141 protein-coding genes and 1 tRNA gene are annotated in these 173220 nt (G+C 72.2%); 82 read left to right on the top strand and 60 right to left on the bottom strand.

Going from position 1 to position 173220, the window contains the following annotated elements:
* Nucleotides 1–87: 87 nt before the first annotated feature.
* The gene (locus BCD49_RS12380) at nucleotides 88–1305 is read right to left on the bottom strand and encodes a glycosyltransferase family 4 protein (RefSeq protein WP_035927145.1); all 1218 of its coding nucleotides are present in this window, start codon (nucleotides 1303–1305) and stop codon (nucleotides 88–90) included.
* A 274-nt stretch (nucleotides 1306–1579) separates the two neighbouring features.
* Here BCD49_RS12380 and BCD49_RS12385 point away from each other — a divergent pair, with 274 nt between their 5' ends.
* From BCD49_RS12385 to BCD49_RS12430, 11 genes are all read left to right on the top strand, one after another.
* Nucleotides 1580–2989, top strand: coding sequence for a glycosyltransferase family 2 protein (locus BCD49_RS12385; protein ID WP_007519991.1), 1410 nt, complete (start codon nucleotides 1580–1582; stop codon nucleotides 2987–2989).
* 242 nt (nucleotides 2990–3231) lie between these two features.
* Nucleotides 3232–4128 (top strand): glycosyltransferase family 2 protein, encoded by an 897-nt coding sequence (locus BCD49_RS12390; protein ID WP_027140410.1) that lies wholly within the window; start codon nucleotides 3232–3234, stop codon nucleotides 4126–4128.
* A 230-nt stretch (nucleotides 4129–4358) separates the two neighbouring features.
* Nucleotides 4359–5708 (top strand): S8 family serine peptidase, encoded by a 1350-nt coding sequence (locus BCD49_RS12395; protein WP_007519988.1) that lies wholly within the window; start codon nucleotides 4359–4361, stop codon nucleotides 5706–5708.
* Nucleotides 5709–5772: 64 nt separating this feature from the next.
* Nucleotides 5773–7062, top strand: a complete 1290-nt coding sequence (gene tyrS, locus BCD49_RS12400; RefSeq protein ID WP_007519986.1) for a tyrosine--tRNA ligase — start codon at nucleotides 5773–5775, stop codon at nucleotides 7060–7062.
* 405 nt (nucleotides 7063–7467) lie between these two features.
* Nucleotides 7468–8493 carry an NAD-dependent epimerase/dehydratase family protein gene (locus tag BCD49_RS12405; RefSeq protein ID WP_071041502.1) on the top strand — a complete coding sequence of 342 codons (1026 nt, stop codon included), beginning with the start codon at nucleotides 7468–7470 and terminating at the stop codon, nucleotides 8491–8493.
* Nucleotides 8493–9059, top strand: coding sequence for a dTDP-4-dehydrorhamnose 3,5-epimerase family protein (locus BCD49_RS12410; RefSeq protein ID WP_007519983.1), 567 nt, complete (start codon nucleotides 8493–8495; stop codon nucleotides 9057–9059). The genes BCD49_RS12405 and BCD49_RS12410 overlap by 1 nt, the downstream gene beginning before the upstream one ends.
* Before the next feature lie 337 nt (nucleotides 9060–9396).
* A complete protein-coding gene (locus BCD49_RS12415; RefSeq protein WP_007519981.1) occupies nucleotides 9397–10653 on the top strand; it encodes a class I SAM-dependent methyltransferase in 1257 nt (418 codons plus the stop codon).
* A 7-nt stretch (nucleotides 10654–10660) separates the two neighbouring features.
* Nucleotides 10661–10822 (top strand): hypothetical protein, encoded by a 162-nt coding sequence (locus BCD49_RS43515; RefSeq protein ID WP_157845199.1) that lies wholly within the window; start codon nucleotides 10661–10663, stop codon nucleotides 10820–10822.
* Nucleotides 10819–13425 carry a hypothetical protein gene (locus BCD49_RS12420; protein ID WP_051466207.1) on the top strand — a complete coding sequence of 869 codons (2607 nt, stop codon included), beginning with the start codon at nucleotides 10819–10821 and terminating at the stop codon, nucleotides 13423–13425. Before BCD49_RS43515 ends, BCD49_RS12420 begins: the two co-directional genes overlap by 4 nt.
* Nucleotides 13426–13430: 5 nt before the next feature.
* Nucleotides 13431–14336 carry a hypothetical protein gene (locus tag BCD49_RS12425; RefSeq protein WP_007511419.1) on the top strand — a complete coding sequence of 302 codons (906 nt, stop codon included), beginning with the start codon at nucleotides 13431–13433 and terminating at the stop codon, nucleotides 14334–14336.
* 245 nt (nucleotides 14337–14581) lie between these two features.
* Complete coding sequence (locus tag BCD49_RS12430) at nucleotides 14582–16117, top strand: Wzz/FepE/Etk N-terminal domain-containing protein (protein WP_007511421.1); 1536 nt, start codon at nucleotides 14582–14584, stop codon at nucleotides 16115–16117.
* A 605-nt stretch (nucleotides 16118–16722) separates the two neighbouring features.
* On the opposite strand, the gene BCD49_RS12435 is transcribed toward BCD49_RS12430, so the two are convergent.
* The gene (locus BCD49_RS12435; RefSeq protein WP_071041503.1) at nucleotides 16723–18066 is read right to left on the bottom strand and encodes a hypothetical protein; all 1344 of its coding nucleotides are present in this window, start codon (nucleotides 18064–18066) and stop codon (nucleotides 16723–16725) included.
* Nucleotides 18067–18815: 749 nt separating this feature from the next.
* On the opposite strand from BCD49_RS12435, the gene BCD49_RS12440 reads away from it, so the two are divergent.
* The 3 genes from BCD49_RS12440 to BCD49_RS12450 all read left to right on the top strand — a co-directional run bounded on the left by BCD49_RS12440 (nucleotide 18816) and on the right by BCD49_RS12450 (nucleotide 21870).
* Entirely contained in the window at nucleotides 18816–19694 is an 879-nt protein-coding gene (locus BCD49_RS12440) for a glycoside hydrolase family 26 protein (RefSeq protein WP_241832310.1), read from the top strand.
* Nucleotides 19695–19995: 301 nt separating this feature from the next.
* The gene (locus BCD49_RS12445; RefSeq protein WP_007511427.1) at nucleotides 19996–20751 is read left to right on the top strand and encodes an FkbM family methyltransferase; all 756 of its coding nucleotides are present in this window, start codon (nucleotides 19996–19998) and stop codon (nucleotides 20749–20751) included.
* A gap of 207 nt (nucleotides 20752–20958) precedes the next feature.
* The gene (locus BCD49_RS12450; protein ID WP_007511428.1) at nucleotides 20959–21870 is read left to right on the top strand and encodes a PIG-L deacetylase family protein; all 912 of its coding nucleotides are present in this window, start codon (nucleotides 20959–20961) and stop codon (nucleotides 21868–21870) included.
* A 217-nt stretch (nucleotides 21871–22087) separates the two neighbouring features.
* Here the strand turns inward: BCD49_RS12450 and BCD49_RS12455 are convergent, their stop codons facing one another.
* From BCD49_RS12455 to BCD49_RS12480, 6 genes are all read right to left on the bottom strand, one after another.
* Nucleotides 22088–23356: a glycosyltransferase family 4 protein gene (locus tag BCD49_RS12455; RefSeq protein WP_198535956.1), complete on the bottom strand. Its 1269-nt coding sequence runs from the start codon at nucleotides 23354–23356 to the stop codon at nucleotides 22088–22090.
* Between the two features lie 183 nt (nucleotides 23357–23539).
* Complete coding sequence (locus BCD49_RS12460; protein ID WP_007511432.1) at nucleotides 23540–24304, bottom strand: SDR family oxidoreductase; 765 nt, start codon at nucleotides 24302–24304, stop codon at nucleotides 23540–23542.
* Nucleotides 24301–25221: a hypothetical protein gene (locus BCD49_RS12465; protein WP_007511435.1), complete on the bottom strand. Its 921-nt coding sequence runs from the start codon at nucleotides 25219–25221 to the stop codon at nucleotides 24301–24303. The genes BCD49_RS12460 and BCD49_RS12465 overlap by 4 nt, the downstream gene beginning before the upstream one ends.
* Nucleotides 25222–25232: 11 nt before the next feature.
* Nucleotides 25233–25967, bottom strand: a complete 735-nt coding sequence (locus tag BCD49_RS12470) for a 2-C-methyl-D-erythritol 4-phosphate cytidylyltransferase (RefSeq protein WP_007511437.1) — start codon at nucleotides 25965–25967, stop codon at nucleotides 25233–25235.
* Entirely contained in the window at nucleotides 25964–27376 is a 1413-nt protein-coding gene (locus BCD49_RS12475) for a DUF4910 domain-containing protein (RefSeq protein ID WP_007511438.1), read from the bottom strand. Before BCD49_RS12475 ends, BCD49_RS12470 begins: the two co-directional genes overlap by 4 nt.
* Nucleotides 27377–27390: 14 nt before the next feature.
* A complete protein-coding gene (locus BCD49_RS12480; RefSeq protein ID WP_071041504.1) occupies nucleotides 27391–28230 on the bottom strand; it encodes a glucose-1-phosphate cytidylyltransferase in 840 nt (279 codons plus the stop codon).
* A gap of 867 nt (nucleotides 28231–29097) precedes the next feature.
* Here BCD49_RS12480 and BCD49_RS12485 point away from each other — a divergent pair.
* Entirely contained in the window at nucleotides 29098–30384 is a 1287-nt protein-coding gene (locus BCD49_RS12485; RefSeq protein WP_007511442.1) for a glycoside hydrolase family 26 protein, read from the top strand.
* Between the two features lie 44 nt (nucleotides 30385–30428).
* Here the strand turns inward: BCD49_RS12485 and BCD49_RS12490 are convergent, their stop codons facing one another.
* Nucleotides 30429–30869: a MerR family transcriptional regulator gene (locus BCD49_RS12490; protein ID WP_027140411.1), complete on the bottom strand. Its 441-nt coding sequence runs from the start codon at nucleotides 30867–30869 to the stop codon at nucleotides 30429–30431.
* A gap of 496 nt (nucleotides 30870–31365) precedes the next feature.
* Here BCD49_RS12490 and mfd point away from each other — a divergent pair, with 496 nt between their 5' ends.
* The 12 genes from mfd (at nucleotide 31366) to BCD49_RS12550 (ending at nucleotide 47232) form a co-directional block, all read left to right on the top strand.
* Entirely contained in the window at nucleotides 31366–35040 is a 3675-nt protein-coding gene (mfd, locus tag BCD49_RS12495) for a transcription-repair coupling factor (protein ID WP_035927164.1), read from the top strand.
* An 85-nt stretch (nucleotides 35041–35125) separates the two neighbouring features.
* Nucleotides 35126–35935, top strand: a complete 810-nt coding sequence (locus BCD49_RS12500) for a SurA N-terminal domain-containing protein (RefSeq protein ID WP_232793988.1) — start codon at nucleotides 35126–35128, stop codon at nucleotides 35933–35935.
* A complete protein-coding gene (locus BCD49_RS12505) occupies nucleotides 35932–37158 on the top strand; it encodes a MazG family protein (protein ID WP_007511450.1) in 1227 nt (408 codons plus the stop codon). The genes BCD49_RS12500 and BCD49_RS12505 overlap by 4 nt, the downstream gene beginning before the upstream one ends.
* Nucleotides 37159–37239: 81 nt before the next feature.
* Nucleotides 37240–39618: a signal peptide peptidase SppA gene (gene sppA / locus BCD49_RS12510; RefSeq protein ID WP_007511452.1), complete on the top strand. Its 2379-nt coding sequence runs from the start codon at nucleotides 37240–37242 to the stop codon at nucleotides 39616–39618.
* A gap of 166 nt (nucleotides 39619–39784) precedes the next feature.
* Nucleotides 39785–41071: a phosphopyruvate hydratase gene (gene eno, locus BCD49_RS12515; protein WP_071041505.1), complete on the top strand. Its 1287-nt coding sequence runs from the start codon at nucleotides 39785–39787 to the stop codon at nucleotides 41069–41071.
* A 26-nt stretch (nucleotides 41072–41097) separates the two neighbouring features.
* Nucleotides 41098–41478: an FtsB family cell division protein gene (locus BCD49_RS12520; protein WP_007511456.1), complete on the top strand. Its 381-nt coding sequence runs from the start codon at nucleotides 41098–41100 to the stop codon at nucleotides 41476–41478.
* A gap of 48 nt (nucleotides 41479–41526) precedes the next feature.
* Nucleotides 41527–42114: a DUF501 domain-containing protein gene (locus BCD49_RS12525; protein WP_007511458.1), complete on the top strand. Its 588-nt coding sequence runs from the start codon at nucleotides 41527–41529 to the stop codon at nucleotides 42112–42114.
* Nucleotides 42111–43058 carry a Ppx/GppA phosphatase family protein gene (locus BCD49_RS12530; RefSeq protein ID WP_007511460.1) on the top strand — a complete coding sequence of 316 codons (948 nt, stop codon included), beginning with the start codon at nucleotides 42111–42113 and terminating at the stop codon, nucleotides 43056–43058. The genes BCD49_RS12525 and BCD49_RS12530 overlap by 4 nt, the downstream gene beginning before the upstream one ends.
* Nucleotides 43048–43926: a uracil-DNA glycosylase gene (locus tag BCD49_RS12535; RefSeq protein WP_071041506.1), complete on the top strand. Its 879-nt coding sequence runs from the start codon at nucleotides 43048–43050 to the stop codon at nucleotides 43924–43926. The genes BCD49_RS12530 and BCD49_RS12535 overlap by 11 nt, the downstream gene beginning before the upstream one ends.
* Before the next feature lie 243 nt (nucleotides 43927–44169).
* Nucleotides 44170–45552, top strand: a complete 1383-nt coding sequence (locus BCD49_RS12540; RefSeq protein ID WP_007511463.1) for an NAD(P)/FAD-dependent oxidoreductase — start codon at nucleotides 44170–44172, stop codon at nucleotides 45550–45552.
* 277 nt (nucleotides 45553–45829) lie between these two features.
* Nucleotides 45830–45904 (top strand) — tRNA-Leu (locus tag BCD49_RS12545).
* Between the two features lie 521 nt (nucleotides 45905–46425).
* Nucleotides 46426–47232: a Bax inhibitor-1/YccA family protein gene (locus BCD49_RS12550; RefSeq protein ID WP_007511468.1), complete on the top strand. Its 807-nt coding sequence runs from the start codon at nucleotides 46426–46428 to the stop codon at nucleotides 47230–47232.
* Between the two features lie 142 nt (nucleotides 47233–47374).
* Here BCD49_RS12550 and BCD49_RS12555 read toward each other — a convergent pair whose 3' ends face one another.
* Both BCD49_RS12555 and BCD49_RS12560 read right to left on the bottom strand, forming a co-directional pair.
* Nucleotides 47375–47785, bottom strand: coding sequence for a PPOX class F420-dependent oxidoreductase (locus tag BCD49_RS12555; RefSeq protein WP_027140414.1), 411 nt, complete (start codon nucleotides 47783–47785; stop codon nucleotides 47375–47377).
* 74 nt (nucleotides 47786–47859) lie between these two features.
* Complete coding sequence (locus BCD49_RS12560) at nucleotides 47860–48096, bottom strand: DUF4287 domain-containing protein (RefSeq protein WP_007511471.1); 237 nt, start codon at nucleotides 48094–48096, stop codon at nucleotides 47860–47862.
* Nucleotides 48097–48204: 108 nt separating this feature from the next.
* Between BCD49_RS12560 and BCD49_RS12565 the strand changes: the two genes are divergently transcribed.
* Nucleotides 48205–48606: a hypothetical protein gene (locus tag BCD49_RS12565; protein ID WP_007511474.1), complete on the top strand. Its 402-nt coding sequence runs from the start codon at nucleotides 48205–48207 to the stop codon at nucleotides 48604–48606.
* 12 nt (nucleotides 48607–48618) lie between these two features.
* Here BCD49_RS12565 and BCD49_RS12570 read toward each other — a convergent pair whose 3' ends face one another.
* The 5 genes from BCD49_RS12570 to BCD49_RS12595 all read right to left on the bottom strand — a co-directional run bounded on the left by BCD49_RS12570 (nucleotide 48619) and on the right by BCD49_RS12595 (nucleotide 54280).
* Entirely contained in the window at nucleotides 48619–49848 is a 1230-nt protein-coding gene (locus BCD49_RS12570) for an SGNH/GDSL hydrolase family protein (protein ID WP_241832311.1), read from the bottom strand.
* A gap of 105 nt (nucleotides 49849–49953) precedes the next feature.
* Nucleotides 49954–51591 (bottom strand): MBOAT family O-acyltransferase, encoded by a 1638-nt coding sequence (locus tag BCD49_RS12580; RefSeq protein WP_007511478.1) that lies wholly within the window; start codon nucleotides 51589–51591, stop codon nucleotides 49954–49956.
* A gap of 97 nt (nucleotides 51592–51688) precedes the next feature.
* On the bottom strand, nucleotides 51689–52153 hold the full coding sequence (locus tag BCD49_RS12585; protein ID WP_027140415.1) for a hypothetical protein: 465 nt from the start codon (nucleotides 52151–52153) through the stop codon (nucleotides 51689–51691).
* A 147-nt stretch (nucleotides 52154–52300) separates the two neighbouring features.
* Nucleotides 52301–53371, bottom strand: a complete 1071-nt coding sequence (locus tag BCD49_RS12590; protein WP_083401406.1) for a trypsin-like serine peptidase — start codon at nucleotides 53369–53371, stop codon at nucleotides 52301–52303.
* A gap of 435 nt (nucleotides 53372–53806) precedes the next feature.
* Complete coding sequence (locus tag BCD49_RS12595; protein ID WP_007511484.1) at nucleotides 53807–54280, bottom strand: antibiotic biosynthesis monooxygenase family protein; 474 nt, start codon at nucleotides 54278–54280, stop codon at nucleotides 53807–53809.
* A gap of 102 nt (nucleotides 54281–54382) precedes the next feature.
* Here BCD49_RS12595 and BCD49_RS12600 point away from each other — a divergent pair, with 102 nt between their 5' ends.
* Complete coding sequence (locus tag BCD49_RS12600) at nucleotides 54383–54988, top strand: helix-turn-helix transcriptional regulator (protein WP_007511486.1); 606 nt, start codon at nucleotides 54383–54385, stop codon at nucleotides 54986–54988.
* A gap of 248 nt (nucleotides 54989–55236) precedes the next feature.
* Here BCD49_RS12600 and BCD49_RS12605 read toward each other — a convergent pair whose 3' ends face one another.
* From BCD49_RS12605 to greA, 3 genes are all read right to left on the bottom strand, one after another.
* Entirely contained in the window at nucleotides 55237–57228 is a 1992-nt protein-coding gene (locus BCD49_RS12605; RefSeq protein ID WP_007511488.1) for a vWA domain-containing protein, read from the bottom strand.
* Nucleotides 57229–57385: 157 nt separating this feature from the next.
* Complete coding sequence (locus BCD49_RS12610) at nucleotides 57386–58774, bottom strand: magnesium chelatase (protein WP_083401408.1); 1389 nt, start codon at nucleotides 58772–58774, stop codon at nucleotides 57386–57388.
* A 362-nt stretch (nucleotides 58775–59136) separates the two neighbouring features.
* Nucleotides 59137–59622, bottom strand: a complete 486-nt coding sequence (gene greA / locus BCD49_RS12615; protein ID WP_007511491.1) for a transcription elongation factor GreA — start codon at nucleotides 59620–59622, stop codon at nucleotides 59137–59139.
* A 719-nt stretch (nucleotides 59623–60341) separates the two neighbouring features.
* On the opposite strand from greA, the gene mca reads away from it, so the two are divergent.
* The 3 genes from mca to BCD49_RS12630 all read left to right on the top strand — a co-directional run bounded on the left by mca (nucleotide 60342) and on the right by BCD49_RS12630 (nucleotide 64829).
* The gene (gene mca, locus BCD49_RS12620; RefSeq protein ID WP_051466765.1) at nucleotides 60342–61202 is read left to right on the top strand and encodes a mycothiol conjugate amidase Mca; all 861 of its coding nucleotides are present in this window, start codon (nucleotides 60342–60344) and stop codon (nucleotides 61200–61202) included.
* Nucleotides 61203–61303: 101 nt separating this feature from the next.
* Nucleotides 61304–61582, top strand: coding sequence for a hypothetical protein (locus BCD49_RS12625; RefSeq protein ID WP_007511495.1), 279 nt, complete (start codon nucleotides 61304–61306; stop codon nucleotides 61580–61582).
* A 247-nt stretch (nucleotides 61583–61829) separates the two neighbouring features.
* On the top strand, nucleotides 61830–64829 hold the full coding sequence (locus BCD49_RS12630) for a leucine--tRNA ligase (RefSeq protein ID WP_071041508.1): 3000 nt from the start codon (nucleotides 61830–61832) through the stop codon (nucleotides 64827–64829).
* Between the two features lie 17 nt (nucleotides 64830–64846).
* Here BCD49_RS12630 and BCD49_RS12635 read toward each other — a convergent pair whose 3' ends face one another.
* The 3 genes from BCD49_RS12635 to macS all read right to left on the bottom strand — a co-directional run bounded on the left by BCD49_RS12635 (nucleotide 64847) and on the right by macS (nucleotide 68094).
* Complete coding sequence (locus BCD49_RS12635) at nucleotides 64847–66016, bottom strand: DUF3616 domain-containing protein (protein WP_083401409.1); 1170 nt, start codon at nucleotides 66014–66016, stop codon at nucleotides 64847–64849.
* The gene (locus BCD49_RS12640) at nucleotides 66003–66665 is read right to left on the bottom strand and encodes a response regulator (protein WP_035927187.1); all 663 of its coding nucleotides are present in this window, start codon (nucleotides 66663–66665) and stop codon (nucleotides 66003–66005) included. The genes BCD49_RS12635 and BCD49_RS12640 overlap by 14 nt, the downstream gene beginning before the upstream one ends.
* A gap of 73 nt (nucleotides 66666–66738) precedes the next feature.
* Entirely contained in the window at nucleotides 66739–68094 is a 1356-nt protein-coding gene (gene macS, locus BCD49_RS12645) for a MacS family sensor histidine kinase (RefSeq protein ID WP_007511503.1), read from the bottom strand.
* 132 nt (nucleotides 68095–68226) lie between these two features.
* Here macS and BCD49_RS12650 point away from each other — a divergent pair, with 132 nt between their 5' ends.
* A complete protein-coding gene (locus BCD49_RS12650) occupies nucleotides 68227–68520 on the top strand; it encodes a YiaA/YiaB family inner membrane protein (protein ID WP_007511505.1) in 294 nt (97 codons plus the stop codon).
* A 136-nt stretch (nucleotides 68521–68656) separates the two neighbouring features.
* Here the strand turns inward: BCD49_RS12650 and arfB are convergent, their stop codons facing one another.
* Nucleotides 68657–69103, bottom strand: coding sequence for an alternative ribosome rescue aminoacyl-tRNA hydrolase ArfB (gene arfB / locus BCD49_RS12655; RefSeq protein ID WP_007511508.1), 447 nt, complete (start codon nucleotides 69101–69103; stop codon nucleotides 68657–68659).
* Nucleotides 69104–69385: 282 nt separating this feature from the next.
* Entirely contained in the window at nucleotides 69386–71209 is a 1824-nt protein-coding gene (locus BCD49_RS12660; RefSeq protein ID WP_071041510.1) for a phosphoenolpyruvate carboxykinase (GTP), read from the bottom strand.
* 410 nt (nucleotides 71210–71619) lie between these two features.
* Between BCD49_RS12660 and trhA the strand changes: the two genes are divergently transcribed.
* From trhA to BCD49_RS12675, 3 genes are all read left to right on the top strand, one after another.
* The gene (gene trhA / locus BCD49_RS42170; protein WP_425343338.1) at nucleotides 71620–72252 is read left to right on the top strand and encodes a PAQR family membrane homeostasis protein TrhA; all 633 of its coding nucleotides are present in this window, start codon (nucleotides 71620–71622) and stop codon (nucleotides 72250–72252) included.
* A gap of 354 nt (nucleotides 72253–72606) precedes the next feature.
* Nucleotides 72607–74628 (top strand): thioredoxin domain-containing protein, encoded by a 2022-nt coding sequence (locus tag BCD49_RS12670; protein WP_007511514.1) that lies wholly within the window; start codon nucleotides 72607–72609, stop codon nucleotides 74626–74628.
* A 511-nt stretch (nucleotides 74629–75139) separates the two neighbouring features.
* Nucleotides 75140–76432, top strand: coding sequence for a PhoH family protein (locus BCD49_RS12675; protein WP_007511516.1), 1293 nt, complete (start codon nucleotides 75140–75142; stop codon nucleotides 76430–76432).
* 192 nt (nucleotides 76433–76624) lie between these two features.
* Here BCD49_RS12675 and BCD49_RS12680 read toward each other — a convergent pair whose 3' ends face one another.
* From BCD49_RS12680 to BCD49_RS12700, 5 genes are all read right to left on the bottom strand, one after another.
* A complete protein-coding gene (locus BCD49_RS12680; protein WP_007511519.1) occupies nucleotides 76625–77962 on the bottom strand; it encodes a hypothetical protein in 1338 nt (445 codons plus the stop codon).
* Entirely contained in the window at nucleotides 77959–78603 is a 645-nt protein-coding gene (locus BCD49_RS12685; protein WP_007511521.1) for a SigE family RNA polymerase sigma factor, read from the bottom strand. Before BCD49_RS12685 ends, BCD49_RS12680 begins: the two co-directional genes overlap by 4 nt.
* A gap of 143 nt (nucleotides 78604–78746) precedes the next feature.
* Nucleotides 78747–79295 (bottom strand): DUF1990 family protein, encoded by a 549-nt coding sequence (locus tag BCD49_RS12690; RefSeq protein ID WP_007511523.1) that lies wholly within the window; start codon nucleotides 79293–79295, stop codon nucleotides 78747–78749.
* The gene (locus tag BCD49_RS12695; RefSeq protein WP_007511525.1) at nucleotides 79292–80335 is read right to left on the bottom strand and encodes a YndJ family protein; all 1044 of its coding nucleotides are present in this window, start codon (nucleotides 80333–80335) and stop codon (nucleotides 79292–79294) included. The genes BCD49_RS12690 and BCD49_RS12695 overlap by 4 nt, the downstream gene beginning before the upstream one ends.
* Nucleotides 80332–81156 carry a TetR/AcrR family transcriptional regulator gene (locus tag BCD49_RS12700; RefSeq protein WP_083401411.1) on the bottom strand — a complete coding sequence of 275 codons (825 nt, stop codon included), beginning with the start codon at nucleotides 81154–81156 and terminating at the stop codon, nucleotides 80332–80334. The genes BCD49_RS12695 and BCD49_RS12700 overlap by 4 nt, the downstream gene beginning before the upstream one ends.
* A gap of 152 nt (nucleotides 81157–81308) precedes the next feature.
* On the opposite strand from BCD49_RS12700, the gene BCD49_RS12705 reads away from it, so the two are divergent.
* Complete coding sequence (locus BCD49_RS12705) at nucleotides 81309–83558, top strand: arylsulfatase (RefSeq protein ID WP_007511529.1); 2250 nt, start codon at nucleotides 81309–81311, stop codon at nucleotides 83556–83558.
* 84 nt (nucleotides 83559–83642) lie between these two features.
* On the opposite strand, the gene BCD49_RS12710 is transcribed toward BCD49_RS12705, so the two are convergent.
* A complete protein-coding gene (locus BCD49_RS12710; protein ID WP_051466771.1) occupies nucleotides 83643–84419 on the bottom strand; it encodes an HAD-IIA family hydrolase in 777 nt (258 codons plus the stop codon).
* 156 nt (nucleotides 84420–84575) lie between these two features.
* Between BCD49_RS12710 and BCD49_RS12715 the strand changes: the two genes are divergently transcribed.
* Nucleotides 84576–85340 (top strand): class II aldolase/adducin family protein, encoded by a 765-nt coding sequence (locus BCD49_RS12715; RefSeq protein WP_106410171.1) that lies wholly within the window; start codon nucleotides 84576–84578, stop codon nucleotides 85338–85340.
* A 294-nt stretch (nucleotides 85341–85634) separates the two neighbouring features.
* Nucleotides 85635–86267 carry a hypothetical protein gene (locus tag BCD49_RS12720; RefSeq protein WP_007511537.1) on the top strand — a complete coding sequence of 211 codons (633 nt, stop codon included), beginning with the start codon at nucleotides 85635–85637 and terminating at the stop codon, nucleotides 86265–86267.
* A gap of 88 nt (nucleotides 86268–86355) precedes the next feature.
* On the opposite strand, the gene BCD49_RS12725 is transcribed toward BCD49_RS12720, so the two are convergent.
* On the bottom strand, nucleotides 86356–88119 hold the full coding sequence (locus BCD49_RS12725) for a hypothetical protein (protein WP_335341688.1): 1764 nt from the start codon (nucleotides 88117–88119) through the stop codon (nucleotides 86356–86358).
* A gap of 293 nt (nucleotides 88120–88412) precedes the next feature.
* Here BCD49_RS12725 and ppk2 point away from each other — a divergent pair, with 293 nt between their 5' ends.
* The 6 genes from ppk2 to BCD49_RS12755 all read left to right on the top strand — a co-directional run bounded on the left by ppk2 (nucleotide 88413) and on the right by BCD49_RS12755 (nucleotide 93899).
* Nucleotides 88413–89270 carry a polyphosphate kinase 2 gene (gene ppk2 / locus BCD49_RS12730; protein WP_007511541.1) on the top strand — a complete coding sequence of 286 codons (858 nt, stop codon included), beginning with the start codon at nucleotides 88413–88415 and terminating at the stop codon, nucleotides 89268–89270.
* Nucleotides 89271–89356: 86 nt separating this feature from the next.
* Nucleotides 89357–90028, top strand: coding sequence for an adenylate kinase family protein (locus tag BCD49_RS12735; protein ID WP_007511543.1), 672 nt, complete (start codon nucleotides 89357–89359; stop codon nucleotides 90026–90028).
* 188 nt (nucleotides 90029–90216) lie between these two features.
* Nucleotides 90217–90762, top strand: coding sequence for an NUDIX domain-containing protein (locus BCD49_RS12740; RefSeq protein ID WP_241832314.1), 546 nt, complete (start codon nucleotides 90217–90219; stop codon nucleotides 90760–90762).
* Between the two features lie 59 nt (nucleotides 90763–90821).
* Complete coding sequence (locus BCD49_RS12745) at nucleotides 90822–91367, top strand: SRPBCC family protein (protein ID WP_007511547.1); 546 nt, start codon at nucleotides 90822–90824, stop codon at nucleotides 91365–91367.
* Between the two features lie 297 nt (nucleotides 91368–91664).
* Nucleotides 91665–92462 carry a serine hydrolase gene (locus BCD49_RS12750; protein WP_007511549.1) on the top strand — a complete coding sequence of 266 codons (798 nt, stop codon included), beginning with the start codon at nucleotides 91665–91667 and terminating at the stop codon, nucleotides 92460–92462.
* A 210-nt stretch (nucleotides 92463–92672) separates the two neighbouring features.
* Complete coding sequence (locus BCD49_RS12755; protein ID WP_007511551.1) at nucleotides 92673–93899, top strand: serine hydrolase; 1227 nt, start codon at nucleotides 92673–92675, stop codon at nucleotides 93897–93899.
* Nucleotides 93900–93944: 45 nt separating this feature from the next.
* Here BCD49_RS12755 and sthA read toward each other — a convergent pair whose 3' ends face one another.
* Nucleotides 93945–95354: a Si-specific NAD(P)(+) transhydrogenase gene (gene sthA / locus BCD49_RS12760; protein ID WP_007511553.1), complete on the bottom strand. Its 1410-nt coding sequence runs from the start codon at nucleotides 95352–95354 to the stop codon at nucleotides 93945–93947.
* Nucleotides 95355–95666: 312 nt separating this feature from the next.
* On the bottom strand, nucleotides 95667–98339 hold the full coding sequence (locus BCD49_RS12765) for a non-ribosomal peptide synthetase (protein WP_007511555.1): 2673 nt from the start codon (nucleotides 98337–98339) through the stop codon (nucleotides 95667–95669).
* A gap of 474 nt (nucleotides 98340–98813) precedes the next feature.
* On the opposite strand from BCD49_RS12765, the gene BCD49_RS12770 reads away from it, so the two are divergent.
* Nucleotides 98814–99560 (top strand): O-methyltransferase, encoded by a 747-nt coding sequence (locus BCD49_RS12770; RefSeq protein ID WP_007511558.1) that lies wholly within the window; start codon nucleotides 98814–98816, stop codon nucleotides 99558–99560.
* A 209-nt stretch (nucleotides 99561–99769) separates the two neighbouring features.
* Here the strand turns inward: BCD49_RS12770 and glpX are convergent, their stop codons facing one another.
* Nucleotides 99770–100756, bottom strand: coding sequence for a class II fructose-bisphosphatase (gene glpX, locus BCD49_RS12775; RefSeq protein ID WP_007511560.1), 987 nt, complete (start codon nucleotides 100754–100756; stop codon nucleotides 99770–99772).
* A gap of 328 nt (nucleotides 100757–101084) precedes the next feature.
* Here glpX and BCD49_RS12780 point away from each other — a divergent pair, with 328 nt between their 5' ends.
* A complete protein-coding gene (locus tag BCD49_RS12780) occupies nucleotides 101085–101669 on the top strand; it encodes a DUF4245 domain-containing protein (RefSeq protein WP_083401415.1) in 585 nt (194 codons plus the stop codon).
* Nucleotides 101670–101748: 79 nt separating this feature from the next.
* Here the strand turns inward: BCD49_RS12780 and BCD49_RS12785 are convergent, their stop codons facing one another.
* Together BCD49_RS12785 and xseA are read right to left on the bottom strand one after the other, a co-directional pair.
* On the bottom strand, nucleotides 101749–102009 hold the full coding sequence (locus BCD49_RS12785; protein ID WP_007511564.1) for an exodeoxyribonuclease VII small subunit: 261 nt from the start codon (nucleotides 102007–102009) through the stop codon (nucleotides 101749–101751).
* A complete protein-coding gene (xseA, locus tag BCD49_RS12790) occupies nucleotides 102006–103313 on the bottom strand; it encodes an exodeoxyribonuclease VII large subunit (protein ID WP_051466777.1) in 1308 nt (435 codons plus the stop codon). The genes BCD49_RS12785 and xseA overlap by 4 nt, the downstream gene beginning before the upstream one ends.
* Nucleotides 103314–103615: 302 nt before the next feature.
* Here xseA and BCD49_RS12795 point away from each other — a divergent pair, with 302 nt between their 5' ends.
* A complete protein-coding gene (locus tag BCD49_RS12795) occupies nucleotides 103616–104575 on the top strand; it encodes a 4-hydroxy-3-methylbut-2-enyl diphosphate reductase (protein ID WP_007511568.1) in 960 nt (319 codons plus the stop codon).
* A gap of 188 nt (nucleotides 104576–104763) precedes the next feature.
* Here the strand turns inward: BCD49_RS12795 and BCD49_RS12800 are convergent, their stop codons facing one another.
* Nucleotides 104764–106332, bottom strand: a complete 1569-nt coding sequence (locus BCD49_RS12800) for a family 16 glycosylhydrolase (RefSeq protein WP_071041511.1) — start codon at nucleotides 106330–106332, stop codon at nucleotides 104764–104766.
* Nucleotides 106333–106451: 119 nt separating this feature from the next.
* Nucleotides 106452–108683, bottom strand: a complete 2232-nt coding sequence (locus BCD49_RS12805) for a hypothetical protein (RefSeq protein ID WP_007511572.1) — start codon at nucleotides 108681–108683, stop codon at nucleotides 106452–106454.
* An 801-nt stretch (nucleotides 108684–109484) separates the two neighbouring features.
* Here BCD49_RS12805 and BCD49_RS12810 point away from each other — a divergent pair.
* The 3 genes from BCD49_RS12810 to BCD49_RS12820 all read left to right on the top strand — a co-directional run bounded on the left by BCD49_RS12810 (nucleotide 109485) and on the right by BCD49_RS12820 (nucleotide 114612).
* Nucleotides 109485–110876 carry a class II fumarate hydratase gene (locus BCD49_RS12810; protein ID WP_007511574.1) on the top strand — a complete coding sequence of 464 codons (1392 nt, stop codon included), beginning with the start codon at nucleotides 109485–109487 and terminating at the stop codon, nucleotides 110874–110876.
* 869 nt (nucleotides 110877–111745) lie between these two features.
* Nucleotides 111746–113677 carry a lipopolysaccharide biosynthesis protein gene (locus BCD49_RS12815; RefSeq protein WP_007511578.1) on the top strand — a complete coding sequence of 644 codons (1932 nt, stop codon included), beginning with the start codon at nucleotides 111746–111748 and terminating at the stop codon, nucleotides 113675–113677.
* On the top strand, nucleotides 113674–114612 hold the full coding sequence (locus BCD49_RS12820) for a beta-1,6-N-acetylglucosaminyltransferase (RefSeq protein ID WP_007511580.1): 939 nt from the start codon (nucleotides 113674–113676) through the stop codon (nucleotides 114610–114612). The genes BCD49_RS12815 and BCD49_RS12820 overlap by 4 nt, the downstream gene beginning before the upstream one ends.
* 126 nt (nucleotides 114613–114738) lie before the next feature.
* Here BCD49_RS12820 and BCD49_RS12825 read toward each other — a convergent pair whose 3' ends face one another.
* The 4 genes from BCD49_RS12825 to BCD49_RS12840 all read right to left on the bottom strand — a co-directional run bounded on the left by BCD49_RS12825 (nucleotide 114739) and on the right by BCD49_RS12840 (nucleotide 119695).
* Entirely contained in the window at nucleotides 114739–115767 is a 1029-nt protein-coding gene (locus BCD49_RS12825) for a glycosyltransferase family 2 protein (RefSeq protein ID WP_007511582.1), read from the bottom strand.
* Nucleotides 115764–116675: a glycosyltransferase family 2 protein gene (locus BCD49_RS12830; RefSeq protein WP_007511584.1), complete on the bottom strand. Its 912-nt coding sequence runs from the start codon at nucleotides 116673–116675 to the stop codon at nucleotides 115764–115766. The genes BCD49_RS12825 and BCD49_RS12830 overlap by 4 nt, the downstream gene beginning before the upstream one ends.
* A 990-nt stretch (nucleotides 116676–117665) precedes the next feature.
* Nucleotides 117666–118226 carry a DUF6542 domain-containing protein gene (locus BCD49_RS12835; RefSeq protein WP_007511586.1) on the bottom strand — a complete coding sequence of 187 codons (561 nt, stop codon included), beginning with the start codon at nucleotides 118224–118226 and terminating at the stop codon, nucleotides 117666–117668.
* A gap of 74 nt (nucleotides 118227–118300) precedes the next feature.
* Nucleotides 118301–119695: a DNA recombination protein RmuC gene (locus tag BCD49_RS12840; RefSeq protein ID WP_007511588.1), complete on the bottom strand. Its 1395-nt coding sequence runs from the start codon at nucleotides 119693–119695 to the stop codon at nucleotides 118301–118303.
* Nucleotides 119696–119898: 203 nt separating this feature from the next.
* On the opposite strand from BCD49_RS12840, the gene ychF reads away from it, so the two are divergent.
* Both ychF and BCD49_RS12850 read left to right on the top strand, forming a co-directional pair.
* Nucleotides 119899–120975 (top strand): redox-regulated ATPase YchF, encoded by a 1077-nt coding sequence (gene ychF / locus BCD49_RS12845; RefSeq protein WP_027140429.1) that lies wholly within the window; start codon nucleotides 119899–119901, stop codon nucleotides 120973–120975.
* Between the two features lie 250 nt (nucleotides 120976–121225).
* The gene (locus BCD49_RS12850) at nucleotides 121226–122584 is read left to right on the top strand and encodes a glycosyltransferase family 2 protein (protein ID WP_131803447.1); all 1359 of its coding nucleotides are present in this window, start codon (nucleotides 121226–121228) and stop codon (nucleotides 122582–122584) included.
* Between the two features lie 81 nt (nucleotides 122585–122665).
* On the opposite strand, the gene BCD49_RS12855 is transcribed toward BCD49_RS12850, so the two are convergent.
* A complete protein-coding gene (locus BCD49_RS12855) occupies nucleotides 122666–124906 on the bottom strand; it encodes an FkbM family methyltransferase (protein ID WP_158072941.1) in 2241 nt (746 codons plus the stop codon).
* Between the two features lie 1005 nt (nucleotides 124907–125911).
* Between BCD49_RS12855 and BCD49_RS12860 the strand changes: the two genes are divergently transcribed.
* Nucleotides 125912–126733, top strand: coding sequence for a polysaccharide deacetylase family protein (locus BCD49_RS12860; RefSeq protein WP_241832315.1), 822 nt, complete (start codon nucleotides 125912–125914; stop codon nucleotides 126731–126733).
* Here the strand turns inward: BCD49_RS12860 and BCD49_RS12865 are convergent.
* Nucleotides 126722–127972 carry a heparan-alpha-glucosaminide N-acetyltransferase domain-containing protein gene (locus tag BCD49_RS12865; protein ID WP_007511599.1) on the bottom strand — a complete coding sequence of 417 codons (1251 nt, stop codon included), beginning with the start codon at nucleotides 127970–127972 and terminating at the stop codon, nucleotides 126722–126724. The two genes, BCD49_RS12860 and BCD49_RS12865, sit on opposite strands and share 12 nt — an antisense overlap.
* Before the next feature lie 132 nt (nucleotides 127973–128104).
* Between BCD49_RS12865 and BCD49_RS12870 the strand changes: the two genes are divergently transcribed.
* The 8 genes from BCD49_RS12870 to BCD49_RS44990 all read left to right on the top strand — a co-directional run bounded on the left by BCD49_RS12870 (nucleotide 128105) and on the right by BCD49_RS44990 (nucleotide 137358).
* A complete protein-coding gene (locus BCD49_RS12870; protein WP_007511602.1) occupies nucleotides 128105–129103 on the top strand; it encodes an ABC transporter ATP-binding protein in 999 nt (332 codons plus the stop codon).
* Nucleotides 129104–129138: 35 nt separating this feature from the next.
* The gene (locus tag BCD49_RS12875; RefSeq protein WP_007511604.1) at nucleotides 129139–130380 is read left to right on the top strand and encodes an ABC transporter permease; all 1242 of its coding nucleotides are present in this window, start codon (nucleotides 129139–129141) and stop codon (nucleotides 130378–130380) included.
* A complete protein-coding gene (locus BCD49_RS12880; RefSeq protein WP_131803449.1) occupies nucleotides 130377–131630 on the top strand; it encodes an ABC transporter permease in 1254 nt (417 codons plus the stop codon). The genes BCD49_RS12875 and BCD49_RS12880 overlap by 4 nt, the downstream gene beginning before the upstream one ends.
* Nucleotides 131631–131862: 232 nt before the next feature.
* Nucleotides 131863–132321, top strand: coding sequence for a (deoxy)nucleoside triphosphate pyrophosphohydrolase (locus tag BCD49_RS12885; RefSeq protein WP_007511607.1), 459 nt, complete (start codon nucleotides 131863–131865; stop codon nucleotides 132319–132321).
* Between the two features lie 405 nt (nucleotides 132322–132726).
* Nucleotides 132727–134622 (top strand): translational GTPase TypA, encoded by a 1896-nt coding sequence (typA, locus tag BCD49_RS12890; protein WP_007511610.1) that lies wholly within the window; start codon nucleotides 132727–132729, stop codon nucleotides 134620–134622.
* Nucleotides 134623–134716: 94 nt separating this feature from the next.
* Nucleotides 134717–135766, top strand: a complete 1050-nt coding sequence (galE, locus tag BCD49_RS12895; protein ID WP_007511612.1) for a UDP-glucose 4-epimerase GalE — start codon at nucleotides 134717–134719, stop codon at nucleotides 135764–135766.
* Nucleotides 135763–136713 (top strand): N-acetyl-1-D-myo-inositol-2-amino-2-deoxy-alpha-D-glucopyranoside deacetylase, encoded by a 951-nt coding sequence (gene mshB / locus BCD49_RS12900; RefSeq protein ID WP_035924594.1) that lies wholly within the window; start codon nucleotides 135763–135765, stop codon nucleotides 136711–136713. Before galE ends, mshB begins: the two co-directional genes overlap by 4 nt.
* Before the next feature lie 120 nt (nucleotides 136714–136833).
* The gene (locus tag BCD49_RS44990; RefSeq protein WP_027140435.1) at nucleotides 136834–137358 is read left to right on the top strand and encodes a DUF6113 family protein; all 525 of its coding nucleotides are present in this window, start codon (nucleotides 136834–136836) and stop codon (nucleotides 137356–137358) included.
* Between the two features lie 43 nt (nucleotides 137359–137401).
* Here BCD49_RS44990 and BCD49_RS12910 read toward each other — a convergent pair whose 3' ends face one another.
* Nucleotides 137402–138280, bottom strand: a complete 879-nt coding sequence (locus BCD49_RS12910) for a transglutaminase-like domain-containing protein (protein WP_007511617.1) — start codon at nucleotides 138278–138280, stop codon at nucleotides 137402–137404.
* Nucleotides 138277–138774, bottom strand: a complete 498-nt coding sequence (locus BCD49_RS46380) for a putative acetyltransferase (RefSeq protein WP_007511620.1) — start codon at nucleotides 138772–138774, stop codon at nucleotides 138277–138279. Before BCD49_RS46380 ends, BCD49_RS12910 begins: the two co-directional genes overlap by 4 nt.
* A gap of 3 nt (nucleotides 138775–138777) precedes the next feature.
* On the opposite strand from BCD49_RS46380, the gene fdxA reads away from it, so the two are divergent.
* From fdxA to BCD49_RS12940, 6 genes are all read left to right on the top strand, one after another.
* A complete protein-coding gene (gene fdxA / locus BCD49_RS12915) occupies nucleotides 138778–139101 on the top strand; it encodes a ferredoxin (RefSeq protein WP_007511622.1) in 324 nt (107 codons plus the stop codon).
* A gap of 32 nt (nucleotides 139102–139133) precedes the next feature.
* Nucleotides 139134–140687 carry a succinyldiaminopimelate transaminase gene (gene dapC / locus BCD49_RS12920; RefSeq protein WP_007511624.1) on the top strand — a complete coding sequence of 518 codons (1554 nt, stop codon included), beginning with the start codon at nucleotides 139134–139136 and terminating at the stop codon, nucleotides 140685–140687.
* 135 nt (nucleotides 140688–140822) lie between these two features.
* A complete protein-coding gene (locus BCD49_RS12925) occupies nucleotides 140823–141662 on the top strand; it encodes a 2,3,4,5-tetrahydropyridine-2,6-dicarboxylate N-succinyltransferase (RefSeq protein WP_007511626.1) in 840 nt (279 codons plus the stop codon).
* Nucleotides 141663–141688: 26 nt separating this feature from the next.
* On the top strand, nucleotides 141689–142759 hold the full coding sequence (gene dapE, locus BCD49_RS12930) for a succinyl-diaminopimelate desuccinylase (RefSeq protein WP_007511628.1): 1071 nt from the start codon (nucleotides 141689–141691) through the stop codon (nucleotides 142757–142759).
* Between the two features lie 126 nt (nucleotides 142760–142885).
* Nucleotides 142886–143806, top strand: coding sequence for a TIGR00730 family Rossman fold protein (locus BCD49_RS12935; RefSeq protein WP_007511630.1), 921 nt, complete (start codon nucleotides 142886–142888; stop codon nucleotides 143804–143806).
* 13 nt (nucleotides 143807–143819) lie between these two features.
* Nucleotides 143820–144425, top strand: coding sequence for a TIGR00730 family Rossman fold protein (locus BCD49_RS12940; RefSeq protein ID WP_007511631.1), 606 nt, complete (start codon nucleotides 143820–143822; stop codon nucleotides 144423–144425).
* A 3-nt stretch (nucleotides 144426–144428) separates the two neighbouring features.
* Here BCD49_RS12940 and folP read toward each other — a convergent pair whose 3' ends face one another.
* Nucleotides 144429–145241 (bottom strand): dihydropteroate synthase, encoded by an 813-nt coding sequence (gene folP / locus BCD49_RS12945; protein ID WP_051466787.1) that lies wholly within the window; start codon nucleotides 145239–145241, stop codon nucleotides 144429–144431.
* Between the two features lie 166 nt (nucleotides 145242–145407).
* Between folP and BCD49_RS12950 the strand changes: the two genes are divergently transcribed.
* The 3 genes from BCD49_RS12950 to BCD49_RS12960 all read left to right on the top strand — a co-directional run bounded on the left by BCD49_RS12950 (nucleotide 145408) and on the right by BCD49_RS12960 (nucleotide 148332).
* A complete protein-coding gene (locus tag BCD49_RS12950; protein WP_051466789.1) occupies nucleotides 145408–145797 on the top strand; it encodes a DivIVA domain-containing protein in 390 nt (129 codons plus the stop codon).
* A gap of 309 nt (nucleotides 145798–146106) precedes the next feature.
* The gene (locus BCD49_RS12955) at nucleotides 146107–146274 is read left to right on the top strand and encodes a DUF3117 domain-containing protein (RefSeq protein WP_007511639.1); all 168 of its coding nucleotides are present in this window, start codon (nucleotides 146107–146109) and stop codon (nucleotides 146272–146274) included.
* A gap of 300 nt (nucleotides 146275–146574) precedes the next feature.
* Entirely contained in the window at nucleotides 146575–148332 is a 1758-nt protein-coding gene (locus tag BCD49_RS12960) for a leucyl aminopeptidase family protein (protein WP_007511640.1), read from the top strand.
* A gap of 81 nt (nucleotides 148333–148413) precedes the next feature.
* On the opposite strand, the gene BCD49_RS12965 is transcribed toward BCD49_RS12960, so the two are convergent.
* The 3 genes from BCD49_RS12965 to BCD49_RS12975 form a co-directional block, all read right to left on the bottom strand.
* Nucleotides 148414–148824, bottom strand: coding sequence for a hypothetical protein (locus BCD49_RS12965; protein WP_106410424.1), 411 nt, complete (start codon nucleotides 148822–148824; stop codon nucleotides 148414–148416).
* 136 nt (nucleotides 148825–148960) lie between these two features.
* Nucleotides 148961–149716: a hypothetical protein gene (locus BCD49_RS12970; protein ID WP_007511642.1), complete on the bottom strand. Its 756-nt coding sequence runs from the start codon at nucleotides 149714–149716 to the stop codon at nucleotides 148961–148963.
* A gap of 321 nt (nucleotides 149717–150037) precedes the next feature.
* A complete protein-coding gene (locus BCD49_RS12975; protein ID WP_007511643.1) occupies nucleotides 150038–150700 on the bottom strand; it encodes an O-methyltransferase in 663 nt (220 codons plus the stop codon).
* Between the two features lie 202 nt (nucleotides 150701–150902).
* Between BCD49_RS12975 and sigE the strand changes: the two genes are divergently transcribed.
* Together sigE and BCD49_RS12985 are read left to right on the top strand one after the other, a co-directional pair.
* Nucleotides 150903–151715: an RNA polymerase sigma factor SigE gene (gene sigE, locus BCD49_RS12980; RefSeq protein ID WP_007511644.1), complete on the top strand. Its 813-nt coding sequence runs from the start codon at nucleotides 150903–150905 to the stop codon at nucleotides 151713–151715.
* The gene (locus BCD49_RS12985; RefSeq protein WP_007511645.1) at nucleotides 151712–152422 is read left to right on the top strand and encodes a hypothetical protein; all 711 of its coding nucleotides are present in this window, start codon (nucleotides 151712–151714) and stop codon (nucleotides 152420–152422) included. The genes sigE and BCD49_RS12985 overlap by 4 nt, the downstream gene beginning before the upstream one ends.
* Before the next feature lie 438 nt (nucleotides 152423–152860).
* Here the strand turns inward: BCD49_RS12985 and BCD49_RS42175 are convergent, their stop codons facing one another.
* Entirely contained in the window at nucleotides 152861–153517 is a 657-nt protein-coding gene (locus BCD49_RS42175; RefSeq protein WP_071041514.1) for a hypothetical protein, read from the bottom strand.
* 157 nt (nucleotides 153518–153674) lie between these two features.
* Here BCD49_RS42175 and BCD49_RS42180 point away from each other — a divergent pair, with 157 nt between their 5' ends.
* Both BCD49_RS42180 and tatB read left to right on the top strand, forming a co-directional pair.
* On the top strand, nucleotides 153675–154856 hold the full coding sequence (locus BCD49_RS42180) for a S1C family serine protease (protein WP_241832317.1): 1182 nt from the start codon (nucleotides 153675–153677) through the stop codon (nucleotides 154854–154856).
* Between the two features lie 75 nt (nucleotides 154857–154931).
* A complete protein-coding gene (gene tatB / locus BCD49_RS13000) occupies nucleotides 154932–155387 on the top strand; it encodes a Sec-independent protein translocase protein TatB (RefSeq protein WP_007520108.1) in 456 nt (151 codons plus the stop codon).
* Nucleotides 155388–155473: 86 nt separating this feature from the next.
* On the opposite strand, the gene BCD49_RS13005 is transcribed toward tatB, so the two are convergent.
* Nucleotides 155474–155914 carry a MarR family winged helix-turn-helix transcriptional regulator gene (locus BCD49_RS13005; RefSeq protein WP_083401419.1) on the bottom strand — a complete coding sequence of 147 codons (441 nt, stop codon included), beginning with the start codon at nucleotides 155912–155914 and terminating at the stop codon, nucleotides 155474–155476.
* Nucleotides 155915–156305: 391 nt separating this feature from the next.
* Between BCD49_RS13005 and BCD49_RS13010 the strand changes: the two genes are divergently transcribed.
* The 3 genes from BCD49_RS13010 (at nucleotide 156306) to BCD49_RS42185 (ending at nucleotide 159636) form a co-directional block, all read left to right on the top strand.
* Nucleotides 156306–157472 carry an Mrp/NBP35 family ATP-binding protein gene (locus tag BCD49_RS13010; protein WP_071041515.1) on the top strand — a complete coding sequence of 389 codons (1167 nt, stop codon included), beginning with the start codon at nucleotides 156306–156308 and terminating at the stop codon, nucleotides 157470–157472.
* Nucleotides 157473–157622: 150 nt separating this feature from the next.
* Complete coding sequence (locus BCD49_RS13015; RefSeq protein WP_071041516.1) at nucleotides 157623–158492, top strand: PHP domain-containing protein; 870 nt, start codon at nucleotides 157623–157625, stop codon at nucleotides 158490–158492.
* A gap of 322 nt (nucleotides 158493–158814) precedes the next feature.
* Entirely contained in the window at nucleotides 158815–159636 is an 822-nt protein-coding gene (locus tag BCD49_RS42185; RefSeq protein WP_007520098.1) for an LppU/SCO3897 family protein, read from the top strand.
* A gap of 159 nt (nucleotides 159637–159795) precedes the next feature.
* Here BCD49_RS42185 and BCD49_RS13025 read toward each other — a convergent pair whose 3' ends face one another.
* From BCD49_RS13025 to BCD49_RS13040, 4 genes are all read right to left on the bottom strand, one after another.
* Nucleotides 159796–160776, bottom strand: coding sequence for a diacylglycerol/lipid kinase family protein (locus tag BCD49_RS13025; RefSeq protein ID WP_007520095.1), 981 nt, complete (start codon nucleotides 160774–160776; stop codon nucleotides 159796–159798).
* Nucleotides 160777–160906: 130 nt separating this feature from the next.
* Nucleotides 160907–161581, bottom strand: a complete 675-nt coding sequence (locus tag BCD49_RS13030) for a DUF6758 family protein (RefSeq protein WP_051466795.1) — start codon at nucleotides 161579–161581, stop codon at nucleotides 160907–160909.
* Nucleotides 161582–161776: 195 nt separating this feature from the next.
* Nucleotides 161777–162316, bottom strand: a complete 540-nt coding sequence (locus BCD49_RS13035) for a MaoC family dehydratase (RefSeq protein WP_335341689.1) — start codon at nucleotides 162314–162316, stop codon at nucleotides 161777–161779.
* Between the two features lie 215 nt (nucleotides 162317–162531).
* Complete coding sequence (locus BCD49_RS13040) at nucleotides 162532–163137, bottom strand: suppressor of fused domain protein (RefSeq protein WP_035924600.1); 606 nt, start codon at nucleotides 163135–163137, stop codon at nucleotides 162532–162534.
* A gap of 344 nt (nucleotides 163138–163481) precedes the next feature.
* On the opposite strand from BCD49_RS13040, the gene BCD49_RS13045 reads away from it, so the two are divergent.
* On the top strand, nucleotides 163482–165035 hold the full coding sequence (locus tag BCD49_RS13045; protein ID WP_071041517.1) for a TerD family protein: 1554 nt from the start codon (nucleotides 163482–163484) through the stop codon (nucleotides 165033–165035).
* Nucleotides 165036–165105: 70 nt separating this feature from the next.
* Here the strand turns inward: BCD49_RS13045 and BCD49_RS13050 are convergent, their stop codons facing one another.
* From BCD49_RS13050 to BCD49_RS13060, 3 genes are all read right to left on the bottom strand, one after another.
* Complete coding sequence (locus tag BCD49_RS13050; RefSeq protein WP_007519902.1) at nucleotides 165106–166302, bottom strand: acyl-CoA dehydrogenase family protein; 1197 nt, start codon at nucleotides 166300–166302, stop codon at nucleotides 165106–165108.
* Between the two features lie 120 nt (nucleotides 166303–166422).
* Nucleotides 166423–167373: an HpcH/HpaI aldolase/citrate lyase family protein gene (locus BCD49_RS13055; RefSeq protein WP_071041518.1), complete on the bottom strand. Its 951-nt coding sequence runs from the start codon at nucleotides 167371–167373 to the stop codon at nucleotides 166423–166425.
* Between the two features lie 201 nt (nucleotides 167374–167574).
* Nucleotides 167575–168330, bottom strand: coding sequence for an FkbM family methyltransferase (locus tag BCD49_RS13060; protein WP_007519900.1), 756 nt, complete (start codon nucleotides 168328–168330; stop codon nucleotides 167575–167577).
* 320 nt (nucleotides 168331–168650) lie between these two features.
* On the opposite strand from BCD49_RS13060, the gene BCD49_RS13065 reads away from it, so the two are divergent.
* Nucleotides 168651–170051 (top strand): magnesium transporter MgtE N-terminal domain-containing protein, encoded by a 1401-nt coding sequence (locus BCD49_RS13065; RefSeq protein WP_083401423.1) that lies wholly within the window; start codon nucleotides 168651–168653, stop codon nucleotides 170049–170051.
* A gap of 71 nt (nucleotides 170052–170122) precedes the next feature.
* On the opposite strand, the gene BCD49_RS13070 is transcribed toward BCD49_RS13065, so the two are convergent.
* Nucleotides 170123–170437 (bottom strand): chorismate mutase, encoded by a 315-nt coding sequence (locus BCD49_RS13070; protein WP_007519898.1) that lies wholly within the window; start codon nucleotides 170435–170437, stop codon nucleotides 170123–170125.
* Nucleotides 170438–170868: 431 nt separating this feature from the next.
* Between BCD49_RS13070 and BCD49_RS13075 the strand changes: the two genes are divergently transcribed.
* Both BCD49_RS13075 and BCD49_RS13080 read left to right on the top strand, forming a co-directional pair.
* Complete coding sequence (locus BCD49_RS13075; RefSeq protein ID WP_007519896.1) at nucleotides 170869–171774, top strand: RecB family exonuclease; 906 nt, start codon at nucleotides 170869–170871, stop codon at nucleotides 171772–171774.
* 66 nt (nucleotides 171775–171840) lie between these two features.
* Nucleotides 171841–173049: an aminotransferase class I/II-fold pyridoxal phosphate-dependent enzyme gene (locus BCD49_RS13080; protein WP_007519894.1), complete on the top strand. Its 1209-nt coding sequence runs from the start codon at nucleotides 171841–171843 to the stop codon at nucleotides 173047–173049.
* The last annotated feature ends 171 nt before the right edge of the window (nucleotides 173050–173220 follow it).

Raw genomic sequence — 173220 nt, forward strand, 5'->3', positions numbered from 1 at the left:
CCACCACACCCCTTACGACGAAGCCACCGCCTGGCCCAGCCAGACCGACCAGAAGATCGCCGCTTGACAGTTAGAACCGTGGGATATCTAGGACGCGCCCCTCTCGGGTGGCGGCAGCTGGTCGCGCATGCGCCGCAGCAGTGCCTCGTGGCCCAGGTTGCGCAGGACGTAGGCGCGGCCGGACCGGCCGAGCAGCCGCGCGCGGTCCGGGTCGGCGATCAGTCCACAGACCTCGTCGACGAACGACGCCGGCTCGTCCGCGACGAGAAGGTGGGTGCCCGCCTCCCAGCTCAGCCCCCGGCTGCCCGTACGGGTGCTCACCACCGGCGTGCCGAGCGCCATCGCCGCGACAGCCTTGATGTTCACCCCGGAACCGGACCGCATCGGGTTCACCGACACCGTCGCCGCCGACACGTACTCGTCGGTGCTCGGGACGTCGGTGTACAGCTCGACGCCGGTGACGCCGCCCAGCCAGTCGGCGAGACCGGGCTCCGGCCGACGGCCCACCACCTGGAACACCGCGTCCGGGTAGCGCGCGCGAATGCCGGCCCAGCAGTTGTCGACGAACCAGTGCAGCGCCTCGATGTTCGGTGGCGTGTCGAGCGAGCCGACGAACACCAGCGTCGCGGGCGCCCGCCGGGGCTCGTCCGAGCCGGTGGCGGACGTGCCGCCCGGGGCCAGCACGTCGAGAGGCAGGAACGGCGGCAGGTGGAAGGTGGCCACGCTCGCCCGCTCGCTGCGCCAGAGGTGGTCCTCGATCGAGATGTCGCCGATCGCGGTCACCAGCGGAGAGTGGTAGAGCGTCCGCTCGGCCAGCTGGAGCTTGCGGTACTCCATCTCGTAGGCGGCGGCGCGCGGCCCGGAGGAGCTGCGCGCCAGGGCCTTGAAGAACTCCGACTCGATGTTGTGCGCCCGCACCAGGTGCGGGAGGCGCCAGATCCGGGCGATCTCCTCGCCGAGATGCGACCCCCGGTAGCTGTAGCTGATCACGGCGTCCGCCCGCGGCGGGGTGGCCTGAAGCGCCCGGCGTAGCGACCCGACCGGCCGGGAGGCGTACATGTACGGCTGCGCGCGCAGGTGGGCCAGTGGGCTGGAGTCTCGCGGCAGCCGAATCACCGCGGCACCGGGGACGGCCGCCTCATATCCCTCGACATCGAGCTCGTCGCGGGTTGGAACCAGCAGCTGCATGCGGATGCCGGCGTTCGAGGCCGCCGTCAGGAAGCCGAAGGTCTCGACCCGCCCGCCAGCGTCGGCCGGCAGGAACGGCTCCTCGACGACCACGATCCAGCGTTCGGCGTCGCTCACGGCGCTCACTGTAGCCCGCGGGCAAGTGGTGCCTACCGGCCCATCCCCTCGGGATGTTGTCCGTCCCGAGTGCTGTCATCCACGGCTCGCGGTCCGTGCGCGGGCAGGCTGGGCGACGCGGCGCGGTATCGCCGCCCGTCGGGCGGCTTTGGCTGGTGGCGCTGGATCCGCGGCGATCTCCGTGAGTGTCCGGAAACACATCTGTCCGTGTGCGGCGCGGCGCGCGACGCCCCCATCGACCCCTGGTAACCCAAGGCAGCTACGGTTACTTGTCATGGCAGGAGTGCGGGCCCTCGGCCGTGGCGCCACCGTCGCCCTTCTAGGGGCGACGACCCTTTGGGGTCACGTTCTGTATCCGGTTTACATCGGGCTGAAGAGCAGGGGTCTCACCCCGGAGACGCCGACGGACCCGGACGAATGGCCGTCGGTGAGCGTCGTCGTCGCGGCATACCGCGAGGCCGCGGTCATCGGCACCAAGCTCGACGAGCTGCTGGCCACCGACTACCCGGGCTCCATGGAGATCATCGTCGTCGCGGACGACGAGGACACCGCCACCGCGGCGCGGCGCGCCGGGGTGCGGGTGCTCTCCTCCGGCGAGCGGCTGGGCAAGGCGCGGGCCGTCAACCGCGGGGTCTCGGCGGCCACCAGCGACATCGTGCTGCTCACCGACGCCAACGCGGCGCTCGCGCCCGGGGCGATGCGCGCCGCCATGCGGCACTTCGGCGACCCGACCGTCGGCGCCGTCGCCGGCGAGAAGCAGGTCGACGACCCGCAGGGCGCGCAGGGCTTCTACTGGAAGTTCGAGTCCTGGCTCAAGCGCTGCGAGTCGGCGACGGGCGCGACCATCGGCGTCGTCGGGGAGTTCCTGGCGTTCCGGCGGGAGGCCTTCCGCCAGCTGCCCGGTGACACGGCGGTCGACGACGCCTGGCTCGCCCTGGACGTCCTCGAGAGCGGCCTGCGGGTGATCTACGAGCCCGAGGCGTACTCGATCGAGACGTCGAGCCCGACCTACTCCGAGGAGTGGGAGCGCCGGACGCGGATCGTCGCCGGCAACCTCGACATGATGTGGCGGCGGCGCGCGACCATGGCGCCGGGGGCGCTGCAGGTCACCCCGCAGCTGTGGGGGCACCGGGTGGTGCGCTCCTCCTTCGGCCCGATGGCGCATGTCGCGCTGGTGGCGATGAGTGTCCCGGCGGCGCGGCACAGCTGGGCCGCGCGGCTGTTCCTCGCCGGCAACGTCGTCGGCGCGACCAGCGCCGGCGCGCTCGCGGTGGGCAGGACGCCGCCAGGCCCGACCAGGCTCGCCGCGCAGGTGTTCTTCCTGCAGGCGGTGGCACTGGGCGGGGTGCGCCGTTTCCTGGCGCACGACCGGCCGGCGGTCTGGCCGAAGCCGGAGCGGCTGGCCCCTGCCTCGGCGGGGGCGCCCGCCCTGACCGCGCCGGGCGAGGAGCCCGCGCCGGGCGGTGGCGCCGCGCCGGCCGCCCCCACCACGCGGGGCGCCGTCGACGCGGGTGAGCCGGTCATCGGCCCCGAGGCGGCGGCGACGGGCCCGATCATTCTGCCCCCGGGCTTCGGGTCCGGGCGGATCTACGACCCCGAGGCGTTCGAGCAGGGCGAGTACAAGGGTGGCATCGGTTCCGCGCGGCCGCAGGGGCAGGCGCGGACGTACGGGCCGGCGCAGTAGGCCGGCGGCAGGAAGGCCGGACGGCGCACTAGGGAGTTGTGACGGTGACCGACCAGTGGACCACCGCGGGGGAGCACGACGCCGAGACCGCCGGGGCGAAACCGGCGGTGCCGAGGCGCGCGGAGACCTCGGGCGAGGAGCCGGGCCTGCGGCCGTCGTGGGTCAGCGACCGCCAGGCGGGCCCGGGCGAGCACGGACCGGCCGTCGACGGGTTCGCCAAGGCGGCCTGGCAGACTGAGCCGGTGGCCGATCCACAGTGGGCGTACGAGGTCGTCATCGTCAGCTTCCACAGCCGTGGTCAGCTCGAACAGATGCTTGCCGGCCTTCCTTTGGACATTCCGGTCGTCATCATCGACAACGCCAAGGGAGCCGACCGGATCCACGAGCTGGTGGCGGACCGCCCGAACGGCCGCTACCTCGACTCGGGCGGCGGCAAGGGCTTCGCCAAGGCCGCCAACATGGGCATCCGGTCGTCRGCCTACGAGTACGTCATTCTCGGTAACCCCGACAGCCGGCCGACCGTCGAGATCATCGAGGCGCTGGTCGACGACCTGCGCGCGGATCCGACCCTGGTCACCAGCGCGGCGACGATGAAGGGGCTCGACGGCAAGCCGGAGCTCGGCAACGGCGGCTGGGAGCCCACCCCGCGCAGGGTGCTGCTGCACGTCCTAGGCGCGCACAAGCTCGCGCCGTCGTCCGCGCTGTTCGCGAGGCCCGTGCCCGGCCGGGCGATGGAGCCCGACTGGCTGACGGGCGCCTGCATGGCCGTGCGCCGGCAGACCTTCCTCGACCTCGGAGCCTTCGACGAGACGTTCTACGTCTACAACGAGGACATGGCGCTCGGCCGGGCGATCCGGGAGGCGGGGCTGCGCCAGAAGCTGCGCACCGACCTGCTGGTGCCRCACGGCGCCGGTGGCTCCGGCGCGGCCAAGACCTGGATGCTGCAGATGCGCGGCGCCTCGATGATCCGGTACATGCGCAAGCACAACGCCCCGGGCAGGGTGAACGCGATGCGATCCCTGCTGGTCGCCGGTTACGCCGGCCGGACCATGTTGTCTCGCGCCCGCGGCCGTACGTCGACGGCGCAGGAACATGCCGCGTACATCAAGGGCCTGCTGGTCGGACCGCCCAAGCCCTGAGGCCGAATCGGCGGCCGGTTCCGGGTGAGCCTGAACTTCTCAGGTGAGCCTGGATTCCGAGGCGCCCGCTGGTCTCGTTGTCGTCCGCTTGTCGTCCGCTCCGCCTGGGCGGGATGTCACGTTCGAGACCGGTCGTCTCCTGGGTGCCCCCGTTGTGGAAAACTGCCGGAAACCAGGAGGTGTCCGCGGTTCGCGGTGCTCCGTCGCCGCTCGCCGAAGGGGGCGCGCCCGTGCCACCCGCGCCCGCCCACGCCCGATGGCCCCGGCGCCGCGTCCTGCCCGGGCTGCTGGCGACGGCACTGACCGGCGGGATGCTGCTGGCCCCGGGCCTCGCCGGTGCCGCGCTCGCCACGCAGCGTGGGGACGGCCCGTGGTATGTGAGCGCGCTGCGGCTCGACGAGGCGCACCAGATCTCGACCGGCGCCGGCGTCGTGGTGGCCATCGTCGACGGCGGCGTCGACGCGACCGTGCCGGCGCTTGCCGGCCAGCTGTTGCCGGGCCTCGGCATCGGCCCGGACGCGGCGGCGGACGGGCTGCGCGACGACGACCCCGACGGCCACGGCACCTCGATGGCCGGCATCGTCGCCGCCCGCGCCGTCGGGCCGGGCGGCCAGCCGACCGGGTTCGCCAGCGTGGCGCCCGACGCGAAGATCCTCTCGATCTCCACCGGCCGGGAGACCGACTCCGACGAGGTGGCCGAGGCGATCCGGCTGGCGACGGACCGGGGCGCCAAGGTGATCAGCCTGTCGCTCGGGTCCTCCGGCCCTCCCGAGCCCGGCGAGCGGGCGGCCGTGCGCTACGCGCTCGCGCGCGACGTCGTCGTGGTCGCCGCGGCGGGCAACGTCGACTCCGACGACCACGACCCGGCGGACCACGCGATCAACTCGCCGGCGAACATCCCCGGCGTCATCGCGGTGACCGGCTCGAACCCCCGCGGTGACTTCTGGGACGGCTCGGCGAGCGGCCCGCTGGCGGTGCTCGCCGCTCCGGCGCCGAGCATCCGCGCGCCCGTCCCGGCGGCGCTGTCCCCGAGCGGCGCCCAGACCGCCGACGGGACCAGCAACTCGACCGCGATCGTCGCCGGGGTGGTCGCGCTGGTCAGGGCCGAGCATCCGGAGCTGGGCGCGCCGAGCGTGATCGACCTGCTCGTCAGGACGGCGGACGACAAGGGGCCGTCGGGGCGCGACGAGTGGTTCGGCTTCGGCGTCGTCGACCCGGTCGCCGCGCTGCGCGCCGTGCCGCTGCAGGTCGCCACGAACCCGCTGCTGGTCACGCCGGCCCCGCTCGAGCCCGGCCCGCTGAAGACCGACGAGGATGCCCTGGTGGGTGCGGGCGCGGCCGGCGAACGAGGCACCGGCGCCGCCGTGCCGACACCAGCGGCCCCGGGCGCCGCGACGAGCGCCCCCGCGGGCCTGGCCGGGGCGGGCGGGGACTCGAGCCCTGGCGTGCTGGCCTGGGTGGGTGGCCTCGCCGCCGCGGTGCTCGCCGGCATGGCGGTCGGCATCGGCGCCTTCGTGGCGAGGATGGCCCTGCGCCGCCGCGGCACCCCACTACCGCCCGGCGGGGCCGCCTGGTCCTGACGGGACGGCCCGTCGCCCGGTGGGGAAGCCGATCTTGCCGATACCGGCTCGGTAGCATGGGGGAATGACGAGCGCGCTACTGGAGGAGCTGTCCTGGCGTGGGCTGATCCACGACAGCACCGATCCCGCCGAGCTGCGGGACCATCTCGACGGTGGCGCGCGCCGTGTCTACATCGGCTTCGACCCGACGGCGCCGTCGCTGACGATCGGCAACCTGCTGCCGATGACCCTGCTGATTCGCGCGGCGCGAGCCGGCGTGGCGCCGGTGGTGCTCTTCGGCGGTGGCACCGGCCTCATCGGTGACCCCTCCGGGAAGTCCGTCGAGCGCACTCTGCTGTCCGCCGAGGACGTCGCCGCGAACGTCGCGCGCCATCAGGAGCTGATGCGCGGCATCTTCGCGCGAGCCCTCGAGCCGGAGCAGATGCCGCAGTTCGTCGACAACGCGGCCTGGCTCGGCCGGCTCGGCATGATCGAGTTTCTGCGCGACGTCGGCAAGCACTTCCCGGTCGGCGAGATGACCAGGCGGGACACGGTGCGCCGCCGGCTGGACGACCCGAATATCGGCCTCTCCTACACCGAGTTCAGCTACGCGCTGCTGCAGGCGTACGACTTCCGCCGGCTGTGCGAGGACCACGGGGTCACGCTCCAGATGGGCGCGTCCGACCAGTGGGGCAACATCGTGGCCGGCATCGACTACGTGCGCCGGGTGCTGCGCACCCCGGTGTACGGGATCACCTGCCCGCTGCTGCTGCGTTCGGACGGCACCAAGTTCGGCAAGTCCGAGAAGGGCGCGGTCTGGATCTCCGCCGACCGCACCTCGCCGTACACCTTCTACCAGTTTGTGATCAATCTCTCGGACGAGGATGCCCGCCGGTTCGCGCTGTTCTTCTCGCTCACCGGCCGGGAGACGTTGGAGAAGCTGTTCGCCCAGCACGCGGAGACCCCCGCGCGCCGGGCGCTGCAGCGCCACCTGGCCCGCGAGATGACCACGCTGGTGCACGGCGAGGCGGCGACGGAGGCGGCCGAGGCGGCCTCGGAGGCGCTGTTCCGGGGGGACGTGCGCGCCATCGGCCCGCAGATGCTGGGTGACGTGTTCGCCGACGTGCCCAGCATCGACGAGCCGGCCGCCCGGCTCGAGGGGGACGGCTGGCCGGTCGTCGACCTGCTGATCGCCGTCGGTCTCGCCAGCAGCAGGCGGGACGCTCGCGAGCACCTGGGCAACGGCGCCGTCCTCGTCAACGGCACCAAGGTGGCCGACCCCGCGGCGACCCTCGTCACCGCCGACCTGCTGCACGGCTCGGTGATCCTCGTGCGCCGCGGCCGCCGCGAGTGGCGCGTGGTCCGGTTCTCCTAGGCGGCTGGTTCGCCGGCGGCGTGAGCCCTTACCGGATCCGCCACCGGCCGGCTCGTGGTCCGTGCGTTGTCTCCCGCCCGGGCCGCCGTGGGACGCGTCGCTGCCGGTGTCACCCTGGCCACCAGCAGGTCCGGTGCCGGCGACCGTCGTCGCTGCCGCGCAGCGTGATGGTCTCGCGACCTGGGCACCGCTTGGGGGGCGGCGGTCGCGGCGGCCGTCGCGCCGGTCGGTACGGTTCTGGTCGGGACATCGGCCGTGCCCTGAGCCAGCGGCGCGCATCCGTGGTGGCGCGTGTCCGGACATCCGGCCGATGTGGAGTAACAGCCCAGCGGGCCGCGGCCGTCCGGTCACGTGGCTGGGGGGCATGGGGGCCGCGGCGCCCTGGAGTAGCGGGAGGACTCGCGCATGAAGGTGCTCGTCACGGGCACGGAGGGATACCTCGGCAGCCTGCTGGCGCCCGAGCTGCTTCGCGCCGGCCACGACGTAATCGGCGTCGACACCGGCTACTACAAGTTCGGCTGGCTCTACCGGGGCACCGACCGGACCGCGCTCACCCTGGACAAGGACCTGCGCAACCTCACCGTCGAGGACCTCGCCGGGGTGGACGCCGTCGTGCACATGGCCGAGCTGTCCAACGACCCGCTCGGCGCGCTGGCACCCGACGTCACCTACAAGGTGAACCACCAGGGCTCGGTGCGCCTGGCGACCCTCGCCAAGCAGGCCGGTGTCGAGCGGTTCATCTACATGTCCTCCTGCAGCGTCTACGGCGTGGCCACCGGCGAGGACGTCACCGAGCGGTCCGGGGTGAACCCGCAGACGCCGTACGCCGAGTGCAAGGTGCTCGTCGAGCGTGACGTCATGCCCATGGCGGACGACACCTTCTCTCCGACCTTCCTGCGGAACGCGACCGCGTACGGCGCCTCGCCGCGGATGCGGTTCGACATCGTGCTGAACAACCTGTCCGGCGTGGCCTGGACCACCGGCGAGATCGCGATGACCTCGGACGGCACCCCGTGGCGGCCGCTGGTCCACGGCCTGGACATCGCCAAGGCGATCAAGTGCGTGCTGGCCGCGCCGCGTGACGCCGTGCACAACCAGGTCTTCAACGTCGGCGACAGCTCGCAGAACTACCAGGTCAAGGAGATCGCCGACGCCGTCGCGAYGGTCTTCACCGGCTGCAAGCTCTCCTTCGGTGACAGCGGTGGGGACAACCGCAGCTACCGGGTGAACTTCGACAAGATCCACGCCGAGCTGCCTGGCTTCTCGTGCGACTGGAACGCGCTGCGCGGCGCCCAGCAGCTGTATGACGTGTTCTCGAGGATCGATCTCGACGAGGCGACGTTCACCGGTCGCGGTCACACCCGGCTCAAGCAGCTGCAGTACCTCATCGCCACCAAGCAGCTCGACGCCGACCTCTTCTGGACATACTGATGATCATCACCCCGACCGAGATCGACGGGGTGTTCATCGTCGACGTGGAGTCGTTCACCGACGAACGCGGTCTGTTCGCCCGGACGTTCTGCCGGGACGAGTTCGCCGCCGCCGGGCTCGCGGTCGACGTCGCCCAGTGCAGCGTCGCCTACAACCGGCGCGCCGGGACGGTCCGCGGCATGCACTGGGCTGGCGAGCCGGTGCGCGAGACGAAGCTGGTCCGGGTGACCAGGGGCGCGCTGCTCGATGTGATCGTCGACACTCGGCCCGGCTCGCCGACCTGGCTGCGCCACGTCGCCGTCGAGCTGACGGCGGACAACCGGCGGGCACTGTTCATCGACGCCGGCCTCGCTCACGGCTACCAGACCCTGGCGGACGACACCGAGGCCACGTACCAGATGAACGTGCCCTTCCAGCCGGGCCACGACCGGGGGCTGCGTCACGACGACCCCGTGCTCGGCATCGACTGGCCGCTGCCGGTCAGCGTGATCTCCGACAAGGACCGGTCCTGGCCGTTGCTGGCCGCGGATGCCGCCGCCGCGGAGGTGGGCGTCAGGCAGGCGTAGCCACCTTCCGCGTCCCGGCCGGTACCGGGCGAGTCGCCCTTGTACTCGGCATGTGCCTTCCCGGGCCAGCGAGAGACGGGCGATACCATGACGTCGCGAGAGGGTCCAGGCCACACGCCTGACGGGCGCGCGTGGCTCGCAGGTCGTGCCCGTCAGTTAGTGGGATCGTCACATCTGTCTGGTCGGATAGTCGGCGGATGCGGCGCTCGGGCCAAGGGTCCGGGCACCGCGAGGCCAACCTACCGGTCTCGGCCGAGCGCCGAGCCGTAAGACGACGAGCAACGAGACCGAATGTCCGGCCGGGCCACCGAGCCGGGCCCACAAGGCAGGGGAGCGCATGGCAGGGGAAGCGGCCGCGGCCACCGAGGTGACGACRTGCCGGTCGTGTGGGGGCGAGCGGCCAAGGCTGTTCCTGTCGCTGGGTGCGACGCCGATCGCCAACCGGCTGGTCCGGGCGGACGCGCTGGACGCCGTCGACCCGAGTTTTCCGCTCGAGGTCGGCTTCTGCGAGAGCTGCGCCCTTGTCCAGCTCACGCACGTGCTGCCGGCCGACCAGATCTTCGACGAGGACTACCCGTACTTCTCGTCGTTCTCCGACATGCTGGTCCGGCACGCCGAGAAGCAGGTCATCGACCTGATCGAGAGCCGCAACCTCGGGCCGGACAGCCTGGTCGTCGAGGTGGCGAGCAACGACGGCTATCTGCTCAAGGCGTTCGTCGAGCGCGGAATCCCGGTGCTCGGCATCGAGCCGACGCCGGGCCCGGCCGCGGCGGCCCGCGAGATCGGCGTGCCGACGCGGGAGGAGTTCTTCGGCGCCGAGCTCGCCCAGCGTCTCGTCGACGAGGGCCTGCGCGCCGACGTGATCATCGCGAACAACGTGATGGCGCACGTGCCGGACCTGAACAGCTTCGTCGAGGGATTCTCGATCCTGCTCAAGGATGACGGCATCGTCAGCGTCGAGAACCCAGGCGTGCGCGCGCTGCTCGAGCACACCGAGTTCGACACCGTGTACCACGAGCACTTCTGCTACTTCTCGACGATCGCCGTCGAGGCGCTGATGCGCCGCCACGGCCTCGAGCTCGTCAGCGTCACCGAGTTCCCCGAGCTGCACGGCGGGACGCTGCGCTGGCGGGCGGGCCGGTCCGGCGCCGCGGCGCCGGATGACTCGGTGGCGCGCGTGCTGGCGGGCGAACGGGCCGCCGGGCTGGACTCGTTCGAGCGATACGGCAGCTTCGGCGCCGAGGTCCGCGAGCTGCAGGACCAGCTGCGCGCGCTGCTGGCGGACCTGAAGGCGCAGGGCAAGACGGTCGCGGCCTACGGCGCCGCCGCGAAGGGCGCCACGCTGCTCAACTCGACCGGCATCGACACCGAGCTGATCGACTTCGTGGTCGACCGCAACGTGCACAAGCAGGGCAAGTACATGCCGGGCGCCCGGCTGCCGATCCTGCCGCCCGAGGCCCTGGCGGAGCGGCAGCCCGACTACCTGCTCCTGCTCGCCTGGAACGTGAAGAACGAGATCATGGCGCAGCAGGCTGAGTACGCGGCGCGTGGCGGCAAGTTCATCGTCCCCGTGCCGCGCCCAGTCGTCCTGTAGGCCGCGGATGAGGACCACGAGGCGGGCCACCGTGTTCGCCGGCCTCGAGGAGCGGCCCGCCGAGTGCCCGCGGCGCTGGCCTGGGGAGCGCGCGCACCCCCACCACCACGCGTCGGCGCAGGCACCCGCGTCCCGGCCGGTCGTCACCGTGCGCGGTGCCTCTCCGTGACCGACCTGGACATCGAGGACGACCGGGAGCGGCCCCGGCGTCCCCAGCCGGACGGCTCACGGCGGGACGCTCCCGCGGGCCGTCCCTGGACGCCCGAGGTGGAGCCGCGCGGCGCGGCGGCGCCCGGGCCCGCCGCCGGGCAGCGGCCGCCGGCGCCCGCCGGCCCGGGGGAGCCGCCGCGTGCCCGCGGCGACGACGCGCGCGCCCGTGATGACGTTCACGCCCGTGATGACGTTCACGCCCGCGACGACGCCCGCCCCCGCGACGACGATCCGCGGGCCGGACGGCCCGTCCGGCCGGGCGGGCCCCGCCGACCCGCCCAGGTCGACCCGCCCGAGCCACCTCGTAATCCTGACCGGCCGGAGCCGCCTGACCGGTCCGGGCGGGCCGAGCGGGCCGGCCGAGCGCGCCCCGACGGGCCGGCCGCCGCCGAGCGCACCGAGGTGATCTCGCGCGCGGACGCGCGTCCGAGCAGTCCTGCCGCCCCAGAGCGCACCGAGGTGATCTCCCGTCCGGACGTGCGCTCGAGCAGCCCGGCCGCCGCCGAGCGCACCGAGGTGATCTCCCGCGCCGACGCGCGTGGGGAGCGCACCCGCGTCCAGCGCCCGGTTGGTGATCATGGAGCCGCGCCGCGCCGCGCCGTCCCCACCACCGCGCCGCCGCCCGCCGAGTCGTTCGTGCCCGCGGCCGCGCGGAAGCCGGGGCGCCAGGGCGGCCAGCCCGCCTCGCCGGCCGGACCGGCCGCGGGACGCCCGCGGGACGGGCAGGACCCCCACCCCCACCCCCACCGCCGGACCGGGACCGGCAGGCCGCGGGAGGAGGGGCAACAGACACCCGCTCGCTCGCGCGAGGACCACGTCCTGCCTCAGCCCTTCCAAAACGGCTTCATGAACAGCTTCACCCAGACGATCGACCTCACCGCGCTGCGCCGCCGGCTCGAGGAACAGGACGCGGCCGGCCGCACCGACGCCACGGCCCGGCTGCACGGGCGAGACCGGACCGGCGCCGATTCGGACGGCACCCAGCTCCTGCACCGCGACCCGGCCGGGCACCGCCGGCGGCCACCGGCGGACGGCGGGGACGAGCTGGGCCTGCGCGACCTGGACGCCGTCGAGGAGCCGCGCAAGCCCGCGGCGGCCACCTGGGCCCGCGGCGAAGAAAAAGCGCCGGCCAAGGGCTCGGTCCGCAGCCGCGCCATGTGGACGCTGCTCGACCAGCTCATCTCCAGCGGCACCAACTCGATCCTGATGTTCATCGTCGCGCGGGAGGTCACCAAGTCGGAGTTCGGCGCCTTCTCGGCCGCCTTCGCGGTGTTCGCCGTCGTCATCGGGTTCTCCAAGGCCACCGGCGGTCAGCCGTTGGGCATCCGCTACTCCGGTGCTCCGCGGTCGGTGTTCTCGGCCGCGGCGGCGAAGGCCACCGGCTCGGCGCTTGTGCTCGGCCTGATCGCCGGGTTCGGCTGCGCGGTGGTCGGCGCGCTGCTGGGCGGCGCGGTCGGCACGGCGCTCGTGACGCTCGCGGTGGTGCTGCCGGGCCTGCTCGTGCAGGACCTGTGGCGGCAGGTGTTCTTCGCGCAGGGCCGCCCGGCGGCGGCGGCGGCCAACGACGGGGTCTGGGGCGTCGTCCAGATCGTCGGCGTGGCCGTGCTTCTGGTCCGCCACGTCGCGCTCGCCTCGCCGATGCTGCTCGCCTGGGGCGCGGCCGCGGCCGTGGCCGCCCTGATCGGCGTGGTGCAGGCCGGGTTCTGGCCCGCCCCCAGCCGCGCGTTGGACTGGGTCCGCGAGCACCGGGACATCAACGGCTACCTCGCGGCCGAGTTCGTCACCGTGCAGGGCGCGCTGAACACCACCCTGCTGGTGATCGGTGCCATCAGCACGATCGAGCTGCTCGGCTCGCTGCGCGGCGTGCAGACCGTGCTCGGCCCGACGACGATCTTCGCGATCGGCATCGTCAGCTGGGCGATTCCGGAGTTCTCCCAGCGCAAGGACATGAGGGCCGCCGCCCGGGTGCGTGCGGCCTACCTGCTGTCCGCGGCCGTCGCCGCCATGGGCATCGTCTGGGGCCTGGCCTTCCTCGTCTTCGGTCAGATCGAGACCGGCGGGATGCCACTCGGCGAGCATCTGCTCGGCCCCACCTGGGCCGGGACGCACCACCTGCTGGGGCTTTCGATCATCCAACAGGCTGGCGCGGCGTCCACAGTAGGGGTGAGCTGCATGCTCATCGCTCTCGGCCGAGCCAAGGACACCTTCCGCCTGAACGTGATCATGGCGCCGCAGCTTCTGCTCTACCCGGTCATCGGCGCGCTGGTCGGCGGCGGGACCGGCGCGGTGATCGGTTTTATCGCGGCCAACTGGGTCATGGTGCCGGCGTGGTTCCGGCTGCTCGGCCGCGCCGCGAAGGAGGCCGAGCAGGCGTGGGACGAGACCCAGGCCGCGCAGGGACAAGGGCCCCGCGATCCCGGGGCCGGGGGAGACCAGCCGGACCGGGTGGATGACCGGCTGGAGCACAGCGACCGGCGGGACCGGCGCGGCGAGCGGGACCGGGACCAGCGGCCCGGTCAGGGACGCGGCGCGCCGGCATCAAAGCACCTGAGCGTGGAGTGAGTCACATGCGGCTGTACGTAGTCTGCCGATCGGTCGGTTCTGAGAACGCGAAGAACCGGCCGAGTTTTTACAGCAAGACTCTCGCGTTGGCCTCGTTGTTGCGCGCGGTGGAGAACGTCGATATTCCCACTCAGGTGGTGTTCGCGAACGACGGGCCGATCCCGCCGGAACGACTGGCGATGATGTCGGGCGCGGGAGAGGTGCTCCCGATCAGGGGCGGCAGCAACCGTTCGTCCTACCGACTCGTGCTGCGCCTCCCTCGGCAACGCGGCTGGGCCGAGAACGATCTCGTGTGGTTCGCCGAGGACGACTATCTCTACGCCGCCGATGCCCTGGCGGGCGTCGTGGCCGCCGCGGGCAAGCTGCCCGAGGCCGACTACTTCACCATCTACAGCCGGCTGCGGTTCGCTCCCGGCGCGACCCGCCGGCGTCCGACGATCTCGGCGCTGGACCGCGCCGAGGGCGACGACGAGGCCGTGCCGATCGGCCGGGCTCGCTGGTACCGGGCCGTCAGCTCCACCAGCACCTTCGGTGCCTGGGTGCACACGATCGTCGCGGACGAGCGGCTGCTGCGGACGGCGCCTTTCGTCGGCGGAGCCTTCGACCACGCGACCTGTCTCGCCTACCAGGGCTACCGGCCGTTCGGCCTCTCGGAGCTGGGCGGTGAGCCGCTCGACGAGCCGGACGAGCACCCGGCCGTGAAGCGGTTCGCCCGCCGGGTCGCGCTGACCGGGGTGCGCAGCACGCTCAACGCCGTGGCGCTGACGCGGCCCGAGCACAGCCGGCGCGTCCTGGTCGCGCCCGACCCGGACCTGGCGACGCACATGGAAGAGGGGCAGCTCGCTCCGGGCACCGACTGGGAGGCGGAGGTACGGTCCGTCGAGGAGTGGATGCACGCCGCGTTGAAGTAGGCGGCGTCCACGCGCGAACTCCCGGGGATTGGCGGGGTGTTGCCGCCCTGGCGATTTGTGCCTCGGCCGGCTGGGCTATGCTCACATTCCGGGCCTCAAGGTCAAGAAAACTGCGGTCGTGAGGTGTTGGTCGTCGTGCAGGTGCCCACCGTTGTGAGGTGCCAGAGCGCGCCAAAACGGGGCCGCTCGGTGGCTCCCTCAGGATCGCGGAACTCCACCGCGTCAAGTGGAAGTGAGGCGGAGCGGTGAGCTCAGCTGGTTCTCAGACGGGCGACGGCGGGAACGCGCCGGCGTTGTCACTGCTGCGGGTCCTCGGGCGCCGCTGGTTCCACATCGTGATTGCTGTGGTCGTCGCGGGCGCGCTGGGTCTGATCGTCAGCATGGCGGTCACCCCGACCTACAAGTCGACCGCTCGCGTCTTCCTCTCCACCGACGCGACCGAGGCKGGCGGCTCCGTCGACCTCAGTCGAGTGGTGCAGACACAGGCGGAGCTGGCCACGTCGAAGCAGGCCGTCACGCAGGTGGCGACCAAGCTGCACCAGAACCCTGGTTATGTCGCGGCGCACGTCACCGCGGTGCCGGCGGACTCCGCCTACTACTTCACGATCACCGCGCTGGCGGACACCCAGCTCAGGGCGAACCAGCTGGTCAGCAACACCCGGGACGTCTACAAGACCCTGCTGACGAACTACAACGGCGGTGACCAGGCCACCGTCGACGCGCTCCAGAAGGCGTGGAACGAAGTACGGACGCAGCTCGGCGCCGCCACCCCGGGCAGCCCGAACTACAACGTTCTCAACGACACGTTGACCAAGCTGAACACGAAGCTCACCGACGCGAAGGTGGCGCAGGCCATCTCGGCGACCACGGTCGGCTTCACCGAGGACCCGAACGACGCGGGCCGAATCGCGCCCAAGCCGTTCACCAGCGTTCTGATCGCCGGGCTCATTGGGCTCTTCGTCGCCATCGCCGTCATCTGGGTCCGCTACCTGCGCCGGCCGACGGTGCTCGACGGCCGGGCGGCCGCAGACTCCCTCGGCGCGCCGCTGATCGTCGGCGCCTCCGGCGTCACGCCAAGCATCGACACGATCGTCTCGGCGATGGCGGCGGTGCTCTCACCGACGGTCAAGGTCGTGGCCCTCACGCCGGCGGCCGCCGGCGACCTGACCTCCGAGACGGTGGCCGGCGTCGCGGCCAGCTGGTCCGACGACCAGGGCGTCGTGCTCGTCCTCGACGCCTCGCCCAGCTCCGAGGTCCGTTCCATGCTGGAGCGGCTGCCGCGGGCGACCTCCGGGGAACTGCCGCGGTGGGCGCACGAGCCGACCTGCCTCGCCCGGTCCTCCGGGAGCGGCCGGGGCCATGTGCTCTACAACCGGGTGTCGCCGTCGCGGGCGTCCCGGCCGGGCGGGCTCGCGCCCATCCTGGCCGACCGCGCGCCGGTCGTCGACCTCGTGCTGCTGCTGACGCCGCCGCTGACCGACCTGCCGATGACCGCTGCGTCCGCGCTGCAGGCCGACGCCGTCGTCGTCATCACCTCGCCGGACACCCGCACCGACGAGCTCGCGTCGGTGCCGCGGGACTGGCCGGCGCTCGCGGAGCGGATCGTCGGCGTCATCCACGCCGAGCGGGGCGGATTTCGCCCCTCGACGATAGCGGCGGAGACCCGTGGCGGCGCCCGCCCGACCGTCGGCGGCACCATCGACCGGGATCTGGACCACCGCGACGGCGACCCCGAGGTCACCGACCGCTACGCCCGCCCCAGCGGCGGCAGGGAGTACTAGGAACAAAGCTCGGGTTCAAGCCCGGCCCAGGGGACATCGTCCCCTGGGCCGGGCTTTTTCTTTCGTCCTCCGTGTCGCACAGGGCGGCGGCGGGGGCGTGCGTGCGTTCCGGTGTGACCGCGTTGCCGCGTTGCCGGGGCCCCGCTGCTGCCGCACGTGCTTCAGCCCGCCTGAACCTTCAGCCCGCCTGAACCTTCAGGCCCGCCTGAACGTGCTTCAGGACGCCTGAACGCCGCCCCGGAGGGCGGGGGCTTCGGCCAGAGACGTCCCCCGCGGAGTCCAGGTGGTGTGCGACCTGGGACGTAGTGGGGTGTCTCTGCTCCGCGTCGCTCTTCGCGGGTGCGCGGGACGCGGCTGGTGAGCCCCGAGCGAAGCCGACGGGTCTCTGGATGCCCTCGCCCAGACGGCCGGCGACCCGACCGCGCGGTGAGGCCGGCAGGATGGCATGAGGTTCGAGCGCCGGTGCCCTTCTCGAAGGCGCCCTTGTCGACCCGGCGACCTGCGTCCTGAAACGAATGAGCCCCTTCAGGCCAAGGTTGGCCTGAAGGGGCTCTCACCGAACCGTGCCCGCGAGGTCGGGGGCCGTGGGATCCGGCCGAAGAACGTCAGTGCTGCTCGGCGTAGCTCCGTTGCGCGGGGACCACGGCGCGCCGATAGGCGGGCTTGCGGGAGACCAGCGGATGCAGGTCCTCGCAGAACCAGGTCAGTAGCAGGAGGACGAGGTAGCCGACGACCGGGCTGAGCAGGCTGCTCGACAGCACGAAGTAGAAGAACAGAAGAGAACCGGACAGCACGAACGACGGCGAGCCACGAATGAACGCGGTGGCAAGGAAGAGCAGGAAGGCGACGCCGCCGATCAATCCGTACTCGAGGATCAGCTTGGGCACGAGCGCGTAGTTCAGCGGCAGCCCGGTCCTGGCGAGGAAGGCGGCTGAGTCACGGTCGGACCAGCCGGGCCCGTGGCCCACCAGCGCCGTGCCCGGATGTTGGGAGAGGTCGTCGTACATCCGGGTGTAGGGCTGCACGAACCGCAGGCTGCCGCTGGACTGGCTGGAGGAGGTCTCCGTGGCCCGGGAGGCAAAGATGTCGGCGGCCGGGGTGAGGGACAGCACCGCCACGATCACCCCCACGATGGCCAGCGCGGAGACCGTGAACCTGACGCCCTTGTGGACCGCGAGCAGCACACCGGCGACCCCGAGGAGCAGTACTCCGGTACCCGACACCGTGCTGAGGATGGCCAGCAGGTACAGCGGGTACCGCCACCAGCGCATCTTGCGCAGCACCCCGACGACCAGGCCCATGGCCAGGAACTGCGAGGTGTACGACGCCTCCAGCCCGAGGAAGGCGTTCGACTTGTAGAGCGTGGAGCCGTACCGCACGGGATACGAGGTGTTGAAGTCGTGCGCCAGGAACTGCGACGGCACGATGCTGGCGRGGACGTCCGAGTACTTCCAGCCGACCAGCTGGAGCGCGAACTGCAGCACGGCGAGGCCGGCGAACACGGAGGTCATGATGACGAACCGGTCGAGCAGCCGGGGCAGGAGCACCTTGCTGTGCGCGCGCGACAGCCCCAGGCAGAACGGCGCGTAGACGGCCACCAGTAGCAGCAGCGAGTTCAGCGAGACGTTGTCCTCGCCACGCGTGAACGCGAGGAACGCGACGGCGCAGCAGACCGCCATGGCGATCAGGTAGGCCCTGGTGCGCACCAGGTGGATGCGCAGGCCGCCCCGGGCCACCATCAGCAGCATGCCGAACAGGACCACCGGTAGCACCACGGAGACGCCGGTTCCCCCGACGGGGACCGAGATGCGCTGCAGGAACAGCTCGCAGAACATCAGGACGGTCAGGATGCGGAGAGTCGACCGGTCCGCCTCGGCCGCACGCTGCGCCGCATCCGGAGTCGGGATCACCCAGGTACGCGGGATGCGGGTGGTCAGCGTCGTCACCATGTCCGGCCGTCTCCTGTCGACCTTGTGTGGTCTGCCACTACCACTCCATCGCTAGGCGGCCGCCGCGCGGCCTGTACGGTGCTGGCCGCTGCCGCGGCGTCTACGTTGCGGGCCGAGACCGCGCCCGTCGGGAGCCTTGGGCGCGCTCCGGGCGGGCGGTTCGACTCATACAGTGACACCTGGGTGTTTGCCCGGGCGGAAGTCGCAAATATGAGCATCGACGCCGTCAAGCAGTTCACTCTATGCCGTCTTTGCTGGCGTCCCGGCGCCGGGGGCGCCGGGACGCCAGCCCACAACGGCCAGGCTCCAGCTGGGAACTTGGTGGTGGGCGGCCGTCGTCGTGTCTAGGTGACAGGTAGGTGCCTAAGTCGGCGAGTCTTACGTAAGGTAAGGGTTGTCGACGGCAGGGCGCTCTCGTGACATCCGGTCCGCCGGTGTGCAGATCGCGACGCGCCCGGGGRGGGACGCCGAGCGGCATCGCCGTCATGAAGGGAAAACGGGTGGGGGAGCGCCATGGCACAGGTCGGGGGTCGGGCGGGTCATCCCCGTCGACCGTGGCCGCTGGGAGGGCGCCCGCTCGCGCCCCCAGGCGACGCCGGGCGGGTGGTCGCGCCATCCGGGCGGGGGCCGCGCTGACGGCCGTCCTGGTCGCCCTGGCAGGGCTTGCCGCGTGTTCGAAATCGGACAAGGACAAGTCCGACAAGCCCAGCCCCGCCATCGCGTCGCTTGGTGGCCTGGGTGTGCGCTGGATGTCCGGCGCGAACGCGAACTACCCGATGGACATCGACCAGTGGGCGAAGTGGACCGGGCGGCCCGTCGACCTGGCGCTGATGTTCGTCACGCGCGACAGCTGGGCCAATTTGGTCTCCCCGCACTGGCCGCTGGATGCCTACACCRGGGACAAGTGGCCGGGTCAGATCTCGGTCGCCGTACCGCTCTGGCCGGTCGACCACAGTGGCGCGCCGGTCGACGGCGCGAACGAGAACGACTGCGCCGCCGGCGCCTACGACCAGTACTTCGCGCAGCTCGGGGGAAACCTGCAGAAGTACGGCCGCCCCGACGCGATCGTGCGGCTTGGCTGGGAGTTCAACGGCGACTGGTTCAACTGGTACCCGCGCGATGTCGAGGTCTGGAAGAACTGCTACCAGCACGAGGTGGCCGCGCTGCGCTCGACCGCCCCCGAGGTCCAGATCGACTGGACCATGAGCATGCACCGCGACACGTTGCCCGACGGGACCGATGTCTGGGCCGCCTACCCCGGCGACGACTACGTCGACATCATCGGGGTCGACTACTACGACATGGCCCCGCCCGCGCCCACGGAGAAGATCTGGGACGACCTGTGTGACAACCCGTCGGGCCTGTGCAACATCGTCAAGGAGGCCCGGGCGCACGGAAAGAAGTTCTCCGTGCCCGAGTGGGGGGTCGTGAGCGCCAGCGACGGCGGCGGCGACAACCCCTTCTTCGTCGAGAAGATGTACGAGACGTTTCGGGCGAATACGGACGTTCTCGCCTACGAGTCCTACTGGAACAACCACGAGCCCGACAACGTCCACTCGTCGTTGCTCAACCCGGTGCTGAACCCGAGGTCGGCGAAGCGCTACCAGCAGCTTTTCGGCGCGGGCTGACCGGTTCCGCCGAGGCCGGGACCTGGGCGCACGGCGGGGCTCCTGGGAGATGCCGGTCCACCTGGCGCTCGCGCGCCGCGCGGACGAATCCGGACTGGCCATATCGGGAACGACCCGCTATGTCCTCATGACCGCCCGCGCGATAACCTGCTCCCAACGTGCGCCGGAAGGTCGCAGGCGCCGCCGCGCCAACAGCGCTCACATCATCATCAGGTCGGCGGGCGAGCCGAGACTGGTGCTCTGATGTGGCCTGCGCTGGTTTCGACCCCGGGCACATCGGTCGGACCTGGAGGCCCGAAACATGGGGGAGCAGATCAACCGACAGCTGGGCAGCGCACGGCGGGTGGTGAACGAGCTCGGCCTTGGCCCGGCGCTCAAGGCGGTGCGCCGCAACGTCCTGCCCACCGCCCGGCGAAACGCGGTCGACGACAGGAACCTCGCGCTGCTGCTTGCCTTCGTGCTGGACGCGGAGGCGAACTGCATCGATGTGGGGGCGCACCGCGGCGACGTCCTCCGGGTGATGGTGCACAACGCGCCGCGCGGCCAGCACATGGCCTTCGAGCCGATTCCGGACTTCTACGAGGACCTGCGTGCCGCGTACCCGTCCGTGGTCGTGCGCCGCGCCGCGCTGTCCGATCAGGTGGGCACCAGCTCGTTCGCGTACGTGCGCAGCCGCCCGGCCTACAGCGGGCTGCGTGAGCGGCTGCCGGAGGGGACGGAGGAGGTCGAGCACATCCAGGTGGACGTCGAGACCCTCGACGACACCGTGCCCGCCGACTACTCGCTCACCCTCCTCAAGATTGACGTCGAGGGCGGTGAGTACGGGGTCCTGAAGGGCGGACTGAAGCTGCTGACCCGGTCTCGGCCGCATGTCGTGTTCGAGTTCGGGTCGGCCGCCCGCGAGTACGGCACGACGCCCGACCAGATGTACGACCTTCTCGACGGCGACGTCGGCCTGCGTATCTACGACATGACCGGCGCCGGCCCGTACACCCGTTCCCAGTTCCGGCAGATCTTCGAGTCCGGCCGGCGGTTCAACTTCGTCGCCCACGCCTGACCGTCGTCGCCCGGGCCAACCATTCAAAGAGTGGTCCGCGCGGGCGGGATGCGCGTTCGGGACGCTGACGACCGCGGCTCTTCGGCGCGGGTTGACCTGCGCCTGCCGGCCGCAGAGGGCCCAAGGGCCCTTCGATAGGCTCATCTCGGTCATCGATCGAGTCGGGTCCGGGTGCGCGGGGGATCCGGGTGCCGCGGAGGAGTGGTGATGGACGGGTCCAGCGACGGCGAAGCCGGTGGTGGCGGCGCGGGCTCAACTGCGCGGGCGGTGACGGCCGTGCGGGGACTGGTGCGGCCGGCCGCGCTGCGCGAGGGAGCCCTGCAGCCGGCCCGCTCGGCCTACCGGCGGGCGTGGATGCGCCGCGGCCGGGACATCACCCGGGCGATGTCCCGGGCCTCGTGCCTGGTGGTCGCTCCGCACCCCGACGACGAGACCCTCGGCTGCGGGGTTTCGATCATGCGCAAGCGGGAGGCCGGTACCCAGGTCACCGTGGTGATCGTCAGTGACGGCGCGGCGGCCGAGCCGGCGTACCTCCCGCCCGCCGAGCTCATCGCCCTGCGCAAGGAGGAGGCCCGCCGGGCGGGCAGCCGCCTCGGGCTGCGGGCGGCGGACATCCGCTTCCTGGACGTGCCCGACACCATGGTCGGGGAGCACGTCGACGAGGTGGCCGACCGGCTCGCGGAGCTGATCAAGGAGCTGGGGCCCGAGCAGCTGCTCATCCCGACCTCCTGCGAGGGCCACCCCGATCACGACGCGACGAACGTGGCCGCGCTCGAGGCCGCCAAGAAGGCCGGATTCACCGGCCAGGTTCTCGAGTACGGCGTCTGGATGTGGACGCACTGGCCGTGGACCCGCGGTTATGGCACCGAGGGGTACACCCCTCGGCGCATGCTGCGCGACCCGATGGACCGTATCCGCGAGGTGCGCCCGCTGCTGGTGGGCGCCAAGGGCTACCGCGCGCGCCAGGCATACGCGCTCGCCGCGCACAGCAGCCAGGTCAGCGGCCCGAACGGGGGCGGGGCCACCCTGCCCAGGTCGCTGCTCGCGGCCACCCGAGGCCCCTTCGAGCTCTACCTGGAAGCCGGAGCGCTGTCACACCTGAACTTCACGCGGGCCTGAACTCGAGCATCTCCCGGAGGCCTGCGTCTCTCGCGGGCTTGAGTCTCTCGCGGGCCAGTCTCTCGCGGGCGAGAATCTCCCGCGTGCCTGAGTCTGGCCCGCGCCCGGCCGCCAGTCGGCGGTCGCGGCGGTCGCCGGTCGTGCCCGGTCGGCCCGCGCGGGCGTCTGGACGCCCGCGTACGGTCGGCCGGCGGCTGGGGAACCGGCGGCCGGGGAATCAGTGCTGGGCGTCCTCGGCGGGCTTGTCGTGCTGGAAGCGGGCGACCGCCTCCCGGTAGACCGCCTCGCGGTCGCGGGCGATCTGGAGTGGATCAAGACGAGCCGCGCCGGCCCGGCCGTTCGCCCCGACGGTCTCGGCGAGCTTCGGGTCGGTCAGGTAGGCGGCGAGCGCGTCGGCGAGCGCCTTCGGGTCCTCCGGCGGGACCACGTCGCCGGCGTGCCAGTCCTGCACGAACGGCGCGATGCCGGTCCGGCTGGTGGTCACGACCGGGCGGCCGGCGGCCATGCCCTCGACCGCCGCGATGGAGAAGCTCTCGAACCGGCTCGGCACCGCCACCACCCGGGCCTGCCCGTAGACGTCGGCGAGCTCGCGCTGCCCGACGTGGCCGGTGAAGACGACCGGCACGTTCAGCTCGTTCGCCCGTCGTTCCAGCCAACGCCCGGTCGGCACGCCGTCTATGTGCCCGGACGAGCTGCCGGCGAGGATCAGCTTCGCGTCGATGTCCCGGGCGGCCAGGATGGCGAGCGCGTCGAGGAGGACGTCGATGCCCTTGTTCGGCTCCAGCCGGCCGACGGTGGCGACCACGGGACCGGTGCGACCCACACCCGACACGGCCGCCCAGGGGCTCGCGTCGAACGGGTTCGGCACGATCGTCACGTCCTGGCGGCGCAGCCAGCCGTACGGGCGGACGGTGTCGACCAGCAGCTGGGACGGCGAGGTGACCACGGTCGCGTGGTCGGAGGTGATGCGGTCCAGCCGGTCGGCGATCCGGCCGCGGACGGACAGGTGCGGGCTCGCGAGGCGCAGCGTCAGCATGGTCGGCGCGTGCATGTGGACGACGACCGGGCAGGACCGGGTGACCACCTGCATCAGCGCGCGGGTCTCGCCGTCCTGCGTCTCGATCACGTCGGGGTGCAGCCCGGTCTGCCGCAGGTAGGCGGCGTACGACAGGGTCAGGCTCATCCGTAGCGAGATCGAGTCACGCGGGTAGTTCGGGCCGGTGAGGAACCGGGCGTATTTGCCAAGGGCGCGGCTGATCGGAACGCGCAGGAGGGGGCGGCGATGCACGTGGACGCCGTCCACGACCTCGTCCACAACCCGGTGACCCTGGGCGCAGATTACGTGAACGTCGTGACCGATCGTGGCGAGGGCCGATGCCAACACAGCTGTGTAGATACCAGCGCCATCCCAGACAATCGGGGGATACTGCTCACAGAGGAACGTGATGAGCAACTTTCTCTCACCGTTCACGTTCCGACGCTCCATGCGGTCGACCTCCACCGCCGCCGCCGCCTGCGGCCCTTCGTTGGACCACCGGTGAATCACCGCACACCTCGGTTTCCGGACGCGTGGGCGCACCAGCCCATCGATGGTGCATGGACCGCGCGCTGGCCGTGCCGGTGGGCGAAGTCGGCAACGTCACTCTACTGTTGTCCGACTTCGGGGACATCAGTAGCTCTTCTTGGCCGGCCGCAGGTGGAGCTCGGTCACCTCGGCGCCGGGCGGCAGGCTCAGCACTCCCGCCACGACCTCCGCCACGTCCTGCGGCTGAACCAACAGCTCTGGTGCGTAGGGCCGGCCCTCCTTGGCGAAGATGGCCTCCTGCCGAGGAGTCGCGGTGCGGCCCAGATGGATGCCGCATACCCGGATCCCGTCCGCGTTCACCTCCTGGCGCAAGCTGTCCGTTATCGCCCGCATCGCGTGCTGGGTGGCCGCGAACTGGCCGGTGTTCGCGCCGGCCCGCACGCCCTGTGACGAGTTCACCACCACTACGTCGCCGCCGCCCGCGCGCAGCGCGGGCAGCAGCTCCTGGGTGAGAGCGTAGGGCGCCCGCACGTTCGCCGCGTACAGCGCGTCGAGATCCGCGATCTCGGCGTCGGCGTGCGGGCCGCTGGCGTAGCCGCCGGCACTGTGGACCAGGAGGTCCACCCTCGGACCGGCGAGCAGGCCCGCGACCAGCGCGGAGCGCGCCTCGTCGTCGGTCAGGTCGACCTGCGCCGGGCTCAGCTGACCGGCCATGCCGGCCCGCGTCGCCCGAGCGGCGGCGCCCGGCAGGGCGTCCAGGCGGGTCTTGTCCCGCCCGACCGCGGTCACCGCCGCTCCCTCGGCGACCAGTCGAAGCGCGATCGCCCGGCCGACGCCGCTGGACGCGCCGGTGACCACCGCGACCCGGCCAGCCAGCCGCTGGCTCGCCGAGCCTGGCTCGGAGGTCACCGTGTCCCCTCGTAGACCAGGATCGCGTCCGCCATCGGGGGGACCTCGTCGTACTCGAGGCACACGTCCTCGGGCAGCCGGGTGAGGTCGGTCGCGCGCAGGTAGTCCCGCATGGTGGTACCGGTGCAGGCCGAGTCGGCGTTCGGCGCGCCGATGTGGCCGAGCACGTCGTCGTGGTGGACCGTGCGGAAGTCGATGCTGAACCGGGTGCGCCCGGAGGTGTTCGGCACCGACGAGTGCAGCTGCTGCGCGGAGAAGATGAGCATTCCACCGGCCGGGGCGATCACCCTGGTCTGCGGGAAGAGCTCGACCTCCTCCTGCGGCTTCGGCTGCACCCGGGTGTCGCTCTTGATGTGCTTCGCGGCCGACGCCCGGTTGGTCGCGTTCCATTCGTAGTAGTTGTATGTGGAAGAACTGTTCTCGACCGGCCGGCCAAAGTACTTCGGGTGGAAGGCCAGGCCGTTCTCGGGGACGATGTCGAACACCGGGAACCACCAGTTCAGCTGGCAGAACGGCGCCGAGTACCAGGTGTCCCGGTGCGGGTGGAACGCGTAGGCGATGCCCGAGGTGAGGTAGTCGTCGCTGGTCGACGTGCGCAGCCGGGGCACGTCGAAATAGGTCTTCTCCGGGTCGGCGCCGTGCTCGACGAGCACCTCCCGGATCAGCTCCTTGCAGCGCGGGTGGTGGATGAACCGCGGCTTGAGATCGGCGAGCAGCGCGGCATAGTCCTCCACCTCCATGTGGTACTGCGCGGTCTCCGGGTCGAGGTCGCCGAACGCGTCGCGCACCAGCTCCCTGGTGAACTCGACGAACGCGAGCGACGCCGGCTTCGGCCCGTAGACGAACAGGTCGCCCGCGTACAGGCGGGCGCGCCGCTCGTCATCGGACAGCGTGGACTCGACCAGTACCGTGCTCATCAGACTCCCCCTCAGTGCCCGGCCGATGCGGCGACCAGGCCAGCCCCGGCCGCGAGCAGTCGCCGGGCCATCGTCAACTCTTCCGGCGTGGTCACGTGAATGTTCATCGGCTCGCCCGGCACCACGACGACGGCCGCGCCGAGCGCGGCGACCATCGCCGAGTCCTCGACGGCCTCGGTAGCGCCCGCGTGCGCCGCGCGCAGCAGATCCGCGCGGAACGCGTGCGGAGTCTGCACCAGCCGGTGGGTCTCACGCACCAGCGAGCGCCCGGCCACCAGGGCGTCGGTCAGGCCACGATCGGCGTCGCCCGGGCCGACCTCCTTGACGACCTCGGTGAGCGGGAGTCCCGGGACGGCCGCGTCCGCGCCGCCGCGCACCGCGGCCACCACCCGGTGGTAGAGGTCGGCGGTGGCGAGCGGATGGGCGGCATCGGTGATGACGATGACGCCCGCGGCGGCCGGCACCGCCGCCAGGCCCGCGCGCACCGACTCGGCCCGGGTGGCGCCGCCGCTGGTCACCAGCACCTCCGGCGTCCCCGAGGTGAGCTCCGGGCGCCAGCGGTCCAGCAGCGCGGGCGGGAGCACCACGACGACGCCGTCGCTCACGGGGCCGGCGGCCAGCACCGGATGCTCGACCAGTGGGCGCCCGCCCAGGTCGAAGAACTGCTTCGGCCCGCCGAACCGAGTACCGCCGCCGCCGGCCAGTACCACCGTCCAGACCGGGCCGGCCGCGGCATGGGTGCTCATGAGACGACCTCGGGTACCGGCGCGCCCGGGGTTCCCGCTGCGTCCGCGTCCGCGTCGTCGTCGCGGACCAGCAGGCCCACTCCGGCCAGCGCGTCGACCGCGGCGGTGACCGAGTCGAACTCGATGGCGGCCCGAGCCGCGATGTCGAGCAGGTCGTGCGCCCCGTCGGCGAGGTTGAGGACCCAGAGCAGGCCCATCTCGACGGCCTGGCGGTTCATCGTCGCGCCGATCGCGCGGTACAGCCCGCGGCGGCCGAGCTGCGGCTCGCCGTAGGGGCTCGTGTTGCGCCAGACCGCGTTGCGCTCGCAGATCTCGATGATCCGCGTGAGCAGGCCGAACGACTCGGCCAGGCTCTCCGGGCTGACGAAGTCCAGGTTGTCGGCGGAGGTGTGGTACTCGGGGTACTCGCCGTGCTGGCCGCGCCCGAACCGGCCCACCGGCAGGTCGAAGCCCGGGGAGCAGAACTGCCGCTCGTCGTAGCCGTACGGCGAGAAGTCGACGACCCGGTGCGGCCGCCCGGTCTCCGCGAGCGCGACGGCCGCGGCTCGGTCGACGACCGCGTCGCCGCGCCTGCTGCGCTTGTAGGTGGGCTGGGAGCGGTCGCCGAGGCCGGTCAGCACCAGCCCGTGCCGGATCCGGCCGACGACGTCCCGGTTCTGGGCGAGCCAGGTGATCGAGCCGATCGTGCCCGGGATGAACAGCAGCCGGAACGTGTGCCGCCGGCGGGGCAGGGCCGCCAGGTGATGAGCCAGCTCCGCGAGGATCGCCATGCCGGACCCGTTGTCGTTCGCGGTCGACGGATGGCACGTGTGCGTCGTGATCAGGAACTCTTCCGGCTCGCCGCCCGCCGGCGTGGGCTCGGTCGCGGGCAGGACGATCTCGGCGTAGGTGAGCGAGCCGTCCGTGAGGGTGGTGTCGATGACCACCTCGTACTCGCCGTCCGGCAGCGCGCGCAACGCGGTGTCCGTCAGGCAGAAGCCCCAGTTCTCGTTCCAGTAGGACGTCCGGTACGGGATCCAGTCCGGCCGGTCCGGCATCGAGAACAGGTGCGGGCGCAGCTCGTCGAGGCTCAGCCGGGCGCGGGTGGGGACGCTGTAGCCCAGCAGGTGCAGTGGGTGGTCGGCGATGTCGACCACCCGCGACCCGTCCGGACCGACCAGGTAGGCGGCCCGGACGTTCCACTCCCTGGGCACCGTCCAGTCGAGCACCGGCGTGCCCGAGGGCACCTCGTGGACCTCGAACGGGATCTCGGCGCCCCCTCGCCCCCCGGCGACGGCCTTCTGGACGATCTCAAGGGTCGCCCGGACGCCGTCGCCGGTGATGCTGCGCACCGGTGCCGCGCCCAGCGCGGCGACCAGGTCGTGCAGCCGCTCGCCGAGCGCGGCGTCCTGGGCCTCTGAAGTACTCACCGTGACCTATGGGCTCAGTCGGTCCAGACCCGCCAAGGGGCGGCGCCCGCGTCCCAGAGCTGGTTGAGCTCGGTCCAGTCCCGGAACGTGTCCATCCCCATCCAGAACCCCTCGTGGGGGTACAGGGTGAGCTGCCGGTCCCGGGCGAGCTGCTGCAGCGGGTAACGCTCCAGCATGAGGGACGGGTCGTCGTCGACGTACTTGTCGGCGAACTCCCGCTCGAAGACGAAGTAGCCACCGCTGACCCAGCCGGTCTGCGGCGGCTTCTCGGCGAACAGGCTGACGCCGTCGCCGTCCGTCTCCAGCTCGCCGTACCGGCTCGAGGGCCRCACCCCGGTCACGGTGCCCATCCGGCCGCCGCGCACGTGCGCGTCGAACAGCGCGGCCACGTCGATCGAGCCGACGCCGTCACCGTAGGTGAGTAGAAAACGCGGGCCGGTCAGGTACTGGCGGACGCGGCGCAGCCGGGCCCCGGTGCCGTTGAGCAGGCCGGTCTCCGCGAAGGTGACCTCCCAGTCCTCGTCGCCCTCGGCGTTGTGGAACTCGGGGGTGTGGTCGTCCGAGAGCGTCAGCGTGAAGTCCGCCACCTGCTCGCGGTAGTTGACGAAGTAGTTCTTGATGGCGTCGCTCTTGTAGCCCAGGCACAGGACGAAGCGGCGGAAGCCGTAGTGGCTGTAGGTCTTCATGATGTGCCAGAGGATCGGCTTGCCGCCGATGTCGACCAGCGGCTTCGGAAGCTTCTCGCTGGCCTCGCGCAGCCGGGTGCCCATCCCACCGCAGAGGATGACGACCGGGATGTCCGCGGCGCCGGGGACGGTGCGGGCCGGCGTGGACGCCGAGCTCGGGGGTGTCACGGCTGTTTGCTCTCCCAGGGTCGGACCCGGGCATGCTCCCGGGCGTTGGTCTGCCGGCGTTCGAGCGGGCTGGGGCAACGCCGGGCGGTCACGGCCGAGGTGGCCACAGCCCTTGACCGGTCGTGGCCCAGACGGCCGGGCCGCCGATGGGAACCAGGGGCCGTTCCCCTGGCAGGGACCGCGGGTCCTGGCCGGTCCGGAAGATCAGCTGCTCCCACTCCCGCGGTGACGTCCGGGACGCTGCCGGAGTAACCGTACCGTACTGAACTTCTCGGCCCGCGCAGACTAGGTCGGCCGCTTCGGGCCCGCCTACCGGGCCTTTCGGCGCGGCGAGGACCTGACGCGGGACCCGCAAGGACGGGCCAGAGGTCGGGCGGTGGCCGCGCGGTGGCGGGCGCGCCGCCCTGGGCCGTCGTGCGTTCGTCATCGCGACGCCGCGTCCACGGACMGGGACGTCACGGCTCTTCCGGAGGCCGCGCCGTGGCGGATCCGTAACGGCGCGTGCTTGTTGGTCTGCTTGGCGCACACCAGCTCGCGGCGCCTAGGTAACAGGTGATATGTCTCGTTGCTGCGGCGCGCGGCTCTCGTGCGGGTGTCGGGCCGGCAACCACCGGGCCGCCTGAAGCGTCCTCTTCTTGTCGTTCTCATCCAGTCTGAGCGGCAGCTAGGGGAAAGGCTCAAGGCCGGTCGCTGTGTGTGCTTGCGCACAGATCCGGCGAGTCCGGGTGTGTCACCAGGTGCCCGGCTTCGCTGTGCCGCCCCGAGGGGGCGGTCAGCGGACGTAGTAAGTTTCGGTACCTTTCGGGCGCCGCCGACCCACTCTGCCCTGGTTGGGACGGCGCCGCACCGCGACGGAGGTGAGTGTGGGTGGCCCGCCGTGGTGGATCGACCCGGGAGCACGCGCGCGAGGAGCTCCGCTACTACGGTGACGAGGCCCGACGCTGGTATGACTGGCTGGTCCAGATCTCGGGCGGCCCGGCGAAGTTCAAGAGCCGGATGCTGCCGGGAATCGCGGTGGCCCTAGTCCTGGTGCTCGGCCTGACGGCCTGGGCCGTGACGCCGAAGCCGGGCGGGCACGACGACGAGGGCGCCGACTTCGTGGCCGCCTCCTCGACGGCCGCCGCCACCGTCGCTCCGACGGGCCCCGACGCGCCGGCCACGTCCGCGCCGGCAGCCGCCCCCACCGGACCGCCCCCGCGGCCGCGCGCGCAGCCCGCGAAGACCAACGGGCCGTGGCCGGCCGGGATGTCCGCCGGCAACACCGGCCAGGCGAACGCCTTCGCCAGCTACCGCGGCCGGCCCAACGACGTGGTCGTCATGTTCACCGCCCGCAACAGCTGGGGGGCGATCACCGGGCCGTGGATCGGCGACAGCGCCAACCACTTCAGCGGCTTCGCCGGCACCTGGGTCGTCTCCGTGCCGATGTTCCCTGACCCGCCGGCCGGAGCGGACAGCGACGCCTGGAACCGGCAGCACATGGCGGCCTGCGCCTCTGGCGCCTACGACGGCTACTTCCGGCAGTTCGGCAACTGGCTCAACCGCAGCGGTCGGTCGGACTCGTTCGTCCGCATCGGCTGGGAGTTCAACGGCAAGTGGTTCGCCTGGCGGGCCCTCGACGCCCAGCAGTGGGTCCAGTGCTTCCGGCACGAGGCGCTCGCGCTGATCTCGGTGGCCCCGCGGGTGCGGATCGACTGGACGGTCAACTCGCGCACCTCGCTGCCGAACGGCGGCGACCCGTTCTCCGCCTACCCGGGTGACGACGTCGTCGACGTGATCGGGATCGACACCTACGACCAGTACCCCCCGAGCTACGACGTCGGGACGTTCAACGCCAAGTGCGAGGACGGCCCCCTGCTGCCGGGCGCCTGCTATGTGATCAATTTCGCGCAGCTGCACAACAAGCTGTTCTCGGTGCCGGAATGGGGGCTGGTCGACAAGGGCACCCCCGCGGGCCAGGCGGGCCAGGCGGGCGGCGACAACCCGTTCTACATCCAGCAGATGGCGAATCTCTTCCGGCAGTACAGCGGCATGCTCGCGTACGAGGCCTACTTCAACGACAACGATCCCCACAACGTGAACTCGTCGCTCACGAACCCCGTGCAGCAGCCCAACGGTTCGGCGGCCTACCGCTCGCTCTGGTCGGCCACCCAGTAGAGCGGGCGCGAGGCGCGCCGGACCTCCCAGATCACTGCCTGGTACTACCCGCGGCGTGACCGGTCGGCGTCGTCGTACAGGCCGGAGACGAAGGCCTCGGCGACGCCGACCTGCGCGCGCAGGGCGGCCAGCTTCTCCTCGGCGAGCACCACCCACGTACGCAGGCGCTCCTCCAGCGCGGCTCGCACGTCCGGGGCCATGCCCGGATGCGAGAGCTCGTCGCGCAGGGTGAGTAGTGATCGCATCTCCTCAAGGGTGAAGCCGAGGGGCTTCATCATCTTGATCAGGAAAAGCCGGTCGACGGCGTCCTCGTCATAGAGCCGGAAGCCGCCGGCGGTGCGGCCAACCGGCATCAGCAGCCCGGCCTCCTCGTAGTAGCGGACGGTGCGCAACGACAGGTCGACCCGCTCGGCGACGTCCCCGATCTGGTAGAGGTCGGCGCGACCGGTTTTTGGCGTGGACTGGCCACGGCGCGTGGAAGACAACTCTACCCTTACGTCAAGTGAGACTGGCGGGCCCCTGCCGGGCAGGCCAGCTGCTGGCAGATGACTGTACGTCGCGTCGACCCTTCGGCCCACCCCACTGATCCCGCCCGCGCCCGTTCGTCCGCCGGCCACCGCGGGCCACTGCCGGCGGTCGTGGCGGGGGACGAGCTGACCCACGCGGCCGGGCGCTCCCGTACCCTGACCATGGAGTTGCTCGCTCATTCAGGTCGGGCTCTTTCCAGGTCGGGCGATGGCCAGCTCACGCTCGCCAGCCGAGCGTCACGCTTGCCAGCCGAGCGGGCCGCGGGACGGGCGCCCGGCCGCGCCCCCAGCGTTGCCCGGAGCTCCGGCGCCGCACGCCGGGCAGAAGCCGCGGCCCGGCTGACGTTGCAGTCAGAGACGGTGTTGTAGTCCAGACCGTGCGCCCGCGCGGGCGCACATCGACATCCAGGATCCGGTGGTCGCGCCGGACCTGGAAGAGGCCGGGACGGATCCGATGACCCTCGCGCCGCTGCTCGACGCTCTCACCGCCCGGCCGGGCGGTGAGCCGGCGCTGTTGCGTGCCCAGGACGCCCTCGCCGCCGGCGGCCCCGGCGGCCCGGTGGTGCCGGTAGATCTCTCGGGACCGCCGGGCCTGCGCCCGTTCGCGGTCGCGGCGCTGGCCCGCGCGGGGCGGCAGGTGCTGGCCGTGACCGCCACCGGGCGGGAGGCGGAGGACCTCGCCGACGCGCTGGGCAGCGTGCTCGGGCCGGACAACGTCGCGGTCTACCCGAGCTGGGAGACGCTGCCGCACGAACGGCTCTCGCCGCGCGCCGACACGGTCGGGCGGCGCCTCGCGGTGCTGCGCCGGCTCGCGCACCCCGACACCGGGCCGGGCGACGGGCAGCAGGCGCCCGACGGGCGCGCGGCGTCGGCCGGGCCGCTCTCGGTCGTCGTCGCGCCGGTGCGGGCCGTGCTGCAGCCGCAGGTCGCCCGCCTCGGAGACCTCGAGCCGGTGCTGCTGCGCCGCGGCGACACCGCCGACCTCGAGGCGGTCGTCGAGCGGCTGGTCCAGATCGCCTACCACCGGGTCGACCTGGTCGAGCGGCGCGGCGAGATCGCGGTGCGCGGCGGCATCCTCGACGTCTTCCCGCCGACCGAGGAGCACCCGCTGCGGGTCGAGTTCTTCGGCGACGAGATCGAGGACGTCCGGCCGTTCTCGGTGGCCGACCAGCGCGCTCTCGACGGCGAGAAGGCCGGGGGGCAGGGCGCCCCCGGCGGCGGGTACGCGCTGTTCGCGCCGCCGTGCCGCGAACTGCTGCTCACCGACGACGTGCGCGCCCGCGCGGCCCTGCTGGCCGGTGAGCACCCCGACCTCGTCGAGATGCTCGACAAGATCGCCTCGGGTATCCCGGTGGAGGGGATGGAGGCGCTCGCGCCGGTCCTCGTCGAGCGCCTGGTGCTGCTTCTCGACGAGCTGCCCGCGGGCACCCAGGTGCTGCTGTGCGACCCGGAGCGCATCCGCGCCAGGGCCGCCGAGCTGGTCCGCACCAGCCAGGAGTTCCTCGCCGCCTCCTGGAGCTCGGCCGCGCTCGGCTCGGACAGCCCCATCGACCTCGGCTCGGCGGCCTACCGCTCGCTCGCCGACGTGCGCGCCCGCGCGGCCGAGCTGGGCCTGCCCTGGTGGACCGTCAGCCAGTTCGGCGCCCTGAACGCCGGGGAGGACGCCGACGAGGCCACCGCGGCCTTCGACCCGCCCGACGAGGCCGTGGCGTCCAGCCTGCGCCCGGCGCCCGCCTACCACGGCGACACCGCCCGCCTGGTCGCCGACGTCAAGGGCTGGCTGAACGACTCGTGGCGGGTCCTGTTGGTCACCGCCGGCCACGGCCCGGCGCAGCGGCTCGCCGAGCTGCTGCGCGAGGCCGACCTCGGCGCCCGGGTCGCCGACGACGCCGAGCTCGCGCCGTCCGTCGTCACCGTCACCCAGGGGCAGCTGTCCACCGGCTTCGCCAGCGACCTGCTGCGCCTGGCCGTGCTCACCGAGACCGACCTCGCCGGCGCCCGCGGCGTCACCACCAAGGACATGCGCCGGCTGCCGAGCCGGCGGCGCAAGGGCATCGACCCGTTGGCGCTGGCCGCCGGCGACCTGGTCGTGCACGAGGCGCACGGCGTCGGCCGGTATGTCGAGATGGTCACCCGTACCGTCGCCGGCGCGAAGCGCGAGTACCTGGTGCTCGAGTACGCCAAGGGCGACCGGCTCTACGTCCCCACCGACCAGCTCGAGCAGGTCACCCGCTACGTGGGCGGTGAGGGCCCGACGCTCGACCGGATCGGCGGGGCCGACTGGGCCAAGCGCAAGAGCCGGGCACGCAAGGCGGTCAAGGAGATCGCCGGCGAGCTGATCCGGCTCTACAGCGCCCGGATGGCGGCGCCCGGCTACGCGTTCGGCCCTGACAACCCGTGGCAGCGCGAGCTGGAGGACGCCTTCCCGTTCCGGGAGACCCCCGACCAGCTCTCCGCGATCGACGAGGTCAAGCGGGACATGGAGCGCCCGGTCCCGATGGACCGGGTGATCTGCGGGGACGTCGGCTACGGCAAGACCGAGATCGCCGTGCGGGCCGCGTTCAAGGCGGTGCAGGACGGCAAGCAGGTGGCAGTCCTGGTCCCGACCACGCTGCTCGTCCAGCAGCACTACCAGACCTTCTCCGAGCGGTACGCGGCCTTCCCCGTGATCGTGAAGGCGATGAGCAGGTTCAACACGGCCACCGAGCAGAAGGCCGCTATCGCCGGGATGGCGGACGGCTCCGTCGACGTCGTCATCGGCACCCATCGACTGCTGTCGAGCGAGACCAAGTTCAAGGACCTGGGGCTCGTGATCGTCGACGAGGAGCAGCGGTTCGGCGTCGAGCACAAGGAGCACCTGAAGAAGATGCGGACGGCGGTGGACGTGCTCACGATGAGCGCCACCCCGATCCCGCGGACGCTGGAGATGTCGATCACCGGCATCCGGGAGCTGTCGACGATCGACACCCCGCCCGAGGAGCGCCACCCGGTGCTCACCTCGGTCGGCGCCTACGACCAGCGCCAGGTGGCCGCCGCCATCCGGCGCGAGCTGCTGCGCGAGGGGCAGGTCTTCTACATCCACAACCGGGTCGAGTCGATCGACAGGGCCGCGGCCCGGCTGCGCGAACTGGTGCCCGAGGCGCGGATCGCGACCGCGCACGGCCAGCTGAACGAGGACCTGCTCGAGAAGGTGATGGTCTCCTTCTGGGAGAAGAGGTTCGACGTCCTGGTCTGCACGACGATCGTCGAGTCGGGCCTGGACATCTCCAACGCCAACACGCTCATCGTCGAGCGGGCCGACGTCTTCGGCCTGTCCCAGCTGCACCAGCTGCGCGGCCGGGTCGGGCGCGGGCGCGAGCGGGCGTACGCCTACTTCCTCTACCCGCCGGACCGGCCGCTCACCGAGACCGCGCACGACCGGCTCGCGACCATCGCGCTGAACACCGACCTCGGCGCGGGCATGGCCGTCGCGATGAAGGACCTGGAGATCCGCGGCGCCGGCAACCTGCTCGGCGGCGAGCAGTCCGGGCACATCGCCGCCATCGGCTTCGACCTCTACGTGCGGATGGTCGGCGAGGCGGTGGCCGACTACAAGGGGCAGGCGCCCGAGGAGCTGTCGGACGTCAAGGTCGAGCTCCCGGTCGACGCGAGCCTGCCGCACGACTACGTCGGCAGCGAGCGGTTGCGCCTCGACGCCTACCGCCGGATCGCCGCCGCGGCCAGCGGGGCCGACCTCGACGAGGTCCGGGCCGAGCTCGTCGACCGCTTCGGCGCGCCGCCGGAGCCGGTGGAGAACCTGCTGGCCGTCGCCTCGCTGCGGGTGCTCGCCCGCGGCTACGGCCTGGCGGAGATCACGCTGGCGGGCAAGCAGATCCGCTTCGGCCCGCTGGAGCTGCGGGAGAGCCAGACGCTGCGGCTGCAGCGGCTGTACAAGGGCGCCGTGGTCAAGCCGGCGGCCCGCACGGTGCTGGTCCCGGCCCCGAGCCTGACCGGCCGGATCGGCTCGCCGCCGCTGCGTGACAAGGCGCTGCTCGCCTGGGCGGCCGACCTGCTCGCCGCCATCCTCGGTGACTCCGTCGCCGCCGCCGCCAGCGTCGCCACCGGTAGCGCGCCCGGCAGCCGACCGTGAGGGCTCGCGTGGGTGGGCCGTGAATGGCACGCATTGGGGTGGGGTCGGGTGCGTCACCCCTGATGGGGAAGCTAACGTGGCGTCCGTGAAGTCACCACGTCTGCAAGGCCGGCGGCCCTCGTCCCGGGGGGCACTGTTCGGTGCCGCGCTCGCGCTGGTGGCGGTGGCCATGACCGCCTGCACGAGTCATGCCGGCGCCGCCGCGCAGGTCGACGACCAGACGATCGACACGGCCACCGTGAGCGCCATCGCGGACCGCGGCATGGAGGCGTACACGGCCTACGCCGCCGCGCATCCGGATGTGGTCGCGCAGCGCGAGTCCCAGCAGGGCCCGATCACCCGTGACCTCGTGCAGCGCCGCGCGCTGAACAGCCTCATCCGGGTCAGGCTGGACGAGGCGAAGGCGCGTGAGCTCGGGATCACGCTCACGCCGCAGGACTTCGACGCCTACTACCAGGCGCTCGCGGTGACCCAGGCCGGCAGCGTCCCCGCCTTCGAGGACGCCGTCGGCGTGCTCGGATTCGCGCCGCAGGACGTCCGGACCCAGGTGCACGTCGACGCGCTCGAGTCCAAGATCGCGGACAAGGTCGCGCCGGACCTGGTCGGCACGGACGCGCAGGCGAAGTCGGCCTATGACGGCCTGCTGGCCCAGTTCGGGGTGAAGTCCCTGCCGCTCAGCTACGAGCAGCTGCGGCCGTTCCTGGCCCGTGACATCGTCGAGGGAACCGCGCGCTCGGACAAGGTCACCCCCGAGCTGGTCAAGCTCTCGCGTCAGGTCGGGGTGTCGGTGAGCCCGCGGTTCGGGGCGTGGAGCGTCGACGACCTGCAGGTGCTGCCGCAGTCCGGTTCCATCGCGACCACGGCGACGCCGGATCAGCAGCTGAGCCTGTCGTGACCGAGGCCGGCCTGGCCCGGGTCACGCTGCTCGCGACCAGCGCCCGGGTCGCGCCGGGCCTGCTCACCGCGCCTGCCTGGGACCTGGTGCGCAAGGCTCCGGTGCGCTGCGCCGACCCGGCACACCCGCAGCTGCCCGCGCTGCGCGCGGCCGGCGCCGACGTCGAGGTCCTCGCGTTCCCGGAGCCGGCGCTGTTGGAGTCGGTGCTCGCGGAGCTGCGCGCCGCCGCCCTCGCGGCCGGCGCGGACGAGGTGGTGTGGCTGCTCGAGCCGGAGGCCGGCTGGCCGGGCGCCTCGGCGGCGCTCGACGCCGCCCTGCGCGCGCACGCCGGGACCGAGCCGGAGGCGGTCCGCATCGTCGCGGGGACGCACGACGTGGCGGGCGCGGTGCTGCTGGACGCGGTCGCCGTGATGGACCGGCTGCGCTCGCCAGGCGGCTGCCCGTGGGACGGCGAGCAGACCCACGCCTCGCTGGCCCCATACCTGCTRGAGGAGGCCTACGAGGCCTACCAGGCGATCGAGGACGCGCAGCCGGCCGAGCTGCGCGAGGAGCTCGGCGACGTGCTCATGCAGGTCCTGTTCCACGCGCGGGTCGCCGAGGAGGCGACGGACGGCGACGTGGACCGGGGCGGTGGCCGGTTCGACGTGGACGAGGTCGCCGCCGGGCTGGTGAACAAGCTGGTGCGCCGGCACCCGCACGTGTTCGGCGACGTGGCCGTCGCCGGCGCCGACGAGGTGCTCGCCAACTGGGACGCCATCAAGGCCGTCGAGAAGGGCCGCCGGTCGGTCACCGAGGGTGTTCCGCTGACCCAGCCGGCCCTCTCGCTCGCCGCGAAGCTGCAGAAACGCGCCCGCAAGATCGGCGTTCCCGCCGACCTCGTCCTGCCCGCCGCGCCGTGGTCCGAGACCGATGCCGCGACGGTCGAGGGCGAGGCCTGCGAGGGCCTGCCCGTGGCGGACGGCCCCGGCACGGCCGCCGAGGCGGTCGCGGCGATCGCGGCCGGCCCGGAGCTGGACGAGCGCGGGATCGGCGACCTGCTGTTCGCCGCCGTGGCGCTGGCCGACGCGGCCGGCGTGGACGCGGAGTCCGCCCTGCGCGCGCGTGCCCGCGCCTTCCGCGACGCCCTGGCCGCGGCCGAGGAGTCCGCCCACGCCGACGCCGTCGATCCGGCCGGGCAGGACCCGGCCAGCTGGCGCCTACGGTGGTCGTCTCCCGCCTCCTGACCGCATCCTGACCAATTTGAGGTCATGTTGGGTGAGTGGTGGGTGGTTACGGTGACATGGGGGTGGTCGTAGCCTCTGGGCATGGAGACGACGACGCCCCGGCACGCGATCGCCGAGATCCGCGCGTTGGCCGCCCGGCGCAACGCCCCGCTGCTCCTGGAGCTGGATCTCGCCACCGACCCGGTCGAGGGGGTCGTCGACGACCCCCTGGCGGCCTGGCGAGGCCGGGGGCGCCAGACGCTGCGCGAGCTCGTGGACGGCCTGCGCCGGGCCGCGCTCGACCCCAGGACCCGTGTGCTCGTCGCGCACGTCGCCAGCTGCGGGATGCCGCTCTCGCGGGCGCAGGAGATCCGGGACGCCGTCGCCGAGTTCCGCGCGGCCGGGAAGTTCGCGATCGCCTACGCCGACACGTTCGGCGAGTTCGGCGGCGGGACCGTTCCGTACTACCTGGCCTGCGCCTTCGACCAGATCTGGCTCGCCCCGCCCGGTGACCTCGGGCTCACCGGCGTCGCCAGCCACACCCCGTTCCTGCGGGACGCGCTCGACCGCCTCGGCGTGACCACCGAGCTCGGGGCGCGGCACGAGTACAAGAACGCGGTCAACACGTTCGTCGAGCGCGGCTTCACCCCCGCCCATCTGGAGGCGACCACCAGGGTGGTCGAGTCGTGCGCCGACGAGATCATCGCGGGCATCGCCGCCGGCCGGCGGCTGCCGTCCGACCGGGTGCGCACGCTGGTCGACGCCGGGCCGCTGTCCGCGCGGGTGGCGCTCGGCGCCGGGCTGGTCGACCGGCTCGGCTACCGCGACGAGGTGTACGCGGCCGCCCGCGGGCGTGCTGGCGCGCAGGACCCGACCGTCGAGCCGGTGACCGCCGCTCCCGAGCCGCTCGCCGCGTCGGCGCCGGCGTCGCGGGGCCGCCCGCCGCTGGCCGCCGTCCCCGAATCCGCCGCGAAGCCCGCCATGCCCGCCACGCCCGCCATACCGGTCGCGGAAGGCGGGGACGCCGTCACGGACGAGCCTTCCCGTCGGTCCGCTGACGCGGATCCGGAACTCTCGACGGGCACGCTCCCGCTGGAACCCCTGCCCGCCGAGCCGGCGACGCCGCGCGCGGACGAGGGCCCCGCCGCTGTCGCCGCCACGGGCATCCCCGCCGCTGCCGCCGCGGACCGGCCCGGTGATGGAGCCGAGGGCACGGCGTCCGCCGGCGACGCCGAGATCCAGGCCGGTACGGGCGACGGGTCGCCGGCGGGCGGGCCACCGCAACGCTCACCGGACGGGGCCAGCCCGGTCCCGATGTACCTGGGCGCCTACCGCCGGTCGGCGGCGCGGCGGGAGTCCTCGCCGCCGCGCCGGGTGGCCCGCTCCCTCGCCGCGGTCGGCTCCCGGTTCGGCGCCCAGCGGGGGGACACGGGACCCGCGGTGCCCGCGCAGGCCGAGACGGGCGCCGGCCTGGACCCCGACGTCGCGGTCCCGCCGGCCCTGGACCCGGGCCGCGCCGCCGTCGCGCTCATCCACGGCACCGGGCCGGTGGTGCTGCGCCGCGGCGGCCCGGGGGTCGGCGGCCCCATGCTGGCCGCCGACGCCGTGTGTGCCGCCTTCCGGGCCGCGGCGAAGGACCCGGACATCGCGGCGGCGGTCTTCCGGGTGGACAGTCCCGGCGGCTCCTACGTCGCCTCCGACCTGGTGCGCCGCGAGGTGGAGCGGTTCCGGGCCACCGGTCGCCCGGTCGTCGTGTCGATGGGCGCGGTCGCCGCCTCCGGCGGCTACTTCGTCTCGCTGGCCGCCGACACGATCGTCGCCAACCCGTCGACGCTCACCGGCTCGATCGGCGTCTACGGCGGCAAGCAGGTGATCAGCGGGCTGCTGGACAAGCTGGGCGTCGCGATCGGTGAGGTCGCCCAGGGCGAGCACGCGCTGATGATGTCGGCGCGCCGCCCGTTCAGCGCCGGCGAGCGGGCCAAGCTGGAGGAGTTCCTCGACCGCGTCTACGACGACTTCGTCGGCAAGGTCGCGTCCGCGCGGGCGATGAGCCTGGAACGGGCCGGCGAGCTTGCGCGCGGCCGGGTCTGGACCGGCGCCGACGCGTACGGGCACGGGCTGGTCGACGAGCTCGGCGGCCTGGAGCGGGCGCTGCGGCTGGCCTGGGCGGCCGCCGGCCTGCCCGGGGCGCGCCCGGGACAGGTGCGACTGGTGCCGCGGCGGTCGCTGGTCGACCGGGTCCGCCCCGCTCGTTCCAGTGAGGACCAGGCCGCCGCCGCCCAGGCCGCGTTCGGCCTCGGCGGCACGCACGGCCTCGGTGCCGGGTGGGCCGGCGCCTGGGAGGCGCTGGCCGGCTACTTCGCCGGCGTCCTGACCGGTGACCACGCCGGTGGCTGGGGCCCGCTCGCCGGGCTCGCCGCCAGCGCCGGCCTGCCGGCGGTCGGTCCGCTCCTCATGCCCCCGATCGGGCCCATCGGCTGACGCGCTCGCGCTCGCGCACCGCGACCGGGTCGATCGCCGTGGTGTCATGTGGTGTTCGGCGTGTGGCCGACCCGGTCGGGTCCTCGCGGCGGTAGTCTCGCCCGGGCGGATTCGTCCGGACCTTGTAGCTTGTCCTTCCCCTCGACCTCTGGCCAATGGAGGATCCGTGCCGTCCATCGAGGATGTAGCCGCCCGCGAGATCCTGGATTCGCGTGGCAACCCCACCGTCGAGGTCGAGGTCCTGCTCGACGACGGCACGGAGGCCCGCGCCGCGGTCCCCAGCGGAGCGAGCACCGGCGCCTTCGAGGCGGTCGAGCTGCGTGACGGTGACGACCGCTACGGCGGCAAKGGCGTGACCAAGGCCGTCGAGGCGGTCATCGACCGGATCGRCCCGGCGCTGATCGACCTGGGCCTGGACGCCACCGACCAGCGGCTGATCGACGCGACGCTGATCGACCTCGACGGCACCCCGGACAAGTCGAGCCTCGGCGCGAACGCGATCCTCGGCGTGAGCCTCGCGGTCGCCAAGGCCGCCGCCAAGTCGAGCAACCTCCCGCTGTTCCGCTACGTCGGCGGCCCGAGCGCCCACCTGCTGCCGGTGCCGATGCTGAACATCCTCAACGGCGGCGCGCACGCGGACACCAACGTCGACATCCAGGAGTTCATGGTCGCGCCGATCGGCGCGAGCACGTTCGCCGAGGCGCTGCGCTGGGGGACCGAGGTCTACCACTCGCTCAAGAGCGTCCTCAAGGGCCGGGGCCTGGGCACCGGCGTCGGCGACGAGGGCGGCTTCGCCCCGGACCTGCCAACCAACCGTGAGGCCCTGGACCTGATCGCCGAGGCGATCCAGAAGGCCGGCTTCACCGTCGGCGAGGACGTCGCGCTCGCGCTCGATGTCGCCAGCACCGAGTTCTTCCAGGACGGCGCGTACCGGTTCGAGGGCACCGGCAAGTCCGCCGAGCAGCTGACCGACTACTACGCCGAGCTGGTGGCGTCCTACCCGATCGTCTCGATCGAGGACCCGCTGGCCGAGGACGACTGGGAGGGCTGGCAGGCGATCACCAGCCGGCTCGGCGCCAAGGTCCAGCTCGTCGGCGACGACCTGTTCGTGACCAACCCGGAGCGCCTCGCCCGCGGCATCGCGGCTGGCGCGGCGAACGCGCTGCTCGTCAAGGTCAACCAGATCGGCACCCTGACGGAGACGCTCGACGCCGTCGACCTCGCGCACCGCTCCGGCTACCGGACGATGATGTCGCACCGGTCCGGCGAGACCGAGGACACGACGATCGCCGACCTCGCCGTCGCGGTGGGCAGCGGGCAGATCAAGACCGGCGCCCCGGCGCGCAGCGAACGAGTGGCCAAGTACAACCAGCTCCTGCGGATCGAGGAGCAGCTCGACGCGGCGGCGCGCTACGCCGGCGCGGGCGCGTTCCCGCGGCGCGTGGCCGGCTGAGCCGCCCAACCGGCTGACCAGCTGCCATGCCGCGCCTGCCCCGGCGGACGACGCTCACCACCCGTGCCACCCTGCTGGCCGTGGTGATCTGCGTGCTCGTGCTGACGCTCGCCTATCCGCTGCGGCTCTACCTGCAGCAGCAGGCGGACATCGCCGCGCTGGCCAAACAGAACGCGGCGGCGCAGGCGCGCGTCGACGCGCTGCGCGCGACGGTCTCGAAATACGACGACGACGCCTGGGTCGAGGACGAGGCGCGCCGAAGGCTGCACTACGTCAAGCCGGGGGAAACGACCTACCTGGTGCCCGTCACGCCGTCGCCGAGCCCGGCGGCGGCGGGCGGTCGCGGGCGCTCCAGCCCCGACGACGCCTGGTACAGCCAGCTCTGGTCCCAGGCGAGCGGGCGTTGAGCGGCCCGCGCGGCCGCGGAGCACAGCCAGGACACGGCGCGTGGCCAGATGAGTGACGGGGGCGGGCGGGAAGCGGCCGGTGGTCTGGACCGCGATCTCGAGGTCGTCGAGGAGCAGCTCGGACGGCGGCCGAGGGCGGTCCGGCGGGTCGCGCACCGCTGCTCCTGCGGCCTGCCCGACGTCGTCGAGACGGCGCCGCGGCTGGAGGACGCCACCCCGTTCCCGACGCTGTACTACCTGACCTGCCCCCGGGCCGCGGCAGCGATCTCCCGGCTGGAGGCGGCCGGGGTGATGCGGGAGATGACGGCCCGCCTCGGCGAGGACCCGGGGCTCGCCGCGGCCTACCGCGCCGCCCACGCGGACTACCTCGCCCGCCGGGACGCGCTGGACGTGCTGCCGGGCAACCCGGGCGCCGGCGGCATGCCGGACCGGGTCAAGTGCCTGCACGTGCTCGCCGCCCACAGCCTGGCGGCGGGACCCGGGGTGAACCCGTTCGGCGACGAGGCGCTCGCCGCCACCGGCGACTGGGGCGCCCGCGGGCCTTGCGTCCAGTCCCCGTCACCCGTGACAGCGGGGACGACCGGACCTCTCAGCGGACCTTCTGACGACGAGGACGAGAAGGGAGCGGGCGGATGAGCCGTGTCGCAGCCATCGACTGCGGTACCAACTCGATTCGGCTGCTGGTCGCCGACATCGAGCCCGGCGATGGCCAGGGACCCGGCGAAGCCGGGCCGCGACTGCGCGAGTTGACCCGCCGGATGGAGATCGTCCGGCTTGGCGCCGGGGTGGACCGCACCGGTGAGCTCGCCCCCGAGGCGCTGAAGCGCACCCTTGCCGCGCTGCGTGACTACGCCGCCGAGATCGACCGGCTGGGCGCCACCAGGGTGCGGATGGTCGCCACCAGCGCGACCCGGGACGCGCGCAACCGCGCCGAGCTCGTCGACGGGGTGCGGGCGATCCTCGGGGTCGACCCCGAGGTGATCACCGGCGACGAGGAGGCCGCGCTGTCCTACGCCGGCGCCGCGGCGGAGCTGCCCGGCGCCGCGACCCCCATCCTGGTCGCCGACATCGGCGGCGGCTCCACCGAGCTGGTGCTCGGCGACGCCTCCGGGGTGCTCGCCGCCCGGTCGGTGAACGTCGGCTGCGTCCGGATGGCCGAGCGCCATTTCCGTTCCGACCCGCCCGACCCGGACGAGGCGGCGGCGATCGTCGCCGACGTCCACGCCGCCCTCGACCTGGCCGAGCAGGTGGTGCCGATCCGTACGGCGGCGACGCTCGTCGGGGTCGCCGGCACGGTCACCACGGTCGCGGCGCTGGCCGCCGGCCTGCCCGAGTACGACTCCGACCGGATCCACCTGCTGTCCACTCCAGCCGAGGCGATCGCGGAGGTGACCGGCAAGCTGCTGGCGATGACGCACTCCGAGCGGGCCGCCCTCCCGGTCATGCACCCAGGCCGGGTCGACGTCATCGCGGCGGGCGCGCTGGTGCTGCGCACCCTCGTGGAGCGGGTGGGGCTGCCGGCGGTGGTGGCCAGCGAGCGCGACATCCTCGACGGCATCGCCTTCTCGCTTGGACGCTGAGGAACCGGGCTCGCGGGCGCCGGTGGGGCCGGGGACCGGCTGGCCCGGCGACCCGGCGACGGCGGCGACGCCGGTGGCCCGGTCGCCCGGGGACGCCGCCCGGCTGGCCGCGACGGCACCGGACGCGGCCGAGGTCGACGCCCGCTCGTCGGTCTGCCGGGCCTGCCCACGGCTGGTGGCGTGGCGCGAGGAGGTCGCGCGGGCCCGTCGAGCCGCGTACGCCACCGAGCGGTACTGGGGTCGCCCGATGCCCTCGTTCGGGCCGCCGGACGCGCGCGTGCTGCTGGTGGGGCTCGCGCCAGCCGCGCACGGCGGCAACCGCACCGGCCGGATCTTCACCGGTGACCGCAGCGGCGACTGGCTGTTCGCGGCGCTGCACCGGGCGGGTCTCGCGAGCGTGGCGACGTCGACGGCGGCGGGCGACGGCCAGCGGATGCTGGGGGCGAGGATCACGGCGGCGGTGCGCTGCGCGCCACCGGTCAACAAGCCCACGCCGGCCGAGCGGGATGCCTGCCGACCCTGGCTGGTCCGTGAGCTGGAGCTTCTCCGCCCGACGCTGCGGGCCGTCGTGGTGCTCGGCGGTTTCGCCTGGCAGGCGCTCTGGCCGGGGCTGAAGGCCGCCGGCTACCCGGTGCCTGCCCCTCGTCCCGCCTTCGGCCATGGCACCCGCGTCGAGCTGCCCGACGGGCCGCTGCTGCTCGGCTGTTACCACCCCAGCCAGCAGAACACCTTCACCGGTCGGGTCACGGCCGAGATGCTCGAGGACGTGCTGTCCGCCGCCGCCCGGCATGCCGGCCTGGGCCCGCCCGACGACGACCGCGGCGCGCGCGACGGCGCTGACATCCGGACCGGGCCGGGCAGCCGGTAACCGGGCAAAGAGCTCGCAAGAGACAGGCCGGCCACCCGAATTGCCCTGGGCCATGCCACCTATGGATCGCCCGACCCGCGCGGTCGTGGCCTATATCACCGGTGTCTCGTACGTCATAGTCGGCTAGCCAAATGATGTATTCGTGGTCCACGTCACGTCTGGGCGGCTTCGGCGCGGCGGTACCCGAGGTGCCCGTCTCGCGCTTGGGGCGTACCAGTTGGCGCCGTGGGTACCGCCTTTCCCATGGCATTTGGTGGGGAGCCACGCATCCTCGTCGTCGGCGGTGGTTACGTCGGGATGTACACGGCCCTGCGGCTGCGGCGCCGGCTGCGTCCAGGTGAGGCGAGCGTGACCGTCGTCGAGCCCAACTCCTACATGACCTACCAGCCGTTCCTGCCGGAGGCGGCTGCCGGCAACCTGGAGCCACGGCATGTGGTTGTCCCGTTGCGCAAGGTGCTTCGTGGCTGTGAGATGATCAGTGGGCGGGTTACCAGCATCGCGCACGCGTATCGTCTCGCCACGGTCCGTACTGTCGGCGGTGACGAGTACGACCTTGGTTACGACATCCTCGTGCTGGCGCCCGGCTCGGTCGCCCGCACGCTGCCGATCCCGGGGCTCGCGGATCTCGGCGTCGGATTCAAGTCGGTCGCCGAGGCTATTTACCTGCGGAACAAGGTGATAAATCGGATCGACGCCGCGGCGTCGACGCGCGACCCCGTCGAACGCGTCCGCGCGCTCACCTTCGTCTTCATCGGCGGCGGATACGCGGGAATTGAAGCGCTCGCGGAGCTCGAGGACATGTCGCGTTACGCGTGTTCCTATTATCCTGACATTAGTCCGAACGACCTGCGATGGGTGCTCGTCGAGGCGACCGACCGCATTCTTCCCGAGGTCTCGCCGGCCATGGGGCTTTACACCGTCAAACAGCTCGAGCACCGTGGGATCGAGGTCCGGCTGAGCCGGCGCGTCACCAGCCTGGTGAACGGCCACGTCGAACTCGACGACGGCACCGAGTTCGACGCGGACACGATCGTGTGGACCGCGGGCGTGCGCGCCAACCCGGTGCTCGGCCACACCGACCTGCCCCTCGACGAACGAGGCAGGCTGCGGGCCAACCCCTTCCTTCAGGTCGAGGGGGTTCCCGACGCCTGGACGGCGGGCGACTGCGCCGCCGTGCCCGACCTGACCGGGCCGCCGGGCGCCACCACGAGCCCGTCGGCCCAGCACGCCGTCCGCCAGGCTCGCAGGCTCGCGGACAATCTGGTCGCCCACCTGCGCCGCGAGCCGATCCAGCCATACGAGCACAGGTACGCCGGCAGCGTGGCCTCCCTCGGCCTGCACCGTGGCGTCGCCGACGTCTATGGCATCAAGCTGCACGGGTGGCCGGCCTGGTTCATGCACCGGACCTACCACCTCAGCCGCCTGCCGACCTTCAACCGGAAGGCCCGCGTGCTGGCCGACTGGACGCTGGCCCTCCTCTTCCAGCGGGAGATCGTCTCGCTCGGCTCGCTCGCCGACCCGCGGGCCGACTTCCGGCGCGCGACCGCGGCGCCATCCGAGCCCGCCCCCGCCGCCGTCAGAACCGGCGCGGGCATCGCCAGGGGATGGCCGATCGGCCCGGTATGACGGCGCCGGATGCGTTGCCGGGCATGGCATCCGCGCGGGTGGGCCGCGACGCGGAGCGGACATATCGTCCTATGCGGAAGCAGTCGAAGACCATGACCGTCCTGTGATGACCACGCGACTTCCTATGACGGTCCGCACCGATCTGTCCGCGCGTTGTTCACCTCAACGTCACGAAGGGTGACGACTGCCCCGTCTGTCCGCCGTCCGGGTGATTTCTCCATGTTGTGTTATTCCCAGAACCTACGTAGCGTGGTAGAAATATCAGCGATGTAGACGAGCCGGTGTATCCCAACAGGTAGAGGAGGCTGTCCTAAAAACAGCTCGAGTGTCGGTTCGACTCCGACCACCGGCACGAGCCAGCGTTCCATGCTTGCCGCCTTTGGCGGCTTCGCCGAGGGCCGCGATATTGCCCCGGGGCCGAGCCCCGGACCCCGCGCCAAGGGGGCTTCGCCCCCTTGGATCCCCCTCCGGTCTCGCGGCTTCGCCGAGAGTGGCGATATTGCCCCGAGCCCGGACCTCGAGGGAAGGGGCTTCGCCCCTTGGACCTCGCTTCGGTTGCGCTTGCTGGGGTTTCTTGTATTGGTTGACTGTGGGGCTCATTGTGCTTCCGGCGCGCGTTGTCGTGGCCGTTCTGTAGCTCTGGGTACCCAGGTTCGCTCCCGCCTCGCCCGGTAGGGGCGGTTCCGCCTGGCCGGCTCGGCGCGCCGGGCGGCGAGTGCCCCTCGATGGGCCGGCGGGGTATGGGGAACCGCTGGGTGCGGGGTGACGTTTATCGTTTGCGGTTAGTGCTGGGTGGCGTGCGGGGCACGCTCCGGCGCGCGGGGCGGCAGGGCGCTGCTCAGTAGGTCAGCGCGAAGAGGGCGGCGAGCCGACATGGCGAGGATGCGATCAAGTAACCCGGTCTTCACCCGGATGCGTTCGGCACCGGCCGGTCGGGATGAGACAACCTGGCCGCCGAACCCGCGGGGCGGGATGCCCGGAGCGCCGACGCCGGAGGACCTGGCGCGGATCTACCGGCAGCCGAACGGGCTCACCATCGATGACGTCGTGATGCACACGCTCGGGCTGTTCGGGCTGGCGGGCGTCGGCGGTCTCGTCGGCTGGCTGCTCGTTCCGGGCTCGCCCGGACTGGTCATGGTCGCCGGCATCGCGGGGTTCGTCCTGAGCCTGGTGATCGGGTTCAGCGGGCGGGCGACGCCGCCCCTGGTGATCGCGTTCGCGGTGCTGGCCGGTATCGGCGCCGGCGGCCTCTCCCGGACGTACGAGTCGGCCTACTCGGGGATCATTCCCCAGGCCCTGCTCGGTACAGCCCTGATCTTCACGACCATGCTGATCGCCTACCGCAGCCGCCGCATCCGGGCGACGCCGCGGCTGGCGCGCATCGTCGGCTCGGTGCTGCTCGCCGTCGTCGCCCTGAGCCTGATCGATCTCGTGCTGCGGCTCACGACCGGCAGCCACCTGCCGGTGATGAACGACGCCACCCCGCTGGGGATCCTGTTCAGCCTGGTGGTGCTGGTGTTCGCCAGCCTGCAGTTCATCCTCGACTTCGACTACATCGAGCAGGCGGTGGCGGCCAGGGCGCCCCGCGCGGAAGCGTGGCGGGCCGCGTACGGCCTGCTCATCGGCTTCCTCTGGGTCTACCTGGAAATGCTCCGCCTCCTGTCGAAGCTGCGCCGCTAGGGCGGGAAGGAGGCCAGGGCGCCGGCGCGTCCCGCCCTGGACCTTCCAGATCGCCGGCCTTCCAGGTCGCCGGCCTTCTACATCGCGGTCCTGCCGGATCGGCGGCGAGGCCGATCCGGCAGGAACCCCGCCGCCGAGACGGTCAGCCTGAGCGGGTGGGGCCCGCGGTATCGATGGTGACGCGGATCAGGCAGCGCTGGTCGCGGACCATCGCGGCCCGGTAGTCGTCCCAGTCGGGGTGCTCACCGGAGACACCGCGGTAGTAGGCGATCAGGCCGTCCATCGCCGCTGGGAGCGTGACGATCTCGGCGTGGCCGCTGATCTGCGCCCAGGCGCCGAAGAAGCCGTCGTTCAGCACGCACAGGTCGACCGCCGGCTCGCGTTCGATGTTGCGCACCTTGTAGGCGGTCAGGCGGCTGCTGATGATGACCAGGCCGGCTTCGTCGACCCCGACGGTGACGGGTGACAGCTGCGGCCCGCCGTCGCGACGGCGGGTCGCCAGCACCGCTCGGTGATTCTCCTGGACGAACGCGCGTGCGGCATCGACATCCATGCCGCCATTGTCGCGGAGGCGAGATCGGTCGGATCCCCCGCGGTGCCGCGGCCTGGCTCGGTAGGGCCTCGGAGTCAGACCCTGATCGCGCGGCGGCGCATGTCGGACTCGTGGACGAGCGCGGCGGCGTAGCAGTGTGGGAGGTCGTACTCGTCGCGCAGCCAGTTGACACGCTCCGGGAACCGCAGCAGGCCTGGGCCGTCGGCGATCCGCGCGAGCCAATGGGCTAGATCGTGGCCGGTGACCTTTGGAAGGCGCTCGATGAGACTCTGGTGGGTCTGCGGGGTCTGGACGGAGCGAAACTGAGACATGGGCGCCTCCTGAGCTGAACCCGGCGTCAACGGACCATGAAGGGAGGGTGCATCACGACGAACGGTAGGGCAAGACCCGGCGTCGTCCTCGTCAGGTAAGGTGCCCGGATGTCGGAATCGGTCCATGGGCCGGCCCGCGATCTGGCCCGCGAGCTCCACCGGTTGCTCGACCGCCTCCGGAGCTGGAGCGCGGCCTCCTGGGGCGTGCGCGCGGCCGCCGGTGGCACGCGGGCCGAGCGGGCCACGGCGCTGGCCCGTGAGCTGGCTCGGCTGAGCCGCGTGGCGGGCTCCGGAGCCCCCGACGGCGCGCAGCCGCCACCACTCGCCGCCCACGGCCTCGCCGACCAGCTGACCGTGCTCGCGGAGGACCTGCTCGACCTGCTCAGCCGGGCCGACCTCGACCCGGCCCGGCGCGCCCAGCTCATCGCCGAGTCCCACGAGGTCGTGACCGCGGCCCGCGCCGACCTCGACGGCGTCGGTTTCGGCTTCGCCGGCACTCGCGGCCGCTGAGACGACGGTTCGCTACCCGGCCCCAGCGGGTACCGGTGTGGACAGACGGTAGTCGGCGGTGAGTGCGGCGAGGATCGGGACGGCGACGATCCGGGAGCCGTCCAACGTGTAGTGGACACCGTCGCGGGTCCTGGCCAGCACGGTATGGCCGGCCGGGTTGCGTAGATAGTCGCTGTAGTGGCCCTGATCGGTCAGCTCGGGCGTCAGGTCGAGGAACTCGGCGCCGGGCACCTGGCGGGCGGCGTCCGCCACGGCGGCGTTGAGCTGGCGGAAGTAGCCATCGAGCCGGCCGGAACGCGCTGGCGGCAGGCTGGCCCAGTACACCCGGCGCTGTCCGCCGTCCGTCCAGATCCGGAGCAGGACCAGCGCGCGGCGCCGGTACTCGTCGGCCCACCGCGGCGACCCGGCTGGCAGGACCGTGCCGTCAGGCAGCGTGATGCCCTGGCCGTCGTTCGCGCCGAGAGCCACGACGACGACCTCCGGGTCACGGGCCGCGATCTGCTCGCGGGCGTGGCTCGCCCAGTCGAAGAAGTCCGGCCGCACAAGGCCGGTGCCGAACCGGGTGTCGGTCTGCGCCCTTACGGTGGCCGGCCCGGTGTTCGCGATCGTCGGTCCCAGCGACTCGGTCAGCGAGTCGCCGGTGACGAGGACGCGCAGTGGGTCGGCGGTCGTCGGGACCCGGACCGGGGCGGGCGCGGGCGGCGGGGGTGTGACCAGCCCTTTTCCCCCCATCCGCGGCTCGGCCGTGGTGGCCGCGGACTTCTCCTGGCCCGCGGCGGTGACCAGCTCGGAGTGGGTGGCCGGGGCGCCATGCCCGAAGAACGCCGAGAGCCGCCTGCTTGGCCAGTCGAGGCCGAGTGGGTGGGTGACGGTCGCGAGCGGCCGGGCGAGGGCCAGGACGACGTCGCGGGTCGTGCCCGCCGGCATTCCCTCGCCGGCGTGGACCGCCGCCGGCGCGCGCAGCACCGCCATCGCGGCCAGCGACAGCGTGACCAGCGCGAACGCGCGCCGGGCGGACACGACCCGTGACGACGAACTTGCCGCCGACGCCGACGCCGACGCCGACGCCGACGGTGGCGGTGGCGGTGGCGGCGGTGCGGGTGGCGGGTTCGACGGTCCCCGCGGTGCCGGCGCGGGAAGGCGTCGCGACGGGCCGGGCTCGCCGGTGTCCGTCGCGCCGTCGCGCCCGGTCGGCGTCTCGTCCACGTCCGCCTGGGTGTCCACGGCCCACGAGCCTGCCACGCCGCTACGTATCGTCTCCATCAACGACACGAACCGTTTCCTCCGTCGATTCGGTCTCCCTCACCGAACTGCCGGATTGACTCTGGGTGATATCGGGGCGCCTCGTCAGAACCGAAAGTAAATGAACGGGGCGACGTCCTGCTGGCCGACGAACGAGTACATGACCAGCAGGAAGGCGGCGACGGCGAGCGCCTGGACGGGCAGCCTCAGCTGGTCGAAGGCACCCTGGGCCGCCGCCCACCAGCGCGCCGGCACCGCGGCCAGGCCAAGGCCGACGACGATCGCGAGGATCACTGTCGGCGTCACCAGGCCGACGGCGAGACCACCGGTCACCAGCCGGCGCAGGATCTCCCCGGTGGTCGTCAGGTCGGGGGACCGGAACAGCACCCAGGCGGCGCAGACAAGGTGGAAGGTCACGATCCGGCGCACCCAGCGGCCAGCCGCCGTCCCCGCCGTTTCGGGTGCTTCCGTCCCCGGTGCCGCGGTCCCCGGTGCCACCGTGACGAGCCGCGCCGCGACTGGGGCTGGAGCTTGAGCCACGGCCGTCAACGCCGGCGTGAGGGCGGGGGAGCCGGCCGGATCGAGCCTGGCGGGGTCACCGCCCGCACGCGGATGCGGGATGGTCCCCGAACGGGCGGCATGGTCGGCGGCCAGCGGCATGAGCGCGTCGACCGGGCGGCGGTGGCCGTGGGGGCGGGCGCGGCGGCGGACGAACGCGCGCTCGGCCGCCAGACCGGCCCCGTGCGCCGCGCCCCAGCAGACGAACGTCCAGGCCGCTCCGTGCCACAGCCCGCCGAGAACCATCGTGATCAGCAGGTTCAGCTGGGTGCGGCGCGGGCCGCGCCGGCTGCCACCAAGTGGCACGTAGACGTAGTCGCGCAGCCAGCGTGAGAGCGTCAGGTGCCAGCGTCGCCAGAACTCACGCAGGCTGGTCGCCGCGTACGGCCGGTCGAAGTTGTCCGGGAAGCGGAAGCCCAGCAGCAGGGCGATCCCGATGGCGATGTCCGAGTAGGCCGAGAAGTCACAGTAGATCTGCACGGCGTAGCCGTAGATCGCGACGAGTACCTCGATGGACGAGTGCTGCCCCGGCGTGTCGAAGACCGGGTCGACCAGGCGGCGGGCCAGCAGGTCGGCCAGCACCACCTTCTTGACCAGGCCGCCGCAGATCAGGAAGACGGCGCGGGTCGCCGGGACGGCGGCGCGGTCGCGCGGGCTCGCCAGCTGCGGGATGAACTCCCGTGCCCGCACGATCGGCCCGGCGACCAGGTGCGGGAAGAACGCCTCGTAGACGGCGAAGTCGATCAACTTCGCCGGCCTGGTGTCGCCGCGCCAGACGTCGATGACGTACGAGAGCGCCTGGAACGTGAAGAAGGAGATGCCGATCGGCAGCGCCACCTGCAGGAGGGGCAGCGGTGCGCCGAGCCCGATCTGGTCGAGCGTTCGGTCCACCGACAGGGCGAAGAACCCGTAGTACTTGAACCAGGCCAGGAGGCCGAGATCCGCCGCGATCGCGCCGATCAGGATCCTTCGGTCACGGCGGCGGGCCAGCAGGGTGGCGGCGGCCTGGTTGACCAGCGTCGACGCGACGAGCAGGAGCACGAACCGGGTGTCCGTGTAGCCGTAGAAGAAGTAGCTCGCCGCCAGCATGAACGGCTTCCAGTACCGCGGCCGCGGCATCAGCCACCACGACAGGGCCATCACGACCAGGAAGAAGGCGGCGAACTCGATCGTCGGAAAGACCACATGCACCGCCCTCGTCGCCATCGGTAGCCGGTGTCACCTTACTCAAGGTGATCCCATCGATACTGATAGCGACTGTCGGTGGCGAGGCCGGTAACTCTCACATGCCGGGCTTGATCACCATCAGGAAGACGATCGCGACCCAGCAGGACGTGGTGACCAGGCCGGTGAGGGCGAGCCACGGGAGCCGATGGCGGGCCGCCATCCCGGTCTGCTCGATCTCGGCGACCGCCGTCGCGACGCCGCTGGCCAGGATGGTGACCGTGAGCAGGGTGGCGATCGCCCAGAGGGCCACGGAGCTGGTGATCCAGCCGTCTCCGTAGTGGCGCACGCTGCCGAACGGCCCCTGCCGGACCAGGACCAGGCCGAGGGCGACGACGCCGAGCGAGGCCGCGGCGGCCAGCCGCAGCACCAGCGGCGCCGGGCGCAGCAGCGGGAGCGCCCGCAGGCCGACGAACGTCATCGCGGGCAGGCAGAGCCCCGCGAAGGCCAGCGGGCTGATCACGAACAGGGCGCCCACGACGTGCAGGGCCAGAACCAGCCCGTACGGCCCACTGTGCGGCATGCGCACGACGCTACCGACCGCCCGAAGCGCCGCGAGGGCCGGCCCCGCCGCGAGGGCCGGCCCCACGCCCGCCTGCCGGGTCCGCGATCGTCGCCTCCTGCTGGGATGAGCGCGCGGCGCTCGTCTCAGCAGGGCGTCATCGGTCTGTCACAGGCCTATCGCGTGCTGGTACAGGTCTCGGATCGCCGGGCCGAACCAGGTGCCATAGATGGTGCCGGGATCTGCCGAGTAGGCGTAGCTGACCACCGAGTCCACGGTGCCCCCGCCACCGGCGAACCCGGTGAACCAGGCGCCTCCGCTCGCGCCGGCGGTCATGGCGCAGGGCACGCCGAGCGAGGTCCCGCCGTTGGGGTCGGCGGTGGGCGTGGCGGAGCAGTACATCAGCGTCGTGCCGTCGTAGGGCGGAAGCTTCGGGTAGCCGAGAACGGTCTGCGGCTGCCGGCCCGTCCCGAAGCCGATCGGGAAGGCCCCGCCGATCACGGCCTGGACCGTTMGGCCGCCGAGCGGCCGCAGGGCCAGGAAACCCACGTCCTCGCTGAAGTTCTGCTGGTATCCCCAGCCGTTCGTGACGGTCAGCTGCCGGGCATGCCAGACGCCGTAGGGCGAGGCGCCGTTCGCGTAGCCGGGGATGAAGATGACGTTGGTGGCGAACCCGCCTCTCGCGCCCCCCTCGTGCAGGCAGTGCCCGGCGGTCAGCACGAGGTCGCCGCCGGTGCTGTCGACCACGGTGCCGGAGCAGGCGTAGTCGGTGCCGGCGATCGTGCTGAACAACGCTCCCTCGGCGCGTGCCGCGAGCCCGCCGCCGCGGTAGGGCATGACCTGGTTGCCCGCGAGCGGTACCCGGCCGGGCACCGCGGCGCTGGGTACCACAGCGCCGGACAGTTGGCCGTCGGGTGGCTGGGCGTCGGGTCGCTGGACGCCGGGTGGCTGGGCGTCGGGCGAGCGCGGGCCAGGCGCCAGGCCCGCGGCCGGGCTGGCGGGCTGGGCGTCCGGCGCGAGTGTGCCGGGCCGCTGGGCGACGTCGCCGTCGACGGCCTGGGCCCGGCGCCCCGGCGTCCAGTAGCGCGCCAGTTCCTCGTCGGTCTGCGCCTGGCGTTGGGACGTCACCGGAGCCGTCGGGACCCCGGCGACGGGATCGTCGGTCACGCCCGAGGACGCGGGCTCCGACGAGGGGCTCGGGGCCGGTCCCAGCAGGAACAGGGCGGCGATGGCCGCCACCGCGACCGTGAGCCCGGCGAGCCAGGGGCGCCGCCGCCGCGCGGCGCCGTGCCGCCAGCCGCCGCCGGGCGTCGTGCCGCCGCGACCACCCGTGCGTTGGTCGAGACCGTCCCGCTGGCGACGCTGGCTCCGCTGGCCGACCAGGGCCCGCGGGCCGCGTGGCCCGGATCGCTCGTGTCGGCCGCGGGGGCGGGACCAGCCACGCCGGTCACCGCGACGGCGATGTTGGCCTCGTTTGGAACGCGTGACGCCGGACGGATCTGTGGCGCCGTCTTCCAGGGTCGACGAAGACCCCACCCCGATCTGTGAAGACATGAGTGCGGACGGTAACAGCGGCGACCGGGGTTCCCGCGCTCCGAACGGGCTGGGCCAGCCCGGGCAGCTGGGTCAGTGGGGGCACTCGGGGTCCCGACCCCAGTCGGGCCCCAACCGTGGTCAGGCGGTCGGGTCCGGCGCCGACGGCGGCAGCGCCCGATCGGCGTCGACGCGGGCCGTGGCCTCGGTCCAGGTCGGCGGCTCGGCCGCGGCGTCGTGCGCCCAGAAGACGAACGTGGAGTCCGCCATCGCGGGCCCGAGCGTGCGCATCGCCGCCCGGTGCTCGGGCGAGCGCACGAACCCGTCGAGCGCCCGCCGGTCGGTCCAGCCCGACAGCGTCCAGTACTCGCCGCGCATCGGGCGGGCGACGAGTGATACCCCGAGAGCGCCGGGGGTGGCCAGCAGCGCGCGCCGTACCCGCAGGGCGTGCCGGAGCATCGTCACGGTGTGCCGGCGGGAGGCGATCGAGAACCGGGAGGCCATGACCACCGGTGCGCCGGCCGACGGGTCGGGCGTCTCGGTGGGCGCGGTCGTCGCGGTGGCGGACGCGGCCGAGCCGGCGGCGGACGGCGTGGACCAGGGAATGGTGGCCATCTGAAGCTCCTGGGACTCTTACGGTCCATAGTAGACCGTCTGTTTCGGACGGTCATAACTATAGTATGAATCGGACCGTCCGCAAGGGGTAGTCTGCGAGCTGTGGAAGAGGAAGACGCGCCCGGCGCGACCCACCCGCCCTCGTCGGCGCCGGGCGCGGCGTCGCTGACGCCGGTCTCCTACCTGGTGCTCGGGCTCGTGGCCAGGCACGGCACGGCCACGCCCTACGACCTGAAGACGTTCGCCGCGCAGTCGGTCGGGAACTTCTGGTCCTTCCCGCACGCGCAGCTCTACAAGGAACCGCCGCGGCTGGCCGAGGCCGGCCTGCTCGCCGAGGAGCGCGAGGAGTTCGGGCGCCGCCGCCGAATCTTCCGGATCACCGACGCCGGCCGGTCGGCGCTCACCGACTGGCTCGCCGGCGGCGAGACGGCACTGGGGGAGTTGCGCGCGCCGGGCCTGCTGAAACTCGCGTTCGCGGAGCTGGGCCGCCCGGCGGACGCGGTGACGCTCGCGCGTGGGCAGGCGGCCGCTCACCGGGCGCAGCTCGCCACCTATGAGACGTTGGCGGCGCTCCCGACGGACGCGATGCCGTGGTCCCTGCGGCGCGCGCTGGAACTCGGCCTCGGCTATGAGCGGCTGCAAGTGGACTTCTGGGAGAAACTGCTCGCGGACCTCACCGCCGGCCGGATCCCCCCGCCCACCGACTAGATGCTGTGTCGTCCCATGGTCTTGGACCTCACTGCCAAGCGGCAGCCGACCGCCCGTGGTGACGGCGCATCGGCGCAGCGCCCGGGGTCCCTGCCGGATCGCGAAGCGATCTGGGAGGTCTGCCAGCCACCTCGGCAACCCTGAGCCAACCTAGCCACCGTCATAGGCCGCAGGCCGGATCCAGGTGGCGAGGGCGCCCGGCGCCCGGCGCCCGGCGCCCGGCGCGGAGCGTCTGCCGCCGGACCGCCTCAGCGGGCCGCGCGGCGGCCGCCGCGGGAGCGCAGGTAGTCGTGGACGACGTACTGGTCGAGCGCGTTCGGGTCGGGGGAGAGCACTCGGCCACCGTTGCGCCGGGCCATCTCCTCGACGAAGCGCACCAGCCGCGGCTCGGTGTCCAGCATGAAGACGTTGATGTTGACACCGCGCCTGGTCAGCCGGTCGACCTCGGCGAGGGTGAGCTCCAGCGTCTCCGGCATCGGCGGCCACGAGAAGGCCGGTGTGCCGTCGCGCAGCAGATGCGCCGTCGGCTCGCCGTCGGTCACGACCATGACGACCGGCTCCGACTCGGGGTAGCGCGACAGCAGCCGGCCGGCGATCAGCAGGGCGTGCTGCAGGTTCGTGCCCTGCACCATCTCCGAGTCGAGGCCGGCCAGCTCCACCGGCCGCAGCTCGCGGGCGTAGTCCGAGAAGCCGATGATATGGATCTTGTCCTGCGGGAACTTCGTGGTCACCAGGGTGTGCAGGGCCAGCGCCGTCGACTTCGCTATCCCCCAGGTGCCGCGCAGCGCCATCGAGTAGGACAGGTCGACGAGCAGGCAGACGGCGGCCGAGGTACGTCGCTCCGTCTCGGCCACGGCGAAGTCCTCGACCTTCAGCCGGATCGCCCCGCCCGGGCCGGGCGGGCCTGACCGGAGCACCGCGTTGCGCACGGTCCGTACGACGTCGATCGGCTGCGTGTCCCCGAACTCCCAGGCGCGCGCGGTACCGATCAGCTCACCCGCGCCGCCGGCGTCGGTCTGCGCGTGGTCGCCGCGCGCGCCCGACGAGATCTGCCGGAAGATCCTGGCCAGCGCCGACTGGCCGATCCGGCGTACCGCCCGGGGCGTGAGCTCGAGGCGCCCGGAACGGCGGGTGATGAAACCCGCGCGTTCCAACTCGCGCTCGATCTGCTGAAGCTGGCGCAGGTCGTCGACGGCGGAGCGGCCCAGCGCCGCGGCGACCGCCTCCGGGTCGACGTCGTCGAGCGAGGCTCCCGGGTAGTCCTGGCTGAGCGCGGCGGCCAGCTCGTCGAGCTCGGCGAGCTCCTCGATCGCCGACGTCGCGTCGCCGAGGCCGAGCCCGGCCCCGCCGCCGCGCGGGTCGCCGAAGCCGTTCGCTCGCCCCGACGGGCGCATGCCCCAGTTGAGGTTCGGGCGGGCGGCCCGAAGCGCGTCGCCGAGCTGGGAGAGCTCGTCGGCCAGGCCCATGTCCTGGACGGCGGAGGCCATCAGCTCGGCCAGCTCCTGGCGCTGCTTCGGCGACAGGCCCGCGAGCAGGCGGGCGGCGGCGGCCGAGCGGCGGGCCAGCGTGTCGACCAGTTCCTCGAGGTTGCCGGGCTGCTCGGGGAAGAACTCCCCGAACTCGCGCATGAACTCGCGGAACGCCTCGTCGGTGTCCTCGCCGCGGGCGTCCTGGGCCAGCAGCTCGTTGAGCGCGCGGACCATGTCGCGCACCCGGCCCATGTCCTCCGGGGTGGCGCCGGTCAGCGCCTCCTTCATCCCGCGGAACTGGGAGTCGAGGACCTCGCGGCGCAACAGGTCGGCGATCTGGTCGTAGGTCTCGCGGGCCTGCTCGGAGCGCCAGTCGTAGTCGGCGAGCTCGCGCACCGCGCGGGCCGGGTCGCCCGGCAGCGCGTCCAGTTCGGCCTCGCGCATCCGCGCGTCGTCCGACGGGTCGGGGAACAGAGCCGCCCGCTCCTGGCCGATCGCGGTGTCGAGCAGCCGGCGCACCTCCTGCAGCGTGCCGTCGAGCCGGCCCCGGGAACGCACCTCCCGGCGGCGCCGGTCGACCGCGCGGCGAAGGTCGTCGAGCCCGCGCCGGTCGTTCATGCCGCGGCGCAGCAGCGAGTCGAGGGCCTCGCGCGGCGTGCGGCCTTCCAGCACCTGGCGGGACATCTCGTCGAGGGCGTCGGTGGCGGCGAACGGGAAGTCGAGCGGGTCGGGGCCGCCCGCCCAGGGGCCGTAGCGGAACTCGTTGCTCACCGTGTGATCCCGTGCCTCTCAGGGCCTCGCTTCGCGAGGTTCCACGCCCCTGTGGTTCAGGGTGCGTCCGCCCCGCGCCGCTCTCTGTCATGTCCCGCTGGCCCCGAGATCCCGGCCCGCCGTGGGTACCCGTCCCCGCCGGCGGCGCCGCTCGCGGTCAGCCGCCGTAGACCGTCCGTCCGGGCAGTTCCTCCTTGGCGAGCCGGCGGTTGAGGTGCAGGCCCTCCATCGCCAGCTCCAGCGCCGCGGCGGCGAGCCCCGGCGACTCGGCGCCGTCCACCCCGAGCTTGGTGAGCATGCCGGCGAGCCCGGGGACCGGGCCGACCCGGCGCAGCAGCTCGGCGGCCGGGACCAGGTCGCCGGTCTCCACCGGGCCGTCCGCGTCGAAGCGCTTCTGCAGCCCGGCCAGGTCCGTGCCGGCGAGCCGGGCCCGGAACGTCTCGGCGATCGCCCGGCGCAGCAGGTGGGTGAGGATCTCGTCCTCCCTGCCCTCCTCGAGCGCCTCGAACTCGACCTTGCCGCGCACGGCCGGCACGATCGATCCGAGGTCGACGACCCGGGCCGTCGGGACGTCCTCGCCGGTCAGCGCCGCTCGCCGGACCGCGGAGGCGGCCACCGTCTCGGCGGCGGCGACGGCGAGCCGGGCCGACACGCCGGAGCGCTGGTCCACCTGGGGGGCGTCGCGGACCAGCCGGGTGAAGCGGGCGACGATCTCGATCAGGTGGTCGGGCAGCGCCGGCGCGCCCAGCGGGGAGCCCTCCCAGGCCAGCACCGCCTCCTGGCGGATGAGCCGCAGCTCGTCGTCGAGGCGCAGCGGGTAGTGGGTGCGCACCTCGGCGCCGAACCGGTCCTTGAGCGGGGTGATGATCCGGCCGCGGTTGGTGTAGTCCTCCGGGTTGGCGGAGGCGACCAGCAGCAGGTCCATGGGAAGCCGCAGCAGGTAGCCGCGGACCTGGATGTCGCGTTCCTCCAGCACGTTGAGCAGCGCCACCTGGATGCGCTCTGCCAGGTCAGGCAGCTCGTTGACGCTGAAGATGCCGCGGTTGCAACGGGGAACCAGGCCGTAGTGGACGGTCTCCGGGTCACCGAGGGTGCGACCCTCGGCGACCTTCACCGGGTCCACGTCGCCGATCAGGTCGCCGACGCTGGTGTCCGGGGTCGCGAGCTTCTCCCCGAACCGGTCGTCGCGGTGCCGCCACGCCACCGGCAGCTCGTCGCCCACCTCGGCGTGCAGCGCGCGGCAGCGCCCGCAGACGGGCGCGTACGGGTGATCGTTGATCTCGCAGCCGGCGACCACCGGCGACCACTCGTCGAGCAGGCCGACGAGCGTGCGGATGAGGCGGGTCTTGCCCTGGCCGCGCTCGCCCAGGAAGACGATGTCGTGGCCGGCCAGCAGCGCGCGCTCCACCTGGGGCAGCACCGTGTCGTCGAAGCCGACGATGCCGGGGAACCGGTTCTCACCGGCGGCCAGCCTGGTGAGCAGGTTGTCTCGTAGCTCGGTACGCACGGAGCGGTACACGTGCCCGGACGCGCGCAGGCCGCTCACGGTCGTGCCCGCTGGCGTCGAGCCCGCGGCTCCCGCCGGATCGACGGCAAAACTCGTACCGGATCGGCGAAGCCGATCCGGTACGCCGTCGACTCGGGAGGCCCGAGACGGGACGGCCGCCGACGACGAGGCGGTGGGACGGGGCGGGACCGGCAGATCTACCACCCCACCGACGCTACCGCCCGGCTACGGCTTCGCCAGCCCGGTTGCCAAACTCACCCCGAATCGGGTCCCCTCCGCGTGCCCGCTGATCAGGGCAGTTCCGGAAGGTTCGAGAGCTGAAAGCCCCTGCCGGCGGGGGGCAGTCACCGGCGCAGTCACCGGGGGAGGCCCCGGTGGCGCGACTACCCGACCGCCGCGGCTCAGCGGGCGTACGGGGCGACGGAGACGATCTCGACGGAGGCGCCCCGGCCGTTCGGGAGGGTGTAGTTGACCTTCTCGCCGGCCTTGTGGCCGTTCACCGCGCCGCCGAGCGGAGAGGCGGGGGAGAAGACCTCGATGGCCGCGCTGTGGTCCTCCCGGGAGCCGATGAGGAACCTCTCGGTGTCCTTCTCGCCGGGGAAGCGGACCTCGACGACCATGCCGGGCCCAGCCACGCCGGCGGTGCCCGCCGCCGGCTCGCCCACCTTGGCGTCCCGCAGCAGGTCGGTGAGCTGGCGGATGCGGGCCTCCTGCTTGCCCTGCTCCTCCTTGGCGGCGTGGTAGCCGCCGTTCTCCTTCAGGTCGCCCTCCTCGCGGGCGGCCTCGATCTTGTTGGCCAGCTCGGTGCGGCCGGTCGTGGTGAGGTAGTCGAGCTCGGAGCGAAGCCGGTCGTAAGCCTCCTGGGTGAGCCAGGTCTGCTGGGTCACGCGTCACGCTCCTCGTAGCAAAGCAAATACTCAGATTATCAGGAAGATCTAGAAACTCCGGACGACACACGACGCACGCCCATCCGGCGAAGGGCGGTGATCCGGCGGTCCTCGACGTCCTGGACCCCGTCGGTCACATCCCCAGGTCCGGAGACGCTGACACCGACGGTCACGCGGCGCCTGCCCTGTGTGCCAGGACGGACAACGCCGACGTCACGCCGCGCCGCGACCGCGCRCCCCCTCGTCGGACCTCACTGTCCCAGGGACGCGTGCGCGGACGGTGCATTGTGCCACGGCGTTCGGTGACTTTTCCATAACGAACGTGAACTTGGCCACGGTCGGGGTCCGGTCGGGGCCCGGTCGTGGCAGTGGGCGCCCCGGCCTGTCGGGCGTCTGGCGGCCCCCTCGCGTGGTTCCGGATCGGAGCCAGCCGCCTGATGGTCTCGCTGGTGGGAGTTCGTGGCCCTGGCCCTGGCGGGCCGGGTCCGGTCGCGGCCGCGGCGTGTCGCGGGCGGGTCGCGTGACGTCGGACACATTGACGTGCATGGCCTGGTGAGACGCCGTGGCGAGTCTGGCCTGTCGGGGGTATCAGCCACAATGGCCCTATGCCGGTGAACCCCGAGGCAGCCTCCGCTGGCAGCGGCTTCGCCGCCGAGCGCGCGGTCGCCGCCGAGCCCCTGTCCGAGCCCAAGGCCGCGTCGGGCCGCGGTCTTCGGCTGATGGCCATACACGCCCACCCCGACGACGAGTCCAGCAAGGGCGCCGCGACGATGGCGCGCTACGTGAGCGAGGGCATCGAGGTTCTCGTCGTCACCTGCACGGGCGGCGAGGCGGGCAGCGTGCTCAACCCGGCGCTGGACAAGCCCGAGATCGTCGAGCGGCTGTCCGACCTGCGCCGCGAGGAGATGGAGCGGGCGCGGGCCATCCTCGGCGTCCGGCAGACCTGGCTCGGCTTCGTCGACTCGGGCCTGCCGGAGGGCGACCCGCTGCCGCCGCTGCCGGCGGGCACGTTCGCCACGCTCGACCCGCGGGAGGCGGCCGCGCCGCTGGTCCGGCTGATCCGTGAGTTCCGGCCGCAGGTCATCACGACCTACGACGAGAACGGCGGCTACCCGCACCCCGACCACATCATGACCCACAAGATCAGCGCGGTGGCGTTCGAGGCGGCCGGCGACCCGGAGCGCTACCCGGAGCACGGCGTGGCCGCGGATCTTGAGCCGTGGCAGCCGCTGAAGCTCTACTACCACCTCACCTTCCACAAGGCGCGCATCCTGGCGCTGCACGAGGCGATGCAGACCCGTGGCCTCGAATCGCCCTACGGGGAGCGGCTGGAGAACTGGATCGACCGAGCCGAGGACAGCGCCCGGCTCACGACCAGCGTCGAGTGCGCCGACTACTTCGAGGTGCGTGACCGGGCGCTGCTGGCCCACGCCACCCAGGTCGACCCGAACGGCCCCTGGTTCCGGGTGCCGATGGACCTGCAGCGCGAGGCCTGGCCCACGGAGGACTACCAGCTCGCCCGTTCTCTCATCGAGGTCGGCACCCTCCCCGAGGACGACCTCTTCGCCGGCATCCGGTAGCTTCCCCGGCCTCCGCGAGGTCCGCGGGTCCGGCGGGAACCCCGGGGGCCCCGCCTGGCTGTGCGCCGAAGATGCGCTGGTGATGGGCGTAAGGTCAGGTTGTGAACCAGGTGCTTGCTGGGCCGGTGCTTGCGGCCGATGAGGTCAGCGGTGGGACAGCTGGGCTGCTCATCGTGGTCTTCCTTGTTGTGGCGGCTGGTTTGGTCTTCTACTTCATGTTCGGCAGCCTCAAGCGGCTGCGCAGCAACGTCGACCGGGGCGCCTTCGGGGCCGCGAGGGCCGGCGCTCCTTCGGCCGAGGGCGGCGCCGGCGACAAATCCGGGCAGGTCGCCGTTCCCCGCCAGGCCGACGGGTCCGCGGACACCGACCGCAACGCATAGAAACGGGCGCGCGGGTCACGCGCCCCCGCCGACCAGCGCCGTCGCCCGAACGCCGGAGCCGCCCGCTTGATCTGGCCGGTGGCGGATGCCGACGGCCGGCGCGCCGGCTGGAAATTCGGTCGCCCCGGTACGCTCGGACGGAGACGATCGACACTGTCCGCGCCCGCGGCCGCCTGATGTGGAGCCGCGTGATCACACGCGCGCGTGGATCGCGTGGATCATGACCCGCCGAGTGGATGCGACGAGAATGACCGACAACGCTCAGGACATCACGACCCCACCCGCCACCGCGGCGGCGGAGACCGAGCCGTCGTTCCGGTACGGCGCGCGGCTCGCGGGTGAGATCGAGAACCGGTGGCAGACCTGGTGGCGCGAGCGAGGCACGTTCGCGTCCCCGAACCCGGTCGGACCGCTGTCCGACGGGTTCGAGGAGGTCAAGGGGCTGACCCCGTTCTTCGTCCTGGACATGTTCCCGTACCCGAGCGGCGCGGGGCTGCACGTCGGCCACCCGCTGGGCTACATCGGCACCGACGTGTATGCGCGCTACCTGCGGATGACCGGGAAGCACRTGCTGCACACCTTCGGCTACGACGCCTTCGGGCTGCCCGCCGAGCAGTACGCCATCAACACCGGCCARCACCCGCGGGTGACGACCGAGGCGAACATCCGGAACATGCGACGCCAGCTGGGCCGGCTGGGCCTGGGTCACGACACCCGCCGCGAGATCGCGACCACCGACGTCACGTACTACCGGTGGACGCAGTGGATCTTCAAGAAGATCTTCGACAGCTGGTACGACGAGCGCCTGGACCGGGCCCGCCCGATCGCCGAGCTGGTCGCCGAGTTCGAGGCGGGCACCCGCGTCCCGAGCCAGGAGACGAACCCGTCCGGCCTGCCCTGGGGCGAGCTGGACGCCACCGAGCGTCGCAGGGTCGTCGACGGCCACCGGCTGGCCTACCTGGCCGAGGGCCTGGTCAACTGGTGCCCCGGGCTGGGCACCGTGCTGGCCAACGAGGAGGTCACCGCCGAGGGCCGCAGCGACATCGGCAACTACCCGGTGTTCCGCCGCCCGCTGCGCCAGTGGACGCTGCGGATCACCGCCTACGCCGAACGGCTGATGGCCGACCTGGATCTGGTCGACTGGCCGGACTCGATCAAGCAGATGCAGCGCAACTGGATCGGCCCCTCCGATGGCGCCCACGTCACGTTCCCGGCCTGGATCGGCGGCCCCGACGACCCGCCCGGTCCCGCGCTGGCGGTAGAGGTGTACACCACCCGCCCGGACACCCTGCCCGGCGCGACGTTCATGGTGCTGGCGCCCGAGCACCCGCTGGTCGAGCACCTGACGGCCGCCGCCTGGCGCGACGGCACCCCGGACGGCTGGAAGTTCGAGGAAGCTCGCCCGGTCGACGTCGCCGAGGCCGAATGGACCCCCGCCGCCGCCGTCGCCGCCTACCGGGACTTCGCCGGCAAGCGCAGCGATCGCCAGCGCGGCGAGGAGGTCGACCGCACCGGCGTCTTCACCGGTGCCTACGCCCGCAACCCGATCACCGGGGTGGCCATCCCGATCTTCCTGGCGGACTATGTGCTGCTGGGTTACGGCACCGGCGCCGTCATGGCCGTCCCCGCACACGACCAGCGCGACTTCTCCTTCGCCCGCGAGTTCGGCCTGCCGACCCCACCGGTGCTGGCGCCCAGCGACGACTTCCTGGCCGAGCACGGCCTGTCCTCGAAAGACTCGGTCGACGTCTGGCCGGTGGCGTTCTCCGGCGAGGGCGAGTACCTGCCCGCCCCGCCCGGCGCCCCGGTGCTGACCGGCCTGTCCAAGGCCGACGCGGTGAAGACCACCGTCTCCTGGCTGGAGGACGCCGGCCGTGGCCGGGCCGCCCGGTCCTACCGGCTGCGCGACTGGCTGTTCTCCCGGCAGCGCTACTGGGGCGAGCCGTTCCCGATCGTCTACGACGAGACCGGCCTGCCGATCGCCGTGCCCGACGAGGCGCTGCCCGTCGAGCTGCCGGAGATGACGGACTTCCGGCCGACCCCGATGGCCGACGACGACGCGTCCGAGCCCGTGCCGCCGCTGGCCCGGGCCACCGACTGGACGACGGTGACGCTGGATCTGGGCGACGGGCCGCGCCAGTACCGGCGCGAGACGAACACGATGCCGCAGTGGGCCGGCTCCTGCTGGTACTACCTGCGTTACCTGGACCCGACGGACACGGAGCGGTTCGTCGACCCGGAGATCGAGCGCTACTGGATGCAGGCCGTCAGCGGGCCCGCGGGGGACGGCGGCGTCGACCTGTACGTCGGCGGTGTCGAGCACGCCGTGCTGCACCTGCTGTACGCCCGGTTCTGGCACAAGGTCCTGTACGACCTGGGCCTGGTGTCGACGAAGGAGCCGTTCAAGCGGCTGTTCAACCAGGGCTACATCCAGGCCGACGCGTTCCTGGACGCCCGCGGCATGTACGTGCCCGCGGTCGAGGTGACCACCGACTCCGGCGGCGCCCTGCGCTACCAGGGCGAACCCGTCACCCGACGGTCCGGGAAGATGGGCAAGAGCCTGAAGAACAGCGTGACGCCCGACGAGATGTACGACGCCTATGGCGCCGACACCCTGCGCGTCTACGAGATGGCGATGGGCCCGCTGGACGCCGACCGCCCCTGGCGGACCGATGACATCGTCGGCCCGCACCGGTTCCTGCAGCGGCTGTGGCGCAACCTGGTCGACGAGGCGACCGGCGAGGCCAGGGTGGTCGACGCGGAGCCGGACGACGAGGCGACCCGGACGCTGCACCGCACGATCCTGGCGGTGCGCGCCGACTACGCCGGGATGCGCTTCAACACCGCCGTCGCCCGGCTGATCGAGCTGACGAACTTCGTCAGCAAGCACTACAGCGACGCGAACCGGCCGCCGCGCGCGCTGGCCGAGGCGATGGTCCTGATGGTCGCCCCGCTGGCGCCGCACATCGCCGAGGAACTGTGGGCACGGCTGGGCCACGACGGATCACTGGTCCACGAGCCGTTCCCGGTGGGTGACGAGGCGCTGGCGGCCGAGTCGTCGGTGACGCTGCCGGTCCAGGTCAACGGCAAGGTCCGCTTCACCCTGTCCGTCCCCGCCGGCGCCGGCGAGGACGACATCCGGACCGCGCTGACCGCCCACGCCGACTACGCCAGGCACACCGACGGCAAGACGGTGAAGCGCCTGATCATCGTCCCCGGCCGCATCGTCAACATCGCCGTCGCCTGACCCGATCCGGCCGGCTGTCAGGAGCCGGGGAGGGGGATCCGGTCGAGAAGTACCTCATGGGGGCGGGGACGGCGGCGGGGGGACGGGCTGTCGTAGGCGACCAGGAGCGTCCCGTCGTCGCCGGGGGCGTGGGTGATGCCCTCCGCGTGATCGACGCCGTCCCCATAGGGAATGTCGAGGACCTTCTCGAGTTGGTTGCCGGTGACCACGACGCTGGCGCGCGCATGGGCCGCGCCGCGCCAACGGTAGACGCGGACCGGGCCGTCCAGGTCCATCGTCGGGCCGGCGAGGAGAAGAAGGTCGTCGCCGTGCGCCAGGAGGTCGCGGACGCCGAGACCGTCGAGATCGAGGAAGTGCTTGCGGTAGGGCACGCCGGTCGCGCGAGGCCGGCGGCCGTCGACGGGGGCGAGCAGCAGGTGCTGGCCAGGGCCGTCGACCAGGCGCAGTTCGAGGACGACGGCCCACCCGCGCAGCACCGGGCCGCGCAGGCCGACGTAGATCCTCTCGCCGGCGACGGCGAGGCCTTCGACGTCCAGGCCGTTGTCCTTGCTGGGGATCTTCAAGAAGCGGCCGAGATGCTCGTCGTCGGCGAGCGCCGTCGTCAGCCGGGTCCGCCTGCGCAGACCAAGCGCGGCGGCGGTGAGCCGGGTGCCTGGCCGGGTGGGGTCGGGCGCGGACGCGACGAGCGTCGGCAGGCCGCCGGCCGTCACCACGGGGATGCGCCCGATCAGGAAACGGTTGCGGTTCCTGGCGACCTTGGCGAGCCGGAGCAGGGCCTTCTCGGTGGCATGGCCCGGCTTCACCCGCCTGCGGGTCAGACTGTGCGAGCCGACGAACCAGAGGTAGCCGCCGGCTCGGTCGATGCCCTCGATGTCTATCTCCGGCACGACGCCGTCATCGCCCGGCCCCTCGGGTAGCGGCAGGAAGTCTCCGATCGGGAACGAGACATGGCCGCCGTAGGCGTCGCCGGCGGCGTCGAGCGTCACCCGCTCGATCGCGACCGTCTCGTCCGCGCCAAGCCAGAGGCAACGCCCCTCCGCCTTGAGGGTCGACAGCGACTCGGTGGCGTCGACGAGGTCGGCGGCGCGCCCGTCGGGCCTGAYGGTGTCGTCCCCGGGACCGCCGAGCCGGACGACCACCGTGGCGATGCCCGTGGCTGGAGGCGATCGGCGGTCAGGAGGGGTCATCGTAGCCCTCCCGGACGGCAAAACGGGCCAGTTCCACCCGGTTGCGAAGTTGAAGCTTGCTGAGGACGTTGTGGACGTGATTCTGCACGGTGCGGGGGGAGACCCCGAGGCGGTCGGCGGCGTCCCTCGCGGTCAGGCCCTTGGCGACGAGACGCAGCACCTCGACCTCGCGGGCGGTCAGCCGGGGCGCGGCCGCCGACCTCCCGGGGGCGGGGCTCGGTTCCCTGGCGGCGCGGGACATCTCGCCGAGGACCAGCGCCGCGAGGCCCGCGCTGAAGACCGGTTCGCCCGCGGCCGTCCGGCGCACCGCGTCCACGAGCTCCTCGGGACGCGCCGACTTGACCAGGTAGCCCGACGCCCCGGACTTGACGGCCGTCAGGACGTCCGCCTGCTCGCCGGACGCGGAGACGACGAGCACCGACCCGCGAAACCCGGTCGCGCCGGCCTGCGCCCGCAGGCCACGGATCACCTCGACCCCGGAGCCGTCGGGCAGCGAGAGGTCCAGCACGACGATGTCCGGCCTGGTCGCCGCCACCACGCGCAGCGCCTGCGCGACCGACCCGGCGGTGCCGACCACCCGGAAGCCCGAGGCGTCGAGGTCCCGGCTCAGCGCGTCGCGCCACAGCGGGTGGTCGTCCACGACCACGATCCGCCGCGGCTGCTCTGGCGCGGCGTCGCCCGGCGGTCCCGACCCCGCGGGTGTCGCGCCAGATCCCGCCGGCTCATCGGGGGACACGCAGCTCGACCTCCGTTCCCTGGCCGGGGCGGCCGGACACCGCGACCTCGCCACCCAGGTCACGGATGCGCCCGCGGACGCTGACCGCGAGGCCAAGGCGCCCCTCGGCCGCCGCCTGCTCGGGCCGTCCCGGCGCGATACCGACACCATCGTCGCGAACCGTCACGGCGACCTCGTCACCATCGTCTTCCAGCAGCACCCAGGCCAACGCACCAGCCCCGGCATGCCGGGCGACGTTGTCCAGCGCCGCCCGCACCGCCGCGACGACCTCGGCGGCCCGGTCCGCCCGCAGGAGCACCGGGACCCCAGGAGTAGCGACCGTCACCACCAGCCGCCGGGCCGGTCGCCCGGTGGCTGGCTCACCGGTGGCGTGCGCCAGGGCCAGCAGCGCCTCCGCGAGGTCGGTGCCAGCGGCACCGCTCCGGCCCACCGGCCCGTTCGACCTGCCGGGACCTGCCAGGAGGACGGGCGCGGTGCCCTGGGCGGTCGTCGCCGGCCCGCCGGGGCCTGGAGTGCGCAACAGGTCGCGCAGCAGGGCCTCCTGCTCGGCGGCGAGCCTCGCCACCTCCGCTGTCGGCATTCCTCGTGGTGCCTCCCGGGCGATCAGCGCGAGGACCTGCAGCACGCCGTCGTGCACCCGGCGTGCCAGCCGCTCGCGCTCGGCGTCACCGGCGCGCGCCTCCAGCACGTCGGTGAGCGCCGCCTGGGCGCGCAGCGCCGTGCGGCTGAGGTGCCCGGCCACCGCGCCCGAGACGAGGAGCAGCATGCTCGTGCCCACCAGCGCGTCGGTCAGCATCCGCCACTCGGCGATGAAGATGGCCGACATCAGCAGCCCGCTCGCGATCCCGCCCGCCGCGCCCCAGAGCAGCGCGGCGCTGAACACACCGCTCGTCACCCACATCATCGGCAGGGCATGGCTCGCCCGCGGGCCGACGAGCTCGGCGCCGGCCACCAGGCCAGCGCAGACCGCTACGTCGGCGAGGACGAGGCCGTGCAGCAGGCGAGACCGGTTCCCTCGGTTGGCACGGGGCACCAGCACGGACAGCGCCGCCGACCAGCCGACCATCACACCCAGCAGGCCGACGCCCAGCGCCGGCCGGTAGGCGTCGTCGAGCCGCGCCGCCCCGGCGACGGCCGCATAGCCCAGCGACACCCACCGGAACACCGAGAGCGACCGCCACAGCGCGCCACGCACGCCATCCGGGCCACGACCGGTGATCACCACGCCCAGCTCGGTCAGCCGGGTGCTCGAAGCGTGGAAGGGCTGCCGCCCACCGGGTGCCGCTCCCAATACCGCGCCGTCGGCGCCGTCCGACACCGTGTCGTCGGCGCCGCCCGCCATTGTCGCGCTCCTGCCGCCAGACACGGCGCCAGTCTCGCAGAAGCGGTCAGAACGCACCTGAGCGTACTTACTCAGGACATCGTGTGTGCTCTGGCTCAGGTCGGCCGCCGCGTTCGTCCCGACACTGGCCGCATGACGAAACCACCGGCTTCGCGGACGACCACGTCATTCTTCGTGCAGTCCATCCTGTCCTTCGCCGTCTCGACCGTCTCGGTCCTGGTCGCCATCGCGTATCTGCCCGGCGACGCCTGGATGCGCGGGCTCCTGGGGCTCGGCCTGCTCTACGTCGTCACCTCGACGTTCACGCTCGCCAAGTGCGTGCGCGACCATCAGGAGACGGCCAGCGTGGTCAGCCGGGTGGACCAGGTCCGCCTCGAGCGCCTGCTCGCCGAGCACGACCCGTTCCGTACGACCTCCAACACGTGACGACCACCCGTCGGCCGCTCGGACACCCGGATGTCGGGATGTCCGGGCGGCCCGGTGTCTGAGCAGTCGATCTCCGAGCAACCGGGTGCCTGAACAGGCGGGTGTACGAGCGGTCGACGTCCTACCCGTCGACGTCCTACCCGTCGGCGTCGGAGGCGCCCGGCCGGCGGGTGCGCTTGGTCGCCGAGCGGCGGCGTTTGGTGTCCAGGCGGCGCTCGACGGAGCCCCTGCTGGGCTTGGTGGGGCGGCGGCGCCGGGGCGGCGGCGCGGTGGCGTCGTGGAGCAGCGAGACGAGCCGGTCGAGCGCCGCCTCGCGGTTGCGCAGCTGGGAGCGCTGCTCGGAGGACGTGACGACGAGATCACCGTCCACCAGGCGCCCGGCCAGGCGGGCAAGAGCTCGTTCGCGCAGCGGTTCGGGGATGGCACGCGAGCGAGCGACGTCGAAGCGGACCTCGGCCCGGCTGTCGGTGGTGTTCACTCCTTGGCCGCCGGGACCGGACGAGCGGGAGAACCGCCAGCGCAGCTCGGTCTCGGGCAACGCGAAGCCCGGGCGGACCGCGCGCGCGGCCCGCTCCTGGGGCACGCGTGCGACAGGCTCCTCGGGCATGAACCCATGGTGCCAGGATCCCCCGCCCGCCGGAACCGGATAAACCGGACGCCGGCCGAGGCGGCGAGCGAATCCGCCGGCGGTAGCTTGACGCTGTCTGTGCCCTGCCGTGGTTGTGAACCGGCCCGCTCGACGACCACCGGAGGGCGGAAACGGCGATCGCCCCCGCCGATGGGAGCAGCGGGGGCGATCGTCGGGCGCGAGCCGGATCGGGCGTAGGGCGGGTCGGCCTGGGTCAGGCGTCGGCCGGGGTGGTGGCTAGCTGCCCAGTCGCTCCACCAGGGCCTCGTGCTCGGCCCAGAGCTCGGCGGGGAGGCGGTCGCCGAAGGTGTCGTAGTGCTGCGGGATCAGGGCGGCCTCCTGCTTCCACACCTCGGTGTCGAGGGTGAGCAGGGCCGTGAGGTCGGTCTCGGAGACGTCCAGGCCTTCCGTGTCGAACGACTCCGTCGTCGGGTGGACGCCGAGCGCGGACTCGACGCCGTCCGCCTCGCCCTCCAGCCGGCCGACGATCCAGGCCAACACGCGGCTGTTCTCGCCGTAGCCCGGCCACAGGTACTTGCCCTCGGGGCTCTTGCGGAACCAGTTGACGTAGTAGATCCGCGGCAGCTTCGAGGCGTCAGCCTTCTGCCCGACCGAGAGCCAGTGGGCGAAGTAGTCGGCCATGTTGTAGCCGCAGAACGGCAGCATCGCGAACGGGTCGCGGCGCAGCTGGCCGATCGCGCCGGCCTGTGCCGCCGTCGTCTCCGAGGAGACGATCGAGCCGAAGAACACGCCGCGCCGCCAGTCGGGTGCCTCCGTCACCAGCGGCACCGCCGTGGCCCGGCGGCCGCCGAACAGGATCGCCGAGATCGGCACGCCGCGCGGGTCCTCCCACTCGTCGGCGATGGTCGGGCACTGGCCGGCGGGGACGGTGAACCGGGCGTTCGGGTGCGAGGCGGGCTCGGGCGAGTCCGGCGTCCAGTCGCGGCCCTTCCAGTCGATCAGGTGGGCGGGCTTGTCCTTGGTCAGTCCCTCCCACCAGACGTCGCCGTCGTCGGTGCGGGCGACGTTGGTGTAGACCGCGTTCCCCCACAGGGACGCGATCGCGTTCGGGTTGGTGTCGACACCGGTGCCGGGCGCGACGCCGAAGAAGCCTGCCTCCGGGTTGACGGCGTAGAGCCGGCCGTCCTCGCCGAAGCGCATCCAGGCGATGTCATCGCCGACCGTCTCGGCCTTCCAGCCGGGGATCGTCGGGATGAGCATCGCCAGGTTGGTCTTGCCGCACGCCGACGGGAAGGCCGCCGCGACGTAGCGAACCTGGCCCTTCGGGGAGGTGAGCTTGAGGATCAGCATGTGCTCGGCGAGCCAGCCCTCGTCCCGCGCCATCACCGAGGCGATCCGCAGCGCGTAGCACTTCTTGCCGAGCAGCGCGTTGCCGCCGTAGCCCGAGCCGTACGACCAGATCTCCCGGGTCTCCGGGTAGTGCACGATGTACTTCGTGGTGTTGCACGGCCACGGAACGTCTTCCTGTCCGGGCTCCAGCGGGGCACCAAGCGAGTGCACCGCCGGCACGAAGAAGCCGTCCTCACCTAGCTGCTCGAGTGCCGGGGCGCCCATGCGCGTCATCGTGCGCATCGAGATCGCCACATATGCAGAGTCGGTGATTTCGACGCCGAGAGCGGAGATACGCGATCCGAGTGGCCCCATGCAGAAGGGCACAACGTACATGGTGCGGCCTCGCATACACCCGCTGAACAAGCCGCGAAGTGTGCCGCGCATTTTCTCTGGCTCGACCCAGTTGTTTGTCGGACCGGCGTCCTCGCGATTCTCCGAACAGATGTATGTCCGGTCTTCGACGCGGGCGACATCGTTCGGGTCGGAGGCGGCGTAGAAGCTGTTGGGACGTTTCTCCTCGTTAAGCTTCACCAAGGTCCCGCGCTCGATGAGCAGGCTGGTGAGCCGGTCGAACTCCTCGGCGGAGCCGTCGCACCACTCCACCCGGTCCGGCTGAGTGAGTTCGGCGATCTCGCGCACCCAGGYGATCAACCTGGCGTGCTTGGTCGGGGCGGCATCCARCCCGGGAATCTGTGCCGCGGTCGTCACAGCTCACACCTCCGCTCGCGTCGAACCTGCCGCGTTCTCGCCTCGGTATACAGGTGCAGCTTGCGCACCCGAACGACCTCGTGTACCGGCGGTCACAAACCAACGGCTACAGTGGAAGCCGCTACCCTGTGAAGTCTGTACTGGGGACGCTCGAGGCCGCGTTCAGGATCATTAGACTGTACCGCTCTTTCCATGCACAGTCGCGCGGTACGCCGGGGGGCGGAAACGTTGGATCCATCACGCATCGGGACGGGCTGGCCAGGCCCGGTGCGCCGGGGCGCACCGCCCTCGGGGGCGGGTGCGGTTATCGTTCTGGCGTGGTCACTCACGCAGCGACGCAGCCGACCGGGCCGGGACCTGACGGCAACCGCGCCGAGGACGGCGCCGACAAGCGGGCTCACCCGCGTGACCTGACGCGACCGCGCATGCGGGGATGGCTACATGCGGGCGCATTTCCGGTAAGTCTGGCGCTCGGCGTGGTGGCCGTGGCGCTGCCGACGACGCTCGGCGCCCGGCTCGCGGTCGGCGTTTACGCGATCAGCATCACCGCATTGTTCGGGACGAGTGCGCTCTACCACCGGACCATGTGGTCGACCTCACGGGCGCGCGCGCTGATGAAGCGGCTCGACCACTCGATGATCTTTGTTTTCATCGCGGGGACGTACACGCCCTTCGCGCTGCTGGCCATGCCCAGACACATAGCGCAGCCGATCCTGGCCGTCGTCTGGGGCGGGGCGGCGCTGGGCGTCGTCCTGCGCATGCTGTGGTTGCACTCACCGCGCTACCTGATCGTGCCCCTCTACATCGCGCTGGGCTGGGTCGCGGTCTTCGTCTTCCCGGAGGTCCTGCACACCGCCGGCGTCGCCACGCTGACCCTGCTCGTCGTCGGCGGCGCCTGCTACAGCGTCGGCGCGATCATCTACGCGCTGCGCCGCCCGAACCCGTCGCCGACGGTCTTCGGCTACCACGAGGTGTTCCACGCGTTCACCCTCGTCGCGGCTTGCTGCCACTACGTCGCGCTGATGCTCGCCATCTACCGCTAGGGCGCTCCCGTTGCTGGACGCTCCGCGCCCACAACCGGGCAGCGCCTCGGGGTTCCTGCCGGATCGGCGGAGCTTGCGGAGCCGATCTGGGAGGTCCGGGGCGCTGAGCGCCCTCTCCACGTGGTTCCGGGCCGAGGCATATGGCGGTGGCTGGGCTGGATCGGGGGCTGACGAGGTGGCCGGGTTGGCACTGCGCTGATGCGCCGTCACGATCTGTGGCTGGGTTGGGGGAACGCGTCACTAGAACGAGGTCCCACCCGACGACGTCGGCCTGGTCGGCCCGCGCGGCGGGCGGGAAGGCGTCGTTGGGCAATAGCGTCACAGACTGTGTCGTGACCGCGTTAAGGAGCTTCTGTGGCGAACAGGCTGGCTGACCAGACGTCCCCCTATCTGCTGCAGCATGCCGACAACCCGGTCGACTGGTGGCCGTGGGAGCCGGCGGCGTTCGCCGAGGCGGCCAGCCGGCAGGTTCCGGTCCTGCTCTCGGTCGGATATGCGTCCTGCCACTGGTGCCACGTCATGGCGCACGAGTCGTTCGAGGACGACACCACCGCGGCCTACATGAACGAGCATTTCGTCAATATCAAGGTCGACCGGGAGGAGCGCCCGGACGTCGACTCCGTCTACATGGACGTCACGATGGCGCTGACCGGGCACGGCGGCTGGCCGATGACGGTGTTCCTGACCCCGACGGGGGAGCCGTTCTTCGCCGGCACCTACTTTCCGCCTACCCCCCGGCCCGGGATGGGCTCGTTCCGCCAGGTCCTCTCGGCGGTGTCGTCCGCCTGGGACACCCGCCGCGAGGAGATCGAGTCCTCCGGCGCGGACATCGCCCGCAAGCTCGCGGAGGCCGCCGAGGCGCCCGTCGCCGGTGGCCGCGGCCCGGCCATCCGGCTGGACGGCGAGCTGCTCGACACCGCGGTCGACCAGCTCGCAGCCAGGTTCGACCCCCGTCACGGCGGATTCGGCGGCGCGCCGAAGTTCCCGCCGTCGATGGTCGCCGAGCTACTGCTGCGTCACCACGCCCGCACCGGGAACGAGCGCTCGCTCGGCATGGTCGCCCTCACCTGCGAACGGATGGCCCGCGGCGGGATCTACGACCAGCTCACCGGCGGATTCGCCCGCTACAGCGTCGACGCGACGTGGACGGTCCCGCACTTCGAGAAGATGCTCTACGACAACGCCCAGCTGCTGAGGGTCTACCTGCACCTGTGGCGGACGACCGGCGACGCGCTCGCCGCGCGGGTGGTCCGCGAGACGGCCGCCTTCCTGCTCACCGATCTGCGCACCCCGCAGGGCGGCTTCGCCTCAGCCCTGGACGCCGACGCGGTACCGCCCTCGGACTCGGACACGGATGGCCACCCCCACCAGCCGGTGGAGGGGGCGAGCTACGTGTGGACGCCCGGGCAGCTGGCCGACGCGCTCGGCCCGGATGACGCCGCCTGGGCGGCCAACCTGTTCGAGGTCACCGCGACAGGCACGTTCGAGCATGGGTCATCCGTGCTCGCGCTGCCGGCGGACCCCGACGACGCGGACCGGTTCGCCCGGGTCCGGGCCACGCTCGCGGCCACGAGAGCCGCCCGCCCGCAGCCGGCGCGCGACGACAAGGTGGTGGCGAGCTGGAACGGCCTGGCGGTCGCCGCGCTCGCCGAGGCGGGCGCGCTGTTCGAGGAGCCGGAGTGGGTGACGGCCGCCGAGCGAGCGGCGGTGTTGCTGCGCGACGTGCACCTCGTCGACGGCCGGCTGCGCCGCACCAGCAGGGACGGCCGGGTGGGTCCCAATGTGGGCGTGCTCGACGACTACGGCAACGTCGCCGACGGCTTTCTCGCGTTGCACCAGGTGACCGGAGCCGTCGAGTGGCTGGAGCTCGCGGGCCAGCTGCTCGACGTCGCCCGAGCCCGCTTCCGCGCCGCCGACGGCGGCTTCTACGACACCGCGGACGACGCGCCGACGCTGCTGCGCCGGCCCCGCGAGGTCTCCGACTCGGCGACCCCCTCGGGCCAGTCGGCGTTCGCCGGCGCGCTGCTCACCTACGCCGCRCTCACCGGCTCGGCGGGGCACCGCGAGGACGCCGAGGCCACGATCGGCCTGCTCGCCCCGTTGCTCGCCAGGGACGCCCGGTTCGCCGGGCACGCGGGCACCGTCGCGGAGGCGCTGCTCGCCGGCCCGCCCGAGGTCGCCGTCGTCGGCCGGCCCGACCTGGAACGGCTCGCCCGGCTTGGCACCACGCCCGGCACGGTCGTGGTGACGGCCGGACCGCTCACCGTCGACCGTCCCGAGCCCGGGGTCTACGTCTGCCGGCATTTCGTCTGCGAGCGACCCGCGCGCACGGCCGAAGAGGTCCGCCGCCTGCTCGGCGCGCGCCTGCCGGCCTGAGCCTCCGCGCGCCTCGCCGGTAGCTGTCCGTGACCGGCTTGGGCGGGGGGACCGATTGAGTGATGATCGTCTTCTGTTGGGTATGAGCGGAGGGTGATAGAGCGCGGCGTGAGTTCGTGCTGGACAGCGATCGCGGCGTGGCCGGGGGGTGACGGGTATCACGTAACGGCAGCGCCTTCGGCCGCATCGCGCAGGCGTCGACGCGGCGACGTCATGGCTCATGGCGAATGCGCAGGGTAACGGTTCGCGTCCGATGTCGGCGGTCATGGTGATGCCGTGGCATCTGCGTTACGGAAGGCGTCGATGTACTTTCGCGACGTGTTCGGCAAAGTTGGTCGCCAACGCTCCGACCTGCGGCTACCGTGATGCCCTGACGTCTCAAGTCGTGGTCCGGCATTGGGCTGGACCGCTGGGAGGCCCCTACGTGCCGCAGTCGCGACAACGCCAGGAGGCCGGGACCCGGCCCCCTGTGGGGCTCTTCCCGGACAACTCCTAGTAAGCGGGTGGGCGTGTGCCACGAACGCATGTCGTCGACACAAGCGTGCTGTTGTCTGACCCTCGCGCGCTGCTGCGATTCGCGGAGCACAACGTCGTGCTCCCCCTCGTTGTGATTGGGGAGCTGGAGGCCAAGCGAAACCACCCCGAACTGGGCTGGTTCGCCCGGGAGGCGCTGCGCATCCTGGACGACCTACGCATAAAGCACGGGAGGCTTGACCACCCGCTGCCGCTGGAGACCGGCGGCACCCTGCGAGTAGAACTCAACCACACTGACCCGACAGTGCTACCACCGGGGTTCCGGGTCGGTGACAACGACTCGCGCATCCTTTCCGTCGCGCTCAACCTGGCCGCGGACGGCGACGACGTCGTCCTCGTCACCAAGGACATGCCGCTTCGCGTCAAGGCCTCCGTCGTCGGCCTCGACGCCGAGGAGTACCGGGCGCTGCAGCCGGTCGACACCGGCTGGGGCGGAACGGCGGAGCTCGGGGTGAGCCAGGAGGACCTCGACCGGCTGTACGCGGGCGAGCACCTGACCCTCCCGGCCGCGGCCGAGCTGCCCTGCCACACCGGTCTGGTGCTGACCGCCGCCGGCGGCAGCGCGTCCGCGCTCGGCCGGGTCTGCCCGGACAAGTCGGTGAAGCTGGTGCGCGGCGACCGGGAGGCGTTCGGGCTGCACGGTCGCAGCGCCGAGCAGCGCGTCGCCCTCGACCTGCTGCTCGACCCGGAGATCGGGATCGTCTCGCTGGGCGGCCGGGCCGGCACCGGCAAGTCGGCGCTGGCACTGTGCGCCGGCCTCGAAGCGGTGATGGAGCGCCGCGCGCATCGCAAGGTCGTCGTCTTCCGCCCGCTCTACGCCGTCGGCGGTCAGGATCTCGGCTACCTGCCCGGCAGCGAGAACGAGAAGATGGCGCCCTGGGCGCAGGCGGTCTACGACACCCTCGGCGCACTGGTCTCCGAGGACGTCATCGACCACGTCGTCGAACGCGGAATGCTCGAGGTGCTGCCGCTGACGCACATCCGCGGCCGCTCGCTGCACGACTCGTTCGTGATCGTCGACGAGGCGCAGTCGCTGGAGCGCGGTGTGCTGCTGACCGTGCTCTCCCGACTGGGTGCCGGTTCCCGGGTGGTGCTCACGCACGACGTGGCGCAGCGCGACAACCTGCGCGTCGGCCGGCACGACGGCGTCGCGTCGGTGATCGAGACGCTCAAGGGCCACCCGCTGTTCGCGCACGTCACGCTGACCCGCTCCGAGCGCTCGCCCATCGCCGCACTGGTCACGACGATGCTGGAGGACCTCGTCCTATAAGGGCTCCATAGGAACTCCAGAGGAAAGGGACACCTCGCCTGACGGCTCGGTTCGGGCTCACGGCGCACGACGGGGTGGCGGATCACGGGACAGCCCTGATCCGTCACCCTGTTCCGTTCCGTCGCCTTGTTCCGCCGTGCCGGGGAACGGCTCACCCGGCCCATCGGCCACCTGGGTCCGGCCGGCCGATGGTCAGGACGGGCAGCGCAGGTCCGGCGCCCCGAGAGAGCCGATCAGATGGCAGTAGCTCGTCCGGCTGATCTGCCAGCCGTTGGCGGTGTGCACCGCCTCGCCGAAGGTGTCGTTGGGCGAGGACGGCGCCCCGCCGGGGACGGTGGGCATGGATGTCCCCTGGCCGAGCCGACTTGGCACCGTTGGGTCGGTGAACGAGACCAGGAGCCAGGCGGAGACCGCATCCGGGGCGACGGTGAGCATCTGATCGACCCGTACCGAGAGCGTGGCGGCGAGCCCCGGATGCCGAGCCGCGATCTCGTCGTGGAGCGCGGCCAACGCCGGGGCGTCCTGGACCGCTGCGGCCCACCGGCTGTCGGGGACACCGGGGGCGAAGGCGTCGTGGAACGCCGCGCGGACCGCCGCCGCCGTCGTGTCGTCCGGCGGCGCCGGTGGGGCCGGCCGCTGGCCGAGCGTGAGCCTCGCGGCGATCCGGGCGACGACGGCCGGGTCCACGGGGCTCGGCCCGGCGGCCTCGACAGCCAGCTCGGTGTGGTCCGGCGCCGTCCACAGCAGTGCGGTGCGGTAGCGGTGGTCGGCGGGGCCCGGCCGGCCGCCGGTGTCGGTGTCGGCGCTGGCCAGGACCGCGGGCTGGCCGGCGACGGTCGTCGCGGTGACGTCGACCTTCCCGACCGGCCCGAGGGATGGGTTGGTTAACTGCGCGGCGATGCCGGCGGTGTCCCGCGGGCTGTAGCGATCCCAGGTGGCGGTCACCCAGACCAGCGCCGGGGGGGCGAGCGCGGCGGCCGGGGCGGTGGACGCGGACCCGGCCACCGCGTCCAGGTTGGTGGCGCCGGGCAGGGCGAACTCGCTGATGTAGCTGAAGGGGCCGAACAGGTCGGCCGCCGCGGTCAGCAGGGGAAGGTCGTCGAGCTCGATGGCGAAGGCCAGGTTGTTGGGCGCGACCCCACGCGGGCCGGCGTAGACCCTCGCGTCGGCGTCGGCGCGATGGGTCATCCCGGTGGGAAGCCAGGTCACGGTCACACCGCCGTGGGTGTGGAGTCCCGCGCGCGCCGGCGGAGGGGCCGACGACGGGCTGGTCGCGGGGACGACGGTACTGGCGGACCCGCCGCCGAGCAGGCGCAGAGGAATGACGACGCCGGCGGCGACGAGGACGGCCACGAGGCCGGCGACGACCGAGATCCGGCGACGGCGGGCGCGGGCGTGGACACCGGCGGTGAACGCGGCTGGTTCGACGGCGCCACGGCGGGAGAGCGGGCCGCGCAGGGCGTGGATGCCGTTGGCCAGGTCCTCGTCGGTCGGGGGGTGATTGGCCGGGGTGTGGTCGGTGGCGGTCACCGCGCCTCCCCACGGGAGCGCCGGATCGCCGGGGCGGCAGCGGTGGTTTCCCCGGTCTCGTTGGTAAGGATGTCGGCCCGCGGGCCGTCGGTGGGCGCGGGAGCGGGTGCGCGGCCCGGTGGGGTGAAGCCGTGCAGATGGTGGCTGCCGCGCAGCTTCGCCAGGCCGCGGGACGTCTGGGAGCGGACCGTGCCGACGCTGCAGCCGAGGGTGGCGGCGACGTCGGCCTCGGGCAGATCGTCGAAGTACCGCAGCACCAGGACGGCCCGCTGCCTGGGGGGAAGGGTGCGTAGCGCCCGGATGAGAGCCTCGTGCGCGGCGAGCTGGTCTGCCGGATCCGCACCTTGGTCGGCGGGGTTGGCGGCCCAGTCGTCGTCGGCGAGCAGCGGCACCTCGCTGACCCGTGCCCGCAGCCGGCGCCATCGCGAGGTGGCCGCGTTGACCAGGGCGCGGCGGACGTAGGCCTCCGGCTTCGGGTCGTTCATCCGGCCCCAGTGCCGGTAGGTGCGCTCGAACGCGCCCTGCAGCAGGTCCTCACCCGCGGCCCAGTCACCGCCGACGAGCAGCACGGCGCTCAGTAGCAGCCGCTCGGCGCAGTCAGCGACGAACTGTTCAAAGCTGGCGTCACCATCGGCCCGCACGCTTTGTCTCCCTGGAAGTCCGGCATCGCCTTGTCTCATACGCATCCGGCCCTGCCGGCAATGCCTGGCGATTCCGTACGAGTGCCTTGAAGATCCCTGCGGCTGCCTGGTCAGCGGTCGATCTGCGCCGCGGCGCCCAGCCGTCAGCGCGTGGCGTCAGATAGGCGGCGGAGGGCCTTCGCGAACCGGGTGGCGAGGTAGCGCTGGAGCATCGGGCCGATCGGGCCCGCGAGGCGGGGGAGGAGTGTCGCCGGCCGGCTGAACGCCCTGATGGTCAGCCACACGACGTCGTCGCCGTCCCGGGTGAGCACGAACGATTCCTCGCCCGACTCGGGATGGCCCGGCAGCGTCCCGTAGGCGAAGCCGGCGCTGTCCGCGTCCGGCTGGTCGTCGGCCCAGACGACCCGGCAGGGAGCGCTGATCCGGAGCGGTCCGAGYCCTAGCCGTGAGGTGACCGCCACCCCTGGCGCGGCTCTCGGCGCGGAAGTGGGTACGCGCAGGCCCGCCGCCCGGTGCATCTGCCAGGTGAGCACCGCGTCGGCCGCCGCGCGGAAGCCGGCGGCACCGCTGGCGACGGGCACCTGGTGAAGCAGGTGATGGTAGGCGGCGGGAAGAGACGTGTTCCTGGTCGCGCCGACCTCGTTGTACGTGAAGGGGCGGGGGTCGTCGTCGGGCCGGTCGCCTGCCGTCATGGTCGTGCCTCCCTAGAAGTCGCCGGGGTAGAAGTCGCCAGGGTGGGGCGGTCGAGCCTGCGCCAGGCGAGCAGGGCGCAGACCGCGAAGCCGAGTGCGTTGGCGATGCCGTGGGTGGCGATCATCCAGGTGACCGAGAGGTGGGGGAGACCCGCCGCTCGCCCCACCGCCCAACTGAGCGCGAGCGCCATGCTGAGGGGGAGCACCGCGCACGAGACGGCCACCAGGCAGCGCGCCAGCCGGTCGCCGCGCGGACGGATCCGCCGCCAGGTGAGCCAGGCGGCCAGCCACAGGCCGACCGTCAGGATCACGGCGCCGGCGAGCTCGACCCAGTCGGAGAGGAAGAACCCGGCGAGGACGACCAGGGTGCCGGCGGGAACGGACCAGGCCGCGGCCCCAGCGCGTGGGTCACCGGGCAGGGCGCGACAGACGAGGGCGGCGATGAGTGCGGCGGCGAAGCCGGCGTAGTGAAAGTGCGCGACGGTGAGCGCGAGGACGGTCGGCGAGTATCCGAAGAGCGGATAGCCCGCGCCCGTGGCCACCAGCGCGCTGGACGCGATCACCGGTGCGACCAGCGCGCTCGCCATGGCCGCCCGGACCGGGGCGGGCAGCCGGCCACGGCGCGGGTCGTCGCGCCCGGCGTCTCCGGACTCGACCCGCGCGAATCCGGGCTCGACCCGCGTGAACTCGTCCGTCGCGCGTCCCGCGACCTCGGGCAGGGCAGCCAGCAGGGCAACGGTCCCGGCGGCGTAGACGCCGGCCAACGCGGCCGCCACCGGGCCGCGCGGGACGAGGAACGACACCGCGCCGGGCAGCGCGGCCAGCGGCCACAGGCGGCGCAGCGGGTCAAGGGTGCGCAGGTCGAGCAGCCCGAGCCCCCACGGCATGACGACGAGCATGCCGATCGCGATCAGCAGGGCGAGCAGGGTCGCGCCATATGGAGTCAGCCCCGTCGCCGGGGCCGCGGCTGACACGACTGGCGGGACTGACGACGCGGACACTCGCGGCAGCGCGGCGAAGGAGGTCGCCGTCCGCATCATCGGCGCGAGCCCGGCAGGCGCAGCTCGGACAGCAGCGCGTGGAGGTCGTCGGCGACGGAGCGCAGCACGGGCACCCTGGTCAGCGCGATCGACCGGGCGATCAACGGCGCGATCGCGTCCACCAGCCGGCGGGTGCGAACCTGGCCGGGCGAGGTGTCGTAGACCCAGAACAGGGTGATGCCGAGGTAGGCGAGCCAGAGCAGCTCCGGCAGGTCCGGCGCCAATGGGCCGCCCGGCGCCTTGGACCGCGCGGCGCCGGGACGATCGGCGGGGCCTTCGAGCACGTCCCGGAACAGCCCGATCGCGGCGTCCCTGGCCGCCGTCGACTCCTGGCTGAACGGGCTGGCCGCCGCGCCTGGCGGGATGGCCACCTTGATGAACGAGCCGGCGAAGGAGTGGTACCGCGTCATCTCGTCGATCCCCGCGTGGATCACGCGGCGCAGCCGGTCCGCGAGGTCCGGCGACCGCAACGCCTCGGCCGCTCGCCGCCGGTGCCCCGCCTGGATGGCGTCATAGAACTCCTGGACCAGGTGTTCCTTCGAGCCGAAGTAGTAATAGGCGTTGCCCAGCGAGACGCCGGCCGACTGGGCGATCCCGCGCATCGTGGTCCGCTCGTAGCCCTGGCCTCGGAAGGAGGCCAGGGCCGTTTCGAGGATCAACGCGCGGGTCGCGGCGCCCCTGCCGGGGGGTTGCGCCCGCCCCGCGTCCCCCCCGCCCCCCCCGCCCCTCGTGTCCTCGGCGCGCTCGCCGTCATGGTGGTCGCCGTCACTGTGGTCGCCGTCGTTCTGATCATGAAGCTTCGCGCTGTCGTCGCCAGCCACCGGACGCCTTCCGTGGGGGTCTGCGGAACCCGTCGGCATCGACGTTAGCCAGGAACTTGAACGTGTTCAACTCGCGCGCTGGGTGGTGCGTTGGTAGGAGGTTGGCTGCCGTCAGATTGATCCGGTCGGTCACAGCATGGAGGCTGACAGACATGCCGCCCTCGTCCCGGCCGCCGGCAGGCGCGCCGAACGTCGTCGTGATCCTTCTCGACGACCTCGGTTTCGCCCAGTTCGGCGCCTACGGCTCCGACATCGCCACACCGGCCGTGGACAGGCTCGCTGCGGCTGGGTTGCGCTACAACCGCTTCCATGTGACCGCGCTGTGCTCGCCCACCCGCGCCGCGCTGCTGACCGGCCGCAACCACCACGCGGTCGGCATGGGATTCCTCGCCGACCTGCCGACGACCGACCCCGGCTACACCGCCCGCATCCCCCGCTCGGCCGCGACCCTGCCGCGCCTGCTGCGCGACGCCGGCTACAACACGATGGCGGTCGGCAAGTGGCACCTCGTCCCGTCCGGGGAGCGCAGCTCGGCCGGCCCGTTCGACCGGTGGCCGCTGGGCCTCGGATTCGAGCGCTACTACGGCTTCCTGCGCGGCGACGCCAACCACTGGGCGCCAGAGCTGGTCCGCGACAACTCCTACGTCGAGCCGCCCGCCGGCCCGCGCGACGGCTACCACCTGACCGAGGACCTCGCCGACCAGGCGGTCCGGATGGTGGTGAACCAGCAGGAGTCGGCGCCGGGCAAGCCGTTCTTCCTCTACTTCGCCACCGGCGCGATGCATGCGCCGCACCACGTCGAGCGGTCCTGGGCTGACGCCTACGCCGGCCGTTTCGACCTCGGCTGGGACCGCTGGCGCGAGGAGGTCTTCGCCCGCCAGCTCTCCTCCGGGGTCGTTCCGGCGGGCACGACGCTCACCGAGCGGCCGTCCTGGGTTCCCGGCTGGGCGGACCTGAGCGCAGACCAGCGCCGGGTCTTCGCCCGCATGCACGAGGTGTACGCCGGGTTCCTCTCGCACACCGACGCGCAGATCGGGAAGGTCGTCGAAGCGCTCGAACGGCTCGGCGTGCTCGACAACACGCTGCTGTTCGTGATGTCCGACAACGGCGCGAGCGCCGAGGGCGGCGTGAGCGGCACGTCCAACGAGCACACCTTCACCCACCGGGTCGTCGACGACCTCACCGACAACCTCGCCCGGCTGGACGACTGGGGCGGCCGGCGCGGCTACCCGCACTACGCCTGGGGCTGGGCCTGGGCCGGCAACACGCCGTTCCGGCTGTGGAAGCGCTACACCTGGCTCGGTGGCACCCGGGTGCCGATGATCGTGCACTGGCCGGCCGGCATCGACGCCGGTGCCGTCCAGGCGGCGAGCGGCGTGCGCGGCCAGGTCGGCCACGCGATCGACGTCCTGCCGACGGTTCTCGACGCCTGCGGGATCGAGCTGCCCGATTCGGTCGACGGTGTGCGCCAGCAGCGGATCGCGGGCGCGAGCCTCCGGCCGACCTTCACCGACCCGGCGGCGCCGAGCCCGCGCACGACGCAGTACTTCGAGATGCTCGGCTCCCGTTCGATCATCGCCGACGGCTGGAAGGCGACCACCGACCACGTCTCGGAGGGGGTCATCGACGAGGAACGGCTGATGGAGGGCAGCCGGCACTTCGACGACGACCGCTGGTCCCTGTTCCGGCTGGCGGACGACTTCTCCGAGGCGCACGACGTAGCCGACGACCATCCCGAGGTGGTGGCGCGGTTGGAGCGGCAGTGGTACGTCGAGGCGGGCGCGAACAACGTGCTTCCGCTGTACGACGGCATGCTCAAACGGATCGCTACGCTCCTGCCCCGCGCCTACCCGCCGGCGCAGACCGTGGTGCTTCGACCGGAGGGCGGGCCGGTCTCGGACGACTCGCTGCCGCTGATGTTCGGCGGCGCCCGGATCATCGCCGACGTCGAGGTCCCGGACCCGGCGGAACGAGCCGCCGGGGTGCTGTTCGCCCTCGGCGACTGGACCGGTGGGTTCGCCGCCTACGTCGTGGACGGGACGCTGCGCGTCGCGGCGGCCATTCCCGGCGCGGACCTCGAGGTGGTGGCCGGCCGGCCGCTGCCCACCGGCCGGCACTGGGCCGGGCTGGTGCTGCGGCCCGAGCCGGCGGGCGGCCTGCACGTCGACGCCGTCGTCGACGGTGAGGCGGTCGGGACCATCCACGTCGACCACACGCTGCCGTTCGTCTGGCAGCACGGCGGCACGTCGATCACGCTCGGCGCCGATCGCGGCCTGCCGGTCAGCGAGGGCTACGACCCGCCGTTCCCGTGGACCGGCACGCTGCACCAGGTGCGGATCGACGCCGGCTCGCAGCTGCCGCCCGAGCGCGACTTCCTCCGGATGGCACTCCAGGTCGAGTGAGGCACCGGTAAGGCGTGGCCTGCCCGTTGCGAGCGGTGGCCGGGACGAAGCGCTGCCAGGACGAGGCGCTGCCGGGACGAAGCGCTACACCTGTTCGACGTCCTGCGTCAGGGTGCGGACGTCCTGGCCGACCTGGATGTCGGCGACGCTGCCGACGACGGCGGTCGGGCGGAAGGGGTAGCGCCCGATGTCGGCGCGGGCGGTGATGCCGGACAGGACCAGGACGGTGTCCATGCCGGCCTCGAGGCCCGCGATCACGTCGGTGTCCATCCGGTCGCCGATCATGACGGTGGTCTCGCTGTGCGCGGAGAGGCGGTTGAGACCGGTGCGCATCATCAGCGGGTTGGGCTTGCCCACGTAGTAGGGCTCGACACCGGACGCCTTGGTGATCATCGCCGCGACCGAGCCGGTCGCCGGCAGCAGGCCCTCGGTGGACGGGCCGGTCGGGTCGGGGTTCGTCGCGATGAACCGGGCACCGTCGCGGACCAGCCGGATCGCCTTGGTGATCGTCTCGAAGCTGTACGTCCGGGTCTCGCCGAGCACGAAGTAGTCGGGCGAGCGGTCGGTGAGGACGTACCCGATCTCGTGCAGCGCCGTCGTCAGCCCGGCCTCGCCGGCGACGTAGGCGGTCCCGCCGGGGCGCTGGGCGTCGAGGAACCTGGCGGTGGCMAGCGCCGACGTCCAGATCCGGTCGGCCGGGATGTCGAGGCCCGAGCCACGCAGCCGGGCCTGCAGGTCCCGGGCCGTGAACATCGAGTTGTTGGTCAGGACCAGGTAGCCGAGGCCCGCGGCCGTGATCGAGGCGAGGAACCGGTCCGCGCCCGGGACGAGTTGCGCCTCGTGCACGAGGACGCCGTCCATGTCGATGAGGTAGTTCTCAATGACCCGAGTGCCCACGACTCGGGGATTCTGCCGTCAGTGACCTGCGGATGCTCGCACCGGGTCGACAGGCACGTCACCAGTGCCTTTGGCCGATCCGGTGTCGGGCTCATGGAGGCCATGTGGTGCGCTAGTGGCATGGCTGACAACCTGATCTTCCGGCTGCCGCCGACGTTCGAGACCGTCGAGCAGGAGCGCCAGCACCGCAAGGAGCGGCTCGCCGCCGCCCTGCGGATATTCGGCTGGTTCGGCTTCGAGGAGGGCGTCGCGGGCCACATCTCCGCGCGCGACCCGGAGCTCACCGATCACTTCTGGGTCAACCCGTTCGGCGTCTCGTTCTCCCACATCCGGGTGAGCGACCTGATCCTGGTCAACCAGGCCGGTGAGACGATCGAGGGCCGCTACCCGGTGAACCCGGCCGCGTTCGCGATCCACTCCCAGATCCACCAGGCCCGGCCGGACGTCGTCGCCGCGGCGCACAGCCACTCGCCCCACGGCCGGGCGCTGTCCACCCTCGGCCAGCTGCTCGAGCCCATCACGCAGGACGCGTGCGCGTTCTACGAGGACCACGGCCTGTTCGAGGAGTTCGGCGGCGTCGTGCTCGACCTCGACGAGGGCAAGCGGATCGCGGCGGCGCTTGGTGGGCACAAGGCCGTCATCCTCGCCAACCACGGCTTGCTGACCGTGGGCGACTCGGTCGACACGGCCGCCTGGTGGTTCATCACGATGGAGCGTTCGGCGCAGGTGCAACTGCTGGCGAAGGCCGCGGGCACGGTGAAGCACATCGCCCACGACAACGCCCGGCTCACCCACGACCTCAACGGGAACCCGCTCACCGGCTGGCTGAACTTCCAGCCCCTGTGGGACCAGATCACCCGGCGCGAGCCCGACCTCCTCGACTAGCTCGGCCAACCACCGCCCACCGCCCCGGGCGGCTCATATCCACTCCGAACCAGGTGGTCCAACGGGATGTTCGTCCCACTGGAGTGCCACTTAACCCATGGTTCCTGGAACGTCGGCAAAACGCCCAGCGTGGGACGAGACGGCGCCTCGCGTGGCGGGACAACGTAGACCCGAGGCCGCGCGTCTGTCCTGAGGGTGGCCGACTCCTGGGCCCGCGCTGGCGCGGTCGAGGCATGGTCGCGACCCTCGGTGACGCCGGGGGGCACGGGGTGGGTCTGATCGCAAGGAGCCGGGGTGGCGGGGCGGCGCAAGGAGTACCGGACCTGGGACGAGCTCAGCGTCTCGGAACGGCGCCGGGGACTGACGATCCTGGCCGGGGCCGGAGTCGTGGCGGTGGGGGCCGTGGTCCTGGTCTACGGCGGTACCGGCGGCGGCGGTACGCCCGTCGGCGCCCCGCCCCCGGCGACGGTCGCCGCAGCGGCTGTCGAGTCCCCGGCCGACACCGGTCCCGACCTCGACGAGTGGTACGCCGCGATCGACGGCTACCGCAAGGACATCGGCCAGGCCGAGGCGGACGTCCGCACGGCGATCGCCCAGGCCAACGGGATGGCGCTCCAACCCGCGTGCGCCCTGCTGGAGACGCACGCGACCGCCGCCGACGGCGCCGGCGTCGCGGCGCCGGCCGGCGACGCGGGCCAGGCATGGACGGACGGCCTGCGCGCGTTCACGCGGGCCACACGATCCTGCGCGCAGCTCTTCGACGGCACCCAGGTACCCCCGTCCACCCTGCTGACCGAGACCAGCACCTCGCTGGACGCCGCCGACACGGCCTGGGCGCGGCTGTCATCGCCCGGCACCCGCGTCGCGGATGCCGCCGCCGGGTCGGGAGGCTCGCCCGCGCCGACCGCGTCCGCGGTCGCGGGCTGAGACCCGGCTCAGGGTCAGGACCAGGCCCAGGGCGCGCCCGCGGGCCAGCCCCGCTGGGGCCGGCCCGCGGGCGCGGACGAACGGAACGTCAGGGCGTTGTCGTCGGCGTCGGCGCTGCCGCTCGCGTCGCGTCGGTGGACCTCGGGGCGGACGGCTGGGTGGCGGTCGCCGACGGCGACTTCCCGGGCAGGTTCAACGGCATGCTCGGGGCGATCGTGACACCGGGCAGCAGCCCGGTGTCGGTCGCCGACGGCGTCGCGTTCGGGTCGGCGGACCCCGTCGGGGACGCGCTGGTCCGGATGATCGGTCCGTTCGCGCGGTCGAGCAGGGTCACGGCCGGGCTTGCCGACGTGAGCGTGGCCTTTACCGGCGCGAACAGGAATGACTCCTGCGGCTTGTAGTCGGCGTCCAGGAAGAACGCCCGCTCGATCGACTCGACCTGGACCGTCGCCCTGCTGTCCCGACCGGTGCCGACGACCCGGATCGCGCGAATCTGCTCGATGTCCTCGGCCACAGATCCCGGCGGCAGCTCGATCGCGGTCGCGGCCGGCTCGTCGCGCCGAAGCGACCACTTCGCCACCCCGAGGTCCGACCGGTAGATCGTCGGGTTGCCGGCCAGCTTGACGCCGACCGAAACCCCTACCCAGGCCGCGTCGGTGTTGGGTGTGCCCTGGGTGGACTTGCGCAGCACCAGGTAGAGGTAGGACCGCGGGTCACCGGCCGACTCGGTCGGGCTCGCGGACGGGTCGTCGATCGGGTCCTCGGCGGTCTTGCCCTCGCGGACGAGTTCCTGCGACATCATCCAGTAGGTCCACGGATTGCGGTCCATGATCCCTTCGGGCGCCTCGCTGCGCGGGTCGAGGCTGTCGAGCGCGGACAGCGAGAAGCGCATCTGCCCGTCCGTCTTCCCGCACACGTTGTTGGCGAGCCCGCAGATCTGGATGACGGGGTGCGCGCCCTCGTAGCCGCCGGTGAACGGGACGGTGGAGCCGTCCTGGCCCTGGACGGCGGCGCTTCCGGGGACGGCCTGGCCGGCGGCGTTGACCTCCACCTGGTAGACCCAGGCGATGTCGGTGCTGCGCCCCCACTGGGCGAGCGTCTCCGGGACGGAGGCGGCGCCGTCCTCGTTCGAGTAGATGACCGAGTAGCGGTAGATCTTGTTGCCGGTGCTCGGCGAGGTGGCCTCGGTGTGGAACGCGACCATCGGCGTGTCGGTCACCGCGCTCTGGAACGGCCCGTTGACGTCCGGCGTCACTCCCTGGCCGCTGCGCCCGTAGATGATGGGGGCGTACTGGGTGGCGGCGAAACCGGCGTCGGCGGCGGTGACGGTGCGGAACTTCAGGCCGGTGAGGTTGGCCGTGTGCGTGGCGGCCGGGGAACGGTCATCGGCGAACCTCACCTTCAGCGTGTGGCTGCCGGCTGGCACGTTGCCCAGGTCGAGGCTGYGGGGGATCGGGAACGACGCCGGGATGACGACGTCCGTCGTGTAGGTGTCGTCGACGTAGAGCGAGATGACCGCGGACTCGCCGCCGTTCGTCCCCCAGGATGCCTCCGGCGACGCCGTGCCCAGGTCGAGGATGACCTCGCCACCCGTCGAGGTGAACGGCGTCGACACCTCCTGGCCACGGGTAACGGTGAGGTTGAGCGGCCCCGTCGGCTTGTCCTTGCCCCCACCGCAGGCGACCGCGGTGGTCGCCAGCACCGCCGCCGCGACGCCGGCACCCAGCAGCCGCAGCGTGGCCCGGCCGCGGGCCGCGGGCCGGCCGGGACCCGTCTCGGTGGTCGCCGTCGCCTCCGGGGTCCCGGTCTGATCGCCGACGCCGATCAGGGAGGTGTGCGCTGTCCCGGTCACTGGCCTCGCCTCCGCCTCCGTGCTATTGCCGTCCTTCATCCTGGACTGTCCTGGTGTGGCGGGTTCAGGCGGCTCCCGCAGGTCTGACCTCATTGGTCGCGAACGTCGCCGGGGACACGTCTTTGGGGGTGGCCCGCCGCAGTGGGCGAACGTCGGAGTGACTTTCCGTGTTTGATCCGGTACTCAAAGGCTTGTTCGTCGGCGTCGCCGGATCGCCGATCGGCTCCGGCGTCCGGGTGCTACGAAGGTCGGGGTGCCGGGAGTCGGGGTGCCCGGGAGAGGGAGGGACGGGCGTGCGCGAGGATCGCGGTGCGGACAGCGCCAGTGCGGACAGGGCCAGTGCGGACAAGGCCGAGGCGGAACGGCCGGCCCGGTTGTCGAAGTCGGCCGCGGACTCCGAGCTGGAGCGGCTACAGGTCGAACTGGTTCGTATGCAGGAGTGGATCGTTCATTCCGGCATGCGTGTCGTCGTGGTCATGGAAGGCCGTGACACGGCCGGCAAGGGCGGCACGATCAAGCGCATCACCGAGCGGCTCAACCCGCGGCACTACCGGGTCGTCGCCCTGACGACCCCGACCGAACAAGAACGCACGCAGTGGTACTTCCAGCGGTATGTCGCGCATCTCCCGCCGGCCGGCGAGATCGTGTTCTTCGACCGAAGCTGGTACAACCGCGCCGGGGTAGAGCGCGTGATGGGCTTCTGTACCGACGCCGAGTACGACGAGTTCATGCGCACCTGCCCGCAGCTCGAACGGGCACTGACCCGCTCGGGGATCATCCTGCTGAAGTACTGGCTGTCGGTCAGCGACGAGGAGCAGGAACGCCGCTTCCACGCCAGGATGAAGGACCCGGGAAAGCGCTGGAAGCTGTCGGAGATGGACCTGCAGGCCCGGGCGCACTGGGTGGACTACGCCGAGGCGAAGGACGAGATGTTCGCCTATACCGACATCCGCGAGGCGCCGTGGTTCGTCGTCGACGCGGACGACAAGCGCTCCGCCCGGCTGAACCTCATCGCGCACCTGCTGTCCCAGGTTCCCTACCAGGAGGTCCCGCACCCGAAGGTCGCGCTGCCGCCGCGCCAGCAGCGCGCCTACAAGCGCCCGCCGATCGACAGCCAGACCTGGGTGCCACGCCGCTACGCGGTCGACTGACCGGGAGACCGGGCACCACGTCCATCGACCGGCGGCACCGGGGACAGCACCGGCCGGGACGGCGCCAGGCCAGGGAGGTGGCACGCGTGCGCAAGTACGTCATCATGGGCGTCCAGGGCAGCGGCAAGGGAACCCAGGCCCGGCTGCTCGCCGCCGACCTGGACCTCGTCCACATCAACGTCGGCGACATCTTCCGMTGGAACGTTCAGAACCACACCAAGATCGGTGCTCAGGTGCGCCGGGCGGTCGAGCGCGGTCACCTGGTCGAGGACGACCTGGTCGAGCGGGTGGTACGGGAACGGCTGGCCAACCACGACTGGAACTACGGCTTCGTCGTCGACGGCTTCCCCCGCAACGCCCGGCAGGCCGAGTTCTTCCTGGAGAGCTACGACCTCGACGGAGTCATCTACCTCGACCTTCCGGATGAGGAGGTCGTGCGCCGGGTGCTCGCCCGCCGGCTCTGCTCCCGTTGCGGCCTGGACTACAACCTGATCGCCAGCCGGCCGAGGCACGCCGGGGTGTGCGACGTGTGCGGCGGCGCGCTGGTGGGCCGGGCCGACGACAACCCGGAGGCGCTCGCCGTCCGGCTGCGCGAGTACCACGGCAAGACTCGGCCTGTCCTCGAGATCTTCCAGCGCAAGGAGTACGTCGCGGCGGTCGACGCCCGCCAGCCGGTGCCCGCCGTCCAGGCCGACATCCGCGGGCGGCTGCGCCTGCCGCCGGTCGGCGCTGCGCCGGTCGTCACGCCCAGTCGGTAGCGGTATAACCGTGCATTTGCACGCGCATTTTCCACGGAAAGCCGCTCGGCGGTTTTTGGCGGTATTTGGCCATTAGTGTCACGATTGGTGACGCGTAGAGTTATCGGACCTAGACCTTAAAGTTTGCCCAGGCTGCCCGGTCGTGTACATGGATGAGGCAATGCGGGGGTACGTTGCGTGGCGTGTCCGTGTCGAACAACGCAGTGGTCAGCACCGCGCTCGGCTACGTAGAGGCGAACCCCTCTGAGCTGGATACGGTTCGCGACCTCGTCATCCTGTCCCTGCTCGGCCCGCCGATCACCTTGCGCGGCACGCTCCCGGCGCACCTCGCGTGCCGGGCGGTCGTGCTGACGTCCGACCAGCATGTTTTGACGATTCGTGACGGGGAGCGGCCGGGATGGCAGTTCCCGGGCGGGCACGTCGAGGACGAGGACTGCTCGCTCCTTGGCTCGACGCTGCGCCAGTTGCGCGAGCTCACCGGCATCGATCCGAACGTGCTGCGCCCGGAGTCGGCGCTGCCCTGCGATCTCGAGGCGGTCCCCGTCGACACGGTGCCCGGGCTCGACGAGCCCGAGCACGTCCACTACGACTTTCGCTACCTGCTGCACCTGCCGTCCCAGGAGCTCGGCTTCGACGTAGCGGTGGACGTTCGGTGGGTTCCGGTGGACGAGCTTCCTGGAAGACTGGGCGCGAAGCTCCGGCGCAGCTCCCGGACGCCGGCCGCTCTGCGCTAGCCGCGCGGTTCCTGGCCGCGGCCGCTGGCGCTTGCCCGGCCGAGGCGGGAGGTTCAGGCATGGCGCGGGACGACGGTGGCGCGGGTAGTGGTGGCGGCCGCGCCGCGAACGGATTGCAGTCCTTCGAGCTGGTCGTCGAGTCCTCGGCGCCCGCCACGGCCGTCTTCGCGTTGCTCGCCGACGGCGCGAGCTGGTCGTCCTGGGGCGGCCTGCTCGTCCCGCGCTCCCGCTGGTACCGGACGGGCACGCCCGCGCCGGGCGGCGTAGGCGCGGTGCGGGAGCTGGGCATGCGCCCCGTCCTGTCCCGCGAGGAGATCGTCGAGTTCGTGCCGCCCCACCGCCTCGTCTACACGATCGTGTCCGGCATCCCGGTCCACGGCTACAAAGGGATCGTCGAGCTCGATCCACTGCCGGGCGGCGGCACCCGCATCAGCTGGCGAGCGACCTTCGTGCCGGCCTACCGCGGCACGGGCCCCCTGCTGAGGCTCTTCGCCCTCACCGCGGTCGGCTCGTTGGCGCGCCACCTCGCCAAGGCGGCGGCCGCCGGCCGCACCCCCGGCGTGCCGACGGCGGTGCCCGCTCCCGGGACGACCCCGGACCGCTGAGGGCGCCAGCCGTCCGGCACCGGAACATCGGGCGGCGACAGATCGGGCAATACCCGCGCGAGCTGCGCCCGGTGTGACGGAAATGATCCGGCCCGCTGCTTCCCGTCGTAATTTCCTCATATTGACAAAATATCGCCACGGAGCGTGAAGAATAGTTTCGACAACTTTTACGGCGGGCAATCTCAGTGCTAGGGCGCCGTATGTATACATGCGGTCATGGCGCTTTTTCGTGGTCGTTCCGTTCCTTCGTGCCGTCCGGGTGGTGCCTCGCGCCTCCAGGTGCGTCTAGCCGGTTTGGTGGGTGCTGGGATCATTGCCGTCGCCCTGGTCACGGCCGGTCCGGCCGCCAACGCGGCCTCGGCGTCGACGACGCCGTCGTTCACCTCCGCCCTGGCCGCGAAGTGGCGTTCCTACCTCGCGACCAGGCCGGGTTCCGTCAGCGTCGCCCTTTATGACCGGAGTACCGGTCGGACCATCTACGTGACCAAATCCGTCGGTAACGGATGGGAAACGGCGAGCACGGTAAAACTGGACATCCTTGCCCACCTGCTCTCGAGAACCGGGCAAAACGGAAATCTCACGGCCGCGCAGCTGAAGCTGGCCAGGCCGATGATCTCGGTCAGCGACAACGCGGCGGCCAGTTCCCTGTGGAACCAGGCCGGCGGGCAGAGCGGGATGGACGCCTTCTTCCGCGAGCTCGGGACGACCGCGACGGCAGCCGGCGCCGGCGGCAAGTGGGGCCTGACGAAGACGACGGCCCTGGACCAGCTCAAGGTCCTGCGCGCGGTCTCCTACCCGGGCGCCGTCCTGTCCAAGAACGCGCGAGCCACCGCCACCGGCCTGCTGAACACGGTCGTGCCAGCGCAGCGCTGGGGCCTGACCGCCGGCGTGCCGACCGGCGTCTCCGTCCAGGTCAAGAACGGCTGGCTGCCCTACGACGGCGGCTGGGTGGTCAACAGCCTCGCCCACGTCCACGGGGCAAACAAGGACTACGTCATGGCCGTCTACACACGCAACAGCGCGACAGAGCAGACAGGAATCAACACCATTGCCGGCCTGTCGCGCCTCGCCTGGTCGACCGTGCCGGCCGCCTGACCCCGGCCGTCGGCTGTGCCCACGCCATCTGGGCACGGCCGATCGTCCAAGACCGGGAAGAGTTGAAGAATTTGTAACTATCCGGAACATTGCGCGTAGTCCAGGATATGTACAAATTCGGTCATGGTTTCCGGCCGCTCGGCCCGCCGACCCCGCACGCGGCGGCGTTCTCGCGCGCGGCTGGCGAGCCTGACGGTCGCGGTGGGGGCTGTGGCGCTCGCGACCCTCGGTGGCCCGCCCTTCACGGCCGCCGCTACCGCCGCTACCGCCGCTACCGCCACCGCGACGGCGACGGCGACCGACGGTCGCGCCGTGTCGACGGCCGCGGCCGTCGTCGTCGATCGGGCGGTATCGGCGAGCCCGACCGACGTCGCCGGCGACTCCGCGCTCGTGGGAGTTCTCGGCATCGACTTCGTGGTCGCGGCGTCGGCTGGTACCAGTTCGGCTGGCCCGGGTTCGGCCGGCGTGACGCCGTCGGCTCCCATCGCCGCCGCGACCGCTCCGACCGCCACCGCCGCGACCGCCACCGCCGCGACCGGAACCGCCCCGCCCGGAACCGCCCCGCCCGCGACGACACCCGCGTCGGCGCCGCCAGCGGCGACCTGGGAACCGGCGCCGGCCGGGCCGACGCCGACGCCGTCGGCGACCGCGAGCGGGCCACCCACCACGGCCGATCCGGACTCGTCGTTCGCGCCGGTCCTCGCGGCCGAGTTCCGCTCCTACCTGGCCACGCGTCCCGGCGCCGTCAGCGTCGCCCTGTACGACCGGACCAGCGGGCTGACCGTGGACGTCACGAACTCCACCCGGACCGGGTGGGAGACCGCCAGTACGGTCAAGCTCGACATTCTCACGGCGCTGCTCACCAAGACCGGTGAAAGCGGTCAGCTACCGGCCTCGCAGCTGCGGCTCGCCAAGCCGATGATCTCGGTCAGCGACAACGCGTCGGCGAGCGCCCTCTGGCGCCAGGCCGGTAGCCAGAGTGGGATGAACGCCTTCTTCCGCGCGTTCGGAATGACCGCGACCACGGCCGGCGGGAGCGGGGCGTGGGGGCTCACCAAGACGACCGCCTATGACCAGCTCCGCGTCCTGCGAGCCGTCTCGTACCCGGGTTTGGGCCTGTCCGCCAATGCCATGGCAACCGCCACGAGCCTGCTGGGCACGGTGGTCGGGTCGCAGCGCTGGGGCCTGACCGCCGGCGTGCCGGCCGGTGTGTCAGTGGAAATCAAGAACGGCTGGCTGCCCTATGGCGGCGGCTGGGTGATCAACAGTCTCGCGCACGTGCACGGGGCCGGCAAGGACTACATCATGGCCGCCTACACCCGCGACAGCCGAACCATGGGCATCGGCGTCGAGACCATCTCGGGCCTGTCCCGTCTCGCCTGGCAGTACGTCCCGGCAGCCCCGGTCCTGGACCCGAACGCGCCGCCGGAGCCCTGACCGCGCCGGCTCGGTTCCGGCGGCGCGGCGGCGATCGCCCAGGCCTCAGCCGCTGAAGCGAGCGACGGCGCGCATCTTGTTCATGGCATCCAGCGCGGCGACCTTGTAGGACTCGGACAGCGTCGGGTAGTTGAAGACGCTGTCGACGAGGTAGTCGATGGTGCCGCCACAACCCATCAGGGTCTGGCCGATGTGCACGATCTCCGTGGCGCCGGTGCCGAAGACATGGACGCCGAGCAGCTTGTGGTCGTCCGGGCTGACCAGCAGCTTGAGCATGCCGTAGGAATCGCCGACGATCTGGCCGCGGGCGAGCTCGCGGTAACGGGCGATGCCGACCTCGAACGGGATCGAGCTTTCCGTCAGCTCATCCTCGGTCTTCCCGACGTAGGAGATCTCCGGGATCGTGTAGATCCCAATCGGCATCAGATCGGCGCGCAGCCCGTGTACCTCCTCGCCGCAGGCCGAGTAGGCGGCGAGCCTGCCCTGCTCCATCGACGTCGCCGCGAGTGCGGGGAAACCGATGACGTCGCCGACGGCGTAGATGTGGTCCGCCTCGGTGCGGAAGTCGCTGCCGACCTTGATGCGGCCGCGGTTGTCCGCGGCGAGCCCCGCCGCCTCGAGCGCGAGCGCGTCGGTCAGGCCCTGCCGGCCGGCGGAGTACATCACCGTGTCGGCCGGGATCTTCTTGCCGCTTTCCAACAGGGTGAGCGTGCCGCCGTTGTGCCGCTCGACGGACACCACGGCCTCGCGGAACCGGAACGTCACGGCCAGGTCGCGCAGGTGGTACTTCAGCGCCTCGACGATCTCGAGGTCGCAGAAGTCGAGCATCCGGTCGCGGCGTTCGACGACGGTCACCTTCGTTCCGAGCGCGGCGAACATCGAGGCGTACTCGATGCCGATGACGCCCGCGCCGACGACGACCATCGAGCCGGGAATGCGGTCGAGGTTCAGGATCTGGTCGCTGTCGACGACGGTGCGGCCGTCGAAGGCGACCGTCTCCGGCCGCGCCGGCCGGGTGCCGGTGGCAATGATGATCTTCTCGGCGGAGATCCGGCGCACCTCGAGGCCGTCCAGCCCGGTGACGGAGACCGTGTGCGGGTCGAGGAACTTCGCCATCCCGGTCACGACCGTGACGTGGTTGCGGGAGAGCTGGCTGCGGATGACGTCGATCTCGCGGCTGATCACATGCTGCGTGCGGGCCGACAGGTCACCGACGGTGATGTCGTCCTTGACCCGGTAGCTCTGCCCGTACATCTCGCGCTGTGAAAGACCGGTGAGGTAAAGGACGGCCTCGCGCAGCGTCTTCGACGGGATCGTGCCCGTGTTGATGCAGACGCCGCCGATCATGTCGCGCTTGTCGACGATCGCTACGCGCCGGCCAAGCTTCGCGGCGGCGATCGCGGCCTTCTGCCCGCCCGGCCCCGACCCGATGACCAGGACGTCGTAGTCGAACATTCGGGCTCCCCCTCAGCGACCCGCCCCGGGTCCGTGTCGGCCGGCCCGCGTGCGTGCGTGCTGAGAGTATCCAGACTGAACGGGAAATAAGGCCACAGTGCTGGGGTTGTTACCCGCATTTTTCCGTCGCGGTTCCGTCGGCGACACCAACGGTGGGCCGCCGCCGGAGCCCGTAGCCCGCCAGCATGAGCCGGCGGCCCCCTGCCGATGCCGACGGAGGCGGCACGGGCCCCCGGAGTGGGGCCGGTCAGCCAGGCCGGACCGGGTGAGGTGGCACCCGAGGCGCGGGCTGGCGCCGTCGCGGGCTCGAGATCACTGCCAGTCCGGCAGGTACCACGACGCCGAGGCCAACTCGTCGCGCAGACTCTCGGCCAACGCCGCCACATGCGGTTCCCGCAACATGGTGTCGTGCGTGCCGGGCATTCGGTGAACGGTGGTGTGGCCCCGCAGCAGGCGTCGCCAGGCTGCTTCGTCCGCCTGGCTGTCCTGCTCGGCCATGTACAGCACAGTTCTGCCGTCGTAGGGACGGATACGGTAAAACGACGTCAGCAGCTCACTCTGCTTGAAGAAGCGTCGGTATGGGCTTGTGCCGGTCCGGATGTATCCCGTCAGCGCCAGTTCCGTCAACCAGCGCGGGGTCCCGCGGGTCGGACGGTACCCAGACGGCACGAGCCGCGGCCGCCGCGATTCTCGCCGGGATTCCTCCTCTGGCCGGGAAACCTCCCCGGATATCGGCTCCGCGTCGAACAGCGGCACCTTGCCGCCCGAGGCCAGGAAGGGAAGCCTGGTGTCAACGATGGCCAAAAGGGCAACCAGCTCGCCGGCGGCCGTCAGTCGTTTCGCGATGTCGTAGGCGACGAGGCCGCCGAAGGAGAATCCCACTAGGTGATATGGCCCGCGGGGCTGGACACGGCGTAGGTCGGCCAAATGCCGACGGGCATGCTGTTGCACGCTCCAGTCGGCCCGCGCGCGTTCTTCCAGGCCCCTTGCCTGAAAGCCGACCACGGTGCGTACGCCATCCAGACGGCGAGCCAGACGGAGAAAGCTCAATGCCATGCCGCCGCCGCCGGCGAAGCAGAACAGCAGCGGCGCGGAGCCATTCCCGACCAGGCGGACACAGGTCGCGCCTGGCGTGGCCGTCGGTGAGCGGTTGATCTTTTCCGCGAGTGCCGCGACCGTCGGTGCCGCGGCCAGGACCGACGGGGGGAGGTCGACGCGGAGGTTCCTGTTGATCTCGAGGATCAGCTGCTGCGCCACCACCGAGTCGCCGCCGAGTTCACCGAACTCCTCGAAGACCCCGATGTCGTCCAGGCCCAGCACCTGCCGCCAGACCTCCAGGAGGAGCGCCTCCGGATCCGTCCGCGCACGGGTGCGGTCCGCGCCAGCCCGTTCTGGGATGTCGGGCAGCGCCCGCCGGTCGATCTTTCCCCGTTCGGTGCGGGGTAGCGCGTCGAGCAGCAGGATCCCCGTCGGGACCATCCAGGGCGGGAGCTTCTCGCGCAGATGGCGGCGGATGTCGGCGATGGTCGTGCTCGCCTCCGGAACGAGCTCGACATAGGCGCAGAGCCGGGGCTCGCCGGTCGAAGGCGACGGCCGGCCGGTGGCCACGGCGGCGCGGACATCCGGCAGAACCAGCAGGGTGGCCTCGACCTCGGCCGGTTCGACCAGATAGCCGCGAATCTTGACCGCGGCATCGGCCCGCCCGGCGAGCCGCAGAAAACCGTCGTCGTCGACCTTGCCCAGATCCCCGGTTCGGTAGAACCGGCGGCCGTCCGGGGAGGCGCCGAAGCGCTCGGCGGTTCGCTCGGGGTCACCCAGATATCCAGAAGCGAGGTAGTCGGAGACGATGACGACCTCGCCGGTCTGACCTGGGCCGAGCACGGTGCCGTCTTCGTCCCAGATCTGCGCCTCGCGGTCCGGGACCGGCCTTCCCGCGGGCAGGGCGCCAGGAGGCATCGGCGACGTCCTGCCATACACGTTGAAGGCCAGGCAGCCGATCTCGGAAGCTCCCGTCCAGTTGGCGAAGACGGCCTCGTCGCTGAGGCGCGGCCAGAGCGCGGCGACGTCCCTCCCGTTGACCGGTTCGGTTGACGTCGTCACCAGTCGCAGATGGTCGAGGACACGGCCAGGCGGCAGGTCGGCCAGCAGCCTGCTCAGCAGCGAAGGAGCCATGTGCAACGTCGTCGGCCGCCGCTCGGCGAGCCAGGTGAGCGTACCGGCGGTGCCCGCCGAGCGCGGGTCGAAAAGACAGAGGGTGGCCGCGCTGCACAGCGCCCACAGGACGACCTCGAAGCCGGCCGCGAACGAGTACGGCAGCAACAACGCGACCCGGTCCGCCGGTGTGAAACCCAGCGCGGCGCATCCGGACCACGCGTCGCACATCACCATGCGCTGGCCGCGGATGACGCCCTTCGGGGCACCGGTGGACCCGGAGGTGAAGAAGATGGCGACGGCGCGGTCGCCTACGGGCGGCGTCGGTCCGGCGTGCGGGCCGTCATGGGCCGGGAGCGCGGTGTTCTCGGCCGTGGCCAGGGCCTCCGCGAGGAGGGCGACCCGACCGTTCGTGCCGGCGGCCGCGCGCGCCGCGTCCGCGTGCCTGGCACTGGTGAACAGAAGCGGCGCCCCGCTGGCCGCGAGCATGCTGGCCAGCCGCGCGGCGGGCGCCGTCGGGTCGAACTGCGTGAACGGCCGGCCGGCCTTTATCGCCGCAAGAAGTACGACAATCCCGTCCACGTCCTGTCCGAACAGGGTCGCGATCGGTTCCGTACCGGTGCCGAGCTGGGCCGTGATGACGTGGGCGAGGACGGTCGACCGGCGGTCCAGCTCGGCGTAGGTGATGCTGGAGTCCGCTGAGACGACGGCCACGCGTTCCGCCGCGGCCGCCGCGACCTCACCCACCCGGATCGCCAGCGAGCTTTTCTCGTATGCCTTTCCAAAGGGCGGGACCGAGATTCCCCAGGACTCCGTCGAGGTGACCGCGGTCATCTGCGGGTGATCCCTCCTTGGCATTACGTCTCGCTGGTGAGAACTGCTCCAGCCCCGACCACCGCGAACACCACGGGCCGACCGGCGGGCGCTATGCGTCAACAACGCGATGTTGATTCMTGTGTTGCGGCGTGATGCCGCGACAGATGGCCACGCCGGCGGCAAGCGTGGCCGGTCGTGGCGATACGTTAGCGCGTTGCGCTAGCGGAGCATAGCAGGCGGAGTTGACGCGCTGCCTGGATCTCTCCGCTCCGCGGCGAGGCGTTAGTCGTGTCAGTCGCCTCGTAACTAGTCGGCGGGTACTGGTCGGTGTCGGCGGTAAAAAGGATGTTGCGTGGGTCCCGCGGGCGGGAACATCCGCCGCGGGGCTCAAGGACGTCCTTCGCGCTCGGAGCATCCAACGCTCCCGGCCGGTCGGCGGCGGTGGCACGCGTGCTAGCGTCCGTCCTAGGTCAGGACGCGGTTGGGGGACACATGGCCGACGAGAATGCTCGCGGGGTTCTGGGGGAACTTCCGCGCCGTGCTATTCGGCGGCTGCGAGGGAACGATTCCCCTGAGGCCAAGACCCACTTCGTATGGAAAAGGGTCGTGCGCTATGCGCGCGGCCACACGACCCGACGTGACCCGGTCCTCGCGGATCTGGCCGCCGCGACGCGCGAGCTCGACGGGCCGAAATGGCTTCCCATGATGGAGGTCCCCCACGAGCAGGGAGTCCTGCTGACGATCCTGGTGGCGGCCGCGGCGCCCGCGCAGGCCATCGAGATCGGTACCTTCACCGGTTACTCGGCGCTCTGTATCGCCCGGGGGCTGCCGCCCGGTGGGCGGCTGCTGTGTCTTGATGTCGAAGACAGCTATACCGCGGTCGCGCAGCGGCACTGGAAGGCGGCCGGCGTCGATGACCGGATCGAGCTGCGCATCGGGCGGGCCGTGGACAGCTTGGCCGAGCTCCCCGAGCAGCCGACCTTCGGGCTCGCGTTCGTCGATGCCGACAAGGAGTCCTACATAACCTATTGGGAGCAGCTCCTGCCGCGGATGCTTCCCGGCGGGTTGATCCTGATGGACAACGTGCTGTGGCATGGGCGGGTGGCCTATCCGTTCCTTCTCGGGAAGAAGGAGCGGAAGCTGCGCCGGTTCAACGACCACGTCGCGGCGGACCCCCGCGTCGAGCACGTGATGCTGACGGTGGGCGACGGCATGACGGTGGCGCGGGTCCTGTCGTGATCTTCTCCGGGACGGGTACCGCGTTCACCTGACCGCGCGGAGGCCGCGCTCCGGAGTGGCACCTGGCCGCCCGCCGGCCGCGCGGGCGGGCGCGGGCGGGCGCGGGCGGCGGGCACCGACCGGCCGCGTCACCGGGTCGCCGCCATGATCGCGGCGTGGACCCCGTGGGGCGGGCGCTCTGATCCGGGACCGAGTACGGCCGGAGATCGTCAGAACGGGACCGTCGAGTAGGCCTGCAGTTTCGTGAGCTGGTGCTGGCTGTCGACGCGGCGAATGGTGCCGCTGCGCGAACGCATGACCAGCGACGACGTGTTCGCGCCGCCCGGCCGGTAGCGCACCCCGGCAAGCAGCTCGCCGTCGGTGATGCCCGTCGCGACGAAGAACACGTTGTCGCTGTTCACCAGGTCCAGCGTGGTCAGCACGCGGGTGGTGTCATGGCCGGCGGCCTCGACCTTGCGCCGCTCGTCGTCGTCGCGCGGCCAGAGGCGGCCCTGGATCACGCCGCCGAGGCAGGTCACCGCGCAGGCGGTGATGATCCCCTCCGGCGTGCCGCCGATCCCGAGCAGCAGGTCGACGCCGGTGTCCGCGGAGGCGGCCATCACGGCGCCGGCGACGTCGCCGTCCGAGATCAGCTTGACGCGCGCACCCGTCGCCCGGATCTCGTCCACCAGCTGGGCGTGCCGTGGCCGGTCGAGCACGACGACGGTGACGTCGCGCGGGTGAATGCCCTTGGCCTTCGCCACCGCGCGGACGTTGTCGTCGACGGAGGCGTCGATGTCGACGACGGCGGCGGCCTCCGGGCCCGTCACGAGCTTGTCCATGTAGAAGCAGACACTCGCGTCGTACATCGTGCCGCGCTCGCTGACGGCCATCACCGAGACAGCGTTGTTCATGCCCTTGGCCGTCAGCGTGGTGCCGTCCACCGGGTCGACGGCGACGTCGCACTCCGGGCCCTCGCCCGAGCCGACCTCCTCGCCGTTGAACAGCATCGGGGCCTCGTCCTTCTCGCCCTCCCCGATGACGACGACGCCGCGCATCGAGACGGTGCCCACCAGCCGGCGCATCGCGTCGACGGCGGCGCCGTCGGCGCCGTTCTTGTCGCCGCGGCCCACCCAGCGGGCGGCGGCGAGCGCGGCGGCCTCGGTCACCCGGACCAGTTCTAGAGCCAGGTTGCGATCAGGTGCCTGACCCTGCACGGCAAGCGGTTCGGGGACTGCCCGGCTGTCATGTGCCACAGCTGAAGACTAGTTCGCCGGCCCGGCCGCCGCCTGCGGTTGTGACCGCCATCCGATCTCGCCGCAAGGCGCGACGGACCGCGGGCGCCGCGGTTACGGGTGGGCACGGACGGGTAAGGGCGCGGGCGGCCGTCATGCCCCCTCCGCACGGCGGCCGCCCACGCGTCACGTCCGACGCGCGCCTCGCCGGAAAGGTTGCGCCGACGTTTTCGTGTCGCGCGCCACGCTCCGCCCGCCCGCCCGCGCTCCCCCGGCCGTCCGCCGTTTCGCCGACCAGCATCATGGGAGGGTGGCACGCAAGCGTGGTCAGGAGACCATTCGGGACATGGCACTCTCGCTCGCCGTCGTCATGGCGGGCGTCTTCGCCTTCGCCTTCTTCGTCCTTCCGCGCGGCGACGACGAACAGGCGGTCAAGGTCGTCGACAATGCCGACGTCTCGGTCACCTCGTTCGCGCGGCAGGCCCCTTACCAGGTGCTCGCGCCGGCCGGCCTCGCCGATGACCTGTGGAAACCCACCTCCCTGCGAGTCCAGGCCCCCGGCGCGGTCAAGGGCGTCGACACCGGCCTCACCGTGCTGACCATCGGCTATGTGGTCGACCGCAAGGGCGACCGGACGTTCGCCCGCTACGAGGTGAGCAACGCGCCGGACGCCGTGCAGCGTCTGCTGGGCAACCGCCCGGTGACCGGCCGGCGCACGATCGCCGGTGCGACCTGGGACGAACGCCGCGCCGACGACGGCCACCTGGCCCTCACCCGCACGGCGGGCGGCTCGACCGTGATCATCGATGACGGCGACGGCTCCGGCGGCGCGAGCTCCGCGGACCTCGAGGCGCTCGCTGGTTCGGTGCGCCCGGTCTCGACGTCCGCCGCCTGACCCTCGACCGCTTGACCATCCGGCCGTGACCGCCCTGGACCGCGCCCGCCGGCCGGCGGGCGCGGTAGGTCAACCGCTGTCAGGGCGACGGGCGCCCCGGCCCTGGCTGGGGTTCGGCGGCGGCGATGCGGGCCCGGGCGCCGTCGAGCAGGGCCTGGCAGGTTCTGGCCAGTTCCTCGCCGCGTTCCCAGAGCGAGAGCGACTCCTCCAGGGTGACGCCGCCCGCCTCCAGCCTGCGCACGACGTCCTCCAGCTCCGCGCGGGAGTCCTCGAACGTGGGTCCGCCCCCGGCGGGCCTGCCGGGCCGCGCGGCGGCCTGCTCGGTGCTCGGCTCGGTCAAAGCGGGGCTCCTTGGGGTTCTCGGGCGGGGGTGGGTTGGCTGGAGGCGGGGCCGGCTGGGTCGGGGACGGCGGCCGGGTCGGGGACGGCGGCCGCTTTGGTGACGACCGCTTCGAACGAGCCCGCCGCGACCCGGATCCGGAGCGCCTGGTCCGCGGTGAGCGTCGCCGGGTCGCGGACGAGGGCACCGCTGGCCGCGTCCTGTACGAGCGCGTAGCCGCGATCGAGGGTCGCCGCCGGCGAGAGGGCGCGCAGGCGGGCGGTGGCGTGGACGACGTCGCGGCCCGCGACGTCGACGGCGTGCGTCACGCAGCGCCGCGCCCGCCGGGCGAGCGCGTCCACGGCCTCCGCCCGCCGATCCAGCTCCCGGTACGGCGCGGCGAGCACCGGACGGCCGCGCAGGTCGGCGAGCGCCCGATGTTCCCGCTCGATCCGCTGCTCGACCACCCGGCGGGCGCGGGCGCGCAGCTGCGCGACGATCGCCCCCTGTTCCGCGACGTCGGGCACCACCCGCTTGGCCGCGTCCGTCGGGGTCGAGGCGCGGACGTCGGCGACGTAGTCGAGCAGCGGGCTGTCCTGCTCGTGCCCGATCGCCGACACGACCGGGGTGCGCGCCGCGGCGACCGCGCGCAGCAGCGCCTCGTCGGAGAACGGCAGCAGGTCCTCCAGCGAGCCGCCACCCCGGGCGATCACGATGACCTGTACCTCCCGGTCGGCGTCGAGTTCGCGCAACGCGTCGATCACCTGGCCGGCGGCGAGCGGCCCCTGCACGGCGACCTCGCGGGTGACGATCCGCACCGCCGGCCAGCGCCGCCGGGCGTTCTCCACGACGTCGCGCTCGGCGGCACTCGCCCGCCCGGTGATCAGCCCGATCGCCGTCGGCAGGAACGGGAGCCGGCGTTTGCGGGAGGCGGCGAACAGGCCCTCGGCGGCGAGCAGCTGGCGCAGCGCCTCCAGCCGGGCAAGCAGCGCGCCCACGCCGACCGGCCTGATCTCGAAGACGTCGAGCGACAGCGTGCCCCGCCCGGCGAAGAACGACGGCTTGCCCCACACCACCACCCGCGCGCCGTCGACCAGCGCCGGCCCGACGGCGTCACACACCGCTCGCGCGCAGGTGACCTGCAGCGAGACGTCCGCGACCGGGTCGCGCAGGGTCAGGAACACCGTGTTCATCCCAGGCCGGCGGGAAATCTGGGTCACCTGCCCCTCCACCCAGACACGCCCGAGCCGTCCTATCCACTCACCGAGCGCGCGGGACACCGTCCGCACCGGCAGCGGCTGTTCGGGGCTCGATGTCAACGCCACGCCCGCACCGTAGGACATACCGACGGGCAGATCCCGGCCCTGTCCTCCCTGGCGCGTGGCCTTGGCACGGTTTTCCACCTGGTGACGGCGTGTTCCCGGGTATGCCTTGCTCATCACACTGCGGGCCCGCCGTGGCACGACGCGCCGTCRACCGGCCGACACCCCCATCCGGAACTCTTCGCGGTCCAGGCCGCTGACCAGGCACGACAGGTGGAAGCGCTGAGTAGGACGGAAGCCGGCAACGCGTGACGCACCGGCAGCCGGTCTTCCCGCCGGGCCCGTGCCGCGTAGACTGCCGAGACATGGGGCGGGTCCTGCTGGCCAAGCCGCGCGGCTACTGCGCCGGTGTCGATCGAGCGGTTCAGACCGTGGAGAAGGCACTGGAGCTGTACGGCGTTCCGGTATACGTGCGCAAGCAGATCGTGCACAACGCTCACGTCGTCAAGACGTTGGAGGCGAAAGGCGCGATCTTCGTTGAGGAGACGGAAGAGGTGCCGCACGGCGCTACCGTCGTGTTCTCCGCACACGGAGTAGCACCCACGGTGCACGAGGAGGCGACGGAGCGGAAGCTCCGCACGATCGACGCCACGTGCCCGCTGGTGACCAAGGTTCATCATGAGGCGCGCCGGTTTGCCCGTGAGGACTACGACATCCTGCTCATCGGCCACGAGGGCCATGAGGAAGTCGTGGGCACGACGGGCCAGGCGCCGGACCGGATCCACCTGGTGGACGGGCCCGAGGACGCAGCTGGGGTGGCGGTGCGTGACCCCAAGCGGGTTGCCTACCTCTCCCAGACGACGCTCTCGGTCGACGAGACCATGGAGACGGTCGACGCGCTGCGCGAGCGGTTCCCGCACCTGACGGGCCCGCCGAACTCCGACATCTGCTACGCGACCCAGAACCGTCAGGTGGCGGTCAAGGAGATCGCTCAGGCGGTCGACCTGATCCTGGTCGTCGGCTCGCCGAACTCGTCGAACTCGGTCCGCCTGGTCGAGGTCGCGCTCGACGCCGGTGCGCCGGCCGCGTACCTCGTCGACAACAGCGAGCAGGTGCAGGAGCAGTGGCTCGACGGTGTGGAGACCGTCGGCGTCACCAGTGGCGCCTCGGTGCCGGAGGAGCTCGTCACCGAGCTGATGGCCTGGCTCGCTGACCGCGGCTTCAACGACGTGGACGAGGTCACCTCCACCGAGGAGCACCTCCTTTTCGCCCTCCCGCCGGAGCTCCGCCGCGACATGCGCTCCAAGGAACGCGCCGCCGGCTGAGCCACCGGGGTGACGCTCGCCCACGCTCACTGAGCGTGGGCGCGCCGCGCCGGCTGTTCGTGTGCCTGGACTGGTGCTTGTCGGCCGGGGCCGCGGTCGGGAAGTGCTCCGACGCACCTGTGGCAAGGACCAAGCCTCGAACGGGATGAGTACGCGGTCTTCCGTTCAGGGCGGTCGCCCATCGAGCGCTAGAACGGCACGCCGCCCCGCCAGATCGATACGGGCCCGACAGTCATGGTCTGGGGAAAGGCCGTCGACGCGGGGTTACCGGCGCCGATGGCGATGTTCAGCACGAGGTACTGCGGCTTGCTGAACGGCCAGTCCCATCCCGAGGCCCGCGCGTCGTCGGCCCAGATCCGCATGTGTTCGCGCCGGTCGACGTAGAACCGCACGGTCTGGCCATCGAAATAGACCCCGTAGGTGTGGGGACGGGCACGTAGGTTCTTCCCCAGGTCGACGGAGCCGCCGGCGTCGCCCCAGCCGAACTCGGCTTCGGTCCGCGGGTCGGCCGCCATGGACATATGGGCCGCGCTGTGCACCCAGGTCGTGTCCTCGCCGACGACCTCCATCACGTTCAACTCGCCGGACCGCGGCCAGCCGACCTGTCGAATGTCGCCCCCTACGAGCCAGAACGCCGACCAGACGCCCGCCCCCACGGGCACGTCGATCGATGCCTCGACGTACGAGCCCGGCTGCACGGCGACCTTGCCCTCGGTGCTGAGCCGGGCGCTTGTGTAGTGACGCGGGATGCCGTCCGGGCCGGTGGCGTCCTCGCGGTACGCGGTGATCCGGAGATGGCCGGCGCCATCGACCTGGGCGTTGGCGGCGCTCGCGGTGTACGTCTGCAACTCGTTGTTGCCCCAGCCGTTGCCGCCGATCTCGTGGTTCCACTCGGCCGGGTTCGGCGACCTGCCCGCCGGGCCGGCAAAGGACACCACTCTGGTCGGCKGGCCGTTCACCCGCGCAGGCCCGGGCGCGGCCACCCGCCGGACGCTCGCGGCGGCAAGCTGGAAGTGGAAGGACCCGGTCGCGGGCAGGTCCACGTACAGGGATGTGCCGGAACCGCCGGGCGCCGTGCAGACAAACGTCCGGGACAGCAGGTGCCAGGAGCGGTCCGCGAAGCCGCCGTACTGGCTGACCTCCGTCGGCCGCTGCTGGTAGTGCCCGTCACCGAGCAGCATCCCGACCTTGCCACTCGCGGCGTCGGCGTCGCGAACCCACAGCTGCATCCGGTAGGTGCGACCGATCTGGAAGTACTCTTCGGGCGTCCGGAGCGAGATCAGCGCCCACGCCCACGTCCCGTTCCCGCCGCGACGGCTGACGTCCACCGCGGTCGTCCCACCGGCGGGTCCGCTGATCCCGGTGACGCGCCTGAGCTGGACGGGGCCGGAGTCGGACTCGGCGCGCCAGCCCGACAGGTCGGTGCTCGCGGACTCGTTGAGGACGGCGTTCTCGGCGAGCACCGAGGTGGCGGGCGTCGGACCCGGGCCCGACGTGTCGGGGGCGCCCGCCTCCTGGCCATTCGCGGCCGCCACCGCCGAGGCACCCCCCGACGGCGCGGCTTCGCTGGCCGGAGAGACGCGGGTGCTCCTGGGGGCGCGGGTGACCTGCACCAGGACGACGGCCGTGGCCGTCAAGACGACGGCGATGGTGAGCGCGACGACTCTGCGCCGCTGACCGCGTCGGCGCCGGGCGACGTGCCTCGGTGAGGCAGGCGCCCCCACGCTCGCGGACTCGGGCGGAAGGCCGCCAACCATGGATCCTCCCGCCATTGGCCTGGTACGCCGGAAATAGTAGATCTATCTGGCGGGGGCTATGTAGGTGGTCCCGGTTCGCCCGTGGTGTCGCGGTCAGGATCGGGATCGGTCCAGCGCGGTCATCCCGCCCGCGCCGCAAAGCGGTCCGGTTCGAACCGGAACAGCACCGTCCCGTCATCCTCGCGGGTGACAGACCAGTACGGGGAGGCGCGGAAGGCTTCGCGAAGGGCGGCGAAGCGGTCCGGCAGGTCGGTCCCGTAGGCCCAGCCATAGTCCGACGACACCGGCGACCACACGGCGTACAGCTCGTAGGGCCCCGGCGACTGGTTCTGGACATACGTGACGAACCGGGCGGTGAGGCTTGCCATCTTCGCCGAGCCAGTGAGATTTTCGTCCTCGGGGTCGGCCGGCGTCGGCAGGTCCTGGACTCGCAGGCCGGTCGGACTGCCCGAACTGCGGGCCGGGGAAACCGGCAGGTCGCCTGGCCCCAGGCTGAACATGAAGAACTTCTCCTCGGGGTGGGCCTCCCCGTACGCCTGGAAGTACCGGACCGTTCTCAGGTCCCCGCCACGAATGACGTTCACCGCGTCCAGCCCGAACGCGGCCACCAGGAACGTCGCGGTCAGCAGCGCGGACACGCCGAACCACGGCAACCGCCGGAGGCCGGCGCGGGATCGAGGGAAGACGCTGGCCCCGAGCAGCGCGAGCCAGGGTATGGCGAACAGCATCGCCCGGAAGATGCCTTCGTTGCCGTACGGGTTCACGGCGACGAGGACCAGGCCGACCGCCGGGCAGCATGCCTGCGCCCACGCGGCCAGGTCGCGCCGTCTGCGGACCAGCGTGACGAGGGCCGCCACGCCGAGTAGCAGAACCCCACCGCAGAGCGCCCGCACCGTCTCGCCGACGATGGGCAGCCGGGCGAGTCCCGTCATGTTCGTCGTCGAGGGCGGCTTGAAGTTCTGCGACTGCCCGATCTCGCCCAGGTTGATGAAGCCGCTGACCGCGTTCCAGTGAACGAGTGCCCACAGCACCGCCGGTCCCAGGAACAACGCCGGGATCCAGAACGGGCGCGCCTGGCGGAACACGACCAGCACGACCAGGACGCCACCGACCACGTAGGGGCTCAGCTGGTGGGTGACCGCCAGCAGGCAGCCGGCGGCGAGCAGGAGGCCGGCGCGCGTCCTGGAATGGCGCTTGGTGAGCGCGAGCCCGAACACGGCGAGCCCCACGACGAAGCCGACGGACTGGGGCGAGAAGTAGTCCGCGCCGATCGGGTCCGCGAGCACGGCCAGCGTGACCGCGACCCAGCAGTGGTAGGAATTGTCGAGCACCTTCCCGGCGAGATAGCGCAGGGCGGCCACTCGGAACACGCCCAGCAGGGACGGCCAGAACGTGGCGAGCCCGAGCGGGTCGCGGATCCCGGTGACGTCGCAGAGCCAGGCCATCGCCGCGAAGAAGCCGGACCAGTAGTTGTAGACGTCGACGCTTGAGTCGAGCCGGTGGATCGAGCGGATCTGCTGTACCAGGTCGATGTGCTTCTCGGCCGACTGCGAGCGGGGCCCGTCGTAGACGAGCGAGGGCGTGAGCGTCAACACCACCGTCAGCAGCAGCACGGCGATGGCCAGGTCGCGTTCGTTCTCTCCGGAATGAAGGACGATCGCTATCAGAATGAGGGCCAGGCCCACGAACCACAGCGGCCCGATCAGCGGAACAAAGCCGTAGAAACCGGGGTCCAGATGGCGATGGGTGAACGCGGAGACCACGCACAGCAGAGCTCCCGCCGTCGCGCAGAGCACCGGCCAGGACTGGCCTGTCGATCGGCCGCCCGGCCACTGCCGGCGTAGCCAGCCGCCGATGCCCTGTGGCCCCAGGTCGCGCATGGCCAGCCGGATGCCGGCCGCGTGCGCCGGAACGCTCGCGGCCGCGACGATGACGAAGGCGGCTATCGGGTGCCAGGCATGGGTCTCGACCATGGCGACGGACACGAATACCAGCACGCAGAACCCGGTGACCATCGTGAGGGTCATCCGCGTCGCCAGCCGGACGAACCGGTTGAACGCCCACGGCGCGGACCCGGGACCCAGCAGGCAGAATGCCAGCAGCGCCCCGAGCCGTGGGCCGTCGGCGCCAAGCGCCGCGGCGACGCTCCCCACCGCCAGCAAGGCCAGACTTCCGGCCGACAACGCCAGCCGGGCCGCGGCGGTGCCGGCCAGGACGGCGTCATCCGCGAGCCCGGCGGGCGCTGGAGGCGCGCCCCGGCGCCCGCCTCGCCGGATGGTGATAGTCGCTGGTTCCGTGTAGCGGCTTCGCGTGGGCGGCGGCGCGTCGCCGTCGCCCACGCGAAGCCGCATCGTCGGCTCCGCGTCAGTCGATGCGGCCCGCGGCGCCGGATCCTGTGCTTCCTTGGACCCCGCCCACCGCGGCCGCTCGGTCTGCCCTGCGCCGGTCGCCGACGCGGCGTCGTGGCGAAGACCGCCTCGAGCGCGCCACGGCGGAGGCGGAATCCGAGCTGGGCCGGCGTCTCCCGCCGTCACCGGCGGCCGACCGCGCCGACGGCCGCTGGAAAGGCATGTTCGACCACGCGCACCAGCGGTCCCCACGGCACGACCAACATTGTCCCCCCGATTGGCTCATGCTTGCGCGCCCGTTTCTGCCACGACCGTTTCGTTTGGGCGGCCACATAACGACGGTGCGTGACCGTCGCCACTCGTCCGAATCGGGATCCGGTGCTCGCGCTTGTCCCGCTCGCTATGTGTTCCATATCACGGCTACCGGCCAGATGGCGGCGGGGTCAGCGTAGCAGGGGCACTCTCGCGCTGGTCCCGTGACTAACCCGCCGAGGAAGGTGATCGGTCGCTCTTCTCGCCAGGCATCACCCGTCCGCACCGACTTTGACGCGTCGATGAATCCGGATTGAGGCGTTGGCGCCGGGGGGTGGGCCGGGACACCGGGCCCGCTGGCCGGCGAGCGCTACCACAGCGCGGGGCTGGATGGYGTGAGACTCGTTAGCCTGCGGAAGGGCGGGACGCCGGCCGGGGGCGTGGCGCGGCCGCCACCACAAAGGCGGCGGCACCACCCGCACATGACCGAAGATAGCCGGGGCAGTGTCGAGGACKACGACGGCCGGTTCAGGACGAGGGGTATCGAGCAGCATGACCGAGCAGGAGTACCGGATCGAGCACGACAGCATGGGGGACGTGCGGGTCCCGGCCAGCGCGAAGTGGCGGGCACAGACCCAGCGCGCGGTCGAGAACTTCCCGGTCTCCGGGCAGCGCATCTCCCGGGCGCACATCGCCGCCCTGGCTCGGATCAAAGCGGCCGCCGCGACGGTCAACGCCAAGCTCGGAGTGCTCGACGGCGAGATCGCCGAGGCAATCGCCTCCGCGGCCGCCGAGGTCGCCCGCGGCGACTGGGACGACCAGTTTCCGCTGGACGTGTTCCAGACCGGCTCCGGCACGTCGTCAAACATGAACACCAACGAGGTCATCGCGACGCTCGCCAGCGAGCGGCTCGGCCGCCCGGTGCACCCGAATGACCATGTGAACTGCTCCCAGTCGTCGAACGACGTGTTCCCGTCGTCGATCCACATCGCCGCGACCCAGGGCATCGTCGCCGAGCTGATCCCGGCGCTCGAGCATCTGGCGGCGTCGCTGTCGCGCAAGAGTGAGCAGTTCGCCGACGTGGTCAAGTCGGGGCGTACGCACCTGATGGACGCGACCCCGGTCACCCTGGGCCAGGAGTTCGGCGGCTACGCCGCGGCGGTACGCCTTGGCGTCGAGCGGCTGAACGCGGCGCTGCCCCGGATCGGCGAGCTGCCGCTGGGCGGAACCGCGGTCGGCACCGGGATCAACACCCCACCTGGCTTCTCCGCGACCGTCATCTCCGAACTGGCGGCCAGCACCGGACTGCCGCTCACCGAGGCGCGCGACCACTTCGAGGCGCAGGCCTCCCGGGACGGCCTGGTCGAGGCATCCGGCGTCCTGCGGGTTGTCGCGGTGTCGCTGTACAAGATCTCCAACGACCTGCGCTGGGCATCCTCCGGCCCGCGCGCGGGCCTCGGTGAGATCCACCTGCCTGACCTGCAGCCCGGCTCGTCGATCATGCCCGGCAAGGTCAACCCGGTCATCCCGGAGGCGGTCTGCCAGGTGGTCGCCCAGGTCGTCGGCAACGACGCCGCCGTGGCGTTCGGCGGCTCGGCCGGCAACTTCGAGCTGAACGTGATGCTCCCGGTGATCGCCCGCAACCTGCTGGAGTCGATCCACATCCTGTCGACGATCAGCCGCCTTTTCGCGGACCGCTGCATCGACGGCATCGAGGCTAACGTCGAGCGCTGCCGCCGGTACGCCGAGTCGTCACCGTCGGTCGTCACCCCGCTGAACAAGTACATCGGCTACGAGGAGGCCGCGAAGGTCGCCAAGCAGTCGCTCGCCGAGGAGAAGACCATCCGCGAGGTCGTGCTGGAGCGAGGCTACGTCGAGGCCGGCAAGCTCACCCTGGAGCAGCTCGACGCCGCCCTCGACGTTCTCTCCATGACCCACCCCTAGCGGCGTGCCGGCGGCGGCGCCCCCGGCCGGCGCCGCCGCTCTGGTTGATGCCACGCCAACGCCAGGACCGTTGGCGTGAATCGCTCACGTCCGCTGGCATTCTTGCCACGATGGGAGTCGGCGGATCTCGCCGGCTCAGCCCGATCTGTCGAGCCGTCGTCTGTCATGTCCGTGAAACAAGAGCGGTAACGGCTGTCACCTCTCGGGTGCCGTCAGCCGCCGTGCCCGTGAGCCGCGCCCAGCCGTCATCAGGTCCTCGGCCGGTTGGGGCGCGGCTCACCCAGTCCGCCCGCGTCATCAAGGTGGCCGACCTGCGCTGCTGCTAGACTGACCGCGCCGGCAGCCGGCTGGAATGCCGTAGGCCGGCGCGCGACGGTTGGGGGAGTTCGTCGAAATTCCAACACCACTTGACGTCGCCACGTCGCCACCGTCCGGCGCTCTCGTCGAGGGTAATTGGTCGGCGCGGAATGTGAATATGGGCCGTGTCGCATAGCCCGGCCGGCACGTAAGCGACGTCGGTGGGGATCCCGGCCGGGGTGACGCGCATTCATCCAGTCCCTCACCCTGCGTCGGCCGCTTGTCGGGCTGCCAGTAGTCGGGGGCGAAATGGTGTCGGTTCCGCCGCGCGGCGAGCCGCTGAAGAACGGATCGGCTCCGGGTCGGCGGTCGCGGGTTCCGCGGGCCCGCGGAACCCGCGGTGGCGTCGCCGCCGCCTCTGGCCCCGGCTGGCTCACTCGGCCGAAGAGGACCGCGAAGCCCGAGCCGGCTCGAATCCGCGGTTCTTGCCCGACCGTGTCTGGCCGCGCCGGCGCTGACCTGGCCCGCCAGGGCGCGTCCGCGCGCCTGGCGCCTGGCCAAGGACCGCGGCGATGAGTTCTGGCGCCTCGGACGAGACAGTCTGGCTCCGGTCGCTGCCAAGGTCCGAGCCGCTGATTCTCGGAGCGGCCGACGCGACCATGTGGCTGCGCTGGCAGCCGCCGACCCGGCCGGCCGCGACCGCGACCGCGCCCGCGGACGGGCCGCGGGCCGGTCGAGCCGGAGCGGAGCCCGACTCGTCCGTGCTGCTCGAGCCGCTGCGGGAGGTGGGCGCCGGCGCGGGCCCGCGGGGAGTACCGGAGCCGCGGCCCGCCGCGGAGGCATCGAGTTCGTCCGACGACGCCGTCGCGCGCGAGGTCTCGGGGATGTTCGGGCGCGACTCCCTCTACATGCTGCTGTGGGCCGTCCAGATCGTCGGCGCTGCCGGGGTGACTCCCTTCGTGACCCGGCTGATGGGAGCGGACGAGTTCGGCGCGGTGGCCGCGGCCAATGCCGTCATGCAGGTGCTGTTCCAGGTGGCCGGGCTTGGCCTGCAGACGGCGATCCAGTGGAAGTACGCGGATTCGGCGGCTGGCAGCTCGGACGGCCCGGCCGAGGCCCGCAGGCTGCTCACCTTGTGCATCCTTGCGGCGACGGCGATCACCTGGCTCGTCGACACGACCGGCCGGTGGTGGGCCCCGTCGCTGGGATTCGAGCACTACGGCGGGGCGCTGCGGCTGGCGGTCTTCTGGGCGGGCATCGCGGCCGTGACCAACGCCCAGCTGGCGCTGCTGCGCAGCCAGGACCGGCTCCTGGGCTTCGGGCTGGTGAGCATGCTGCAGTCGGTCGTCGCCGAGATGGCGAGCCTCGCGCTCGTCGCCGTGACGACGCCGACCGCGACGAGCTTCATTCGCGGTCAGCTTGTCTCGCAGATCGCCGCCACCGCGCTCGCCGTGTTCCTCGTGGTGCCGGGACGGCTGGGACCGCGGGACCGGCGCCTCGTGGGGGCGAGCCTGGCCTATGCGCTGCCGCTGGTGCCGGCGGTGCTCGCCACGCTCGTGCTGAACGCGGGCAACCGCTTCATCGTCCAGAGCCATCTGGGCCCCGCCGCCGTGGCTCGCTACCAGATCGCCTACAACATCGGGTCGCTGCCGACGCTGCTGCTGTCGGTGCTCAACTCGGCGTGGATGCCCCGCATCTTCGCGGTCTCCGACCCGGCCACTCGGGCGGCGGTGCTCGCGGCGAGCCGGGACGCCCTCTACCGGCTGCTGTCGCCCGTGCTCGTCGGGCTCGCGCTCGCGGCGCCCCTGCTGCTGCGCACCTGGGCGCCCGCGGGTTACGGCCCTGGGCAGTTGCTCGCCATCACCTCGATCGTGATCGTCTGCGCGGTGCCGGCGACCGCCAGCCTCGCGCCCACGCGGGCGCTCATGGCGGCGGGCGCGACCGTCAGCATCGCCGTCGGGACCGCCATCGCCGCCGCCGGCAACATCGCCCTCAGCCTCGTGCTGGTGCCGAGGCTCGGCCTGTCAGGCGGTGCGCTGGCGACCGGTGCCTCCTACTGCCTGTTGCATGGCTTCCTGCTGGCAAGGGCGCGGGTGGCCGCGCCCACTGCCCGCACGAGCCCGCTGATCCTCGTGGAGCTGGGCCTCGTCGTCGCGGCGGTGCTGGGGCTGAGTCTTGTCCCGGCCGACGGCCCGGTGGCATTCGCGGGTCGGGCGGTCGCGATGCTCGCCGCGCTCGCCTGGTTCGGCGTCATCTTCCGAATGATCGCCCGTGGAAAGGGCGCCGCTCGCCCGGCGGGCCGCCGCCGGGCGAGCGGCCCGCGTCGGCACGAGGCGCTCGAGGCGGCCCCGAGGGCACGCCACCGCGCCGACAGCCACTCGCGGCCGGTCCCGACGGCCGGACCGGCCGGGCTGCGTGCCGACCTACCCGAGCAACCCAGCCGGCGCTACGAGGAGGCGCCGACCATGCAGCTGTCGTGGCGTTCGCTTGGAGGATGGAGATGACCTTGCTCGCGGCGGTGGTCATGGCGCACACCGACCCGACCCACCTACGGCGGCTGGTCTTGGCGCTCGACGACGTGCCCATCTTCCTGCACTGCGACGCGCGTACGCCCGAGGCCACGTACCAGCGGATGACCAGCCGGCTACCCCTGCGGGTGACGCTCTGCGCACGCCAGCCGACGACGCTGTCGAGCTGGTCGCTGGTGGACGCGGAGCTGCGCGCGCTGCGCGTGGCGCTCGCCCGTACGTCAGCCAGGCATATCGCGGTCCTCTCCGGCGCCGACTATCCGTTGCTGGCAATGCCGGAGCTGGAGCGTGAGCTCTCCCGGTGGGACGGTTTCTCCTGGCTGTGGAACGTGCCGTTGCCATACCGGCCGTGGAGCACCCCGAGGCATCCCGACGGCGGCCTGTGGCGCCTGCGGCGGAGGTTCCTCACCTGGCGTAACCAGGTGATGTTCGTCAAGGACGTGCCGTTGCGCCTGCCGGTCAGCCGGTCGATTCCGGCTGACCTGGAGCCGCGGGCCGGCTCGCAGTGGAAGATCTACGCCCGTCACCACGCCGAGGCTCTTGTCCGGCTGATGGACGGGCGGCCGGACCTCGTCCGGTACTGGCGCGGCACGCTGGTTCCGGACGAGACCTTCGCCGCGTCGATGCTGGGCAGCCGCTCGCTGCTTGGCTCGGACGCGCTTCCGGCCTGCTACAGCCATCCCTGGCACATGGCGTGGCCGGCGGGTGGCGCGACGCATCCGGGCTGGCTGACGATGGCGCATTTCGACGACCTCGCGCGCGCTCAGAAGGAGCCCCCCGCCGATCCGGTGACCTCGTTCGCGGCTGTCGCCGGCGAACCGCGGGAGCACCGCAGGCTCTTCGCCAGAAAATTCGGTACGGCCGTGGACACAGACGTCCTCGACCGCATCGACGCCGAGCTGCGAGCCTGACCAGCCCCGGCGAGGGCCGAGGCCAGGCGCCGCCTGGACGGGTGCGGTCCCGGCGCGAGCTCCCGGGGTCCGCCTCAGGGACGACTGGAACTGTCGTGGTCGGCCCGGCCCACCGGCTCGGCGGCCTCATCGTCTCGGTGGCACGCCCCCGGGCCTGGGTGCCCTGGCATTCGGGGTGCTCAGGCCACCGGTGCGCAACGCGACCAGGCCGCGGGCGTATCCGGCTCCGGTGACCGCGACCCCCGCGAGCACCGCGGCCGCTTGTGGCCACCTGGCCCGCTCCCGAAGGCCCCGCGCGACGGCGCGGGGGAGGGTTCGCCGGACGTAGGCGCGTTCCGCCTCGAGCGCGGCGGTCGCGCCGACCAGGTTCGTCACGACGGCCTTCGAGATTCCTTCGGCGTAGCACCGCCGCTGGAAGTAGGCCCACTGGGCACGCGTCCCGGGAACCTTGTGGTAGACCACCGCATCCGGCACGTGCAGCACGGACGCTCCCGGCAGGGCCCGGCGCAGACGGATGTAGAACTCGGTCTCCTCGCAGCCGAGCGGTGTGTTGCCGACGCGCCCAATTCCGTCGGTGAACCCCCCGACCAGCGGAAAGAACTTGCGGCGGAACGACATCGCGGCACCTATGGGGTTGCGGATCTCGCTCACCGTCGTGGGCAAGCCCACGTAGCTGCATCCGACGACCCAGTCGAACTCCGGGGGAAACCAGCCGGGGCGCGTCGTCAGCCAGTCCGCCGCGACGGTCCCGCCGACACCGACCACATTGGGATCCACGTAGGGCGCCGTCAGTTTGGCGAGCCAGTCCGCGGCGGCGCGCGCGTCGTCGTCGAGAAACGCGACGATCTCGCCGGTCGCCCGCTCGACACCCGTGTTTCGGGCGCCAGAAAGTCCTCGCGAGTTCTCGTTGGCGACGACGATGACGTCCGGGAACGCTGCCCGGGCACGTCCCAGCAGCGCATTGTTGTAGTCGACGACGAGGATGATCTCGCTGGCCGGCGGATCCTGTGCCCTGATGCTGTCCAGCGCGGCGGTGATGTCGCCGAACCGGTCCTCGGTGTAGGCGCAGATGATGACGGACACAGCCGGCTGGTCAGGCTGACCGGTCGACGGCGTCGCGCGTCCGTCACTCGCGATGGCGTCGCCCGTGGTCATGCCGGCTCCACCCGCGGGACGCCCGAGGTGAGGGTTGTGTCCTCCCGCGGGCGTGTGATCGGCGCGGCTGGCGCGCGCGCCGTTGTGGCGGCGCCGAGCTGGGCGGGGTCCGTCGTCGCGTGCCGCGACAGGTCGAGGCGACGGCGCACCGCCTGCCTGTCGAGGGCGACCTGGCGGCGTAGCCGGCTCGGCATGGGCCGGAATGCCTCGGCGAAGATCGTCCTCAGCACACGCAGCCCGTCCGAGAGCGCGTTGAGGTTGGTCACGCCCATGAGCCGCGGGTGCTCGAAGCTGGCGACCTCGACAATCTTCAGGCCGCCGCGGGCTGCCCGGATGTTGATGAGGGTCTCCACCTCGAAGCCGTCACCCCACTGGGGTTCGTCGCCTCGTTGCCCCGGCTGCAGGTCGAGCACCGGCAGGCAGTAGGCCCAGAACGCGTTGTAGCCATAGCAGAGGTCGGTGAACCGATGCCGCAGCAGGATGTTGACCAGGGAGCTCAGGGCGAGGTTGCCGCGGCTGCGTAGCTTGGTGATATCGCTGCTCCCACCGCCCTCGATGAACCGGGAGCCCTTGGCGTAGTCGGCGCCGCCGAGCAGCGCCTGAACGAAGTCCTCGATCTCCGCGGGGTCGGCGGAGCCGTCGGCGTCCAGCATGACGATGATGTCGCCCGTCGCGGCCGCGAACCCGCTGGCCAGGGCGTTGCCCTTGCCCTTGCGCGTCTGGTGCACGACGACGCAGTCGGGCCGCATGGACTGGGCGACATCCTCCGTGCCGTCGGTCGATCGGCCGTCGACCAGGACGACCTCCGCGTCGGCGGGCAGAATCTTGAAGATATGTGGAAGGTTGCGGGCCTCATTCAGTGTCGGAATGACGATGCTGACTCTTGGCCGCGGTTCCCCTACAGTCAACTTCCGTCCCCCTGGGATGCCTGGGCGCCGCCTGGCAGGTAGGCGGCGCGGCGCGCTCGATGCGCCTCAGAGGTGGCCGCGGCCCAAGAACCCCAAAAGGAATCGGCGCGGTATGGCTCTGTTGTTGCCCGGGCTGTCGATGTGGACGCTCTGGGCGCTCGGCGGTGTTGTCGTTCGAAACGAGAAGTAATTGAATCCCGCGGGTCATGTGTACGCAATATGCGGGAAATTGATCGATACCGACGCGCCGCCGACCCCCGATTCCAGTGCCTTTCCGCGCTTGCATTCCCCCGTTGTCCGGTCAAGCAAGACCGTCTGCCCGACACGGTAGCACTCACCCTCCGGCAGGGTTCTCGCGCTACGTCGTGTACCACTTGTGCGTCTCGCCAGGTTCGAACAATGCGCCGGAGCGTGACTCGGCCACCGCGCGGCGTGACTGATTGCGGGTCGACGGGCGGAGGTATTCACCCTGGTTCGCCAATTAGGGCGACGTCGACCGGGGGCCGGGGAACGGCTAGCTGCTGTGGTCGGGGGGCTGTTTCACGCCGCTGGGCGTGTTGCCGGAACGCCGCCTGGGGCCCGGTACCGATGCGCGCCCCCCCATTCGCCGCACCGAGGGGACCGATATTGGGTCGGCTGGTGGAGTGTCCCGGGCGGTGTCGGGCGAAGAGGGGCCAGTGTCGATCGGGGGCGGCTCTGGCTCGGTTGTCCGGCGTCTGGCGCGTCGCGGTTGCGCGAGCGGTTCATCGTGTGGATATCTGTGCCAGAAATGCGAAAATCGGACGCAGCCGCAGATACCGCAGTCGTTTCCGGAGCGGTAATGGCGGTGAACCTGGCGCGTGTGGCCGCAGGTACAGGTTCGCAGCCAGCTCGGCATCCGGGCCGGCTGCGAAGCGCTCGCGGACATGATTCGTTGATAACACGACGGCAGGGGTGGAAAGTCTCAGTTTTTGAATCCCGCGTGTCGGATGTCCGACCGGACCGCCTGCGTCACGGTCGGGTGTCGCGGCGGGCGCGGTTCGCCATCGTCCGAGCCCGCTCGCGGCGGACCACTGTCGCCCGGCGGGCCCGGACCAGCGCGATGATGATCACCAATAGCTCGGCGATCAACAGGCTCGGCGCGCGCAGGATCAGTTCGGAACCGATGTCGATTGCCTTCGTCTTCAGCCCGCCGTCGCTGCCGGTCGCCGGATGCAGGAAGCCGACCCCGGTGGTGATCGCCGCATAGACCAGCGGCGGCATGATGGCGACTCCGACCAGATCGTCCACATGCGTGCGCAGCGTGCTCGCGACGCAGGCCACGACGAACAGGACGCCGAAGATCCAACCCAGGTGCCCGAAGACTGCCACGTCCGCGGCGGCGCCCGCGGCCCCGATGATCAGCACGATCAGCGAGGCTCCGAAGGCGGTAAGCCCGCGGCGGTTGTTGCTGATGACGGTCGTCGGTTGCAGGGTCGAACGGCGCCGTCCCGTGGGGGCACGGTCGGCCGGTCCGCGCGGCCGGTCGGTGCGACCTCGGGGGCCGGCGGGTTGCCTGTCGGGCAGACTCACGTGGGCAAGGTACCGCCCCAGGTTTAAGAATGCGTCAGCACGATACGTCGTGGCTGTACCGGTGGCCGATTCCTTCAGCTCTCCGTGTTCGCTCCGGCACCCGGTGGAGCCGCCTGAATGTCCGCTGTGTCGGGTGCCTCCATCGGCGGYCTGAAGGGCGAGGATGGCACCAGCTCCAGCTCTTCGAGGGGTTCTCGTCCATCAGGAACTGAGAGGAGCTCGACGGCCGTCAGCGGGCGGACACCTGCCTCCACTGGCTTGGGGCTGGGCAGTTCGTCCTCGACGACCTCCATCGCGGCCAGTCGGCGGGCCGACACCAGCACCCGGCCCTCCAGCGACCCCACGGCCGCGTTGTAGTCCTTGACCGCGCGTCCCAGGGAAGCGCCGAGCCGGTCGACGTGCTCGCCGAGCGTGCCGATCCGGGTATACAGCTCACGGCCAAGCTCGTAGACCTCCTTGGCCCGGGTTGTCAGCGCGTCCTGCGTCCAGGCGTAGGCGACGGTGCGCAGCAGCGCGATGAGCGTCGTCGGCGTGGCGAGCACCACGCCCCGGCCAGCCGCGTACTCGAGCAGGCCTGGGTCGTGGTCGAGCGCCGGTGCCAGGAACGCCTCCGCCGGGACGAACAGCACGACGAACTCGGGTGAGTCCATTCGGCGCCAGTAGGCCTTCGAGCCGAGCTGGTCCACGTGCGCGCGCAGGTGCCGGGCGTGCGCGGCCAGCCGCTCGGCCCGCACGGTCTCCTCGGCGGCTTCGGCGGCCTCGAGGAACGCGGCCATCGGGACCTTGGAGTCGACGACGATGCTGCGCCCGCCGACCAGGTGGACGACCATGTCCGGCCGCTGTACCGACTCTCCCTCCTCACCGGCGACCGTGTGCTGCTCCGTGAAGTCGCAGCGTGCCAGCATGCCGGCGACCTCGGCGACGCGGCGCAGCTGCAGCTCGCCCCAGGCGCCGCGCGCCTGCGGCTTGCGCAGCGCGGTCACCAGCTGCGAGGTCTGGGTGCGCAGGGCGTCGGAGGCCTCGCGGGTGGCCCGAACCTGCTCGACCAGCGTGGCGTAGGCCTCGATGCGCGCGGTTTCCAGATCGCGCAGTCGTTCCTCCATCCGGGTGAGCGTCTCGCGCAGCGGCGTCACCAGGTTCTCCACGGCGGCGCGCCGCATGTCGAGGTCGCCGCGCGCCCGAGCGCCCGCCTCGTCGAGGCGGGCGGCCGCGAGCTCCAGGAACTGTCGGCTAGCCCCTTCCAGCGCCCGCGCCGAGAGCGCCTGGAAGGTGTCGGTGAGGCGTCGCTGGCTCTGCTCGACGAGCGCGACGCGCTCGGCCGCCGACTTGCGCTCATAGTCCAGCGCGGTCCGCATGCCGGCGACGTCGGCGTTCGCCCGCTGGGCTCCGGCCTGCCTGCCCGCGAGGTAGCCCCCCGCGGCCCCGACCACCAGGCAGGCCAGCGCCAGCAGCACCCCCGACGCATCCATGACCACAGCCAACCACCCCGGTCCGACATTTGCCCTGACCCGAAGCCACGCAAGGAGCAGGGTTCCTGCCGGATCCGGGGTTCCTGCCCGATCGGCGGAGCCGATCGAGGAGGTCTGGGAGCTTGCGGAGCCGATCCGGCAGGTTAGGCGCACCGCCCGACAGGATCGGGGCGCTTCGCGCCCCGATCCGTAGACTCAAAGCCATGGGTCTGTCGATCGGCATCGTCGGGCTGCCCAACGTCGGTAAGTCGACGCTGTTCAACGCGTTGACCCGCAATGACGTGCTGGCGGCGAACTATCCCTTCGCGACGATCGAACCGAACGTCGGCGTCGTCGGCGTGCCCGACCCCCGGCTCGAGCGGCTCGGCAAGCTGTACAGCAGCCAGCGGATCGTGCCCGCCGCGGTGAGCTTCGTGGACATCGCCGGCCTGGTGCGGGGCGCCTCCGAGGGGCAGGGCCTCGGTAACAAGTTCCTCGCCAACATCCGTGAGTCGGACGCTGTGTGCCAGGTGGTCCGGGTGTTCTCCGACCCGGACGTGGTGCACGTCGACGGCCGGGTTGACCCGGCGGACGACATCGCCACCATCAACACCGAGCTGGTTCTCGCCGATCTGCAGACCATCGACAACCGCCTGCCCAAGCTGACGAAGGAAGCGAAGGTCGACAAGACCAAGCAGCCCATGCTTGCGGCCGCCGAGGCGGCCAGGGCCGTCCTCGACCAGGGCAGGCCCCTGTCCGCCGAGCCCTCGATCGACCGTGCGCTGCTGCGAGAGTTGTTCCTCCTGACCGCGAAGCCGTTCCTCTACGTCTTCAACGTCGACGAGGACGCCCTCGCCGACGATGCCAGGCGTAAGGAGCTCGCCGACCTCGTCGCGCCCGCGGACGCCGTCGTGCTGTGCGCCAAGGTCGAGGCCGAACTGCTGGAGCTGCCCGAGGAGGATGCCGCCGAGCTGCTCGCCTCGCTCGGGCAGAGCGAGAGCGGCCTCGCGGCGTTGGCCAGGATCGGCTTCCACACGCTCGGCCTGCAGACCTACCTGACCGCGGGCCCCAAGGAGGCGCGCGCCTGGACCATCAAGAAGGGCGCCACGGCTCCCGAGGCCGCGGGCGTCATCCACAGCGATTTCCAGCGTGGTTTCATCAAGGCGGAGATCGTTTCGTTCGGCGACCTGATGGCGGCGGGCTCGATGGTCGCGGCTCGCGCGGCCGGCAAGGTTCGCATGGAGGGCAAGGACTACGTCATGGCCGACGGCGACGTCGTCGACTTCCGTTTCAACGTCTGACCCTTCCTCGGGCCGGAATGCCGAGGCTGCGGTGCGCGCGTTGATGGCCTGAGCCCGGCGGCGGTGGGAGAGCCGTGGCGCTTGGCATTGCTCATGGAAATCAGCGGCGGCCGGACGCGGCCGCGGCGCGCAATGTGGTAACGCTGCAACGTGGTCGTTCTACTCGCGGTGCCCAGATGGCCTACGTCGGCGTTAGGCGGAAGGACCGGATGAGGGGGCCCGACGGGCCATACACCGCACCAGCGAATCCGTGCCTCCGCTCGGCGAGATACGGGCCCGTCCCCGCCTACCGCTTACGATCGCTACTAGTGTGAACATCGGGACTGCCAAGATGACTCGTGCGTACCCTGGCCCGCGGCGCTGGGACGCGCCGCCGAGGCTGACCGCGCCGACCGCCGTCATCGAGGTAGAACTCTCGGCCGAGGCGCCGCGGTTTCCGTCCGCCCGCGCGGTCCAGGCGCTCATCCGCCTTCACGGCCACCCGATGGGTATTCTGCGGCTCTCGGGCGCTGATATCGCCGGGGGTCTCGGGACGCTGCGCGAGAAGATAGAATATGATCTTGGTCCGGCCGTGCGGGAGCATCTCGCCGCGGACGGTGTCGCGGTACCTCCCGGCCCGTTGGCCGCCATTCTTCCCAGCTCGGACGCATGCCGTAGGACGGCGCCGAAGGATTTTGGGGTCAGCGTCGTCGTCAATGCGTGTGAAGCCTCGCCGGAGCTGGTGAGGGCCCTGGCCAGCATCCAGGCACAGACCAGGTTGCCCGACGAGCTGATAGTGGTCGACAACCGTCCCACGACCAGCGGGATACCCGGCCTGCTCAAGGAGCTGGAGCTCGGGTCCGTGACCTATGTACCCGAGCCCGTCAAAGGACTCGCTCGCGCCCGCAACACCGGCCTGGCCGTGGCGTCCGGCGAGCTGGTCGCTTTTACGGACGACGACGTCATCGCAGACCCGTCGTGGCTCGAGGTTCTTGTCTCCGGATTTGAGGACGAGAATGTGGCTGCCGTGACGGGGTTGATTCTTCCGGCGGAGCTCGAGACCGAGCCGCAGATCCTGTTCGAGGAGTTCGGCGGTTTCAACAAAGGTTATGAACGCCGGCGTTTCGACCTGCACCTGAACCGCCCCGAGAATCCGCTCTTCCCGTTCAGTGCGGGCATGTTCGGCAGCGGCGCGAACGCGGCCTTCAGAGCATCGCTGCTGCGGARGCTCGGCGGGTTCGACGTGAGTCTCGGCACCGGCACGCCTTCGCGCGGGGGCGAGGATCTGGATATCTTCCTCACCGTCATCCAGGCGGGGGAGGCAATCGTCTACGAGCCCGGCGCCATCATGTGGCATTCGCACCACCGGGGATACCGGGACCTGCGCCGGCAGATGCACAACTACGGGGTGGGCCTCGGGGCGATGATGGCCAAGCGCGTCCTGACCAGTCGTGCCGAGCGGCGTGAGCTCCTACGGCTGGCTCCCGAGTGCGCGCGCTACCTGCTGGACCCGCGCAGCCCCAAGAACGAGAAGAAGAACCCTGCCTACCCCAGGTCGCTCACGCTGTTGGAGCTCGTCGGCGTCGTGCGCGGCCCGTTCGCCTACCTCGCCAGCAGGCGATCATCCTGATGCCGGCGCCGCGGCATTCATCCGTCGACCACCGGCGGGACCGCCGATCGCCGGCCCTGACCGGCGCCGTGTCAGCGCCGGTCAGGCCGCCCTGGTGAGGACGGCGACCTCGAACGTTCCCGCGCCGGCCTTCACCACGCCTGCCACCCGGAAGCTCGCGTGGTTCTTGGCCAAAGATTCCAGGAGCTCGGCGGTCGTGTAGTCGTCGTGGCATTCGACGACGATGTTGCGAACCCGCCCGATCCAGCTTTCGCAGGAGTCGAAGAGCTCGCGTTCGGCGCCCTCGATGTCACATTTGAGCAGGTCGATCTCGCGCTCGGCCCCGGCCTCGTCGAGGATCGACTCGAGGGTGCGCACCGGTGCCTCAAAGGACGTCGCGTCCGCTCGGCCTGCCTCCCCGGAGGTGAGCCGGAAGGCGTACTCGCCCTGCGACGTCGTCAACGTGGCCATCCGTTCCCACCCGCCCACACACACCTGGTGGACCGTGGCTGAGGCGCCGGCGAGATTGGCGCGGAGTACGGCGGCGTTGCCCGGCTCGGGTTCCACCGCGACGACGTGGGCGTCCGGCCACCGTGCGAGGAACCATCGCGCGGACAAGCCGATGTTCGCGCCGAGATCGACGATCAGCCGTGGGGATGGTCCGACCACGGCGGAGACGGAGTCGTAGTCCCCGCGCTGGAAGATCTCGCGGAAGACCTCGAAGTCGGTGGAGTGGGTACGCAGGTGCAGCGGACCGCGCAAGGACTTCATCCGCAGTCGGACGGTCGCCGGGCGCGGCACGACCAGTGGCTCGAAGCGGGTGCCCGCGGACCGGAGGCGGAGGAGCGCCACGAGGTCGGCGGGGCCGGTCAGGTCTCGGGTGACCTTGCCCCAGAACTGGGCCAGCCCGGCGAGCTCACGCAGCCGTCGCCCTGGAACGGGCCGCGCCCCGCCCGGCGGCGAACCGGAGGATGGCGTGGCGAGCGGCGGTCGTGATGACGATGCCGCTGTGTCGATCTGAGCCCACGTGCGCGGTGGGCGCTTCCGCCGGGCGCGGACGTACAGCACCGGGCCCACGACGAAACCGCTGAACTCGGCTCCGATGAGCCGCCACCTGGCGCTGTTCGCTGTCGGGCTGACCGCCTCCCGGGTGCTCGTGCTCACCTTCCGGGACATCCAGACTCCGCGGGGCACCAACAGCGCCACGTCGGCGCGGTGCTCCGGTATGTAGAGATGTTTCATCAGATACGCCGTCATACCGGTGCCGTAGTGGTACATCTGGCGGCGCAGCGACGAGAGGCTGCTGCGGTGGGTGTGCCACACGATGGCAGAGGGCTCGTAGGCCAGCCAGTGCCCGGCGAGGACGATCCGGGCGAAGGCGTCAAGGTCCTCGCCGCCGCCCGGAAGGGTGCCCGCGCCGAGGGCCTCGTCGAACCCGTCCAGCGCCCGCATCACCGAGGCGCGCACGGCGAAGTTGGCCCCAGTTCCGAAAATGCCCGAGGAATAGGGGTACGAGGGAATGCCCGGCGGGCGCTCGGTGAGGTRCCATAGACGGGGCCGGAAGCTGCCGGCCCAGTCGAGGCGCGCATCGAAATACCGTTCCGGCATGCTCTCCAGCGTCGCCGTCGGGACCAGACCGGTCACGCAGGCGACGTCTGGCCGGCGCTTGAACCCGCGTACCAGGCCCTGTATCCATTCCGGGTCGACCCGGGCGTCGTCGTCGGTGTAGGCGACGATCTCGGTCGTCGCCTCGAGCAGGCCGCGGTTGCGCGCGCACGAGAGGCCGGGACGGTCTTCTCGGACATATTGAAAGCGGGGGTCTGTGCCCACCTCGCGGTCGAAGACCTGTCGGGTGGTCTCATCCCGGGACGCGTTGTCCACGATCAGGAACCGGAGCGGCTGGTAGGTCAGCGTCGACAGGCTGTGCAGCGTCTCGCGCAGCTGAGGGCCGCGGTCGCGCGTGCAGACGATGACGGTGACTTCGGGGCCGCCGTCGACGAGGGACACACAGGTCGCCGGGCGGGCCGGCACCGCGAGGCTCGGCGGGCCGGCCCACTCGAGCCCGTCGGCGCGCAGGTGTTCCGCGATCAGGTCGCGGAACTCCTCCGTCGATCGCGCCTGGACCTCGCCGAGGTCCAGGGCCCCCTCCCGGAGCGGCACCTCGATGAACCCCAGCGGGTCGCCATGAAGACGGACGAGAACGCGGGCATCCGCGTACCGAACGCTCGTACCCTCGGGCTGGCGAGGGTCGGACAGCTCGAGCTGACAGCAAAGAGTCGGCTCGGGTTCCGCCAGGACATGTCCTGCCTGCCCAAGGCCGCGCGCGGCTCCCCGTAGCCCCATCAGTGCCCAAACCTCTCGTCAAGTAGCCGGCGAGTCATTGTCGTACCGTCCGCGAACGATCGACTTCCGGGCCGTGGCTGATGAAGCCGGACGACCGCGGTCGGAGGCGCTGGCGGCGACCCGTCAGAACCTCCGCGGCCCGATCGTCGTGGGCGACCCGCGACGACGACCGTGGCGGCGCGCCGCTCGCGCGCCGCCAAAGACGGAGCACGGCCAGCTCGGCCGACACCTTCGCTCCCCGTCGCTGGTAGCCGATTAAGCGGTCCGTTCCTGATTTTCGGGCGGCGTCGGGCAACTCACAGAGGGCCTAATGTTTGTCACCAAATGATGGCGTCGTCGCCACGTGACGTGACAGTCGCGTGCCGGCCGGCCTCTCGTGGTGATCGTGTTCGGGCCGCGCTTTCTCGGCTATTTTTGGCCGAGTGTAGCAGGCTGAGACGAACTCATCCCTTGGGGGCGGTCCGCTGGTGAGTTCTGAGGTGGCGTGTGATCCACGACCTTCGCCTTGCTCCACTTTGCGGATCGTCTCTGGCGAACTCATGTCGCGGATCAGGGCGGAGCGATGGCCATCAGCCGGTCCAAGGAGGTCGAGGACAATATTTGTCGAGGGCAATATTTACAGGCGAGTAGAAGTCTGGTGTCCTGGATGCCGGGGGGCGCCGCGTTGGTGCTCATGAAGCGCGGGCGTTGGTCGCCTTCTCGCGCCATAAAGTCGCCGAATTGTGCGTATCGCCGTCATGTAAACAAAGACTGGCCGGATCGGGCCGGGCGACGGTGGAGGAGGGAAGAAGAGCGCGGATGGTCGCCTGGTGAACCGCTGCTCGCCGCGTTGGCAAGACAAGTACGTCATCACGGCGCGGGACTGGTGGGCCTATTCCCGTGTCGGCCCTGTGCGCGCCTGGCGGGTGGAGTCCCCGCCGCCCTCCGGGTCGCCCGGGCGCCGGATAGGATCGAACCTGCTGGCATATCCGTCCTGGGCGTCGTCCCGCCATTCGGGGAAGGTAGTTGACCACCGCGGGAGTTCGTGGAGAGGGCCATCTTCCGGTCCTCATGTTCCACAGCATCGGGCGGGGAGCGAGTCCGGACTTCCAGCGCTGGCAGGTGGATCCGGGGCTGTTCAGGGAGCAGATCGACGCGCTGGCCGGGGCGGGGTACCGGCTTGTCGGGCTGTCCGAGGCTCTCGACGGCCCGGATGACCGGACGGTCGGGGTCACCTTCGACGACGCCTACAAGGATTTCGTCGAGGCCGCGGGAATCCTGCGCGCCGCGGGCTGTGGCGCCACGGTGTACGCACCGACGCGGTATGTCGGTGGCGAGGCGGCCTGGTTGCCGGGGCCCGACGCCCAGTTGCGGATCATGGACTGGTCGGAGCTGGCGGAGGTGGCGGCGGCGGGCATCGAGGTGGGCTCGCATGGGCACGCGCATCTCGAGATGGATGTCCTGCCGGCAGGTCGGATGCGTGGCGACATCGCGTTGAGCCGACGCATCCTGAGTGACAGCCTCGGGCTGACGATCCGCAGCTTCTGCTACCCGCACGGGTACAACTCGGCGGCGACCCGCGCCGCTGTCCGGGCCGCTGGCTTCGACTCGGCCTGTGAGGTCGGTTTCGGACTGCACACCAGGCAGGGGGACCGGTTCGCGGTCCGCCGCCTCATCGTCACCAACGACACCCGGCCGCAGGACATGGAAACTCTGGTGCGCCATGGGCAGGGCATCCCGGACTCGCCCGCGCGGCGGGCCGCCCGCATCCCGTGGCGCCTCTACCGTGCGGGGCGGTACTACGCACGCACGTCGGGCGGACGCCAGGTTCGGGCATCAGGCCGATGACGAGCGCGGCGGCGGTTGGTAGACGGCGCGGCGGGCCAGCGCCGAGATGACGGCCTCCAGCGGGCCGCGGCGGCCGGTCAGGCGCCACAGGGACGCGAGGACCAGCATGGGGATCACCTGCTGGAGGTACAGCCAGGCATAGCTGTCACCCCGTGGCAGCTCGGTCGAGAGCACCCACGCGTGCAGGGTGTACCAGGTCAGCGTCATCGAGCCCACCGCCGCCAGCGGCCAGATCACGACCGCCGCGGCCGCCCCGAGCCGGGCGACGAGCAGGGCGGCGCCGAGCAGCGCCACGGCCGTGCCGGTGGTGTGCAGCAGATCGAGCGGCGCGGACGCGTGCGGGGTGTCGACGGCGAGCCACCACCAGGACTGCGTGGGCGTGCTGCCGTACAGCCCGCCTTCGAGCAGGGACGGCACCTCGCCGGGCGCGATCGGGCCGACGCCCGGCAGGACCGAGTCCGCGGCCAGCAGCGCGTCGCGGCCGCCGAGCGGGCCGAGCAGCAGCCACGACAGTGATGAGGCCGCCACCGCCACCGCCGCGCCCGCGCCGAGCAGCAGGCCGGCGACCCGTGTCGAGCGCAGGTCGAGCCGGCCGACGAGCATGCCGGCACTGAGGTAGCCGATCCAGGCCAGCGCGGGGTAGTAGCCGGTCAGCAGGATCGTGAGGGTGAGCCGCCATGGCGAGACGACCAGGTCGTCGAAGGACGGGTTGCTCATCAGCGGTTCGGGCAGATGTGGCCGGACCAGCTGGCTCAGCAGCGGCTCGGCGAGCAGGGCGCTCGCCGCGACCACGGCGAGCACCCACCGGGGGGCGCGCAGCAGCGGCAGCGCCAACACGAAGAACACCGCGTAGTACGGCAGGATCACGGCGACCGGCGTGCCCGTCAGGCCGAGCATCAGGCCGATGGCGCCGATGCACACCGCCCGGACGAAGGTCGAGGTACGAGGGTGGGCGGCTCGGGAGGTCACCAGCGTGAGTGCCACGCCGGCGAGCACGGCGAACGCCGCGGCCGCCCTCCCGGCCGCCACCAGGTGCGCCGTGGTCAACCGGCCCTGGTCGTCGAACGGCGGTATGACGTGCGTCGCGACCATTCCCAGCAGCGCCGCGCCCCGCGCCGCGTCAACCCCGATGATCCGCCCCCGTGCCGCCGAGACCACGCTCGTCGTGGCGCTGGGCGTCGCGGCCGCGGGAACGGCGCTGGCGCCGCCCCCCGCGACCCGCTCGGGAAAGTCCGACATGCACCCAGCCTCTCAGCCCGCCAGCTGCTGTGACCATTGGCCACGGCCGTCCGGGTCTCGCGCGCAGCGAGTCTCCGACGACCGGCCTGAGATGCCAGCAATAGGACGATTGGGGGCGGTACTGTCCACGCCATGGGCCCGACGGCGCGGGGTGAGGCTGTTCGGCCGCCGGGGCGCACCGAACCGTCAGCTGACGGCGATGTTCTCGAGTGCGAAGGGCTCGTCCGGCGGTTCGGGGAGCGGACCGCTGTCGACCACGTAAGTCTGCGGATCGCGCCGGGCGAGACCTACGGGCTGATCGGGCCGAACGGCGCGGGCAAGACGACGACGATCTCGATGATCGCCGGGATCCTCGCCCCGGACGAGGGACGGATCGCCGTCGCCGGGCTGCCGATGACCACCCGGTCCGCGGCGGCGAAGGCGCTCGTCGGTCTCGTCCCGCAGGACGTCGCGCTCTACGAGGACCTGACCGTGCGGGAGAACCTGCGGTTCTTCGGCCGCCTGCAGCAGCTCCCGCGCCGCGAGCTTGCCGCTCGCATCGCCGAGGTGCTCGACGTCGTGGGCCTGGCCGACCGAGCAGGGGACCGGGTGTCGGAGTGCTCCGGCGGCATGAAGCGGCGGGCGAACATCGCCGTCGGCCTGCTGCACGAGCCCCGGCTGCTGATCCTCGACGAGCCGACGGTCGGCGTGGATCCACAGAGCCGCAACCAGATCCTGGAGAGCATCGGGGCGCTCGGCGTCGCCGGGATGTCGGTCCTCTACACCACGCACTACATGGAGGAGGCCGAACGGCTCTGCGACCGGGTCGGGATCATCGACGACGGCCGGATCGTCGCGGAGGGCACGCGCCGCGAGCTCATCGCCCGCATCGGCGAGCACGACCGGATCAACGTGGCCGCGACCGGCCCGCTCGACCGCTTCGCCGCGGCGGCGGCAGGCCTGTCCGGCGTGGTGAGCGCCGATGTGGTCGAGGGCGGCCTGACTGTGGCGGCGGCCTCCGCGGCCGCGGTGCTCGCGCCACTGGTCGCCGCCGGCGAGCGGGCGGGGGTCGCCATCGGCGCTGTCGAGGTGTCTGAGCCCGACCTGGAAACCGTCTTCCTGCACGTGACCGGCAAGACGCTGCGTGACTGAGGCGGACCTGTGACCGAGCCGGCCGAGGCCGCCGCGTGAGTGTCGCTGGCGGCCGGCCCCGGCCTGGGTGGGGCCAGCGGTGGCTCGGCCCGGTGCTGGTCATTGCCGCCACCGACCTGCGCCGCCGGCTGCGCAGCCGGTCGGCGATCATCAGCGGCATCGTCGGCCCGCTGGCCATGGCGAGTGTCTTCGGGCTGTTGCTGGGCGGGACGTCGGACGTGACGTTCACCATCGGGATAGCCGACGCCGACGGCTCGCCGGCCTCACGTGCCGTCGTCACCAGCCTGACCGCTTCCGGCGGGGACGGTGACGGCGGAACGGTCCGCTTCCGGTCGGTGGCTGTGCCAGCCGCCGAGCCCGCGGTCGACGACGGCGACCTGGACGCCGCGATCGTCCTGCCCGCCGGCCTGGGCGCGGCCCTGGGCTACGAGCGGCCGCCCGCGGCCGGCTCGCCGGCGCTCGCCGTGGCTGTGTTCGGTGACCCGTCCCGGCAGGTCGCGGCCCAGGTCGCGCGGGCGGTCGCGGACGGCGTGACGGCCGAGGCCAACTGGCGGGCGCTGGTCGCCGCCGGCCTGGCGAAGGCAGGCACGCCGCCGGCCGAGGCCTCGGAGCCGGCCGCCTCGCGCGGGGACGTCGAGGTGCTGGAGCTGGCACCGGTCGCCGCCGGCGGCGAGGGGCCCGACATCATCGCGTACTACGGCGCCGCGATGTCGATCCTCTTCCTGTTCTTTACGGTCGGCTTCGTCGCCCGATCGCTCGTCGGCGACCGGGATGAGGGCGTTCTTGGCCGGATCCTGGCGTCTCCGGTGCGGCCGGGCCAGCTGATCGCTGGTCGGGCGTTCTCGGTCGCCGTGCTCGGCGTCGCCAGCTTCGTCGTCGTCTGGCTGGTGACGACGCTGGCCTTCGACGCCCACTGGGGGCCGCCTGGCCCGGTCGCGGCCGTGGTCCTCGCCACGGTGCTGGCGGTGGCGGGTGTCGGGATGCTGGTCGCGTCGCTGGGCCGGACCGAGCGCCAGGCCGAGTCATACACCTCGCTGTGCGCGTTCGTGCTCGCGCTGCTCGGAGGCAACTTCGTCGGCCCTGGCGTCGGCCCGGACCTGCTGCGCCGGATCGCGATGTTCACTCCGAACGGGCAGTCGCTCACGGCGTTCGTCGACCTCGGCGCCGACGCGGCGCATCCAGGCGCGATTGCCCGCGCTATCGGCATCCTCGTCGCGATCGGCCTGGTCACCGGCGCGATCGGCGTGCTGCGGATCCATCGGGCGGTGACGCGGTGAGTGGTGACGTGGTGAGTGGTCGCGGGATGGGCGGTGGCGCGATGGGCGGTGGTGGTCGGCCGGCCGGGCCGGCCGCCGGGCGGGGCCGGTTGGCCGCGTTGTTCGCGTTCACGGCGGTGGTGCTGCGCATCCTGACCCGCGACCGGCTCGCCCTGTTCTTCCTGCTTGTCCTGCCCGTGGCCGTGATCACAGTGATCGGGGCGGCGTTCGGCGGCGCGGACCGGGCGTCGGTCGGGCTGGTGCGCCCTGGCGACGGGCAGGTCAGCCAGGCCGTCGAGAGGGCCTTGCGCGACGCGCCAGGGCTGCGGGTCCGCGGGCTCGCGAGCCAGGACGCGGCGACGGACGCGGTGCGTCGCGGCGACGTAGCGGCCGCGCTGGTGCTGCCGGCGACCCTGGACGCCGACGTGCTCGCCGGCCGGAGCGTGCGGGCGAGCGTCCTCACCGAGGCGACCAGCGGCGCGGGCGTGACCGCGCGCCTCGCGCTGGAGGGGGTCGTGAGCCGCGCGACCCTGCCCTTCGCGGCGGCGCGGACCGTCGCCGCCCAGGCGGGGGGCACCGTCGTGGCACGCGCGGACGCGCTCGCGGACGTGCCGCCGCCGCTGACCGTCCGCGTCACGGATGCTGGCGGCGGCCCGGCTGGCGCCTCGGCCAGCCGGTACTCGATGTTCGCCGCCCAGAACCTGGTGGTGTTCGTGTTCATCAACGCGATGGCCAGCGCCACGCTGATCGTCGCGGCCCGCAGGCAGGGCGTTCTGCGCCGGGCGCTGTCCACCCGGACCGGCCTGCCGTCGGTCCTCGGCGGCCTCGGCCTGGGATGGTTCGTGCTCACCCTGCTCCAGTCGGTGCTCATCCTGCTCACCGGCACGCTGCTGTTCGGGGTGCGCTGGGGGAATCCGGCGGCTGCCGCGCTGCTCGTGCTGTCCTTCGCCGGGGTCGGCTGCGGCGCGGGCCTGCTGGTCGGCGCGATCGGGCGTGATCCGGACAGGGTCGGGTCGATCACGCCCGTGGTCGGCATCGTGCTCGCCGCCCTCGGCGGCTGCATGGTCCCGCCGGAGTTCTTTCCACCGGTCATGACGACCATCGCCCACGCGACCCCGCACTACTGGGCGGTGACCGCCTGGGAGAGCGTCCTGTTCGACGGGGCTGGCGTCGCCGGCGTCGCCACCCACCTCGGGGTGCTCGCCGCCGCCGCCGTCGTGCTTGTCAGCCTTGCCGCTGGCCTGCTGCGTCGCGACCTCGCCCGCGGCTGAGCCCGCTGGGGTGGTTGCCGCGGTTGGGTCATTGGTCCGGTTGAGCGAGGGTCACTACCCGCAGTGTGCCGGCGATCTGGGAAAGTCACCAGGTATGGAACCCGACCCGGATGCCGGCCCCGCGCCGGATAGTGGGTTCCAGACGCGCCCCGCGCGGGGCGGGCGGTCGCCGCGCCGCGGCGCTCCGGTCCCGGCCGCTCCGGTCCCGGCCGCTCCGGTCCCGGCGGCACCGATGACCGGCGCGGCCTCTGAGGCCGCGGAGGCGCGCGTGGGCCGCGGCCGACTGGTGGTGGCGGTGGCGCTGTTGGATGGCGAGCGCCGGGTGCTGGCCGCGCGGCGGACCTCGCCGCCCGCCTACGCCGGGATGTGGGAGTTTCCCGGGGGCAAGGTCGAGCCGGGCGAGGAGGAGCTGGCTGCACTGGAGCGCGAGTGCCGCGAGGAGCTCGACGTCCAGATCGAGGCCGGCCCGGTGCTCGGCCAGGTCGAGCTCGCGAGCCCCGGCTGGCGCCTGCGGGTGTGGCTCGGTCGGATCCGCTCCGGCACGCCGCGCGCGGTCGAGGGCGGGGAGCTGCGCTGGCTGTCCGCCGCCCAGCTGGACGACGTCAGCTGGCTGCCGGCGGACCTGCCGCTCGTCGAGACCCTGCGCCGTCGCCTCCTCGACCCGAACCCGCTGGCGTTCCCCGCCGCCTGACCGGCCCACGCGCACGAGAGGCCGCCGCCGCTGCCGTCACCGCGCGCCTCCGATCGCGTCGGCTCGCATTCGCTTTTCCCAAGGACTCGCGTCGTACTGTTGTTGAAATCTCGTCGGCGGGTGGGTGTCCAGGCTCTCGCCGGGCGTAATGCCGCCGTGGGAGTCCGTACCATGGAAGGGACGCCCGAGGCCGGACCCGGGGTTCCTGCCGGATCGACGGAGCTTGCGGAGTCGATCTGGCAGGTCCGGGATCCGCCCGGGCTGTCGGCACGCCTGGCGGGCGCTGAACCGACGGACCATGACACGACGGACCGTGGTTGCGCGCCACCGTCATCGGATCCGGGCGTTCCTCGTAACGATCATCTCGGGGTCGAGCGCCCCCTGTCCGCCCCGGAGCCCACCACCGTGCTGACCAGCACCGAGCACACCAGCGCCACTCCCACCGGCGTCGTCCGCAGCCGCGGCGACCTTCGCAACATCGCGATCATCGCTCACGTCGACCATGGGAAGACCACCCTGGTCGACGCGATGCTGCGCCAGTCCGGCGCGTTCAGCGCGCACGCGAGCGAGGACCTCACCGACCGGGTCATGGACTCGATGGACCTCGAGCGCGAGAAGGGCATCACGATCCTCGCGAAGAACACCGCGGTCCGCTACGGCGACATCACCATCAACATCATCGACACCCCCGGCCACGCCGACTTCGGCGGCGAGGTCGAGCGGGGCCTGGCGATGGTGGACGGCGTGCTGCTGCTCGTGGACGCCAGCGAGGGCCCGCTGCCGCAGACCAGGTTCGTGCTGCGCAAGGCGCTCGCCGCCCGGCTGCCGGTGATCCTGGTCATCAACAAGGTCGACCGTTCCGACGCCCGGATCGCCGAGGTCGTCGACGAGACCTACGAGCTGTTCCTCGACCTCGACGCCGACGAGGAGCAGATCGACTTCCCGATCATCTACTGCAACGCCAAGGCCGGCCGGGCGTCGATCACCCGCCCCGCCGACGGTGACAGCCCGGACTCCCCGGACCTCAAGCCGCTGTTCGACCTGCTGGTGGAGACCATCCCGGCGCCCACCTATGTCGAGGACGCGCCGCTGCAGGCGCTGGTCACGAACCTGGACGCCTCGCCCTACCTGGGCCGGCTCGCGCTGTGCCGGGTGCACAACGGCACGATCCGCCGCGGCCAGCAGGTGATGCTCTGCCGCGCGAACGGGACCCAGGAGCGGGTCAAGATCAGCGAGATGCTGATGACCCAGGCCCTCGAGCGTTCCCCGGCGGAGCAGGCGGGCCCCGGCGACATCATCGCCATCGCCGGCATTCCCGACATCACCATCGGAGAGACGCTGGCGGACCCCGAGGACCCGCGCCCGCTGCCGATCATCACCGTCGACGAGCCGTCGATCAGCATGACCGTCGGCGTGAACACCTCGCCGCTGGCGGGCAAGTCCGGCAAGAAGCTCACCGCCCGCCTGGTCAAGGCGCGCCTGGAGGCGGAGCTCGTCGGCAACGTGTCGATCCGGGTGCTGCCGACGGAGCGGCCGGACACCTGGGAGGTACAGGGCCGTGGCGAGCTGCAGCTCGCCGTCCTGGTCGAGCTGATGCGCCGGGAGGACTTCGAGCTGACCGTCGGCAAGCCGCAGGTCGTCACCCGCGTGATCGACGGCAAGGTGCACGAGCCGGTCGAGCGGCTGACGATCGACGCGCCCGAGGAGTTCCTCGGTACCCTCACCCAGCTGCTCGCCCTGCGCAAGGGCCGGCTCGAGCAGATGATCAACCACGGCACCGGCTGGATCCGGCTGGAGTACCTGGTGCCCGCCCGCGGCCTGATCGGCTTCCGCACCGAGTTCCTCACCGAGACCCGGGGCACCGGCCTGCTGCACCACGTCTTCGAGGGCTACGAGCCCTGGTTCGGCGAGCTGCGCACCCGGGCGACCGGTTCGATGGTCGCCGACCGCTCCGGCCCGACGACCGCCTACGCCCTGTTCAACCTGCAGGAGCGCGGCACGATGTTCGTCCCACCGATGATCGACGTCTACGAAGGCATGATCGTCGGCGAGAACTCCCGGGCGGACGACATGGACGTCAACCCGACCAAGGAGAAGAAGCTCACCAACATGCGCTCGTCGACCGGCGACGAGCTGGTCCGGCTGACCCCGTACCGCCAGCTCACGCTGGAGCAGGCGCTGGAGTTCTGCCGCGAGGACGAGTGCGTCGAGGTCACCCCGGCGACGGTCAGGATCCGCAAGGTCGCGCTCGCCGCCCAGGACCGCGAGAAGCTCCGCTCTCGCCGCCGGGCGGCCGTCTAGGCCGGGCGCTCGATCGGTACGGTCGGGGTCGGACATCGACGCCGTCCGGTGCGCAACGACGCCGCCGGACTCCAGACCAGGGAGACGGTGGGCTGTGGGCGCGACGCCAGGTGAGACGGTGCTGGTGACGGGGGCGGCGGGGTTCATCGGGTCGCACACGTGCGTGGACCTGCTGACGGCCGGCTACCGGGTGATCGGGGTCGACAACTTCGTCAACAGCTCGGCGCGGGCCGTGGACCGGATCCGGGAGGTCGCCGGCCCGGCGGCAGGCGAGCTGGAGTTCGTCGAGGTGGATACCCGTGACGTCGCCGCCCTCGGGAAGGTGCTCTCCGCGACGCCGGTCGCGGCGGTCGTCCACTTCGCCGCGCTCAAGGCGGTCGGCGAGTCGGTGACGATGCCGGTCGAGTACTACGACACGAACATCAACGCGACGCTGCGGCTCGTCGAGGCGATGCGCGAGCACGGCCCCCGCCGGCTGATCTTCTCCTCGTCCTGCTCCATCCACGGCGACGTCGACGTCATCCCGATCCGAGAGGACGCGCCGGCCCGGCCCACGAACCCCTACGCGCGCACCAAGTGGATGTGCGAGCAGATCCTGGCCGACCTGTGCGTCGCCGAGCCGGACTGGCAGGTCACCGCGCTGCGCTACTTCAACCCGGTCGGAGCGCATCCGTCCGGGCTGCTCGGCGAGGATCCGCGCGGCGTCCCGAACAACCTGATGCCCTACCTGCAGCAGGTCGCGATCGGGCGGCGTGAGTTCCTGTCGGTGTTCGGCGACGACTACCCGACCCCGGACGGCACCGGCGTGCGCGACTACATCCATGTCATGGACCTCGCCGAGGGCCACCGGGCGGCGCTCGAGCACGCCGGCGCCGCCCCGGGCTTCCGGGCCGTCAACCTCGGCACCGGCACCGGGACGTCGGTGCGCCAGCTGCTGGACGCGTTCAGCGCCGCCTGCGGGCGGCAGCTGCCGTACAGGGTGGTCCCGCGCCGCGCCGGCGACGTGGCCGAGCTGGTCGCCGACCCGGCGCACGCCGCCGAGGTGCTCGGCTGGCGCGCCAGCCGCGGCCTGGCCCAGATGTGCCAGGACGCCTGGGAGTTCCAGCGGCGAAACCCTGGCGGCTACGACGGGGCCGCGGCATGAGCGAGGCACCTGTGGCCGCGCCGGCGGGGCTGCCGCCGCGCCGGGTGCTGTTCGTCCATGCCCATCCCGACGACGAGGTGATCGCTACCGGGATCACGATCGCCGCGTACGCCGCGCGCCTCGACACTCATGTGACCTTGGTCACTTGCACGCTTGGCGAGCTCGGCGAGGTGCTCGCCCCAGAGCTGGTGAACCTGCGCAGCGATCTCGGCGACCAGCTCGGCGGCTACCGGATCGGCGAGCTGGAGCGGGCCTGCGCCGCGCTGGGCCTCACGGACCACCGCTTTCTCGGCGGCGCCGGCCGGTTCCGCGACAGCGGGATGATGGGCACCCCCGGCAACGACGATCCGCGCTGTCTCTGGCAGGCCGACCTCACCGAGGCGACGGTCGAGCTGGTCAGGATCGTGCGGGAGGTGCGCCCCCAGGTGCTGGTCAGCTATGACGCCAACGGCGCCTATGGCCACCCCGACCACATCCGGGCGCACCAGATCACGGTCGCCGCGTTCACCGCTGCGGCCGATCCGGCCTTCGCTCCGGAGGCCGGATCGGCATGGGCGCCGTCGAAGCTGTATGAGACGGCGGTACCGAAGTCGTTCGTCGAGCGCGGCGTCGAGTACTTCGCCCAGGACGAGAACAGCCCGTTCCACGGCGCGCTGAGCGCCGACGACATCCCGATGGGGGTGCCGGACGAGCAGATCACGACCCGGGTCGAGGCGCCGACGTTCCTCGCGGCCAAGCTCGCCGCGATGCGGGCGCACCAGACCCAGATCGCCGTCGACGGGTTCTTCTTCGCGCTGGCCGACGGCGTCGGCCAGGAGGCGTTCGGGATCGACCACTACATCCTCACCCGCGGCGCCCTGAGCCACGACACCCTTGCGGCCGACGCCGACGCCGACGCGGCCGGTGCCGGTCAGGAGACCGACCTGTTCGCGGGCCTCGAGCTGTAGGCGGGGGCCCCGGGGTGTAGCCCCGGCGGGGCCGCACGGTGTGCCCTGGCGCGCCGTGGGGCCGTCGGGAGCCGGCGTCCGGCATCGGGGTGCACCGCGAGCCGGCGCTACTGTCGAGGTATGCCTCGTCCCAGCACAGGTCCGCGCCCGCCGACGCCCGGTGCGTCCGGCGCGGGTGGCGCGGGCCGGCTGGCCGACTCGGTGGCGGCGAGGGTGACGGGGCTGGGCACGTCGTCGGTCGACCAGCGCGCGGAGCCGTCCCGGCTCTTCCTCGGCTGCGCCTACGCGTTCGGCCTGCTCGCGGGGGTCGTCCTGGGTGTCTACGGGGTGGCCGCGGTGCCGGCTGGCCCGCGGCCGGGCGGCACGCTGCTGTCCCTTGGCCTGCTGCTCGTCGTCGTCGGCAACGTCGGGGTCCCGATCCTGGTGCGCTGGCTGACGGGGACGCGGCTGGGCGCGTGCATCATGCTGATCGGCTGGACGCCGGTCGTGCTCGCGCTGGGCTCCACGCGGGGCGAGGGCGACCTGATGCTGCGTGCCTCCTCCACCGCCTACCTGTTCATGGGCGTGGGCGTGGTGGCCCCCCTCCTGGTGGCCGTGCTGCGCCCCAGCCGCCGTGGCCTGACCGCCTTTCCGCCCATGCCCTAGCTGGTTCTCCGGGGAGCCCTGGGCTCCTGGGCGCAGCGGTTCCCTAGTTGAGGCGGGCTCGGGCGGAGATGGCCGCTGAGCGGGCCGCCGCGGCGGCGGTGGGTTCGGCGACCTCGACCGCGTCGGCGAAGGTGACCAGATCGTGCGCGCCGCTGAGGAACTCGCCGCGACGGATCAACAGCTCGCCGCGTTCCCGGCGCAGGCTGGCCGGGTGGTGGGGGAGCAGCAGCGACAGCTCGACGGCCCAGAGCCGGGTCGCGGTGGCGTCCGTGCGGGCGGCCAGTACCCGGATGTTGCCGAGCACCCGGGCGAGCAGGTCCTCGAAGCTCATCGGCGCGAGCTGCGCGCGGCTGAACGGGACCCCGGCGGCTCGGACCCGGGCCGCCGCGTCGTGGACGGTGATCCGCCGGCCGCCGGCGAACGGGTCGACGAGGACGTTCTCCCTAGGGGTGCCGAGCGCGACCACCACGTGGCCGGGCAGCCCGACCGGGTAGGCCGGCACGCCGAGCCGGGAGGCGACATCGAGCCAGATGACCGAGAGCACGATCGGCAGGCCGTGCCGGCGGCGCAGCACCGATGGCAGCAGGGAGGCCCGCAGGTCGTCGTAGTCGCTGCTGAGGCCGGCGAAACCGGCCCGCTGGCCCAGCGCCTCGTGCAACGCCTCGGCGACGTCCATCGGGTCCGGGCCGCCGCCCAGCTCTCCAGCGGAGCCGCCAGGGGTGGCGCCGGAGGCCGTGGCGCGAGTGGTCTTGGCGGCGAGCACCGGGCGTGCCTCGTCGGCGAGGCGGTCCAGCGCGCCGAGCAGATCGGCCGCCTCCGCGTCCGGCTCGGCCTCGGCGGCGATCAGCTGGCAGGCGAGCGCGAGGTCGATCGGTGTCCGGCGCACGACATCTGCGAACCGGGCTCGGCTGCGGGCGCTCATGGGCGGGCCTCCACATCCTGGGCGTCCGGATCCTGGGCGTCCGGGCCGGGGGTCGCTCCCTGGTCGGTTCCCGCGACCGGCGGAGTCCGCGTTGGTCGCTCGAAACCGTCCGCTGACCTACCCTGGCGCTGACCTACCGGCAGACCTCCCAGTTCGGCGATCTGGGAGGGGCTCTGCCGTCGATCGGGCCGTGACCTGCGGATAGGCGGCGGAGGAATGACCTTGGCCGCTACGAGCTCGCCTTCAGGAACTCTGATGATCTCGCCGTTCGCGTGCACGACGGTCAGGACCCCGGCTGTCCATGCCTGGAGGGTTCCGATAACGTCCGTCAGCGGCACCGGCCCCGCGATGCGGCGCCGGATCACGACCCGCGCGCCGATGTCGGCCCGAGTGATGCGGACGACATACACGACTAGCGAACGCCCTTGCTGTCGACACGGAACGGTCGAGGTCGATACTAAGGACTCAGTCGCCCGTGAGCCGAGGAGGAACATCCGGTGACCTACGTCATCGCCGAGCCCTGTGTCGATGTCAAGGACAGGGCTTGCATCGAGGAGTGCCCGGTCGACTGCATCTACGAAGGCGGTCGGATGCTCTACATCCAGCCTGACGAGTGCGTCGACTGCGGTGCATGTGAACCCGTCTGCCCGGTTGAGGCCATCTACTACGAAGACGATGTGCCCGACCAGTGGAAGCCGTACACCGACATCAACGCCAACTTCTTCGAGGAACTGGGTTCGCCCGGGGGCGCGTCGAAGGTCGGTGCGTTGGACCACGACCCGCCTGTTGTCGCCGCGTTGGCGCCGCAGGGTGAGCACTGAGCGGGGAAGCGGGGGCGCCGGGATCCTCCCGAATGCCACATCCCGCCGCGGTCTTCGGCCGGCGAGCCCGGTCGAAGGTCCGGCTGCCTGACTTCCCGTGGGATCTCCTTGCCCAGTACAAGGAGAAGGCCAGCCAGCACCCGTACGGGCTGGTCGACCTGTCCGTCGGGACTCCGGTCGACCCGGTGCCGGCGGTGGTCCAGCAGGCGCTGGCCGCCGCCGCGGACTCGCCGGGGTACCCACTGACGTGGGGCACCCCGCGGCTGCGCGACGCGGCGGCGGGTTGGCTGGCCCGGCGGCTCGGGGTGCTCGTCGACCCGTCGGCGGTGCTGCCGGTGATCGGGACCAAGGAGCTGGTCGCCCAGCTCCCGGGCCAGCTTGGCCTGGGGCCTGGAGACCGGGTCTGGGTGCCGACACCGGCCTACCCGACGTACGAGGTCGGGGCGCTGCTCGCCCGTTGCGAACCCGTCTACGGGCCGGCGGACGGCGTGGCGCTGGTCTGGTTGAACTCCCCGTCCAACCCGACCGGCCGCTGCCTGGGCATCGACGAGATGCGGGCGGTGGTCGCGTGGGCGCGGGAGCGCGGCGCGATCGTCGCGAGCGACGAGTGCTACATCGAGCTCGGCTGGGAGTCCCGCGCCGTCTCGGTGCTGCACCCGGACGTCTGCGGCGGCTCGCACGAGGGCCTGCTCGCGGTGCACTCGCTGTCGAAGCGGTCGAACCTGGCCGGCTACCGCGCCGGGTTCGTCACCGGTGACCCGGCGCTGGTCCGCGAGCTGCTCGAGCTGCGCAAGCACGCCGGTCTCATGCTGCCGGACCCGGTTCAGGCCGCGATGACGGCGGCGCTCGCCGACGACATGCACGTGGCCGACCAGCGGGCCCGGTACGTCAACCGGCGTACCGTCCTCGGCGCCGCGCTGGCGGTCGCCGGGTTCACGATCGAGCACAGCGAGGCCGGCCTGTACCTCTGGGCCACCCGCGGCGAGGACGCCTGGGCGACCGTCGACGCCCTCGCCAGCGTCGGCGTGCTCGTGGCGCCCGGCACGTTCTACGGCGAGGCCGGTCGCCACCATGTCCGGGTCGCGCTGACCGCGCCGGACGCCCAGGTCGCGACGGTGCCTGAGCGGATGGCCATGCTGCCGCCACCACGGCAGTCCGGCCCGCCGACGGGCGGTCTGCGTACCGGGGGGTACGCGTACCCGCCCGCCGGGCAGGCGTCGCCGGCCAACCAGCAGCAGCAACAGCAGCCGGGCCACTCCGGGGCGTTCGGCTCGGGCTCGCCCGGGCCGGTACCGGCGTCCGGCCGCGGGTACGGCGCTCCCGGATCCGGTCCGCCCCGGCCGGGATATGCCCAACCTGGCCAACCGGCCGGATACGGCCAGCGGGGATACCCGGACCAGGGATACCCGGACCAGGGTCGCTCGGCCTTCGACCAGCGGGCCGACGGCCAGCAGCCGGGGAACCAGCAGCCGGGGAACCGGCAGGCCTCACCGGTGTTCGACAACATCGCCGGTCTCGCCGACACCTACGGGAACCCGTCAGCTCCCGACCCCACCTGGCCGGCGGAGCCACCCGACATCCGCTGAGGACGGACCTTCTCGGCAGCAGCCGCGTGATCACCTGGTGATCACGCGGCTGCCGGCTTTTCGGCGGGATCTTCGGCCGGATGCCTTCGACCTCCTCGGCCTGCTCCCGCGGCCAGGCCGATTAGGGTCGGTCGGGTGAGCACCTCTGAATCCTTCGCCTCTCCGCTTGACCCGGTCGTCGACGAGCTCTGGGAGCGCCGGGCGGAGCTGAACCCGGGCGACGCCGACGCCCGCAAGGCCGTGGTCGCGGCCGTCGACGCCATCGACGCGGGCGAGGCCCGGGTCGCCCAGATCGCGGCCAGCGGCGCGATCGTCGTCGACGAGCGGGCCAAGCGGGCCATCCTGTTGTCCTTCAAGGTGCTGCCGATGGTCGAGTCCGCGGCCGGCGCCTTCCAGTACCACGACCGGGTGCCGCTCAAGACCCGGTTCGACGGCGTCCGCGTCGTCCCGGGCGCGATCGTCCGCTGGGGCGCCCACATCGCGCCCGGCGCCGTGCTCATGCCGAGCTACACCAACATCGGCGGCTACGTCGACTCCGGCACCCTCGTGGACACCTGGGCGACCGTCGGCTCGTGCGCGCAGGTCGGCCGCAACGTCCACCTCTCCGGCGGGGTCGGCCTCGGCGGCGTGCTCGAACCGCCGAACGCCGTGCCGGTCGTCGTCGAGGACGACGCGTTCATCGGCAGCCGGTGCATGGTCGTCGAGGGCGCGCGGGTCCGCCGGGGCGCGAAGCTCGGCGCCGGCGCCATCCTGACCTCCTCGACGCATGTGTTCGACGCCACCACCGGCGAGGAGTACCCGCGCGGCGAGATCCCGGAGCGGGCGGTGGCGGTCGGCTCTAGCAAGATGAAGAGCTTCCCCGGCGGCGAGTTCGCGATGCCGTGCATCCTCGTGCTGCGCGTCCTCGCCGAGGGCGAGATCCACGACAAGCTGGCCCTCAACGACGTCCTGCGCGAGCACGGCGTCGCCACCTGACCGGAGACCCTGGCTAGGGTGCGGCCATGGAGCTGGACATCGCGGCGCCGCCCGGGGAGCTGACCAGGGCGCTGGTGGACGTCGAGTCGGTGAGCGGCGGCGAGGGGCCGCTCGCGGACGCGGTCGAGAAGGCGCTGGCCGGCCTGCCCGGCCTGAGCGTCGACCGGGACGGCGACGCGGTCGTGGCGCGCACCCGTCTCGGCCGGCCCAGCCGGGTGGTGCTCGCCGGCCATCTGGACACGGTCCCGGTCGCCGAGAACCTGCCGGCCCGTCTCGACGGTGGCCGGCTCTTCGGCTGCGGCACGTCCGACATGAAGGCGGGCGTCGCCGTGATGCTGCACCTGGCCGCCACCGTGCCGCCGGCCAGCCTGGCGCACGACCTGACCTGGGTGTTCTACGACAACGAGGAGGTCGCGGCGGCCCACAACGGGCTGCGCCGGCTCGCCGCGGCGCATCGCGACTGGCTGGACGGCGACCTCGCGGTCCTCATGGAGCCGACCGCCGGCGAGATCGAGGCGGGCTGCCAGGGCACGCTGCGGGTGGTGGCGGCCCTGCCGGGCCGCCGCGCCCACTCGGCCAGGTCCTGGCTTGGCGACAACGCCATCCACCGCGCGGGCGACCTGCTCTCCCGGCTCGCCGCGTACGAGCCCCGCGCGGTGGTCCTGGACGGATGCGAGTACCGGGAGGGCCTGTCCGCCGTGCGCATCTCGGGCGGGGTGGCCGGCAACGTCATCCCGGACCGGTGCGAGGTGACGATCAATTTCCGGTTCGCGCCGGACCGGGACGAGGCCGGTGCCCTCGCGCACGTCCGCGAGGTGCTCACCGGGTACGAGCTGGAGCTGACCGACAGCGTGGGCGGAGCGCCCCCCGGCCTGGCCGCGCCGGCGGCGGCCGCCTTCGTGGCGGCCACCGGACGCACCCCGCGGGCGAAGTACGGCTGGACGGACGTCGCCCGCTTCGCGGCCCTTGGCATCCCGGCCGTGAACTACGGTCCCGGGGATCCCAACCTCGCCCACACCCGCGACGAGTACGTGGAGCTTGCGCTGGTCGACGAGGCCGAGCGCGTCCTGCGGGCCTACCTCACCGCTGGCGCGTGACCGGCGGGATTGGCGGTGGGGCCGCGGTGGCTGGCCTCGGAGCGGGCCGCCCCCGGTGACGCCGATTTATGTGATCTATCTCATATGTCAAACCTGCGCCGTGCTGACCGGCCCCGCGGGTCCAGTATGCGCGTGGCCTATGGTTCCGGGGTGACACCCTTCCAGCCCGGTGAGCCGGCCGCGCCGCCCCACACCGCGGACGTGCTCGGCACGCCCGTACCCGCGGGGCGCAGCCAGGGCGAGCCCGACACGGACCGCCAGTCGTCACCGCCGCCGGAACAGCGGCGTGGCGCGCAGATAGCCCGGCGCGGTCAGGTCCGCCACTCCACCGCCGATCAACGGCTGCTGGCGAACCAGGACTCCGGTGACTTCGTCCACTCCGACCCGTGGCGGGTGCTGCGCATCCAGAGCGAGTTCGTCGAGGGCTTCGGCCTGCTCGCCGACCTCCCGCGGGCAGTGACCGTGTTCGGCTCGGCCCGGGTGCCGCGCGACCACCCCGACTACGCCGTGGGCCGCCGGCTCGGTGGCGCCCTCGCCGACGCCGGTTTCGCCGTGATCACCGGTGGCGGCCCCGGCGCGATGGAGGCCGTCAACCGGGGCGCGCAGGAGGCCGGCGGCCTGTCCGTCGGGCTCGGCATCGAGCTGCCGTTCGAGCAGCGGCTCAACGACTGGGTCGACCTCGGGGTCAGCTTCCGCTACTTCTTCGTCCGCAAGACGATGTTCGTGAAGTACGGCGAGGCGTTCGTCTGCCTGCCGGGCGGCTTCGGCACGCTCGACGAGCTCTTCGAGGCGCTCACCCTGGTACAGACCGGCAAGGTGACCCGGTTCCCCGTGGTGCTGCTGGGCACCGACTACTGGCGTGGCCTGCTGGACTGGCTGCGGTCGACGGTCGGGGCGACCGGACGGATCAAGGAGACCGACCTGGACCTGGTCTCGCTCACCGACGACGTCGATGAGGCGGTCCGGCTGGTCGTCGAGGGCACGGCGTCCCCGGGTGGGATGCGGCCCACGCCCCCGGCGAACGGCCAGGGCCGGGTAGCCCTATGAGGCTGTGTGCCCTGTGAGACTCTGCGTCTTCTGCTCGTCGTCCGAGCGGATCGACCCCGGCTACGTGCTGCTCGCGGCGCAGGTCGGCTCGGAGCTGGCCGCCCGGGGCCACGACCTGGTCTCCGGCGGCGGCTCGATCTCCTGCATGGGGGCGGTCGCGCGCGGCGCCCGCGCCGGCGGCGCGCACACCCTCGGGGTGATCCCGCGCAAGCTGCTGGAGCTGGAGGTCTCGGACACCGACGCCGACGAGCTGATCATCACCGAGACCATGCGGGAACGTAAGGCGATCATGGATGGCCGGGCGGACGCCTTCCTCGCGCTGCCCGGCGGTCTCGGCACGCTCGAGGAGCTGTTCGAGGTGTGGGTCGCCGCGATGCTCGGCATGCACGCCAAGCCGATCGTCGTGTGCGACCCCGACGGGGTCTTCGCCCACCTGCACACGCTGGTCGACGGCCTCGTCGACCGCGGCTTCGTCCGCCCCGACGCCCGTAGCCTGCTGCGCTGGGCCACGACCGTCACCGAGGCGCTCGACTTCCTGGAAGCCGCCGTCGAGGCCCACCACACCGCCGTACCCACGCCCGACGAGGCCATCGAGGCCTCCGCCCCTCCGGTCGACTAGGGCTCAGACCACGCCGCGGCGGGCGACGGCCAGGTCGGCGTCGCCGCGGATCGCCGCCACCATGCGCAGGACGCGACGGGTCGCTCCCACCTGGTGGGCCCGGAAGACGCGGGCGCCCAGCCAGGCGCTGACGGCGGTAGCCGCGAGGGTGCCCTCGAGGCGTTCCTCGACGATCGTGTCGAGCACCTCACCGACGAAGTCCTTGTTCGACATCGCCATCAGCACCGGCCATCCGGTGGCGACCAGCTCATCGGTCCGCTTGGTCGCCTCCAGCGAATGCCGGCTGTTCTTACCGAAGTCGTGCCCCGGATCGATGATCACCGCATCCGGACGTACCCCGACCGCGACGGCACGCTCGGCGAGCGCGCGGGTAGTGGCCACGATGTCCGCGACGACGTCCGGATAGCTCAGCCGGTGCGGGCGGGTCCGCGGCGGCAGGTGGCCGGCGTGTGTGCAGACCAGGCCCACGCCGCCCTCCGCCGCGACCTCGGCGAGCTCCGGCTCCACCCCGCCCCAGGCGTCGTTCAGCAGGTCCGCTCCCTCGCCGACCACCACGCGGCCGACCTCGGCCCGCCAGGTGTCCACGCTGATCACCGCGTCCGGGTGGGCGGCGCGCACCCGGGCGACGAACCCGCCGATGCGGCGCAGCTCCTCGGCCGGGCTGACCTCGCCGCCGGGGGCGGCCTTGACCGCGCCGATGTCGATGATCCCCGCGCCCTCGGCGATCGCCCGGTCGACGGCGGCCAGGGCCTCCGCCTCGCCGTAGGTGGCGCCGCGGTCGAAGAACGAGTCCGGCGTCCGGTTCACGATCGCCATGACGACCGTCTCGGTCGGCCCGAACACCCGGGTCCCGAGCCGCAGCGGCCCTGGCCGCCGTTCGGGACCCGCTGCCGCCTGGATGGCGGCCTGGGGCGGACCTGCGGGCGCGGCGACGTCACGAGACACCCCCCGAGCCTGCCAGACCGCCCGCTACGATCGGGGTGTGGTACTCGTCATCGAGGTCCTCGTGATCGCCGTGGTGGTCTTCGCGGTCGCGGCGCTCGCTGTCGGCTGGTTCGATCGGATGGCGCCCGCGCCGCCCGACGCCGTGCCGACCGGCCTGCCCGCGACCGGCCCCGTCGGCGCGCAGGAGGTCGCCGACGTCCGGCTCAACCTCGCCTTCCGCGGCTACCGGATGGCCGAGGTGGACGCGCTGCTCGCCAGGCTCGCCGGCGAGCTGGCCTGGCGGGACGAGGAGCTGGCTCGCCGCGACGAGGAGCTGGTCCGGCTGGCCACGTTCGCGCATACGGACCTGCCGACGGCTGCGCCGGCGGCGGGCACGACGTCCACGGAGACCTACTCGCCGACCGGCTCGCAGCCCCCGCTGGTCTAGCCGACCCGCATGCTCGCCTGAGCCGCCCCAGGCGCCTGTTTGATGCGCCTACCAGTCCGCCGATCTACCCTCAAACCGGGCATCCGTTACATACCGTTCGACCCCGGCCTACGCCTGAGCCGCAGTTGATCTATCTTCGCCCTGCCGCGTCACCGGACCTACCAGTCGGCGTCGGGTCTGACCTGGCAGATCGGTGGGGAGGCTGCGTCGACCGTTGTGGCTCTGCGGAGGGCCGTGTTTCGGTTTGCTGCCCCGGCTACGGGATAATCGTCGGCAGACGTACGTCCGACGGCAGGAAGAGGTGCACCGATGGCGGCCATGAAGCCGCGGACGGGTGACGGTCCGCTCGAGGTCACCAAGGAGGGGCGGGGGATCGTGATGCGTGTCCCGCTCGAGGGTGGCGGCCGGCTCGTCGTCGAGCTCACCGCCGACGAGGCGAGCGCGCTAGGCGACGCTCTCAAGACCGCGGTCGGGTAAGCGGGGGCGGTTGGCCCCGCTCGTCGCCCCCGCCAGGGCGGTGGCTTCCGCGGGCTCGTGTCGGTGCCCGTCGGCGAGCTTCCTCTGGACTACACCTCGGCGTCCGAACCGCCTGGACGTCGAGCTTCGCTCTGCCTCGGGGGTCGACGCCTCGGAGGTCGACGCCGGCGGATGTCGACGCCTCAGGGGTTGACGGCGATGAGCGGGGTAGAGCCGTCTCGGTCCGTGATAGCTGATCGCGATCAGGGAAGTGTGACTATCTCCATCCGTGATGGTGACCTGGGGCGCTGGAGCGTCCCGGTGGTCACCCTACGACCCGGCGGGCTGGCCGCGCCGGATTCGTCCGCGCTCGCAGTGGTCGTGCTGTCGTCCGGGGAGGCGGCTTCCGACGGCCGGGACGGCTCGGGCATGGCCGGCCCGGCCGCGGAGACCTACCGGGTCAGCCCGATGGCGAGCTCGGCCTGCGCCGAGCTCGGCATCGATCTCGACTCGCTGCTGACCACGCACGCCTTCGGCGGCGACGCCGGCTCGGTTCTGGTCGTTCCACTGGCCCGCGCCGAGTCTCCGACCCGACTTCTCCTGGTGGGCGCCGGCCTCGGCGGCGACGCCGACTGGCGTTCGGCCGGCGCGGCGCTCGCTCGCCGGGCCAGCGCCGGCGACCGGGTCGCCTTCGTCGCGGACCCGGACCCGGTGGCGCTCGCCGCGTTCACCGAGGGCCTGGCGCTGGCCTCCTACCGGCAGCCTCGCGGCCCGGGGAAGGCAGTGGTCGAGCCCGGCGCCTCGGCCGACGTCGAGGCTGGCGACCTCGCGGCCGGACAGACCGACCTGCCGGGCGACGAACGCGCCACCGACGCCGCGGACGCCGAGACCCAGACCGATGAGCTCTCGCCGGCGCGGGATCCGGCCACGCCGGCGGCGGCGGCGGAGCGCGGGCACGGCATCGACGAGGTCATCGTCTGGACGTCGCGCGCGCTGACACCGACGGAGCTGGCGGAGGCCACCGAGGCGGTCCGGCGAGCCGGTGTCCTCGCCAGGGCCGTGCTGACCGCTCGGGATCTCATCAACGTCCCGAGCCTGGTGAAGTCGCCGGAGTGGCTCGCCACCCGGGCCGCGGACGCGGCGCGCGCCGCTGGGCTGGAAGCGTCGGTGCTGGACGTCCGCGAGCTCGAGGCCGGTGGTTTCGGCGGGTTGGTCGCGGTCGGCGCGGGATCGGTGCGTCCGCCCTACCTGGTCGAGCTGCGCTACGAGGGGCCGCCGGCCGGTGATGGCGCCGAGCTGGGACATCGCGTCCTGGTCGGTAAGGGGATCACGTTCGACTCCGGTGGGCTCTCGCTCAAGCCGCCGGGGTCGATGGCCGCGATGAAGACGGACATGTCGGGCGCGGCCGCCGTTCTCGCCACCATGGTCGCGCTGCCGGAGCTTGGCGCGCCCGGCCGGGTCACCGGGCTGCTCTGCATAGCGGAGAACATGATCGGAGCCACGGCGATGCGCCCCGGTGACGTCATCACCTGCTGGGGCGGGCGGACGGTGGAGGTCCTCAACACCGATGCCGAAGGCAGGCTGGTGCTCGCCGACGGACTGGCATACGCGGCCGCCGAGCTCGGCGCGGACGTGCTGGTGGACCTCGCCACCCTGACCGGGGCGGTCTCGATCGCGCTCGGCCGTCGCACGGCCGGCCTGTTCGCGTCCGATGACGCGCTCGCGGGCGACCTCGCCACGGCGGCCGCGGCGGCCGGCGAGCGGGTCTGGCGGCTTCCGTTGGTCGAGGAGTACCGGCCGGCGCTGGAGTCGCCGGTCGCCGATCTCGCGAACATGGGCCGCGCGCTGGACGTGGGCGGCGGGTCGATCACGGCGGCGCTGTTCCTGCGCGAGTTCACCGACGGGCTGCCGTGGGCGCACCTGGACATCGCCGGCACCGCCCGGGCCGACTCCGACGACGCCGAGATCACCCGGGGCGGCACCGGCTGGGGCGTCCGTACCCTCCTGCGCTGGCTCACCACAGCCGGACCGTCGGCGGCCGCGGACTCCTCGGCCCCGGCCGGCGTCCTGGCCTCCTGACCGTCCTGGCCTCCTGACGCTCGGCCGGCGACGTCGTCCGTGGTCCTTCCTGGCCGGCGGCCCCGGCCCCAGGTCCAGGCGCTACCCGACGGCCTCGGGGCCGGACGCGCGGCCCGCGTCGAGTCCCCGTTCGGCCGGCTGGGGGGTGCGGCGCAGCCGTTCGCGCGCCCAGCGCAGGCTGTCGTGCTCGCCGACCCTCTCGCGCCAGCCGGCCAGTGCCTCCTCGACGCTCGCCAGGTCGGCCACGGCCAGGATTTCCACCTTCATCTCGTCGACGTCGGCCTGGTGGACGTTGTAGTGGTCGAAGACCGCGGCCAGCAGGCCGCCGCCCGGGTGGGGCTCGCGCACGGAGTAGATCTCGCCCGTCAGCGCGACCCAGCTCAGCCGGTAGGTCGACGACGGGTCAGTGTGGTCGGTCCACCCTTCACCGAACGAGATCTCTTCGGACTCTTGCCGGCGCGGGTCAGCCGTATAGAACTCATGGACGTTCACACGGGTGCGGTTCCCCACGGAAGCCGCCGGCAATCTGCCCCGTTGGTCCCCCTTCGCCATGCCGGATGGATGGGAAGGACGGCGGGACCGGCGGTCTCGGCGGATCGCTGGAGCTGATCGGGCGGGTCCGGATGGGTCAGCCGGCCGTCGCGGTGCCGAGAGGAACCGTGCCGACGGGCGCCGCTCCGGCCGGCGCGGCGAGCGCGGCGAGCGCGTCCCGGTAGCCGTTCGCGTCCGTCTCGGCGAGATAGCGCGACACCCGGAGCACCACGCCGCCCTGCTGGAAGTCGGACTCCTGGAGCAGCTGGCTCGAGGCGCTGGCCGTCCGCAGCCGCTGGACCCGGGAGCTCGCGGCGGCCTGATCGGCGAAGACCTCGATGCTGCCACCCTGGTCGACGGGGTCCTTGCTGGTGACGCCCGCCGGGTTGACGCCGGTCCTGGTGTCCAGGAAAGCGATCTTGCTGCTGTAGCCGCCCGGCTTGCCGAGCAGCTGGTTCGGGTCGCTCGACGCGTCGTAGACGATCGTGGTGTGCAGCGGGATGCCGGCGCCGAGCAGCCGGATGGCCACCTGTTCGGCGGTCAGCCCGGTCAGCCGGTCGGCCGCGGCGGAGGCACTGGCGGTCGGCGTGGCGGTGCCGGGGGTGCCGTCCTTCCCCGTCGTCACCCGGTTGAGGGTGAAGCCGATGAGCCCGGCGATGACGGCGACGCCGACCAGGAACGCGGCAAGCGAATTGTTGCTGCCCTGGTCACGGCCACCCCCGACGAAGGGCGGCCGACGCCGACGTGGTGGGCGACCGTGCCCCCTGGCGTCCTCGCCGGATCCGATTCGCCGATCCGGCGGATCCGGGTGCTCACCGCCGGAAGCGCCGTCACCGAACCGATTGCCCGACATGATCCTTCCCCCAGGTGCCGGCTTTATCCCGCGATGTGCGGTCGCCACCATCCGACACTAGTTCGCCGTCGCTTGCGCCTTGAACAGGGCCCCGCTAACGCCGGGGCCTGCGCCGCAGGTCTGTCGGAATGCCGACACGCTTACCGCGCCTTCAGGTGGCCGTAAGCCAACGGGAGTGAGCTGGAGAACGTGACAGTACCGCCACCAACCCGCGGGCCAGGACCTGCTGGCAAGCCTCCCCGGCCGCCGACCCGCCGCATGCATGGTGCGGGCTGGGCGGGAACCCCGTCGCCGATCCGGCGGGAACCCCGCGGACCTCGGCTACCCGACGGGCGAGGACTTCGCGACCGCGGCCACCAGCAGGCCGTCACCCGCGTTCAGCAACATCGGAGTGAGTCGGGCGTCGTCGCGGACCGCGGTCGCGAGCTCCCGGATGGCCATGATCTCCGGGTTGCGAACCGCCGGGTCGGCGGCGAGGCCGTCGAGAAGGATGCCCGCGAACACGACCACACCGCCCGGCCGCAGCAGTCGCAGCGCCTGGGTCAGGTACTCGGTGCCCTCTCGGCGGTCCGCGTCGCAGAACACCAGGTCGTAGGCGCCGTCGGTGAGCCGGGGCAGGACGTCCAGCGCCCGGCCGGTGATCAGACGGCTGCGGTTGGACGCCATTCCGGCGTCCGCGTAGGTCCGCCTGGCCAGTCGGAGGTGCTCGGCCTCCACGTCGATGGTGGTCAGCGTGCCGTCGGAGCGCATCCCGCGCAGCAGCCAGGTGCCCGAGACGCCAGTCCCGGTCCCTATCTCGACGACGGCACGCGCGCCAACGGACGCGGCGAGGAAACGCAGCACCGCGCCGGCACCGGGACTGACCGGGAGAATCCCGACCTCCTCGGCACGTGCGCGGGCAGCACGAAGGACGGGGTCTTCCAACAGGAAGCCCTCGGCGAAGGCGGCGGCTCGATCGGGTGCGCCGATGTCGGTGTCCGGCATGACATACAGAGCCTACGGGAACGGCGTACGACAGCGGCGCGTTGCTCCGGTCATCGAAGTTCGTGTCGAGCCATGTCGCACTCTGTTGCAGCCTTGTCCTGGCAGATCGAGAGGAGAAGGGCTCGTGTCCGCAGCGGGAATTACCGCGCCATGGCCCGCCCGTCGAGTACGGTCGTCGTTCAAAGTCGACCGAGAGGCAGCCGTGAACGGACCGGACGCCAAGCCGTCCGTCCCGACGGCCCCGCCGGCCTCGGTGGCCGTGGCCGCCCCCACGGCTGAGGTGGCCTGGGTGCCGCCGTCCTGGGAAGACGTGGTCAAGGAGCACGGCAACCGGGTCTACCGCCTCGCCTACCGGCTCACCGGCAACGCGCACGACGCGGAGGACCTGACTCAGGACGTCTTCGTCCGGGTCTTCCGCTCGCTCGCCGACTACACCCCTGGCACCTTCGAGGGCTGGCTGCACCGGATCACCACCAACCTGTTCCTCGACCGGATGCGCCGCCAGCAGAAGATCCGCTTCGACGCGCTCCCGGAGGACACCGAGCGGCTGGCCGGCCGCGAGGCGAGCCCGGAGGCGGTCTACGCCGAGACGCACCTGGACGCCGACATCGAGGCCGCGCTCGCCGCGCTGCCGCCGGACTTCCGGGCGGCCGTGGTGCTCTGCGACATCGAGCAGCTCTCCTACGAGGAGATCGCGCAGACGCTGGGCGTGAAGCTCGGCACCGTGCGCAGCCGGATCTCACGGGGCCGCGCGATGCTGCGCGCCGCGCTGGCGGACCGCGCCCCGCGCGAGTCGCGCCCAGGCGTGCCGGCGCAGGCTGTGGCCGCCGAGGCGTCCGCGGTGCTGCCCGCCGTGACGGCCGCGGCTGACGCGCTCCCGCCGGCCTCACCTCGGCCGTCGGATGAGGCCGCTGGGTCGCGGGAGGGGGGAACGCGGCCGCGTGGCCGCCGACGTCGCGCGACTGCGAGCGTGGGCGGTGCCGAGATCGGCGCTGTGCGGGAGAGGCGGGCGTGACGCCGCACCTCGGCGAGCGGCTCTGCCCGCTCGTGGACGGCCAGCTCTGCCACGACGAGCGTGACCGGGCGCTGGCGCACCTGGCGCACTGCGCGGCCTGCCGTGCGGAGGTCGCGGAGTACCGGCGGATGAAGCAGCGGCTGTCCGGCCTGTTGGCCCCGTCACTACCTGCTGGCCTGGCCGACCGGCTGGTCGGCCTCGGCGGGACGGACCGGGACCCGCTGGAGCCAATCGGCACCACGCGCGGCCTCGGCGGGGCGGTCCATCGTCCTGGGCTGGCGAGGCATGGCGGCGCGAGCAGGCGGGGCGCGGCGCACCCGCGCCTGCCGCTGGCCGCGCCGACCGGCCTGGCCGCCGTCGGGCGGTCGCCGCGGGGACGGTTGGTGGCGCCGCCCGGACGGGTGGAACTGGCGGCCGTCGCGCTCGACCTGACGCGGCCGCGGTCCGCCCGCGGCGAGAACGGCACGCGGATCCGCCGCCTGGAAGAAGGCCGGGTCGGCCGCGGCCAGGCGAGAGTGCGCCGGACCCTGGTCGGGTCCGCGGCCCTGATGCTGTTGACGGTGACGGGAGTCACCGTGGGGGATCAGCCGACCGTCGCGCGTGGGAACACCATCCGTCCGTCCGCYCCCGCTACCCAACTACCTGTGGTCAACAGGGGCGGAACCACTCCACTGGTCTCATCGGTCTCGTTCGCCACCCGAGGCTGAGCCGCCGCGGAATTCGGCTACCAAGGCCACCGCACGGCGCAGCTGGGTCACGTTGCGCCCTCCAGGTCGTGAATCGGCTACCTGATGTGGGTTGTCTGTCCATGCGCTGTGGGTAAGTTCACCAACAGGCTCTACCGTGTATTCCGCGCATGTCGCCCTGGGCAGGCGGGCCCAGGGGCTCGGGTTCCTTCCGAGTGGCATGGGCGTGATCGGAGGGCCCGTGGGCGTGACCGACGGCGGCGAGTCTCTGCGTCGCGACACCGCTGCGACGAGCGCCGTGGGCCGGGTCGCGCTGGAACGGGCGCAGGCTCCCGCGGATGCCGTCCGTCCCGCTGACCTGGGCGGTGGCCGGGACGCGGGCACCGATCGGTCATCCGACGCGCGAGCGTTGTCACGTGCCTCCGCCGCCGCGCCGGCCGTCAAGGAGTCCCCGGCCGATCACGGGTCCCCTTCCGAACCGGCGGGGCGGGCCGGGTCCCCCGCGTCGAAGACCGACGCGCCGGAATCCGCTCGGCCCGAGCAGGACTCGGACCCGCCGGACTCGGCGGACTCGGCGGGTGCCGCGCCGGCTGCCCGAGCCGCTCCGGCCCGCGGGCCGGAGCGACCCGGCTGGTGGCGCACCCGGGCCGACGAACCGGTGCCCGACACGCGGGACGACGCCGAGGAGACGCCGTCCGCGGTTGACCGGGCGAAGCCCACCACCGCGCCCGCGGCCGCGCCGGCTCCCGCCTCGAAGCCGCGCCCGCCCGCGTCGCGTCCGCCCGGTGACTTCCGCCGCGCGCCATCCACCTCCTCGGCGCCGTCGGCGGATGCCGCGGACCTGGACCTCGCGGGCAAGGACCGTCGCGAGCCGACGGCCCGTCCTGATGGCGCGCCGTCAGCAAGGTCCTCGGCCCCACGGCCGCCGGTGGCGCCTCCGTCCGAGCGGCGGTCACCGTCCCAGCCGCCACCGTCCCAGCCGCCACCGTCCCAGCCTCCGTCGCCACGGCCGCCGTCGGCGCAGCCCGCGCCCGCCCAGGCGCCACCGTCGCAGCGCGCGCCGGCCTCTGCGGGCAGCCAGCCGGCGGCGCCGGCGCGGCCCGGGACGCCCGCCACGCCGGGCGCCCCGCGGCCCGGTCGTCCCGCTCATCAGCACCGGCGTACCTCGTCGTCGGAGCAGGCACCGGCGACGGCCGCGCCCTCGAGACCCGCCCCCTCGGCGCCGAGGGCCGCCGCGGCCGGCGGGCAGCGCGGCGAGCAGGTGACGCCAGCCGTGCCGCGCCACCCGGCCGAGCAGGAGCGCCCCGACGGCGAGGCCGGCCGGCGGCGGTTCGGCGGCCGCGCGCTCGCGGTGGTCGCGCTCGTCGCCGGCGTGGTCGGCGGCGTCGTGGGCGGGGTGTGCGTCGCCTGGCTCGCCCCCGACGACGCTGGTTCCGACGGCGGTCCTGTCACCGCCGGCACCGGGATGGTGGTCGGCACGGACGCGCCGGCCGCAGGGGCGCCGGGATCGGTCGCCGACGCGGCTGCGCGGGCGCTGCCATCCGTGGTCACGGTCGAGGTGCGAGGCCAGCAGGGCAGCACCGGATCCGGAGTGATCATCCGTCCGGACGGCTACATCCTCACCAACGTCCACGTCATCGCGGCGGCGGCGAACGGCGGTGGCGAGATCGTCGTCACCCGCTACCAGGACGTCACCCAGATCCCCGCGCAGCTCGTCGGTCAGGACCCGAAGACCGACCTGGCCGTGCTCCGGATCGACGCGGGCGGGCAGCTGCCGGCGGCGACGCTCGGCCGTTCCAGCTCGCTGCGGGTGGGTACCCCGGTCATCGCCATCGGCGCGCCGCTAGGCCTGTCCGGCAGCGTGTCCACCGGGATCGTCAGCGCCCTCGATCGCAGCCCGTCCGAGCCGTCGACCGCGGGCGGGGGATCGGCGCTGCTGACCGGGGCGATCCAGACCGACGCGGCGATCAATCCGGGAAGCTCGGGCGGCGCGCTGGTTGACGGCAACGGACAGGTCGTCGGCATCAACACCGCCATCGGGTCGGTTCCCGGGGCGCCGGCCGGCGACGAGGRCCAGACCGGCAACATCGGCGTCGGCTTCGCCATCCCGATCGACTACGCGCGTTCGATCGCCGACGAGATCATCCAGACCGGTCACGCGACCCACCCCTACCTCGGCATCTCGGCCACCACCGTCACCCAGACGGACGCGGCGGCCACCGGGCGCGCGCCCGGGGCGCTGATCCGCGACGTCGACCCGAGCGGCCCGGCGGCCGCCGCCGGCCTGCGGGTCGGTGACGTCGTGACGAGGATCGACGACGCGGCGGTCTCCGGGGCGAACCAGCTCCTGGAGACGGCCCGGCGCCACCACGTCGGCGACCGGGTGACGGTGCAGTACCAGCGTGCCGGCCGCGACGCCACCGCCCAGGTGACCCTGACCGAGCAGAAGAACTAGGCCCGTCGCCGCTGGATACCTGCTTGTCACTCCAGAGTCCTACGCGGGCGAGTCTGGCGGAGGTACGCTCTGGCCGTGTTCAACGGGCTCGGATGGGGAGAAATCGCTGTCCTGCTCTTGCTCGGACTGTTCGTCTTCGGTCCGGACAAGCTTCCCCGGGTCGCCCGGGACGCAGGCAGGATGCTGCGACAGCTGCGGCAGATGGCGAACGGTGTTCGTGATGATCTGCGCTCCGAGCTCGGTCCCGAGATCGCCGATCTCGACATCCGTGACCTGCACCCGAAGACGTTCGTCCGCAAGCACCTGCTCGAGGACGGCGACGAGGACCTGTTCCCGACCTACCGGAACAAGCAGGGCAAGATCGACCTCTTCGGCGACGAGCCCTCGGAGAAGCCGTCGCTGACCAAGGACCGGGTGCCCGGCGGTGCCCCGGCCGCGCCTGGCAAACCCGCGAAGCCGGTGGACGCCAAGGCCACCCGGGTCCAGACCTCGGCGGACGCCGTGACCCCCTGGGACACCGACGCCACCTGATCCTCCGTCTTCCGGAAGCTCTGGCTTTCGGACGCGCGTCGCGGCGCCGTCGTCGAGGCGGTCGGTTCGCTGCTCCTGAGGCGGCGCTAAGCGCCGCAGGAGCCGGAATCGGTGGCCGGGGAGGCCAGCCGGCCGAGCAGGTCCCCGAGAAGCTCCAGCTCCTCGGGGGAGTAGTGGGACAGGACGTGACGGGCGACGCCGCGCAGGTGGGTGCCGGAGGCGTCCCGCAGCCGCGCCAGACCGGCCGGCGTGAGCACCGCCAGCGTCCCGCGCAGGTCGGACGGGCAGGACCTGCGCTCTACCAGTCCCTCGCGCACCAGGCGGTCGACGAGTCTCGTCAACCCGCTGCGGGACAGCAGCACCGCGTCGGCGAGCTCGCTCATCCGCAGCGCGCCGTCCGGCGCCTCGGTCAGCTGGACCAGCACGTCGTAGGAGGCGAGCGGCAGGTGGTGCGTCTCCTCGAGCTCGGCCTCGAGCACCCGGGTGACCTGCGCGTGCGCGCGCAGCAGACCTCGCCAGGCGCGCATCCCGCGTGCGTCGACCCGTTCGGCCGCCGGGTCCGCCGAACCACACCCCGGCTCGACCGTCCCGGCCACGACCGTGCCAGCCACGACCGTGCCGGGTAGGTCCGTCTCGGGTGGGGCCGGCAACGTGGCCCGAGGTTCGGCGGGCGTCGCCTCGCCGCTCGCGGCATCCGGCCGAGCGAAACCCAGCCCCGAGGGAGATCCGTCTCCCTCGACGGGCGACGCTTGCAAACTCACTGGATCAGCCTACGTCGATGGCGGGGCAGGTGCTTAGGGCACGTTGGGCGGGGCCAGCCGGCCGCCGCGCGGGCTATGGTGGAACTCCGTCCAGTTCAGGTCCACACACTGCCGGTACCTGCCGCTTCGCGGCGGTAGCCAGACGGCTGAGGTTTCGTTGCCAGCTCCTACTCTTACCTCTGACGCGGTCCAGACGGCGCTCGCGACCGTCCTCGACCCCGAGATCGGCCGGCCGATCACCGAGCTCGACATGGTCGAGGCCATCCAGATCCGCGGCGACGGCTCGGTGGACGTGGTGGTCCTTCTCACCGTGTCGGGCTGCCCGATGCGCGAGGAGATCATCACCAGGGTCGACCGCGCGGTCAGCGCCATCGAGGGTGTCACCGGCGTCCGCGTCGCGCTGTCCGTGATGACGCCGGAACAGCGGTCCGCCCTGCACRAAAAGCTGCGCGGCGGCGTGGCCCCGAAGGTGATCCCATTCGCCCAGGCGGGCTCGCTCACCCGGGTCTACGGGGTGGCGAGCGGCAAGGGCGGCGTGGGCAAGTCGTCGGTCACCGTCAACCTCGCCACGGCGATGGCCCAGTCGGGCTTGAAGGTCGGTGTTCTCGACGCCGACATCTACGGGCATTCGGTGCCGCGAATGTTCGGTATCGAGCGCGGGCCCACGCAGGTCGATAAGATGATCATGCCGCCGCAGGCGTATGGCGTTCGCGTGATCTCCACGGGCATGTTCACTCGGGGAAACCAGCCGGTCACTTGGCGTGGTCCGATGCTGCACCGGGCGCTGGAGCAGTTCCTTTCCGACGTGTTCTGGGGCGACCTGGACGTGTTGCTGCTCGACCTGCCACCCGGCACCGGCGACATCGCGATCTCGCTGGCCCAGCTGGTGCCGTCGTCCGAACTGCTGATCGTCACCACCCCGCAGGTGGCCGCGACCGAGGTGGCCGAGCGGGCCGGCACGATCGCCGCCCAGACCAGGCAGAACGTGGTCGGCGTCGTGGAGAACATGGCCTACCTGAGCTGTCCGCACTGCGACGAGCGGATCGACCTGTTCGGCGCCGGTGGCGGCGCCGCCGTCGCCGAGCGGCTCACCAAGGTGCTCGGCCACGACGTGCCGCTGCTGGCGCAGATCCCGATCGACGTCCGGCTGCGGGAGGGTGGCGACGCCGGCGTCCCGCTGGTCGTCGCCGACCCCGACTGCGAGGCCAGCAAGCAGCTGCGGTCGACTGCCGATCGGCTCGGCTACCGTTCCCGTGGCCTCGCCGGCCGTTCGCTCAACCTCTCGCCCGCCCGGGGCCTGGGCGCGCCCAAGCACGCGCACTGACCCGCGGGTCGAGCACAACAGTGGGTGGGTTCCCGCACGTCCTGACGTGCGGGAACCCACCCACTGCCGGTTCCCGGAACATCATGGGGGGCCGGGGCGCTGGGGTGAGGACAGGGCGGGCCCGCGCCCGCCGGATCTGGGGAGGTCGCGCTGGCCGGGATCGATCTGCACACCCACTCGACGGCGTCCGACGGGGTGCTCGCGCCCGCGGCGCTGGTGGCGGCGGCAGCCGGCGCGGGACTGTCGACGATCGCGCTCACCGATCATGACACCACGGCCGGGATGGCGGCGGCGGAGGCCGCGCTCCTGCCGGGCATGACGCTGGTGCCCGGGGCCGAGATCTCGTGCGAGGTCCGGGTCGCCGAGGACCGTGTGATCAGCCTGCACGTGCTCGCCTACCTGTTCGACCCCGACGAGCCCGAATTCGCCGCCGCCCGCGCCCACCTGCGCGACGACCGCGAGACGCGCGCCCGGCGGATGGTCGAGATGCTCGCCGCCGACGGCCACCCGGTGACCTGGGAGCGGATCGGGGAGCTGGCCGGCGGCACGGTCGGCCGGCCGCACATCGCCGCCGCGCTCCTGGAGGCCGGGGTGATCTCCCATCTCGACGAGGCCTTSACCTCGGACTGGATTGGTGGCCGCAAAAGCCGGTACTGGGTCGGCAAGGCCCAGCCGGACGTCGCCGAGGCGCTGCGGCTGATCCACCGGGCCGGCGGGGTAAGCGTGTTCGCCCATCCGTTCGCCGCGGCCCGAGGCCCGGTCGTCGGGCCGGAGGTGATCGAGGAGATGGCCAGGCTCGGTCTCGTTGGCGTCGAGGTCGACCACCCGGACCATCCGCCGGCCGCCCGGGCCCGGCTGCGCGCGCTGGCCGCTGACCTCGGCCTGCTCGCGACCGGCTCCAGCGACTTCCACGGCACCAGGGAAGGCCTGGGCCGCGGCATCGGCGCGAACGGCACCGACCCGGCCGTCCTCGCCGCCCTCGTCGACCGCGCCACCGGAGACACCCCCCGCATTCGCTAGTGCCGCGTCCGACAGCATCCGCCCAGCGCCCCGCCGCGCCGGCCCCGCCCCGCCCGGCACCGCCGGCGGTCGGTTGACCGCCGGCTGGGCCGCGGCGGGTACGTCTGGAAGCCCGCCGACGGGCACGGCCCGACCGCGGCGGTCACCAACGGGTGGTGATCGCCGGCCTCGTCCCGGGGGGCGAGGCGGCGTGATCCCTGGCTGAGGCGGCAATAACTCGGCTGGCGACGGGCCTCTTGGGCTGGTTGCTGCCGGTGAGCGGGGCTTGTCGGTTTAGTGATACCTTTTGCGCCGCTCCGCCCGACACGGTGAAGGGTTTGCGGTGACCGATTCCACTGGCGCGGCTCCCGGCGGCTTCCCGCCTGGCTATGGGCCGCCCGGCAACGGGCCGGCCGGATCGGGCCAGCCTCCCGGTTATGGGCCGCCCCCCGGTTATGGGCCGCCTGCCGGCTATGGGCCCCCTGGCTATCTCGCCCCCACCCCGCAGGGCCAGGCGCCGGGCCAGCAGCCGATGCCGGGACCTGGGCCGTACGGCCCGCCGCCGGGGCCGGTCTGCCGCATCTGCGGCGGCGGGCCCGCGGTCGCCGCGACCATCCGCGGCCATAGAGGCTTCATCATCGTCATGCGGTTCCTGAAGACGCCGGGACCGTTCTGCCGGACGTGCGGCACCGCGGTTGTTCGTGACATGTCGGCGAAGACTCTGCTCCTTGGCTGGTGGGGCATCGTCTCGCTCTTCGCCACGCCGGTCACGCTGATCATCAACCTGGTGCAGTGGCAGAAGATCAAAAAACTTCCGCCCCGGCTGCCGTACGGCCCAGGGCAACCGTTGGACCCCGGTAAGCCACTGCTGCGCCGCCCTGCCGCCCTGGGACTGCTCGTTCCGGCGGCGGTGATCCTCCTGATCATCATCGGCGCCGTCGCGAGCCGCAGCGATCCCAGCAACGCCTCGGTCGGCGACTGCATTCACCAGACGGGATCGACAAGCGCCAAGATCGTCGGTTGCTCCTCGGATGACGCCGAGTACATCGTGCTCGACCGGGTCAAGTCGGAGAGCCTCTGCGCTCTTGTCCCGGGAGTGGAGGCGACGTACAGCGAGATCGGGGGCAGCAGCGACTTCGTGCTCTGCCTGGGTGACGTTCCCTGATGTTCCCGCGCGCTGGCCGCCGCACCACCTCTCCCCGCCGCGCCGGCGCCTCGGGAGCCGGCGCTTTCCGCGGATCTCGCGCACAGGGAAGCCCGCCAGCTTCCTGAAGTCCGCCGGCCTGCCGCCGGGCGGGCCGGCGGCCAGCGCCCGGCGAACTGGTCAGTCGGCGGGCGGGGCGAGGAGACGCAGGGCGCCGGGGCGGATGACGATCTCGGTCGGGAGGTCCGCTACCGGGTCGCCGTCGGCGTAGACCTGGAACGGGCGGTCGGCGTCGACGGTGAGGCGGCGCGCCCGGAGCACGGTCACGTGCTTCGTGTCGACGTGGGTGCCCTTGAAGACCTTGTGGAAGAGCAACAGCAGGGTGAGCCGGCCCATGCGGTGCAGGAACACCACATCCAGCAGCCCGTCGGCGATGTCCGCGCCCGGGGCGTAGCGCATCCCACCGCCGTAGTACTGCGCGTTCGCCGCGGCGACCGACCATCCGACGACCTCGCGCGGCTCGCCGTCGTCGAGCCGGACGGTGAAACGCGCCGGCCGCCACGGTACGAGGGCCCGCATCGTCGAGTACGTGTAGACACTCTGACCACGCAGGAGCCGGGTCCTGTTGGCGATGACCTGGACATCCGAGTCGAAGCCCAGGCTCGCGATGCCGATGAACGGCGTGCCGTTCGCCTCCGGCAGGTCGACCCGGCGCTCCACCGCGCCCGCGAGGGCGCTGGCGGCGGCCACCGGGTCGCGGGGGATCCCGAGGCCTCGGGCGAAGTCGTTGCCCCGCCCGCCGGGCAGCACGGCAAGCAGGCCCCCGGCCTTCGCGGTGGCCCCCGCCACCCGTCCGACCAGCCCATCTCCGCCGAGCGCCACCGCGACCCGGCCCGAGCCGGCCGCCGCGGCGGCGAGCTCGTCCGCGTGGGCGATGTCACGGGTCCTCGCCACCTCGACCTCGGCCGCCCAGCCGCGCAGCGCCGCCGTGACGTCCTCGAGCACCCGCCCGGCTCGCCCTCCGCCGGCGCTCGGGTTGACGATGACGCAGAGTCGGTCACGCGCGACCGGTACCGTGGCGAACTCCGCCGACGCGGCCTCGCGCTCCGGGATCGACGGGATCGCCGGGCTCGCTGGAGCCTGGGGGGCGGTTTTGGTCATGGCGGCCGGTGCTCTTTCGCTCGGGGGCGCGTCCGGACCGGGCCTGCGGGCCCTCCGGGTGTGCAGAGCCTACGAGCGGACGCGGCGCGGCGGGAACCCCGGCGCGTCACCCGGCGGAAACCCCGGTGCGTCAGTGGCCGTCGCCCTCGGCGGAGTCCGGGCTCTCGAGCCCCGGCATCGGCGAGTTGAGCCGATCGGTCTGGGCACCGAAGAGCAGGCGGTCGGCAAGCGCCGCCTGGTCGCGCAGGTCCTCCAGGACCAGGTGCTCCATCAGCAGGAGGGCGGCATCCGCGGGCCACAGCAACAGCCACAGCCACACCCCGCCGGCCTCGCCGATGAACGCCGCGCGGTCGTGCGGGCATCCCACCGGCCACAGCGCGGTCGGATGCCCCGCCGCCTCGACCTTCGCCTCGGGCAGGGTGTCCAACTGCGCGGGGTCGGGCCCGGTGATTCCCGCGAGCCGGGCGCCCAGCCCCGTGCCGGGCGACTCGGCGACCAGCACCATGTCCGCCGGGCCGCCGACCGGCGACGGCCCGGCCGTCGCCAGCGCCACCGCCCGCGCGCCCGCGCGGTCGTCGCCGGCCCAGCCGATCCCACCTACATACCAGTGGACCGGCATCGGCGACGGTACCCAGATGGGTACCGTCGCCGTATCAGCGAGCTGGCGCAGTGCGTGCTCCGGTGCGGCGGTCGCCTGATGCCAGGGGAAGACGTCGCCGTGCTGTTCGCACCTCCACTGGTCGCTCCATAGGTCGGGCGGCCGTAGCCCACCCAGGCAGCGGGGACAGGTGGGTGCGCTCGTCACCTGGCTCCTCCCGAGCTCCTGGACCACCTCGCGGGCGGTCCGTTCCACCGCGTCCAGGGGACGCATCGCCGTGCGGACCGCAGCCAACGGCCAAATGTGGGTCCGCGCACGAAGTGTGCCCAGCCACGCGCTGACAAACCCGGCGCGCGGTCATGACGGGAGGAGCTGGGAGGACTGGCCTGGATGGGGTGAAGGTCAGGACTCGGCCGGGACCGGGCGACCGGGCTGCTCGCCGCCCCTGGCCACTCCGTAGGACTGCTTCGGAACCATCACCTTGCGCCGATAGACGCACACCACGACGCCGTCCTGGTTGTAGCCGCGGGTCTGGACGGTGACGATGCCACGGTCGTCCTTGCTCTTGGACTCGACCTTGTCGAGCACCGTCGACTCGCCGTAGATGGTGTCGCCGTGGAACACCGGCTTCACATGGCGCAGCGACTCGACCTCGAGGTTCGCGATGGCCTTGCCGGACACGTCCGCCACCGACATGCCGAGCAACAGCGAGTAGACATAGTTGCCGACCACGACGTTCCGCTTGAACTGGGTGGTCTCCTCGGCGTAATGCGCGTCGATGTGCAGCGGGTGGTGATTCATGGTGAGCAGGCAGAACAGATGGTCGTCGTACTCGGTGATCGTCTTTCCTGGCCAGTGCTTGTAGACGGCACCAACCTCGAACTCCTCGTAGTAACGGCCGAACTGCATCGTGCCCTCCCGTGACCTGGCGCATGGCGGAATGTCCCGCCCGGCGGGGATTCTGGCTTCGGCGAACCGCCGACCGCCCGGTTCCAGGGAGCGTAGGCGCGACTACCGGCGTCGCGCAGGCGGTCGCGAGCACCGTCACTTACCGGCGGCCCGGGCGCCTTCCCACCGACCGACGGACCCGGAAGGCAAAGGCCGGCCGCAAGCCAGGCACCGGGACGGAAGCCAGGTGTCAGGCCACGAGCCAGGCGTCAGATACGAAGGCCCCGCCGACGGGGATCGCGCAGGTCCATCTCCTCGGCGAGCCAGCGCTCCCGCAACGCCGCCGCACCATGGACCCGTTTGTAGGCCGATTCGTTCGGCGTCATCGGAAAGACCGGCAGAAACCGCACCGGCGCCGGAGTTCCGGCCGGACCCGCGCCACGATGCCCGGCCAGCTCGGCGAGCGGCAGATCCGGCACCAGGCCGCCCGGCTCGCCGACGAGCACCCCGTGAAACGGAGCGTCATCCCAGAGCGGCTCGCCCAGGTCCAGGCCGGCACCCGCGGCCACCGGGACACCCTCGACCGCGGGAATCGCGGCCAGCACCGCCAGCCGGCGCGCGACGCTGTCGCGCGGAGCCCGCAGCGACAGCACGAGCTCCACCCGCGGACCGGCCGGGTCCCGGATCGCCGCCGCCGGGTCACCCATCGGCTCGGCCGACATGCCCACCGTCGCGTACCGGAAGAAGCTGTCCGGATGCGGGCCGAACCGCAGCACGTCGATCGGCTCGGCGCCCAGGAAGGTGATCCCCGCGCGGCCACTGATCGGACCGAACTCGCCTACCAGGTGTCGCTCGACCGCGACGCGCACATCCACAACGCCCGATCGTAAGGTCGCCCCGCCCACGGCAGCCCCGCCGTGGGCGGCAGCCCACCCTGGCAACCCCGCCCTCGCGGCCCGTCCGCCTTGGCGGCCTGCCCGCCTCGGCGGCCTGGCCGGCCCGCCGGGGTGGTGAGCACCGTAACGTCGCATGGGGAGAGCGCCATGATGTAGTAGAGGCCGTTCGCGGTGCGTACGCCCCCGGAGTCGGGGATTTGCTGGCGCCGGGGATGTCCCTGCGCAGGCTCTATCTGGAACGATCGGGACCGGTGGCCACGCCCGCCCGGCAGCAGCCGGGTGAAAGCCGGGGCGAACCGGGCCGGCTGAGTACGGGAGGAACCATGGCTGGTGTGTTGAGCAAGGGGGCGAACGCGCCGCTGCCGACGCCGGACGTGCGGGTGGAGGTTTCCTCGTCGACGCCGCTCGACATCGCCGCGCTGTTGGTGACGCCGACGGGCAAGGTCCGTTCGGACGCCGACTTCGTCTTCTACAACCAGCCCAACGGCCCGGGCGTGCGGTTGACGCCGCCCTCGTCGCTGGAGTTCTCGCTGGCGGCCGTCCCGCCGGACATCGACAAGGTGGTCGTCACCGGAAGCCTCGACGGTTCGGGACCCGCGACGTTCGCCGCCGTCCGCGGGCTGACCGTCACCGTGCGGGACAGCCGGGGCGGCGCGGAGATCACCCGGTTCGCGCCGGAGGGCCTGGGTGCCGAGACCGCGCTGATCATGGTCGAGCTGTATCGCCGGGCGGGTGCCTGGAAGGTGCGCGCCGTCGGCCAGGGCTACGCCGCGGGGCTCGCCGGCATCGCCACCGACTTCGGCATCGCTGTCGACGAGCCCGGTCCGGCGGCCGCACAGCCCGCCCCCGCCGCGCGACCGGCTTCGCCCAGCCCGCGGCCGAACGCGGCCGGGCCGTCCGGCGGATGGCCGGCGCAGAACGAGGAGATGTTCGAGGCACCGACCCAGCTGGTGCGCCCGGAGGCGGCCGCGGCCCCCACCCCCCAGCCGCCGCAGGCCCCGCCGCGGCCGGGGCCGACGCCGCCGCCCGGCCAGCCCTGGGGCGCGCCGCCCCCCGGCGGTCAGCCGGGACACGGGCAGCAGCCGTGGGGCCCGCCGCCGCCCGCGCCGGGCCAGCCCCAGCAGTGGGGACCGCCGCCTGGCGGGTGGGCGCCCCCGGCCGGGCCGCCGTCGGCCCCCCAGCAGTGGGGCGCGCCGCAGGGGCCGCCGCCCGGTGGCCAGTGGGGCCCGCCGCCGCCCGGCGCGCCGCCGGCCGGTCAGCAGTGGGGTCCGCCGCCCGGCCCGGCCGCGGCGGCCGGTGCCGTCAATCTCGACAAGGGCAGGGTGTCGCTGCGCAAGGGTGAGGCCGTCTCGCTGGTCAAGACCGGCGCGCCGCCGCTGACCCGGGTACGGATGGCGCTCGGCTGGGACCCGGCGATGCAGGGCCGGTCGATCGACCTCGACGCGTCCTGCATCCTGTACGACGCCCGCGGCAAGGACACCGACAAGGTCTGGTTCATGTCGAAGAAGGGCGCGAAGGGCGCCGTGCGCCACTCCGGTGACAACCTCACCGGCCAGGGTGAGGGTGACGACGAGGTCATCTTTGTCGATCTCGGCGCGCTGCCGCCGACGGTGACGACGCTGGTGTTCACGGTGAACAGCTTCCAGGGCCAGCCGTTCACCGAGGTGCGGCGGGCCTACTGCCGCCTGGTCGACGACCTGACCAACCAGGAGCTGGTCAGGTTCGACCTCTCCGAGTCGAAGCCGGCCACCGGCCTGGTGATGTGCAAGGTGCAGCGCGTGCCGAACACCCCGGTGTGGGCGATGACCGCGATCGGCGAGTTCCACGACGGCAAGACCGTCCGCGCCATGGTCGAGCCGTCCAGGCGCTACCTCTGACACCTGGTGGTGCCCAGGCTGACACCCGGTGGTGCCCCGGCGCTCCCCGCCCGGGGCACCACCGGCCCGGCTAGGCCAGCTTGTACTCCTTGAGCAGGGCGCGGCTGATGATGCGCTTCTGGACCTCGGACGTGCCCTCGCCGATCAGCATGAACGGCGCCTCGCGGAACAGCCGCTCGATCTCGTACTCCTTCGAGTAGCCGTAGCCGCCGTGGATGCGGAAGGCGTCCGTGGTGACCTCGTAGCAGTACTCGCTGGCGAGGTACTTCGCCATGCCGGCCTCGACGTCGTTGCGCTCGCCCCGGTCCTTCTTGCGGGCGGCGCTGACCATCATCAGGTGGCCGGCCTCGACCTTGGTCGCCATCTCGGCCAGCTTGAACGCGATCGCCTGGTGGTCGGCGATCTGGTGGCCGAACGTCCTGCGCTGCTGGGCGTAGGCGATCGCCAGCTCGAAGGCGCGGATCATGATTCCGCAGGCGCGGGCGGCCACGTTCACCCGGCCGACCTCGACGCCGTCCATCATCTGGTAGAAGCCCTTGCCGGCGGCCTCGGGGCCGCCAAGAATCGACGTCGCCGGCACCCGGTGGTTGTCGAGCACCATCTCGGTGGTCTCGACGCCCTTGTAGCCCATCTTCTCGAGCTTGCCGGGAATGGTGATCCCACCGGTGGTGCCGAAACCCGGCTCCTTCTCCAGCAGGAACGTCGTCATGTTCTTGTAGACAGAGCTCGCGCCCTCGTCGGTCTTGACCAGGGTGGCCACGACGCCGGCCCGGGCGCCGTTGGTCAGCCACATCTTCTGGCCGTTGATGACGTACTCGTCGCCGTCCCGGGCGGCCCGGGTGGTGATCGCCGAGACGTCTGAGCCGCAACCTGGCTCACTCATCGAGAAAGCGCCGCGGATCTCGCCGGTCGCCATCTTCGGCAGGAGTCGCTGCTTCTGCTCCTCGCTGCCGTGCTGCATCAGCAGGTAGGCGAGGATGAAATGGGTGTTGATGACGCCCGAGACGCTCATCCAGCCGCGGGCGACCTCCTCGACCACCAGCGCGTAGGTGAGCAGCGACTCGCCGAGCCCGCCGTACTCCTCCGGAATCGTGATCCCGAAGAGGCCCATCTCCTTCATCTGCTCGACGATCTCGTGCGGGAACTCGTCCTTGTGCTCGAGCTCGGTCGCGTGCGGCAGAATCTCCTTGTCCACGAAGGTGCGCACCGCCGACAGGATGTCGGCCTGGACGTCGGTCAGACCGTCGGTCTGCGCGATCCTGCCCATCTCCCAATCCCTCCTGTATGTCGCCCTGCATGTCGTCGGCCTGGTCGGCGTGCGACCGGTCACACCTTCCCTGGCCGGGCGCCCGAAGGGCCGCCGTCACCGCGCGGCCCGGGGGAGTCCTCAGCTGGCCGGCGGCTCGAACTTCTTGGTTCGCTGCATGCCGGCGGYGCGGCCCTTTCCGGCGATGACCTGGGCCATCTTCGCGCTCGCCTCGTCGATCATCTCGTCGCCGAGCATGACCGCGCCGCGCAGACCGCCCGCCTCCGAGGTGTGCCAGGCATACGCGTCGAGGATGAGCTCGGCGTGGTCGTAGTCCTCCTGGCGCGGCGAGTAGACCTCGTTCGCCGCGTCGATCTGGCCGGGATGCAGCACCCACTTGCCGTCGTACCCGAGCGCGGCGGACTTCTTCGCGACGGCGCGGAACGCATCCACGTCGCGGATCTGCAGGAATGGGCCGTCGATGGCCTGCACGCCGCGGGCGCGGGCCGCCTCGACAATCTTGAAGAGGACGTAGTGGAACGGGTCACCCGGATAGTCAGGGTTGAGCGCTCCGACAACGAGCGAGGGCATGTTCATCGATGCCATGAAGTCGGCCGGGCCGAAGATGATGGTCTCGATGCGGGAGCTCGCGAACGCGATCTCCTTGACGTTCGACAGGCCGAGCGCATTCTCGATCTGCGCCTCGATGCCGATCCGGCCGACCTCGAGGCCCATGACCTGCTCGATCTGGGTCAACAACAGGTCGAGCCACTCCACCTGGGCGGCGGTCTGCACCTTGGGCAGCATGATGCAGTCGAGGTTCTGCCCGGCGCCCTCGACGACCGTGATGACGTCGCGGTATGTCCACTTGGTGGTCAGGTCGTTGACCCGCACCACCCGGGTCTTACCGGTCCAGTCGCCTTCGTTCAGCGCGGCGACGACATTGTCGCGGGCCGACTCCTTCGCGCCGGGGGCGACGGAGTCCTCCAGGTCGCAGAAGATCTGGTCCGCGGGCAGGCCCTGTGCCTTGCCAAGCATCTTGGTTGACGAGCCAGGAACCGCGAGGCATGAGCGGCGAGGACGTAGCGACATGATCGAGATAGTAGCCGCAGGGCGTTGCCGGCGCCCGAGAACGAAGCCCTTTTCGATCATGCTCCGATGTGGGTTCCCTCACCAGTCCGGCGGCCGTGGCGCCGCTGGGCGGGCGCGCTGACCTGCCGGGCGGCGGTGCCCATACCGGCGCGGGAGGAAATCGTTCAGGGCGTGGTGGCGGTCCCGGCCATTCCCGTCCGGTCAGCCGAGGCCGGCCGCGGACTCGTCGCGCACCGCCACACAGTCGAACTCCAGCATCCGCAGCCGCGGATCCAGCGAGACCGGGAACATGCCGGACAGTGAATACCCGTACGAGGCGATCTCAGGCCACGCCTGGTCGAAGGTCGGGTTGTCTTCATATAACGGCTTAATTGCCATCTCCGACTGCAGTGCTATCACCTTCGGCAGCGCTTGCCTGGCACCCCGGAGCACCTCTAGGTCGAAGCCCTGGGTATCCATCTTCAGATAGACGCGCGGTTCGGCGATCCCGCTGGTGACGTCGTCGAACACGTCCGCCAGCCGGTGGACCGCCACCTCCTCCGTCGAGGTCACCTTCGATTCGTCGGCGTACAGCTCGGCGGCGAGGCGCCCGGGCACGCGGAATGAGCTGAAATGGGTGAAATTGGTGACGTTGATGGTGGCGCGGCCCTCGGTTGCGCCCAGCGCATAGGGCTCGACGACCCAGCCGGGATCGCGGGCCGCACTGGCACGAAGGTGTCGGACGTTGTCCCGCACCGGCTCGAACGAGACGATTCGGCCCCGATAGCCCGTCCCGCGCAGCCAGCGGCCGTACTCACCCTGACGGGCACCGACGTCGAACACGCAGTTGATCCGGTAGAGGTTCAGCAGCTCGTGTAGGTGATAGGCGAGCATGTTGCCATCCGGCGCGGTCCGGACGATCTCGAATCCGGTGAGACGAACGGTGTTGCGCAGTCGGTAGGCAAGTGTGCTGGCCATTCTGTCCGTCCTTTGCACGATACGTCACCGGGCCGGTCAGGACGCTGACAAGCGCCGGGCGGCGATGGCTGACGGGTCGCCTGGTTCGGCACATTAGCGCGGTTCCGAATCCAGGTACAACGGCTGCTGGCTGTCAGGAAATGCATTGGTCGCATGTCCCCATGGGTTGGCCATCTTCTGGAAGACGGCGGCGGGCGCCTGGGCCCATTCGGCCCGTACGGGCGGTTTTGCCCCCGGGTGGGCCCGTCGCCGCTTGACCGGCCCGGTCGGGGGTAGCCTCGCGCGGTGACCCTGCGCCCATCCGCCGCGCCGAGCCTGCCGTGACGAGCGCGGGCGCGCCGCGCCCGCCGACGCCGGTGCGGGTGTACTGCCGACGGCTCGCCGGGCTGCTGGTGCTGGACCCGAACGGCGACCAGGTCGGCCGGGTCCGCGACGTCGTGGTGACGCTGCGCCTCGGACACGCCCCGCCCCGGGTTCTCGGGCTCGCCGTCGAGGTCCAGCATCGACCGATCTTCGTGCCCATCAACCGGGTCACCGGGGTCGAGTCGGGCGCCGTCATCCTCTCGTCGGCCCGGCTGAGCTGGCGCCGGTTCGCGCAGCGTGCCGGCGAGACCCTCGTCCTCGGTGAGCTGCTCGACCGCAGGGTCGCCCAGGTGGCCACCGGTCGGGAGGTGACGGTCCTCGACGCGGCGATCTCGCCCGTCCGGGGCGGCGAGTGGATCCTCGACCAGGTCGCCGTGCGGGTGGGGCGAGGCCGGCGTGGCGAGGTGCACACCGTCGCCTGGGACGAGGTCGGCGGGCTTTCACTGCCTGAGGACGGCCAGGGCGCGGCGAACCTGCTCGCCGCGTTCKAGAAGCTGCGGCCGGCCGACCTGGCCTCGATGCTGCACGACCTGTCCCACAAGCGGCGCGCGGAGGTCGCGGCGGCGCTGGACGACGAGCGGCTCGCCGACGTGCTGGAGGAGCTGCCCGAGGACGAGCAGGTGGAGCTGCTGGGCGGGCTCGCCGACGACCGGGCGGCGGACGTGCTGGAGGCGATGGGACCGGACGACGCCGCCGACCTGCTCGGTGAGCTGCCGGAGGAGGACGCCGAGCGCCTGCTCCAGCTGATGGAGCCGGAGGAGGCGGCGCCCGTCCGCCAGCTGCTGCGCTACGCCGACGACACCGCCGGCGGCATGATGACCAGCGAGCCGGTCATCCTCGCTCCGAGCGCGACCGTCGCCGAGGCGCTCGCCCGGGTGCGGGCGCCGGAGCTGTCACCGGCGCTCGCGGCCCAGATCTACGTCGTGCGCCCGCCCTACGAGACACCGACCGGGCGCTACCTGGGCCTGGCGCACTTCCAGCGGCTGCTGCGCGAACCGCCGTCCACGCTGGTCGGCGCGGTGATCGACATCGACACCCGGCCGCTGCGGCCGGACACCCCGCTCGCCGACGTCACCCGCTACCTGGCCTCGTACAACCTGGTCGCCGCGCCGGTGCTCGACGACGCCGGCCGGCTGGTGGGCGTGGTGACGGTCGACGACGTCCTCGACCACATCCTCCCGCCCGACTGGCGCGAGCGGCAGCTCGCCGACGACGCGGCGGAGTACGGCGCGTTCCACGGGCCGGACGATGACGAGCCGGACGGCCGGGAATCGGAGCTGGACGAACGGGGGCCAGAGCCGGATGACCGGGGACCGGAGYCGGGAGGAGCCGGCCAGGACCAGCCGGGTCCCAGCTAGCGGTCAGCCCCGCCCTCCCAGCGGAACCCCGCCGGCGGAACCCCGCGACGCCGGCCGAACCCCGCGACCGCTCAGGTAAGGGAACCGCGGCAGAGGGTCAGGACCGCGAGCGCGATCTCGACGCCGCGCGGGCCCAGCTCGTCRGCCCACGCCGCGATGATCTCGTTCTCGCGGCCATGTTGCACGCGCGGTCCGCCGTCGGCGCTGCGCAGGGCCTGGATCTGCCGGGAGATGTCCCGGCGGACGGCGACCAGGTCACGCAGCTGGACGTCGAGGTTGTCGATCAGGCGACGGCCCTCGTCGATCGAGGCGATGGTCGGCGCCGTCGGCGCGGCCGAACCGGCGGCGAGGGTGCCATCCAGGCTGGCGTCCACGGTGTTGCTCACGGGGAACCTTTCGGTCTGGGCTCAGCACGGCCCAGGCACGAGAAAGGCCCGGGGCGTCCGGGCCATCGGTCTGTCTACTGCGCAGGTCAGCGGCACAGGGGGGACCGAGCCCGGCCCCCATAAAACTGGCGCGATGCGTCGTGCACGGACTCGTGCACGACAGCGACTGCGCTGCGCTCCATGCGGAGCAGCATGCCAGGCTGTAGCCGTTACGTCCAGTTACAAAGCGTGGTGCTGCTCCACCGCGGCGGCCGCCGGGGATCCAGAAGTGTCGGTGCCGAGTGCCATGATCTATCCGCGACCGACCTTCGTGACCTGGCCCGCGACCCGCCCCACGCCAGGCTCCGCGGCCAGGCCGCGCGGCCTGGGTCCGCGGCCGAACGTGAGATCCAGCCCCCTGAACCCTGCCCCGCACCGGAGGAGTGAGCGCGATGGCGCAGCTGTTGCTGGATGAGATGCCGCGCAGGCTGTTCAGCTGCACGCCGACGAGGCTGGCCTCGTTCGAGGACTGCCCGCGCCGTTACCGGATGACCTACCTCGACCGGCCGGCCCCGCCCAAGGGGCCGCCCTGGGCACACTCCTCGCTGGGCGTGAGCGTRCACAACGCGCTGCACCGCTGGTGGGACGAGCCCGAGCCGGCCCGGACGCCCGGACGGGCCGCCGAGCTGCTGCGGGCCTGCTGGGTTCGGGACGGCTGGCGCGACGACGAGCAGTCGGCCGCCGCCCGGGAGCGGGCCGCCGCGATGTGCGAGCGGTACGCCACCGGGCTGGACCCGGCGATGTCGCCGCGTGCGGTGGAGCGCCAGGTGGCGACCCGTACCGACGTCCTGGCCCTGCACGGACGGGTGGACCGGCTGGACGAGCGGGACGGCGAGCTGGTCGTCGTGGACTACAAGACCGGTCGACGCCCGCCGGAGGAGGGCGACGCCCGGACGTCGCCGGCGCTCGCGCTGTACGCGTTCGCGTCCGAGCGGATGCTGCGGCAGCGCTGTCGGCGGGTCGAGCTGCACCACCTGCCGACGGGGCGGGTGGTCGTGGCGGAGCACACCGACGAAAGCCTGGCTCGGCACATCCGGCGGGCCGAGTCCATCGCGGTGGACGCGGTGGCCGCGACGGAGCAGCTGGCCGCCGGGCAGCCGGCCGATGCGGCGTTCCCACCCCGTCCCGGCCCGCTGTGCTCCTGGTGTGACTTCCGCCGCCACTGCCCCGAGGGCCAGGCCGCTGGTCCCGAGATCGCCCCCTGGGCGGGCGCGGAGCAGTTCGCCGCGGGCGACGGTGAGAACACGGGCAACCAGGCATCGGGCAACCAGGCACCGGGCGGGCAGACGCCGGGCTGACGGCCGACGCGGGTGCCGTCCCGGCAATGAGCACCGACTCGGTGGGGATGGCGGCATCATGGGCTGGTGGCCTCGAAGATTTCGCACTCGCAGCCGGCTCCAGTGGTCGGCGCCGCCCGGTTGTCGGCAAAGGCGGCGACGTTCACCGAGTCCGTCATCCGGGAGATGACCCGGCTGGCGGTCGCGCACGGCGCCGTCAACCTGGCCCAGGGCTTCCCGGACTTCTCCTGCCCGGTCGAGCTGAAGGACGCGGCGAAGGCGGCCATCGACGCCGACGACAACCAGTACGCCATCACCTGGGGTGCGCCCGCCTTCCGCGCGGCGATCGCGGCCAAGGTGGCCGGCACCTACGCCGGCTGGAACGTCGACCCGGACACCCAGATCTGCGTCACGTGCGGCGCCACCGAGGCGATGATCGCGACGATGCTCGGGCTCGTCGACCCGGGCGACGAGGTCATCCTGTTCGAGCCGTTCTACGAGAACTACGGCCCGGACGCGGTGCTGTCCGGMGCCGTGCCGCGGCTGGTGAAGCTGCGCGCCCCGGACTGGAGCTTCGACGAGGCGGAGCTGCGCGCCGCCTTCTCCGACCGCACCAGGGCCATCGTCATCAACACACCGCACAACCCGACCGGCAAGATGTTCAGCCAGGCCGAGCTGGACGTCATCGCCGAGCTCTGCCAGCGCCACGACGTCCTGGTCATCACCGACGAGATCTACGAGCACATCCACTACCTGGGTCCCGGCGGGCACGTGCCGCCGGCGACCGTGCCGGGCCTCGCCGACCGCACGGTGACGGTCAACGCGCTGTCGAAGACCTACGCGGTCACCGGCTGGCGGGTTGGCTGGACGATCGCCCCGGCGGCGCTCACCGCGGGTATCCGCAAGGTGCACGACTTCCTCACGGTGGGCGCCGCGGCCCCGCTCCAGGCCGCGGGCGTGGCGGCGATGGGCCTGCCGACGAGCTACTACACCGATCTCGCGGCCGCCTACCGGACCCGGCGCGACCTGCTGTGCGACGCGCTCACCGAGGTCGGATTCGGGGTCAGCCAACCCTCGGGCGCGTACTACGTGATGTGCGACACCAGCGCCCTCGACCCGGCCGGAGACGATGTCGCGTTCGCCCGGCGGCTGGTGAGCGAGATCGGCGTCGCGGCCGTCCCCGGCTCGTCGTTCTTCGCCGACCCGGCCGACGGCCGCCACATCATCCGGTTCGCGTTCCCGAAACGGGAGGAGACCCTGCGCGAGGCCGCCAGCCGTCTCCGCAAGCTGGCCTAGGCCAAAGTCGCTCCCCCGGAAGATCGGCTGGCGCCGACCTCCCGGGGACCCCTATGGCGATGATGGCGGAGCCTCGCGTGGCTGGAGGCCGTCAGACACGGCCTAGGCCAAAGGCCACGCGATGATGGCGGAGCCTCGCGTGGCCGGAGGCCGTCAGACACGGCCTAGGCC

It is taken from the genome of Pseudofrankia sp. EUN1h (genome assembly GCF_001854645.1).
GTDB lineage: Bacteria > Actinomycetota > Actinomycetes > Frankiales > Frankiaceae > Pseudofrankia > Pseudofrankia saprophytica.

Excerpts from the sequence above, each read along its gene's own strand:
- BCD49_RS12385 (WP_007519991.1), top strand. The coding sequence starts at position 1,580 with ATGGCAGGAGTGCGGGCCCTCGGCCGTGGCGCCACCGTCGCCCTTCTA.
- tyrS (WP_007519986.1), top strand. The coding sequence starts at position 5,773 with ATGACGAGCGCGCTACTGGAGGAGCTGTCCTGGCGTGGGCTGATCCAC.
- BCD49_RS12410 (WP_007519983.1), top strand. The coding sequence starts at position 8,493 with ATGATCATCACCCCGACCGAGATCGACGGGGTGTTCATCGTCGACGTG.
- BCD49_RS43515 (WP_157845199.1), top strand. The coding sequence starts at position 10,661 with ATGAGGACCACGAGGCGGGCCACCGTGTTCGCCGGCCTCGAGGAGCGG.
- BCD49_RS12425 (WP_007511419.1), top strand. The coding sequence starts at position 13,431 with ATGCGGCTGTACGTAGTCTGCCGATCGGTCGGTTCTGAGAACGCGAAG.
- BCD49_RS12445 (WP_007511427.1), top strand. The coding sequence starts at position 19,996 with ATGGGGGAGCAGATCAACCGACAGCTGGGCAGCGCACGGCGGGTGGTG.
- BCD49_RS12450 (WP_007511428.1), top strand. The coding sequence starts at position 20,959 with ATGGACGGGTCCAGCGACGGCGAAGCCGGTGGTGGCGGCGCGGGCTCA.
- BCD49_RS12455 (WP_198535956.1), bottom strand. The coding sequence starts at position 23,356 with ATGGAGCGTCGGAACGTGAACGGTGAGAGAAAGTTGCTCATCACGTTC.
- BCD49_RS12465 (WP_007511435.1), bottom strand. The coding sequence starts at position 25,221 with ATGAGCACGGTACTGGTCGAGTCCACGCTGTCCGATGACGAGCGGCGC.
- BCD49_RS12470 (WP_007511437.1), bottom strand. The coding sequence starts at position 25,967 with ATGAGCACCCATGCCGCGGCCGGCCCGGTCTGGACGGTGGTACTGGCC.
- mfd (WP_035927164.1), top strand. The coding sequence starts at position 31,366 with ATGACCCTCGCGCCGCTGCTCGACGCTCTCACCGCCCGGCCGGGCGGT.
- sppA (WP_007511452.1), top strand. The coding sequence starts at position 37,240 with ATGGAGACGACGACGCCCCGGCACGCGATCGCCGAGATCCGCGCGTTG.
- BCD49_RS12520 (WP_007511456.1), top strand. The coding sequence starts at position 41,098 with ATGCCGCGCCTGCCCCGGCGGACGACGCTCACCACCCGTGCCACCCTG.
- BCD49_RS12525 (WP_007511458.1), top strand. The coding sequence starts at position 41,527 with ATGAGTGACGGGGGCGGGCGGGAAGCGGCCGGTGGTCTGGACCGCGAT.
- BCD49_RS12530 (WP_007511460.1), top strand. The coding sequence starts at position 42,111 with ATGAGCCGTGTCGCAGCCATCGACTGCGGTACCAACTCGATTCGGCTG.
- BCD49_RS12540 (WP_007511463.1), top strand. The coding sequence starts at position 44,170 with ATGGCATTTGGTGGGGAGCCACGCATCCTCGTCGTCGGCGGTGGTTAC.
- BCD49_RS12550 (WP_007511468.1), top strand. The coding sequence starts at position 46,426 with ATGGCGAGGATGCGATCAAGTAACCCGGTCTTCACCCGGATGCGTTCG.
- BCD49_RS12555 (WP_027140414.1), bottom strand. The coding sequence starts at position 47,785 with ATGGATGTCGATGCCGCACGCGCGTTCGTCCAGGAGAATCACCGAGCG.
- BCD49_RS12560 (WP_007511471.1), bottom strand. The coding sequence starts at position 48,096 with ATGTCTCAGTTTCGCTCCGTCCAGACCCCGCAGACCCACCAGAGTCTC.
- BCD49_RS12565 (WP_007511474.1), top strand. The coding sequence starts at position 48,205 with ATGTCGGAATCGGTCCATGGGCCGGCCCGCGATCTGGCCCGCGAGCTC.
- BCD49_RS12585 (WP_027140415.1), bottom strand. The coding sequence starts at position 52,153 with ATGCCGCACAGTGGGCCGTACGGGCTGGTTCTGGCCCTGCACGTCGTG.
- BCD49_RS12595 (WP_007511484.1), bottom strand. The coding sequence starts at position 54,280 with ATGGCCACCATTCCCTGGTCCACGCCGTCCGCCGCCGGCTCGGCCGCG.
- mca (WP_051466765.1), top strand. The coding sequence starts at position 60,342 with ATGGCCATACACGCCCACCCCGACGACGAGTCCAGCAAGGGCGCCGCG.
- macS (WP_007511503.1), bottom strand. The coding sequence starts at position 68,094 with ATGGCGGGCGGCGCCGACGACACGGTGTCGGACGGCGCCGACGGCGCG.
- BCD49_RS12650 (WP_007511505.1), top strand. The coding sequence starts at position 68,227 with ATGACGAAACCACCGGCTTCGCGGACGACCACGTCATTCTTCGTGCAG.
- BCD49_RS12695 (WP_007511525.1), bottom strand. The coding sequence starts at position 80,335 with ATGATGCGGACGGCGACCTCCTTCGCCGCGCTGCCGCGAGTGTCCGCG.
- BCD49_RS12705 (WP_007511529.1), top strand. The coding sequence starts at position 81,309 with ATGCCGCCCTCGTCCCGGCCGCCGGCAGGCGCGCCGAACGTCGTCGTG.
- BCD49_RS12715 (WP_106410171.1), top strand. The coding sequence starts at position 84,576 with ATGGCTGACAACCTGATCTTCCGGCTGCCGCCGACGTTCGAGACCGTC.
- BCD49_RS12745 (WP_007511547.1), top strand. The coding sequence starts at position 90,822 with ATGGCGCGGGACGACGGTGGCGCGGGTAGTGGTGGCGGCCGCGCCGCG.
- sthA (WP_007511553.1), bottom strand. The coding sequence starts at position 95,354 with ATGTTCGACTACGACGTCCTGGTCATCGGGTCGGGGCCGGGCGGGCAG.
- BCD49_RS12765 (WP_007511555.1), bottom strand. The coding sequence starts at position 98,339 with ATGACCGCGGTCACCTCGACGGAGTCCTGGGGAATCTCGGTCCCGCCC.
- BCD49_RS12770 (WP_007511558.1), top strand. The coding sequence starts at position 98,814 with ATGGCCGACGAGAATGCTCGCGGGGTTCTGGGGGAACTTCCGCGCCGT.
- BCD49_RS12795 (WP_007511568.1), top strand. The coding sequence starts at position 103,616 with ATGGGGCGGGTCCTGCTGGCCAAGCCGCGCGGCTACTGCGCCGGTGTC.
- BCD49_RS12805 (WP_007511572.1), bottom strand. The coding sequence starts at position 108,683 with ATGCGGCTTCGCGTGGGCGACGGCGACGCGCCGCCGCCCACGCGAAGC.
- BCD49_RS12810 (WP_007511574.1), top strand. The coding sequence starts at position 109,485 with ATGACCGAGCAGGAGTACCGGATCGAGCACGACAGCATGGGGGACGTG.
- BCD49_RS12815 (WP_007511578.1), top strand. The coding sequence starts at position 111,746 with ATGAGTTCTGGCGCCTCGGACGAGACAGTCTGGCTCCGGTCGCTGCCA.
- BCD49_RS12820 (WP_007511580.1), top strand. The coding sequence starts at position 113,674 with ATGACCTTGCTCGCGGCGGTGGTCATGGCGCACACCGACCCGACCCAC.
- BCD49_RS12825 (WP_007511582.1), bottom strand. The coding sequence starts at position 115,767 with ATGACCACGGGCGACGCCATCGCGAGTGACGGACGCGCGACGCCGTCG.
- ychF (WP_027140429.1), top strand. The coding sequence starts at position 119,899 with ATGGGTCTGTCGATCGGCATCGTCGGGCTGCCCAACGTCGGTAAGTCG.
- BCD49_RS12865 (WP_007511599.1), bottom strand. The coding sequence starts at position 127,972 with ATGTCGGACTTTCCCGAGCGGGTCGCGGGGGGCGGCGCCAGCGCCGTT.
- BCD49_RS12870 (WP_007511602.1), top strand. The coding sequence starts at position 128,105 with ATGGGCCCGACGGCGCGGGGTGAGGCTGTTCGGCCGCCGGGGCGCACC.
- BCD49_RS12885 (WP_007511607.1), top strand. The coding sequence starts at position 131,863 with ATGACCGGCGCGGCCTCTGAGGCCGCGGAGGCGCGCGTGGGCCGCGGC.
- mshB (WP_035924594.1), top strand. The coding sequence starts at position 135,763 with ATGAGCGAGGCACCTGTGGCCGCGCCGGCGGGGCTGCCGCCGCGCCGG.
- BCD49_RS44990 (WP_027140435.1), top strand. The coding sequence starts at position 136,834 with ATGCCTCGTCCCAGCACAGGTCCGCGCCCGCCGACGCCCGGTGCGTCC.
- BCD49_RS12910 (WP_007511617.1), bottom strand. The coding sequence starts at position 138,280 with ATGAGCGCCCGCAGCCGAGCCCGGTTCGCAGATGTCGTGCGCCGGACA.
- BCD49_RS46380 (WP_007511620.1), bottom strand. The coding sequence starts at position 138,774 with ATGTTCCTCCTCGGCTCACGGGCGACTGAGTCCTTAGTATCGACCTCG.
- dapC (WP_007511624.1), top strand. The coding sequence starts at position 139,134 with ATGCCACATCCCGCCGCGGTCTTCGGCCGGCGAGCCCGGTCGAAGGTC.
- dapE (WP_007511628.1), top strand. The coding sequence starts at position 141,689 with ATGGAGCTGGACATCGCGGCGCCGCCCGGGGAGCTGACCAGGGCGCTG.
- BCD49_RS12935 (WP_007511630.1), top strand. The coding sequence starts at position 142,886 with ATGCGCGTGGCCTATGGTTCCGGGGTGACACCCTTCCAGCCCGGTGAG.
- folP (WP_051466787.1), bottom strand. The coding sequence starts at position 145,241 with ATGGCGATCGTGAACCGGACGCCGGACTCGTTCTTCGACCGCGGCGCC.
- BCD49_RS12955 (WP_007511639.1), top strand. The coding sequence starts at position 146,107 with ATGGCGGCCATGAAGCCGCGGACGGGTGACGGTCCGCTCGAGGTCACC.
- BCD49_RS12970 (WP_007511642.1), bottom strand. The coding sequence starts at position 149,716 with ATGTCGGGCAATCGGTTCGGTGACGGCGCTTCCGGCGGTGAGCACCCG.
- BCD49_RS12975 (WP_007511643.1), bottom strand. The coding sequence starts at position 150,700 with ATGCCGGACACCGACATCGGCGCACCCGATCGAGCCGCCGCCTTCGCC.
- BCD49_RS13005 (WP_083401419.1), bottom strand. The coding sequence starts at position 155,914 with ATGCGCGCCTGGCGAGGTCTGCTGCGCGCGCACGCGCAGGTCACCCGG.
- BCD49_RS13025 (WP_007520095.1), bottom strand. The coding sequence starts at position 160,776 with ATGACCAAAACCGCCCCCCAGGCTCCAGCGAGCCCGGCGATCCCGTCG.
- BCD49_RS13045 (WP_071041517.1), top strand. The coding sequence starts at position 163,482 with ATGGCTGGTGTGTTGAGCAAGGGGGCGAACGCGCCGCTGCCGACGCCG.
- BCD49_RS13050 (WP_007519902.1), bottom strand. The coding sequence starts at position 166,302 with ATGGGCAGGATCGCGCAGACCGACGGTCTGACCGACGTCCAGGCCGAC.
- BCD49_RS13060 (WP_007519900.1), bottom strand. The coding sequence starts at position 168,330 with ATGGCCAGCACACTTGCCTACCGACTGCGCAACACCGTTCGTCTCACC.